At 30.4% G+C, this 230,686-nt stretch carries 195 protein-coding genes, 3 tRNA genes and 49 pseudogenes (1 of these 247 running past the window's edge); 134 read left to right on the forward strand and 113 right to left on the reverse strand.

Going from position 1 to position 230,686, the window contains the following annotated elements:
• Positions 1 to 82: 82 nt before the first annotated feature.
• The 3 pseudogenes from DK405_RS15305 to DK405_RS01220 all read right to left on the reverse strand — a co-directional run.
• Positions 83 to 154 (reverse strand): annotated as a pseudogene (locus DK405_RS15305) (hypothetical protein); the annotation flags it as partial.
• A gap of 100 nt (positions 155 to 254) precedes the next feature.
• A pseudogene (locus DK405_RS01215) lies at positions 255 to 350 on the reverse strand (IS5/IS1182 family transposase); the annotation flags it as partial.
• Positions 351 to 1,194: 844 nt separating this feature from the next.
• A pseudogene (locus DK405_RS01220) lies at positions 1,195 to 1,344 on the reverse strand (IS630 transposase-related protein); the annotation flags it as partial.
• A 338-nt stretch (positions 1,345 to 1,682) separates the two neighbouring features.
• On the opposite strand from DK405_RS01220, the gene ygfZ reads away from it, so the two are divergent.
• Entirely contained in the window at positions 1,683 to 2,549 is an 867-nt protein-coding gene (ygfZ, locus tag DK405_RS01225) for a CAF17-like 4Fe-4S cluster assembly/insertion protein YgfZ (protein ID WP_045912983.1), read from the forward strand.
• A gap of 177 nt (positions 2,550 to 2,726) precedes the next feature.
• Here the strand turns inward: ygfZ and DK405_RS15590 are convergent, their stop codons facing one another.
• Entirely contained in the window at positions 2,727 to 2,993 is a 267-nt protein-coding gene (locus DK405_RS15590; protein ID WP_109510559.1) for a transposase, read from the reverse strand.
• Positions 2,994 to 3,250: 257 nt separating this feature from the next.
• Here DK405_RS15590 and DK405_RS01235 point away from each other — a divergent pair, with 257 nt between their 5' ends.
• From DK405_RS01235 to DK405_RS01245, 3 genes are all read left to right on the forward strand, one after another.
• The gene (locus DK405_RS01235; RefSeq protein ID WP_064613047.1) at positions 3,251 to 5,101 is read left to right on the forward strand and encodes a hypothetical protein; all 1,851 of its coding nucleotides are present in this window, start codon (positions 3,251 to 3,253) and stop codon (positions 5,099 to 5,101) included.
• A 236-nt stretch (positions 5,102 to 5,337) separates the two neighbouring features.
• Positions 5,338 to 5,709, forward strand: a complete 372-nt coding sequence (locus DK405_RS01240) for an HIT domain-containing protein (protein ID WP_045912675.1) — start codon at positions 5,338 to 5,340, stop codon at positions 5,707 to 5,709.
• A 59-nt stretch (positions 5,710 to 5,768) separates the two neighbouring features.
• Complete coding sequence (locus DK405_RS01245; protein WP_045912676.1) at positions 5,769 to 6,806, forward strand: aspartate-semialdehyde dehydrogenase; 1,038 nt, start codon at positions 5,769 to 5,771, stop codon at positions 6,804 to 6,806.
• A gap of 139 nt (positions 6,807 to 6,945) precedes the next feature.
• Here DK405_RS01245 and cyoE read toward each other — a convergent pair whose 3' ends face one another.
• From cyoE to terL, 3 genes are all read right to left on the reverse strand, one after another.
• A complete protein-coding gene (gene cyoE / locus DK405_RS01250; protein WP_045912677.1) occupies positions 6,946 to 7,884 on the reverse strand; it encodes a heme o synthase in 939 nt (312 codons plus the stop codon).
• Positions 7,885 to 7,894: 10 nt separating this feature from the next.
• On the reverse strand, positions 7,895 to 9,481 hold the full coding sequence (gene ctaD / locus DK405_RS01255; protein WP_045912678.1) for a cytochrome c oxidase subunit I: 1,587 nt from the start codon (positions 9,479 to 9,481) through the stop codon (positions 7,895 to 7,897).
• A gap of 192 nt (positions 9,482 to 9,673) precedes the next feature.
• Complete coding sequence (gene terL / locus DK405_RS01260; RefSeq protein ID WP_045912679.1) at positions 9,674 to 11,095, reverse strand: phage terminase large subunit; 1,422 nt, start codon at positions 11,093 to 11,095, stop codon at positions 9,674 to 9,676.
• Positions 11,096 to 11,426: 331 nt separating this feature from the next.
• Between terL and DK405_RS01265 the strand changes: the two genes are divergently transcribed.
• The 8 genes and pseudogenes from DK405_RS01265 to DK405_RS01305 form a co-directional block, all read left to right on the forward strand.
• Positions 11,427 to 12,050: a 50S ribosomal protein L25/general stress protein Ctc gene (locus tag DK405_RS01265; RefSeq protein WP_012461724.1), complete on the forward strand. Its 624-nt coding sequence runs from the start codon at positions 11,427 to 11,429 to the stop codon at positions 12,048 to 12,050.
• Entirely contained in the window at positions 12,050 to 12,610 is a 561-nt protein-coding gene (pth, locus tag DK405_RS01270) for an aminoacyl-tRNA hydrolase (protein WP_045912680.1), read from the forward strand. The genes DK405_RS01265 and pth overlap by 1 nt, the downstream gene beginning before the upstream one ends.
• 9 nt (positions 12,611 to 12,619) lie before the next feature.
• The gene (gene ychF, locus DK405_RS01275; protein WP_045912681.1) at positions 12,620 to 13,720 is read left to right on the forward strand and encodes a redox-regulated ATPase YchF; all 1,101 of its coding nucleotides are present in this window, start codon (positions 12,620 to 12,622) and stop codon (positions 13,718 to 13,720) included.
• 990 nt (positions 13,721 to 14,710) lie between these two features.
• Positions 14,711 to 15,505: an exodeoxyribonuclease III gene (xth, locus tag DK405_RS01280; RefSeq protein WP_045912682.1), complete on the forward strand. Its 795-nt coding sequence runs from the start codon at positions 14,711 to 14,713 to the stop codon at positions 15,503 to 15,505.
• A gap of 990 nt (positions 15,506 to 16,495) precedes the next feature.
• A protein-coding gene (locus tag DK405_RS01290; protein WP_109510560.1) for an IS5 family transposase occupies positions 16,496 to 17,319 on the forward strand; the annotation gives its coding sequence in 2 pieces (ribosomal slippage) (positions 16,496 to 16,883 and positions 16,883 to 17,319; 825 coding nt in all).
• 641 nt (positions 17,320 to 17,960) lie between these two features.
• Positions 17,961 to 18,047, forward strand: a pseudogene (locus tag DK405_RS01295) (IS5/IS1182 family transposase); the annotation flags it as partial.
• Between the two features lie 23 nt (positions 18,048 to 18,070).
• Positions 18,071 to 18,280, forward strand: a pseudogene (locus DK405_RS01300) (IS110 family transposase); the annotation flags it as partial.
• Between the two features lie 36 nt (positions 18,281 to 18,316).
• Positions 18,317 to 18,506, forward strand: a pseudogene (locus DK405_RS01305) (hypothetical protein); the annotation flags it as partial.
• Positions 18,507 to 18,582: 76 nt separating this feature from the next.
• Here DK405_RS01305 and DK405_RS01310 read toward each other — a convergent pair.
• Positions 18,583 to 18,906, reverse strand: a pseudogene (locus DK405_RS01310) (transposase family protein); the annotation flags it as partial.
• 110 nt (positions 18,907 to 19,016) lie between these two features.
• Between DK405_RS01310 and DK405_RS16015 the strand changes: the two are divergent.
• Positions 19,017 to 19,193 carry a MobA/MobL family protein gene (locus DK405_RS16015; RefSeq protein ID WP_231967906.1) on the forward strand — a complete coding sequence of 59 codons (177 nt, stop codon included), beginning with the start codon at positions 19,017 to 19,019 and terminating at the stop codon, positions 19,191 to 19,193.
• A complete protein-coding gene (locus DK405_RS01315; protein ID WP_064613040.1) occupies positions 19,180 to 19,998 on the forward strand; it encodes a hypothetical protein in 819 nt (272 codons plus the stop codon). Before DK405_RS16015 ends, DK405_RS01315 begins: the two co-directional genes overlap by 14 nt.
• A gap of 41 nt (positions 19,999 to 20,039) precedes the next feature.
• On the opposite strand, the pseudogene DK405_RS01320 reads toward DK405_RS01315, so the two are convergent.
• The 3 genes and pseudogenes from DK405_RS01320 to DK405_RS01330 form a co-directional block, all read right to left on the reverse strand.
• Positions 20,040 to 20,135: pseudogene (locus DK405_RS01320) on the reverse strand (IS5/IS1182 family transposase); the annotation flags it as partial.
• 315 nt (positions 20,136 to 20,450) lie between these two features.
• On the reverse strand, positions 20,451 to 21,521 hold the full coding sequence (locus DK405_RS13570; RefSeq protein WP_231967550.1) for a hypothetical protein: 1,071 nt from the start codon (positions 21,519 to 21,521) through the stop codon (positions 20,451 to 20,453).
• Between the two features lie 905 nt (positions 21,522 to 22,426).
• A complete protein-coding gene (locus DK405_RS01330; RefSeq protein ID WP_045912329.1) occupies positions 22,427 to 22,975 on the reverse strand; it encodes a c-type cytochrome in 549 nt (182 codons plus the stop codon).
• A 255-nt stretch (positions 22,976 to 23,230) separates the two neighbouring features.
• Between DK405_RS01330 and DK405_RS01335 the strand changes: the two genes are divergently transcribed.
• Entirely contained in the window at positions 23,231 to 24,190 is a 960-nt protein-coding gene (locus tag DK405_RS01335) for an SPFH domain-containing protein (protein ID WP_109510561.1), read from the forward strand.
• Between the two features lie 284 nt (positions 24,191 to 24,474).
• On the opposite strand, the pseudogene DK405_RS16020 reads toward DK405_RS01335, so the two are convergent.
• Positions 24,475 to 24,619: pseudogene (locus DK405_RS16020) on the reverse strand (IS982 family transposase); the annotation flags it as partial.
• 682 nt (positions 24,620 to 25,301) lie between these two features.
• Here DK405_RS16020 and DK405_RS13575 point away from each other — a divergent pair.
• Positions 25,302 to 25,430, forward strand: a pseudogene (locus tag DK405_RS13575) (DnaB-like helicase C-terminal domain-containing protein); the annotation flags it as partial.
• Between the two features lie 358 nt (positions 25,431 to 25,788).
• On the opposite strand, the gene DK405_RS01350 reads toward DK405_RS13575, so the two are convergent.
• A complete protein-coding gene (locus DK405_RS01350; RefSeq protein ID WP_045912332.1) occupies positions 25,789 to 26,805 on the reverse strand; it encodes a P-loop NTPase in 1,017 nt (338 codons plus the stop codon).
• Between the two features lie 181 nt (positions 26,806 to 26,986).
• Between DK405_RS01350 and hflK the strand changes: the two genes are divergently transcribed.
• The 4 genes from hflK to pal all read left to right on the forward strand — a co-directional run bounded on the left by hflK (position 26,987) and on the right by pal (position 31,176).
• Positions 26,987 to 28,042: an FtsH protease activity modulator HflK gene (gene hflK, locus DK405_RS01355; RefSeq protein ID WP_045912333.1), complete on the forward strand. Its 1,056-nt coding sequence runs from the start codon at positions 26,987 to 26,989 to the stop codon at positions 28,040 to 28,042.
• 23 nt (positions 28,043 to 28,065) lie between these two features.
• The gene (gene hflC / locus DK405_RS01360) at positions 28,066 to 28,932 is read left to right on the forward strand and encodes a protease modulator HflC (RefSeq protein WP_012461824.1); all 867 of its coding nucleotides are present in this window, start codon (positions 28,066 to 28,068) and stop codon (positions 28,930 to 28,932) included.
• A 17-nt stretch (positions 28,933 to 28,949) separates the two neighbouring features.
• Positions 28,950 to 30,350 (forward strand): DegP-like serine protease TSA47, encoded by a 1,401-nt coding sequence (locus DK405_RS01365; RefSeq protein WP_045912334.1) that lies wholly within the window; start codon positions 28,950 to 28,952, stop codon positions 30,348 to 30,350.
• Between the two features lie 211 nt (positions 30,351 to 30,561).
• A complete protein-coding gene (gene pal / locus DK405_RS01370; RefSeq protein WP_052691657.1) occupies positions 30,562 to 31,176 on the forward strand; it encodes a peptidoglycan-associated lipoprotein Pal in 615 nt (204 codons plus the stop codon).
• A 266-nt stretch (positions 31,177 to 31,442) separates the two neighbouring features.
• Here pal and DK405_RS01375 read toward each other — a convergent pair whose 3' ends face one another.
• Entirely contained in the window at positions 31,443 to 34,226 is a 2,784-nt protein-coding gene (locus tag DK405_RS01375; protein WP_045912335.1) for a glycoside hydrolase/phage tail family protein, read from the reverse strand.
• A gap of 198 nt (positions 34,227 to 34,424) precedes the next feature.
• On the opposite strand from DK405_RS01375, the gene DK405_RS01380 reads away from it, so the two are divergent.
• The 3 genes from DK405_RS01380 to DK405_RS12970 all read left to right on the forward strand — a co-directional run bounded on the left by DK405_RS01380 (position 34,425) and on the right by DK405_RS12970 (position 37,325).
• Positions 34,425 to 35,441, forward strand: a complete 1,017-nt coding sequence (locus DK405_RS01380) for an NAD(P)/FAD-dependent oxidoreductase (protein WP_045912336.1) — start codon at positions 34,425 to 34,427, stop codon at positions 35,439 to 35,441.
• Positions 35,438 to 36,343 carry a bifunctional 5,10-methylenetetrahydrofolate dehydrogenase/5,10-methenyltetrahydrofolate cyclohydrolase gene (locus DK405_RS01385; protein ID WP_045912337.1) on the forward strand — a complete coding sequence of 302 codons (906 nt, stop codon included), beginning with the start codon at positions 35,438 to 35,440 and terminating at the stop codon, positions 36,341 to 36,343. Before DK405_RS01380 ends, DK405_RS01385 begins: the two co-directional genes overlap by 4 nt.
• A gap of 838 nt (positions 36,344 to 37,181) precedes the next feature.
• Entirely contained in the window at positions 37,182 to 37,325 is a 144-nt protein-coding gene (locus DK405_RS12970; protein WP_174197561.1) for a hypothetical protein, read from the forward strand.
• 337 nt (positions 37,326 to 37,662) lie between these two features.
• On the opposite strand, the gene topA is transcribed toward DK405_RS12970, so the two are convergent.
• The 3 genes from topA to rimM form a co-directional block, all read right to left on the reverse strand.
• Positions 37,663 to 40,029 carry a type I DNA topoisomerase gene (topA, locus tag DK405_RS01395; protein WP_045912339.1) on the reverse strand — a complete coding sequence of 789 codons (2,367 nt, stop codon included), beginning with the start codon at positions 40,027 to 40,029 and terminating at the stop codon, positions 37,663 to 37,665.
• 92 nt (positions 40,030 to 40,121) lie between these two features.
• Positions 40,122 to 41,078 (reverse strand): malate dehydrogenase, encoded by a 957-nt coding sequence (gene mdh, locus DK405_RS01400; RefSeq protein WP_045912340.1) that lies wholly within the window; start codon positions 41,076 to 41,078, stop codon positions 40,122 to 40,124.
• A 219-nt stretch (positions 41,079 to 41,297) separates the two neighbouring features.
• Positions 41,298 to 41,792 carry a ribosome maturation factor RimM gene (gene rimM, locus DK405_RS01405; protein ID WP_045912341.1) on the reverse strand — a complete coding sequence of 165 codons (495 nt, stop codon included), beginning with the start codon at positions 41,790 to 41,792 and terminating at the stop codon, positions 41,298 to 41,300.
• Positions 41,793 to 42,071: 279 nt separating this feature from the next.
• On the opposite strand from rimM, the gene DK405_RS01410 reads away from it, so the two are divergent.
• Positions 42,072 to 44,492 carry an AsmA family protein gene (locus DK405_RS01410; protein ID WP_231967558.1) on the forward strand — a complete coding sequence of 807 codons (2,421 nt, stop codon included), beginning with the start codon at positions 42,072 to 42,074 and terminating at the stop codon, positions 44,490 to 44,492.
• 297 nt (positions 44,493 to 44,789) lie between these two features.
• On the opposite strand, the gene fmt is transcribed toward DK405_RS01410, so the two are convergent.
• Positions 44,790 to 45,713, reverse strand: a complete 924-nt coding sequence (gene fmt / locus DK405_RS01415) for a methionyl-tRNA formyltransferase (protein WP_045912343.1) — start codon at positions 45,711 to 45,713, stop codon at positions 44,790 to 44,792.
• The gene (def, locus tag DK405_RS01420; RefSeq protein WP_045912344.1) at positions 45,710 to 46,255 is read right to left on the reverse strand and encodes a peptide deformylase; all 546 of its coding nucleotides are present in this window, start codon (positions 46,253 to 46,255) and stop codon (positions 45,710 to 45,712) included. Before def ends, fmt begins: the two co-directional genes overlap by 4 nt.
• Positions 46,256 to 46,502: 247 nt before the next feature.
• On the opposite strand from def, the gene DK405_RS13580 reads away from it, so the two are divergent.
• Positions 46,503 to 48,926, forward strand: coding sequence for a toprim domain-containing protein (locus DK405_RS13580; protein WP_231967559.1), 2,424 nt, complete (start codon positions 46,503 to 46,505; stop codon positions 48,924 to 48,926).
• 51 nt (positions 48,927 to 48,977) lie between these two features.
• Positions 48,978 to 49,997, forward strand: coding sequence for an Rpn family recombination-promoting nuclease/putative transposase (locus DK405_RS01435; RefSeq protein WP_109510562.1), 1,020 nt, complete (start codon positions 48,978 to 48,980; stop codon positions 49,995 to 49,997).
• A gap of 9 nt (positions 49,998 to 50,006) precedes the next feature.
• Here the strand turns inward: DK405_RS01435 and DK405_RS01440 are convergent.
• Positions 50,007 to 50,762: pseudogene (locus DK405_RS01440) on the reverse strand (type IV secretion system DNA-binding domain-containing protein).
• Positions 50,763 to 51,218: 456 nt separating this feature from the next.
• Here DK405_RS01440 and DK405_RS01445 point away from each other — a divergent pair.
• From DK405_RS01445 to DK405_RS01455, 3 genes and pseudogenes are all read left to right on the forward strand, one after another.
• Entirely contained in the window at positions 51,219 to 52,244 is a 1,026-nt protein-coding gene (locus DK405_RS01445) for a hypothetical protein (protein WP_045912261.1), read from the forward strand.
• A 114-nt stretch (positions 52,245 to 52,358) separates the two neighbouring features.
• Positions 52,359 to 52,679 (forward strand): annotated as a pseudogene (locus tag DK405_RS01450) (transposase); the annotation flags it as partial.
• A gap of 160 nt (positions 52,680 to 52,839) precedes the next feature.
• Entirely contained in the window at positions 52,840 to 53,352 is a 513-nt protein-coding gene (locus tag DK405_RS01455; RefSeq protein WP_231967560.1) for a hypothetical protein, read from the forward strand.
• Between the two features lie 36 nt (positions 53,353 to 53,388).
• Here DK405_RS01455 and DK405_RS01460 read toward each other — a convergent pair whose 3' ends face one another.
• On the reverse strand, positions 53,389 to 54,942 hold the full coding sequence (locus DK405_RS01460) for a SurA N-terminal domain-containing protein (protein WP_045912263.1): 1,554 nt from the start codon (positions 54,940 to 54,942) through the stop codon (positions 53,389 to 53,391).
• An 80-nt stretch (positions 54,943 to 55,022) separates the two neighbouring features.
• On the opposite strand from DK405_RS01460, the gene tpiA reads away from it, so the two are divergent.
• The 3 genes from tpiA (at position 55,023) to DK405_RS01480 (ending at position 56,609) form a co-directional block, all read left to right on the forward strand.
• On the forward strand, positions 55,023 to 55,772 hold the full coding sequence (tpiA, locus tag DK405_RS01465) for a triose-phosphate isomerase (protein WP_045912258.1): 750 nt from the start codon (positions 55,023 to 55,025) through the stop codon (positions 55,770 to 55,772).
• Between the two features lie 8 nt (positions 55,773 to 55,780).
• Positions 55,781 to 56,071 (forward strand): preprotein translocase subunit SecG, encoded by a 291-nt coding sequence (secG, locus tag DK405_RS01470; protein ID WP_231967563.1) that lies wholly within the window; start codon positions 55,781 to 55,783, stop codon positions 56,069 to 56,071.
• Between the two features lie 461 nt (positions 56,072 to 56,532).
• Positions 56,533 to 56,609, forward strand: a tRNA-Arg gene (locus tag DK405_RS01480).
• Between the two features lie 181 nt (positions 56,610 to 56,790).
• Here DK405_RS01480 and DK405_RS01485 read toward each other — a convergent pair.
• Positions 56,791 to 58,371, reverse strand: a complete 1,581-nt coding sequence (locus DK405_RS01485) for a lysine--tRNA ligase (protein ID WP_045912256.1) — start codon at positions 58,369 to 58,371, stop codon at positions 56,791 to 56,793.
• Between the two features lie 138 nt (positions 58,372 to 58,509).
• On the opposite strand from DK405_RS01485, the gene DK405_RS01490 reads away from it, so the two are divergent.
• The 7 genes from DK405_RS01490 (at position 58,510) to DK405_RS01520 (ending at position 64,809) form a co-directional block, all read left to right on the forward strand.
• A complete protein-coding gene (locus DK405_RS01490; protein WP_012461847.1) occupies positions 58,510 to 59,058 on the forward strand; it encodes a disulfide bond formation protein B in 549 nt (182 codons plus the stop codon).
• Complete coding sequence (locus tag DK405_RS01495) at positions 59,021 to 59,566, forward strand: demethoxyubiquinone hydroxylase family protein (protein ID WP_045912255.1); 546 nt, start codon at positions 59,021 to 59,023, stop codon at positions 59,564 to 59,566. Before DK405_RS01490 ends, DK405_RS01495 begins: the two co-directional genes overlap by 38 nt.
• 76 nt (positions 59,567 to 59,642) lie before the next feature.
• Positions 59,643 to 60,335: a phosphatidylserine decarboxylase gene (locus DK405_RS01500; RefSeq protein ID WP_045912254.1), complete on the forward strand. Its 693-nt coding sequence runs from the start codon at positions 59,643 to 59,645 to the stop codon at positions 60,333 to 60,335.
• Between the two features lie 51 nt (positions 60,336 to 60,386).
• A complete protein-coding gene (locus DK405_RS01505; protein ID WP_045912253.1) occupies positions 60,387 to 61,160 on the forward strand; it encodes a CDP-alcohol phosphatidyltransferase family protein in 774 nt (257 codons plus the stop codon).
• A 49-nt stretch (positions 61,161 to 61,209) separates the two neighbouring features.
• The gene (locus tag DK405_RS01510) at positions 61,210 to 61,695 is read left to right on the forward strand and encodes a Na+/H+ antiporter subunit E (RefSeq protein ID WP_012461851.1); all 486 of its coding nucleotides are present in this window, start codon (positions 61,210 to 61,212) and stop codon (positions 61,693 to 61,695) included.
• Entirely contained in the window at positions 61,692 to 61,946 is a 255-nt protein-coding gene (locus DK405_RS15595; protein ID WP_045912252.1) for a monovalent cation/H+ antiporter complex subunit F, read from the forward strand. The genes DK405_RS01510 and DK405_RS15595 overlap by 4 nt, the downstream gene beginning before the upstream one ends.
• Positions 61,947 to 62,118: 172 nt before the next feature.
• Complete coding sequence (locus DK405_RS01520; RefSeq protein ID WP_231967564.1) at positions 62,119 to 64,809, forward strand: PD-(D/E)XK nuclease family protein; 2,691 nt, start codon at positions 62,119 to 62,121, stop codon at positions 64,807 to 64,809.
• A 191-nt stretch (positions 64,810 to 65,000) separates the two neighbouring features.
• On the opposite strand, the gene DK405_RS01525 is transcribed toward DK405_RS01520, so the two are convergent.
• Positions 65,001 to 66,296 (reverse strand): proton-conducting transporter transmembrane domain-containing protein, encoded by a 1,296-nt coding sequence (locus DK405_RS01525; RefSeq protein ID WP_231967566.1) that lies wholly within the window; start codon positions 66,294 to 66,296, stop codon positions 65,001 to 65,003.
• 229 nt (positions 66,297 to 66,525) lie between these two features.
• Here DK405_RS01525 and DK405_RS14905 point away from each other — a divergent pair, with 229 nt between their 5' ends.
• Positions 66,526 to 66,648 (forward strand): hypothetical protein, encoded by a 123-nt coding sequence (locus DK405_RS14905; protein WP_258231053.1) that lies wholly within the window; start codon positions 66,526 to 66,528, stop codon positions 66,646 to 66,648.
• Between the two features lie 97 nt (positions 66,649 to 66,745).
• Here DK405_RS14905 and sucD read toward each other — a convergent pair whose 3' ends face one another.
• From sucD to DK405_RS01560, 7 genes are all read right to left on the reverse strand, one after another.
• Positions 66,746 to 67,624, reverse strand: a complete 879-nt coding sequence (gene sucD, locus DK405_RS01530; protein WP_045912249.1) for a succinate--CoA ligase subunit alpha — start codon at positions 67,622 to 67,624, stop codon at positions 66,746 to 66,748.
• A gap of 14 nt (positions 67,625 to 67,638) precedes the next feature.
• Complete coding sequence (sucC, locus tag DK405_RS01535) at positions 67,639 to 68,799, reverse strand: ADP-forming succinate--CoA ligase subunit beta (RefSeq protein WP_012461855.1); 1,161 nt, start codon at positions 68,797 to 68,799, stop codon at positions 67,639 to 67,641.
• A gap of 56 nt (positions 68,800 to 68,855) precedes the next feature.
• Complete coding sequence (locus DK405_RS01540; protein WP_045912248.1) at positions 68,856 to 70,118, reverse strand: FAD-dependent monooxygenase; 1,263 nt, start codon at positions 70,116 to 70,118, stop codon at positions 68,856 to 68,858.
• 180 nt (positions 70,119 to 70,298) lie between these two features.
• Positions 70,299 to 70,373: transfer RNA gene (locus tag DK405_RS01545), tRNA-Gln, on the reverse strand.
• 79 nt (positions 70,374 to 70,452) lie between these two features.
• Positions 70,453 to 71,040, reverse strand: a complete 588-nt coding sequence (locus DK405_RS01550; protein WP_045912247.1) for a cell cycle transcriptional regulator TrcR — start codon at positions 71,038 to 71,040, stop codon at positions 70,453 to 70,455.
• 127 nt (positions 71,041 to 71,167) lie between these two features.
• Positions 71,168 to 74,371: an isoleucine--tRNA ligase gene (gene ileS, locus DK405_RS01555; RefSeq protein ID WP_045912246.1), complete on the reverse strand. Its 3,204-nt coding sequence runs from the start codon at positions 74,369 to 74,371 to the stop codon at positions 71,168 to 71,170.
• Between the two features lie 36 nt (positions 74,372 to 74,407).
• Complete coding sequence (locus DK405_RS01560; protein ID WP_045912245.1) at positions 74,408 to 75,013, reverse strand: COQ9 family protein; 606 nt, start codon at positions 75,011 to 75,013, stop codon at positions 74,408 to 74,410.
• 170 nt (positions 75,014 to 75,183) lie between these two features.
• Between DK405_RS01560 and rpsU the strand changes: the two genes are divergently transcribed.
• A complete protein-coding gene (gene rpsU, locus DK405_RS01565) occupies positions 75,184 to 75,390 on the forward strand; it encodes a 30S ribosomal protein S21 (RefSeq protein WP_012461860.1) in 207 nt (68 codons plus the stop codon).
• Positions 75,391 to 75,418: 28 nt separating this feature from the next.
• Here the strand turns inward: rpsU and DK405_RS01570 are convergent, their stop codons facing one another.
• Positions 75,419 to 75,928 (reverse strand): DNA polymerase III subunit chi, encoded by a 510-nt coding sequence (locus DK405_RS01570; protein ID WP_052691639.1) that lies wholly within the window; start codon positions 75,926 to 75,928, stop codon positions 75,419 to 75,421.
• 173 nt (positions 75,929 to 76,101) lie between these two features.
• Between DK405_RS01570 and DK405_RS01575 the strand changes: the two genes are divergently transcribed.
• From DK405_RS01575 to DK405_RS01585, 3 genes are all read left to right on the forward strand, one after another.
• Positions 76,102 to 77,382, forward strand: a complete 1,281-nt coding sequence (locus tag DK405_RS01575; protein WP_045912244.1) for an MFS transporter — start codon at positions 76,102 to 76,104, stop codon at positions 77,380 to 77,382.
• Between the two features lie 200 nt (positions 77,383 to 77,582).
• On the forward strand, positions 77,583 to 78,305 hold the full coding sequence (locus tag DK405_RS01580; RefSeq protein WP_045912243.1) for a DUF5394 family protein: 723 nt from the start codon (positions 77,583 to 77,585) through the stop codon (positions 78,303 to 78,305).
• 91 nt (positions 78,306 to 78,396) lie between these two features.
• A complete protein-coding gene (locus tag DK405_RS01585; RefSeq protein ID WP_045912242.1) occupies positions 78,397 to 79,644 on the forward strand; it encodes an ankyrin repeat domain-containing protein in 1,248 nt (415 codons plus the stop codon).
• 131 nt (positions 79,645 to 79,775) lie between these two features.
• Here DK405_RS01585 and DK405_RS01590 read toward each other — a convergent pair whose 3' ends face one another.
• The 5 genes from DK405_RS01590 to DK405_RS12685 form a co-directional block, all read right to left on the reverse strand.
• A complete protein-coding gene (locus tag DK405_RS01590; RefSeq protein ID WP_045912241.1) occupies positions 79,776 to 81,986 on the reverse strand; it encodes a polyribonucleotide nucleotidyltransferase in 2,211 nt (736 codons plus the stop codon).
• A gap of 333 nt (positions 81,987 to 82,319) precedes the next feature.
• Complete coding sequence (gene rpsO / locus DK405_RS01595; protein WP_012461867.1) at positions 82,320 to 82,589, reverse strand: 30S ribosomal protein S15; 270 nt, start codon at positions 82,587 to 82,589, stop codon at positions 82,320 to 82,322.
• Between the two features lie 23 nt (positions 82,590 to 82,612).
• On the reverse strand, positions 82,613 to 83,521 hold the full coding sequence (gene truB, locus DK405_RS01600) for a tRNA pseudouridine(55) synthase TruB (protein WP_045912240.1): 909 nt from the start codon (positions 83,519 to 83,521) through the stop codon (positions 82,613 to 82,615).
• Positions 83,522 to 84,401: 880 nt separating this feature from the next.
• A complete protein-coding gene (locus tag DK405_RS01610; RefSeq protein ID WP_012461870.1) occupies positions 84,402 to 84,842 on the reverse strand; it encodes a helix-turn-helix domain-containing protein in 441 nt (146 codons plus the stop codon).
• A gap of 300 nt (positions 84,843 to 85,142) precedes the next feature.
• Complete coding sequence (locus DK405_RS12685; protein WP_162562998.1) at positions 85,143 to 85,283, reverse strand: hypothetical protein; 141 nt, start codon at positions 85,281 to 85,283, stop codon at positions 85,143 to 85,145.
• 53 nt (positions 85,284 to 85,336) lie between these two features.
• On the opposite strand from DK405_RS12685, the pseudogene DK405_RS01615 reads away from it, so the two are divergent.
• Positions 85,337 to 85,432, forward strand: a pseudogene (locus tag DK405_RS01615) (IS5/IS1182 family transposase); the annotation flags it as partial.
• A 102-nt stretch (positions 85,433 to 85,534) separates the two neighbouring features.
• On the opposite strand, the gene DK405_RS01620 reads toward DK405_RS01615, so the two are convergent.
• Together DK405_RS01620 and DK405_RS15310 are read right to left on the reverse strand one after the other, a co-directional pair.
• Complete coding sequence (locus DK405_RS01620) at positions 85,535 to 85,777, reverse strand: hypothetical protein (RefSeq protein ID WP_223844946.1); 243 nt, start codon at positions 85,775 to 85,777, stop codon at positions 85,535 to 85,537.
• Between the two features lie 76 nt (positions 85,778 to 85,853).
• Positions 85,854 to 86,623 (reverse strand): annotated as a pseudogene (locus tag DK405_RS15310) (type IV secretion system DNA-binding domain-containing protein); the annotation flags it as partial.
• On the opposite strand from DK405_RS15310, the gene DK405_RS01640 reads away from it, so the two are divergent.
• The 3 genes and pseudogenes from DK405_RS01640 to DK405_RS01650 all read left to right on the forward strand — a co-directional run.
• Positions 86,613 to 87,424 (forward strand): IS5 family transposase gene (locus DK405_RS01640; RefSeq protein WP_109510563.1). Its coding sequence is split into 2 segments (ribosomal slippage): positions 86,613 to 86,988 and positions 86,988 to 87,424, totalling 813 coding nucleotides; the frame shifts between segments, so codons are not numbered across the junction. The pseudogene DK405_RS15310 and the gene DK405_RS01640 overlap by 11 nt on opposite strands.
• Positions 87,425 to 87,511: 87 nt before the next feature.
• Positions 87,512 to 87,739: a tetratricopeptide repeat protein gene (locus tag DK405_RS01645; protein WP_109510564.1), complete on the forward strand. Its 228-nt coding sequence runs from the start codon at positions 87,512 to 87,514 to the stop codon at positions 87,737 to 87,739.
• A gap of 339 nt (positions 87,740 to 88,078) precedes the next feature.
• A pseudogene (locus DK405_RS01650) lies at positions 88,079 to 88,307 on the forward strand (conjugal transfer protein TraD); the annotation flags it as partial.
• 91 nt (positions 88,308 to 88,398) lie between these two features.
• On the opposite strand, the gene DK405_RS01655 reads toward DK405_RS01650, so the two are convergent.
• From DK405_RS01655 to DK405_RS01665, 3 genes and pseudogenes are all read right to left on the reverse strand, one after another.
• A complete protein-coding gene (locus tag DK405_RS01655) occupies positions 88,399 to 89,301 on the reverse strand; it encodes an Rpn family recombination-promoting nuclease/putative transposase (protein WP_064613025.1) in 903 nt (300 codons plus the stop codon).
• Positions 89,302 to 89,419: 118 nt separating this feature from the next.
• Complete coding sequence (locus tag DK405_RS01660; RefSeq protein ID WP_064613023.1) at positions 89,420 to 89,998, reverse strand: HD domain-containing protein; 579 nt, start codon at positions 89,996 to 89,998, stop codon at positions 89,420 to 89,422.
• Between the two features lie 233 nt (positions 89,999 to 90,231).
• Positions 90,232 to 90,557: pseudogene (locus DK405_RS01665) on the reverse strand (DnaB-like helicase C-terminal domain-containing protein); the annotation flags it as partial.
• Positions 90,558 to 90,654: 97 nt separating this feature from the next.
• Here DK405_RS01665 and DK405_RS16025 point away from each other — a divergent pair.
• Together DK405_RS16025 and DK405_RS16030 are read left to right on the forward strand one after the other, a co-directional pair.
• Positions 90,655 to 90,759: a hypothetical protein gene (locus DK405_RS16025; RefSeq protein WP_280638111.1), complete on the forward strand. Its 105-nt coding sequence runs from the start codon at positions 90,655 to 90,657 to the stop codon at positions 90,757 to 90,759.
• A gap of 530 nt (positions 90,760 to 91,289) precedes the next feature.
• A pseudogene (locus DK405_RS16030) lies at positions 91,290 to 91,872 on the forward strand (conjugal transfer protein TraA); the annotation flags it as partial.
• A 106-nt stretch (positions 91,873 to 91,978) separates the two neighbouring features.
• On the opposite strand, the gene DK405_RS13595 reads toward DK405_RS16030, so the two are convergent.
• On the reverse strand, positions 91,979 to 92,170 hold the full coding sequence (locus tag DK405_RS13595) for a hypothetical protein (RefSeq protein WP_064613018.1): 192 nt from the start codon (positions 92,168 to 92,170) through the stop codon (positions 91,979 to 91,981).
• A gap of 10 nt (positions 92,171 to 92,180) precedes the next feature.
• Positions 92,181 to 92,414 (reverse strand): DUF4102 domain-containing protein, encoded by a 234-nt coding sequence (locus DK405_RS13600; RefSeq protein WP_064613016.1) that lies wholly within the window; start codon positions 92,412 to 92,414, stop codon positions 92,181 to 92,183.
• A gap of 679 nt (positions 92,415 to 93,093) precedes the next feature.
• Between DK405_RS13600 and DK405_RS01680 the strand changes: the two genes are divergently transcribed.
• The 3 genes from DK405_RS01680 to DK405_RS14910 all read left to right on the forward strand — a co-directional run bounded on the left by DK405_RS01680 (position 93,094) and on the right by DK405_RS14910 (position 96,884).
• Positions 93,094 to 94,326: an MFS transporter gene (locus DK405_RS01680; protein ID WP_231967580.1), complete on the forward strand. Its 1,233-nt coding sequence runs from the start codon at positions 93,094 to 93,096 to the stop codon at positions 94,324 to 94,326.
• Positions 94,327 to 94,458: 132 nt separating this feature from the next.
• The gene (locus tag DK405_RS01685) at positions 94,459 to 95,745 is read left to right on the forward strand and encodes a sodium:solute symporter family protein (RefSeq protein ID WP_231967581.1); all 1,287 of its coding nucleotides are present in this window, start codon (positions 94,459 to 94,461) and stop codon (positions 95,743 to 95,745) included.
• Between the two features lie 1,013 nt (positions 95,746 to 96,758).
• A complete protein-coding gene (locus tag DK405_RS14910) occupies positions 96,759 to 96,884 on the forward strand; it encodes a hypothetical protein (RefSeq protein ID WP_269459203.1) in 126 nt (41 codons plus the stop codon).
• A 228-nt stretch (positions 96,885 to 97,112) separates the two neighbouring features.
• On the opposite strand, the gene DK405_RS01700 is transcribed toward DK405_RS14910, so the two are convergent.
• The 4 genes and pseudogenes from DK405_RS01700 to DK405_RS12690 all read right to left on the reverse strand — a co-directional run bounded on the left by DK405_RS01700 (position 97,113) and on the right by DK405_RS12690 (position 99,037).
• Entirely contained in the window at positions 97,113 to 97,694 is a 582-nt protein-coding gene (locus tag DK405_RS01700; protein ID WP_064613014.1) for a hypothetical protein, read from the reverse strand.
• A gap of 38 nt (positions 97,695 to 97,732) precedes the next feature.
• Positions 97,733 to 98,063: pseudogene (locus tag DK405_RS01705) on the reverse strand (hypothetical protein).
• A gap of 132 nt (positions 98,064 to 98,195) precedes the next feature.
• A pseudogene (locus DK405_RS13605) lies at positions 98,196 to 98,748 on the reverse strand (TraE/TraK family type IV conjugative transfer system protein); the annotation flags it as partial.
• A 118-nt stretch (positions 98,749 to 98,866) separates the two neighbouring features.
• On the reverse strand, positions 98,867 to 99,037 hold the full coding sequence (locus DK405_RS12690) for a hypothetical protein (protein ID WP_162562999.1): 171 nt from the start codon (positions 99,035 to 99,037) through the stop codon (positions 98,867 to 98,869).
• Positions 99,038 to 99,941: 904 nt separating this feature from the next.
• Here DK405_RS12690 and DK405_RS01720 point away from each other — a divergent pair.
• The 10 genes and pseudogenes from DK405_RS01720 (at position 99,942) to DK405_RS13620 (ending at position 104,964) form a co-directional block, all read left to right on the forward strand.
• A complete protein-coding gene (locus DK405_RS01720) occupies positions 99,942 to 100,241 on the forward strand; it encodes a hypothetical protein (RefSeq protein ID WP_011944522.1) in 300 nt (99 codons plus the stop codon).
• Positions 100,242 to 100,790: 549 nt separating this feature from the next.
• Positions 100,791 to 101,125: pseudogene (locus tag DK405_RS15605) on the forward strand (IS982 family transposase); the annotation flags it as partial.
• A gap of 439 nt (positions 101,126 to 101,564) precedes the next feature.
• On the forward strand, positions 101,565 to 102,458 hold the full coding sequence (locus DK405_RS01730; protein ID WP_064613012.1) for a tyrosine-type recombinase/integrase: 894 nt from the start codon (positions 101,565 to 101,567) through the stop codon (positions 102,456 to 102,458).
• Positions 102,459 to 102,484: 26 nt separating this feature from the next.
• Positions 102,485 to 102,658, forward strand: a complete 174-nt coding sequence (locus DK405_RS13610) for a hypothetical protein (RefSeq protein WP_231967582.1) — start codon at positions 102,485 to 102,487, stop codon at positions 102,656 to 102,658.
• Positions 102,655 to 102,849 (forward strand): site-specific integrase, encoded by a 195-nt coding sequence (locus DK405_RS01740; RefSeq protein WP_064613009.1) that lies wholly within the window; start codon positions 102,655 to 102,657, stop codon positions 102,847 to 102,849. The genes DK405_RS13610 and DK405_RS01740 overlap by 4 nt, the downstream gene beginning before the upstream one ends.
• Before the next feature lie 91 nt (positions 102,850 to 102,940).
• Complete coding sequence (locus tag DK405_RS01745) at positions 102,941 to 103,276, forward strand: hypothetical protein (RefSeq protein ID WP_041621693.1); 336 nt, start codon at positions 102,941 to 102,943, stop codon at positions 103,274 to 103,276.
• Positions 103,276 to 103,828 (forward strand): annotated as a pseudogene (locus DK405_RS01750) (TraE/TraK family type IV conjugative transfer system protein). Before DK405_RS01745 ends, DK405_RS01750 begins: the two are co-directional and overlap by 1 nt.
• The gene (locus tag DK405_RS01755) at positions 103,825 to 104,151 is read left to right on the forward strand and encodes a hypothetical protein (protein WP_231967584.1); all 327 of its coding nucleotides are present in this window, start codon (positions 103,825 to 103,827) and stop codon (positions 104,149 to 104,151) included. The pseudogene DK405_RS01750 and the gene DK405_RS01755 overlap by 4 nt, the downstream one beginning before the upstream one ends.
• 73 nt (positions 104,152 to 104,224) lie before the next feature.
• On the forward strand, positions 104,225 to 104,497 hold the full coding sequence (locus tag DK405_RS01760; protein ID WP_231967585.1) for a TraB/TrbI/VirB10 family type IV secretion system protein: 273 nt from the start codon (positions 104,225 to 104,227) through the stop codon (positions 104,495 to 104,497).
• Between the two features lie 128 nt (positions 104,498 to 104,625).
• The gene (locus DK405_RS13620; RefSeq protein WP_045912619.1) at positions 104,626 to 104,964 is read left to right on the forward strand and encodes a hypothetical protein; all 339 of its coding nucleotides are present in this window, start codon (positions 104,626 to 104,628) and stop codon (positions 104,962 to 104,964) included.
• 564 nt (positions 104,965 to 105,528) lie between these two features.
• Here DK405_RS13620 and DK405_RS01775 read toward each other — a convergent pair.
• Positions 105,529 to 105,645 (reverse strand): annotated as a pseudogene (locus DK405_RS01775) (transposase); the annotation flags it as partial.
• A 295-nt stretch (positions 105,646 to 105,940) separates the two neighbouring features.
• On the reverse strand, positions 105,941 to 107,086 hold the full coding sequence (locus tag DK405_RS01780) for a zinc-binding dehydrogenase (protein WP_045912620.1): 1,146 nt from the start codon (positions 107,084 to 107,086) through the stop codon (positions 105,941 to 105,943).
• A gap of 299 nt (positions 107,087 to 107,385) precedes the next feature.
• Here DK405_RS01780 and ccmE point away from each other — a divergent pair, with 299 nt between their 5' ends.
• From ccmE to recJ, 4 genes are all read left to right on the forward strand, one after another.
• Positions 107,386 to 107,781, forward strand: a complete 396-nt coding sequence (gene ccmE / locus DK405_RS01785; RefSeq protein ID WP_045912621.1) for a cytochrome c maturation protein CcmE — start codon at positions 107,386 to 107,388, stop codon at positions 107,779 to 107,781.
• 138 nt (positions 107,782 to 107,919) lie between these two features.
• On the forward strand, positions 107,920 to 108,726 hold the full coding sequence (locus DK405_RS01790; RefSeq protein ID WP_231967586.1) for a DUF1189 family protein: 807 nt from the start codon (positions 107,920 to 107,922) through the stop codon (positions 108,724 to 108,726).
• Positions 108,723 to 109,196: a Holliday junction resolvase RuvX gene (gene ruvX / locus DK405_RS01795; RefSeq protein WP_012461923.1), complete on the forward strand. Its 474-nt coding sequence runs from the start codon at positions 108,723 to 108,725 to the stop codon at positions 109,194 to 109,196. Before DK405_RS01790 ends, ruvX begins: the two co-directional genes overlap by 4 nt.
• 13 nt (positions 109,197 to 109,209) lie before the next feature.
• Complete coding sequence (recJ, locus tag DK405_RS01800; RefSeq protein WP_045912623.1) at positions 109,210 to 110,970, forward strand: single-stranded-DNA-specific exonuclease RecJ; 1,761 nt, start codon at positions 109,210 to 109,212, stop codon at positions 110,968 to 110,970.
• 326 nt (positions 110,971 to 111,296) lie between these two features.
• On the opposite strand, the gene DK405_RS01805 is transcribed toward recJ, so the two are convergent.
• From DK405_RS01805 to DK405_RS01815, 3 genes are all read right to left on the reverse strand, one after another.
• A complete protein-coding gene (locus tag DK405_RS01805) occupies positions 111,297 to 112,052 on the reverse strand; it encodes an ABC transporter ATP-binding protein (RefSeq protein WP_012461925.1) in 756 nt (251 codons plus the stop codon).
• Between the two features lie 28 nt (positions 112,053 to 112,080).
• Entirely contained in the window at positions 112,081 to 112,869 is a 789-nt protein-coding gene (locus tag DK405_RS01810; protein ID WP_162563022.1) for an MlaE family ABC transporter permease, read from the reverse strand.
• Positions 112,870 to 112,984: 115 nt separating this feature from the next.
• Entirely contained in the window at positions 112,985 to 113,776 is a 792-nt protein-coding gene (locus DK405_RS01815) for an RsmE family RNA methyltransferase (protein WP_045912625.1), read from the reverse strand.
• 125 nt (positions 113,777 to 113,901) lie between these two features.
• Between DK405_RS01815 and rpsD the strand changes: the two genes are divergently transcribed.
• The 9 genes and pseudogenes from rpsD to DK405_RS01855 all read left to right on the forward strand — a co-directional run bounded on the left by rpsD (position 113,902) and on the right by DK405_RS01855 (position 118,479).
• Positions 113,902 to 114,525 (forward strand): 30S ribosomal protein S4, encoded by a 624-nt coding sequence (gene rpsD, locus DK405_RS01820; protein ID WP_045912626.1) that lies wholly within the window; start codon positions 113,902 to 113,904, stop codon positions 114,523 to 114,525.
• 63 nt (positions 114,526 to 114,588) lie between these two features.
• Positions 114,589 to 114,834, forward strand: a pseudogene (locus tag DK405_RS01825) (hypothetical protein); the annotation flags it as partial.
• A 78-nt stretch (positions 114,835 to 114,912) separates the two neighbouring features.
• Positions 114,913 to 115,071: pseudogene (locus tag DK405_RS01830) on the forward strand (TraB/VirB10 family protein); the annotation flags it as partial.
• A 161-nt stretch (positions 115,072 to 115,232) separates the two neighbouring features.
• Positions 115,233 to 115,430 (forward strand): TraU family protein, encoded by a 198-nt coding sequence (locus DK405_RS15610; RefSeq protein WP_052691708.1) that lies wholly within the window; start codon positions 115,233 to 115,235, stop codon positions 115,428 to 115,430.
• 36 nt (positions 115,431 to 115,466) lie between these two features.
• Positions 115,467 to 115,718, forward strand: a pseudogene (locus tag DK405_RS15615) (TraU family protein); the annotation flags it as partial.
• A gap of 57 nt (positions 115,719 to 115,775) precedes the next feature.
• Positions 115,776 to 116,093: pseudogene (locus DK405_RS13270) on the forward strand (conjugal transfer protein TraN); the annotation flags it as partial.
• Between the two features lie 27 nt (positions 116,094 to 116,120).
• Positions 116,121 to 116,444, forward strand: a pseudogene (locus DK405_RS01845) (conjugal transfer protein TraH); the annotation flags it as partial.
• Positions 116,440 to 116,957, forward strand: a pseudogene (locus DK405_RS01850) (conjugal transfer protein TraG N-terminal domain-containing protein); the annotation flags it as partial. The pseudogenes DK405_RS01845 and DK405_RS01850, both read left to right, overlap by 5 nt.
• Before the next feature lie 43 nt (positions 116,958 to 117,000).
• Positions 117,001 to 118,479, forward strand: a complete 1,479-nt coding sequence (locus DK405_RS01855; RefSeq protein WP_231967908.1) for a type IV secretion system DNA-binding domain-containing protein — start codon at positions 117,001 to 117,003, stop codon at positions 118,477 to 118,479.
• A gap of 9 nt (positions 118,480 to 118,488) precedes the next feature.
• On the opposite strand, the gene DK405_RS01860 is transcribed toward DK405_RS01855, so the two are convergent.
• From DK405_RS01860 to DK405_RS01875, 5 genes are all read right to left on the reverse strand, one after another.
• Positions 118,489 to 119,532 carry an Rpn family recombination-promoting nuclease/putative transposase gene (locus tag DK405_RS01860; protein WP_064613005.1) on the reverse strand — a complete coding sequence of 348 codons (1,044 nt, stop codon included), beginning with the start codon at positions 119,530 to 119,532 and terminating at the stop codon, positions 118,489 to 118,491.
• 51 nt (positions 119,533 to 119,583) lie between these two features.
• On the reverse strand, positions 119,584 to 120,135 hold the full coding sequence (locus DK405_RS15620; protein WP_410522027.1) for a hypothetical protein: 552 nt from the start codon (positions 120,133 to 120,135) through the stop codon (positions 119,584 to 119,586).
• A 13-nt stretch (positions 120,136 to 120,148) separates the two neighbouring features.
• On the reverse strand, positions 120,149 to 122,248 hold the full coding sequence (locus tag DK405_RS15625; protein WP_410522028.1) for a toprim domain-containing protein: 2,100 nt from the start codon (positions 122,246 to 122,248) through the stop codon (positions 120,149 to 120,151).
• 265 nt (positions 122,249 to 122,513) lie between these two features.
• Positions 122,514 to 123,323 (reverse strand): conjugal transfer protein TraA, encoded by an 810-nt coding sequence (locus DK405_RS13625; RefSeq protein ID WP_231967588.1) that lies wholly within the window; start codon positions 123,321 to 123,323, stop codon positions 122,514 to 122,516.
• Between the two features lie 14 nt (positions 123,324 to 123,337).
• Positions 123,338 to 125,350, reverse strand: coding sequence for an AAA family ATPase (locus DK405_RS01875; protein WP_231967589.1), 2,013 nt, complete (start codon positions 125,348 to 125,350; stop codon positions 123,338 to 123,340).
• Positions 125,351 to 125,628: 278 nt separating this feature from the next.
• On the opposite strand from DK405_RS01875, the gene DK405_RS01880 reads away from it, so the two are divergent.
• A complete protein-coding gene (locus DK405_RS01880) occupies positions 125,629 to 126,084 on the forward strand; it encodes a conjugal transfer protein TraD (RefSeq protein WP_045913029.1) in 456 nt (151 codons plus the stop codon).
• Between the two features lie 58 nt (positions 126,085 to 126,142).
• Here the strand turns inward: DK405_RS01880 and DK405_RS13630 are convergent, their stop codons facing one another.
• The 4 genes from DK405_RS13630 to DK405_RS13640 form a co-directional block, all read right to left on the reverse strand.
• Positions 126,143 to 126,943 carry a hypothetical protein gene (locus DK405_RS13630; protein WP_045913030.1) on the reverse strand — a complete coding sequence of 267 codons (801 nt, stop codon included), beginning with the start codon at positions 126,941 to 126,943 and terminating at the stop codon, positions 126,143 to 126,145.
• A 75-nt stretch (positions 126,944 to 127,018) separates the two neighbouring features.
• Positions 127,019 to 127,594, reverse strand: a complete 576-nt coding sequence (locus tag DK405_RS01890; protein WP_045913031.1) for an HD domain-containing protein — start codon at positions 127,592 to 127,594, stop codon at positions 127,019 to 127,021.
• A 100-nt stretch (positions 127,595 to 127,694) separates the two neighbouring features.
• Positions 127,695 to 128,552 carry a sensor histidine kinase gene (locus DK405_RS13635; protein ID WP_064612946.1) on the reverse strand — a complete coding sequence of 286 codons (858 nt, stop codon included), beginning with the start codon at positions 128,550 to 128,552 and terminating at the stop codon, positions 127,695 to 127,697.
• Complete coding sequence (locus tag DK405_RS13640) at positions 128,527 to 129,303, reverse strand: ATP-binding protein (RefSeq protein ID WP_109510568.1); 777 nt, start codon at positions 129,301 to 129,303, stop codon at positions 128,527 to 128,529. Before DK405_RS13640 ends, DK405_RS13635 begins: the two co-directional genes overlap by 26 nt.
• Positions 129,304 to 129,669: 366 nt before the next feature.
• Between DK405_RS13640 and DK405_RS01905 the strand changes: the two are divergent.
• Positions 129,670 to 130,480 (forward strand): annotated as a pseudogene (locus DK405_RS01905) (DNA adenine methylase).
• Between the two features lie 3 nt (positions 130,481 to 130,483).
• Here DK405_RS01905 and DK405_RS01910 read toward each other — a convergent pair.
• The 3 genes and pseudogenes from DK405_RS01910 to DK405_RS01920 all read right to left on the reverse strand — a co-directional run bounded on the left by DK405_RS01910 (position 130,484) and on the right by DK405_RS01920 (position 132,336).
• Entirely contained in the window at positions 130,484 to 131,035 is a 552-nt protein-coding gene (locus DK405_RS01910; RefSeq protein ID WP_064613139.1) for a hypothetical protein, read from the reverse strand.
• Between the two features lie 46 nt (positions 131,036 to 131,081).
• Positions 131,082 to 131,726 carry an ankyrin repeat domain-containing protein gene (locus DK405_RS01915; protein WP_064613135.1) on the reverse strand — a complete coding sequence of 215 codons (645 nt, stop codon included), beginning with the start codon at positions 131,724 to 131,726 and terminating at the stop codon, positions 131,082 to 131,084.
• A 34-nt stretch (positions 131,727 to 131,760) separates the two neighbouring features.
• A pseudogene (locus DK405_RS01920) lies at positions 131,761 to 132,336 on the reverse strand (HD domain-containing protein).
• 1,042 nt (positions 132,337 to 133,378) lie between these two features.
• Between DK405_RS01920 and DK405_RS01935 the strand changes: the two are divergent.
• From DK405_RS01935 to DK405_RS15325, 6 genes and pseudogenes are all read left to right on the forward strand, one after another.
• Complete coding sequence (locus DK405_RS01935; protein WP_045912776.1) at positions 133,379 to 135,196, forward strand: ribonucleoside-diphosphate reductase subunit alpha; 1,818 nt, start codon at positions 133,379 to 133,381, stop codon at positions 135,194 to 135,196.
• Positions 135,197 to 135,218: 22 nt separating this feature from the next.
• Positions 135,219 to 136,220, forward strand: coding sequence for a ribonucleotide-diphosphate reductase subunit beta (locus DK405_RS01940; protein ID WP_045912777.1), 1,002 nt, complete (start codon positions 135,219 to 135,221; stop codon positions 136,218 to 136,220).
• Positions 136,221 to 136,710: 490 nt separating this feature from the next.
• The gene (locus DK405_RS01950) at positions 136,711 to 137,286 is read left to right on the forward strand and encodes a hypothetical protein (protein WP_081420661.1); all 576 of its coding nucleotides are present in this window, start codon (positions 136,711 to 136,713) and stop codon (positions 137,284 to 137,286) included.
• A gap of 351 nt (positions 137,287 to 137,637) precedes the next feature.
• Complete coding sequence (locus tag DK405_RS01955) at positions 137,638 to 137,886, forward strand: Arm DNA-binding domain-containing protein (protein WP_045912992.1); 249 nt, start codon at positions 137,638 to 137,640, stop codon at positions 137,884 to 137,886.
• A gap of 131 nt (positions 137,887 to 138,017) precedes the next feature.
• Positions 138,018 to 139,187: pseudogene (locus DK405_RS13275) on the forward strand (ABC transporter transmembrane domain-containing protein); the annotation flags it as partial.
• Positions 139,188 to 139,556, forward strand: a pseudogene (locus DK405_RS15325) (DnaB-like helicase C-terminal domain-containing protein); the annotation flags it as partial.
• 16 nt (positions 139,557 to 139,572) lie between these two features.
• Here the strand turns inward: DK405_RS15325 and DK405_RS01970 are convergent.
• Positions 139,573 to 140,700: an ankyrin repeat domain-containing protein gene (locus DK405_RS01970; RefSeq protein ID WP_331828133.1), complete on the reverse strand. Its 1,128-nt coding sequence runs from the start codon at positions 140,698 to 140,700 to the stop codon at positions 139,573 to 139,575.
• Positions 140,701 to 140,944: 244 nt separating this feature from the next.
• Here DK405_RS01970 and DK405_RS15630 point away from each other — a divergent pair.
• The 7 genes and pseudogenes from DK405_RS15630 to DK405_RS02005 form a co-directional block, all read left to right on the forward strand.
• A pseudogene (locus tag DK405_RS15630) lies at positions 140,945 to 141,049 on the forward strand (IS5/IS1182 family transposase); the annotation flags it as partial.
• Between the two features lie 88 nt (positions 141,050 to 141,137).
• A pseudogene (locus tag DK405_RS01975) lies at positions 141,138 to 141,893 on the forward strand (TraU family protein); the annotation flags it as partial.
• A gap of 49 nt (positions 141,894 to 141,942) precedes the next feature.
• Positions 141,943 to 142,366 (forward strand): annotated as a pseudogene (trbC, locus tag DK405_RS01980) (type-F conjugative transfer system pilin assembly protein TrbC).
• A gap of 163 nt (positions 142,367 to 142,529) precedes the next feature.
• Entirely contained in the window at positions 142,530 to 143,096 is a 567-nt protein-coding gene (locus DK405_RS01990) for a sensor histidine kinase (protein ID WP_231967590.1), read from the forward strand.
• Positions 143,097 to 143,112: 16 nt separating this feature from the next.
• Entirely contained in the window at positions 143,113 to 143,475 is a 363-nt protein-coding gene (locus DK405_RS01995) for a hypothetical protein (RefSeq protein ID WP_064613126.1), read from the forward strand.
• Between the two features lie 106 nt (positions 143,476 to 143,581).
• Positions 143,582 to 143,794 carry a hypothetical protein gene (locus tag DK405_RS02000; RefSeq protein WP_231967591.1) on the forward strand — a complete coding sequence of 71 codons (213 nt, stop codon included), beginning with the start codon at positions 143,582 to 143,584 and terminating at the stop codon, positions 143,792 to 143,794.
• 393 nt (positions 143,795 to 144,187) lie between these two features.
• Complete coding sequence (locus DK405_RS02005; protein ID WP_109510569.1) at positions 144,188 to 145,150, forward strand: Rpn family recombination-promoting nuclease/putative transposase; 963 nt, start codon at positions 144,188 to 144,190, stop codon at positions 145,148 to 145,150.
• A 67-nt stretch (positions 145,151 to 145,217) separates the two neighbouring features.
• On the opposite strand, the pseudogene DK405_RS15635 reads toward DK405_RS02005, so the two are convergent.
• The 7 genes and pseudogenes from DK405_RS15635 to DK405_RS02035 all read right to left on the reverse strand — a co-directional run.
• A pseudogene (locus DK405_RS15635) lies at positions 145,218 to 145,364 on the reverse strand (conjugal transfer protein TraD); the annotation flags it as partial.
• Positions 145,322 to 145,743, reverse strand: a pseudogene (locus tag DK405_RS02015) (PD-(D/E)XK nuclease family transposase); the annotation flags it as partial. The pseudogenes DK405_RS15635 and DK405_RS02015, both read right to left, overlap by 43 nt.
• A 28-nt stretch (positions 145,744 to 145,771) precedes the next feature.
• Entirely contained in the window at positions 145,772 to 146,383 is a 612-nt protein-coding gene (locus DK405_RS13650; RefSeq protein WP_045912652.1) for a hypothetical protein, read from the reverse strand.
• A 38-nt stretch (positions 146,384 to 146,421) separates the two neighbouring features.
• Complete coding sequence (locus DK405_RS13655; protein ID WP_045912651.1) at positions 146,422 to 146,742, reverse strand: hypothetical protein; 321 nt, start codon at positions 146,740 to 146,742, stop codon at positions 146,422 to 146,424.
• Between the two features lie 868 nt (positions 146,743 to 147,610).
• A complete protein-coding gene (locus DK405_RS02025; RefSeq protein ID WP_080946468.1) occupies positions 147,611 to 147,784 on the reverse strand; it encodes a transposase in 174 nt (57 codons plus the stop codon).
• 155 nt (positions 147,785 to 147,939) lie between these two features.
• Positions 147,940 to 148,238 (reverse strand): annotated as a pseudogene (locus DK405_RS15640) (transposase); the annotation flags it as partial.
• Between the two features lie 259 nt (positions 148,239 to 148,497).
• Positions 148,498 to 149,595 carry an N-acetylmuramoyl-L-alanine amidase gene (locus tag DK405_RS02035; RefSeq protein ID WP_052691711.1) on the reverse strand — a complete coding sequence of 366 codons (1,098 nt, stop codon included), beginning with the start codon at positions 149,593 to 149,595 and terminating at the stop codon, positions 148,498 to 148,500.
• Between the two features lie 674 nt (positions 149,596 to 150,269).
• Here DK405_RS02035 and DK405_RS02040 point away from each other — a divergent pair.
• Positions 150,270 to 152,027, forward strand: coding sequence for a hypothetical protein (locus DK405_RS02040; protein WP_045912650.1), 1,758 nt, complete (start codon positions 150,270 to 150,272; stop codon positions 152,025 to 152,027).
• 507 nt (positions 152,028 to 152,534) lie between these two features.
• Here the strand turns inward: DK405_RS02040 and DK405_RS15330 are convergent.
• Complete coding sequence (locus tag DK405_RS15330; protein WP_045912649.1) at positions 152,535 to 152,753, reverse strand: hypothetical protein; 219 nt, start codon at positions 152,751 to 152,753, stop codon at positions 152,535 to 152,537.
• 6 nt (positions 152,754 to 152,759) lie between these two features.
• On the opposite strand from DK405_RS15330, the pseudogene DK405_RS02050 reads away from it, so the two are divergent.
• Positions 152,760 to 153,508: pseudogene (locus DK405_RS02050) on the forward strand (IS5 family transposase).
• On the opposite strand, the gene DK405_RS02055 reads toward DK405_RS02050, so the two are convergent.
• Positions 153,468 to 153,689 carry a hypothetical protein gene (locus DK405_RS02055; RefSeq protein WP_045912647.1) on the reverse strand — a complete coding sequence of 74 codons (222 nt, stop codon included), beginning with the start codon at positions 153,687 to 153,689 and terminating at the stop codon, positions 153,468 to 153,470. The pseudogene DK405_RS02050 and the gene DK405_RS02055 overlap by 41 nt on opposite strands.
• Positions 153,686 to 154,240 (reverse strand): annotated as a pseudogene (locus DK405_RS02060) (TraE/TraK family type IV conjugative transfer system protein). Before DK405_RS02060 ends, DK405_RS02055 begins: the two are co-directional and overlap by 4 nt.
• A gap of 511 nt (positions 154,241 to 154,751) precedes the next feature.
• Here DK405_RS02060 and DK405_RS13665 point away from each other — a divergent pair.
• Together DK405_RS13665 and DK405_RS02075 are read left to right on the forward strand one after the other, a co-directional pair.
• Positions 154,752 to 154,898, forward strand: a complete 147-nt coding sequence (locus DK405_RS13665; protein ID WP_231967592.1) for a hypothetical protein — start codon at positions 154,752 to 154,754, stop codon at positions 154,896 to 154,898.
• Positions 154,899 to 155,338: 440 nt separating this feature from the next.
• Positions 155,339 to 156,232 carry an esterase/lipase family protein gene (locus DK405_RS02075; protein ID WP_045912645.1) on the forward strand — a complete coding sequence of 298 codons (894 nt, stop codon included), beginning with the start codon at positions 155,339 to 155,341 and terminating at the stop codon, positions 156,230 to 156,232.
• A 572-nt stretch (positions 156,233 to 156,804) separates the two neighbouring features.
• On the opposite strand, the gene DK405_RS13670 is transcribed toward DK405_RS02075, so the two are convergent.
• The 5 genes and pseudogenes from DK405_RS13670 to DK405_RS02105 all read right to left on the reverse strand — a co-directional run bounded on the left by DK405_RS13670 (position 156,805) and on the right by DK405_RS02105 (position 160,839).
• Positions 156,805 to 157,059, reverse strand: coding sequence for a hypothetical protein (locus DK405_RS13670; RefSeq protein ID WP_052691710.1), 255 nt, complete (start codon positions 157,057 to 157,059; stop codon positions 156,805 to 156,807).
• A 75-nt stretch (positions 157,060 to 157,134) separates the two neighbouring features.
• Positions 157,135 to 157,185, reverse strand: a pseudogene (locus DK405_RS15335) (hypothetical protein); the annotation flags it as partial.
• A gap of 1,219 nt (positions 157,186 to 158,404) precedes the next feature.
• A complete protein-coding gene (locus tag DK405_RS13675; protein WP_052691738.1) occupies positions 158,405 to 158,602 on the reverse strand; it encodes a hypothetical protein in 198 nt (65 codons plus the stop codon).
• A gap of 378 nt (positions 158,603 to 158,980) precedes the next feature.
• Complete coding sequence (locus DK405_RS02100; RefSeq protein WP_080946496.1) at positions 158,981 to 159,904, reverse strand: ankyrin repeat domain-containing protein; 924 nt, start codon at positions 159,902 to 159,904, stop codon at positions 158,981 to 158,983.
• 548 nt (positions 159,905 to 160,452) lie between these two features.
• On the reverse strand, positions 160,453 to 160,839 hold the full coding sequence (locus DK405_RS02105) for a DUF7146 domain-containing protein (protein ID WP_045912923.1): 387 nt from the start codon (positions 160,837 to 160,839) through the stop codon (positions 160,453 to 160,455).
• Positions 160,840 to 160,962: 123 nt separating this feature from the next.
• Here DK405_RS02105 and DK405_RS02110 point away from each other — a divergent pair, with 123 nt between their 5' ends.
• On the forward strand, positions 160,963 to 161,631 hold the full coding sequence (locus DK405_RS02110; RefSeq protein WP_045912924.1) for a hypothetical protein: 669 nt from the start codon (positions 160,963 to 160,965) through the stop codon (positions 161,629 to 161,631).
• A gap of 215 nt (positions 161,632 to 161,846) precedes the next feature.
• On the opposite strand, the pseudogene DK405_RS02115 reads toward DK405_RS02110, so the two are convergent.
• The 5 genes and pseudogenes from DK405_RS02115 to DK405_RS13690 all read right to left on the reverse strand — a co-directional run.
• Positions 161,847 to 162,011, reverse strand: a pseudogene (locus DK405_RS02115) (conjugal transfer protein TraA); the annotation flags it as partial.
• Positions 161,984 to 162,298, reverse strand: coding sequence for an AAA family ATPase (locus DK405_RS14920; RefSeq protein WP_064613187.1), 315 nt, complete (start codon positions 162,296 to 162,298; stop codon positions 161,984 to 161,986). The gene DK405_RS14920 and the pseudogene DK405_RS02115, both read right to left, overlap by 28 nt.
• Entirely contained in the window at positions 162,270 to 162,512 is a 243-nt protein-coding gene (locus tag DK405_RS14925) for an AAA family ATPase (RefSeq protein WP_064613185.1), read from the reverse strand. Before DK405_RS14925 ends, DK405_RS14920 begins: the two co-directional genes overlap by 29 nt.
• A gap of 21 nt (positions 162,513 to 162,533) precedes the next feature.
• Positions 162,534 to 162,962, reverse strand: coding sequence for a hypothetical protein (locus DK405_RS13685; protein ID WP_064613183.1), 429 nt, complete (start codon positions 162,960 to 162,962; stop codon positions 162,534 to 162,536).
• 52 nt (positions 162,963 to 163,014) lie between these two features.
• Complete coding sequence (locus DK405_RS13690; protein WP_231967594.1) at positions 163,015 to 163,338, reverse strand: MobA/MobL family protein; 324 nt, start codon at positions 163,336 to 163,338, stop codon at positions 163,015 to 163,017.
• A gap of 680 nt (positions 163,339 to 164,018) precedes the next feature.
• Between DK405_RS13690 and ltrA (DK405_RS02130) the strand changes: the two genes are divergently transcribed.
• Positions 164,019 to 165,242, forward strand: coding sequence for a group II intron reverse transcriptase/maturase (ltrA, locus tag DK405_RS02130; protein WP_197709766.1), 1,224 nt, complete (start codon positions 164,019 to 164,021; stop codon positions 165,240 to 165,242).
• Between the two features lie 114 nt (positions 165,243 to 165,356).
• The gene (locus tag DK405_RS13285) at positions 165,357 to 165,806 is read left to right on the forward strand and encodes an HNH endonuclease (RefSeq protein ID WP_052691743.1); all 450 of its coding nucleotides are present in this window, start codon (positions 165,357 to 165,359) and stop codon (positions 165,804 to 165,806) included.
• A gap of 310 nt (positions 165,807 to 166,116) precedes the next feature.
• Here the strand turns inward: DK405_RS13285 and DK405_RS02135 are convergent, their stop codons facing one another.
• Positions 166,117 to 167,943, reverse strand: a complete 1,827-nt coding sequence (locus DK405_RS02135; protein WP_045912962.1) for a hypothetical protein — start codon at positions 167,941 to 167,943, stop codon at positions 166,117 to 166,119.
• Between the two features lie 449 nt (positions 167,944 to 168,392).
• Between DK405_RS02135 and DK405_RS13695 the strand changes: the two genes are divergently transcribed.
• The 9 genes and pseudogenes from DK405_RS13695 (at position 168,393) to glyA (ending at position 175,987) form a co-directional block, all read left to right on the forward strand.
• Entirely contained in the window at positions 168,393 to 168,533 is a 141-nt protein-coding gene (locus DK405_RS13695) for a tetratricopeptide repeat protein (protein WP_231967595.1), read from the forward strand.
• Positions 168,534 to 168,548: 15 nt separating this feature from the next.
• Positions 168,549 to 168,878: pseudogene (locus DK405_RS13705) on the forward strand (tetratricopeptide repeat protein); the annotation flags it as partial.
• Between the two features lie 7 nt (positions 168,879 to 168,885).
• Positions 168,886 to 169,513, forward strand: a pseudogene (locus DK405_RS02145) (transposase family protein).
• A gap of 430 nt (positions 169,514 to 169,943) precedes the next feature.
• A tRNA-Asn gene (locus tag DK405_RS02150) sits at positions 169,944 to 170,018 on the forward strand.
• A 98-nt stretch (positions 170,019 to 170,116) separates the two neighbouring features.
• On the forward strand, positions 170,117 to 170,341 hold the full coding sequence (gene infA, locus DK405_RS02155; protein WP_012461876.1) for a translation initiation factor IF-1: 225 nt from the start codon (positions 170,117 to 170,119) through the stop codon (positions 170,339 to 170,341).
• Positions 170,342 to 170,375: 34 nt separating this feature from the next.
• Complete coding sequence (locus tag DK405_RS02160) at positions 170,376 to 170,981, forward strand: Maf family protein (RefSeq protein WP_045912596.1); 606 nt, start codon at positions 170,376 to 170,378, stop codon at positions 170,979 to 170,981.
• 126 nt (positions 170,982 to 171,107) lie between these two features.
• Positions 171,108 to 171,857 carry a YebC/PmpR family DNA-binding transcriptional regulator gene (locus DK405_RS02165; RefSeq protein WP_045912595.1) on the forward strand — a complete coding sequence of 250 codons (750 nt, stop codon included), beginning with the start codon at positions 171,108 to 171,110 and terminating at the stop codon, positions 171,855 to 171,857.
• A 98-nt stretch (positions 171,858 to 171,955) separates the two neighbouring features.
• On the forward strand, positions 171,956 to 174,673 hold the full coding sequence (gene gyrA / locus DK405_RS02170; protein WP_080946460.1) for a DNA topoisomerase (ATP-hydrolyzing) subunit A: 2,718 nt from the start codon (positions 171,956 to 171,958) through the stop codon (positions 174,671 to 174,673).
• A 33-nt stretch (positions 174,674 to 174,706) separates the two neighbouring features.
• The gene (gene glyA, locus DK405_RS02175) at positions 174,707 to 175,987 is read left to right on the forward strand and encodes a serine hydroxymethyltransferase (protein ID WP_045912594.1); all 1,281 of its coding nucleotides are present in this window, start codon (positions 174,707 to 174,709) and stop codon (positions 175,985 to 175,987) included.
• Between the two features lie 752 nt (positions 175,988 to 176,739).
• Here glyA and DK405_RS02180 read toward each other — a convergent pair.
• The 3 genes from DK405_RS02180 to rpmH form a co-directional block, all read right to left on the reverse strand.
• Entirely contained in the window at positions 176,740 to 179,232 is a 2,493-nt protein-coding gene (locus DK405_RS02180; protein WP_045912593.1) for a hypothetical protein, read from the reverse strand.
• Between the two features lie 238 nt (positions 179,233 to 179,470).
• Entirely contained in the window at positions 179,471 to 180,010 is a 540-nt protein-coding gene (locus DK405_RS02185) for a ribonuclease P protein component (RefSeq protein WP_052691706.1), read from the reverse strand.
• Positions 180,011 to 180,145, reverse strand: coding sequence for a 50S ribosomal protein L34 (gene rpmH / locus DK405_RS02190; RefSeq protein ID WP_011944364.1), 135 nt, complete (start codon positions 180,143 to 180,145; stop codon positions 180,011 to 180,013).
• A 437-nt stretch (positions 180,146 to 180,582) separates the two neighbouring features.
• Between rpmH and DK405_RS15645 the strand changes: the two genes are divergently transcribed.
• Both DK405_RS15645 and DK405_RS02200 read left to right on the forward strand, forming a co-directional pair.
• On the forward strand, positions 180,583 to 180,741 hold the full coding sequence (locus DK405_RS15645) for a group II intron maturase-specific domain-containing protein (RefSeq protein WP_080946281.1): 159 nt from the start codon (positions 180,583 to 180,585) through the stop codon (positions 180,739 to 180,741).
• Between the two features lie 192 nt (positions 180,742 to 180,933).
• Positions 180,934 to 181,719, forward strand: a complete 786-nt coding sequence (locus DK405_RS02200; RefSeq protein WP_174197609.1) for a cytochrome c1 — start codon at positions 180,934 to 180,936, stop codon at positions 181,717 to 181,719.
• Between the two features lie 496 nt (positions 181,720 to 182,215).
• Here the strand turns inward: DK405_RS02200 and rph are convergent, their stop codons facing one another.
• Positions 182,216 to 182,971 carry a ribonuclease PH gene (gene rph, locus DK405_RS02205; protein WP_012461884.1) on the reverse strand — a complete coding sequence of 252 codons (756 nt, stop codon included), beginning with the start codon at positions 182,969 to 182,971 and terminating at the stop codon, positions 182,216 to 182,218.
• 128 nt (positions 182,972 to 183,099) lie between these two features.
• Between rph and DK405_RS02210 the strand changes: the two genes are divergently transcribed.
• Positions 183,100 to 183,696 carry a nucleotide exchange factor GrpE gene (locus DK405_RS02210; protein ID WP_045912591.1) on the forward strand — a complete coding sequence of 199 codons (597 nt, stop codon included), beginning with the start codon at positions 183,100 to 183,102 and terminating at the stop codon, positions 183,694 to 183,696.
• A 411-nt stretch (positions 183,697 to 184,107) separates the two neighbouring features.
• Here the strand turns inward: DK405_RS02210 and DK405_RS02215 are convergent.
• A pseudogene (locus tag DK405_RS02215) lies at positions 184,108 to 184,379 on the reverse strand (transposase); the annotation flags it as partial.
• Positions 184,380 to 184,822: 443 nt separating this feature from the next.
• Here DK405_RS02215 and DK405_RS02220 point away from each other — a divergent pair.
• The 18 genes and pseudogenes from DK405_RS02220 to DK405_RS02300 all read left to right on the forward strand — a co-directional run bounded on the left by DK405_RS02220 (position 184,823) and on the right by DK405_RS02300 (position 204,004).
• The gene (locus DK405_RS02220) at positions 184,823 to 186,142 is read left to right on the forward strand and encodes a tyrosine-type recombinase/integrase (protein WP_052694720.1); all 1,320 of its coding nucleotides are present in this window, start codon (positions 184,823 to 184,825) and stop codon (positions 186,140 to 186,142) included.
• A gap of 55 nt (positions 186,143 to 186,197) precedes the next feature.
• Positions 186,198 to 186,533: a hypothetical protein gene (locus DK405_RS02225; protein ID WP_045918854.1), complete on the forward strand. Its 336-nt coding sequence runs from the start codon at positions 186,198 to 186,200 to the stop codon at positions 186,531 to 186,533.
• On the forward strand, positions 186,533 to 187,084 hold the full coding sequence (locus DK405_RS02230; protein WP_045912835.1) for a TraE/TraK family type IV conjugative transfer system protein: 552 nt from the start codon (positions 186,533 to 186,535) through the stop codon (positions 187,082 to 187,084). The genes DK405_RS02225 and DK405_RS02230 overlap by 1 nt, the downstream gene beginning before the upstream one ends.
• Positions 187,081 to 187,569, forward strand: coding sequence for a hypothetical protein (locus DK405_RS02235; protein WP_064612632.1), 489 nt, complete (start codon positions 187,081 to 187,083; stop codon positions 187,567 to 187,569). Before DK405_RS02230 ends, DK405_RS02235 begins: the two co-directional genes overlap by 4 nt.
• A 406-nt stretch (positions 187,570 to 187,975) precedes the next feature.
• Entirely contained in the window at positions 187,976 to 188,311 is a 336-nt protein-coding gene (locus tag DK405_RS02240) for a hypothetical protein (protein ID WP_081420566.1), read from the forward strand.
• A 38-nt stretch (positions 188,312 to 188,349) separates the two neighbouring features.
• Complete coding sequence (locus DK405_RS02245; RefSeq protein ID WP_081420565.1) at positions 188,350 to 189,678, forward strand: TraB/VirB10 family protein; 1,329 nt, start codon at positions 188,350 to 188,352, stop codon at positions 189,676 to 189,678.
• On the forward strand, positions 189,678 to 189,998 hold the full coding sequence (locus DK405_RS02250) for a hypothetical protein (RefSeq protein WP_045912833.1): 321 nt from the start codon (positions 189,678 to 189,680) through the stop codon (positions 189,996 to 189,998). The genes DK405_RS02245 and DK405_RS02250 overlap by 1 nt, the downstream gene beginning before the upstream one ends.
• Positions 189,910 to 192,471: a TraC family protein gene (locus DK405_RS02255; RefSeq protein WP_410522049.1), complete on the forward strand. Its 2,562-nt coding sequence runs from the start codon at positions 189,910 to 189,912 to the stop codon at positions 192,469 to 192,471. Before DK405_RS02250 ends, DK405_RS02255 begins: the two co-directional genes overlap by 89 nt.
• Entirely contained in the window at positions 192,468 to 193,127 is a 660-nt protein-coding gene (traW, locus tag DK405_RS02260) for a type-F conjugative transfer system protein TraW (protein ID WP_064612629.1), read from the forward strand. Before DK405_RS02255 ends, traW begins: the two co-directional genes overlap by 4 nt.
• Before the next feature lie 90 nt (positions 193,128 to 193,217).
• Complete coding sequence (locus DK405_RS12980; RefSeq protein WP_174190469.1) at positions 193,218 to 193,391, forward strand: hypothetical protein; 174 nt, start codon at positions 193,218 to 193,220, stop codon at positions 193,389 to 193,391.
• A complete protein-coding gene (gene traU, locus DK405_RS02265; RefSeq protein WP_174197563.1) occupies positions 193,392 to 194,369 on the forward strand; it encodes a conjugal transfer pilus assembly protein TraU in 978 nt (325 codons plus the stop codon).
• 22 nt (positions 194,370 to 194,391) lie between these two features.
• A complete protein-coding gene (gene trbC, locus DK405_RS02270) occupies positions 194,392 to 194,775 on the forward strand; it encodes a type-F conjugative transfer system pilin assembly protein TrbC (RefSeq protein ID WP_064612627.1) in 384 nt (127 codons plus the stop codon).
• Entirely contained in the window at positions 194,772 to 196,466 is a 1,695-nt protein-coding gene (gene traN, locus DK405_RS02275) for a conjugal transfer protein TraN (protein ID WP_064612624.1), read from the forward strand. The genes trbC (DK405_RS02270) and traN overlap by 4 nt, the downstream gene beginning before the upstream one ends.
• Entirely contained in the window at positions 196,463 to 197,161 is a 699-nt protein-coding gene (locus DK405_RS02280) for a conjugal transfer protein TraF (RefSeq protein WP_064612622.1), read from the forward strand. Before traN ends, DK405_RS02280 begins: the two co-directional genes overlap by 4 nt.
• On the forward strand, positions 197,158 to 198,459 hold the full coding sequence (locus DK405_RS02285) for a conjugal transfer protein TraH (protein WP_064612619.1): 1,302 nt from the start codon (positions 197,158 to 197,160) through the stop codon (positions 198,457 to 198,459). The genes DK405_RS02280 and DK405_RS02285 overlap by 4 nt, the downstream gene beginning before the upstream one ends.
• A pseudogene (locus tag DK405_RS02290) lies at positions 198,459 to 201,092 on the forward strand (conjugal transfer protein TraG N-terminal domain-containing protein). Before DK405_RS02285 ends, DK405_RS02290 begins: the two are co-directional and overlap by 1 nt.
• Before the next feature lie 12 nt (positions 201,093 to 201,104).
• Positions 201,105 to 202,244: a tetratricopeptide repeat protein gene (locus tag DK405_RS02295; protein WP_064612615.1), complete on the forward strand. Its 1,140-nt coding sequence runs from the start codon at positions 201,105 to 201,107 to the stop codon at positions 202,242 to 202,244.
• Between the two features lie 5 nt (positions 202,245 to 202,249).
• Positions 202,250 to 204,004, forward strand: a complete 1,755-nt coding sequence (locus DK405_RS02300; protein ID WP_064612613.1) for a type IV secretion system DNA-binding domain-containing protein — start codon at positions 202,250 to 202,252, stop codon at positions 204,002 to 204,004.
• A 9-nt stretch (positions 204,005 to 204,013) separates the two neighbouring features.
• Here DK405_RS02300 and DK405_RS02305 read toward each other — a convergent pair whose 3' ends face one another.
• From DK405_RS02305 to DK405_RS02320, 4 genes are all read right to left on the reverse strand, one after another.
• Complete coding sequence (locus tag DK405_RS02305) at positions 204,014 to 204,949, reverse strand: Rpn family recombination-promoting nuclease/putative transposase (RefSeq protein WP_064612611.1); 936 nt, start codon at positions 204,947 to 204,949, stop codon at positions 204,014 to 204,016.
• 51 nt (positions 204,950 to 205,000) lie between these two features.
• On the reverse strand, positions 205,001 to 205,552 hold the full coding sequence (locus tag DK405_RS15650; RefSeq protein ID WP_064612769.1) for a hypothetical protein: 552 nt from the start codon (positions 205,550 to 205,552) through the stop codon (positions 205,001 to 205,003).
• 13 nt (positions 205,553 to 205,565) lie between these two features.
• The gene (locus DK405_RS15655) at positions 205,566 to 207,674 is read right to left on the reverse strand and encodes a toprim domain-containing protein (protein WP_410522029.1); all 2,109 of its coding nucleotides are present in this window, start codon (positions 207,672 to 207,674) and stop codon (positions 205,566 to 205,568) included.
• 263 nt (positions 207,675 to 207,937) lie between these two features.
• Positions 207,938 to 210,805: an AAA family ATPase gene (locus DK405_RS02320; RefSeq protein ID WP_458692823.1), complete on the reverse strand. Its 2,868-nt coding sequence runs from the start codon at positions 210,803 to 210,805 to the stop codon at positions 207,938 to 207,940.
• A gap of 321 nt (positions 210,806 to 211,126) precedes the next feature.
• Between DK405_RS02320 and DK405_RS14930 the strand changes: the two genes are divergently transcribed.
• The 3 genes from DK405_RS14930 to DK405_RS02330 all read left to right on the forward strand — a co-directional run bounded on the left by DK405_RS14930 (position 211,127) and on the right by DK405_RS02330 (position 213,867).
• Positions 211,127 to 211,252 carry a hypothetical protein gene (locus DK405_RS14930; RefSeq protein WP_269459331.1) on the forward strand — a complete coding sequence of 42 codons (126 nt, stop codon included), beginning with the start codon at positions 211,127 to 211,129 and terminating at the stop codon, positions 211,250 to 211,252.
• 234 nt (positions 211,253 to 211,486) lie between these two features.
• Complete coding sequence (gene ltrA / locus DK405_RS02325) at positions 211,487 to 213,202, forward strand: group II intron reverse transcriptase/maturase (protein WP_109510571.1); 1,716 nt, start codon at positions 211,487 to 211,489, stop codon at positions 213,200 to 213,202.
• 209 nt (positions 213,203 to 213,411) lie between these two features.
• On the forward strand, positions 213,412 to 213,867 hold the full coding sequence (locus DK405_RS02330) for a conjugal transfer protein TraD (RefSeq protein ID WP_109455952.1): 456 nt from the start codon (positions 213,412 to 213,414) through the stop codon (positions 213,865 to 213,867).
• A gap of 67 nt (positions 213,868 to 213,934) precedes the next feature.
• Here the strand turns inward: DK405_RS02330 and DK405_RS02335 are convergent, their stop codons facing one another.
• The 7 genes from DK405_RS02335 to DK405_RS02370 all read right to left on the reverse strand — a co-directional run bounded on the left by DK405_RS02335 (position 213,935) and on the right by DK405_RS02370 (position 218,973).
• Positions 213,935 to 215,005: an Rpn family recombination-promoting nuclease/putative transposase gene (locus tag DK405_RS02335; protein ID WP_064613412.1), complete on the reverse strand. Its 1,071-nt coding sequence runs from the start codon at positions 215,003 to 215,005 to the stop codon at positions 213,935 to 213,937.
• A 121-nt stretch (positions 215,006 to 215,126) separates the two neighbouring features.
• On the reverse strand, positions 215,127 to 215,714 hold the full coding sequence (locus tag DK405_RS02340) for an HD domain-containing protein (RefSeq protein ID WP_109510572.1): 588 nt from the start codon (positions 215,712 to 215,714) through the stop codon (positions 215,127 to 215,129).
• A gap of 41 nt (positions 215,715 to 215,755) precedes the next feature.
• Positions 215,756 to 216,250: an ATP-binding protein gene (locus DK405_RS02345; RefSeq protein WP_109510573.1), complete on the reverse strand. Its 495-nt coding sequence runs from the start codon at positions 216,248 to 216,250 to the stop codon at positions 215,756 to 215,758.
• A gap of 18 nt (positions 216,251 to 216,268) precedes the next feature.
• Positions 216,269 to 217,204, reverse strand: a complete 936-nt coding sequence (locus DK405_RS13715; protein ID WP_231967598.1) for a sensor histidine kinase — start codon at positions 217,202 to 217,204, stop codon at positions 216,269 to 216,271.
• Between the two features lie 16 nt (positions 217,205 to 217,220).
• A complete protein-coding gene (locus DK405_RS02360) occupies positions 217,221 to 217,799 on the reverse strand; it encodes a sensor histidine kinase (RefSeq protein ID WP_231967599.1) in 579 nt (192 codons plus the stop codon).
• A 129-nt stretch (positions 217,800 to 217,928) separates the two neighbouring features.
• Entirely contained in the window at positions 217,929 to 218,630 is a 702-nt protein-coding gene (locus DK405_RS02365; protein WP_109455820.1) for a sensor histidine kinase, read from the reverse strand.
• A 64-nt stretch (positions 218,631 to 218,694) separates the two neighbouring features.
• Positions 218,695 to 218,973 (reverse strand): hypothetical protein, encoded by a 279-nt coding sequence (locus tag DK405_RS02370; RefSeq protein WP_045915136.1) that lies wholly within the window; start codon positions 218,971 to 218,973, stop codon positions 218,695 to 218,697.
• Between the two features lie 366 nt (positions 218,974 to 219,339).
• Here DK405_RS02370 and DK405_RS02375 point away from each other — a divergent pair, with 366 nt between their 5' ends.
• Positions 219,340 to 220,149, forward strand: a complete 810-nt coding sequence (locus DK405_RS02375; protein ID WP_064612959.1) for a DNA adenine methylase — start codon at positions 219,340 to 219,342, stop codon at positions 220,147 to 220,149.
• A gap of 3 nt (positions 220,150 to 220,152) precedes the next feature.
• On the opposite strand, the gene DK405_RS02380 is transcribed toward DK405_RS02375, so the two are convergent.
• From DK405_RS02380 to DK405_RS02410, 7 genes and pseudogenes are all read right to left on the reverse strand, one after another.
• Complete coding sequence (locus DK405_RS02380; protein WP_064612958.1) at positions 220,153 to 220,701, reverse strand: hypothetical protein; 549 nt, start codon at positions 220,699 to 220,701, stop codon at positions 220,153 to 220,155.
• A 47-nt stretch (positions 220,702 to 220,748) separates the two neighbouring features.
• Positions 220,749 to 221,393 carry an ankyrin repeat domain-containing protein gene (locus DK405_RS02385; protein ID WP_064612589.1) on the reverse strand — a complete coding sequence of 215 codons (645 nt, stop codon included), beginning with the start codon at positions 221,391 to 221,393 and terminating at the stop codon, positions 220,749 to 220,751.
• A 34-nt stretch (positions 221,394 to 221,427) separates the two neighbouring features.
• On the reverse strand, positions 221,428 to 222,003 hold the full coding sequence (locus DK405_RS02390; RefSeq protein ID WP_064612587.1) for an HD domain-containing protein: 576 nt from the start codon (positions 222,001 to 222,003) through the stop codon (positions 221,428 to 221,430).
• 233 nt (positions 222,004 to 222,236) lie between these two features.
• Positions 222,237 to 223,685, reverse strand: a complete 1,449-nt coding sequence (locus tag DK405_RS02395; protein WP_109510574.1) for a replicative DNA helicase — start codon at positions 223,683 to 223,685, stop codon at positions 222,237 to 222,239.
• An 8-nt stretch (positions 223,686 to 223,693) separates the two neighbouring features.
• Positions 223,694 to 225,409 (reverse strand): DnaA N-terminal domain-containing protein, encoded by a 1,716-nt coding sequence (locus DK405_RS02400; RefSeq protein ID WP_109510575.1) that lies wholly within the window; start codon positions 225,407 to 225,409, stop codon positions 223,694 to 223,696.
• 161 nt (positions 225,410 to 225,570) lie between these two features.
• Positions 225,571 to 225,891 (reverse strand): annotated as a pseudogene (locus DK405_RS02405) (IS630 transposase-related protein); the annotation flags it as partial.
• 54 nt (positions 225,892 to 225,945) lie between these two features.
• Positions 225,946 to 226,062: pseudogene (locus tag DK405_RS02410) on the reverse strand (transposase); the annotation flags it as partial.
• A 40-nt stretch (positions 226,063 to 226,102) separates the two neighbouring features.
• Here DK405_RS02410 and DK405_RS02415 point away from each other — a divergent pair.
• Positions 226,103 to 226,345 (forward strand): annotated as a pseudogene (locus DK405_RS02415) (IS5/IS1182 family transposase); the annotation flags it as partial.
• 274 nt (positions 226,346 to 226,619) lie between these two features.
• Here DK405_RS02415 and DK405_RS02420 read toward each other — a convergent pair.
• The 4 genes from DK405_RS02420 to uppS are packed head-to-tail and all read right to left on the reverse strand — an operon-like array spanning position 226,620 to position 228,914.
• On the reverse strand, positions 226,620 to 227,252 hold the full coding sequence (locus DK405_RS02420; RefSeq protein WP_045912516.1) for a ribonuclease D: 633 nt from the start codon (positions 227,250 to 227,252) through the stop codon (positions 226,620 to 226,622).
• Positions 227,253 to 227,258: 6 nt separating this feature from the next.
• On the reverse strand, positions 227,259 to 227,558 hold the full coding sequence (locus DK405_RS02425; protein ID WP_011944369.1) for an FtsB family cell division protein: 300 nt from the start codon (positions 227,556 to 227,558) through the stop codon (positions 227,259 to 227,261).
• Positions 227,559 to 227,565: 7 nt separating this feature from the next.
• Positions 227,566 to 228,165: a phosphatidate cytidylyltransferase gene (locus DK405_RS02430; RefSeq protein ID WP_231967600.1), complete on the reverse strand. Its 600-nt coding sequence runs from the start codon at positions 228,163 to 228,165 to the stop codon at positions 227,566 to 227,568.
• Positions 228,166 to 228,218: 53 nt separating this feature from the next.
• Complete coding sequence (gene uppS / locus DK405_RS02435) at positions 228,219 to 228,914, reverse strand: polyprenyl diphosphate synthase (protein WP_045912518.1); 696 nt, start codon at positions 228,912 to 228,914, stop codon at positions 228,219 to 228,221.
• 175 nt (positions 228,915 to 229,089) lie between these two features.
• Here uppS and DK405_RS02440 point away from each other — a divergent pair, with 175 nt between their 5' ends.
• A protein-coding gene (locus DK405_RS02440) for an ABC-F family ATP-binding cassette domain-containing protein (RefSeq protein ID WP_045912519.1) crosses the window boundary here: on the forward strand, positions 229,090 to 230,686 show its 5' portion. The gene runs 209 nt beyond the window's last position; only the first 1,597 of its 1,806 coding nucleotides appear in the window; it begins with the start codon at positions 229,090 to 229,092; its stop codon lies beyond the right edge, outside the window.

The following is a 230,686-nucleotide window of genomic DNA, read 5'->3' on the forward strand; positions in this document are numbered from 1 at the left end:
ACTATATTTTTAATATATCACATAATTATAACGCAACATTCTCTCTTGCATACATTTTCTTCACTAGCTTTCATATTTTTCCTTATCCTAATCTGGCGTTTCTAATCCACATCTTCATATTAGCCCAAAACTTTTCTATCAGATTTAAATCTGGAGAATAAGGTAGCTAAAAAATAACTTTATAACCAACAGATTCTATTAATTTTTATCGCTTCTTTCTATCTCAAACCTCATTAAACCTCTTTCGAAACTGGTTAAGGTAGTTCAAAATTATAAATGCCAGAGATCAAATTAAATCTAAGGCCAGATCTTTTACGTCTATTTCGATATTTATCAGCAATAATTTTGAACTACCTTAACCAGTTTCGAAAGAGATCTATTGTAAATGACTATATATAAATATTTGGCTATGAGAAAGTGCGACATGAGGTTACTCAAACAAAAACTAGAGAGATGTATCAAGGTAGCATTTAGACCTAAGTTACCGCTATTGAGATACAAGATTAGCAACAATCTTGTACTAAGAGAAATAAAATCCTACTAAAGTACTGATCTAGATAGGAAATAGTGGCAAGATAAAGTTAAAATTGGTTAAACGAAAGTAAATTTTTATGTAGACAATATTGTAAAGGTAAAAGCAGATACTCCAGATAAAAGCTATTATATGGATAAAGCTGAAAAGCCTAGCTATAAGAATAGATTTATCGCTTTCTTAAAAAAAAGCAAGTTTCCTGGTATATAGAAGGTCATATCTCTGATGAATGAAATATGGCAAGCCTATTATTTATGATATAGCTAAGCTATTACAACTGTTTTATAATAGCTTAGCTATATATGTCCATCTTTTTTCTATCATAGTTTTTAAATGCTAACTTTTATGAAAACTTGCATTGTCTATCACAACTACAGAATTATTAGGTAATTTCAAAATTAAATCATGCTCTACCCAACAGTTAAAAATAGCAGTATTAACATTGCATTCAAAAACGGTTAGCAGAAAATTATCTACTAATACTCCTATAACGTTAGTTCTCTTTGATGGATGCCAATCATAAACTCAATAACATCTCATGTCTTTTGCTACATATCCGTGAGTTCTAGGTGTACTATGAACAAACGCACTCTCATCCGTAAAGACAATAATTTTTCCTTTTCTTTGTACCTTTTTATCTTATCATAAAATTTTAACCTCTCTTATTTTTTTGCCTTAGGATGTTTTATAGCTTTTTTTATACCTGACTTACTTACTCCTAGTCGTTTAGCTCTTTCATGTTTATATACATCACTATATTGTGACACATCTTCTGTTAGTTTATCAATAGAGATTTTTATTGGGTTTCTGTTTCTGTTTCTGTTTTTTTACACGATATCTCTTTCAAACTGTAGACATTGCCCTGATAGCTTCATACATAGGATCACTCCATTGTATGTACAACTAGACCTCTGTTCGTAGAACAATAGGTTTGTCCTATTCTCATAGTCAAACAATCATATATATAACTTCACATCACATGTTAAATATAGTATTTCATGGCTAACATATTTCTTAATATTAACCTTTGGCTTTAAAAGTAATTATTTTGATGTTTTTTTGCCAGTTCTGACTATAATAGTTAATGTATTTTTTAGTATAAAAAAATTTATTGATTCTTAATATTTGAAATATCAAATCACTTAAACTTATGCATAGTTATCATTTATTAAATAACAGAGCAATTTTAGAATTATCTGGTTGCGATGCATCTAATTTTTTATTAAGAATTACCACAAATGTTATACCTGCAGCAAATGGGGAAGCTAAGTATTCTATGATTTTAAGTCCTCAAGGTAGATTTCTATTTGATTTTTTCCTTATCAATAATCATAATACTTTTTTTATTGATTGTTTAGCGAGTATTAAAAATGCTCTTCTATCAAAATTGCATATGTTCAAGCTTAGATCAAAAGTGCAAATCAATGATGTAAGTGACTTCTATGATGTAATATATAGCCAATTTTATATAAATGATAGTAACTTACATCATCTTAATCTTAATACTGCAAAATTAGTAACTCAATATCGAGATCCTAGATTTAATCAAATGGGATTTAGATTGTTAACTGAAAAACTACATTCTTGTAACTTAGTTAATTCAAATACTGATGTATATTTAGTTGATAAATATAAGTTTGCAATACCTGATGGAGAAATTGATATACCATCTAACAAAGCCATTCCTCCTGAGTATGGTGCTGATAGATTAAATGCTATAAGTTATTCTAAAGGATGTTATATAGGACAAGAATTGATATCTAGAATTAAATCTCAAGGAGTAGTACGAAAAAAAATATATCATGCTACTAGCGATGAAAATTTACTTAATGTTGCACCTCAAACTCCAGTTATGCATAATAGCAATATTATAGGTTACTGGTGCTCTAGTTACTATACACAAGGTATAGCATTAATTAGAGAAAGTAGCGATCAAAATAATATTTTTACTAAACAAGAAATTACAGTAGATAGCGCTAAAATAAAACTTAGCATTCCTCAATGGCAAATAACATAAAATTAATTTTATATAGGGTGATACAAGTTATTTATGGCCTAAGTTCGATATAAGATATATCTGAAGAATAAGAATTTCCATAATAGTTTAACAACAGTTTGATATAAGCAATAGAAAAAAAGATATTTGCAAAAAAGACAATGTGAGCGCAAAAATCTCAAGAATAATAAAATAGAACTAAATATGATGCCTAAGATGTAAGTTATATATAGCTCTATTCGAAAATGTAATTACACATTGTAAAGTGTAAAAAACAGCATCAAAAAAGTTGTTAAATAAGTAAGATACTTTGTGTATGTCATCTTTAACTTTAAACTGATAATACTCAATTAGATCCAAATCTAGAGAATAAGTTGAAAGATATAATAATTTACACCATACTGATTCTATCATAGACTTAGCGACAACTGTTTTATGAAAACTTATATTACCTAATATTACTATTTGTCTAAATGAGCAATAACTTTATCATTATAAAGACCAGCTATCATACTTACTCTTCGCATGTGCTAATAAGTTTCATTATAAATGACTATAATATACTACATACATACTTTCATCTTATTTTATTTTTTCTTTACTGTATTTTATTTCTAATGCAACTATCTTTTTAATTTATGGTACATTGCAGTACAACTAATGGTTGCGCCTAAGGAGACTTGAGTTTAATATATGTTACTGTTGATTTAAAGGAGGAAAATATGTGTATTAAAGATAAGGCAGAAGAAATATATAAAAACTTTATAGACTATTGTTATGAAATAAATAAAGTGCAACACTATGAATCTGTTGACCGTTCAGGTAATAAAGATCATGCAGATATACCTGGAAGCGCTTTTTGGAGTACACTATGCGGATATAAATGTCTTATTGATTGCTTTCAAGTTGTATATAATAAAGATTGTGCAGAACTTAAGGAATTTAGTACTCATCTTGATGAAATGTTTAAACAGCAATTTTTAATATATTATTCTGGATCAGAACTTAAGCGCAAATGCAGAATTAAGTTAGCAGAAAAAATAATAAATGATTTAGAAGCTAAGGGAGTAGTATATGTAGCTTGCGATGGGTTTTACGGTGTTCAACATGCAGCAATTTTAAAATGCATTAAGAATAATGCAGGCAATTATTGTGGAATTATTTATAATGCTGGATTTGGAGCTAATACTGATAATATAGAGATTGCAGATTTAGATAAGCTATTGAAAATGAATGGTGTTACTAATTATAACAGACAATTATATTCTGGAATCAAGTATACTATAGATGATTCGTATCGGTCTAAAAAGTTAATAGAATCTATGATATTGCATCAGATGGGTACAGGTGAGCCATATCAGTCTGAAAAGCCAATAAAATCTATGATATTCAATCAGATGGCCATTGTAGATATGGATACTATGAGTAATGATGTTAATCTATCAGTGGACCCTGTAAATGCGAAAAAGGTAGTATCTTCACAACAGAACTATGGTAATTGTACTACTAGATCTATTCGAGAGGCATTAAGGGATAATATTTCTGATGAAACATTTAGAGAGTTATATGATTTTATTACTATTGTTCCATACTCAAGTAAGCTAGAAATGTTAGAAAAAGTTGTAGGTAAATTGCAAAATGTAGATAATTCTGCTTTAAAAAAATATGACGCATCGCTTTCTGCGAAAGAAAATTTTCTTAGCATGTTTCAACGCAATGTAAACCATATTTTAGGGGTTGACAAGAGCGCAGCTGTTCAAAATTTACAGAATATTGAATTTTTTTGCGTAGAAAATGTTAGGCTTTTATGCGATGAAGAAGGTCTGAGCTTTTTAGCAGAATCACATGCTAGAAATTGTATTGAGGCTGGTTTAATAAAATTAAACTCAGAGGGATCTGAAGCAATAGTAGATTTTGAAGCTGCTATTGGTAGTAAGGGGAATGAGGAAGTAAAACTTTATCTAAGTGATGGGCAATATAGCGACGGATACAATACTGTTACTAAAAGAGCGTTACTTGGAGATGTATTTTTAGATGGATGTAAAGATACATTCTTCGAATCCAAACTTAGAGATATATCTAGGAAGGTACTGCCATTAAGTTGGCAATGTATGAATTGGGAAGATATAAGCATGGAGGATAAAATATATATAGTATCTGAAGTCTTGTTTGGAACAATCAATAATTGTGATGCATATTTAACTAAACCGTTACTTTTGCCTGTTAAAGAAAAACTACTTCAATGTGTTAAACAATATCATAAATCTGATTTCGTAGAAAATTCTTCACTACCATCAAATCTACGGGATAGAATTGTTGAATCTTGGCGTGAATCTTGCTTACAAGATCCTAACATTGACTCGTTTATTAAAGCTCACATTGCTGCTAGTGGGATGAGTTCTAGCATATCAGATAATAATAAGTATTACTGGTGGCTAGATAATAAATCTAAAGTGCAGGATTGGAAAAAGAGCGAAAAGCTAAAACTTGATACTAAGACAATATCTAAAGGGCATGTGGCAAAAATAAAGCGTGAGTTAGAATCAAATACGCAGATGATAAAAGGCAGGTAATAAGTAAGATAGTTTAAGTTCTTAGGTTATGTTTGAAACATTTATTGCTAGTAAAATTAAAGTATAAATAAACTACATTCTTGCTTATTCTTTATTATATTTAACTAAGGATTTTATTAGATATTACAGTATTGAAAATAATAGCTATAGCATGTATTCTTGATTTGCTTGTATCTAATAAGTTATTTTGCTAAAATTTAAAGTACTGCTAATTAAATACAATAAGAATATAGTTTATGAGTATAGTAAATCAATTTTTTTCATATGATAGAAATAATGTTTTTGCTAAAATTCTTCGTAATGAACTAAGTGCTAATATAGTATATAAAGATAATAAGATTTTAGCTTTTCATGATATTAATCCAATTGCTTCAACACATATACTGGTTATTCCTAATGGAGAATATATAGATTATTGCGATTTTCTTTCTAAAGCATCGTCTGATGATATTTGCCATTATTTTTCTACTATTAACTCTATGGTTAAACAATTTAAACTTGATCAAAGTGGATTTAAGTTAGTAACTCATAGTGGTAAGGGAGGTGGGCAAGAAATTCCGCATTTTCATACTCATATCATTTCAAATCAGAAAATTGAGTCAAATTAATATATTTTAAGCGTATTATTAAAAATACGCTCTTATATGTTTGGTATATAATAAATGTGATGAATAATAAAATTAACATAGCGGTTATAGGTGCTACAGGTAATGTAGGCAGGTTATTAATTGATATTTTATATGAAAGGCAACTGCCAATAAGGCATCTTTATTGTATATCTAATAATTTAATTGGGCATAACATAAGTTTTGGACAACAAAATATTGTTACTCAGTCTATAAAAAATTTTGATTTTAGAGGTATTAATATAGTATTTTCTTGCGTTAATGCTCAAGTTGCAAAGTCTATTATTCCACAGATAGTATCAGCAGGTGCGAAAGTAATTGATAAGTCATCTTATTTTAGACTGAAGAGTGATATTCCTTTAGTTATACCAGAAATAAATATTGATACTATTACAACTAATTCACGTATTATATCTAGCCCAAATTGTTGTGTAGTCCCATTAATATTAGTTCTAAAGCCATTAGATGATGTTGCTAAAATTAAAAAATTAGTTATTGCAACATATCAATCTACTTCAGGGGCAGGGAAAGCTGCAATGGAAGAATTAGATATGCAAACTAGAAATCGGTATTTAGAACAATCGAAAACATTAACTCCGCAAATTTTTCCTAAGCAGATTGCTTTTAATATCATACCTCAGATAGGAATGATCATGGAGAATGGTAGGTGTGATGAAGAAGATAAAATAATTCGTGAAATACAAAAAATTATTGGTCGTCAAATTGCTATATCAATTACCTGTGTAAGAGTGCCAACATTTGTTAGCCACGCTTTTGCAGTTAATGTTGAATTTGAATATAATTTAAGCGTGAAAGATGCAGAATCATTGCTTGTAAAGCTTAATGGTATTAAATTAATCAGTAATGTTAAGAATAGTATGAGTAATACAAGCTCAGATATTGTTACTCCAGTTGATGTTACTGGAAAAAACGATGTTTTTGTTAGCAGAGTAAGAAAAGAGAAAAATATAAAGAATAGTTTGAGTTTATGGATAAGTACGGATAATTTGCGAAAAGGATCAGCACTTAATGCAGTACAAATTGCTGAAAATATTCTTTTGCAACAAAAATTAATATAATTATAAAAGTTAAGATAGTTATAGGTAAATTTTGCTGTTTAAAGTTGTAGCAAAACAACTATAAGAGATTTATACTTCAAAATACATGAATGTTATAGATCGAATCTTGGCTAATATATGATGTAAGCTCAGTGATTAGTTAAGAAATATTAAAACGCTTTATACAATGTTCTATAATTAGATATAGAAAGATATTAAATAAGTAAATTATTGAATATTTAAACATTTTTCGAGCTAGTATGTTGTTTCTATCATTAAATAACATACTAGCATAACATAAAAATATAATTCCAGAGATAGTAGAGCATATTAAATATAGCAAGCCGGCTATATCAGTAAAATAGGGTAGGGAAGCAGAAATAACAGTTAAAAAGGTATACGCTAATATACTGTATTTGGTATAATTAATGCCTTTAACTAATGGTAAGATTGGTACATTAGCTAGTTTATAATCATTGGTATAATATAATGATAATGTCCAGAAGTGTGCCGGTGTCCACAAAAATATTATTAAAAATAGCATTAAACATGTAGTATCTATACTATTAGTAACAGCGCTATAACCTATTACTGGAGGCAATGCTCCTGCAGCTCCACCAATAACAATGTTTTGTGCAGTCCTTCTTTTTAACCACATAGTATACACTATAATGTAAAAGCTAATAGAAATTAATAATAAAATGCTAGATATGTAATTTACGCATATGGCCATTACTAATACAGAAAAAAATGCTAAAATGATACCAAATGTAAGTGCGGTACTGGGGGGAATTTTGCCTGTAACAGTAGGGCGGTTACGTGTTCGTTTCATGATACTATCGATATCAGCATCATACCACATGTTGATAGCACCTGCTGCTCCTGCTCCTGTGCTAATGCACAAAATTGCAATTGATGATAATAAAGGATGAATTTTATTAGGTGCAATAAATAAGCCAGTGATTGCAGTGAAAATAGCTAAAAGCATTACACTAGGTTTCATTAACAGTAAAAAATCTTTTGGAGTAGAAGTTAATACTAGAAACTTATTTTGAAAATTTTTAACAGGAGTACTTTGTGTACTATGTGAGTTTGGCATATTACTCTTCTTAGTGATCTACATTCTCAATTTTTGGTGGGTCTTGAAAGCAATGATAAGGTGGAGGGGATTCTAAGCTCCATTCTAGAGTTGTAGCTCCTTGTCCCCATGGATTAGCTGGGCATTTTTTACCATAGAATATTGTGTAGATTGCTATGTAGATAAAAAAGAATGCAGCGATTATTGAAATTGTAGAACCTATGGATGATACCATATTCCAGCCAGCAAAAGCATCAGGATAATCTGGAATTCTTCTTGGCATACCAGCTAGTCCTAAAAAATGTTGAGGAAAAAAAGTAAGATTAACTCCGATAAAAGTTATCCAAAAGTGAATTTTTCCGAGTATTTCTGGATATTGTCTACCTGATATTTTTCCGATCCAGTAATAAAATCCAGCGAATGCCGAAAACAATGCTCCCAAGGACATTGTGTAATGAAAGTGAGCTACTACATAATATGTATCATGTAATACTCTGTCAATTGATGAGTTAGCTAATACTACTCCAGTTACTCCTCCAATAGTAAATAATATAATAAATCCTATACTAAATAGCATTGGAGTCTTAAATTCAATTGAGCCTCCCCACATAGTTGCTAGCCAGCTGAAGATTTTAATTCCAGTTGGCAAAGCTATAATCATTGATCCTGCAGTAAAAAATATTAAGGCTTGCGGCGATAATCCAACCGTAAACATGTGGTGAGCCCATACTAATGTGCCGATTACTCCAATGGCAATCATTGCCCCTACCATACCTAAATAGCCAAATATTGGCTTTTTAGAAAAAGTTGATATAACGTGGCTAATAACTCCAAACCCTGGTAAAATAACTATATATACTTCAGGGTGACCAAAAAACCAAAATAAGTGCTGAAATAAGACTGGATCTCCACCACCTGATGGAACAAAAAATGAGGTACTGAAGTTACGATCCATTAATAGCATTGTAATAGCTCCTCCTAGAACTGGAATTACTATAATTAATAGAAATGCAGTAATTAGTATTGACCATACAAACAATGGAATTTGTAATAATCCCATGCCTGGTGCTCTCATATTAAAAATTGTTACTATAAGGTTCATTGATCCAAGAATAGAAGATAGCCCAACTAAATGTAAGCTAAAAATTACCATGTCAACAGCAGCTCCTGGATGGCTTAAACTACTACTTAAAGGAGGGTATAGAGTCCAGCCAGTACCAGCTCCCTCATCAACAAAAACTGATGCAATAAGCAAAATAAAAGCTGGTACTAATAGCCAAAAGCTAATATTATTTAATCTTGGAAAAGCAACATCTGGAGCTCCAATCATTAATGGTACGAACCAATTTCCAAAGCCACCAAATAGAGCTGGCATAATCATAAAGAATACCATTATTATAGCATGAGCCGTAATTAATACATTAAAAAGTTGAAAATTGCCTCCTAAAAAATTGCTGCCAGGTACTGCTAATTGCAATCTAAAAATAAATGAGAACAATCCTCCAATTAGTCCTGCTAAAATTGCAAATATTAAATACATACTGCCTATATCTTTATGGTTAGTTGATAATAACCATCTGCGCCATCCACGAGGAGTATCACTATGTTTGCTGCTCATAGTATTTGATTTAATTATTTTAAATTAGTTACTTAAGTTAATAATAAGCATATTATCTAAAATGTTATAGGATAACTATATCAAAAAAATATTTAATGTACACTCAAAATTGTTAATCGCCCTGAAAGCAAGTACTATAGTTAAAGTAAAAGTGTATAAAAAATAGGTATAGTCATAAAAAATGGCAAAATTTTAACATATTGTTCTAATACATACTTTAGTTTTAGTATTATTTTGTCTAATAAAATTAATGAATTGGCTAATTGAATCAACTATATCATCGTGGTTTCCGTATGGAAAGCTAGTAATCTCACTAAGTAATAAAGTTAGCCATGATGCATTTCTTGGTATTAATATAATACCAGATTCAAAATATGGTATTGTAACTGTAAATCTGGTTACCTTATCCAATTTAGGCTTTTGTGCTAAGATATTAGTAATGCCTTGCGATTTTAAGTCTTGTATTAGAGATTGACCGCTAGCCTTATCTTCAATAAGAATATATCTGTGATGCTTTTTAGTAATATTATCTGTTACTATAATTTTTAGTTTTGGATAACTTAAACGTTCTCTAAAAAGATTTAATAAGTAGTAATATTGTCCACTTATTCCCCATGTTGTACAAACTGTATAATCATTAGTATCATTGATTTTAATAGCTGTATCCCAGCTTTGTACGGTAAAATCAATGTGTGTGGGATATTGATCATAGTATTGAATCATATTTGGTTCGAGTAGCCCTGCATTTTTTTGTATAGGTGATTGAAGATATTGTGCTGCAAAGTTGTATGTTCCTAATTCATTTTGAATTATTTGTAAATTTTTAAACTTATCTCTGTTTTTATGTAACATATCTCCTTGCTTGATAGTTATACAGCTATGAAATAAGTCATAGCTATATTCTTTATCAGCTATAGCTGGTATTTTAAGTATTTCCCATACATTAGCTGTATTTTTTAATAAATATCCACTTAAATCTTCAGTATGTAATCTTTGCATTACTAATACTATTTTGCCATTGTTTTTGTCGTTTAATCTAGTTAAGAAAGTTTGTTCAAACCACTCTACAGCTTTATTTCTCATTTTAGTTGAATTAATATAAGTTGGGTTATGTGGGTCATCAATAATTAAAACTTCTCCTCCTTCTCCAGTTATACTGCCTCCGACTGATGTTGCTAAACGAAATCCATGCTTTGTAGTCATGAATTTTGATTGCAAGTTTTGTTTTTTGTTTAGGAGAGTATTTGGATATAATTCTTGATACCATTTAGATGTCATAACTGCTCTAGTATCAAGTGAGTGTTTTGTGCTTAGAGTCTGAGCATAGCATGCTACTATAATTCTTTTTGTTGGATCTTGGCCTAGAATCCAAGCTGGCCATGCTACACTTACACATATTGATTTTAAAGATCTAGGTGGTATATTGATAATTAATCTTTTAATTTTGCCATGGGTTACACGTTCTAAGTAACTTGCAATTAGGTCAATGTGCCAGTTTGGTTGAAAAGTTGTTCCTGGATTAATGGTATTAAAAGTTTTATTAATAAAACTTGATAAGTCTACTCTTAATAATGAGCTCAATAGTCTTGAATCGGTATATTCTGGATTAGGCATTGTTCTCTTTTTTGTTCAATAGTTACATTAATGATTATGAATTAAAATATAAGTTGTGAAATTTTTGTTGTAATTTTATATCTTTTAATAATGTAGATGATAGCAATTTGAAGCTGAAGACTAAGTGATGCAGCAAAATTTTATGGAATTAAATTAGTAAAATTAATTATTTTAAAAATTAGAGAATTATGTATTCTCTGAATTGTTCAATAATGTAAGTAATATTTTTACGTAAAATGAAAGAAATGCTGTAATAATCCAGAATTATCACTTGAATTTATTAAGTCTTAACTATATCATGATAATTTAAAAATTCTGGAGAAATATTATAATGAATGAAATGCTTACACTAGTAGGGCAGTTGCGCTCAGATTTTGGCACTTCTTCAGCACGAGCCTTACGGCGCCAAGGTAAGGTTCCAGGAGTAATATATAAAAAAGGAATTACTCCAATTCATGTTTGTACTTTAGAAAAAGAGGTTGCAAAATTATATCGTAAGCCTTTTTTTAGTTCAACTGTAATACAGTTACAGGTTGATGATCAAAGATTTAAAGTATTGCCTAAGGCAGTGCAGTTGCATCCTGTAACTGAGTTCATAAATCATATTGATTTTATATTAGTTGAACAGAATGGCGGTATACAAAAAGTTAAAGTTCCAATTTCTTTTGAAGGAAAGGACAAGTCGTTGGGAATTAAGCGTGGTGGTTATTTGAACATTGTGAAGCGATATGTTGATTTATTATGCCCAGTAGATAAAATTCCTCAGTGTATTAAATGTGATATTGCTAATGTTCCAGTTGGGGCTTCTATTAAAGTATCGCGACTAGAATTGCCTGAAGGTTGTAATTTAGTAAAGAGGACTACAGACTATGTCATTGCATCTGTTATTGGTAAATCTAGTAAGCAGGATAAAGAGGAAGAAGGAACAGCAGAAGATGGTGCTGATAGTAAGTAGTGTTGGTAGTAGGGCTTGGTAATCCTGGTAAAGAATATGCAAACTCAAGGCATAACGTTGGCTATATTGTTCTAGAACAAATTGCACTTTATAATAATTTAAGCTTTAGTAAAAGCACTAAATATAAATCTGATATTGCTAAAATATTGCTTTTAGGCAAAAAAATTATTTTTATAAAACCATTAACCTATATGAATCTTTCTGGTACAGCAGTTTGCTTAATAAAGGATTTTTATAAGTTGCAGAATTACGATATAATCGTTATTCATGACGATATTGACCTGCCTTTAGGTATTGTAAAGTTAAAGGTAGGTGGTGGTAGTGGAGGGCATAACGGGCTAAAATCTATTAGTAGTGCAATTGGTGACAGTTATTTAAGAATTAAGATAGGTATTGGTAGACCTCTCTCTGAGCATTTATCAGTTGCAAGTTATGTTTTGTCTGATTTTTTAGTTGCAGAATTAACAGTGTTATATTCTATAGCAAGAAAAATTGCTGAAAATTTTGAGCTAGCAGTTCAAAAACAATTCAGTGAATTTATGTTTAAGATAAAAAATTGATTGATAAAAATGGAACTTAGATATGGAATAGTTGGATTGCCAAATGTAGGGAAATCAACCTTATTTAATGCTTTAACTGCTACTCAATCTGCTAATGTTGGAAATTATCCATTTTGTACAATTGAGCCTAATATTGGTATTGTAGCTGTTCCAGATCACAGGCTGCAAAAATTAGCTGATATTGCTGGTTCGCAAAGCATTATTCCAACCTATGTTAAATTTGTTGATATTGCAGGCTTAGTAAAAGGTGCTAGCTCTGGAGAAGGGCTAGGTAATAAATTTTTATCTCACATTAGGGAGGTAGATGCAATTATTCATGTTTTAAGATGCTTTGATATTTCAGATATTACTCATGTATATGGTAGTATTGATCCAGTTCGTGATGCTGAGATAATAGAGCTGGAGCTTATTTTAGCAGATCTTGAGTCTATAGAGAAAAGATTGCCTGCTTTGGAAAAAAAATCTAGAGGTGGTGATCAAAAAGCTAAAGAAGAAATAGAACTGTTATATCATGCACAACAAATTTTGCGTAATGATCAGCCAGTCAGAAAGCTGCAATTATATCGCGAAAAAAGCCAAAAATTTGATCGGTTGCAGTTGCTTACTACTAAGCCAGTAATATATGTTTGTAATGTGCTAGAACATGAAGCAATATCTGGTAATGCTTTGTGTAAAGCTGTGCAAGAAAGCGATATATTAGGTCAATCAGATATGATTATTATTTCATCAAGTATTGAATCTGAAATTGCTAGTTTAAGCACTTTAGAAGAAAAAAAAGATTATCTGAATATTTGGGGACTCCAAGAAACTGGGTTGAATAAAATCATAAAATCTTGCTATAGGTTATTTGATTTAAATAGTTATTTTACCGTTGGACTTAAAGAAGCTCGAGCTTGGACTATTGTTAAAGGCACATTAGCTCCTCAAGCTGCAGGAATAATTCATACTGATTTTGAAAGAGGATTCATTAAGGCGGAGGTTATATCTTATGAAGATTATATAAAATATAATGGTGAATCTAAAGCTAAAGAGCACGGGCGTTTGCGAATTGAAGGCAAAGACTATGAGGTGCAAGATGGTGATGTTATTCACTTTAGGTTTAATGTTTAATCATTAATCTCTTTGCTTATAGTAAATTTTAGGCTGAATTAAGCCTTTTATATTTTACCTTTATTATATAATCTGGCGTTATTAATCTTAAGCCGTAATTTATTTTTTATGCAATTTGTTACTACAGCTTTCTTTTCAGAAAGCTCTTCGTAACATTTAGTTAACTCTTCTTTATTGCATAAATGCATCAGATTGTTATATATAGTCATTTACAATGAAGTTTGCGTATAAAATATTCTGTTGGTAAATCTTATGATGCTATTATCGCTTTTTTCTATGCTAAAACCTCATTGTAAATGACTATATAGCTAAGCTACTATAAAACAGTTATGTTATATACTTTTCGAAAATGGTGTATACATCACAGTGATTCTTCATTCTGCTTAATTTAGCTTGAACCAATTTTTTCTCAATAGAATTTAAATCAGGAGAATAAGTAGGTAAATACTCTAAGTATAGCTAAACTGCTATAAAACAGTTATAATAGTTTAGCTATTACTATGACTTAGATAGGTTTTCGAAAAGTATATAACATAACTGTTTTATAGTAGCTTATAGTTATATATGCCTATCTTTTTCTATAAAGATAATAACTTTTCCTTTGTCTTTGTACCTTTTTATCTTATTCGGAAATTCTAATCTCTCTTCTTTTTTTGCCTTCAGATGTTTTAAAGCTTTTTTTATATGTAATATTTAGTTTATGTATTTAACATTTGCTTTTTAGCAAATATGCTTTTATAATATCCATTCTTAATAACTGATTATTCTTTGTATACCTCTTCTGTATTATACTTTTCATACTTTCACTTATCCTATTCTAGCATTTTAATATATTTTTCTTGTTCCATATAATCTACCCTTGCATTGATAAAAAGTATAAATTGCAAACGAGATAATAACCCTTTATGCAGAAATACATTATTTGTTTTACAGATGATACTAACTTACATCTTGTAAAAAGTTTTGGTTACAAATATACTAAATATTATTATGAGCTGTAAACTAAAAATTTTAACTTGGAATATTAATTCTATTAGGGCAAGAGCATATCAACTAAACCAACTTATTTCTGATACACAGCCAGATATTATTTTATTACAGGAAATCAAATGTGAAAGCCATAACTTTCCTTTTCAAGAAATTAATGAGTCACATAAATATAATTTCAGTATTAATGGCCAGAAGTCATACAATGGTGTTGCAATACTATCAAAATTCCCTCTAGAAGATATAAAATTTAGTTTTTTGGGCAACCCTTGCCCAGATCAAGCAAGATTCATTGAAGCAAATTGTTTAACTGAAGTAGGATATGTTAAAGTTATTTCAATTTATGTTCCAAATGGAGGAGAAGTCAATAGTGATAAATTTCAAATTAAGCTACTTTTCATTGATAAATTTATTAAGTACTTACATAGTAGTAAAAATTTAGGTGAATCAATAATATTGGGTGGAGATTTTAATGTTGCCCCATACGATAATGATGTTTATTCTGCTATAGAGTTACAAAATACAACTTGTTTTACCTTGCCTGAAAAGCAATATATACGTAAGTTAATAAATCATAATTTTATAGATATTTATCGATTATTTCACCAGCGACAAAAAAAATTTACGTGGTGGGATTATCGAGCTGGAGCATTTGAGCGTAACTTAGGAATGCGTATAGATTATATACTTTGTACGATCTCTATTGCTCTAAAAGCTACAGATTGCTATATTGATTATCATACTAGAAACAATCATAGAGCTTCAGATCATGCTCCTGTCATTGCTAGTTTTGAGTGATTTCAAATTCTTGTTAGTTCTATGAAAGTTGATATTGAATCAATTATATTATTACTGCAGTTAAAAATAATAGATCTAAATTAAGCATGCTCAATACTTAAGAAGTGATAAAAATAAGGACAAGATGCTTAAGGTTTAGAACTATCAGCTAAACTTTGAGCAAATTGTTTAATAATTTCAGATTAGGACAAGAAAAAAGATGAAACGCATAAGTGGCTCCGAAAATGCGAAGACTCAAAGTCTGAGTTAGCGACCGTATACCGAAAGCAGAATGTTCACTGAAAACTAACTGATACACAATTGAACACTGTAGCTGAGTAGTAGTGTCAGCATGATAATAAGGACATTAAGTAACTGTAGAAATCCTACTCATTCCAGAAAGAAAGATTTTAGAACAATGTAGATTCTATAGCTAGTAAACTATGAAATGAGTTAAAAATAAGATGATGACGGAGTGGCGGCATGTATTAGCAATGAAGCAGAGTAACGCCTGTGGAACAAAGGTACCATACTGATAACATTATTTTAACAACAAGTAAGGTAATGACGAATGATAAAATAGAATTACAAGACCTGAAAAGGAAAATATATATCAAAGCTAAAGCTGAAAAGTAATGGCGATTTTTTGGAGATTATATGTGCATGTATGTAAGATAGAAACACTTAGGGAAGCCTTGTATGATGAAAATAAGTGAAATTGTAATAAAATAAAAATTATAGCAATAGCAAAAAGAAAGCTAGTGTACAGTAGTGAGACCAAGGCTAATAGCCTGTGTGCAGATAAGTAACTAGCTTTTTTGAATAACTAAAAAAATCGGACGGTATTCTTAGGCTAAAAAACCTGTATTTACAATGTTGGTTTTGAGATATTAACATAAAATTTGGTGATATAGATTAGAAGAAGCTTCTAAAGCAATTGCAATAATAGACTTCTTTCGAAACTAGAGAATGATGTAGAATGGTGTTATAAAAATCTAATTTGAAGTAATAATGAAATTAGATCAGATTAAAGAGTTAAAGGATGAAAAATTTCGTCGATTAACAGGAGTAAGGAAGAGGACATTTTCAAAGATGGTGGATATTTTGAGGAAAGCTGATGGTCTTAAGAAATCAAAAGGTGGACGTAAAAATAAGCTCAATTTGGAGGAACAGTTGCTGATGGTGTTAGAATACCTTAGAGAATACCGTACTTATTTCCATATAGGTCAGAACTATGGAATTAGTGAAAGTTCAGCATATAAAGCTGTAAAATGGGTAGAAGACACCCTAGTTAAACACCAAAACTTTGCTCTTCCAGGTCGTAAAGCTATAATGAAGAGTGATATGAATTATGAAGTAGTCTTGATTGATGCTACTGAGACTCCTATAGAAAGACCTAAAAAAAACAAAAATTCTATTATTCAGGAAAGAAGAAAAGGCATACACTAAAAACTCAAATAGTGGTAGATAAGAAAACGCGCCAAGTAATATGTACAGATTTTTCTAACGGTAAAAAACATGACTTTAGATTATTTAAGAAATCCAAAATTCTTATCCATCCTAAGGTAAAAGTGATTACTGATACAGGATATCAAGGCATACAAAAAATTCACAATAATTCTGAATTACCAAAGAAAAAAAGCAAGAAAAATCCTTTAACTAAAAATGATAAAAAGAATAATCATAGGTTAGCAGGAGCAAGAGTTGTGAATGAAAACGTTATTGGTATGCTAAAACGCTTCAAAATTATTGCTGACAAATATCGAAATAGACGTAAAAGATTCTCTCTTAGATTTAATTTGATCTCTGGCATTTATAATTTTGAACTACTTTAACCAGTTTCGAAATAGGTCTAATGAAAAAGTAATTAGTATGACATATTCTATAGGTTTTCTGAAAAAATGTGCTGAACATATAAGGAAAGAGCGAAAATTAGTTTTGAATCAGTATCAAAACGTTTTGTGATAGGAAAGAATACAGTGTTTGTATTGCATTAAAACATATTGCGTTAAAAAACAGAAACAGAGCTTTAACAAAAATCTTTATTGATAAACTAAAAGAAGACGTGAGACAAGATAGTAACGCATATCAATATGAAAGAGCTGAACGACTATGAGTAAGTAAGTTAGGTATACAAAAAGCTTAAAGAGATTAAATATTACATATAAGAAAAACTTTAAAACATCTAAAGTCAAAAAAGAAGAGAGATTAAAATTTCAGAATAAGATAAAACGATACAAAGACAAAGAAAAAATTATTTTCTTGATGGATAAGAGAGGTTTTGTTCATAGTACAATTAGAACTCACAGATATGTAGCAAAAGGCATGAGATGTTACTGATGTTATGATTCATCAGTCAAAGAGAACTAATGTTAAGCAGCACTAGTAGATAAATTTCTGCTAACTGTATCAATTTTTGACTGCAATGTTAATCCGCTATTTTAAACTAGACCTCTTTCGAAACTGGTTAAGGTAGTTCAAAATTATTGCTGATAAATATCGAAATAGACGTAAAAGATTCGGTCTTAGATTTAATTTGATCTCTGGCATTTATAATTTTGATACGTTAACCAGTTTCGAAAGAGGTCTAATATTCAAATGCATATTGAATTCCTTAAAAAACAAATTAGAAAAATTGAACAACTAATCAACGGTCATATTAAAAATAACAAAGATCTTCTCAATAAAACTGCCTTGCTTACATCAATACCATGTGTATAAGCAAAAACGCAAGCTATAGTTCTTGCTTGTTTAGCAAAAATTGAGAAATTTAGTTTTGCTAAACAAGTTGTAGCTGTTTTGAAATCACTTTTACAACCGTGTTATGCTGTTATGTTAGCATTCGTTGTATTATCTTCACCATCGATATGTACAGCGCAATGTAAACTTCAATGCTTCTAAAGTTAGTATTGATACTTCGCCATTTTATCTAAAATCTTCAGCTGGTATTGCTACTAACTACGATACATTAGAAGCTAGCATTGGTTATAGATTAGATTGGCACAGAATGGATGTAAGATTATGATTTATGTGTCATCGCAACAGAGGTAACTTTGTTCAAGGCAGTTATTATTATAATAGACCTCTTGCGAAACTGGTTAAGGTAGATCAAAATTATAAATGCCAGAGATCAAATTAAATCTAAGACCAAATCTTTTACGTCTATTTCGATATTTGTCAGCAATAATCTTGAACCGTTTTAGCATACCAATAACGTTTCTTTCTCCTGCTAACCTACGATTATTCTTTTTATCATTTTTAGTTAAAGGATTTTTCTTGCTTTTTTTCTTTGGTAATTCAGAATTATTGTGAATTTTTTGTATACCTTGATATCCTGAATCAGTAATCGCTTTAACCTTAGGATGGATAAGAATTTTGGATTCCTTAAATAATCTAAAGTCATGTTTTTTACCGTTAGAAAAAGGCGATACAGTTTGCAAGAATTGAATTTTTAAGTAGAAGTTAATGAGGTGATAGTTGTTGTAAGGCATAGTATAATGCAAGAACTATTGTTAAAAATGAGCAGACAAATATAAGGTATAACTTCTCTCGTAAGAAAGATAACGTATATCATACAGTGCTGATACCGGCTTATGTAAATCAAAAATTCAAGAATATTCAAACATTAATGAACGAGGTGGAACGAACCGAAAAAAGAAGAAATAGTAAGTTGTTGAAAGATATTAGTAATAGCATTGCCAGACGATAAGGAGTTGAATTTAGAAGAATTAGGTGGTAAAGCTGTTGACTTAGAGCCTAAATTTAGAACAGTAAAAGGTCAGTCGTATATTATTCAAGAAGTTGAAATGATTCATGAAAAAGTAAAAGAAATAATTAATGCATTTTTCGCTAAATTAGGCTTATCAAATAGAGTTGATGAGATAAGTACAGTGCTGCAAAAGCTGCAAAAGCATATTGGACCTACTAGAATTAGGAGTTTAATTAATGAAGTAGCAAATGAAAATGAGTTACGTAAAGAGGCTAATTTAAAAATTATTAAGGATGTAAAAGAACGGACAAAGACAACTGTTTTGAGTAAAATCGAAAACTGGTTTAAGTCTATAATCACCGATATCAATTATAGATCTCATGTGAATGAAGAATATTATCACTTTACCGCAAAACCAGAGCAAGAAGCTAAAGTAGAAAAAGTCCAACAAGAGAATAGCATAAAGCAATGTACCACCAAAGATATTTCTACTCCATTGTTTATGCAAATCAAAGAACAAAGACAGTACAATTATGATGTAACCCTTTTGTCTGCAGAAGAAAAAGCGATATCAAGTTTCCAGGAGATCGGTATTGATAGCAGAATGGTATATAGCTCAAATGTAAATAATTTGAAGTACTATCAAGCATTTCAAGGAGAAAAGATTCTTATAGCTGCAAATATAGCTGTTAAGGAGCTTGTGATACCTGAAATCATGAAATTAGTTAATAATCAGAACATAAAAATAGAGCCTGAACAAATTGTAAAAGCAGATATAGCCCCAAAAATTGGAGTTAGACGGTAGTGCTGAAGATTTGAAATTGAATAGACCTCTTTCGAAACTGGTTAAGGTAGTTTAAAATTATAAATGCCAGAGATCAAATTAAATCTAAGGCCGAATTCTTTACGTCTATTTCGATATTTATCAGCAATAATTTTGAACTACCTTAACCAGTTTCGAAAGAGGTCTAATGTAAGCTATTCCTGCACAGAGCGAATTACAAAATGAGCTATACATAACAGCTCACAGTGATGTTTGTAATTCGCATTATATCTATCTGCTAAGAGAATATCTGAAGTTATGTAACTCTTGCAGAATTTGTATCCTACATAAAAGCTATCTCAATAATCACTTAGCAATAAAATTATAATTCAAACGGTAAAAAAAAATATCAAATATTTATACTGCTACATATTTTAGCGCTAGTTACATAATAAGGAATAAAAAAAAAGTTAGTGAAGAAAAAATATACTAGTTTAACTGTAAATTGAATCTAGAGTAATTCCAAGTAAATCGTTATTTACTTCATTATAAATAGGATTTTTTTGTAACTCAAAATGTTCCTCATTTTTTTCTTGATTAGGATAATTGTGGCTGTTACTATCTCCTTCTTGATCATGCACAATATCATCATATGTATTATCGCTATCATTATCATTACTCTCAACAAAGGTAGAAAGAGCAGTAGTAGAGTTAGTACTTGCTTTACTGTTAATACTATCTATCTGATTATCAGAAAGTTTGTTTTTCTTTTGAATGCTGGCATATATAGGAGGAATCAATGATATCTTAGTCTGATAAGAAACAGTAGAAACTAATGGTTCAGCATAAATCTGATTATTCAATAAATCAAGATTTGGCAACTCATCATATTCATGATTTAGCTTAGTAGTTAGATCACGATTGAGAGCTTCTAAAGCATTGTTTTTATGCTTGAGATAGCATGCTATAACTGTAGGAATAGCTACAGTAGCTACTGCTCCTATAGTTATAGCATGTGGCACATAATTTGCAGATAATGGTAACCAGTAGTTATTTTCGTTGTACTGACTACTATTGTATTGATTACTACTAGTAATCATACTGGTGTTATAAATTACACTAGTATTTTCTTCAATTGTTGAGTTATATATGCCATAATAAGCTTCTATTAAATCCTCCTTAATACAATTTACTACTTTACAGCCTATACTACTATTAGATAAAAATAAGTTATTTACTACTTTAAAAAACTCTATATTTGTACCATCATCTATGTTGTTAGGGAATGTCATTTTTAGAGTTTTAACGCAGTGCTCAGTAATACTAAATAACACTTCAGTATGATTATTAGATAAACTTAGCTTTAAGTTTTGATCACACCCCTTAAGCTCATACAAATTTTTACTATAAGTATTATATCCATATGGACGAAGAAATGTAAAATTACAAATCTCATATGCCTTAATTCCTAGTAGCTTTGCTACTCCTGATAATTCTTTAGGTATAGCAACTATACAATATTTACTACTCTCAGCAATACTGTTTATAATACTTATAATATTCATAAATAATCACCTTGTTATTATAAGCATAAGCTTATAAAATGATTTACTGTAATTGTCAATGTATATAATAAATTCAAGAATAAACCTTCTAAGAAACGAGAGAAAATTATCCAGCATTTACAGCTTTTGCAAAAAATGCGAAAGGAGAAATTACCATAGTACAGGCTGTATATCTAAATTTGAAAACAGGATATAAGGCAGATATTTTAACTAACTGAAGATCTTTAGTAAAATCAGTAGATCGTTCATAACGATCGCAAAACAAAATGCGAACAACACTAATGTAACAATTATATCAGAAGGTGCTGAAACAGCATCAAGCCTTGTATATTACCTCTTTCTAACTTTTTCTTATCCTAAATTAGCGTTTTTAGGAAGATTTATGAAAACATCAGATTTTCAAGTAAAGACAGAAACAAAACTAAAGGTAATAGCATGGTTATCATTACAAAAATCATGTGAATTGTTTATCTCTTTAGCCAATTTCATTAATTTTTGCACTGTATGCTTCTAAATTAGAGCGTATAAAGCTAGCTCTTACTACTACACTATACTTCTTATATCGAACTCGTATTGTATTTAATTGATTCTGATTTTTGTGCAATTTAAAGCTTCTGAAATCAGTTTCAAGGGAAGTTATAATGTTTAACACTATACATATACCTTAACAATCTGCAATACTTTCGCTCCCTATATTTTGATATGTTTCTTATATCAAGCTCATGTTATTTAAACTATTTTTATGATTGATGCTATTCCTGCTAAAGTATTCTATTAAGCAATAAGTCTAGTACTTTTTATAATTGTTATCTTTATTTTTATTATGTTAGACTATGGTTAAATACTTACTCCTTATATTCTCCGCTATATTCATTATATCTAACTTTGAACTATACAAGCATTTCTTATTTATTAGTATTTTCTTTTAAAAATTTTATTACATCTGCTATATCTTTAGCATTAGGTAATCCAATAAATGACATTCTAGTACCTGGAATGTATTTAGTTGGTTTATGTAAATATAAAAACAAAGATTTCTCATCCCAGCTACCGCCTTGAGAAGTCATTGCAGCAGAGTAATTATAATTTGGATAAGTAGCTTTAATTCTATTTACGACATCATATAAATTAGGTCCAACTCTGTTAACTCCATCCTTGTTACTAGTATGACAAGAAGAGCATTTTTGTTTGAAAAGCTTACTACCAGATTCTAAGCTAGCATTTTTTATTAATTCAGCAATTTTTTGTTCATCAAGCTCGAATATAGCATCTTTTGCTAATGGACTAAAGTTACCCTGTTGAGCTTGATCGTTAATTGCATCAACATGATAACCACGCTTAGCAGGAAGTAGAAGTGGCTTATATAAAGTATCAGTTAATATAGTTACTGACATTATTATTACACCTGTTAATAAAACAGATGCAGCTACTTTGTTTAGTTCAAAGCCGTCCATACTTAAATTTGTTACTTTTGATTAAAATTAATCATTACTATGTAAAAATTACTTTGGTAGATTACTACGATAAATTATCTTTAAAACTAAGTTGATTTGTACTAAATAAACTTAGTATATATTACAAATATTGTACAATAACTTTTTAAGCTTATGCAATAACTATATGATTATGATATAGAATTGTATATCCTTGACCATATATTATATATTAAAGTATAATAGTGAATTAATTAATTTTGGAAAATAAAAATTATGATATTAAGTATAAATATAATAAATATATTCGTGTTAGTTGTACTAGGTATTATACTATTTAATGTATTTAAAATCGTACCTCAGCAACAAGCTTGGATAATCGAAAGATTAGGTAAGCTACATAAAGTTTTGCCTGCAGGGTTAAATTTTATAATCCCAATGGTAGATAGAGTAGCATACAAGCATACCTTAAAGGAGCAAGCAATTGATGTAACTGCACAAACAGCTATTTCTAACGATAATGTTAGCTTATCTATTGATGGCGTACTATATGTTAAAATTATAGATCCTATAGCAGCTTCTTATGGAGTTAGTGACCCATATTATGCGATTACTCAATTAGCTCAAACAACTATGCGATCAGAGATAGGAAAGATTCCACTAGATAAAACTTTTGAGGAACGGGAAAATTTAAATATAGCTATTGTAACATCTATTAATCATGCAGCTGCAAACTGGGGAATTCAGTGTATGAGATATGAAATTAAGGATATTTACCCTCCGCAATCTGTATTACGAGCTATGGAGCTTCAGGTAGCAGCAGAAAGACAAAAACGTGCTCAAATACTTGAATCAGAGGGAAAGAGGCAGTCACAAATCAACATAGCAGAAGCAGGAAAAGCGGAAGTCGTTTTAAATTCTGAAGCTGCAAAAATCGATCAAGTTAATAGAGCTGTAGGTGAAGCTGAAGCTATATTGCTAGTTGCGAAAGCTACGGCTGAAGGAATAGAGCAACTAGCACAAGCAATAAACAATACAGGAGGAAGTGACGCTGTCTCGCTACGTATTGCGGAACAGTATATTGATGCTTTATCTAAAATAGCTAAAGAAACTAATACAGTAATTATACCATCAAACATTAATGACAGTAGTTCAGTAGTTACTCAGGCTTTATCAATTTTTGATGCAATAAAACTTTCGAAGTCTAAAAAATCTATAAACTCAGAGAATACATAGCATAAGTTACATATGCAAAAAGTTTATTGATAGAACAGAAGTAAGCTATGGTAATGCTGCAACTAATCTAGTAATATTATTAGACTAAGAGATGTTATAGTTATTAAATGGTATATAGCATAAATCAAAAAAATAGTTACATCAGAATAGAAAGAAGATATAGTAAAGAAACTCTAAGTTTGACATAAAAAATAGCAAAAATAAATATTACAGGTCTTTTAACTCTTTATGTATATAGTGTAAACATATATTCTTCTACACTTTATATTCTTTATAATGTCAGATTAGGATAACGCAGAGGAAGAAAAAGAAGATGGAATAAGATTGGAATTGAGTTTGAAGATATAATAACTTGGAAGAGAGGCAAATTATATGAACCAAGAAATTAATAGGAGAGCGATGTCTAGTATGTTCTAAATTTAGATGTTTAATACTTAAATACAGACTCAATTAAGTTAGTTACCACTATTGCGGTATGAGATTGGTAACTGTTGTGTACTAAACGTGATAAAAAGCCTAACTAAAGTACTAATCTGGATGGAAAATATGGGCAAAGTAAAGTTAAAATTGGTTAAACTACAGTGAATCTTTGTATGAAAAATATCGTAAATGTAGAAGTAGATACTCCAGATAAATTTTGTTATAGGGATAAAGCTGAAAAGCTTAGCTGTAAGAAGGAATACACAGTCTTCTTTAAAAATACCAGCTCTTCGGTATAAAGAAGATAGCCAACTTAACGTATCTCTGATGAATAAAAGTAAGCCTATTATTAGGCAACTGATAGTAGGTAAGAGAGGTCTTAGAAAGCTAATGATACTGAGTCGAAAGACTACTGGAATTAATAACTTATAGTATAAGCATTTATAGTCATCTACAATGAGGTTTGAGCATAGAAAGAAGCGATAAAATAGTTAATAGAATCTGTGGTTGTAAAGTTATTTTTCTGCTACCTTATTTTCTAGATTTAAATCTGGTAGAAAAGTTTTGGGATAATATGAAGATGTGGAGTGTAGAAGATGTGGAGTGTATTAGAAATCAAATTACTAAATTTGCTAAATCTTATGAATCTATTATCGCTTCTTTCTATGCTTGAAACTCATTGTAAATAACTATATATAACATTAACGCATTTTGCTACCTGTATTTTTACGAGCCATTACATGGTAAAATATATAAGTTAATTGATCTCATTATTAGTAAAGGAATTAGTGCTACTGTAGTTTCACTTAAAACGCTAATTTAGGATAAGAGAAAATATGAAAGATAGTAAGTAAAAGGCATACAAGAGATAATGTATAATTATATATTATCTGTCGTTTTAATTAATAAACGTTTATTTATTGCTCATATTTCTACAAATATTCATACTTAATAACCTGAACATTCACCATTATAACACTTGTATATTACATATTTCTAATTGTTTCTTATCCTAAAATTGCATTTACAGACATGTGAGCAATAAATAAACTGTTATTAATTGAAACTATATTTAAAGATATTACATAATATCTTTTGTAGACCTTTTGTATTATATCTTTCATACTTTTTCTTGTCCTAAACTGACGTTTAAAAATATGCTAGGCAATGAACTTGCATTATATATATTGCAGCCATTCTACTTTAATTAAGTGATTGATACTTTGTCCTTGATCACATTTGGTGGAGATTTCTGAATTAATTGGTATTTGAGTTAAAAGTGGAATTTGAAATTCATGGGCTATCTTTTGAGCTCCATTTTTTCCAAATGGGAAAATAACATCGTTTGTGCTACTAACTAAATAGCTCATATTTTCTACAATACCTATTATATTAATTCCTAGCTTTCTGTATAAAATTAATGATTTTTTTACTTCAGATGTCGAAATTAGTTGAGGAGTAGTAACTGCTATAATACCAAATATTTCATAGTTTGTGGTTAATGTAATATGAATATCACCTGTGCCAGGAGGCATATCTACAACTAAGTAATCAATGTTATTCCACTGTGCCATTAATAATTGATGTAATGCTTTAGAAGTCATAGCTCCACGCCAAGCTAATGGAGAGTCATTATTTGTTAATAAACTTAATGATAAAATATCTATACCATTCTTATTAATTGGTAATATTTTATTTTGAATGAATTTAGCATTTTGATTAATAGCAAACATTGTTGGAATAGATGGTCCGTAAAAGTCTGCATCTAATAATCCTACTCTAAATCCTTTATCCCTAAGATCTTGCGCAAGCGCTGCACTAATAGTTGATTTTCCTACGCCACCTTTACCTGAAATGACAGGAATAATATGTTTTACTCCTGTTATTTTTATTTTATTTTTGTTTATATTATTATTACTGTTGTTGCTTTTACAGTTGAAAAGTTCTTGATCTTTATTACTAATAACTATATGAACATTTGTAATATTATGTATTTCTTGTTGTAGTATTATTGTGGCTTTTTTTTGTAATAGTAAAGCTTCGGAATATTGATCTCTATTAATAAACATTACAAAGCTTATTTGTTGATTATTTACTTTAGGATTAGAAATTACATCTATAAGTTTAGTACCATCAGAAAAGGTTAAAGTTGTTAATTTACTGGTTATTTCATTGATAACACAATTAATATTCATATCAGTATTGAATTTCGAGTAAATAAATATATATTTTGCTTATTGTATACTGTTATAACGATTATTTTCATTTACGTAAGATTGAAATATTCTTTTAACTTGCTGTATTAAGTAATATATAAATTTGCAACAGTAACAAGTGTTAAGTAAAACGTTTATTAGAATATTTAAATAGGTTTTTATGAAATCACCCTGGGACAATATGGATGATGCAAAAAATATATTTTTAAAAAAAAGTAAAAATAATTTTTTTCTACCTGTAAATTTTAGTTTTAGCATTAAAACTATGCTAATTTTAATATTTACCATAGTTGTAATTTGGTTATTATCAGGTGTTTATAAGGTTAATGAAGGGGAGGAAGCTATAGTTATTAGATTTGGTGAATATGTTCGCAAAGCCTATCCTGGATTAAATTATCATCTTCCTCATCCTTTAGAAAAGGTAATAATCGAAAGAGTAAAGATGTCAAGACAAACAGAAGTTGGATATAGTTCAGTGCAATCTAGAAGAGAGGCTAATACTAGTAGTGGTAACTATATGGTTTATTCTTATCGACTCAATAATAGAACTATAAATAATCAACACTTAGGAGAAAGCAGCACTATGTTGACAGGAGATGAGAATATTGTAGAGTTGAATTGTAATGTTAGGTGGCATATTAAGGATTTGTATTCATTTGTTTTTAATGTTGCTTTTCCAGAGGAGACTGTTAAAATAGTGGCAGAAAGTGCTATTAGAGAGGTAATTAGTGAAACGCCAATTGCTTCAATTTTATCAAATCAAAAACAGGAAATAGCAGATAAAATTGAAAAATTAATTCAGCAAATTTTGAATCAATATTCAATTGGTATCGAAATAGAAAAGGTTCAATTATTAAAGGCTGAGCCGCCATCAGAAGTTATTGATGCTTATCGTGATGTACAAACTTCAAGAGCTGATAAAGAGCGAGAAATAAATCAAGCTCAAGCTTATAGAAACGATAAGATACCTGAAGCTAGAGGAAAAGCAGCTAAGTTGATTGAAGAAGCCAAAGGATATAAGCAAGCAACTGTTTCTAAAGCGTTAGGAGAAGCTCAGAAATTTAATGCAATATTAGTAGAGTATAAGTTAAACAAGGAAATTACTAAAGAACGGTTATATCTTAATACTATTGAAACAATATTACAAGGTAGTAAAAAAATTATTATAAGCGATGAGAGTAAATTATTGCCTCATATGGGTATATCGCTTAAATAAATATAAGTAGTAAGGTTTAAATCATGACGATAAAAAAAGTGTACTTAACAATTGTTATAGCTGTTGTAGCAGTACTAGCGATATTTAATTCTGTGTTTCAGGTTATGCAGAATCAGTATGCAGTAGTTTTTCAATTTGGAGAAGCAGTAAAGGTTATTTCAGAGCCAGGGTTAAGGTTTAAGGTACCATTTGTTCAAAATGTATTATATTTTGATAAAAGGTTAGTTTCTGTTGAAGTATCAGCTAAAGAATTAACAGCCGCAGATGGTAAGAGAGTAATTGTTAATGCATTTGCTAAATTTAAGATTATTGACCCTATTACTTTTTTTAAAACAGTGTATAATCATAATGGAGTAAAAATTAGATTAAATAAAACTATTGAGTCAGCAATGCGCAAAGTTATTGGAAGAGCTACTTTTATTACTTTGTTGTCTAAGCAAAGATCAGAAATTATGTCTGATATTTATGATTTAGTAAATAAAGAGGGTAAATCATTTGGAGTAGATGTAATTGACGTAAGGATTTCAAGAACTGATCTGCCAAAGGAGAATAGTGCTGCAATTTATCAAAGAATGCAGACAGAGAGAGAAAAAGAAGCTAAGCAGATTAGAGCTGAAGGAAAGGAGGAGGCTGTGAGAATAATATCAAGAGCTGATAAAGAATGCGATATTATTTTAGCAGAAGCATATAAACAGGCCAAGATATTGGAAGGGGAAGGGGATGCTGAGGCTTCTCATATATACAATAGTGTATATAGTCAAGATCCAGAGTTTTATCGGTTTTACCAATCATTATTAACTTATTCTAAAGTGCTAAGAAAGGATGATACTTCTTTTGTATTATCTCCTAATAGTGAATTGTTTAAGTTTTTGAATTTAAGTAACAATTAATATTAAAGGTTAAGTTTATGAAAAAGGCATTTTATTTACATTTAATAGTATTTGCATTACAAGGTATAAGTAATGTTCATTCTAAATCGCTACTAAATCAAAAAGCATTATTACCTCAACAAAAATCTGATATGCATATTAATGTAAATAGTTTATCTGATATAGTTGAGCCATTAATATCTACAGTAGTAAGTATTTATGCTGTAGATACTAACATTGGTATTAGTTTTAATAATAAGGTATCTAAGTATCAGCAAGAAGTGTTCTTAGGTTCTGGGGTTATCATTGATAGTTCTGGGTATATTGTTACTAATGAGAATGTTATAGCAGGAGCTGAAAATATAAAAGTAAAGTTGCATGATGGTTCAGAACTCATAGCAGAATTAGTTGGTAGTGACAATAAAATTAATATAGCTTTATTAAAAATTAATTCTCCAGCAGCATTATCTTATGCGACTTTTGGCGACTCAAATCAGTCTAGAGTAGGAGATCAGGTTATTGCAATAGGAAGTCCTTTTGGTTTAAGAGGAACAGTAACAAATGGCATTATTTCTTCTAAAGGACGAGATATGGGTAACGGCATAGTAACTGATTTTATTCAAACTAATGCTGCTATTCATATGGGTAGCTTTGGTGGACCGATGTTTAATCTTGAAGGAAAAATTATTGGAATTAATTCCATTCACGTATCTTACTCAGGCATAAGTTTTGCTATTCCATCTAATACTGTACTTGAAGCAGTTGAATGCTTAAAAAAAGGAGAAAAAATTCGTCGTGGTATGTTAAATGTTATGCTTAATGAATTAACTCCAGAATTAAATGAGAATTTAGGACTTAAACAAGATCAAAATGGAGTTCTAATAACTGAAGTTATAAAAGAAGGATCTGCAGCACAATGTGGAATTGCTCCTGGAGATGTAATTACTAAATTTCATGATAAAGCGATCAAAACAGGGAGAGATTTACAGGTAGCTGTATCTTCAACTATGCTTAATTCTGAAAGAGAAGTTGAGCTTTTACGTAATGGTAAGTCGATGACTCTAAAATGTAAAATTATTGCCAACAAAGGTGAGGATAGTGAGCAACAAAGTAATGATCAAAGCCTTGTGGTTAATGGTGTAAAATTTGTTGATCTTACACCTGATTTAGTGAAGAAATATAATATTACTTCAGCTAATAATAATGGGTTATTTGTCCTTGAAGTTTCGCCTAACTCTTCTTGGGGGAGATATGGTTTAAAAATGGGGCTAAGACCTAGAGATATAATTTTATCAGTTAAACGTGATGATAATAAAAAAGATATTTCTGTTAAAACTCTAAGAGAAATAGTGACAAATATAAAGCATAATGAAATTTTCTTTACAGTGCAAAGAGGAGATAGAATGCTTTACATTGCTTTACCTAACATTAATAAGTAAATCTAGTTTAAAGGCGATTTAAAAAAAATTGCCTTTAAATATCAATTGTTAATTTAAAAGTTAAATATTAAGTTTAGAAGTAATTAGCTTAGTATTTAGCAACATTAATTACGTATAATGAAGATTTTTTATTAATTTTTTTGGTTAGATGTGTAAAATAGTTGCAATACTGCAATTACTACATTTTAAATATTTTGATGGATAAGCAAGTATGATTAAAAAGTCAATTATTAGTATATGTGTATTAGTGCTACTTTCTGGTTACAAGTGGAAATGTTTATGGCAAAGATCTAAACAGAGTAACTTTATTTCTAAAGTTGTAGGAACTAAAGATTTTAAAGAAGATAACGATGATATAGTTGGAATTATCTCAAGTATTAATGCTGAAAGTAGCGATCAAGTAACAAGTAATAATGCGAATGCGCAACAAGCAGAATATGTTGATGTAAAGCATGAACAGTTTTTACAAGCTATACATGGAAAACATAAAGTATATTTTGCAACTGAAAAATTTGATCTCTCTGAGGAAAGCAAGAGAGTTTTAAGAGCTCAAAGTACTTGGTTAAAAAGTAATCCAGATGTCAAAATAATTATTGAAGGGCATTGTGATGAACGTGGAACCAGAGAATATAATCTTGCTCTTGGCAAAAAGAGAGCTGATACCGTTAAACAATTCTTAGTGACATTAGGTGTAAGCAGAGATAAAATAGAAACTACTTCTTATGGAAAAGACAAGCCTGAAGTTGAAGTTACTAAAGATAATAAAGAGGAAGCATATAGACTTAATCGTAGGTCTGTCACAATTATTAAAAGTAATATAGCATAGAAGTAATTAAGAAGAATATCTTCTCACAGAAGAAGATTTCTTCTTGAATAGATATTCTTATATGTGTTATACATATAGTTAAATATCTTGACATATGTGATATAATAAGATGTTAAGATTATAAGTTTTAAAAAAATTACAGCTTTCTCGTATTATCTATATTTTATTAATTCCAGAAGTTATAGTATTTACTATAACTTCTATTTTTTAGTATTTAATTGCTTGAATGTAGCATATGCAAAGCCTATGCTATGTTTTTAAAATAATTATTTTGATGTTTTTGCAGCAGTACTGACTATATTACTGGTTACTGCTGCAATTATTATTATTAATTGAGAATATTTAATATTCGTGATTCTAATAATAAATTTCATATCTTCAATGATTAGAGTGATGATATCAGATACTTCAAGATATGCATAGCTAATAGGAAGTATAAAGCTAAATAATATATTTTCAGCATTAGCATTTTTAAGTATAGTTTGGCAGATATTTTGTACATTCTGTAGAGAAGTTACTATTGGTAAGTTTAGATTATATTGTTGACTATAATTTTCTTGTTCTAAAGTGTAATTGAAGCTTGCAAGGCAATAACTATTATTGGAATCGATAAATTTAAGGTTAATATTATTTAAGATTTGATTTTTAGCTATAATTGTATGATTTACTGAAGCTTGATTTGATTCTATAATACATTGTCTAGATGACAGCTGTAAATTAGTTTTGTGATTACGTTTCATAAAACTAATTTTATTTATTGCGCTAGTTTTTATATCAAAAAAATAACAACACCGTAGCATATTTATCACATCAATCGCTTTATGATTTTTTGTGATAAGTAATCCAGCTACTTCATCATCAATTGAAGTAACATCAACTTTACTAGAGTCAATCCCGCTCTTAGTACATAACTCTAGTATCATTGCTGCTAGGTTTATACTGGTAAGTTTTCCATTAATCCAATGACCAGTTGGCCATAGTTCTCTATCTTTCCAATATGGATTTGTTGGCCAAGTTGGGTAAGGTCTAGCATCCCAAGCCCATAAAAATATGTTTTCTACCATATTAGAATATTGTTGCCAATATTCTAAACTAGCTTTAATTGCTTTACTTTGAATTAAGAAGTCTACTGCTCCAGTAGAGTATTTAGGGTATTGCTGATCTTTTGAATCTGGAGCAAAAAAAATGTTAGGTTGATTTGTTGCTTTATCTACGGAAGGAACTCCAAATTCTGTGAACCAGATTGGTTTCATTTTAGGAATCCACATCGTTTGTTTTCCATCAGAATTAGTGTGGTATTTACTCCACCAATGTTTTATGTTTTTCCATGCTAAATCTATGTTATTAAATTGTTTAAGCTGATTATTGTCAAAGTAATAATCGTATCCTTCTCCTGATTCCCATCCGTGTTTAATTTCCTCAATAGTAATGTTAGAGTCTTGAGTATGAGTTAGAGGGAAATAGGCATCAATGCCAACAAAATCTATTGTATCACATGCCCACAAAGGGTCTAGATGATAATAATAACCAGCATTGGTATCAATATGGTGATATTCGCTCCAATCTGCTGCATAACTGACTAATACTTGCTTGCCTAATATTGATTTAACTGCTTTGGCTAGCTCAATTAGTTCTGATACAGCTGGAAATTTTTCTACTGTGTTGTTGCTAAATCTATTATACATAGAGGTTAGTTTTTTTAATTCAGAACCAATGATAAAAGCATCTACTTTTCCTGCAACTAGCTTGGCATAATGTAAAATAAAATAGTTATATGATCCTTTTTTAGGATTAATTGCTGTATATTCTTTACCACCTCGAAAGAAAGTAGCAATGATATTATCTAAATTCAAAGCAGAGGCACTATATTGTGGAACATGAATATTACCTCGCCATGGTTTACCATTGGTGTCCATCATAATAATAGGGTAGAGCATTATCTTTAGCTTTTTATTTTTAAGTAACGCTAAATATCGCAGTAAGCTTTGGTCATCAATTGAACCACCATAGCTTAAGTTTCCTGTAAGATCTCTGCTTACTAGTTGAGCATTGTTACGTCTATAATCTGCGATTTGCCAGTTTGGGCCATAATTATGATATTCCACTTTTGGTATAATTTTGCATTTGTTAGCATCTAAATTTGTTCCGAACCAGCAAACTACTGGTGCTGTCCATTTAATGTTATTACAAGTATTTAGTAATTGATTAAGGCTGACAACACTGTTTGCTAAGTTAAAGTTATTATGACAATTAACTGCTACTGAAGGGGATTTGCTATTAGAATTATACTTGTATTGTATTTGAGGATCCAAGGTAAACTCTCCACTACCAGGTATTATTACAATTGATTGAATCATATCTGCAGTATTATAGCTATTTGCATTTTGTAACGTAGTATGACAATCTAAGGTAATATCAGGATTTCTTGTAACTTCAAACGAAAAGATTGGTATTTTATTGTTGAAATCATTAAGGTTAATATTCTTAAATACTATATATGCTAATCCTCGAAAAGCAGGAGTACAATTACTATTGTTTTGTGCAGCTGTAATTAATGGATCAGGTTCTTGAGTTTCTGTGCCATAATACAGAGTGTATTCATAGTCTAAATCGTTAATTACTTGGTTGTTATGCCAAATTTTGCCAATTTTAGTAATTGGTCCTTCACATAATGCAAAACCTATCGAAACATAATTTATGTTATGCTCATAATTGTGAGTTGAACTTTGCTTAGTAATACTAGTAGCTTCTTTTTTGATGTTAAAATTTCCTATCCAGATAATGGTACCGTGAAGCTTTACAGTGCCAAAAATTAATGGAATATAGTCTCCGTATGCTTCTGGTATTGTTTTTAGTGAATGGATTTGTTTGCCAGTGTGATAATATTCAAAAACCTTTTTGTTATGTTCTTCATGGTTTTGATGTACTTTTTCGGATTCTAAATAATTGCCAATGGTTCTTCCAGTAAAACGCCCAATAGTTGATAACATACCTCCACCTAAAGATTTACCAATATATCCTCCAAGACTACCTAATGATTTTATTAACATTTATTTCTTTTCTATTTAATTGAACATGATTACATATTGAAGATATATTAAAAACATGCTAGGCTAACGGTCGAATAAGTTTGTATTAATAGGTAATAAAATTCTATAATGTAAAAATACTAAGAGAATTATTATTACAAAGTTTATTGCTTTACCTTAAAATATTTTTTAAACATATAATTTTAAATCAAATACAGAATGTTATCTAAGAATGTACACACTACTGATGTAGTTATTGTAGGTGCTGGTCCAGTTGGTTTATTTGCTGTTTTTCAAGCTGGAATGTTAGAAATGAAATGCCATGTTGTTGATGCATTAGATTGTATTGGAGGGCAGTGTGTTACTCTTTATCCAGATAAGCCAATTTATGATATTCCAGCTTATCCTGTTATTACAGCTGCTGAGTTAATAGAGCAATTAAAACAACAGTCAGCTCCATTTGATACTGTTTATCATTTAGGTCAGCAAGTTATAGGATGTAAAATTGATAATGATATGATTACCATTACTACGTCCGCTGAGCAAGTTATTTGCGCTAAGTCTTTGATTATTGCTGCTGGTTGTGGAGCATTTAAATATAAGAGATTAGCGCTTGATAATATTGAAGCATTTGAGAATAAAACTGTATTTTACTCTGTAAAGGACAAGAATAAATTTATTAATAAGAAGGTAGTTATAGCTGGAGGAGGGGATTCTGCAATTGATTGGACATTGCTTTTATCTGATGTAGCTGAAGTAATATATTTAGTTCATCGTAGAGAAAATTTCAGATGTGCTCCACATAGCCTTAATCAAATAAAGCAATTAGCTGAATGTGGTAAAGTTCAAATGATTGTACCATATCAATTAGCTAAGCTAACTGGGGAAAATGGATTACTTAAGGAAGTTTTAGTTACTAATTTTGATGGAGGCGCACAAACATTACCAGCTGACTATTTATTGGCTTTTTTTGGATTAGCAGCTGACTTAGGACCAATTCATAAGTGGGGATTAAAAACTGATTTACGAAGAATTGAGGTAAACTCAATAACATATGAGACTACTGTACCAGGTATTTATGCTATTGGAGATGTAGCATCATATCCTGGTAAATTGAAGCTGATATTGACTGGCTTTGCTGAAGCTGCAACTGCAATGAGTCATTGTTATCAAAGAGTTTTTGGAAAAAAATTGCATTTTCAATACTCTACTGTAAAGGGAGTATTACGTTCATGACAGTAATTATGGATGGTAAAAAGCTTGCTGAGTTGAGGTTAGTAGAAACAAAAAATGACTTACTAGCTCTTAAAGATAAATATCAAATAACAGTTAAGTTGGTAATAATTTTAGTTGGTAACAATGATGCAAGCTTGATTTATGTTAATAATAAGGTAGCTAAAGCTAAGGCTATTGGTATGGATTCAGAAATAATTAGGTTATTCGAATTCATAGAGGAAAAAAAGTTATTATCTGTTATTGATGACTTAAATTGTGATAGTACAGTACATGGTATTATTGTTCAATTGCCTCTTCCACCTCATATCGACGCTTTAAAAATATTTGCAAGAATTGATTCTAGAAAAGATGTTGATGGGCTTAACCCGATAAATATAGGGTATCTTAATATTGGAGCTAACCATGGATTAATTCCTTGTACGGCTTTAGGATGCATAGATTTATTACAGTATTATGTCACAGATTTGAAGGGTAAACATGTAGTTGTAATAGGAAAATCCAATATTGTTGGTAAACCTCTGTCAGCATTACTGTTACGTCATTCTTGTACTGTTACTATCTGTCATTCTGCTACTGTTGATCTAGCCTTGCATACTAGAACAGCTGATATTGTAATTTCTGCTGTTGGAAAAGCGAATTTTTTAACAGATAAGCATTTTTCAGGTAATTTAGCTTTTATTGATGTTGGAATAAGTCATATTTATGATTTGCAAACTCATAAACGAAAATTAGTTGGAGATGGAGATTTTTTAAAAATCAAAGATTTAGTAAAGTTTATTACTCCAGTTCCAGGTGGAGTAGGGCCAATGACAGTAGCATATCTATTAAAAAATACATTAACTGCTGCTAAACTTATTTATGCGAGCATTATAGATAATGATAATGAAAAACGCCTGTGTTAGAATAGCTATTATTTTACTATAACATGCTACATTAGTAATTATTTTTACTAAATTTAAGGTCGAATTAATATGATCAAAATCTATTAGATTTAACAAACAACTAATGCAGTACAGCCATAATTGCAGTATAGCAAGTTTATTATTAATTACGTATTTGTTATTAGCAATATAGTAGCTGATAGTCATAAAAATTAATGCAATGCTTATTGTTGATGCATAATAAACAATAGAATTTATGCATTTTACTAATAAGCCTATTATATGAACAGTAATAAATAATATAATCGATGATAGCAGACCATGATATATTATCTTTTGAGAAGATGGAGTGATTTGTTGCCAATATCTGTTCGGAAAAATTTGAAAATCTTTTTCTGTGTTTGTATTGGGAGTTAAGTTTATATTTTCTAAGCTAAAATTTGTCTTATTGAAATTATGGTAGTAGTTACTTTTATAAAATTTAATAGTTAATAATTGATGCAATGCTGTTAGTGCAAAAAAAATTGGGGCTATACTAACAAAATATTGAGTGTAGTTAATATAGAATTCCCGAAAGTATGGAGATTCCATATCATGTATTAAGTGTCCCAATAATCCAGAAATTGCTACTACTGTATTTAATAGTATTAAAACTGTGTATATAAAAACTATTTTGCCATTGAACTTAATATGTAATAGTGATTGTGCTAAATATATCCATGCTACCATTAATGTTTGTGTAAAAAACACATTCATAATATTACTACCACTCCAAAATATAGCTTCGTAAAAAAATAGTAAGTCAATTGGATATTTGATAATTATTGTTTGTAAGCTGTAATAAGAACAAGTAAAGCTAATGAAAACAATAAAAATAATTAATGTTAAAGTTATACTTGTTAAGTTATATATGTTAATCGTAACAAGATGTAAAAGAATTATTGCTACTCCAAAACAAGATAGCCCTAATATAAAAATTAGGTTATTTATTATGGGAATATAGTTATTTAAGATTACCTGGGTACTATATATCTGTGGAAATATAATGCAAATAATTCCTATGAGTGCTAAGTATTGTAATATCTTAATTAGGTGATAACGTTTTGGTACAGAATTGCTAATATTGATTGCTAGTATACAACTAGTAAGTAAGGATAACATTATTGGTAAGTGACTACATTCGACAGATGCACAGTTGAATATATCTTTATTAATAAACAGAGAAGATAAAAATGGCATTTCTACACAAAATAATATTGTAGAATATATGATTTTAGCTATGATAATGACAATGCCTAATTGCTTTATATATGCTGAGTTATTGACTAATTTTATTCTCATTAAGATTTTGATTTAGCAACTTTATCAGAGTTAGTAGATGCATCTTTTTTTGTTTTACGTAATTGAGGTGAAGTGCTTGTAATTATTTTTATGCAGTCATTAATTGATAAATTAAGATAATCATAATTTTTTGGTATTGAAATAAACTTTCCATCGTGTTTCAAATATGGGCCATATCTGCCAACAGCTACAGTGATTTCTTTGTTAGTATTGGGATTTAATCCAATTACTTTAGGTAATGCAAGCAATTTTACTGCTGTTTCTAATGTTATATCCTGTGGACTACTGCTAATTACAGATATTGGCACTCTTTTTGGCTTATCATTTTTATTAGTACTATCTTCTCCTGCTTGAATATACCAACCAAAAGGCCCTTCTTTAAGGTATATTGTTTTTTGCATATCATCTGAGTAACCAATTGCTTTATTATTTTTACCTTTAGGTAGATTATCATTATTTTCAAAAGCGGCTGCAATATTGCGAGTAAAATTACAGCTAGGATAATTATCGCAGGCTAAAAATGCTCCATATTTGCTTAGTTTTAATGATAACTTACCTACTTTGCAGAGAGTACACAATTTATGATTAGTTTCATCATTTTGTGCTGGAAATAGAAAGTTAGATAATAAGGTTTCTATCTGAGGTATTATATCTGTAATTTTATATTGCTCTATTTCTTGTACGTTATTATTAAATCCAGTCCAAAAGTTTTTGAGTATTTCTTGCCATCCAATCATTCCTTTAGCAATGCTATCAAGTTGGTCCTCAAGTTTGGCTGTAAAGTCATATTCAACATACTTTTTAAAAAATGCAGTTAAGAATGCTGTAACTAACCTTCCTTTATTTTGTGGTATGAAACGTTTTTGGTCTAGAATAACATAATCTCTTTCTTGTAATACAGATATAATTGTGGCGTACGTTGATGGTCTACCAATGCCAAGATCTTCAAGGGTTTTGACTAGTGTAGCCTCAGAATAACGAGGAGGAGGTTCAGTAAAATGTTGTTTTGGCAAAATATTTTTTACTTGCATCACTTCATTTTGGCTTAGATTAGGTAGTAGTTTTTTATTTTCTTCTTCGTCATTAATTTCTTTGTAAACTTTATAGAAACCATCAAAAGCTATGGTTGAACCAGTAGCTTTAGCTACATGTAGTTGATTAAAACTAGCAAAATTAATTGATTCTAAGTTTAGAATTACATTTTCCATTTGGCAAGCTACTGTACGTTGCCAAATTAATTCATATAATTTTAGATAATCTTTTTCAATTTTGTTTAATAGCAACTCTGGTGTTAAGTTAATGTTAATAGGTCTAATAGCTTCATGAGCTTCTTGTGCATTTTTAACTTTTGATTTAAATGCTCTAATTTGTTTAGGTAAATAATTATTACCAAAGCTTGAACTAATAAAGTTTCTAGTTTCATCAATGAAATCTTTAGACAGCATTACACTATCAGTTCTCATATAGGTAATCAGAGCAGTAGATTCATTATTTAGATCAATTCCTTCATAAAGCTTTTGAGCAATAGTCATAGTTTTTTTAGCTGTAAATCCTAATTTACCAGCGGCTTCTTGTTGTAAGGAAGAAGTAATAAATGGTGGAGGAGGGGATTTTTTTCTTTGTTTTCTGGTAATGTCAATAACTTTGAATTGTTGATTTTCAATATTCTTAACGATGTCTTGAGCTTGGGATTGATTAGTGATGGAGAACTTTTCTAATTTATTGCCATCAAATTCTATTAGTTTCGCTGTTACTATTTCATCTTTGTTGCTAATCATATCAATGTGAATATTCCAATATTCTTGAGATATAAATTTTGATATTTCTTCTTCGCGTTCACAAATTAGCCTGAGTCCTACAGATTGTACTCGTCCAGCTGACTTACAGCCTGGTAATTTACGCCATAGCAAAGGGGAAAGGCTAAATCCTACTAGATAGTCTAATGATCGTCTAGCTTGTTGAGCATTTACTAAGTTTAAATTAATATCGCGTGGCTGTTGTAGTGCATCACTCACAGCTTTTTTAGTAATTTCATTAAATATTATTCTTTTAAAATTAGCAAAAATCTTTTTTTCTTTTAGTACTTCTACGATATGCCAAGAAATTGATTCTCCTTCTCGATCAGGGTCAGTTGCTAAATAAATACATTCTGATTTTTTAGCAAGATCACAAATGGTTTTAATATGTCGAGTGGATTTTGGATTAATTTCGTATTTAATTAAAAAATCTTGCTCTGGCAGTACTGATCCTGCTTTTGCAAGTAGATCTCTTACGTGCCCATAAGATGCTACTACTTGAAAGTCTGAACCTAAATATTTATTTATGGTTTTAGCCTTTGCTGGAGATTCTACAATTAATAATTTCATTTTTAATTCAAAGATTTGTATTTATGAACTTTAAAGTATAAAAGTGTTTAAAGGTTATATTTATTTTAATAATTTTTCTACAGCACAATTGATTATAATTCTTGAACAGTAGTAATTAATTCTCTAACTGCATTAACTGATTGTGTAAAAGCATGTTGTTCGATCTCAGTTAATTCAAGTTTGATAATTTTTTCAACTCCATTTTTCCCTATTACTACTGGCATGCCAATATATAAACCTTCTGATTTTATACTATAATAATTTTCAACATAAACTGAACATGCTAAAATTTGTTTCTGATCCTTTAAATAGCTTTCAACCATTGTCATTGTAGCTGCTGCTGGAGCATAATATGCTGAACTTTTTTGTAGGAGACTAACTATTTCTTTTCCTCCATCTCTAGTTCTTTGTACTATTTGATCAATTCTTTCTTTGGTGCTCCATCCCATTTTTACTAGTTCCATGATTGGTATACCTGCTATTGTTGAGTATTTTACTAACGGTATCATAGTATCACCATGGCCACCTAATACCATAGCATTAACGTTATTAATTGATACGCCAAACTCTTGGCTTAAGAAGTACTTAAATCTAATTGAGTCAAGTACTCCAGCCATTCCTATTACCTTTTGATGATCAAAGCTTAAGTTTTTCTGCATAACCCAGACCATAGCATCTAGTGGGTTGGTAACGACAATAACCAAAGCATTTGAAGAGTAGTATTTAATTTGAGCTGCTATATCTATCATTATTTGAGCATTAGTATTAACTAGATCATTTCTGGACATTCCAGGTTTTCTAGCTATGCCGGCAGTTACTATAACAACATTTGAATCTTGAATTTCTTGATAATTATTAGTGCCAGTTATGTTAATACAAGATTTACCAATACCCATGCTTTGTGATATATCTAAAGCTTTACCTTGAGCAACTGCTTTCGTTTTATCTACTATTACTACATCACCTAACTCCTTAACAGCGATTAAATGAGCTAATGTTGCTCCAACATTGCCTGCTCCTATTATGGAAATTTTTGCTTTATAGCTCATATTAACCTCTTAGTTATTTAATTTAGCAGATATTATAGTATTGCATTTAATGCGATGTCAAAATATTTTAGTCATGTTAATACTGCTTAAGACGCGTTTTAACTTTTTAACTTTTTCTAATTTACAATAAACAATCGAAGTAGCCAAATATGATTGTATTGTGAATAATTTTAGTTTGAAATTTTACTGAGCGTAGTATAGTTTAGATCTAAACATATTCTATATGAATTCAGGTGGTACTATAACAACAAAGTCTTCTGTTATTTGAGGAAATATTTCATTAGTAAATGGATACATAATCTTTTTTCCGTCATTATATACTACTTCAATAATATCGCCTGCATTATAATTACAGATATTATTAATTTTACCAATTATTTCTCCTTCTAGGTTCTTGACTTTTATTCCATTAAGATTTGCAACATAATATTCTGAGTCTGGTAATTGTGGTAGTTCATGCTTATAAATATATAGTTTTGTACGTGCTAACTGCTCAGCTGCTGTACGGGTTACAATTTGATCAATATTACATATAATTTTTTTAGATAGTATTTTGGCTGAGTGAATTTTTATAATATTTTTACGATAATCTTTTAATTCATAGTTTAAAATATTACTAGCAGGATCAGTAAAAGATTTAATGGCTACCTGTCCTCTAATTCCATAAGGAGATGATATGATTCCAATAGGAATCAATTTACTTTCACTTGACATATGAAAATGTATTAATATGTGTAATTTTATAGTATACTCACAATAAAATTATGAATATTATGAAAACCTATGATTTTCTTAATAAGAACTGAAAAAATATGCTATAAAAACTTAATTATTAAGCATATTACAAGAATTATACAGAAATAATTATTTAAAGTAAATCGTATGAGGAAAAAAAATTATTTTTTTACCATTGCCTTACTGCTACTTATAGGCTCAATACTATCAATATATTTATTTAACTATAATAGACTTTCGAAACAGGTAGAACAATTTGTGCTATCAAATAAAAAATTGTCGTTTAATACTAATCTAGAGTTTAAAAATTTTCCAGTACCTCAAGTTTGTGTTGATAATTTATCTGTAGATAATAAGCATTTTCTTATAAAGAAAGTAAAGATATATTTTTCGCCATTATCATTACTTATTTTTCGACCTGTAATTTCACATTTGGTAATTGAAGATGCTAATATCATGATTGATAGGCCAAGATTTGATTATATGGTAAACCTAATTGATAGTATTTATGAATTTTTGCCTGGAAGCTATGATATACAAATGAAAAATGTTAACTGTGTTAATAGTAATAGCAATATAATACGTACAGTTAACGAGTTATCAGCTAATTTAGTGAGTGACCATTATCAGATTCAAGGTGTTTTTGATGGTATTCATAAAGTAAAAGGTGTACTTCCTTGTGAAAATCAACAAGAAATTAATCTAGACTTTTCTTCTGTAAATTATGTTTTTACATTTAAAGGGGTGTTAAATAAGCATCAATTACCAGTAGGTAATTGTAAATTGTTAGTTAAAGATCTATCCAGTTTTATTAATAGTTATTATTACGATATTGATTCTATATTAACTAAATTTAATACTAATGAGCATGTTGAAATAATTTTTGATACAGAGATTACAGACCAGATGATGTCAATTAAAAATCTAAAAATTAATTCAGATTCCATAGAAGCCGTAGGAACTCTCACTTTTTTTAATGATACACATACTGCTGATGTAATCAGTATAGCATTTAATAAGTTAATAATGAATCAATTATTTTCTGGTAACGGTAGTAGTAATATTGCTGGCTTTCAAAGCAAAAAAACAATGAGTATTCCTACTACTGATAGTAATATCGCAATTACTGCTAAGGAAGTTATTATATATGATGAGAAGTTTACAAATATATCTTTTGTTAGCGAAGTTAGAAACCAAATTATGAATATTAGTAATTTTTCTGGTGTGATTAATTCTGGCGGCAACTTTCAAATGGTTGGAACAGTAAAACAAAATCAATATAGGTCATTATTTGAAGGGCAGGTAAAATTAGAACATAGAAATATTAATGACTTGCTATCGCTATTGAATTTAAAAAATATAGCAGTAAATGAAGTACAACCTATGCTATTTGAAAGCAACGTTAGGTCTACGATTATCGATCATCAGTTATACGATATAAATATGCAGATAGGAAAGGCTAGAGTTCAAGGTAGTATGTATAATAAGTCAATAGGTAACAATTTATCAAGGATTTATACTAGATTAACATTATTTGATTTTAACTTTAATAAATCAAATTACCCTCTAATTTCTTCACTATTAGAGTATTATCAAAGCTTAGGTACTGGCATTGAAGAACATAATTATTTGATGAAATTTGTTCCTTTAAATACTATTAATTATAATGCATGTTTTTTTTTAAATTTTAAGTCAGTTACTTTTAAAGGGAGGGAAACACCTAACAAGCTTGCTGTACTAGTGTATTTATCTCCGGGGCAAATAAACGTTGATAATTTCTATTATGGAGATGAAAAAAATCATCTTATAGGCAAAGTTAGCTTATATACTAAGGATATAAAGCCTAGAATTGATATTGCAATTGATAAAGGAGAGTTATATCTCAATACTGATAACAGTCAGCTATTTGATAATATGAAAAAGATAATTAACAAGCTAAAATACAATAAGGTTGTTGTTAATTTAAATACTAATTTACAAAAATTTTCATATAATGATAAACTGATACAGGATTTCATATCAAAATTTTCAGTTCAAGACTCAATTGTTCAGGTAAAGGATATTAATTGCAGTATTGATAATGGAGAGTTTCAAGCTAAAGGTAGTATATTAATGTCTCCGTTAGCCATGACATTAGTATATGCTTATAACTCGTTTTATATACCTACTTTTTCTTTTATTTTACAAGATAAAGAATCTTTCTTGCCAAAAGGGTTTGCCAGTATGCAAGGCACAATTACTACTAATGGAGAAAATTTAGCTGATATAATGAATAATTTCAATGTTACAGCTAAATTTGTTGCCAAAGATGTTGAAATAACTGATATCTCACTTGATTATCTAATTGATAGGGTTACACAAAATAATTATGTGTATGATAACTTAAAGAAAGATATTAATATAGCTGCAAATCATGGTAAGACGATCTTTCAAACAGTAGAGGGGGATTTTAAGCTTCATAAGAATGCTTGGCAGTTTAGTAACTATAAACTTAATACAAAACAGTTAAACGGGGAAGGGACAGGGCTAATTAGGTTAGATCAAAGTAAATTAGAATTTAATTCTTACTTAAATATTAATAGTACTAAGAATAGAAATAATTTATCAAATCAAAAATTATATTTGAAGGTTAATGGTAGTTATGATAAACCTATTAAAACCATTCAATTTTATCACTAACTTAAGAATTCTGTATGCTTAAGTAAATAAATAGCTAATGAAATTCTGATAAGACAGTTTGTGGTAATATAGAAGATGGGCTTGCAATCTAAGAGAACTTTACGTTAGGTTTTAGCATCATATGCTAAAGCTTCTTCAAGTTCAATTTCAATTTACATTGGAATATGTTTCGCACTTTAACTTTGGAAAGTTTTTGTGCTTATTAGCAATAGCTATTGATACAAGAGTGTTAACTAATTTTAATGCGACGCCGTTTGGCTGTATCAACAAAACACTGCATATCTAACCATCATTAATTTATGGTAAAACAGTATCTGGTAAGATATGGTAACCACATAAAAACTGACTAGAGCTTAGTTCTTTCCTTCCAGGGAGCTGCAATGATAATAGTTCTAAGAAATGTTTTTGACATGCTACCAATAATTTACCATTATTAACTACCTGCACAGTTCCTGGTTGTAAATTATGACTATTATTTACAATTTTGGATTTTAAAACTTTAATGTTGCAATTATTATAAGTAAAAAAAGTGCCTGGCCATGGGTTCATACCTCTAATTTTACAATCTATGGTATAAGCACTTTCATGCCAATTAATTTTGCTTTCTGATTTAGAAAGCTTATGTGCATAAGAAGCTCCATATTGCGATTGCGGAATACGTGGCAATGTATGAATATAGTTTATTGCTTTTACTACCAACTTAGCTCCAACTTTGGCGCATTGATCATGTAGTTCACTAAAACAAATATTTTTAGCTAAATGGAATTTTTGAGACAGTATTATATCTCCAGTATCTACTCCTTGATCCATCTGAATAATACAAACAGCAGTTTCTTTTTCGCCATTAATAATAGTGCGTTGTATTGGTGCTGCACCACGATATTTTGGCAGCATTGACGGATGAATATTAATACATCCATATTTTTTCATTTTTAGAATGGCTTGAGGAATAATCAAGCCATAAGCTGCAACTACAATTACATCCGCATCTAAAGTTGCTATCAAGTTTTGTACATCATTGGTTTTTAAACTATCTGGTGTATAAACAGGAATAGATAAAGCGCTAGCTAGCTTATGTATGGGAGATCTTTGAATATTTAAATAGCGATCACGCTTTTTAGGCTTGCTGGTAAAGACAGCTATTACATTATGCCTCGATAAAACAAGTTCCTTTAATGCTGGTATAGCGAATTCTGGACTTCCCATAAAAATTATTTTCATTTATCATAAGCCGCATCTTTAATTTTGGATAGTGTGTTTAAGGCAGCCTCTTTTTTTAGATTAGATAAATAGTCAACTAATAAAATACCATCTAAATGATCTACCTCATGCTGAATAGCCCTAGCTAACCATCCTTCAGCATTAAGTGTTTTCAAATTGTTATAATAATCAAGATAAGTTACTTGAATTTCATGATAACGAGATACTTCAATAGCCTGTTTTGGTAATGATAAACATCCTTCTTTTGCTGTTACTGTTTGATTGGATATGGCTTTAACAATAGGATTAACCATAAACAATGGATACTTATATTCGCTGTTGGTTATATTGTCTTCTTTAATATCAACTTTACTTAGATCAAGAACTATAATTCTTTTTGATACTGCTACTTGTGGTGCAGCTAACCCCACTCCATGATTGTGATACATAGTTTCTAGCATATCATCCATAAGTTGTCTAATACTGTCATTAACAGTATCAACTGGAGATGCAACTTTCTTTAAAATAGGATCAGGAGCAGTTATAAGAGATAATATTGACATAATTAAATCCAAAAAACTATTTTTTCATTGATTATAAAATAAAAAGTAATAAAAACAATATTTTTCAGGTTGATCAATAATTTACATAAATTGTAACTCATATGTAATAACATGATCTATAGGTAAAATTGGTCTTCTAAGGCAGATAGTATAAGTATGAAGATTTATATAGGTTTGGCATAATGATTTTTGTCAACCTTTTGTCAACCTTGATTGGAAGAATAGTAAATTTGAGCTGCAGGATCGTTTGATAATTGCTGACCATAAAGAAGCTGAAAATATTAATCAAAACATCAGAAACTACATGAAGGAAAATGGTGCTCTGAAAGGTCCAGAATACAGCATTTTAATTTCAGGAGCCGAATCAAAAAAATATGCTAACTACATGGCTGGAGACCGAATTGTATTTCAAACAAACGATAAGGATTTACAAATACAAAACAGTGAATTTGCAACTCTAGTATCAATTGATGAAAATAAGTTTGTAGCTAAGACAGATACAGGAAACGAGGTAAGCTTTGATTTGAATAAAATAAGCTTTAAACATGGATATGCTACAACAGTTTGTAACCCACAAACAGCTGTCAAAAAAGATGTATATGTTCTTCATAATAATGGTGTAGGAATAGAAAGTTCTAACATAAGCATGATAGGGAATGCAGAGCAAGTACGGCTGTACTACAATGTGCAAGCTACAAAAAATGTTGCTAACCTAATAGAGCAGCTTAGCACAGCTAAGACAGACTCTATCAATTCAAAAGAGGAGAATAATGATGTTCAAGCAAATGAAGTAAGGCAATATCAATCTGCTCAAAACTATAGAAAAAACGATTATTATTCAAATAGCGAGGAAGACCTACAAAAATTGAAGGATGCAATAGCTTATAGAGCTGACACTATAGCTCGTGATATTCTTGGAGATCCAAATAAGCGCCTATCTACATACGGAAAATTACGTTGGGGAGACACTGGCAAAATACAAGTAACCACCGAGGGCAAGTACGCTGGAAAATGGTATGACTTTAGTACAGGACAAAAGGGTGATTTATTATCCCTGGCTCAAAGAGAAAGAGGATACAGCTTTTTTGAGGCAAAGGAATATTTGAAAAGTATGGTTGGAATGTCTAATATTAGTCAACGGTATCAGAGACCGCCTAAGACTGACGATTCTCAACAATACACTCAACAATCTGAAAGTGTTAAAATCGCAAAAGTTCAAAACTTGTATGAACGATCAAGCAGAATACATGGTTATGAGATAGATACGAGCCCAAGCGCAGAAGTTGAAATAGTAAAAAAGTATCTTGAAAATCGTGGTATTACTTTTGACAAAAGCACCGCAAGTTCAGACTTAAAAGCCAGTATACTGCTTGATACTCAAACGAGAGAAAATTATCCAGCATTTACAGCATTTGCAAGAAATTCAAAAGGGGAAATTACCGGAGTACAGGCCGTATATCTAAATTTGGCAGGAGATAAGGCGAATATTTCAATTAACAGAAGATCTTTCGGCAAAATCAGCGGATCGTTCATAACAATCGCAAAGCGAAATGCGAATGACCCTAATATAACAATTATAGCAGAAGGCGCTGAAACAGCATTGAGCTTGCAGCAATCAGGCATTAAAGGTAATATCATTGCTAGTGCAGGAATTTCGAATTTGAGAAATTATTCACCATTTCCTGGTGAAAAAATCATCATTGCAGCAGATAATGATAGCAAAAATCCTATAACTTATAATACTGTAATTAAAGCTGCAAAAACGTTAGAAATGAAGGGAGCGATAACTTGTATAGTCAAACCACCAGAAAATGGTGATTTTAATAATCTGTTGCAAAGTTGTGGAGACCAGTCAATTAGAGACATTATAGAACCTGAAATTACTAAACTGACTAAGGCAGTTGAAACAACCAAACTTACTCAAACAGAAAATAATAGTATAGCAAAACAAAATGATATTACGAATGTTAAAGAATTGTATAATAAATCTTCATCTCTATACTACTTTAAACAAGAAGAGGAAGCTAAGGTGGAAACGATAGTAGTAAACAAATTTTTAGAAAACCATACAGGAATTTATAGTGCAAAAATCTTTAACAATTCTAATTTAAGGGCAAATATGGTTTTTGATGAAGAGACTCAAAAATCCTGGCCTGCACTCACTATTTTTGTTAAAAATGACAAAGATGAAATTACTGGAGCTAAGATATTAGCTCTGAATTCAAAAACATGTAATAAAGCTGATGTAGCTGAAAAATCTGTTGGTACAATTAGTGGGTCATTTGCTGAAATTGCTCAACAGAATTCAAAATACTCACCTGTAACAATCATTACAAAGGATATTGAAACAGCGTTAACCATTCAACAAGCTGGAGTCGAAGGCAAAATCTTATGTGCAATTGAAGCCGAAAATTTGCAAAACTATAATCCTAGCCCAAAAGAAAAGATCATTCTAGCAGTTAAAAATGACGTAAATACTGAAAAAGCTGAAAAAGTTCTAGAGGATAAGGAAGCAGTAGTCTGTACAGTCAAAAATGACTTCAATAATGTATTAAAAACTCAAGGATTATATGCTGTTAGAAATATTATCAGCCCTGAAATAAGAAAACTTAATGAAAAAATTGAATCAATACAAACTAATATACAACAAAGATTATGTCCGAAACACTAGGCAGAGTATGACACAGCATTTTTTATTTAAAAAACTATAGAGTGAAAAAATATGACAAAAAAATTAAAGCATGATTCATTGGCAAAGACAATCATGAGCGATCCAGTAGCTGCACAAGAATTTCTAGAGTATTATTTACCAAGCGATTTCAAGAGTTTAATAGATTTATCACAAATAAAAGTAGAGCAAGAGAGTTATATAGAAGAATCGTTAAAGAAAAAATACAGCGATATCGTCTATAGAGTTGCAACCAAAAAGCATGGCAATGCTTTTATTTATATATTAATTGAAGCTCAATCAACCGTCGATTATTGGACAGCTCTGCGGTTATGGAGATACACATTGTTATTGTGCGAAAGGCATAAGAAAGAAAAAACTAAATTACCATTAGTGTATAATTTAGTGATCTACAACGGCAAAGAGGTCTACAACGCACCTAGGAATTTGTGGGATTTATTTACCGATTCAATGATAGCTAAGCAATTAATGACTTCTGACTATCAATTAGTCGATTTGCAAAGTATGTCGAATGATGAAATTGTTAGAAAAAAGCATATCGGAATGCTCGAATATATGCTAAAGCACATTCATCAACGAGATATGTTAAAGCTTTGGGAAGAGTTTCTAATAAAGTTCAAACATGTTTTAATACTTGATAAAGAAAAAGGCTATATTTACCTAAGATCATTTTTATGGTATACTGATACTAAATTACTAGAGAGTCAGCAACCAGAATTAGAGCAGGTTCTGGCTAAGTATTTATCTGAAGAAGAAAAAAGTAATATTATGAGAACTATTGCTGCAAAATATATTGATGAAGGTATAGAGATTGGTGAAACTAAAGGCATAGCTAAAGGCATAGCTAAAGGCATAGCTGAAGGTATAGAGATTGGTGAGATTAAAGGCATAGCTAAAGGCAGAGCTGAAGGCAGAGCTGAAGGCAGAGCTGAAGCCGCGCGAGGGCTTGCAAGGAACTTATTAAAAGCTGGCCTTTCAGTTGAATTTATTTCTGAAAATACCGGATTGTCAAAAGAAGAAGTGATTAATTTAAAAAATAACATAGAGTATTAATTTTTCGAATTAATACTCTACTAACTTAAGTTTTTTGAGCAATTTATATTCACAAACAAAAGCTGTATTTAAGTTTTGTAGCTGCATAGTTAGTTTTGTGATAGGAAAGTTACCAGCAAGCTTTACATAACAAGTTAGGTCTGGTAGGTTCATAATTTCAGATGGCATAACTAAAATCTTTTTACGCTCAACATTATTCATATTTACTCCATCTCGCATAGTATTTGAGCCATATGACAAGTTCTCTTGAGTTTCAATAATTTCTTGCTCACCTAGTGTTAATGCTGACTTATAAGCTGTAACCTAATCGCTAACTCGAAAAATAAATTTACTATTAAACAAATCAAGCATAGAAGCACATTCAGCAGCCCCATATATTGCTTCTAATTGATGAATGTTTTGCAACCCAGCAACAAAGCAGCCTCCATACTTTCTACTTTCAGCTAAAGCAACTGGTAAAGACGAAACTTTTTGTAGAGCTGGCAGTTCATCAAGTATAAACCACATGTTTTTGTTATCATGATTAGGATTTCTACACATCAAAGCTTTGATAGCTATGCTGATCCAGGCTGAAATAAGTGGGCATAAAGTAGCTCTTTGATTTGGGGTAGCTGTGATAAATAGCCAGCCAGTTTCATTTGAATTACTAAACCATTCTTTTATGCTAAAACTACCTCCAGGCTTTAAATATTGTAGCGAAGTAATATTCTTTCCAAGAGTAGACTGAATTCCTGCAGAAGTTTCAAGTGCGCTTTCGCTTATAATACCTGATACGGCAGTGTTTCTTGTTTATTTAATTTTTTTTTTTTATAACTCAACATTCTCTCTTTGTATACCTCTTATTCTCTACATTTCATATTTCCACTTATCCTAATCTGGCGTTCATAATAAGAGATAATAACAGAAATCTACTAACTTTCTTGCGGAATAATGTTTCAACTCATATCTGTTTTATTACAAGACGTCTTTCGCTATTTAAAGCATACCAGACACTGTCATCTTATTAATTTCTTAGTACTCATATAATTTCTTCTCTTTTTAAAATGACGGTGATTGCTTGAAAAAATGTTTAATTAAACTTAATAAATATTGCAATAATACATAAGTTTTTTAATTTATTTTGCATATTCATTAACATTAATTTGCTGATTATAATAATACATTTTATTATTTTAGCAGAAGGTTGAAGGTATATTAAATAAATTAAGGGAAAATTATTATATGAAAAATTTTACACATCTTATACAACAACTTTCTCATACACAGGAAGATTGTATACTTGTTAAATCTAAGGAACAATTACCAACAAATATAGCCTACAATAGCGATAGTCATAGTCTTGGGTTGCCACAATATAATATTTGCAACCAAATTTTTATTAAATTACAAGGCTACCTGTACCAGCTTAGTCAATGCATTTGGAGCCCACCTTCTAATGAATCAAATAGTACTGTATATTCTATGGATTGTAGCGAAGCGTTTGGATTTTCTGTCAATAATGATACTAAGATAGATATAGATGATGAAAAGTATGCTCTTAGATTAATAAGTCCTGAAGCAAATGAATGGATTAAAAAAAACGCTTGTGAAACAATAAAAAACTGCACTTCAAATGCTTTAGACGCTATTTCTAGTGAAATTATAGCGTACAATAAAGAAGCAGCTAATGAAAAATATGAGCCCAGTATATCGCATAATGCGCAGTATGCAATCATAGGCGCAAGCGTGGTATCTGCAGGATTAGCAATATGGGGTGCTAAGTATTGCATCACAAAATACCAAGAGTATAGGCGTAATAAGCAAAAAATAGATCTTATCTCACATGTCAGCAAAGATTATGATGATAATGCTGAAAAAGAACCTTGTATTTCTTCTACGTCAGAACGTAACATTGTTAATATCAGTAAAACTGATAGTTTTACTGAAGCTAAAGCTTTCAATTTAAATGCAGAACCTGGATCAGCTCATGCAATAGAATTAATAATTCACAAAAGTAGCCAAACTAATGATTTTAGCACTGATGTAAACCTTGCATTACAAGAACTAAGATGGTCAGAAGATAATGATAATTATAACGAGATTACTACTTATACTTCATCGTTTGATAATGTTATAAAGAAAGCAAAACATATTACGACTCATGCTGATATACATCATTCTGAGGCAGTAAAGAGCTTTGAGCTATCAACCAATGTTGTAGGAGAGATAAAAGAGAATATATATGAATCACTAGATAATATTAGTTAGGTTACATGCAAATTTTTAACTGATTTTAACCCGCTAGAAAAAAGTTAGCGCAAGTTAAGGCTTTATTAAAAGATATAAAATCTGTAGGAAAGTTATTGTTGTCTTTACGCAGATGAGAGCGGTTTTGTTAGTAGTACACCTAGAACTCACGGATATGCAGCAAAAAGCATGAGATGTTATGGCATTTTAGCATCCATCAAAAAAACTAATGTTATAGGAGCATTAGTAGATAAATTGCTGCTAACCATATCAATTTTTGACTGCAATGTTAATACTGCTATTTTTAACTGTTGGATAGAACAGGATTTAATTCCTAAATTACATAATAATTCTGTAGTTGTGATGGACAATGCAACTTTTCATAAAAGTTTGCATTTAAAAACTATGATAGAAAAGGATATACATATATGGTTTAACTATAGGAATAATATTTGATTGATTTTATTAGGTAGTTGCGTTACTATTCAATGATTAGTTGAATTTCAATAAACTAATTGCTTTAATCACTGAATGAAAAAAGGTATGTATGTTTAAACGATTAAGAAATGCATTACAGCTTAAGCCAGCAACGTTTCGACCAGCTAGTAGTCCGGCTGTGGCTGAAGCTCATGAAAGTACCGAGGCAAGAGAGAATCAGAAAGTTCAGCAGCAAAATGAGAATAGCTTTGGAGTAGCTGCTAGTAGTGGACCCAAGCCTGAAAAACACGTTTCGTTTAGCGATAATGTTAAAGTGAAGGTAAGAACACCTAGTCCTATTAGTTCTACTAGTCCTTCATGTAATCCAGAAAGCAGCTTTATTTTTCCAGAAACACCTACTGAACAATCGCCTTCAATTCCTTCATCGAGCATATTAGCTAGATATTATGCTTCTTCTGAAAGTACGGCTACTTCACCAGAAACTCAGCATAATCCTAAATCTGGTATATTCAAGGGCAAAACTTTGGAGCAACGGATGAAAATGCTATGTGAGGCTAATCTTGTGTCTCAAGGTATTTTACCTAAACCTGATAGTACAGACGATCAAGCAGAAAATTCAGATCAATGCAGCGGCGAAGAGCTTTCAGTTGATGTGGCTGGTGCATGCGGCGGTTATGATCATGATGGGTGATACTAATTAAATTAATGTAGCCTATAAAAGGAGAAATTATTTAACTTCTCCTTTATATAAATTATATAGGTATGTAACTAACTCATGATATACTAAATTTTTAAAGCTACCTTTAATATCTTCTGTTAATGACAAAAATTTTGTTGTTAAGTCACGATCTGTTGTAATTGCTGATATGAGTGCTACATAAGCATGTTGGTTTGATGTAGAGATGAAAACATTTGAAACTTGGTGTTTTTTTAAAGTTAGCAATTGCTCAACAAATTCTTTAGGAAGTTCTATAGTATTGTTATTTAATCTGGTTACTATTACATTTGGCTTTACAGTTAGTTTATATTTCTTAGCATCAGCAATAAAATTATCAGCATTAGTCGTTTGCTGAAACTTATTCAAAAGTTCGATGTTGCGTTCTCTGATAGTATTTTTTTTCCATTCTTCTTGTACTTGATTAAGTACATTATCAAATTTTTCAACAGCACTAGGAATGATTTTTTGAATACTGACTATAATCAGCATCTTTGATGAAACATCAAGCGGATATGATGTTTCATGCTCTTCTAATGCAAAAATAGCATCAGCAACATTACTCAAAATTTTATTATTAGCTAATTTTTGCTTAGTTACATTATTTAATGTTAGTAGCTTTACATTTAGCATTTTAGCTATTTCTGACGAATTACTGCCTGACGCTACTTCATCTTCCAATAGTGTTATAGTATCATTAAATAATTTATCAACCTGATGATTAACATATTTTTCTCTAACCTCAGCAATATTTTTGGTAAAGCTATTTTTTTCTGAAAATTGATCACTATGAGTGCGATAGAATTCTTCTAGTGATTTGTTGTCGACAATAACTTTGTTTTTAAAATAATTGTTGTCAAGTACTATATAGCTAATATGACGCTGCTCTGGTTTTTCAAACTTAGATTGGTTATTATTGTAAAATTCTTGTAATTGTTCGCTTGATGGAGAATCAAGAGTTGGTTGTAGCTGTTCATTTTGCAAATCAATACTTACTAGCTGAATATTTCGTGTTTCAGCAGATAAATTAATAATATTTTTGGTTAGTATACTTGGAACATAGTTATTATTAATAAACTGACGTAATAATATTTCTGATAATTGCTGTTTTGCAGCTTGATCAAAATATTGTGGTTCACTGATATGTAAATTTTTGAGTATGTTTCTAAAAATATTGATGTCAAAATTCTGGTTATTATTAAAAGCTTTTGAATTTTGAATAAATTTAAAAACTGCTGCTGTACTTAAAGTTAAATTATATTCATGCGCTAATTGTTCTAATACGTGAGTACTTATTAAATTGTTTAATACTAGTTCTCTTATGTTATTTTGTGTAAGAAGATTTTGATCAGAATTTTGTGGTATTTGATGCATTGCTAGTTTTAGTGCTTGCATAAACTCGCTTTTAGTAATATTTTTAGCCTTAGAAAAAGTTACAATGTCAGATCTATTATCATTTGAATGAAACATTGTACCTATGCTCCAGAAAACAGAGGCTAATATTAAAATTAATATTAAGATTTTAAACGCAATGCTATGTGAGGCTGTTCTTAATTTATTTAACACTGTAACTTGTATAATATTATGTATATACCAATACAATATTTAAGTATTATAAATCTGCAAGTAATTTTTTATCTTAAAGTATGGAATCAATTGTAGTTTCTAATTGGAAAATGCACTTTAGTTTTTCTGAAGCTTGCAATTACCTAAATTTAATAACTAGCTTAAATAGCAATTTAAATATTGCTAGGATGATATTTGCTGTACCAAATTTATATTTATCTGGGCTTAAATTAAAATTTAATGACACATATCATTTTTCAGCTCAAGATGTAAGCATGATTACAGAAAGTAGTGGCCCATATACTGGTGAAATAAGTGCTAGTATGTTGAAAAACTTAAATGTGAACTATGCTATAGTAGGGCACTCAGAACGAAGGCTATTATTTTATGAGGATGCCAATACAATAGCATTAAAAGTAAGAAATTGTATCAATAATGCAATAATCCCAATTGTATGTATAGGAGAACCAATTGAAGCGCGAAAAAATAAAACATATCTTCAATATATAGCTCAACAGTTAAGTAGTATATCTTTTAGTTTTACTAAGAACATTATTATTGCTTATGAGCCAGTATGGTCAATTGGCAGTGGTATGATTCCTACCATTGATGATATTTATGAGGTAGTAACTATGATTAGAGAAATACAAAATAGGCATATACCTCATAATATTGAAAATAGTGTTAAAATAGTATATGGTGGTTCTGTTTCAGCTAATAATATTAACCAAATTCTAACAGCTGGCGTTGATGGAGTATTAATTGGTAAGGCATCTTTAAAATTAGAAAATTTAACTACAATAATAAAAACAGTTCAAGGTTTAGATTAAATAAAATGATGAATATACTACTTTTTATACATATTGTAATATCAGTATTATTAGTTACAGCAATATTACTTCACAAAACTGGAGCAGATAGTTTAAGTGGACTATCTGGTAGAAATGAAGGAATAGGGATTGTAACATCAAAAGCTGCTACCAGTTTTTTAACGCGAATAATTGTAATATTAGCTACATGTTTTTTTATTAATGCCATTATACTTGCTAATTTGTCATCTAAAAAAAATACAAGCATTACTGATAAATTGCAATTACAAGACAGTAATACTGTATCACTTGCTAAATAAAATTATGCTTAAGTGAAATATTAGATCCTCTGCAAAACTAAGAAGGAAGATGTAAAGGTTTTGCAAGAAGAACTGCTACAATTTTTTGCTTAATAGAGAACTTTTTCTTTTTTATTAGAAGGCTGAAAAATTTTTAGGACCAGAGTTCAATATTATGAATTATGTCATGTGGAGATATAGAAATATAATTCAAGCTTAAGAAAATGAATGAAATGAACACTAATTTCACTAAAATTTGAAAAAGTAGTTATGCTTTGTTCTTTTGTTCTTATGTCTTAACTTTTTGATTTGTATAAACAGTATCCCTACTTTATTTTATGTAAATTCTTATATCAAACTTTGCTATTAAAACCATACATTGTAGTACATTCTTGACAGTAACATATTTTACTAATATACTCTACCACTACTGAGTTGTAAGTTTTGAAGATTCTTAAGAAAGTAATTTAATGTTGTGTTATGCACCTATAGCTTAACTGAATAGAGCACATGACTACGGATCATGAGGTTAGGGGTTTGAGTCCTCTTAGGTGCGCCATTTTTCTATGCGATATACTAATTATTTATGGCACTTTGGACAAAAATATTATATTTTATGTCTCAATTGCTAAAAAATAAGAATTTTATAAAAATTATAATTCTTTTCATGAATTTTTTGCACAGCTCTTGATTGTAAGAACTGTGCTTCATTCCTTAAATCTTATTGTATACTATATTATTTAGTTATTTGTTAATTTCTCTTTAATAAGAGCTTTAGTATTATCAATACCAAATAGTTTTATGAAAGAACCTAGCCTTGGCCCATCTAATTGCCCAAGTAAAATTTGATACAGTTCTTGAAAATAAGACCTTAGATTACCATCATATCCATTATTTATGCCAATTTTATAGATTGCAGATTGAATCGTTTCCGCATCTGCTTCATATAAATCAGTTAATGTGAGATCAATTTGCTCTAAGATTGTACGTTGCTGTATTGATGGTATCAGATATTTTTTTTGTACCTTCACGTAATCATTATAATACCTAATAGCGAACTCTATTAACTGATCAAGATATGGACAGCTGATTGCAGATGCATCTGGTGCGTATTTGTTAATAAATCCCCATAATACGGATTTATTTTCTGGATTGCATACTGAAGCTAGATTAAGTAATAGACTGAAATTTAAATTATAGGTATCAATATTTGGAACCTTGCCTAAGTGAATATGATATACTGGATTAGCTAACCTAGCTACTTGATCATCTGTTTGATGGTATTTTTTTATAAACGCTAAGTAATCATCAACATTTTTGGGAATAACATTAAAATGCAACCTTTTTGCTTTAGTAGGTGATTGGTAAATAAATAACAACATGCTTTCCATAGGAGCATAAGTTAACCATTGTTCAACAGTGATACTATTTCCTTTAGACTTAGATATTTTATCTCCTGTGTCATCAAGAAAAAATTCATAGAAAAATTGTATAGGAGGAATTCCATCAAGCGCTTGACATATTTTTGAATATATATGTTGATTTATCATATGGTCTTTGCCATATATTTCATAATCTACTTCTAATGCTGCCCACCTCATTGCAAAATCTGGTTTCCATTGTAGCTTACACCTGCCTTTAGTAACTTCTGTTTCAAAAATTTTGCCTGTATTATGATTCTGAAAAGTTATTGTACCTGCATCTTTATTAACTTTAATTGCTGGAATTTGTAATATTTTACCTGTTTCTGGACAAACTGGTAAAAATGGACAATAAGTTGCTTGTCGCTCCTCACGTAATGTTGGCAACATAATTTCCATGATTTTTTCATAGTTTGCTAAAACTTTTAATAACATTTTATCAAACATTCCAGAATTATAGCATTTTGTAGCACTGTAAAATTCATATGTAAAATTAAACGTATTTAAAAATTGTATTAGCTTGCCGTTCATGTAGTCACCATAACTTTTTGCCTCATTAAACGGATCTGGAATTGATGTTAAAGGCTTATCAAGATGCTTCTTAAGCATATCTTGATTAGGGAGATTAGTTGGTACTTTCCTTAAACCATCCATATCATCGGAAAAGCATATCAGCTTAGTAGGTATATTGGATAGTTGCTTAAATGCTTCAATTACCATTACTGTTCTTGCAACTTCGCTAAAGGTGCCAATATGAGGTAATCCAGAAGGTCCATAACCTGTCTCAAATAAAACATATCCCTTAGATGGAACCTTATAGTTTAGTTTATTCAGGATTTTTTGTGCTTCAATAAATGGCCATGCTTTTGATTGCATTGCATGATTCAAAAATTCTAACATTTAGTCTTATTTCAATAATTAATTATTAGAGCTAAAAAAACATTATATAGTAGTTTTTACTTAAAAAATACTGTAAACCTTATTATAATAACTGTAAATTTGAAAAAAATTACTTACATAAACTATGATTGAATTGAAATGATTGATACAATATTAAAAGGATTAATACTGAATAGTTATCGAAGGTTCTTTATTGTATTAGCTATTGTTCCTGTTGTGAGTTTGTCTTTTGCTTACTATGTAGAATATATACTTGAAGTAGCTCCTTGTACTTTATGCACTTACCAAAGGTGGCCATATTATATGTTGTTTTTTTTAAGTATATTAGGTATATCCTTCTCAAGGTTGAGTAATATTCTACATAAGGTTATAATATTGAATTTTGTAATATCTGCTCTTATATCAGGTTATCACTATGGAATAGAAAAAGAGATCTTTAGTGAACCTAAAACTTGTAAAGTTAATACAATAATGTCAGAAAATTTGTCAGTTAAAGAAAGAATTAAATTACTTGAAACTATACCTGTAGTTAAAAGTTGTAAAGCTGTTCCATTTAAAATAATGAACATGTCTATGGCAGTAATGAACTTTCTATGGAGTATATTATTACTGTTATTTTGTTGCATAGTTAATTTATATTATTGTAAATATGCCAAGGCCAATATTTGTTCAAGATCGTCATGCTAAAATAACAGAAATGATTCGAGTAAACTACGCTGGTGAGTATGGAGCATGCAGAATTTATAAAGGACAAATAAATTTTATAAATAATAAAACATGTAAAGCGCAAATTATATCTATGCTAGAACATGAAGAGGAGCATTGTGCTTTTTTTGCCAAGCAAATACAAAATCGTAAAATTCGTCCAACATGCTTTATGCCATTATGGCATGTATTTGGGTATATATCAGGTGCTATTACAGCTATTACTGGTCCTAAATTTGCAATGCTTTATACTGAAGCAGTTGAGAATGCTATTGATCAACATTACCAAGATCAGATTAGGCAACTAGAATTAATATTTGCAGAACGTGAAAAAAAATTAACAATCGCGATTAAAAGATTTCATCAAGAAGAAATCGAACATAAGATAATTGCAAAAACTTACTATAATGAGTTGAGTAAAATTGGTATAGTTTTTAAGAATTTAGTAGAATCTATTTGTAACGTTGCTATATGCTTAAGTAAAAAATAACTCTAGTTTAGATAAATAAAATAAAAAAATTTAACTTAGTTAGTTGAAAGTGCATTTATAAAAGGAGTATGTAATTATGCCTATACAAGATTTTTCAAAAATAATACATAAGGAAGGATATATATTTATAGTAATATCAGCAGCTGTAACTTTCTTACTAGCTTCATTTAGTGCCGCGCTTGGCTGGATGGGAGCTCTTGCAACAATTTTTTGCGTTTATTTCTTTCGTAATCCTAATCGTGTAGTTCCTAAAGATTCAGGATTGGTAATTAGTCCTGCAGATGGTAGAATACAATCTATTCTTCATGCTATGCCACCACCTGAATTAGGTTTACTAGAAGAGGAAATGTTAAAAATTAGTATATTTTTAGGCGTACTTGATGTTCATGTGAATAGAATACCAGCTGATGGAAAAATTGTATCATTAAATTATAACCCTGGTAAATTTATAAATGCTTCTTTTGATAAAGCAAGTATTCATAATGAACGTCAATCGGTAGTAATGGAGACTACTGATAAGCAAACAATAGTTTTTGTACAAATAGCTGGATTCATTGCTAGAAGAATAGTTTGTGATTTAGAAGAAGGAAATGAGGTTAGTGCTGGTGATCGTTTTGGTATAATCAGATTTGGGAGTAGGGTGGATATTTATTTACCTAAAAAAACTGTGCCATTAGTAGCTGTAGGCCAAAGCTGTATAGGAGGAGAAACAATACTTGCTGATTTTAAATCAAAAAGAATTGCACCTTCAAAGTATGACACTAAATAATACATTACGCAGATAAAAAATTTAAATATCGAATAATGTATTAGAAATTCTATGGGAAAATATCAGCTTTTTAAAAAGCCTAAATTAAGCTATCCAATGCCTTTTATTAAGTTGTTTCCTAGTATAATTACATTATTAGGGTTATCTATAGGTGTAAGTTCTATAAGATATGCGCTTGATAGTAAATGGGAGATAGCTGTAGTTTGTATATTAATTGCTGTAGTAGTTGATGGCATTGATGGTAGAATAGCTAGACTACTTAATGCTACTTCTACTTTTGGAGCAGAGTTAGACTCACTTTGTGATTTTGTTAATTTTGGATTATCAGCAGCATTAGTTACATATTTATGGCTAGCTCCTACTCAACAGCAAAAATTAGTGTCTTGGATATCTGTATTAGTATTTGTCATTTGTATAGCTATTAGATTAGCAAGATTTAATATTGGTATACTAAATAATGAACCTAGTAATAAGAAAAAATATTTTTTTGTTGGAGTGCCTGCTCCTGTAGGTGCGTTGTTATGTTTAATGCCTGTTATGCTAGATTTTGATATTCTTCCAATCTGGAACTTGCAAATTAAAAATTATAAACTTTGTATTAATATTTACTTACTAATTGTTGGTTTTTTGATGGCAAGCAGGATTCCTACATTTTCAATAAAGAATATTGTTATTAGACCTCAATATATTTGGATTTGTTTATTATTATTTGCTACCATAGGAGTTACTCTATTGATTTATCCATGGTATATTATTCCTGCATTTGCTTTAAGTTATATTATTAGTATTCCAGTAAGTATAGTTATAGCTAGAAGAATTAATTAATATTGAATATAATTGTATTATATTCAATATTTTTTTTAGTATAAAATATATGTTGTATGCTAAATTACAGCATTTAGTTGCTTTACTTACTGCTTGGATTGGGCTGATGGGGCTAGGAGATGTATATCATCATCCATACTTAAGTTTGATATCTATTTTCATAACTTATTTTGTATCTTTGTATTTCAAATTATTTTCTATTACGCCAGTTCCTATTATAAAATCTATGGTGTATTGTATATGGTTATTAGTTGAAGTAGTAAAATCTACTATAGTTGTTACTAGGCTTATTTGGCAAGATAATTTACAGCTTAATTCTTGTATGTTATGGCTAGAATTTAGTGAACTTTCTGAGGCAGAAAAAGTAATATATGCAAATAGCATTACTCTTACCCCTGGTACAGCAGTAGTAGACACAACTCAGGATAAAATATTAGTTCATGTTTTAAATGTAGAAAATGCTATACTAGATAACACTGAGTTATATGCTGATTTTCTTAAGCTAAAAAATAGAATATTAAAGATTAGGCAATGATACTTATAGTAGGACTATTTATTTTAACAGGATGTATATTTGTTTTAATAGTTAATTTTTTATTAGCTAAGTCTAATCTAGAAAGAATATTATATATTAACAGCTTAACTAATTTAGTATCTCTATTTATTGTATTTATTGGTATAAGTCATTACACTAGGTATTTTATTGATATATCAATAATCTACCTACTATTAAGCTTTATTGCAACGAATGCATATATGAAGTTTTATTTAAAAATTAATTATTGAAAACAATCTGTTACTTAATATTTAGCACATGAGTATATACTATGTTAAGCCAAATGATGATTTCCTATTTTTACTAGCTAATTTTTTATTAAAAAATTACACATCATCACTTGATAAGGTTAAGGTTATATTACCTTATAGTCAACAATGTCAGGAACTCAAAAAAATAATAATGCTTACAGCTCGAAAAGAAGCTATGTTATTACCAGATGTGTTAACATTAAAACAACTTATTACTTCTTTTATTGCTGCTAGTAACTACTCGTTATCTATTTGTTGCCAGTTAAGTTCTCATGAACAAGAAGCAGCACTTTCTAAAATTATTCAACAACATAATCAACAACCGATTCGTTTATGTGATGCTCTTAAGTTAAGTGGAAAATTATTACAGCTTTTTCAACAATTAGAAAGTCAACAAATCAATCTAACTCAATTAAAAGATTTTGTTGATCAAATGGATAGTTCAGAATACTGGCAAAATACATATAAATTCTTAAGCTTTGCATATATTGAGTGGAGTAAATTATATAGTAACAGCAGTTGTGATAGTAAAAGCGATATTTTTTTACAACTACAAGATTTATTAAAATCTAACCTCAGTTCAAATGTAGTTATCTTAGCAGGGTTATTACCAACTAGTAAGCTAGAGCTAGTAATTTTTAAAGGAGTACTTTCTTGTAAGCTTGGCCATGTAATTTTACCACCAATTTATTTAGAAGAATTATGCTATAGTGTAAAAAATTCTAGTGATACTTTATATGATTTTCAGTATTTTGTTAAATCATGCAATATTTCACTAGATGATATAACATATCTAGCTAAAGAAATAGCATTATCAACAAAAAATAAACCTATACAATTATCAGAGTTTTTAGGTTTACCAAAATTAAACTTAGTATCTGATGCTGATGCTACTAAGTTTAACAGTAATATTCCTATTGATATTGAATATGTTAAGGTTAACAGTCAATATGATGAGGCAAAGTTGGTTGCAGCTATGATTCATAACTATTTAATCAAAGCTAATACTCAACATAATAAAATTTTAGTTGTTACTACTACTCCAAGCTTTACTACTTTGCTAACTATGCACTTAAGCAAGTATCAGATAAACTATGCTAATCTTACAAATGTTGATATTAAGCAATTATTAGAAATAAATTTTATACTAGTATTAGCAGATTTAGTATCTAGCAATTTTAGCATTAGTAAATTTATTAATTTAATTAAAACTTCATTACTTACTAGTAGTAGCAGTAATAAATTTGAAAACCTAATTTTAAAAAATAAATTTCAACAATCAGAACTTAAACAGATTTTACTTGATTTAACCATTAGTAAAGATGATAGCGAATTGCAAAAATGGGCTACTTTTATTCTTAGCGCTTTAGATGATTTATGGATATATTATAATAGCAACACTATTTTGTGTGATCAACTGATTATAGGTTTATTGCAAGCAGCTGAAAATTTGACAGAAGGAAAAATTTGGCAATTTCAATTTAGTAAAAGAATATCTGATGTTCTAAAAGAAGTTATTCATATTGCTAAGCAGTTTGGGAATATTGATATTAGAGATTTTAGCAATGTTCTTACAGAATTGGTTACTATGATTAAATTTAATTATGAACATGATTATAATGCTAATGTTGTTATTACAGGCGCAGATAGCGCTATATTATTAAGTGCAGATTATATTATTATACCAGAATTTAATAATGATCATTGGCCTGGTAACTCAATTCAAAATCCATGGCTTAACCAAGCTATATACAGTAAGTTAGGATTAATTGAACGTAATGCTCATTATGATAGAAAACAATATATATTATATACTATATTACAGAAAGCTCATGTTAGTTTGATCAATTCTCAATTTACTGCATCAGGTAAGACTACAGATTCTCAATTTATCTTAAAATTACAACTTCTTGCTTTTAAAAATCCTTTAATTCGCATTAGAGTAAATGACTTAAAGCTTCAACATAATCAAAATTATACTTCTGTGGATAATAAATCTACAACATTCCAAATATCGCCTGGCATTTTACTGTCTAGTGCTGATATAGTCAAAACGATATCTGCAACAGATATTGAAATGCTAATTAGAAATCCTTATGGATTTTACGCTAAAAATATATTAAGACTAAAACCAGTAATACTAAATGATGATCAATTAACACAAGCAAAATTTGGCGACTTTATTCATAAGGTAATTCATAGGTATACTATTTGCTACAAAGATATGGAGGAAAGTAAATTAATAAACTATTTTATTGATATAGGTAAACAATTAATAGATTGTTACAACTGTAGTTCATTTGCTAAAATGATATGGCTAACTAAGCTGCATCAATTAGCTGAGGAATTTGTGAGATTTGATATGGAGAGGAGAAATGAAGGATTTAAGATTTTTTCAGAACAGTCAGGACAAATTTCACTAAATATTAATAATAATGCGCTAAATATTATAGCTATAGCAGATAGAATAGAATATTCACAAAATGGTGAATGCTACATTATCGATTTTAAAACTGGTACAGTTCCTAATAAAAAAGAAGTACAGCAGGGAATAGCAACTCAATTAATTATTGAAAGTATTATACTATATCGAGGTGGGTTTAAAAACTTACCTGCAATGATGCCTAATAAAATAATTTATATTAAAATTACTTCTACTAAGCCATTACTTGAGTTTACAGAAATAACAGTAGATCAAGAAATGTTAGATAAACATGAGTTAGGCTTAGTAGAGTTACTGCAATATTACATTAAAGACGGAGGAGTATTTTTTCCTTCTCCTGTTGATAAGTTAGCTCCAAAATATAATAATTATAAGCATTTAGCACGTTATTTAATTTAAATGTAATTACAAATATTAAACTTATAGCAACATAAGAAGTTAATATATAGCATAAATCAAAAAGATAGCTGTTGTGTATTTTCAAATTTTTCAGAGCAGGATTCATATCATTCTCTGGAAAGAAATATTATTTGTTTTACTGCTGATACTAACTTACATCTTGTAAAAAGTTTTTGTTATAGACTTCATTGTTATATAATATCAATAATAATAATGGTTAATAAGATTAAGATGGTTGCTACTATACTTAAGCTGTTACTTAGCTCTAAGTTATTACTTAATCTTAGAATTTTAGGAAATTGTAATTTTGATTGCCAAGAAAAGAATTTATTGCTGCATAAATCAATAAAATTATAAGCTTTATTATATAGGATATTTTCTGGCAGTAGTACTTTTCCTGAAATTTTTGTAGGACAGCTAACATAGCTAGCAATGAGTCCAGCAGTAATTATTGTTAGTTGTTGCAATAGGTAGGTAAAATCTGCGATATAGAAATATAGTATTAAATTAATAGTAATGAAGCATATAATTGCAATGTATTCTGCTATATTAATATATTTTGTACCATCTATTCCATATACTTGAGAAAATTTTATTATTCTGACATTTTTGCAGATCGACGTCAAAGGAATACATAATAGCTGTGTTGCCATAATAATATTGAGGAAATAAATAATATTATTATTTTTTAATGCTAATACATTAGTATAGTAAAAGGTTGTAAAAGGGGTAGCAAAAAATAATGCTAAACTATAACCAATAGCAATTAGTAGAACTGGATCTATAGTAACCATCTTATTACTAAAATCAGTAAAGGAAGTTAAGGTATATTTATCTTTTAACCAACCACATATTAACATAATAACGCATTGGCACGGAATATAGCTTATGCATAAAAGCATTAGGACTGCTTCTTGATTATAATTACTTAATGCATTGTAATCAGTGTTATGTTCATATATTCCAAGCATTACAAGTATAATGCCAGTTTTTGCAATAGAGGAGTATGAGAAAGATCTTTTAATTTCATTTTCTAGAATAGAATAAATAATACCAAATGCAGTTATAAATATACCAATTATTATTAATATTTTTAATCCTAGGAATAGTTTGAATATCCATATTAAATTTATTGTAGTAGTTAGCATTGATAAATAAACACTTGCTGTTGTTTTACTTATAGAATAGCTATCTACTAACCAATATGAAAATATCGGGCAAGCAATATTTATCAGTAACCCTAGTAATATAACTATTGCAGCTAAAGTTAGGTAGCTATTATATTCAAAATCTTCTATCAACTTAGCCAAATTAGTAATTGGTAACCCATATGAACTAATTATAATGCTGCTACCTGCTAATATTAACATAATACTTAATGAATGTACTATTAAGTACTGGTAAGATGTTTCAATTTGAGATTCATTGCTTTTATTATATATCATTAAAACTGCTGCTAAAGATGCAAATTCTAAGCTATAAACCATAGTTGAAAAATCTACTGACAGCATTGAAATAATACTAATTCCAGTATATAACATAGCTATAATTACGCTAAAGTTGCTACAATGTTGGTTTTTCCAAGCTGATAAATTAATACAGCTAGAACATAACAAAATACATAAACATGCTATTTTATTATAGTAGTTATATTGAAAGGAAAACTGCCATATTTCATAAAAATTATAGTACACACTTTCTGGTTGCGCACTACATATGATAGCTGCTATAACTGGTAAAAAGACAGCTAACATATTGAAGATTTTAAAGTATCTAAAGATATATAATATTGCAGACGATAATATTAAAAAAATACCTGGATGTAACAATATTTCTTGAAAGCTAGCTTTTTCCATTATTCCGCTCATTATAGGAGTAGTTTTGTCTCAAAAAACTACTAAAAAATATTTTAGTTATTAAATTTAAAATTCAATATTTAGAGATTATGTAATAAATTATACATTGTTTGCCCGATTTTTGCAGGAGATTCTGCAATACAAACTCCAGCGCTTTTTAATGCTTCTAATTTACTGCTGGCAGCTCCTTTTTCTCCATCTATTATTGCTCCAGCATGTCCCATTCTTTTGCCAGGAGGAGCAGTTACTCCAGCTATAAATCCTACTATTGGTTTCTTAATTCTAGATGATTTTAAGAAATCTGCTGCTTCTTCTTCTGCGCTGCCACCTATCTCTCCAATAATAATTATTGCTTTGGTATCATCATCTGCTAGAAATAATTCTAAACAATCAACAAAACTAGTACCATTAATTGGATCTCCACCAATACCAATACATGTTGATTGACCTAATCCAACTTCTGTAGTTTGAGCTACTGCTTCATAAGTTAAAGTTCCAGAACGAGAGATAATTCCTATTGAACCTGCTTTATGAATATGTCCTGGCATAATTCCAATTTTACATTGCTCTGGAGTAATAATCCCTGGACAATTTGGTCCTATTAACCTAGTTTTACTTCCTTTCAATACTTGCTTAATTTTTAACATATCAAGCACTGGAATACCTTCTGTAATACAAACTAACAATTCTATACCAGCATCAATAGCTTCAAATATAGAGTCAGCAGCAAAAGCTGGAGGAACATATATTACACTAGCAGTAGCTCCGGTTTTTTGAACAGCCTCATCAACAGAATTGTATACTGGTAAATTCAAGATAGTTTGGCCTCCTTTACCTGGAGTAACTCCTCCAACCATTTTAGTTCCATATTTTAATGCTTGCTCAGTATGAAAAGTTCCTTGAGCGCCTGTTATACCTTGACATATAACTTTAGTATTTCTATCAACCAATACTGACATACATTTTTCCTTATTTAACTAACTGCTTCAACTATTTTTCTAGCAGCATCATCTAAATCATTAGCTGCTACTATTTGTAATTTTGAATTACTTAATATTTCTTTACCAAGTTCAAAGTTAGTACCAGCTAATCTAACAACCAAAGGTATAGATAAATTTATTTCCTTAGCTGCTGCTAATACTCCTTCAGCAATAATATCACATCGCATAATTCCTCCAAAAATGTTAATTAATATTCCTTTAACATTTTGATCAGATGATATAATTTTTAAGGCCTCTGCTACTCTTTCCTTATCAGCACTTCCTCCAACATCGAGAAAATTAGCTGGTTCTGCACCATAAAGCTTAATAATATCCATAGTGGCCATTGCTAGACCAGCCCCATTAACCATACATCCAATATTGCCATTCATTCTAACATAACTTAAATCAGCTTTTGTAGCTCTTAATTCTAGCTGGTCTTCCTCATCTTCATCACGCATTTCTTGAATTAATGGCTGCCTAAACAAAGCACTATCATCAAAGTTTATTTTAGCATCAAGTGCTATTAGTTTATCGTCCAAAGTAATAATTAGAGGATTAATTTCAACTTGAGTAGCATCAGTATTAATTAGCATGCTATAAACTGCACTCATTATTTTAGCCATTTGTTTTGCTAAATCTCCTGTAAGGCCAAGCTGAAAAATAATTTTACGACTATGAAATGGTTGTATACCAGTTAAAATATTTATCTTAACTTTGATGATTTTATCTGGATTAGTATGAGCTACTTCTTCAATATTGATTCCTCCTTCAGAAGATGCCATAAAAGTAATACAATGATTTGACCGATCTATCACTGCTCCTAAGTATAGCTCTAGCTTAATCTTAGCAGCAGATTCAATATATATTCTTTGCACTTTTTGTCCTTTAGGACCAGTTTGTGGAGTTACTAAATTCATTCCCCACATATTCTTTGCTAAGTTTTTTGCTTCATTTTTATCATTTGATATTTTAATGCCGCCACCTATTTTTCTACCGCCTGCATGTATTTGAGCTTTTATAACAAATGTATCAGTAGCTAGTGAGTCAATTGCGTAATCAATATCTTCATACTTTAGTATTGCAATTCCAGGCTGAATTGGAACATTGTATTTACTAAGAATTTCCTTTGCCTGATATTCATGTATATTCATTACTTAATCCTATAAATCATTTTAGTGTTAAATATAATTTATTACTTGAATGTAACTTAAAAAATATAATTTGCAATATTTATTATTTTAGAACTAATGGAATAGCTACCCATGCCATATTCCATAATCATTCTTTTTAATATAGCAGATTTATCTAGTAACCCTAAGCTGATTTTACGTGCTGTAGCAAGCAAAGGTAAATTATTAGAAAATAGTCTATTGAGATTATCAGTAAGTAAATACATTGTGTAATTATCCAAGGATCTATCTCTTTGATAAAGTTTAAATTCATTACTTGTCATCTCTAGTCCTAATGATTTTCTTGAGTGTACTATATCAGTCAAGCTATCAATATCTTTTATGCTTTGATTTAACCCTTGTCCAGCTAAAGGATGAATCATATGAGCAGTATCTCCGACTAATACAACGTTATTATGATAATATTGTTTTGCGATTTTAGCTTTTAATGGATATAATACCGGATTCGTAATAATTTCAATTTTTCCAAGAGACCATCCAAATTTATCTTGAACATAATTGGTTAGAGATTTTTTATCCATTTGAGCATATAATGTTGCTAGATTGCTCTTTTCTACCCATACTATTGAAGATACCTGCTGATCAGCTAAAGGTAAAGTAGCAAACGGACCATTAGGCAAAAAATGCTCAACAGCAGTTCCAAGGTGTTGTTTTTGGTGTCTTACGTTAAAAACTATTGCAGATTGATGATACTCTTTATTAATAAAATATTCGAAATATTGTTTTCTAGCAATTGAATTGCAGCCATCGCAAACAATTAAGAGCTCGCAATTGATTTTACTACTAGTATTAATATCAATTGTAGTGATGTTCGAATTATCTTTTGAGTTAAATATCTTATTGGTTAAGTAAATTGTAGTGCTATGTTGATGTGAATCAATCGATACATAAGAGGTATTATCAATTACATTAATCAAAGGATTATTTTGAACAAGTTCTATTAATTTGACATATAAGTTACTGTTTTCAATCATATACCCAATACTATCAAAGTCTGATTTACTGGCATTTAGATGTACCATCATTGTTGATTTGTTATCAACGACATAGACTTCATTAATATTAGAGGTATATGGCTCAATATCTTTCCAAATATTAAAGTTCTTAAAAATTGATTTTGAGCGTTGAGTTAAAGCTGTTGTTCTAGTATCTAAATAGTTTGTATTTGAAAGATTTTTTTTTTCAATGATTGTAGATTTAATATTGTAACTTGCTAGACCTAGTGCAGTTATCATGCCATTGAAACCACAGCCTAATATAATTATTTCCTCTTTCTTCATTAAGTTGCCTATTTGCCAAATATGAACACAGTAATTAATTAAGATATACTTTGTAAACTAAATTTAAAAGCTGTAATTATACGATCCAGAGAAATAGTTAGAATAAGTAGTATTTATTATAGTTTATCAACTTTAAGCTAATTTTAGGCAAATATAAAGATAATATTACATAAACTAAAATGGCTGGGACGGGTGGGATCGAACCACCGCATGACGATACCAAAAACCGTTGCCTTACCGCTTGGCTACGTCCCAATTTATTGCAAGGTAAAGTACCACAAATTAATATTAAATACTATAATTTTTGTTAATTGAATAACAAATTTATTATTAATTATGCTTCTTCAGTAACTACTGCAGTATCTAACTTTGATTTATTATCTGATGAAGAAAGGTTTTTTACAATAGTATCCAGTTCCACTTGATTACATAGGCCTAATAATACAGGATCACGTGCATGGATATCTTTCATATTCCAATGCGTCTTTTCTCGAATTGCTTTAATAGTGGTTTTAGTAGTACCAACTAGCTTAATAATTTGATAATCTTGAATATCTGGATAAGTCCTTAATAACCAGTATATTGCATCAGGTTTATCATGTCTTCTGGCAATCGGAGTATATCTAGTTACTCTTTTTACTTTTTTGTTACCTAATAAGCAATCAGTATCATCCTTATGAAGCTGTAGTATAGCACTTGAATTGTTGCTACATCTATCAATTTCTTTCTGAGTTAGTTGATTAGTTAAAATTGGATTTATTGGTTTTATTCCTTGTGCTACTTCACCATTTGCAATGTTTTTGATTTCCAACTCATGCATACCACAAAATTCTGCAATTTGCTTAAATGTTAGAGCTGTGTTATCGATTAACCAAATTGCAGTAGCAATTGGCATTATCGGTTTTTTTTTGTTTTGATCCATAATTTATATAACTTATAAACCGTTTACATTCTTGAGCTATTATAAACATATTTACTAATGCTCAAACTTTTTCTAATTTATAAAAAAAATACATTTTTTCCTAATAAATGTCAATAAAACCATTAATTCAATGTCTTACAGCTTTAGCCATTTTAATAATTACAGTATCATTACCTATTTTATCAGAATAAAAATAATCATATACATCAATAGTGCATATACTAGATAATGTTTGCTGAGTTATAATTGATTTACATTTATCTATAGCATTATTAATTTCAGTTCCAGTACTACTAATTTCTAAATAAATATTATCTGAAATATGAAACTGTGCATCTTTTCTCGCTTTTTGAATTAACCTAATTAAATCACGAGCAATGCCTTCAAGATATAACTCATTAGTGATACTAAGATCTAGCATAATTATTCCATCATTACCTATCGCTTTAGCTCCATTGCTTGTTTTAGGTTCAGCTATTAGTGAATACTCTTCTGGTAAAAGATCTATGTTTCCCAATTTAACTGTTCCATCATCTAGCTTTTGCCAATTGTTAGCTTTATTAGCTTGTATTACTGATTTAATCTGCTCAGGTATTCTTTTTCCTAAAAGAGGAAAATTTAGTACTAGCTTAAAATTAATGTAATCATTTGTATTTTCGTAATATAAAATGTTTTTTACATTAACTTCCTCTTTGATTAAATAATCAAATTTCTGAAACTGACTAGCCTTAGAATGAATAATAGACAAATACTGTAAAGGTTGGCGTATTCTAATATTTTCTGTATTTCTAATATAAAGAGCAGCACTGCATATTGTAATAATTTGATCCATTACAGTTACTAAATGATCATCAATTTCAATATCATTAACATTTGGAAATTCTACCAAATGAACACTTATGCTTCCATCTCTTTTATTGCCATGTAGACCTAGATATATTTCTTCACAAAGCATCGGTAGAAAAGGGGAGGCGGCTCTGACTATATAGTTTAAGCAGGTATACAAAACATTATATGCTAATTTTTTGTCACCATCTTTTTCATTTTTCCAAAACCTTTGTCTGCTACGACGAATATACCAATTATTCATTACATCAATAAAACTACTAAATACAGAACAGGCAGTAACACTGTTAAACGTCGCCAATGCTTGATCTATTTTTTGTACAGCAATCTTTAGTTTTGATAAAATAAACTTATCTAGCACATTTTCTGAATAAGTAATACATTCTCCTTGTATATTATCTGCATTAGCATATATAGAGAAGAAATGATAAGCATTCCATAATGGCTTCAAGTGTAATCGTAAACTATCAAATACCATTTGTTCATCCTTATCAATTAGTAACTCTTGACCTCGAGTTACTCCAGATGATAGCATCACAAATCTTAATGCATCAGCTCCATATTTATTAAATAATTCTAAAGGATCAACATAATTGTTAAGACGTTTAGATAATTTTTGTCTATTTTCATCCAAAATAACACCATGGCATATGCAATTTAAAAACGGAACACGATCAAACAATGCTGTTGATAGAACTAAAAGAGTATAAAACCATCCACGAGTTTGAGCTGCATATTCTACAATAAAGTCAGAAGGGAAGTGTGTTTCAAACCATTCTTTGTTTTCAAATGGATAATGTACCTGAGCATAAGGCATTGAACCACTTTCAAACCAACAGTCAAAAACATCATCAACTCGTTTCATAATTGATTGTCCAGTCGGATCATCTGGATTTACTCTAGTAAGCTGATCTATGAATGGACGATGTAGGTTATCAATTTTAACTCCAAAATCTTTTTCTAATTCAGCAATTGATCCATAAACATCAATTCTAGGATAATTATTATCACTAGAAATCCAGATTGGAATAGGTGTGCCCCAGAATCTATTACGACTTATTGACCAATCACGAGCATTCTCTATCCATTTACCAAACAGCCCATCTTTAACGTTTTCAGGAATCCAATTGATTTGTTGATTTAATTGCACCATTCTTTCTTTAAATGCGCTAACTTTTACATACCAAGATGATACGGCTTTATATATTAATGCTGTATCAGTACGCCAGCAATGAGGGTAGTTATGTATATGTTGTTCAGTTTTAATCCAATTACCTTGTGCTTTAAGGTAATTAATAATCTTATCATTAGCATCAAATACTTGCATACCAAAGAAATCAGTCACTTCTTTTGTAAATTTGCCTGCATTATCTACTGGGCACACTAACTCTATGTTGTGTTGCTGACATAACAACTGGTCATCTTCTCCAAAACCAGGTGCCATATGTACTATTCCAGTACCTGCTTCTTCTGTAATAAAATCTCCGCATAAAATTTTAAATGCATTTTGCTTATTAGAAAAATAGTCAAATAATGGTTGGTAATGAATACCTTCAAGTTCTTCACCTTTAAATGATACATAGATATCTTGCTTTTCTGAAGTTAAATTAAGAGATTTAATATAATTTTTTAAAGCGAATTTTCCTAATATATAGCATATATTTTTATTCTGTGATGGTATTGCTATATAATCAATGTCTTTTTTTACTGCAAGTGCAAGATTTGATGGCAACGTCCATGGAGTTGTAGTCCAGGCTAACACTCTATATTCTTGAAATCCTGGAGGAGCAGATTTTGGTTTTTCACGCAAAATAAAACCAACTGTTACTGCTTTGTCCTCTCGTTCACGATATGAATTATCTAGCTTAGTCTCAAAGTTTGACAAAGCTGTTTCACAAGCCCAGGAGTATGGGACAACACGCATAGATTGGTAAATTAGACCCTTATTATATAGTTGTTTAAAAGCCCATAATACTGATTCCATAAAACTCAAATCCATTGTTTTATAGGAATTATCAAAATCTACCCATCTTGCTTGACGCTCTACATATTCCTTCCAATAACTTGCGTATTTCATTACTGAAGAGCTGCAATATTCATTGAACTTATCAATACCTAAATTAGTAATTGCTATACGACCAGAAATACCAAGTTCCTTTTCTGCGGCCATTTCTGCTGGCAATCCATGGCAATCCCAACCAAATTTTCTCTCAACTCTTTTCCCTTTAATTGTTTGATATCTAGCATATGTATCTTTGATAAACCCAGTTAGCAAGTGCCCATAATGAGGCAATCCATTAGCAAACGGTGGGCCATCATAAAAAATAAATTCATTACTTTTTTCTCCAGATTTAGCAGCATGCCAATCAACAGATTTAATAAAAATATTATATTTTTTCCAATAATGTAAAATGTCTTTTTCTATAGATGGTAAAGAGAGAGATGCATCTACTTCTGGATAATATCTGCTGTGCTGCGTAGCCATTTCTGAATCCTGTAATATAAAATATATTTCTTAATCTTAAAGAAAAAATCTTACTATTGGTATATCATCTAATTTTATAGACTTGATTTTCTGCTTTAATTTAGCTGCATTGAGAATTTTTTCAATAACTTTAGTAATAAAGTAATCTGTTTTATGATAGTCATTTGAACTATCTGTAATGTAATATGCAATACTTGGTAAGTACGCTGTCATTAATAAAGCACGTTTAGTGTAATAGTTGAAATCCATTGATTTATCATTAGCATAGTGCCATATTTTATTGCAAGTAGCCCAACTATTTGTTATAGCAGTAGAATAATTATTTGGCATAGCATAAAAAAAACATAGTTTTGATGCAACTTCTTGTGGCACCAATTTAATACGATATTGTAAAGCTGTAATAATTTTTTGATGAGTTCGAACTGGGTCTTTAATTGACTTTAGTTGATTCATCATTAGGTTGTCAAAAAACTTTTCCAAGTTAGATGATACCTCTTTTAGTCCATTTGGGAACAATATTTCCCAATAATGGCTAACTAAACCAGCGTTTTCAGATGCTAAAGATAATGCTTCTATATTTAAGCCTAGTTCTGGAATTAGATTTACCAATTGTTCTAAAATTAGCCTTTTTTTCTTATCCATATCAATGATTAATGTTTACAATTATTGACTTTAACAGATTTTGATTATATACTTTGACCCCAAATAATACAATTAAATATTAAGTAAAATTACTAATTAGAGCTTATATTTACTAATAATCAAGAATAAGCATATTTTATATATTTTAAGGATTAAGGAGTAATGAAATTGTGATTCATGTGCCAGTTAATGCGAATAATAGTGAGTTGGCTATTAGAAGTCTAAAAAAGAAAATGCAGAGGGAGCTTGTTTTTCGTTCAATGAAAATGTCTCGCTTTTATGAGCCTCCTTCAGTAAAGAGAGTAAGAAAAAAGCAAGAATCAGAGCGTAGGCACAGAAAGGAGAGGGCGATGAGGCGCCGAATGATGGAAGAATAGTAAATCATAATTAATTCAAGAATTTATCTTAAATTAATTCATCAGTTAATAGTTGCCATTGAGCTTGCTTATTCTTATTTTGTTGTTTTTGCTTAAAGTAACTTGGCAAATATCCATCTTGTTTAAGCCTATGATAATAATTATTCATGTAATCTATCAATTTGTTGTCATTTTCCTTAAATATTATTAGTGTTCTTTCAAATTGTTGAAAATAACTTATATTGTTATCATAGTTAGCATTACAGCAGTTGTAGCTTAAGATTACTAGTACTAATATTTTAGCTTGATTGGGATTTTCATAATTAGTTGTGATATATATTGGTTGACTACTAGGTTCAGGATCGATACTACAACCATGAGGAATAAACGATGTAGAACTAAAAGACCATAAAGTATTATTTATAGCTTCTTCAGTTTTTTTTTCATCTACTAATGTAATTGTGTTCAAAGAAGTCGAATAACATTTTTCCAATAACTTACAAAGAGTTTGATTAAATAGTTCAGTTAATGTACAGTAAAAATTTATGCTCTTAATCATTTAATTATTTTTTTAGGTTAGTAGAAAATCAATTAATAAATAGTTCAGTTAATGTACAGTAAAAATTTCTCTTAATCATTTAATTATTTTTTTAGGTTAGTAGAAAATCAATTAATAAGTATAGATGATATGCAAAAATATAAAATACTTTATGCAAATACTTTATAATATTGATGTTTCAATCTTATAAAACTTTTTTATTAATCTTGCTTGGTAATGCCCTAGATCATTATAACACAGCTTTATACATATTTCTAGCTCCATACTTAGCGAGTAATTTTCTTGACTTTGAGAGTGAAGTTATTACTCTGATTGTAGTACATAGTTTGTTCTCCTCATGTACCATTATTGCTAAGCCAGTAGGAGTATGGTTTTTTGGCTGGTTAGTTAATATCATTGATTCAAGGAAAGTGTTGTTAATTACTCTAGGTGGAGTAGCTTTTACAACTTTTTCTGTTGCTATTATTCCAAGTTATGAATCTATTGGTATAGCAGCTACAATTTTGTTAATTCTAGCTAAAGTTGCGCAAGGGTTTTTTGCGGCTGGAGAAGTAGGTATATCATCTATACTTATATTTAATACAGTTAAAAGTAAAGAGTTTATTAAAGCTAATAGCTATTACCAGTGCTCAACGATGATAGGTATTATATTGGCTTCTGCTATTGCTACTATAATAAGTAGCAGCACAGCATCATTTGCGAACTGGCGATATGCTTTTGCTTTAGGAATGCTAACTGGAATTATTGGATTATGTCTTAGGTTAGTAATATTTTCAAATAGCAATAGTGTCAATTATACTGCATATCACAAAAATGTTATGACGCATTCTTCAAAATCTAATCAGACCATATCATCTAAATTTTTCTTATTACTAAAAGTTTCGTGCTTGCATGGATTAAGTTATATTACTTACGCTGTTCCATTTGTTATATTAGATAATATTATACCTTTAATTAGTAATATTTCTCGTACAGAAATACTTGCATATAGTAATGTACTTATGTATTTTGATGCTGCTATGATAGTAGCTATAGGACATATAATACGGAGTAATAATTATAAAATATGGATGTTATTAGCCGTAATACTATTTGCTGTAACGATAATACCATGCTTTATTTATCTTCCAAAGTTAACATTACAAGTCATTATTTTAATCAAATGCTGGATAATATTTTGTGGAGTAGTTTTTACATCATTATTAAATGTGTGGTTGGTTCAAAAAGTTGATGGTAACAAATATTTATTTATAGGAATTGGGTATGTTATTGGCTGTGAATTCTGGGGCCGCAGTAGCATCGCAATATGCTTAGCGTTATGGCAATATTTTAATGATCTTATAGCTCCAGCAATTTACATAACAGCAGTATGCATTTGTGCAGTTTTATTTCTTTTAATAGATATCTATCGTCAGAAGACATCTTGTTGTAAACTTGTAAACCTTGAAAATTAAACCTGCATTTAAATTAAAACTGCATTTTATTAGCTATTTTCCATAATATTAATTATATAACTTTTGGTAAATTGCTGTTTTTTTACTACACCTTTTTCTACCTACTTTAATTTAAACCAAATTGTTAGCTTAAAACATGCATATCATAATCATAATATGATATATTATAAGCTCTTAAATCCTTATTCTGAATTTATGCTATGATTGACGATGACGATAACGATGATAAATTAAAAAATAACACTGATGATACTACCGATAAGAATGAGGATGAAGAAGATACTAATAATTTGACCAAAGAATCTATTTTTACTGCTAGTCAAGATACTTCCTCTGATAATTTGGTTAATGAGTTTTACCAAAAATTAAAAAATAATGCAGAATTTGAAGCTGAATTAGAAGCATTAATTAGTAACTTTGAAATTAATCAAGATGTATCAAAGCTGCAAACAAACATTATACTGTTAATTAAAAAATTACTGCTTAGTAATTCTTCAGGCTCTACATCTATAGAATTAACTCAAGAGCTTGAACAGCAAATTACTAAGCAAATTGCTAAAATAAGTAAAGAGTTAATATATAAGCACACAAGAACTTTAGCAGAAGAAAATCAAGAATTAGAGCAAAATAAAGATAACTTAGAATATATTTCTGAACCGTCTAGAGCAGAACTAAAGAAAAATCTAAAAAGATTTGCAATATATGAAGTCTATAAACTGCTTAATCCAAGACGTATTGCAGGAGAAACACGTTTGAGTAATTTTATCCATAATTTAATAATTGGAGGTGCAAAATATGCACTCAAGTATGGTGGAGGCAATAAAAACGATGTTAGTTATTATAATAATAAATTACAAGCAATGAAATTTCATAAAAAATCTGCTGAAAGAGGAGATAAAGATAGAGGAGGAAGAAATAGATAATAAAATAAAATATTGACTTTCCACTTAAAGTTGCGTTATTGTTATTTTAATGTAGAGTAATAAAAACTTATAAAGGAAAGTCTAGTTTACCATGAATCCAGAGGATATTGCATTAGTTCAAGAGGTGGCTGAATTAATACAGAATAGGCAACATTTACAAGCAAGAATATTAGTTAAAACTCGCGGTGGTTTTTCAGACAATGATGCTGCTACTAGTGAATTATACTCAAGAGTTCCAGAAGAGTTAGCATTGGAGTTTGTGTCTTTTTGTGAAAATATGGAAAACTGTAAAAAATCTAGTAGGTATGCAGCATTATTTTTAAATAGCGACTTTCCTATTAATGAAGGTGACTATTGTAGGCGCATAGCAATGGATTTTTATTCGCAAGGTAAACTTAGTAAACAAACAGCAAACTCAGTTTTTGGAGGCATGGTTGTTCATCCTGTAATTGAAACAGTATTAATAATGAACCCACACAATGCATCAACTAGTCTACTAGATACTTTGCTTGATTATACTATTAACACTAATCTAAGATATCAATATAAAGATGACGAATCTAAATTTGAAGCTAAAAAAATGGATCTCTGTAATGACTATCTAAGGATGGTTGGAATTAGTGCAGATAATACAAATGATTATGAATCCAAACAAAGAATTAACTGCATTTTAGAAAACAGTGGTGATCCTAGTAAACTTATAAACTTCGATCCTAATACAGTACACATACTGATGTTTCGTTTGCTAGATCGAAATTGCAAAGAAAGCGCTAAACTATTACTCGATAGTGGATTAGATGTTAGCGCTTTACAAGAAAAATATTCAAGGACAGGATGGCTAACTATTCTAGATGCAGCTATTGATCGTGGTAACTATGATTGTGCTAAGATATTAGTACAACGTGGCGTTGATATAGTAGATGATCACAGTAATAATATGTCTTCTGAAATGAAAGCCTTGTGTAATACGCATCAATTTTTAAAAAATACTGGTTATTTCAAAGAGCATAAATCTATACCAGATCAAATGTTAGATGACTCGCTAAAAATAAGTAGTTTTATTACACAAGATAAGAGTCTTCGCGATAATTGCTGGCCTGCATTAAAAAGCAGTGTTAATAGTGAAACACTTCTCTCTCAAATGGCTTATGAGTTTAGATGCGACAAATCTTTACTTCCATATTTTATAGAGTTAACGCAATTGGAGTTGTCAGAGTTGCAGCTGCAATCAGCTGCAAGTATAGATGCAGATAATAAAGAATGTAGTAGTACTACACATAGAGATAAGTATACTTCTAGAAAAAGCAGCCCATCTACTACAGATCTAGGCTTAAAATAATAATAAGAATCAAGGATCTATTGACTAAAAAGATCAAGGAGTATAAGGAGTATAAAGTATGTCACAACATTTCTTGAAAAAACTGACTAAACTTTTAATATTACTCCCCTTCCCTAACGTGTTGTTTATTATTAATCAAAGTATTTCCTATTAGAAATTACTGCTGCTTCCTTGGGAGCAATTTTAATCTTTTTCTTTACACTGCCTGTTGTTGTAGTAATATCATTATACTGCTCATTTTTATTCTTGCAATGTTCTTTATCTGTTCTCAAAGTTAATTTAACACGATTCTTATGATCAATTCCAATAATTTTGACTTTTACCTTGTCGCCTAATTTTACGTGTGCATTAATATCTTTTATATGCGTATCATTAATTTCGCTAATATGCACGAACCCATCTCGACCAGTCACATATTTTATAAATGCTCCAGATTCAATAACCTTAACTACTTCACCATCAAAGATATCCCCTATTTGTGGAACGAACACAATATTTTCAATATTTTGTACTGCTTTTTTTACATTTTCCCCTACATTTCCCCAAACCTTAACTTCTCCGTTTTCACTAATATCAATTTCAACATCAAAAGTTTTGCAAAGCTCTTTAATAACTTTACCGCCTAATCCAATAACATCACGAATTTTTTCTTTTTGAATTTCTAATGTTTGAACCATTGGTGCGTATGCACTTAGTTCTGATTTAGGGCAACTAATAGTATTATTCATAACATTTAATATATGATTTATACCAATTTTAGCTTGTCGAAAGGTGCTCTCGATCATAGATAAATTAATTCCTTGAACTTTAATATCTAATTGCAAAGCTGTAATACCGTTTTTAGTACTTGCTACTTTAAAATCCATATCTCCTAAATGATCTTCACAACCAGATATATCAGATAAAATCTCAAACTTATTGCCCTCACCTAAAACTAATCCCATAGCAATACCTGCAACATGTGTTTTTATTGGAACTCCAGCTTCCATTAAGCTAAGCGAAGCGCTACATACTGTTGCCATTGAAGAAGATCCATCAGATTGAGTAATTTCTGATACGATTCTAATAGTATATGGAAATACATCTTTGCTAGGAATAACAAGTTGAATAGCTTTTTTAGCTAACCAGCCATGGCCTATTTCTCTTCTACTAGCAGCTCTTAGTGGCGAAATTTCGCCAACTGAATAAGGTAAAAAGATATAATCTAGTAAAAAATTCTGCCTTTCACACTTATTTAACTGCTCAACTATTTGTTCATCAGTACTACTACCTAATGTAATTGTTGCTAAGCTTTGAGTATCACCACGAGTAAATAGCGCAGATCCATGCACTGTATTAAATAAACCAGCTTCACAAATAATAGGCCTAATTTCATCTACAGCTCTATTGCCAATTCTGGTTTTGTCTTGTAATACTAAATCTCTAAATATTTTGGATTTCGCATCATCCAAAGCTTTTTCTATATTTAAAATAGCATCATCATCATTAGCTTCACTTGAAAAATAATCAACAACTTTTTGCTGTATTAATTGCAGCTGTTGATTACGTTCATTCTTAGTTTGTAGTAAAAGTGCTGATTTAATATCAGAGCTAAAATGCTTAAGTATTTCATCATTATACCTTAGATGTGGCCTAGCTGTAACTTCAAAAATATCCTTTCTAATGCTTGATTTTATTTCCTCAATAGCGTTAATTACAGGTTTTAGTGATTTATATCCAAACTCTATAGCAGCTAACATTTTTTCTTCATCAATTTCACAAGCTTGAGCCTCTATCATAGTAACTGAATCAAAAGTAGCTGCAACCACTAAATCAAGCTCATTGACTCCTGTATTGTCGTGAATTACAGGATTTAATATAAATTCATCATTAACTATTCCAACTCTAGCAGCTCCAATAGGTTTTATGATTGGAATTCCAGAAATTGCTAATGCTGCAGAACTGCCAATAATTGCTAAAATATCAGGGCTATATCTTGGATCATATGACATCACTGTGCAAATAATCTGAGTATCATTACGAAAGTTAGAATCAAAAAGTGGACGAATAGAACGGTCTATTAATCTTGATACTAATACTTCATATTCAGAAAATTTGCCTTCTTTTTTTATAAAGCCTCCTGGAATTTTACCAGCAGCATAGGCCATTTCTCTGTAATAAACACTTAACGGGAAAAAATCCATATCCTTCTTTGTGTTTTTATCAAAAACTACTGTACATAACACTGATGTATTGCCCATTGATGCCAAAACTGCTCCGTCAGCATTACGCGCTATCTTACCAGTACTTAGAGATAGCATATTACCATGCCAATCAACTTTTTTTAGTATCTCATTAAACATAATTTGTTATCCTTAAAAACCCCTAAAAACTTTTATAAATATTCTAAAATACTTCTCTATTCTAAACTTTATATAGAACTTTATTAATTAATTTTTGTCTCCTATCTAAAACATTATAGAAGCAATGCCTGTTAACCGTTTTATCATTTTGATAGGTTAATCATTACCAAAAAAGGAAGTTGCTTATTTATAAATAATATGCAATATGCAACTTAGTTATTGATTGCTTTATTACTCAAAATTATAGGCTTAGAAAATACAAAAACCTTATATAAACTCTTACTTTCACTTGCTGCTATAAGTTATATAATAAATCAAATAAATTCAACCTTCTTACTTACGAAGCCCTAACCTATTAATAAGTTGAGTATATCTATTCAAATCTTTTTTCTTCAAATAACTTAGTAACTTTCTACGGCTACTAACCAACATTAATAAGCCACGCTTAGAATGAAAATCTTTAAAATTAATTTTACAGTGCTGTGTTAAGTTAATAATCCTTTCAGTTAAAATTGCACACTGAACTTCAACTGAACCAGTGTTTTTTTCTAAATCTGCATATTCGCTAATTAGTGCCTTTTTGCGTTCAACTGTAATTGACATATTAATAAAATCCTTACATCTTCTTATAAAGTTATAAAATTAAATACTTTTGATGATCTAAAATAACCATCCTCAACCTTTCCTATTGCAATTAGCTGATTATTATATTGTAACCATACCAATGAGCAATTATGTAATCTAGGCAACTGTACTAGCTGTCCGAAATAAATTTTCCTTGCCACTACATCATCTATACTTAGTGATGGAATGTTACTTAATACACATTTAGTATCCATAATACCATCCTTAAGGTATGCTATAGTTTTAGCTTCGCTAAAACTATTCAATGCATTTAGATAAAGACTGCCATGCTTATAATTAAAACATCCTACTCGAGTACGGGCTAATTTTACCACAAAACTTAAGCTTTGCAAGCATAAAGCTATATCTTGACTTAAAGTTCTGATATAAGTACCTTTTGAACATTCAGTTGAATATGTTGCTGTAAGGTTTATCGAATCATAAGACTCCAATTTTAGGCTAAAAATTTTTACTTTCCTAGGAGAAAGAATTACTTTATGCCCACTTCTAGCAAGATTATATGCTCTAATACCATTGATTTTTAATGCAGAATAGCTTGGTGGAACCTGAACAATTTCACCAATAAATTTCTTTGTTACTGATAAACATTCATCATAAGTAGGTATATTGCTAGTTACTTGCACTACCTTACCTGATACATCTCCACTATCAGTTTTAGTGCCAAACTTCATGGTAAAATGATATTCTTTTGTTGCTTCCATTAAATATTGAACTAACTTAGTAGCTTCTCCAATTGCTATTGGCAGCACTCCTTCGGCTTCAACATCAAGTGTACCAGCATGCCCTACTTTAGATAAATTGAGCCAGTGTTTAATTTTTGCTACAGCTTGTGCTGAACTTATACCAGCTGGCTTATATAAGTTAATCCATCCATTAATTTTGCTTTTCATTTAAAGTTATTTAATGATTATAAATTATATAATTATCTATGAATATTAGCAACTAAAATAGCATTTCTATTGAAGAAAAAATAAAATTAATTTGAAAGTAAGATTTTAACAAGTTTCTTGCAACATCTTTTTGTGTATCTTCTAGTTTTATATTTTTTCAACGCATCCTTAATACATTGCTTCTATTGGCTCCAGTATATAAGCTTATATACAAAACACCATAAGGAAGTAAATACTCTAAAATATATGTCTATTTTTTCTATTATAGTTTTTTTTATTAAATGCAGTCTTTTATGAAAACTTGCATTATTCATCACAACTACAGAATTATTAGGCAATTTCGGAATTAAATCATGTTCTATCCAACAGTTTAAAATAGCAATATTAATAATATTGCTATCAAAAATTGATACAGTTAGCAGTGATTTATCTGCTAATGCTCTTATTATAATATTAGTTCTTTTTGATGGATGCTAATCATAAACTCAGTAACTATGCATAACTCTATAGGTAGGAGGTGTTATGTGAAAAAGCTTATCAATATATACAAAAGGTAAGTATGATAGCTGGCCTTTGTAACGGTAAAGTTATTGCTCCTTTTTTATTTGTTGGCAATTGCAATAAAAGTATTTTTGAGTCTTTTTTGCGCAAGCTCTATATTGATCAAAGCGTTAACTCCTAAACAATAAGTTTTTATAAAATTATTATTTCGGATATGCACTTGAATCATTGGCATTAAAATATGAAATTATGTTAAGTTCTTCTTTGATAAATTATAGGATGTTTCATACAATATCTTATGCTTTAATAATTCCATTGATATTCTTTTAAATCTCATGTATAGATTTATAATAGAGGTACGTCATAAAACCTAATCAAATTATTCCATAGCTTTAATACTCTTTACTAAGTCAATAATTTTTTTTCTAACATGTGAATTCTTAACTTCATTAAAGGCTTTAATAAGATTTAATACTTCTTTTTCCGTTACAGTATCATCTGATAGAAAATTCTCTTGATCTTCAGCAAATACAGATATTGTATTAACATTATTCTTGCAATCAGTATAACTACTTGCATTTTCAAAGAAATAGCCTATTGGAACCTTTAATAGATTTGCCAAACTGTATAACTTACCGCTAGATATACGATTTGTTGATTTTTCGTATTTCTGAATCTGTTGTATACTTACATCTACTGCTTCAGCTAGCTTTTTTTGGCTAAGCCCAAGTATTACACGACGCATTTTAAGACGCTTACTGACGTATAAATCAATTGAATCAACTTTAGTATTAGAGTTAGGGTTAGGACTAGTAGCCATAATTACTTCACTTTATAGTTCACCTTCGCCATTAATTTATAGATTAGATTCAATAAAAATCAAGCAATAATTTTATTTATAAAGTTATTTATTTACTTAAAAATTATCTCTTATGCACAGTGTAATAAGCCTTGTATTTTAAAATTAGACACAAATCAAGTATTAGATACTGTGTCGATAGTTAAATGAAAGAATTTTATAAATAAGATAGAGGAATGAAAAGAATAGGCGATAAGAATTGGAATTAAGTTTAGAGACAGAATCACTCGCAAAAGAAGAAGCAATTATATAACCAATAAATTAAAGTTCTTCAACAATATCTAAAGGCAATGGAGAATTATCTAAGAAATCATCTTTAAGAGTTTGCTCAATAGATTGAAGTAATGCTTCCTTAATAACTAAAAGTATTTCTTTATTTAAATAAAAGTCAGAATCTTTCATAGTACTAGCAAATAGTTTCTGTACTAGACCTCTTTCGAAACTGGTTAAAGTAGTTCGAAATTATTGCTGACAAATATCGAAATAGACGTAAAAGATTAGGTCTTAGATTTAATTTGATCTCTTGCATTTATAATTTTGAACTACTTTAACCAGTTTCGAAAGAGGTCTACTATATATTTTTCTGCAGGTGTTGTATCTAACAGCGACTCGTTTATAAATAATCAATAAGCAAGCATTTTTTAGTAATAGAATTATATCCCATAGTATAGAAAACTGTATTCTTCAATAGAATATGATACTCTAAGCCAATATAATAAGTCTTTATCTACCATTGCTTGAGATTTTTTAGAATTTGGTTTTATAACTCCTGCATTGATCAAATATCTAGCTTTAGATTCTGCTAAAAATTCTCGTTCTTCATTGCATAATGCTAATGCGATATTAGTATTTAGATTGTCAACTCTAATTAATTTTAAGTTATCAATTAAAGTCATATGTTCAATTCCCAAAATATTATTTACCTTATGTTGAAATACCATACGAAAATTTTTTTTGACTTCATCTGCAGTCAGTGTTTCTAAAAGATTTTACAAATTGTCTATTATCAGAGTAAATGATTGCATGAATTAGTTTTATGATATCTTTATCATCCTGATATAGCTTCAATGCTTCAGACAAGACTAATTCAGCATTTTTAGCAAAAAAGTCATCAAGTTTAGGAGTATAATTACTAAAACTACTCGCTATATCATGAAAATCAGCTGCTTCAAAACAATCATTCCAAGGCAACCACTGCTCACTATTTTTTCCAAAGAATTAAGCAGTTTATCACATTTAGAATCAAAAAATCTATCAGTAAAAGCTCCAGTGGTGTCTACAATTATTGCTCGATCTTTGTGTAATCGAATTTGTGGTAGCAGTTCATTAAGCATATTAGTTTTACCGGTACCTGTTGTTCCAGTAATAAGAATGTGTAATCTTTCACTATTCTTTACTAATGGCAAGCCTCAAAAACAGATTCTCGAGGCCTTTTTGGCCCTTTTTAGCATTTTGGCTAGGCCATTTTTTTTGTATCCTACAAAATCAGCACCTCTAATTTTAGCCTTAATAATCGTTTTTTTACCTTGAGCCGTAAAGAAAACAATTGAGATTATCACACCAATAGCAAAAACAATTAAGCTTTCTAATAGAAAGTCTTGAGCATTGAGGTGTATCCATTTTTTAAACCTTAAACTATAAAACTTAATGCCTATTTGATCGATATCATAAAAATGTTCACCAATCGCTAGCTTAAGCTGCACATATCTTTCAATTGCAAAATAATACAAGCTGCTTAAAGAGTTAAAGGATGAAAAATTTCGTCGATTAACAGGAGTAAGGAAGAGGACATTTTCAAAGATGGTGGATATTTTGAGGAAAGCTGATGGTCTTAAGAAATCAAAAGGTGGACGTAAAAATAAGCTCAATTTGGAGGAACAGTTGCTGATGGTGTTAGAATACCTTAGAGAATACCGTACTTATTTCCATATAGGTCAGAACTATGGAATTAGTGAAAGTTCAGCATATAAAGCTGTAAAATGGGTAGAAGACACCCTAGTTAAACACCAAAACTTTGCTCTTCCAGGTCGTAAAGCTATAATGAAGAGTGATATGAATTATGAAGTAGTCTTGATTGATGCTACTGAGACTCCTATAGAAAGACATAAAAAAAACAAAAATTCTATTATTCAGGAAAGAAGAACTGGCATACACTAAAAACTCAAATAGTGGTAGACAAGAAAACCAACCAAGTAATATGTACAGATTTTTCTAACTATAAAAAACATGACTTTAGATTATTTAAGAAATCCAAAATTCTTATCCATCCTAAGGTAAAAGTGATTACTGATACAGGATATCAAGGCATACAAAAAATTCACAATAATTCTGAATTACCAAAGAAAAAAAGCAAGAAAAATCCTTTAACTAAAAATGATAAAAAGAATAATCATGGGTTAGCAGGAGCAAGAGTTGTGAATGAAAACGTTATTGGTATGCTAAAACGCTTCAAAATTATTGCTGACAAATATCGAAATAGACGTAAAAGATTCTCTCTTAGATTTAATTTGATCTCTGGCATTTATAATTTTGAACTACCTTAACCAGTTTCGAAAGAGGTCTATTAATAAAGGAAACGCTTTGAATGAATTAGGTCGATATCAAGAAGCAATAGAGAATTTAATAAAGGAATTTCTTTATACCAATTAGGGCAATATCAAGAAGCAATAGAGAATTTTGATATAGCTATTAAGCATAAACCAGATCTGGCAGAAGCTTATATGAATAAAGGAGATACTTTGAAGCAATTAGGACAACGTGAAAAGGCAATAAAGAATTTTGAGTTAGCTATTAAGTATAATCCAGGTTTAATAGCACCTTATATTAGAGATATTTTAAAAAAGCTAGAAATGCAATAGAAAAAGTTATAACCTGGCTATCAAATATGATTCTGATAATGTGTACGCATACCAGTTAGCAAATGAACTTACAAAAAAATTAAAAAAAGCAATCTCCGCATCATAACTGATTAATTTTTAGAATCAAGGTACAGAGAATCAGATGTTCATAAGTTAAGAATGTTTTATTATTCTAGATTATAGACTATAGTCATTTACAATGAGGTTTGAGCATAAAAAAAGCGACAATAGTATCATAAGATTTACTAACAGGATATTTTATACGCAAACTTCATTGTAAATGACTATATATCAAAAATCTTAGAGTTCAAAAAATAATGCTACTTTTTTTTGAACCAGCTATCTTTACATCCAAATGTTCAGAATCATTGGACTACAATCGGTAAAGATATTTTTGATAAAGAACAGCAAAATAAAGCTGCTGTGATTTTAAAATTTGCTTCTGAACCAGACGAAAACACTAAGCGCCATATTCGCCTTCATGGCTTAAAATGGAATAGCTTTCGTCAAGAATGGTGCGGCCATGTTAAGGACATTGAGGCCAAAGAATAGGCTTCTCAATGTTTAGTATAGTATAGAACTTGTAGTGTGATATAAAGCATCTAATAGAAGTAGCATACAACACATCAAAAGTAAGATTTCGTGTTGTATATTTCTTATTATTTTACACTATTTTTTAAATTTAATACTTCTTGTATTGATAAATCCGTATATTCAGCAATTGTCTCAACTGATAATTCAGATTTCAATAATTTTATTGCCAAATCTTTTTTTGCTTCAGCTTTACCTTCAGCTTTACCTTCAGCTTTACCTTCAGCTTTAGCGTGTTCGAGTTTATAATCTTCGACTGCTTTATTATCCCATATACGCTTTAACTCTTGTTCATAGGTTATTAGTTCGTCTTCACTCCAATTAAACTGATCTAATGCCTCATACGCTCTTTTTATTATTAAATCTTCACCTATTATTTTATGATATCCATCTAATGTTGTTTCTTTTGCATGTTTAAAAAAATAGCACCACTTCTCTGTTATATCATTTAACTCTTCCACTCTATCTTTTTTAAATTTTGGTAATTCTATAAAGGTAAATGAAAAATCCTTTAGATCATGCTCATATGTCTTTTTATCCAATATTACATGCCTTGATATATAGTCTTCTTTGTTTGGAAACAATTTATAATCTGCTATAGCTATAAATATAACTTCCTTTAGGTCTGAGTATTTTCCTTCCTTTCCTCTATTTGGTTGCCTGCCATATGCTTTTGCTGCATAATACTGTGCTCTTTTTTCAAATCCTTGTGTAGGATCTACTTGCATTTCTATTATATATTGCGCACCGTTTTTATCTTTACACAAAACATCTACTATTGATTCTTTTTTTGACGCTATGTCTGCATCTAATATCGTTCCTAAAAACTCTACTTCTGTTATTTCTCTATTCCCTTCAAACAACAATATATCGTTCAGAAAATGTATTAGTATGTCCTTGTTTTTTTCTGATCCAAATATCTTTTTAAATGCTACATCATTCTTTGGATCTAGAAATCTTGATAAATGCATATATTTTTCATATTTTCTATTCTTTTTAAATTATACAACAAAATAACTTACATGAACATTCTCTTATTGAATTTTAATTTCTGCAATTCACTACATTAACCACCTATTAAACTTTAGCTTATTTGGTAGTATAAAGCTCACAGTATTTATTTAGCTCTATAGCAATTTCTGGTAATTTAAGATATTCAGCAAGAGGTATAAATTCTTGCTGCGTTTCTAGTATGATTTCTTGTCTTCTTTTGGCTGGCTTTATGAATATAGTTTTAATATTATCCAATCTGTCAAATAGTTTGATTAGTAATAGCTCTACTTTATCTTGATTCACTAATGTTTGAATCATTTTCATGGAACTGGTTTTCTTACCACCTCTGTTTCTTGTAAGAGCTAGAACTTGCTCGGCAATGTTATCATTAAATTCGATTGCTATCTTTTCTTTAGTTAGTGTTGTGTCTTCGATGGTATCATGTAGTATTGCTGTAATAATCGTATCCGTTTTAAAGCTGTAGTCTGCAACCATGCGCGCTACTTCTAATGGATGCATATAATAATGTTCTCCTGTATCTCGCTTTTGATTGCTATGATATTTTTTTGCATAAAATATAGCTTTTTCAACTCTGTCAAGATCAATTTTGGTGTTAAATCTTACGTTGGTTCTAAACAGCTTATTTATTAAGCTCTCGCTATAAAAGTCTATCATTTTTCATCTCTAAATAATCTTTAATAAATTATACTATAAATTAAACTTTTTGTATACTTCAATCCCAGATAAAAACTGAAAAAGAAGCAAATTAAATTATAAAAATTTTGATTCAGTTATCACGATGCTAAAACTAACCTTAAGTTGTATATCTCTGGTGTTAATGAGTAAAATTTTGCTGTAATTTTTTTTTGGCTAAGCATTTTTTCATCTTATGCATAATCTAGCGTTTATTAACCTTGCTGAAAGTTTTTAACAATATTGCCAAATTTAGAATACCTATTATCATAGTGTAAGTTTACTGTACCAACTGGCCCATTACGGTGTTTAGCAACAATTATTTCAGCAGTGTTAAAGCATCTATCTTGCTTTTTTGACATTCTATGTGTTCTAGAGTACCTAGATCTGGTTCTGATCTAGATAGGTAATATTCGTCCCGATATATGAGCATTACAATATCGGCTTCCTGTTCAATTGAGCCTGATTCTCGTAGATCTGAGAGAATAGGCTTTTTATCTAACCTTTGTTCTACAACTCTAGATAATTGAGATTCAGCAACTTCCATATTACCCTTAAGTTTACTTACACTGAACTAATTCATTAGAAACAATAATTATCAACTGATACTCGCTGGCGAGGAAAAGCAGTTAGCTTCAATAGAAAGAGGCGTAATGTTTGAGATGCTGAGTAATATTTTTGGTTCACATGTTTTAACAGATGTTCGAAGAAAAGTGAAAACTGGAGCAGAGAAGCAACAATGAAGTTTGCTGAGAGTAATATTTTAAGCGGTATAACCTTACTAAGGCAAAATAACTGCGTTAAGTTTGATAATACGTTGCAGGACTCAATGAGTAAGTTAGTATACAACTGGAGTCTAAGCAAATTTAACCCACATGAAAAATTGGTAATTACAGTACGTAATAAAGATGTCGACATTCTTAATTCAAGTATTAGATCTTTGTTAAAAGCAAATGGTACGCTACAAGGCACAGAATATAGGCGTTCAATAGCTGGAAGGAAAGAGTCCTATATGGCAGGAGATAGAATCGTATTTCAAACAAGCGATAAGGATTTACAAATACAAAATAGTGAATTTGCAACTTTAACTTCTGTTAATAAAAATGAATTTGTAGCTAAGACATACACAGGAAAAGAGGTGAGTTTTGATCCAACTAAAATACAATTTAAACATGGGTATGCAAGTACTGTTTATAAGGCTCAGGAAGCTTCTATAAAAGATGTATACGTTTTACATAATGGAGTAAGTAATATAAGCAGCTTATACGTAGCTATGACAAGGCATATAGAGAACTTGCAGCTATATTGCAATAAGAAAGCTACTGCAAGCATTAACAGCTTAATAAATCAGCTCAGCAGACCAAATGATAAAGAAGAATATTATCATTTTACCGCTAAACCAGAGCAAGAAGCTAAAGTAGAAAAAGTCCAGCAAGAGAATAGCATAAAGCAATATCCCTCCAAAGATATTTCTACTCCATTATTTATGCAAATCAAAGAACAAAGATAGTATGATTATGATGTAACCATTTTGTCTGCAGAAGGAAAAGCGATATCAAGTTTTCATTAGGCTGGCATTGATAGCAGAATGGTATATAGTTCAAATGTAAATAATTTGAAGTACTATCAACCATTTCAAGGAGAAAAGATCCTTATAGCTGCAAATAATGATAAACAGAATAAAGAATATGTAAGCACTATAAAGGAGGCTGCAACAGCATTAAAAAGCAAAGGAGCAATCACTAGCATCGTAATTCCTTATTCCTTCAGAAGGTGAAGATTTTAACGAAATGCTAAAAAATAAAGGAGCAATAGCTGTTAAGGGGCTTATGATACCTGAAATCATGAAAGCTGTTACATAGTATTTCTTTGCTGTTATTTCATCAAAAAGCTTCTGAATATCTTCTTCTGTAATCTCAGATATCTTTTTATGGTATAAAGGTGCTGTATAACTCTTTACTATTACATAGCTTTTCTTCTAACTTTTTCATGATAAATACTACTATATTCAGCATATTTTTCATGCATCTGTCCGAATGTTAGTTTATTCTGTAATTCAAGTTTCTTCTCTCTTTTTTCTTTTCTTTCTCTATTTATCTTGCGTCTTTCCTCCATTGGATGTATTCCGTTAGCAATATCCTTTTTCAACTTCATTACCTTCTTCCTAGCCTTCTTTTACAGTCAGATCTGGTGAAGTCCCTATTTTTATCTTATAATATATGCCACCAATGTTTATTACTAAATAAAATCTTCTAAATCCAGTATATGATATTATCAAAAGTAGGTTCCTTTCTTTTGTATCTCTAAACTGGATTATATTTTCTTCTTTGGTTGGTACTTTTATTTTATTTAATGCTGATTGTGTAAAGTTAAATAATATTACTGATATATTTATCATCCTTCATTAATTTAAAATTGAAGTAATTAAATAATAACTTATTAATTTTTAAAATTAGCTTAAACTTATAGTGTGTAGTATGATTTTTATTTAATAGCAAATACTTTTGTAAAAATAAAAAATATTTTTAAGCGACATTACCAACTGAAGGCTGCTCTAAGCTTATCAACTACAAATTCAAGTTGCTTGATTAAAAATTAGCATTCCAATTAGCTAAATATTATACACATATTTGTGTTACATTCGTGCAATTACCATCAAGATATTATTATCATATTGACAAGTAATATTAACACAGCTACAGTTAAATTCATATATCAACTCAGACGAGAATAAACTAAATAGCAGATTTTATAAGGCGTATAAAGCTCACAATAACTCTTACTCTAGCTTATTTCTTCTAGTTAGTTAATTTTTCTTAAACCATTAATGTATTGTCCTGATAGCTTCATACATAGGGTTACTTCCTCCATTGCATGTACCATTAGACTTCTTGTTGGTAGAACAACATAGTTAATCTATTTTCATAGTCAAACAATCACATGCATAACTTCATATCGCACAACGTAGAATAATATATTATATTAATAGCAGCACTGTGTTTAAGTATGCTGTCTAAAGATTTTAGACATTATCATTTGAGGAACAAATGGGAGTGATAACGAGAACAAATCTGCAATTGCAAATTTGGTTACTAGGGTTTATTAGCGGCTTTACTCTACTAATTAATAGCAATACACTAAACTTTTGGCTAGCGTCAGAAGGTATCAGCAAATCAAATATTGGACTATTTTCGATCATATTTTTACCCTACTCTATAAATTTTCTCTGGGCGCCTTTACTAGACTCAAAAAAGATAATTTGCCTTTCACATGTTTTAGGACATAGAATAAGTTGGTTAGTTATCATTCAGTTGTTGCTTGCTATAAGCATATTTATTATGAGTCATTTATCTCCAGCAACTGAACTATATATGATCAGTATAGTAGCGTTTATAATCTCAGTTTTAAGTTCAACACAAAATGTAGTATTAGGTGCAATTCGATCTTCAATAGTGCAAAGTAATAAACAAGGACTATTTTCCGGAGTATATATCTTTGGTTATAGAGTTGCTATGATAATTTCTGGATCAGGAGCAATGTACTATTCAACAGTTATCAGCTGGAAAAGCATCTATCAGATTTTTTCTTTAATAATTATATTATTTTCTATAATACTAATAGTCTTTGCTAAAGAATTCAACCATACAGATTCAAACAATCTTCAAATCGAAAATACACAATTGCAAATAAATAAATCTCCTATGTCATTAGCTTTTTTTTTTACTGAGCTAACTAAGCACATAGGTTCATTTAGAACAGTACTAGTATTATTAGTATTTTTAATTGTTTGTAGAATACCGGATAACTTTATTTGGACTATGCTAAACTCTTTTTTTTTAGAGATAGGTTTTACGACTAAGGAAATAGCTTTTGCTGGAAAATTTTTAGGAACAATTAGTGCTATTTGTGGTGGACTAATAGCTAGTCGTATTATGCATAAAATAACAATATTAGATGGTCTAATTTATTTTGGATTTTTACATGCTATATCTCATTCTTGTTTCATTATTTTAGATGTTTTTGGCAAAAATTTAAGTATATTGGTAATAGTTAATATATTTGAAAGCTTAACTGGAGGCATGGTAATGTCTAGTTATATTGCTTTAATTAGTTCATTATGCAAAGGTTATTATAGATCAACTCAATATTCTTTTCTAAGTTCTATGATGGGAATATCAAGAATTTTTCCAGTCATAGCTGGGTACATAATTGAAGCTATAGGTTGGCGATGGTTCTTTGTTATCGTAACAATTAATGCTATATTAGCTGTCATACTAGCTAAATTGCTAGCAAAAATTTTAAAAACTTGATTATAAAATAGTTATATGATTACTAAATCTATAGTCATAACTTATTTATTGATAACAATTGGAGTAAGCATTTATTACAGAGCAAAATTCCATTCTTTAGAAGATTTTGGTGCTGCAAAAATTAGCAAAACAATGAATAATAAATTGCTACTTGTTGCTGCCATTTTAACTATTTCAGTTGGAGGAGGAACTATATTTGGCATCGCCGAAAAAACTTTTAGTGACAGTTGCGCATGGGGATATGGTCTAATATTTGCAGTAGTAGCTGATATCTTAATAGCATTGCTAGTTATCCCTCAATTCAGCCATCATCATGGATTTATTAGCATTGGCGATATTACATATAAGCATTATGGTAACTATGGGCGAATTATTACTGGCATTGGAGCAGTTTTATGCGCAATAGGATATCTTGCTGCACAAATTAGTGTTAGCGGAAAGATTTTTGAGTTTATATTTGGAATTAAATGCTCAGAAAGTTTGATATTAAGCTATCTAATAATTATCATTTATACTGCTGTTGAAGGAAGTAAAGCTGTCACTACTACTTACCTGTTAAGGTTTGTAGCTATGGTATTAGCAATTTTTGTAGTTCCTGCTGTAGGAAGTTATAAACTAGGCATTGACAATATAGTAAATCAAATCTTACCAATAAAATATTCTTTATACAATTCAGAATTAGTATGGAGTACTATTAAAATAGCTTTATGTTTTTCTATTATGGGGTTTCAGCCAAGTCTGATTCAAAAAGTATTAGCAAATGGTAGTACAACAGAAATTAAGCATGCAATTATTATCAAATCTTGCTTATATATATTTTTTATAATCTGCATTGCAGTTAATGGCTTGATAACATTTTATGTTGTACCGCCACAGTCAGCTGCTATGCCTTTGCTAATTATGCTTGACAGCTTTTTTTCACCAACAGTCCAAGGAATTTTACTAGTAGGATTATTATCTATCACTATTGCTACAGCTCAAACTAATCTTAGCGTTATATCAATTAGTATGGTTAATGACATAATCAATCCATTAATTCAGCTTAATAAGCCAACTGTATCGTTTTTGCTAACACAAGTTATTACTATAATTAGTGGCAGCATTTCTATATGCGTAGCACTAAATTTTTATAGTGTAATTGATCTTGTAATATTTATGAGTGGTTTCTGGACTGCTCCTTTATTAGTACCAATTATTTTAGGATTATTTGATATAAAAATTAGTACTAAAGCTTTCATATGCAGCAGCTTATTAGGATTATCGCTGTTCATTATATGGGAATATTATAGCTTATCATCAATTTTTGGCGTGTCTGGTGGCTTAATTGGTACTATTGCTAACTTTTTATGCTTTATCTTAGTTAAATTAACCAAAGTTCGATATAAGAAATGGATCTTAGATATAGCTAAACCACTATAAAACAGTTATGTTATATACTTTTCAAAAATAGTATCTAAGTTAAAGTGACATTTCATTCTGCTTGATTTAGCTTGAAAGCATTTTTTTTAGTAGGATTTAAATCAGGAGAATAATGTGCTAAATGCTCTAATATAGCTAAACATAAAACAATTATAATAATAAGATGTTAATCAGTATTAAAACGTTTTAGAATAAGAAAGAATACAGTATTTGTATGGAGTAAAAACATATTGTGTAAAAACATATTGTGTAAAAACATATTGTGTAAAAACATATTGTGTAAAAACATATTGTGTAAAAACATATTGTGTAAAAACATATTGTGTAAAAACATATTGTGTAAAAAAACAGAAACAGAGATCCAACAAAAATCTCTATTGATAAACTAAAAGAAGATGCGACACAATATAGTGATGCATGCCAATATGAAAGAGCTGAACGGCTATGGGTAAGTAAGTTGGGGTATACAAAAAGCATTAAAGAGATTAAATATTACATACAAAAAAAGCTTTAAAACATCTAAATGCAAAAAAAGAATCAAGATTAGAAATTAATGATAAGATAAAAAGATATAAAGATAAAGAAAAAGTCATTGTCTTTACAGATGAGAGCGGTTAGAGAACTAATGTTATAGGAGCATTAGTAGACAAATCTCTACTAACCGTATCAATTTTTGACTGCAATGTTAATACTGCTATTTTTAACTGTTGGATAGAATAGGATTTAATTCAGAAATTACCTAATAATTCTGTAGTTATGATAGATAATGCAAACTTTTATAAACTTCCTCATTTAAAAACTATGATAAAATTAGCTATATAATTTACATATAACATTATCTATAGGTAAAATTGGTCTTCTGAAGCAGATAGTATCAGTATGAAGATTTATATAGGTTTGGCATAAAAATTTTTTTCTACCTATTTTCTACCTTTTGCATAAAAATTTGATGGTAATTTGTAAAAAAATTATTTTCTAAAACACATCTATAGCTGTATTTTTGGAGATGAAAAATGCGACCTGTAGTATTCGACTTCTTAACTAATAGTTGTAATATTATTAAAAAAACAGTAGCAATAATGCAACAATATTTTATAACTTTATTGAAAATATCATTCCACCAGAGTGGAGAAAGTTAACTGGAGATAATGGAAAAGCATTAAGCAAGACATCTAAACAGCTTTTATCATTTATAGTATTTAAACTATATATCTATTACAACAAAGATATAGATGAATTACAGGAAAGTTATCATCTTTATGAGGATAAGCTAAATGTTGATCAAAGAAGAGTTAGGCAATGCTTAGTAGAATTAAGAGATGCAGGTTTTATTGAAGTTGAAAATAGAACAATAATTAAAGACAATGTTAAGTTACGTAATGTCCATTGCATAAAAATTCTGAAAAATTTTCAGCTGATTGTACAGGAGCTTGCTCTGTTTTGTTATCATGTGGTGAATTTAAAATATGATGATTAAGATCAGAACTAAATTCATCACTATCATTATTATATAGACTCTGCTTAGGCTGATTCTCCAATATCTCAAGTTTTTGGTTAAAATTATTAATTTGGGCTGTAATTTCTAAATATCTGCTGTCTATTACACTTTCAAATCTATCTTTTAATGTTTTGACTTCATTAAGTATTTCTTCTGTCCATTTTGCTCTCAAATCTACAGCTTGTTCTATTCCAGAAATCGCTTCTCTTGACTCACGATTTTCAATAAAAATTATAGATTCTTTCGTTTTACCACTTTCAGATAAAAAATATGAAACAACCATTATTGTGATGCTTATAAAAGTTAAGGCAATTACTGGCTTTCTACGAATGATATTTGTTAATTCTGATAACTTGCTATTAGACCTAACACAAGATTCAGCCTTTAGTTTATCATTTAGCTCTAAATCTTCTTCTTTTGTATTATTATTGTCTGAATTGTCCTGTTCCACTATTCCTACGCTTTTTGAATGTTAATGTTTCTACCTTATCAATTAATTTTCATACCACTGGCAATTCACTAGGTAAAAGCCTAAAATAACACCAATTGCTACCATTACTCCTGCAAGCTTTACATTCCCTCTTGCTACAGCCCAAATCGATGATAAAATAGTTGCGCTTGATATACCTATTGTTTTTAGTTTTCCACTAAAAAGTCCGTCTATTTTATTAAGCTGTCCTTCAAGAGTATCAGCTAATGCTGCCTCAAAAGAAAAAACACAAGCAGTAATTATAATTAACAGCCCTACAACTACATTATTCCACTGTATTCCAAATGTAGGTTTTAGCATATTTAGTCGAGATTTTTGATATATGAACATTGTTATTGCTTATTAGTAAATTTTGCATTATTCTCCTAATGCTAGTTATTCCATATCAATGAAATTTTACTTTGAAGTAGTTTTAATGAGCTTGATTCGCAGCTTGCAAGTCTTTGAAGTAAAAACTAGCATTTTAAGCCAGTTTTTTTTCTTATTAACACCACTCAATAACAAAAGGTAATTAGGAGTTCGCTTGCAAGTCAGAAAGTAAGTCTTATCGATAGCTATATGTTTACTATCGCTAAACCAATAACGAAGCGTTCTACTAATTAATACTCCATTCATTTATCACTTCAGCCTTCTTTAGAAAAAAAGACTGAAGACACATTTGAGCCTTTAACAAATTGCAAATGATTCTGAAAAAATTTATTTAAAGTTCAGTATTACTGAATACCACTTTCATGTCTGCTATTTGCCTTTCTGCCTCATTTGGAGAAGTAGTAAATAAGACTTTCATCACAAAAATTGCCCATTCCTTTAAATAGGTTTCATGGTAATTTTTTGATGAAACCGTCATTTTACTATCAGGCTCTATTGCTGGAATTAACAACCACTTTTCTTCTTTGGCAATTGCAGCCATTATCGCAATTATATTAGCTGCAGCTAGCAATATAGTTACTGAAAGTAAGCATTTATTATATTTAACCAGCTCTTGTATAGCATTTTGCTTAAAGAGATGATTTATTATTTGCTAACTTTTTTACTCAGCAGTCTTGAATATCCTAATGGTGCTGGCAAAAAAATTCTCCGATACCTTCTTAAATTTCTTGTAGATAAATATGGATGTAGCCCTATCTTTATTTTTAGCCCCTATTTTCTAATTTTTTTTCAACAAACCATGTTTTTCTTACTGTCCATGATATTCTTAGTTTAAGTGAAAGTTCGTCTAAATCATTGATGATTAATGTTCCTTCATTCGGAATTTTTATTTTTCTTAGTAAGCTATTTGTTAACTTTAATGATATTGAAGGCATAATTACCACATAATATTAATGTTTATTATTATTTATTATTAAAGTATTATATTTAATTAAATAGCGGGTCTATATTATATAGCAAATTTTTTGTATTAATTTGTTCATGATACATATAACTTGAAAATCACCTAATTAATCTTAGGTTGCATACTTTGCTAGATCATTAGTTGAACCTTTAGATTGAAAATTGCTTCACAATTTCTTAGTTTTTTTCTACCTATTTTCTATCTTTCGCTTTAATTTTTTTGTTATTGAGCATTACTTGCTTAAAGTTGAAAATGACATACTTAAGAGCTTACTTATTTAAGGATTGTTTTGATATTGTCTGTTACACTTCGTAAAGTGTAACCATCTATATTATGCTGTATATAATCTAATGTGTTAAAAATAACGCAATTATCTTAGTAAAAGTTATTAATACAATAAATATTTATTGTATTAATAACTTTTAATTTTAACTAATTTTATTTTTCAATTAAGTAAGAATACTTTATTATTCATAATTTTTTGATTTATTAACTTTTTTAGCTATGGATAGGATTGCTTTTATTATTGTTTTAGAGATATTAAATAATATCTCTAAAACAATAATAACTAAGTTTGAATATTTCAGTTTACTAAAAAATAATTATTATTTTACAATCCTAAAGTTGCACTAAATAATGGTGATATAATATAGCATTAACATAATTTGCTCGATTAGACCTCACTTATAACTAAGTATTAAGATTATTAACCATTCCACAATACAAATTAGAGATACAACTTTTTTGCTAAATACTTATATTATATTAACTATTTTTTTGACACATTTGTTAATTTTTTTCTGGTATTAGTGCCTATAGTATTGCGTGTTATATAGTAACATAAATTCTAAATTAGAGGTTTTAATAAATCACTTATGAATTATGTAATAAAATTCCAAGCTCCCTTTGAACGTTTAAAGACTTTTTCTGACAATCCTGATATCTTGCTTAGACGAGCAATAATTCTACAAGCTATCATTGATGCTTCTAATATTTCAGCAGCATCTGAGGCTAAAAAGTATGAGCATGAAGCTAGAATATGGATATTCAGCAATTCAAATTATTTTCAGAGAATATGTTATGAGGCAAGATTAGAACCTGATTTTGTTATTAAAATTGCTAAAGAAGTCATTAAGCTTAACAAAAAAAAACTCAATTTGAAGATAAAAATTTGAGAATATAAAAACTTGCAGCAGATGTAAGAACTCATCTTATGCACTAGTTGTAACCTTACTTACTATACTATTACCAATAATTATGCATGTATCCTTAAATCTAAAAAAGGCTTTTATTACCTAGAATTTGATACAAGAAATATCGCATAGGTAGTAAGAGTGAGGATTATAACCATAGTTTAACACTAAAAATAAGGCATATTAAAACTACTAGAGCTATAAAAAGAAACAAGAAGAGAACTGTGTTATGGTCCATCTAGTGTTGTAGTAGGTGTTAGAGTCAATCTATACTTTACTAGTCAGAACAAGCCTTGTGCCAAATTAATGCAATGAGCTCGAGATATATAATCGTTTGCATGATATAGCTAAACCAGTATAAAACAGTTATGTTAGATACTTTTTAAAAAGCATGTCTAAGTCACAGTGATATTTCATTCTGCTTAATTTATCTTGAAATGCAAAATTAGGATAAATGTAGAGAATAAGAGGTATACAAAGAGAGAATGTTGAGTTAAAAAGAAAATTTAAATAAAAATAAAATAACCCAACATGAAAAAATGTATTGTAACAGTATACTATTTAATAGATAATTTTTGCAAGATATATCAAGAGTGGGAAAAAAGAGATTAATACCAAGTAGGGATCAAAGGAACAGAGATTAAAAGTTATCCTTAGCTGAGTTATTAACAATAGTGATATATTTTTATTTATCTCCATGCAAGGATTTTAAAAATTATTATCTATATTACTTGAGTCATAAGTACAAATAATACTTTTGTTTAGCAAGTTATAGTAGAATAATACAACTGTAGCCCAGAATGTTACTACCTCTAGCTGTATTAATGCATTATCTGAAAGGAGAAGAGACTGGTATATATTACATACCTTTCATGTTTAAGATGATTTAACTAACAAGAAGAAATAAGTTAGATTAAGAGCTATTATGAGCTTTATACGCTTTATAAAATCTGCCATGTAGTTTATTCTCGTTTGAATTGATACATGAATTTAACTGTAGATGTATTAATATTCTTTGTCAATATGACAATAATATCTTGATGTTAATTGCGAAAATATAACGAAATTTATGTCTAATATTTGGCTAGTTGAAGTGCTAATTTTTAATCCAACAACTTGAATTTATAGTTGATAAGCTCAGAGTAACCTTCAGTTGATAACGTCGCTTAAAAATATTTTTTATTTTTACAAAAGTATTTGCTATTAAATAAAAATCATACTTAGACTATAAGTTTAAGCTAATTTTAAAAATTAATAAGTTATTATTTAATTACTTCAATTTTAAATTAATTAAGGGTGATAAATATGCCAGTAAAAGTATTTAAATTTACACAATCAGCATTAAATGAAATAAAAGTACCAACCAAAGAAGAAAAAATAATCAAGTGTAGAGATATAATACAAAGGAACTTACTTTGGATAATATCATATACTGGATTTAGAAGATTTTATTTAGGAATAAACATTGGTGGCATATATTATAAAATAAAAATAGGAGATTCACCAGATCTAACGGTAGCAAAAGCTAGAAAAAAGATACAGCAGTTAAAAAGGGATATTGCTAACGGAATAAATCCAATGGATGAAAGACGGAAGATAAATAAAGAAAGAAGAGAAAAAAGAGAGAAGAGGCTTAAATTAAAGAATGAACTAACATTCGGACAGGTGCATGTAAAATATATTATTGAATATAGTAGTCTTTATCATAAAAGTTGGAAGATAATGGCTCAAAGAGTAAAGAGGTATCTAGAATCTTTATACAATAAAAAGATATCAGAGATTACCAAAGAAGATATTCAGAAAATTTTTGATGAAATAACAGCAATGAAACACTATGTAACAGCAAACAGTATTCTAAAACTGTTAAGCCCTATATTTAATAAGGCTATAGAGTGGGGATTATTAGAAAAGAATCCTGTATGTGGAATAAAAAGGCACAAAGAGGAATCAAGATCTAGATATGTAACAAATGAAGAAATGGGAAGAGTCATGAAAGTGCTGGCAGAGAAAGAAAATAGTCAATTAAAAGAAGAGCAAAAACAATCAAAGATATCAGAAAAACTGTTTTTATTTACAGCTTTATTCACAGCAGCTCGTAGTGGCAATATATTAGCAATGAGATGGGACGAGATAAGCCTTAGCGAAAAATATGGTGTATACCAAAAACTAAGAGTAAAAATAGTAAAACTCTATATGTAGGGGTAGCAGATAAATTAATAGAAGTATTGCAAACCAGAAAACTATGCTCAAAAAGTGAATGGGTATTTCCAAGTTCAGCAGACAATAGTAAACACATATCAAGTTCAACAATGCAGCGAGCATGGGCTAAGATTCGAAAAAAAGCCGGAATACAGAATGAACAATACATGATCTTAGAAGAACGTTTGCAACTTGGATGAAAAATAATGGTGAAACACTAGATACAATATCTCAAATATTAGGACATAGTAATACTAACATAACTAAAATTTATATTATACATAGTTTAGCTAAGGCAAAAATCGCTACAAATAAAGTTGTTGAAAATATGCTGAGTATATTCGGTCCCAATGTTTGTTTAAACGAGATACTATCTGGAATAGTGCCATAATTAAGTTGTGGAGAAGAAAAATTGACAACAACTTAGCTAAGTAGTTACTCTACATTAGATTTTGTAAATTTTTGAAAATCACAGTAGTAGAATGAGAAATCTCATGCTACAATTGCGGCTAAAGGTGATTATGCAAAATCAAAAATTATGTTGGGCATTATCGAGGCCGTTGAAGTATATGGGTTTGAGCATTGACGAATGGGGAGTAGTGCTAGCTGGAGTAGCTCCAGGAATTGTACTACTAAACAGCAGGCATGCTAAATTAGGCCTAGCATTTATGGTTGGAGGAATTGCTCTATGTTATTGCTTTAAAAAATTTAAGAAGGTATCGGAGAATTTTTTGCTAAAAAGTTTTTTAGTAGCTAAAGGTTTATTGCCAGCTCCATTAGGATATTCAAGATTGCTGGGCAAAAAAGTTGGCAAATAATGAATCATCTCTTTAAGCAAAATGCTATACAAGAGCTGGTTAAATATAATAAATGCTTACTTTCAGTAACTATATTGCTAGCTGCAGCTAATATAATTGCGATAATGGCTGCAATTACCAAAGAAGAAAAGTGGTTGTTAATTCCAGCAATGGAGCCTGATCGTAAAATGACGATTTCATCAAAAAATTACCATGAAACCTATTTAAAGGAATGGGCAATTTATGTGATGAAATTCTTATTTGCTACTTCTCCAAATGAGGTAGAAAGACAAATAGCAGACATGAAAGTGGTATTCAGTAATACTGAATCTTTAAATAAATTTTTTCATGATCATTTGCAATTTGTTAAAGGCTCAAATGTATCTTCAGTCTTTTTTTCAAAGAAGGTTGAAGTGATAAATGAATGGAGTATTAATTAGTGGAACGCTTCGTTATTGGTTTAGCGATAGTAAAGATATAGCTGTCGATAAGACTTACCTTTTGACTTACAAGCGAACTCCTAATTACCTTTTGTTATTGACTGGTGTTAAAGAGAATGGAATAAAAAAATGAATATTAGAGTTTTGAGATTTATGATAGGGCTTATTGCTTTAGTCAAGTTTAGTGATGTATATGCGGTAGAATATACATTACAAGATGATGAGCTGCTTAAGCTTGAGATTTCTGATAGTGGGCCAACAAGAATTAATCTTAAAGATGAAAAAATTAATGATATTCTTATGTATCCTCAAAATGCAGCTGAAGTTGTAGTTCATGAGTCTGGATATTTGTTTATTGCTCCACGAGAAGAAGGAAACAAAGTTTATTTAACTGTAATAGGAGAACACCAAACAATACCAATTTGTTCAGTAATGACGTTAATACAAAAGAATTAACAGCGAAACCTTCTAAAAAACAAAGTAGAAATACTAAGAAAAAAATAAAACTAGCTTAAAGTGCTAATTAAGAATGGCTGCATTAAATGGAGTATTTAGCAGTATGGCTAAGTTTCTGCAAGCTAAAGCTATTAAACCTGATATGTCAACAGCACCAACGTTAAATATAATGACTCCAGGTCAGGTGCAATCAGAGTTAAGTATTGGAGATGTGCTTCAGTCTAGAGCTTACGCTGGAGCTAGCAATGCTTTTGATAAGCTAGCTGATTTTGCTATAAAACGAGCTGATTCCATAAGTCCAGTCATTGTTGTTGCCTCAGGTAGAGTCATAGATGTTGTATTTTAAAAAGGTTTTGACTTACGTGAGCACAAGAATAAGCCACATGATTCAACTTATTCACCATCAACTGGCAATGAAAAAGTTAATTTGCATAATAAATTCGATCAATCACAAAAGTTAGAGGAGCATTTATAATGAAGTTTTTATTATTGCTATTGGGCTGCATGAGCCTAACCAGTGTCTTTTACAGAAGTACTTTGGATTGTAAAATTCCTAAAGAGCTAAAATGTAAGTCTTTATACGAAATAAAGAATATGGTTGCTCAAGGCGCTTTTGATATTGATAATCTTGAGAAAGTTAAAACATCAAAAACTCAAAAAAAGACTTGTATTATATGTTATATAAGACGTGTTGATAAAAACTCTAAGTTGCCAATTCTTTTAAATAAGTTTCATGGTAATTTTTTGATGAAACCGTCATTTTACGATCAGGCTCTATTGCTGGAATTAACAACCACTTTTCTTCTTTTGTAATTGCAGCCATTATATTATATTAGCTACTCTCATATTTATCTCTATATATCACTCTACCTTCACTTGGAATCTTAATTTTTCTTAACACTATTATTGTAAATCTTAATAAATATTGCTACCATACTCAATTCCCATATGTTTTCGACAAAATAATCAACTTATAATAACTTAGCATATTAATTTTAATATTCAGTTAAATATTGACATATATTATGACTTTTTTTATAGTAAATAATTTTGTAATATTTTAGTTTGAGTTAAATAACACTATATCCAATCTAAAGTTGAATACAGTTTATCAATTCTAAATTTTAGTTATTAAGTTGAAAATCAATTCCTGGCTTTAAATTTTTTGATGTGATATTGCTTGTGTTTTTTTAGTCTATTAGCAATTTAGCAATATTGAAATAATTCTTATACAGTTACAGTTAACTATCGAATATTAACTAAATAAGTTAACACACACGCTAATAGCAGATTTTACAAAGTTTATAAGTCAAGAAAAATTAACTTTTTCTGCTTCTTTTTATAAGTTATTCTTTTTTACTAAAAAAATAATAACTGATCTAAATACAGATGTTTTTTTAATACATTAAATACAGACTCAATTAAGGAAAATTTATTCAATAAATACTTATCTTCTATGTCTAATAAATATGTTTTCATATCTTTACAAAGATTGTACGATGTAATGATACAATTAACTCAGTATAAAACAGTTATGTTATATCCTTTTTGAAAATGGCATCTAAGTCACAGTAATATTTCATTCTTCTTGATTTATCTTAAAACCATTTTTCTCAATAGGATTTAAATTAGGATAATAAGTCGGTAAGTATCTAATATAGCTACCATACTATAAAATAATTATAATAGTTTAGCTATAAGAAGATGTGATTATATAATGATTACCAAAAAAGTATTAGCGAACAAAATATGCAATTAATAAAATAATTTTAACGATTAATAATTGATTTTATAACAGTACAATTTTAGTACCTAAATTTCTATGATTTTCTATATCATGCATTGCTTGTACTATGTTATCAAATTGGTAAATTTGATTTGCTTTCTTAGGTAATACTCCCTTTTCTATTAGAGCAAATACTTCTAGAGCACTAAGCAAAAGCTCTATATTATCTTGTTTATAATACTGTAATTGTGGCATTGTAAAAAATAAAGATTTTTGAGTTAGTAATTGCGGATCAATTGTATTAACGCTACCAGTAATTTGACCAAAAAGAACCATTAGTCCAAATGGCATTAAACAGTCAATAGATTCTAAAACAGTTTGTCGCCCTAAACAATCATAAACTACATTAACTCCTTTATTATTAGTAATTTCTTTTACTTGCTTTACCCAATCGGGGTTATTATAATTTAATATATACTCACATTCAAGATTTTGAAGAATCGATTTCTTTTCTTGGTCGTCATTGCCTACAGTAGCTATTGCTGTAGCCTTATATTCTTTCGCAAGTCTAAGCATTGTTTGACCAACAGCGCTACTAGCAGCATGAATTAGTATAGTCATATTTGGCTGTACATAAAAAGTTCTTCTCATCAAATAATGAGCAGTCATTCCTTTGACTAAATTTGCTGCTGCTGCTTCATCAGATATAGAATCTTGAATTTTAAAAACATAGTTAGAATTTATTGTTCTATATTGGCTATATGCTCCATCTGTAACTGTGCAATAGCCAACTCGTTGCCCTACTTGAAAATCTTTAACTAATTTCCCTATTTTATGCACTATACCTACTGCTTCTATGCCAGGTGTGATTTTAACAATATTACTAAATGTATTATTTGATGCAATATTATTATCACTGCTTACTTGAGTAGCCTGAGTAGCTTGATTAGAAGGATTATGTAAAAAAGACTTAATTGCTTGCTTGATGTTGCTGTACACTCCAAGCGATTTCTCATTATTTGTTATAACTGGGTTAGATATAGAAACTAAAGTTTTTTTATAATGTTCATAATCTTGAAAATTAATTCCAATAGCAGTGTGTTTAATTAGTATTTCATCATCTTTTGGAGTAGGAATATCTGCCTCAACTAATTCAAAACTTGGATTACTATTACCATAAGTTATACGGTATAATTTTTGTTTATGCATAATATTAAAATTTAATTTATTAATTTGCTTTTTGTAATTAAATATTTTTAATTTTAGAGAATAGTGTGCTTAAAATTGTTGCTTTCTATAATTACCATTTGATATGCAAACATTTTACGTGTTCATATAGAAATATCAAATATATGTTGTTAGCTTGTTCAATAATATATATATTATTAGCATTGTGTATCAATTTATTATACATTTATGATTCATATAGTAGCTTCTTATGGTATTAGTTTAACAATATTAGTTGTTTTATTTGTAGCTTCATTTAGTCGATATTTGGAAACTATTAAATGTATTTCAAAATAAATTCTAGGTTTAGAATTGTTTTTCTGCTCATTTTAAGTATTAGTTGCGGTGTATTTTTAATTTTACGTGCATTTTCTCAGAACATAATTTTTTTCTATACTCCTACAGTAATACTTTCACAGAGCAAGGAAGGAGTAGTTGTTCGAGTAGGTGGTAAGGTTAAACATGGATCAATTAATAAAATTTCTCCTAATGAAAATAAATTTATAATCACAGATAACACAAGTGAGTTGCAAGTTTATTTTAAGGGAATATTACCTCCTTTATTTAAAGAAGGGCAAGAAGTAGTTGCTAAAGGATATATGAATCAAAAACTATTTATAGCTGATGATTTGTTAGCAAAACATGATGAGAGATATATGCCCCCTGAAAGCGAGTAAATATTAATCTGATTAATATTTACTTTTTAAATGATAGATTTTGGCATTAAGCTGTATTTAATAAACTATTGTCTTATGATAACTAACTTTATTAGTAATATAATAAATCCAATAAAACTCATTATATATAACCTTTATATGGCAGTTTGGAGTCTGGATTTTTATAATGATATTAGAAAAAGATATATTGGTTATGGATTTCGTTACATTACAGCAATAGTATGTTTAGGAGCAATAGCTTGGTTATTTGCTAAATTAAGCATGTTTAAGGATGTTAATGATTATTTAACCAGAAATAAATTAGAGTCACAAACAGGTTTAATAATTGATAATATACTTAGCAAGTGGCCAGAAATATATTATGATAATCAACAAATTTCATTACTTGAGCCTACGCCATATTTGATTACAGACGATAATCATACAATATTGATTGCTATTGATCCTGAGTCAAAGATAACAGGAGCTGAAATATCTAATATCTTGATTGTTATGGCTAAAGATAATATTCAAATAGTAGATCATGCAACTGGTCGTACTACTAAGATTTTTTATAATTCAATCTTAGGCAATAAAAAATTGCTAATAGATAGCTCATATATTAAAAACTTATTAACTGAAGTTTTCCAAAAAAAATATAATATAATCTTATTGTGTATTTTAATGCTGTACCCGTTAGTTGTACTAGGGTTTTTAATATTTATAGCATTTGACAACATTATAATCATAGTAACTATTGGCACTTTAATTAATTTTTTCACAAAATGTTGTTCTATTAAAGATATCTGTAGGCTTGGAGCATTTTCTTCAGCTCCAGCAATATTAATTGCTATTATGATAATTGCTTTTAATCCAAAATATTTATGGATTAGTGATTATGTACAAATATGGTGTAATTTTATTGCAATCTCAAGTCTAGTAAAATCAGAGAAAACAACTGTATGATTATTAATAGCATAATTGAGTTTCTTCAAGCTGCTGATATTAAAAAGCAAATTTTGGGTATAGATTTTGGTGAAAAAAAAGTTGGAGTTGCTATTTCTAATATTGAGCATACTGTTGCAATGCCATTACAAACTATATTTGCTACTAATCAGGACCGTATTAATAAAATACAAGAAATTGCTGTAGCTTATAACATTGGAGCTATAGTGATTGGTCTGCCATTTAAGCTTGATGGCACTGAAACTAGCCAAACTCATAGAGTGAAGGACTTTGCTAATAAGTTAGCTAATAAATTATTACTACCAATATTTTTATGTGATGAAAGGTTAACATCGAAGGCTGCAAATAATTTGCTTAAAATGGGAAATATCAAAAGAAAAGTCCGTAATGCCATAGATGATAGAGTTGCTGCAAGTATTATACTTGAAGGCACATTAAAACGAATGCAGAATTCTAAAAGTTATTTTTAAGAAAACATAAACTATGAATACCGTGAATGAACAATCTGTACTTGGCAATTATTGGAATAAAACTGAGTTTGATGAGTATATCATAGAAACTATCAGGCAAAAACATGGAGTAAGTGATTTTTTAGCAAAATTATTATATGCACAAAATATTGATTTAGAGCAAATATCATACTTTTTAACTCCAACTATTAATGAAGCTTTACCTGATCCTTTTCATTTACTTGATATGGATAAGGCAGTTAATAGAGTTATTCACGCAATTAACCAGCAGGAGCATATATGCATCTTTGGAGATTATGATGTTGATGGAGCTACTTCTTCAGCTTTATTGAAAAACTATTTTTGCGAATTAGGCATAGAACCAATTATATATATACCTGAAAGACTTACTGAAGGTTATGGACCATCAGTATCAGCTATTAAAAGGCTTAAGTCTGCTGGTATTAGTTTAATTATTACAGTAGATTGTGGTACTAGTGCGTACGAAGCTTTAGCTGAAGCTAAAGCACAACATATAGATGTTATCGTTATTGATCATCATTTAAGTGTTGAGCAGTTGCCTGATGCTGTTGCAATAATAAATCCTAATCGGTTAGATGAAACAAGCAAATATAACTATCTTGCAGCAGTTGGAGTATCATTTCTATTTTTAGTAGCTCTTAGATCTGAGTTGCGTAAGCTAAATTATTTCGCTGATAAACCTGAACCAAGTTTAGTTAAATATTTAGACTTAGTAGCACTTGGTACAGTTTGTGATGTTATGGCATTAATTGGTTTAAATAGAGCGTTCGTAACTAAAGGATTAGAGATAATGGCTCAACATCAAAATGTTGGCATAAAAGCATTAGGTTATCTGAGTGAAGCAGAATTTTCTCCTGACTGTTACTATTTAGGCTTTGTTTTAGGACCTAGAATAAATGCAGGTGGCCGTATTGGAAAATCAGACCTAGGTAGTAAATTATTATCTACAAAATGTCAGATAGAGGCATACAATATTGCCTCTGAATTAGAAAATTATAATTCTGAACGAAAATTAATAGAAAAAGTTATGCTTGAAGAAGCAGTAACTATAGCTCGTGAACAAGCCGATAATAATGTAATTGTTGTTGCTAATCATAAATGGCATCCTGGAGTAATTGGTATTATTGCTAGCAGATTAAAAGATTTATTTCATAAGCCAATAGTTGTTATAAGTTTAGACGATACTTTAGGACGTGCATCATGCAGATCGATTAAGGGAATAGATATTGGCAGCAAAATTGCTGAAGCAAAGCTGAAAGGATTATTAATTACTGGCGGCGGACATGCTATGGCTGCTGGATTTACCATTAAACGCGATCTTATTGGTGATTTAAAAAATTTTTTAAATCAAGAATTAGCACTTGATATGAAAAATTTAACTGGTCATAACATTAGAAATTATGCTATAGATCTTTCAATTGCAAGTTTGAACATTAACACTGTTCATGAAATTCAAAAACTTGCTCCATTTGGTAATGGCAATCCAGAGCCAATATTTAAGCTAACTAATATTAAATTAAAATATGCAAGCCAATTGTCTAACAAACATGTTCATTGTGTTTTGTCTGAGTGGGGTATTAATGCAGCTAAAACAACTAAAGCAATTGCTTTTAACCCTAGAACTCAGCTATTTGATGCTTTGTTAAGCACTTATACTAAACCAATTGATCTAATAGGTAATATCAAGGCTAATCGTTGGCGTGGTAGAGAAGAAATACAATTTGTAATAATGGACTTGCTTATCAATAGATAATTTACTCTATATATTAAGGAAGTATTCTACTTTTTTGAATTTAATAGTACAAGAAGAGGTATATCTCTATTATTAGTTAAACCGTATAAATATTCTATTATATAGGCTAAATATGTAATATTTATAAAAACCACGACCATTGGTGAACAGTTGATAAAATAACGCTTTTTTGATATGTAAGCTTTATCATCTTATCAGATAGGCCTTTAGCAATAACTAAAGCTATAGATAGATCACTTTTATTAGCTCTTTTATAATTTTAGCATTGTAAAGTATAACCTATATAACAATTATTGTTATTAATTGTTATTTTTAACATTGTTAATTTAGCTATCATATTTGATGGGGCCTGTGGTACTACCATGAATAAATTGTTGTACGAATTCATTATTGCAATTTTTAAGATCTTGTGTTTTCCCATGCCAAATTATTTGCCCTTGATAAAGCATTGCGGCATTATTAGCAATCTTATAAGCGCTATTTATGTCATGAGTAATAATAATAGTTGTTGATTCTAGAGTTTGTTGTATTTTAATAATTAGATTATTAATTATATTAACCATAATTGGATCTAGCCCTGTAGTAGGCTCATCTAAAAAAATTATTTTAGGGTTAGTGCAAATTGTTCTTGCAAAAGAAACGCGTTTTTGCATACCTCCTGACAGTTGAAAAGGATATAGATTTATTATATCTTCTGATAATTCAACTAATTTCAACTTTTCTATTGCTAATTGCCTTTTTTCTGACTTGGACAATTTATACAATCTTTGAGCATAAAATGTAATGTTATCTTCTACTGATAATGAATCAAATAATGCGCTGCCTTGAAATAAAAACCCACAACTTGGCATTAACTTAAATTTTTCACTCAGAGATAATTTAGTTATATCTTGACCATCAATAATAATTTCTCCAGCATCTGGCTTAATTAAGCCAATTATTGTTTTTATTAATACAGATTTTCCTGAGCCTGATCTTCCTAAAATAGCTATAGATTGCTTGGATTTAAGTTCAAGATTTATTTTATTTAGTACTATCTTCGATTTGAACGCCTTGCAAAGATTTTTAATTATTATACTCATGCAGCTTTTTTTACAGTATGGGGTTATATTATATGTATTGAGAAAGTAATAATTCTGTCATTATATAGTTACTTAATAGTATTAATATAGATGAATGAACTACTCCATAAGTAGTAGCAATTCCTACTCCTTTTGCTCCTTTATCAGAATAGTATCCATGAAAGCAGCTTGTTATTCCAATAATCATACCAAATACAATTGCTTTAATTAATCCAGAGATTACATCGTTTGACGTTAAGTGATGAATTGTGCTTTGAATATACTCGTAGCTATTGAAGTTAAGTCTATATACTGAAACTAGATATCCACCAAATATTCCAATAATATCACTAGTTAGTACAAGAAATGGTAACGACAATGTTGTCGCCACTAATCTTGGAGTAACTAAATATTTTATTGGATCAGTAGCTAGTGTAAATAATGCATCTATTTGTTCTGTTACTCTCATAGTGCCTATTTCTGCTACTATAGAAGCACCAATTCTTCCTGCTACGATAAGTCCTACTATTACAGGTCCTAATTCTCTGGTAATTGATGTTACTATTATCATGGGGATAGCATGTATAGCTGAAGAACGCACTACTCCCTCATATGTTTGTAGTGCTAATACTGCTCCAGAACAGAGTGATGTTGCTGCAACTATTGGCAGAGAATAGAAGCCAATGTTAATTATTGCCTGTATTGTAATATTGAAATAATAATGAAGAGTAAAAATTCCTTTTATTGATGCAAAGAGAAAATTTTGAAATAGAATTATATTATAAAATATTTTAATAGTTCTTTGCCCAATTACCTTTAAAGCTAAAATTATATTCATCATTTTATGTTTAAGATGTAATAAGTTTATTGTAAATGATATAAGTGAAGTTTGAAAAAAGCAACATCCATCATAATCTGATTTCTTTTGTATATATAGTTTTTGAAATACCGAATCAATTGAAAACTTTATTAATATTAATATCCTCGTAATTGCCTTTATGTACGTACATAGTTTTTAGTAATTGCAACTGTGATAACAGATATATTGCCGCAGTTTCAGATCTTAAAATATTTCTTCCAATGCTTATCGATTTTATTAATCCTTCTGCTTTGCTTAATATGCTTTGATCATGTTCAGAAAAACCGCCTTCTGGCCCAATTAGAATTGAAGCTTTAGAAAGTATTGATGCTGGAATATGATGTATTTGTTGTATTTTTTCCTGTTCATTAGCACATAATATGCACCCTGAGTTACTTTGGCTTAAAAAATCCGATAACGTTACTGGAGATGATAGAATAGGTATGGTTAATCGTTCTGATTGTCTACAAGATTCTATGATGATTTTATTATATTTTTCTGTGTTAAATTTTAGATGTTGAGAATATTCGCTTATGATTGGTACTATGTTTGTTATTCCTGCTTGAGTTACCATATCAATTACTCTTGCCATTCTTTCTGGTTTAATAATACACTGAGCAAGAACTAAAGGTGAGTTATTTTCATCAACTTCTTTCTCAACTACTTTAGTTTGATTTATAATTTGCAATAACACTTGTTTGTTGTTAGTATGATGAATAATAGCTAAATATTCTCCATTCAATTCATTAAATACTCTAATTTGATCATTGTTTTTACATCTTAGTACATTGATTATGTAGTTAGTTTGCTCTCTTGATAGTTTGATAGTATCAGCTTTACTCAATGGTATACTGCTATATATTCTATGTAATTTTTTAAGTTTCATATTCTAAATTTTGAGTATATTAAGTGTTGATTATAAATTAATCAATCGATATTTGACATTTTTATTTTTTTAAATTATTATCTGCAAGACAATTAAAATTTTATACTATAGGGGTAGTGTAATTAATGACTAAGGTTATTAAATCTAAATATAAAGTTAGCAGGCGGTTAGGTACTAGTGTTTGGGGGCATGAGAAGGATGCAATTAATAATAAAAATTATAAACCTGGCCAACAAGGTAATTCTTCAAGTGTCAGTAAGCCATCAGATTATAGTAAGCATCTTGTAGCAAAGCAAAGATTGAAGTCTCATTATGGCCGTATACCAGAGAAGCAATTTAGAAATACTTTCCAGATTGCAAGAAAAAAGAGTGGAAACACAGCTGAGAATTTAGTTGGATTGCTTGAAAGAAGGCTTGATGCTGTAGTTTACAGGTTGAACATTGCTCCAACAATTTTTGCTGCAAGGCAGTTAGTAAGTCATAAGCATATTAAAGTTAATGGCAAAAAAATCAATATTGCAAGTTATAGGGTTAAAGCTGGCGATTCTATTGAGTTAAGCGAGCAAGCTAAGCAAATTCCTATAGTGATAGGAGCAATTTCAAAGAAGGCGAGAAGAATACCTGAATACTTGGCTTTTGATGATGAAAAATTCATTGGTAATTTTGTTCGTATGCCATCTTCTATTAGTGAAGTACCATATCCTTTTGACCCGCAAATAAATTTGGTTGTTGAATATTATTCTGCTTAGCAGATTAATATGTATAAATCTAAAAAAAAATAAAAATAAAGATGAAAAAATCAATGATATTTTATCAATGATATTTTTATGTACCCTCAAAATGCAGCTGAAGTCGTAGTTCATGAGTCTGGATTTTTGTTTATTGCTTCACGAGAAGAAGGAAACAAGGTTTATTTAACGGTAATAGGAGAACACAAAACAATTCAAGATTTAATGTTAACTTTTACTTCAAAAACTCCAAACCATGTAATGCTTGTTAATGCTGCTACAGAAGAAGCTGAAAAGGATAATTTAAAAGGAAAAATAAAATTAGCTTAAAATGCTAGTTTTTACTTTAAAGCTTGTCAAGCTCAGCATCAAGCATATTAAAACTGCTTCAAAGTAAAATTTCATTATGGAGATATTATTGAAAAGCAGGTGGAAGGCTGGTTGATATGCGAAGACGGACATTCTGGAATTAAAGGAATCGTGGTAGATAAATCGTCTAACATAGCAAGCATGGCTGCATTAAATGGAGTATTTAGCAATATTGCTAAGTTTCTGCAAGCTAAGGCTATTAAACCTGATATGCTACAGGCAAGCTAAAGCAGTTCAAGGCGTAGATGTTGTTAACACTTCACCAAAAAAAACAAAAATGAGCGATATTGCAATTTACAATTGATTTATGCAATAATATAGGTTAAATTATTATATTTCTGTACTTTACAAACACTTCAATGCCATATACCAACGCTTCTGGTAGACTTATATGTCTTTGTCTAAAACAAGGAATTCCAATACCTGTACCTGGTATTCCGGTAGGATTTTGGGAACCAGTACGCCTTGTAGACGTTACAAAGTCACCAATGTGTATGGTAAGTCTTGGAGGTTTGTCATTGGAAGCGCTACTCAAAAAGGCAGGGCTGATTGCATGAAGTGATTATGCTTTTTGGTGTGCCGAATGTCAAGAAATGCTTTACCCTTTTACTGGAACTGCTGTAGCACATAATGGTGGAGTTGGAACGTCTGTATTAATGGTAAGTAAGTTTATGGCTAGAATGCATAGGCAACTGATGTTATGGGGATATTATGGTTATAAATGCCTATGTGGTAAGTATCCTATGCCTGTCATGAAGAAAAGCCAGTATCGACTACAAATGACTTATCCGATTCCAGAAACCAAATCCTGCAAAAGCATAGGTCAAACAGAAGCTACATTGCAAGCTGGCAGAGAATTTCCAGTTAATGGTGAAGATTTTGGTTACTTGATTTGGCGAAAAGATGAAGATTTAACCTATCATAGCCGTAATCAGCTCAGCACAGAAAGTGTAACAGTGTTATTTCAAGCTGAAAACAGTAAAAACAATGCCTTAACTCAACATAATATCAACGATCAAAATTATATGATAGCTAATTCAATGAGAATTGAATCTGATCCTTTAAGTGCCCTTGATAGCAGTAATTTTATAACTCAGACAAGTAAAACTAATACTGAAATTATTCAAAGTTGTACTGAAGGCAGTAATTTTAACATTGAACTTATTCGAGAGTTAAATGTTGAGTGCAGATTAGAGGATCTATGGCTTCCATGGCAAAAATGACAAATGGAATTTGCAAGAGAAGAAATAGATGAGAATCATAGTAGCTTCTCTGTTATTTCTGGAGAAGAATTAGTTCAATTAATGAAGAATATTAGTTCTCAGGCAAAAGTTTATGCATTTTCATTAGGATTAAAAACTTTTGCTCCTCAAATTGAGAACGCCCTCAAAGATTTGCGTAATCTAGCAATGGAGATGAATCAATTTTCTAAAGGAGATTGTGAATTAACAAAAGCGTTATTTGCTACAGCTTTACCAAGGAACTCAGCTATGAGAGAAGCTGTTTGCCGTGATATACAGTCACAAAGCGGGTTTGATTATTTTGCTGCTGGTAAAAGATGTCGTACAGAATATACCTAATAATTTCGGTATTTATTATCGCAAGCCTAGTAATTTAGTCATTAGTTTCAAAACCTGCATACAAGCTACTACATTGATTAAAGCAGCAATTCATAAAGAATTAAATGAAGGCCTTTTAACGAAGTTTGCAGCAGCGATTGGAGTTCAATCTGATCAGTCAAACATGTTAAGTCAAAGACTAAAAGTCATGATTAAAGACACACTAAAATATCTACAAAGAGAACAACAAGATATTCATGAATGGATAAAGCAAGCTATGCTTCTAATGCTAATCGTAAGTCATATGATGACTGGCGTGAGAAGTTTTCATTATCACGAATTTATCCTAATCTGGTGAGTATGCATGCAATTAGAGGGCTATTTCAACAATCATTTTCGTATCTAGTCGTTGGAGAAATGCCTGCTCACATGATGCCTATTTTACAATCTGTTGTTTTTGCATTAGTAGTTTCAATGATCTTTATTGTATTTCCAATGGGCTTACTACCTGGTGGTTACAATATATCAAATAGGCATTAAGTTTTATAGTTTAAGGTTTAAAAAATGGATGCACCTCAATGCTCAAGACTTTTTGCATGAGTTTTATACAGGCAAACATGGATTTAAAATACAGCAATTATGGGAATTCTTAATCAATTCAGCATTGTTAGAAGGATTAATTGTTTTTACTATTGGTGTGATAATCTCAATTGTTTTCTTTACAGCTCAAGGCAAAAAAACGATTATTAAGGCCAAAATTAGAGGTGCTGATTTTGTAGGATACAAATGCTTAGCCAAAATGCTAAAAAGAGCTAAAAAGGCCTCTAAAATCCGTTTTGGAGGCTTACCATTAGTAAAGAATAGTGAAAGATTACACATTCTGATTACTGGAACAACAGGTACCGGTAAAACTAATATGCTTAACGAACTGCTACCACAAATTCGATTACATAAGGATCGAGCAATAATTGTAGACACAACTGGAACTTTTATTGATAGATTTTTTGACTCTAAATGTGATAAACTGCTTAATCCTTTTGAAAAAAATAGTGAACAATGGTTGCCTTGGAATGATTGTTTTGAAGCAGCTGATTTTCATGATATAGCGAGTAGTTTTAGTAATTATACTCCTAAACTTGATGACTTTTTTGCTAAAAATGCTGAATTAGTCTTGTCTGAAGCATTGAAGCTATATAAGGATGATAAAGATATCATAAAACTAATTCATACAATCATTTACTCTGATAATAGACAATTTGCAAAAGCTTTTAGAAACACAGCTGTATCAGGTATTATAAGCGAAAGCGCGCTCGAAACTTCTGCAGGAATTCAATCTACTCTTGGAAAGAATATTACTTCGCTACAATATTTAAAGCCTGGAGGTAGTTTTAGCATCAAGGAATGGTTTAGTAATTCAAATGAAACTGGCTGGCTATTTATCACAGCTAACCCAAATCAAAGAGCTACTTTATGCCCACTTATTTCAGCATGGATAAGCATAGCTATCAAAGCTTTGATGTGTAGAAATCCTAATCATGATAACAAAAACATGTGGTTTATACTTGATGAACTGCCAGCTCTACAAAAAGTTTCGTCTTTACCAGTTGCTTTGGCTGAAAGTAGAAAGTATGGAGGCTGCTTTGTTGCTGGATTGCAGAACATTCATCAATTAGAAGCAATATATGGGGCTGCTGAATGTGCTTCTATGCTGGATTTGTTTAATAGTAAATTTATTTTTCGAGTTAGCGATCAGGTTACAGCTTATAAGTCAGCATTAACACTAGGTGAACAAGAAATTATTGAAACTCAAGAGAACTTGTCATATGGATCAAATACTATGCGAGATGGAGTAAATATGAATAATGTTGAGCGTAAAAAGATTTTAGTTATTCCATCTGAAATTATGAACCTACCAGACCTTACATGTTATGTAAAGCTTGCCGGTAACTTTCCCATCACAAAACTAACTATGCAGCTACAAAACTTAAATACAGCTTTTGTTTGTGAATATAAATTGCTCAAAAAACTTAAGTTAGTAGAGTATTAATTCGAAAAATTAATACTCTATGTTATTTTTTAAATTAACCACTTCTTCTTTTGACAATCCGGTATTTTCAGAAATAAATTCAACTGAAAAGCCAGCTTTTAATAAGTTCCTTGCAAGCCCTTGCGTGGCTTCAGCTCTGCCTTCAGCTCTGCCTTCAGCTCTGCCTTTAGTCTCACCAATCTCTATACCTTCAGCTCTGCCTTTAGCTATGCCTTTAATCTCACCAATCTCTATACCTTCAGCTCTGCCTTTAGCTATGCCTTTAGTTTCACCAATCTCTATACCTTCATCAATATATTTTGCAGCAATAGTTCTCATAATATTACCTTTTTCTTCTTCAGATAAATACTTAGCCAGAACCTGCTCTAATTCTGGTTGCTGACTCTCTAGTAATTTAGTATCAGTATACCATAAAAATGATCTTAGGTAAATATAGCCTTTTTCTTTATCAAGTATTAAAACATGTTTGAACTTTATTAGAAACTCTTCCCAAAGCTTTAACATATCTCGTTGATGAATGTGCTTTAGCATATATTCGAGCATTCCGATATGCTTTTTCCTAACAATTTCATCATTCGACATACTTTGTAAATCGACTAATTGATAGTCAGAGGTCATTAATTGCTTAGCTATCATTGAATCGGTAAATAAATCCCACAAATTCCTAGGTGCGTTGTAGACTTCTTTGCCGTTGTAGATCACTAAATTATACACTAATGGTAATTTAGTTTTTTCTTTCTTATGCCTTTCGCACAATAACAATGTGTATCTCCATAACCGCAGAGCTGTCCAATAATCGACGGTTGATTGAGCTTCAATTAATATATAAATAAAAGCATTGCCATGTTTTTTGGTTGCAACTTTATAGACGATATCACTGTATTTTTTCTTTAACGATTCTTCTATATAACTCTCTTGCTCTACTTTTATTTGTGATAAATCTATTAAACTCTTGAAATCGCTTGGTAAATAATACTCTAGAAATTCTTGTGCAGCAACTGGATCGCTCATGATTGTCTTTGCCAATGAATCATGCTTTAATTGTTTTGTCATATTTTTTCACTCTATAGTTTTTTAAATAAAAAATGCTGTGTCATACTCTGCCTAGTGTTTCGGACATAATCCTGGTTGTATATTAGTTTGTATTGATTCAATTTTTTCATTAAGTTTTCTTATTTCAGGGCTGATAATATTTCTAACAGCATATAATCCTTGAGTTTTTAATACATTATTGAAGTCATTTTTGACTGTGCAGACTACTGCTCCCTTATCCTCCAGAACTTTTTCAGCTTTTTCAGTATTTACGTCATTTTTAACTGCTAGAATGATCTTTTCTTTTGGGCTAGGATTATAGTTTTGCAAATTTTCGGCTTCAATTGCACATAAGATTTTTCCTTCAACTCCAGCTTGTTGAATGGTTAACGCTGTTTCAATATCCTTTGTAATGATTGTTACAGGTGAGTATTTTGAATTCTGTTGAGCAATTTCAGCAAATGACCCACTAATTGTACCAACAGATTTTTCAGCTACATCAGCTTTATTACATGTTTTTGAATTCAGAGCTAATATCTTAGCTCCAGTAATTTCATCTTTGTCATTTTTAACAAAAATAGTGAGTGCAGGCCAGGATTTTTGAGTCTCTTCATCAAAAACCATATTTGCCCTTAAATTATGAATTATTAAAGATTTTTGAACTATAAATTCCTGTATGGTTTTCTGAATATTTATTAACTACTATTGCTTCCACCTTAGCTTCCTCTTCTTGTTTAAAGTAGTATAGAGATGACGATTTATTATACAATTCTTTAACATTCGTAATATCATTTTGTTTTGCTATACTATTATTTTCTGTTTGAGTAAGTTTGGTTGTTTCAACTGCCTTAGTCAGTTTAGTAATTTCAGGTTCTATAATGTCTCTAATTGACTGCTCTCCACAACTTTGCAACAGATTATTAAAATCACCATTTTCTGGTGGTTTGACTATACAAGTTATCGCTCCCTTCATTTCTAACGTTTTTGCAGCTTTAATTACAGTATTATTAGTTATAGGATTTTTGCTATCATTATCTGCTGCAATGATGATTTTTTCACCAGGAAATGGTGAATAATTTCTCAAATTCGAAATTCCTGCACTAGCAATGATATTACCTTTAATGCCTGATTGCTGCAAGCTCAATGCTGTTTCAGCGCCTTCTGCTATAATTGTTATATTAGGGTCATTCGCATTTCGCTTTGCGATTGTTATGAACGATCCTCTGATTTTACCGAAAGATCTTCTGTTAATTGAAATATTCGCCTTATCTCCTGCCGAATTTAGATATACGGCCTGTACTCCGGTAATTTCTCCTTTTGAATTTCTTGCAAATGCTGTAAATGCTGGATAATTTTCTCTCGTTTGAGTATCAAACAGTATACTTGCTTTTAAGTCTGAACTTGCAGTGCTTTTGTCAAAAGTAATACCACGATTTTCAAGATACTTTTTTACTACTTCTGCATGTGGGTTCTTATCTATATCATAACCATGTATCTTACTTGATAGTTCATACAAGTTTTGAACTTTTGCGATTTTAACACTTTCAGATTGTTGAGTGTATTGTTGAGAATCGTCAGTCTTAGGCGGTCTCTGATACCGTTGACTAATATTAGACATTCCAACCATACTTTTCAAATATTCCTTTGCCTCAAAAAAGCTGTATCCTCTTTCTCTTTGAGCCAGGGATAATAAATCACCCTTTTGTCCTGTACTAAAGTCATACCATTTTCCAGCGTACTTGTCCTCGGTGGTTACTTGTATTTTGCCAGTGTCTCCCCAACGTAATCGTCCGTGTCTAGATAGGCGCTGATTTGGATCTCCAAGAATATCACGAGCTATAGTGTCAGCTCTATAAGCTATTGCATCCCTCAATTTTTGTAGGTCTTCCTCGCTATTTGAATAATAATCGTTTTTTCTATAGTTTTGAGCAGATTGATATTGCCTTACTTCATTTGCTTGAACATCATTATTCTCCTCTTTTGAATTGATAGAGTCTGTCTTAGCTGTGCTAAGCTGCTCTATTAGGTTAGCAACATTTTTTGTAGCTTGCACATTGTAGTACAGCCGTACTTGCTCTGCATTCCCTATCATGCTTATGTTAGAACTTTCTATTCCTACACCATTATTATGAAGAACATATACATCTTTTTTGACAGCTGTTTGTGGGTTACAAACTGTTGTAGCATATCCATGTTTAAAGCTTATTTTATTCAAATCAAAGCTTACCTCGTTTCCTGTATCTGTCTTAGCTACAAACTTATTTTCATCAATTGATACTAGAGTTGCAAATTCACTGTTTTGTATTTGTAAATCCTTATCGTTTGTTTGAAATACAATTCGGTCTCCAGCCATGTAGTTAGCATATTTTTTTGATTCAGCTCCTGAAATTAAAATGCTGTATTCTGTACCTTTCAGAGCACCATTTTCCTTCATGTAGTTTCTGATGTGTTGATTAATATTTTCAGCTTCTTTATGGCCAGCAATTATCAAACGATCCTGCAGCTCAAATTTACTATTCTTCCAATCATTGATTAATTGGTTTATTGATTCTTTTAGAGTATTATCAGCTCTCAAGCTATTATTATCACTAAGTAGCACTATACCATCAGCAATATCACCATTTATCAACTTTACAGCCACATTGTGGTTGCAGCTGTTAGCTTTAGAATTTTCTATATCTGTTTTTGAATTATGAATATTATTGAAATTATTTGAATCATTGATTTTGTCAGTCATATAAAACCTCACCTTCGCGTCACTAAATTGTTTTGCGGTATAAATATTTGCTATTTTTACCGTTTGAATTATAATTTTATTGCTAAGTGATTATTGGAATAGTTTTTTGTTATACTAATCTTTCCAAAGTTCCATCTTTTTCAGTATTTTCTTAGTGGATAGGCATAATGCGAATTGCAAACATCACTGTGAGCTGTTATGTATAGCTCATTTTGTAATTCGCCATGTGAATGAATAGCTTACATTCAATTTTCGATCGTAAGAACTATCTCCTAAGTCCAATTTTTTGAGCTATGTCAGTTTTCACCACTTGTTCAGACTCTGTTTTTACGTTCTGAGTATTAATTAACTTCATGATTTCAGGTATCATAAGCCCCTTAACAGCTATTGCTCCTTTATTTTTTAGCATTTCGTTAAAATCTTCACCTTCTGAATGAATTACGATGCTAGTAATTGCTCCTTTGCTTGTCAGTACTTTTACAGCCTCGTTTATAGTGCTTACATATTCTTTATTTTGTTTATCATTATTTGCAGCTATAAGAATCTTTTCTCCTTGAAATGGCTGATAATACTTTAAATTATTTACATTTGAGCTATATACCATTCTGCTATCAATGCCAGCTTCCTGAAAACTTGATATCGTTTTTCCTTCTGCTGACAGAATGGTTACATCATAATCATATTGTCTTTGTTCTTTGATCTGCATAAATAATGGAGTAGAAATATCTTTGAGCTGGACTTTTTCTACTTTAGCTTCTTGCTCTGGTTTAGCGGTAAAATGATAATATTCTTCATTCACATGAGATCTATCATTGATATCATTGATTATAGACTTAAACCAGTTTTCAACTTTACTAAAAACTTTACTAAAAACAGTTGTCTTTGTCCGTTCTTTCTCAAAATCATGAGCAGTTTTCAGAGTTATGCTAGCTGATTTCTCATTTGGTCTGCTGAGCTGATTTATTAAGCTGTTAACGCTTTTAGTTGCTTCATTATTGCAATATAACTTTAAGCTCTTAATATGCCTTGTCATAGCTACGTATGAGCTGCTTATATTACTTACTCCGTTATGCAAAACGTATACATCTTTTATAGACGCTCCCTGGACCTTATAAACAGTACTTGCATAGCCATGTTTAAATTGTATTTTACCGAATCAAAACTCACTTCTTTTCCTGTGTCTGTCTTAGCTATAAATTTATTTTTACTAACCGAAGTTAAAGTTGCAAATTCACTATTTTGTATTTGTAAATCCTTATAGCTTTTTTGAAATACGATTCTATCTCCTGCCATATATGACTTTTTCCTTCCATCAATAGAACGCTCATATTCTGTGCCTTTTAGCGTACCATTTGCTTTTAACAAAGACCTAATACTTGAATTAAGAATGTCGACATCTTTATTACGTACTGTAATTACCAATTTTTCATGTGGTTTAAATTTGCTTAGACTCCAGTTGTATATTAATTTACTCATTGAGTCCTGCAACGTATTATCAAACCTAACGCTGTTATTTTGCCTCAGTAAGGTTATACCGCTTAAAATATTACTCTCAGCAAACTCCATTGCTGCTTCTCTGCTCCAGTTTTCACTTTGTCTGCGAATATCTATTAAAACATGTGAACCGAAATTATTACTCAGCATCTCAAACATTCCGCCTCTTTCTATTGAAGCTAGCTGTTTTTCATCTCCAGCGAGTATCAGTTGACAATAATTGTTTCTAACTACTCTAAACAGCTCTGCATAAGCTTTAGTACCTACCATTCCAGCTTCATCTACTACTATTAAGCTGTCTTGCATAAAAATTTTTTTTCGATTATATAAAAATCCTTTTACTGTATAGACCTCTGTATAACCTTTGCTCCTCAGCTCTGATACTGCCTTATGAGTAGGAGCAAGGCCAATAACTTTTTGTCCACGATTTGTTGCGAGCTCATGCGCTTTTATTAAAACATAAGATTTTCCTGTACCAGCTCTTCCTCTTAAGACTCTAACTCCACTAGTGCTAAGCAAAATATGCCTTAGAGCTTGTTTCTGTTCTTCACTAACATTTGCTAGACCTTCGATATCACTTTTAAGATTGTAAATATCGTTGTAATAAACCTGATTATTGATTTTATTAGCTATTCTGATTATTCTCGTCTCCTCATTTCGAACCTCAATTGTCGTAAAATATTTGCTACTTTCACCATCATCATGATATAACTCTAGTATTCTATTTGAACTAAGCACTTGCTGAACTAACAGTTCCCTTTCTGCTTTCGCTGAATATAGTATATCTTGAACAGCTTTTTCAACATCCTGCTTAGTAAAAATAGATTTGTAATGTGTTATAGAATCTGTTATTACGTCAGCATCATTAATAATCTTCAAATGAGCCTCTTTACGTAACTCATTTTCATTTACTACTTCATTAATTAAATTCCTAATTCTACGAGGTCCAATATGCTTTCCAGGTACTTCGCTTGTCTCGTCAACTCTATATGGTAAGCCTAATTCAGCGAAATATGCATTAGTTTCTTCTTTTGCTATTTCATGAATCATCTTGTGATCTTTAATAATACGCCACTGACCTTTTACTGTTATAAATTCAGCCTCTAAGTCAACAGCTTTATCACCCAATTCTTCACCATTCTCTTTAAATCTTCTTGTAGTAACCAATATATGTGCATGCCAGTTTTTATCTCCTGTTTGAGGCTTATGAATGTCTATCTGTACTCCAAGACCATTTTGCACCCATTCCATTGCATCAACTATTCGATGAGTTAGTTCTATTCTATGCTCTAAATTTAGCTCCTTCGCGTCTGGCAATGCTATTACTATATCCTTCAACAACTTACTATTTTCTCTTGTTTCTGTTCGTTCTACCTCATTCATTAATGTTTGAATATTCTTGAAGTCTTGATTTACATAATCCGGTATCAGCACTGTATGATATACGTTATCTTTCTTATGAGAGAAGTTATACCTTATACCTGTCTGCTTATTTTTAACAATAGTTCTTGCATTATACGCTGCCTTACGACAACTATCACCTCCTGTACTTCTACTTAAAAATTCAACCCTTGTAAACTGTATAGCCATCTCAATACCAATTCTCACCTGAGTTTTAAGTTAGCATGGTTTTTTTGATTTTGCTAGCATAAACTTCTTTTTTTTTTAACATTCAATCGGTTAATGAGTACTCATTTTTTAGCAGTAAACTTTCAAGTTTACATATTGCGTAGTAAGCTTATTTTTCAATGAAGCTTCTAACCTGAATTCACGTTTTTTTGACTATAATTATTTGATGTTGGTTTGGTAGGCACGGTTTTTTTCTTTACTGGGATTTTATTTTGATATATTCTTGCCTGATTTTTTTATCTTTCTGAATTACTAACATGGCAAATCTTATGCAGCAAAAAATTACTCTTCAGCAAAAAAAGGCTAAGCTAATCATGGATGAGGTTAACCTTAAAATTAAAGAACGTAAAATGCGTACTCGACGTCTTATCGAAATGGGTGGATTAGTTGCTAAAGCTAAGCTTGATCACTTATCAGCAAATACGTTATTTGGTGCAATTGTTTCACTAAAAGAAACTTTAACACAACATCCAAATGTTCAGGATCATTGGACTACAATAGGTAAAGATATTTTTGATAAAGAACAGCAAAATAAAGCTGCTGTGATTTTAAAATTTTCCTCTGAACCAGACGAAAACACTAAGCGCCACATTCGCCTTCATGGCTTAAAATGGAATAGCTTTCGTCAAGAATGGTGCGGTCATGTTAAGGACATTGAGGCCTTAAAGAATGGCCTTCTCAATGTTCAATATAATTTAGAACTTATATCTTAAATAAGAAAAAAGTATCTATTAATAATAAAGATTATGATAAGAGGTATAGAGAATATTGTTATACAGCCTCAGCCCTTATTGCATCTTGACCTGATATTGGTCCCAATTTCATAGATTCATATGCTGCTTCTACATGATTAAGCTCATCTGTATGATTATTAAGTGCATATGGTTCTTCATAATGATGGTTACCATTATTATCTTGGAAATCTGTTGGCATGTTTTCTGCATTGAAATTTTTAACACCAGTATTAGCATTTGTACCTACGTCTACACCTGTTATAGCAATAGAACCGGTTTTACTTTTTTTATAATACAAACAATATAGTGCTATAGAACCTGCTATAGAAGTTACTCCTAATATCAACGCTAATAGCTTATAATAAGCTGAATTATTTTCATCTGCGGAGCTAGCAGTATTATCCATGTTAGATGCAAAGTTATAAAGTGCTGTTAAGTTGCACTCAGTTATTTTACAATAATCCATATCGTACGCAAAATGTTCGCCAGCATCAGTATAATAATCTCTTATAATACTTGTATCCGTTGATGTAGCATTACTGAATGTTAATATCTCTTGAGGTGTGCATTCACGAAAATCAGAGTTAGGTTCTCCTATAAAATGACGTAGTATATCATGAGGCCCTTTAACACCAGTAGTCACATCGTCCGTATTACATGTAAATGACATTCTCATATCAGTAGCATTAGAAGATGGCTGCCTCATTGTAGTTACTATACAATCTAACGATATGTTTCCTGTAATATGTGATATACACCACGCAGCATATTCAAGAGTTTTATTTGCTATTGAAATAGCTCCAGTTCCTATTATGTTACTAACAGAAAAATTAAACATATTTATAATCACCTTTAGTTAATTTTTAGTAACTAATTATGTTGTTATTTTAATAATTGTCAATTATTAACTAAATTAACTAGCATACAGCTTACAGTATTTATTTAGCTCTATAGCAATTTCTTGTAATTTAAGATATTCAGCAAGAGGTATAAATTCTTGCTGCGTTTCTAGTATGATTTCTTGTCTTTTTTCATAAGGTTTTATTGATACAGTCTGAATATTATGGAATCGGTCGAAAAGCTTAATTAATAATAGTTCTGTTTTATTTTGTCTATAAAATGTTTGAATCATTTCTCTAGAACTAATTTTTTTATTATCCTTAATCCTGGTGAGATCTGAAACCTGTTCTGCAATATTATGACCAAATTCTTGACCTATTTTTTCTTTAGTTAGTGTTGTGTCTTCGATGGTATCATGTAGTATTGCTGTAATAATCGTATCTGTTTCAAAGCTGTAGTCTGATACCATATAAGCTACTTCTAATGGATGTGTGTAGTATAGTTCTCCTGTATCTCTCTTTTGCTGACCATGATATTTTTGGGCATAAAATATTGCTTTTTCAACTTTATCAAGATCAATTTCAGTATTAAATCTTACGTTGGTTTCAAACAGCTTATTTAGTAAGCTCTCGCTATAAAAGTTTATCATTTTTCATCTCTAAATAATCTTTAATAAATTATACAATAAATTAAACTTTTTATATACTTCAATCTTAGATAAAAACTGCGAAAGAAGCGAATTAATTTGATTAAAAAAGTTGTACTGGAATATTGCAAGTAATGGTTGTAAACTTGTCTTTTTCGCTTTCTATTTCCATTTCTCCATTAAGTTGATTAATAAGGTAATTTACAAACCATAATCCTGATTCAAGCATTAGTGGATAGTCTCGTACCAACTCAAAATCAGCTAATTTAGCTTTTATATTCCCTAATTTTTCTTTTGAAATACCGCTTCCTGTATCGTGTATTCTAAATTGTAGTATGTTATCGCTTTTTATATAATTTTTTACAGTAAACAAATGAACTGTAATTATAACCTGGCAGCTGCGATTAAATCTAATGACGCTTCCTATTAATTGACTTAATATAGCTTGTAAGTGATCACTATTTCCAATCACAATATCCTTCATTTTGTACTGAAAATTGTAATTGATTTTTATATCTTTCTCTTTTGCAATGTCTTCTAGTCTCCTGACGGCATCCTTTACTAGCTTTTGTATGCTAAATTTTTTTAAACATAAATTTTCATGCTCAATTTCGCTTCTAAGCGTGTAAACTACATCATTACAGTACTCTTGGAGATTTGCTGATCGATTTAATATTGTTTTCAGCTTATCTTTATTTTCCGAATCATTTAACATGATCTCGCTTGCAAGCCTTACAATTTCACTCGTTGCAATATTAAATCTATATTTAATCTCCTGTATTAAATATGTACAATATTCTTTCAATGATTCAGCTACCTCGACCTGATACTTCGCTTTTCTTAACTTTGTTATTATCTCCATATATTCATCGATATTCTCACTCTCTCCATTCACTAACGTAATTGGTATTGGAGGAATTTGTACCATCCATTTGTTAATTGTTTTCTTCTTTTCTTTCATAGCATTCTCCTAAAGAATAATTCAAACTAGTTATTGGCACTTCAAATGAAAAAGTTATGTAATTATTTTCCTCTTTTGCTCTTAGTCTTCCTTTTAGCTGATCTGTAAGATGTTTTATAAATGCTAATCCTTCTCCTAGTTCTTGATACATTACCAAATTCGTATTCTCTAGTTCAGCATTTATTCTTTCTAATTTTTCTTTAGAAGTGCTTAGTCCTATGTTTTGTACTGTAAATTGTAATATTTCTGAATACTGATTGAGGTTAATAGTAATCTTGCTATTTTTGCTGCTATTTATAATAGCACTACCAATTAACTGACTTATTACTGCTTTTATTCGAAAACTATCTCCAATCAGAACCGTCTTTATGTCATTTTGAACATTTAGCTTTATATTCTCATTTTCAAAATGTTCCCTCATTCTGATAACGGTATTATTTATTAGCAATTCTATGTTAAATGTTTCAATTCTTACATTCGTTGATGCTATGTATTGTCTAAATAAAAAAATCATTCCATTTAGAGAAGCTATTATATTTACTTTTTTTCTGTCGTAGTTATTTACTATTAGCCTAAAATATTGTATCCACTCTATGCAATTTATGCTTACTTGTTCAGATTCCTCTAGCTGAAAGTATAGTTTTTGCAATTCAGCGTCTATCTGTTTTATTGTTGTGCTATTAATTCCCTCTGTAGATAATTTTTCGGTTAATTTATTGATTTTATTTTGACCTTCGTCTTGAATAGGCATAGAATTCCCCTACTGTTTTTGTTTAAAAAATGGTTTCTGAAGATTAATTCCAAAAGTTCAACCCTTTGTTTTATTTAATCTTCAGATCATTATCATCAAAGTTTTGAAACCTAGATAATATAAGGTATAGAGTAGCATTATATTTTTTACCAGTCTATTAAAATCTTTTAATTTACAGGCTAAATTTTTGCATAATAATCTAATGTTGATGCGAAATTATCACATTCCTTGCTTATGGTTATAATAAATCTTATTCAAAAAGGATGCATAAAGAGCCTTGTAAGCGTTATTATTACTAGCACTACAAGCTGTTTTCTGGTATAATCTCAATAGAGATTCAACTAACATAAATTAATTAAACTTCATGTGTCAGTAGCTGTTGCTAATAAGTCTAAGCCTTTCCTTCATTGGATTGGTAGTAAACGAAGAATTGTTAATAAATTAATAGAACATCTTCCTCAAGGTCCACACTATAATTACTATGAACCATTTCTTGGTGGAGGTGCTTTATTTTTTCAAGTTAGGCATCTTTTTAAACAATGTTTTTTGTCTGACATCAATCTTGATTTAATTACTAGCTATAATGCTGTTAAAAATAATCCTAATGAGGTCAATAGATTACTGAGTTTATATCACAAACATCATTCGAAGGATTATTATTATAAAGTTAAAAACAAATATAGTAATAATCCGAATGAAATTACCGCAAAATTTATATATCTTAATAAATACTCTTTTAGGGGAATTTATAGAGTCTACAAAAATGGACAATCTGCTCAAACATTTTCTGGTGAATGCTACATTAAACTCCACATTGCATCTAGAATAAACCAATGCAGCAGCCTTCTACATGGTGTATCAATTTGCGCTATGGATTTTTCGTTTATAGAGCCTAAAAAAGGTGACTTCGTTTATCTTGATCCACCTTACCACCAATCAGGAGAACGGTTCTACACTAGAGTTCCATTTGATGAAAAAGAGCAAATTAGACTACGAGATTTTGTTTATGAACTACACAATAAAGGTGTTAAAATTATGCTTTCAAATAATAACACTGCCTTCATTAAAGACTTATACAAAGACTTCTTCATTACTCATATTTGGAGTTACATACTCAATCAATGAACAACGCAATCCTGTTAATGAGCTAATCATTACTAACTATAAAACTTGCTAGTTATTAAATGTGAACCCGCAATCCAAATCGTATATGAATAGGAAGTGGTCTATAGTTAGCTATTGTGCTACATTCAATGTCTAAATATGTATCTCTTGATAAATTTATTGTTGTACCAACTCCGTCTAAATATGTATCTCTTGATAAGTTTATTGTTGTACCAACTCCCAAGTCTATACCAGTACCGCTATCACTATTGAAAGCTGATACTAGGCCACCTGTAACAACAATTGATGCTTTGTTACCTTCAATTATATTGTAATAATAATTTCCTTGAATAAAGTTATCTCTACAGTTGTGATGACACATAAATCCTAATCTTACATCCATTCTGTGCCGATCTAATCTATAACCAATTCCAGCTTCTAATGTATCGTAGCTAGTAGCAATACCAGTTGAAAATTTTATATAGAATTGTTGTGAAGTATCAATACTATCTTTGAAAGCATTGAAGTTTACATTATTATTTGCTGTACATATCGATGGTGAAGATAATACAACGAATGCTAATATAACAGCATAACACAGTTGTAAAATTGATTTCAAAACATTCATATTAACTTCTCTTTTTAATATTAACATATTGGTTGTCTGTTAAAACCTAATACCATGGGACCGATTGTTCCGTTAGAAAATTGAATATATCTGCATTACCGCTTTTAGCAGCATAATCTATAGGAGTCATGCCATTATCATCTTTTGCATCAATATCAGCACCATAATCAATCAAAAGCTGTATAACATCTACGATATCATTACGAACAGCAATATGTAGTAGTGTTTCTCCTTCATCATATTTTTTATTAATACCAGTAGAATTATGTTTTAGCATAATTGCTAAAGGTTCTACACATTTGCATTTAGCAGCATCAGATAAAGGTGTATTACCTTGATTATTCTCGATATTTACATCAGCATTATATTTTAGCAGTAATGCTATATGATCATTGCAATAGGTAGGATATTTTTCGAAAAATTCATAATATACTTGAATTGTGTCAACAACGAGATGTAAAGCAGTGTGCCCATCATTATTTTTTGCGTTTACATTAGCTCCATTGTTCAACAAAATCTTAGCAATAGGTAGATTCTTATATTTCAAAGCAACAGATAAAGCTGTAGTACCGTCGTTATATTTTGAATTGACAAGTGTACTATCCTTATTAATAAGCTGCTGTACTTTTTTAATATCACCATCTTGAATAGCGCTATGTAAGGTATACTTAGTCTTAGATTTTAATATCATATATTTAATCCTTTCATTCTCAATTATTTACTCATTAGCTAGCATGAAGTTTACAATATTCGCTTAAGCGTTCTCCAATCTCTGGTAGTTTAAGGTATTCAGCAAGAGCTATAAATTCTTGCTGAGTTTCAAATATTATTTCTTGCCTTTTGTGAGGAGGTTTGATGAATATAGTTGTAATATTATGGAATCTATCAAAAAGTTTGATCAGTAATAGTTCTGTTTTATTTTGGCTGCGTAATATTTGTATCATTTCCATAGCACTGATTTTCTTATTATCCCTAACTCTGGTAAGGTCTGAAACCTGTTCTGCAATATTAGCACCAAATTCGTACCTTATTCTTTCTTTAGTTAGTGTTGTGTCTTCGATGGTATCATGTAGTATTGCAGTAATAATTGTATCTGTTTCAAAGCTGTGGTCTGATACCATGCGCGCTACTTTCAATGGATGTGTGTAGTATAGTTCTCAAGTATCTCTCTTTTGCTGGCCATGATATTTTTTAGCGTAAAGTATTGCTTTTTCAACTCTATCAAGATCAATTTTGGCGTTAAATATTATGTTGGTTCTGAACAGCTTATTTATTAAGCTCTCACTATAAAAATCTATCATTCTCCATCTCTAAATAGTTATTAATAAATTATACCATAATTCAAACTTTTTGTATACTCCAATCCCAGATAAAAACTGGAAAAGAAGCAAATTAAATTATAAAATTTTTGATTCAGTTATCACGATGCTAAAACTAATCTTAAGTTACATATCTCTGGTGTTAATGAGTAAAATTTTGCTGTAATTTTTTTTTGGACCAGCATTTTTTCATTTATGCATAATCTAGTGTTTATTAACCTTGATGAGAGTTTTTAACAATATTGCCAAATTTAGAATACCTACTATTATAGTGCAACTTCATATGTCCATGAAAAAAGTTTCAGGTTGACCTGAAATTTCTTTCATGTTGGGACGAAATTTTTTTTCTGGTAAGGCTATATTTTCTTCTTTTCCTTTTTCACTATAGTGCTGAAAATTTTTTAGAAGTTTTATGCAAGGTACATTACGTAACTTAACATTGTCTTTAATTATTGTCCTATTTTCAACTTCAATAAAACCTGCATCCTGCCTTAGAAGACAGATTTTTGCCTATAGATCATGTTATTACATATCATTTATGGTGTTTTAAAGCATAATTCTCCTTTTAATCCTAATGTTTTAATCAATCAGAAATAATAATTTTATAAAAACTTACATCTTTTTTATAAAATTATTATTTCTTTTCTTGATTTTTAACACTATATCTAGTGTCTCTTATACAACAAAAAATATCGTTTATAAGAAGCGCTTTATAGTTTTAATTTACTAGGTTAGTAGCTAGTAACGCAATCTTTGATTTAAAAATTGCATTAAATCTTAAGCTTTTTAGATTGAATAGATTAAATAATAACTTATTATGTTAATAAAATGGTTTAATGATGTTAAGCAAAAATAAAATAGAGCTATCCAGCAGTAAAAACAAACCTAGCAACCAGTACTTTCATGCAAAGAACAAGGTGAAAAGCTATTGTTGCTAAACAATTAAAAGTTACATTTGATAGAAGCAATAATACATATAATATGTATATTTTTATAAATTTATAAAATTTTAAGTTATTTTGATATGACAAGCTCACCAAAATTTAATATAAAAATCAATAATGAACGGAATAAGTTACTATCTACTTCTAGTCAGGCTACTCTAGCAGATAGATATCTACTTAAAGGTGAAACATTCCAAGATTTATGCGTAAGGATAGCAAGTTATTACGCTGATAATAAATCCCACGCTCAAAGATTGTACGACTATATGAGCCAACATTGGTTTTTACCAGCCACTCCTATATTAAGCAATGGAGGTACTAATAGGGGATTGGCAATATCTTGTTTTGTAAATGAAGTAGAAGATAGCCTTCATGGAATAGTTAATACATGGATTGAAAATGTTTGGTTAGCATCACGTGGTGGTGGTATTGGAAGCTACTGGGGTAATGTTCGATCTATTAATGAAAAAATTGGCGAAAACGGATATAGTTCTGGAATTATCCCATTTATCAAAGTTCAAGATACTATGACTCTTGCTATTTCACAAGGATCTTTAAGACGCGGCAGTGCTGCAGTTTATCTGCCAGTTTCTCATCCAGAAATAGAAGAGTTTATTGATATCAGAAGACACACAGGTGGAGATTCTAATCGTAAGTCATTAAATATTCACCACGGGATAGTAATCTCTGATCAATTTATGCATGCTGTTGAAAAAAATGAGTCATGGAATTTAATTAGCCCTTATGATAATAGAATCATTAATACAGTTAAAGCTAGAGATTTATGGGTTAAACTTTTAACAACTAGAATTGAAACTGGAGAGCCTTATATTCTATTCATTGATACAGTCAATAAATCTTTACCTGAGCATCATCAAAAATTAGGATTAAAGGTAAAAACATCTAATTTATGTAGTGAAATAACTCTACCGACTGGCCGTGATTATACAAATAACATTAGGACAGCAGTATGCTGCCTATCATCATTAAACCTAGAATATTTTGAACTATGGCAAAGTAATGAACATTTTATACCAGACATTATAAGATTTTTAGACAATGTACTTGAGGATTTTATTAATAAGGCTCCAAATACAATGTCTAATGCTAAATATTCTGCTATGCATGAACGTAGTATAGGGCTTGGAGTAATGGGATTTCATTCACTGTTACAAGCTAATAATATACCCATCGCTTCTGTAATGGCTAAAGTCTGGAATAAAAAAATATTTGAGCATATAAAATTACAGACAGATAACATGTCTGTAGTTCTAGCTAAGGAGCGTGGAGCATGTATTGATGCTCAAAAATGCAATATACAGGAAAGATTTAGCTATAAAACAGCAATAGCTCCTACAGCTTCAATCTCAATAATAGCTAATAATGCTTCACCAGGCATTGAACCGTATGCTGCTAACAGTTTTACTCAGAAAACTTTAACTGGATCATTTTCCATTAAAAATAAGAATTTGGAAAAATTACTTGAGTCTAAAGGACTAAATAATGATCAAGTTTGGTCTTCAATCGCAACTCATGAAGGCTCAGTGCAACATTTAACTTTTTTATCTGATCATGAAAAAGAAGTATATAAAACTGCTTATGAAATTGATCAGCGTTGGTTGATAGAATTAGCAGCTGAGCGTGCGAAATTTATTTCACAATCTCAATCACTCAATATATTTCTACCAGGTAATTGCAGTAAACAATTATTACATGATATACATTTTGACGCCTGGAAAAAAAACATAAAAAGTTTATATTATTGTAGATCTACTTCTATTCAACGAGCAGAAAAGGTTTCACATGTAGTTACAATTGACAAATTAGCAAAATTAACAGATAAAGAACAACAGCTAGCAACAAGTAATAACGACGATGAATGCTTAGCATGCCAGTAATTATAATTTAGGAAAGAGAACAATGTCACTACTTAATGCACGACCAATTTACAAGCCATTTTCATACCCTTGGGCATATAAAGCATGGCACACTCAGCAAAAAATTCACTGGCTACCAGAAGAAGTTCCATTAGCTGATGATATCAAAGATTGGAAATATAACTTAACTCCAGGAGAAAAGCATCTACTGACACAAATCTTTCGATTTTTTACTCAAGCAGACATAGAGGTGAACAATTGTTATATGAAGCACTATGCTAGAGTTTTTCAACCAACTGAAGTACAAATGATGCTATCTGCTTTTTCAAATATGGAAACTATTCATATAGCTGCATATTCACATCTGTTAGATACTATTGGCATGCCTGAAACGGAATATCAGGCATTTATGAAATATAAAGCAATGAAGGATAAATATGATTACATGCAACGGTTTAATGTTGACAATAAAGAAGAAATTGCTACGACTTTAGCAGTTTTTGGAGCTTTCACAGAGGGGGTTCAACTATTTGCTTCATTTGCTATTTTACTAAATTTTCCAAGATATAACAAAATGAAAGGAATGGGCCAAATTATTACATGGTCAGTTAGAGATGAAACATTACACACTAATTCTATTATTACGTTATTTAAAACCTTCATTCAAGAATATCCTGAAGTTTGGACAGAACAGTTAAAAAGTAGAATTTATGAGGCATGCTGTACCATTATTCATTTTGAAGATGCGTTTATTGATTTAGCTTTTGAAGTTGGTGGAGTTGAGGGGTTAGAGGCTAGAGATGTCAAAAAATATATTCGTTATATAGCTGACAGACGGTTATTACAACTTGGGTTAAAAGAAAATTATCTAATTGAACAAAACCCTTTAACATGGCTTGATCAAATCCTAAATGGAGTAGAACATACCAATTTCTTTGAAAATAGAGTTACTGAATATACCAGAAGCGCTACTACTGGATCATGGGATGAAGTATTTGCTAAGATAGATAATAATAATAATAATAATAATCAGCCTACAGTATAAGTACTATTATAGTTAACATTCAATGTTATTAGCACATTAATTGAACAAAACCCTTTAACATGGCTTGATCAAATCCTAAATGGAGTAGAACATACCAATTTCTTTGAAAATAGAGTTACTGAATATACCAGAAGCGCTACTACTGGATCATGGGATGAAGTATTTGCTAAGATAGATAATAATAATAATAATAATAATCAGCCTACAGTATAAGTACTATTATAGTTAACATTCAATGTTATTAGCACATTATTTGTTTTTATATAGCTGTACACTATATTCAGTCTTTGGAAACGTAATATGTAATAACATGATCTATAGGCAAAATTGGACTTCTAAGGCAGATAGTATAAGTATGAAGATTTATATAGGTTTGGTATAAAAATTTTTTTCAACCTATTTTCAACCTTTTGAACAAAAATTTGATGGTAATTTGTAAAAAAATTATTTTCTAAAATACCTACTATAGCTGTATTTTTGGAGATGAAAAATGCGCCCTGTAGTATTCGATTTTTTAACCAATGGTTGTAATTTTGTTAAAAAAAATAGTAACAATAATGACACAATATTTTATAACTTTATTGGAAATATCATTCCACCAGAATGGAGAAAGCTAACTGGAGATAATGGAAAAGCATTAAGCAAAACATCTAAACAGCTTTTATCATTTATAGTATTTAGACTACATATCTATTACAACAAAGATATAGATGAATTACAGGAAAGTTATCAGCTTTATGAAGATAAGCTTAATGTTGGTCAAAGAAGAGTTAGGCAATGCTTAGTAGAATTAAGAGATGCAGGTTTTATTGAAATTGAAAATAGGACAATCATTAAATACAATCTTAAGTTACGTAATGTCCCTTGCATAAAAATTCTGAAAAATTTTCAGCACTATAGTGAAAAAGGAAAAGAAGAAAATATAGCCTTACCAGAAAAAAAATTTCGTCCCAACCTGAAAGAAATTTCAGGTCAACCTGAAACTTTTTTCATGGACATATATAGATATATAAAAAAATCTAAAATATCTAAAAGTTCTATGGCTAACACTTTTTACAAAAAGTGAGTTAATAGATAACAGCAAAAAACAATGTTTTATTATCTGTCTATTAATGTTTAATCTATCGTTAATTTAACAGTAGTTGAATTTATATTTTTTGTCAATGCAAGTATACATATTTTAAAAAAATCAGAACATATACAGCACAAATACACCCTAAATGAGTATTAATTCGCGATTTTTTAACTAAGACTTAAAATTGCAATGCTGCTATAATCTATAGTTGAAGCAAAGATTTTAAAAATCATTTAATTTTTTTATTGAATTATTACGAAAAAACTTGCTTTTTCAAAAAAAGCATACAATAGATTGTTTTTCTAATCTTAAATATTAATAGTTGAATAAAGGTGATTTATTATGGTAGTGATATTATATTTTACACAAATAGCTATAAGTAAAATAAAGCCCCCAAAAGAAAAAAGAGATGTATACAGAGATAGTAAAGACAAAGGTTTATTTCTAGAAGTATTGTATGGCGGAACTAAAACACTTTATTTAGGGATAACAATTAAAGGAGTATATAGAAAAATTAAGTTAGGAAATTTTCCAAATATATCTGTTAATTATGCTAGAAAAAACGCTGATTTTAAAGGGACAAATTGCTAAAGGAATAGATCCTTTAATAATTCTATAATCTTGATAGATGATGTTTAGTAAAACTATGTTTAAATAATTATTATCATGGAACTCTTAAAATTTATCCTTAAAACAGTACTTACAAAGTATTGCTTCTGGGAATGATGTCTTGCATGCTTGTAATTGCGTTTGATAGCAATTTTAGACCATATGTCATTAAACTCTTAATTGATGGCGCTCATAATTTTAGTATAAAAACATATATAATTTGGGCAACTGTTTATTTATCATCACAAATGATATCTGTTATTTCTGCAGCAGCATTTGATTGGCTTGGTACACTTTATCATACAAGTTATCGCGAAAGAATTGCTCATAGATATTTAGAGCAATTAAGCAAATATGAATACAATTTTTTCCAAGAAACATTAGCTGGAACACTGACTGCAAAGGTAACAGATGCATTTAATTCAATACCAATGGTTGTTTTTATAACCATGAACATGTTTTTACAATTTGTTTTTTTAATTATAATTGCTTCAATAATTTTCATAAAAACAAGTTATCTTTTGGGTATCATAATGTTAGTTTGGATTGCAGCTTTTATGACTTTAACTCGTAGGCATATTAAAAATTCTACTGATTATAACAAAGAGTATGCTCAGTGTAGGCCTAAAATTTTTGGTTTTTTAACTGATTACTTTACTAATATTTTAAATGTTTGGTTTTTCTCAGAAGTAAAAAATGAGAAAAATAGACTTAGAGTCATTACTCAGGATTTCATTGAAAAAAGTCTTAAGTTTGGCATATTTTTACGTCAATATTATTTTTCTTATGGAACATTAGTTACCTGTTATGTTGCATTAATTTTTGTAATTTTAGGATATTTGTCTCTACAAAATGAAATTACTCCAGGGGATTTTGCTGTAATTTTCATGATAAACTATAAAATTGCTGAAAAATTATCAGAAATTTCTTATAAATTAATTGAATTCACTCAGCAGCTTGCAATTGCTACAAATGCAATAACTTTACTTAATAAACAACCTAAAAATGATAGTAAAACGAACTTTATTTATAAAGAAGGAACAATTGTTTTTAGTGGGATAGATTTTGCGTACATTGGTACAAAGGAAAAAATTCTTGAGAACTTTAATTTAACAATTGCAGCAAAACAAAAAGTTGGTTTAGTTGGGGTGTCAGGTTCAGGTAAAAGTACAATTATTAACCTAATCACTAGATTGGAAGAACCAAATTCTTCATCAGTTTTAATTGATAATCAAAATATTGCTAATGTTTCAATGGAATCACTCAGAAAACATATTAGCATTGTTTCTCAATCTGCAATTAGATCTCGAGCTTGTAGACTTAAACGTACTCATAATTTAGCAATATTATTTATTGATTATTTATAGCTAATAAAAATTGATTCCATAGGAAGTCAGTATAATCGAGTACAGGAGATTTCTGAAATTACTCAGAGCTTAAAAGCTCTTGCAAAAGAACTTAATAATATTCCAGTAATTGCATTATCTCAATTGTCTAGAGCTGTAGAACAAAGGTCAGATAAAAATCCTATTCTCTCAGATCTACGAGAATCAAGCTCAATTGAACAAAATGCAGATATTGTAATGCTTATATATAGAGAAGAGTATTATTTATCTAGATCAGAACTGCATCCAGATTCTATTGTTGCAGAGGGCTGTAACACTTGCGCTACTCTCCCTCATATATAGCATATGCTCCTCCAACTCCAACTTCAGCTTCAACTTCAGCACCAGCTTTACCAGCTTCTGCTACATCAGTGTGTTGAAGTTTTGTTAAATCATTATTACTTAAATTCTCTAATATCATAACTCTTACTTCTGGTGACAAGTGAAGCCAAGATTTCTGAATTTCTTGAGAATCATTCTGATTGGATTCAAATATCTCATCTATTGATTCAGCTGCTCCTTGTAGCAGCTTGGCTCTTGCTTTCCCTTCTTCAATAGATTTTTCAATAAAGGAATAGTATATTGGAAATTTACATTGATGCTCTGCAATATAAGGATTATTAGCACATCTTGCTAGTATATTTATATTTCTTTTCTGAATAAATACTTCAAAAAAAGATAAATTACTTACAATCTTGAAGCTTTTCATTTCCTGTATTTCTTGTAAGCATTTCTGTTTTATCTCAGTAAGTGCTAGAGATTCATCTATACAGGCTTTATTTTTTATAAAACCTTCTGAACTAATATGTATATTATAAGATTCTAGCTTAACAGTATAAGCAACCAAGGATTTTATTATTGCTTCATTTTGATGATGAGCTGATACCGATGCAGTAAGAGGAGTATCACCAAAGTAATCGAGTGAATTTATATCAGCTCCACAAGCTAACAAATAATCTACATTCTTTTCATGGCCTTGTTCAGAAGCAATATGTAAAGCAGTAGTGTTTAAACCACCACTTAGATTTATATCAGCTCCATAAGCTAATAGAGTATCTGTTATTTTAGTATCGCGTACTGAGGCATAATGTAAAGCAGCAAGACGGTGATAGTTTTTATAATGTACATCAGCTCCATGAGATAACAAAAGCTTTACAAGCTCTACGTGTTCTGCTATCACAGAACAAATTAAAGGAGTATTTCCAGAACAATTTATTGAATTTATATTAGCGCCATGAGATAACAGAAGCTTTACAATCCCTATGTATCCGTTTGCAACAGCATAATATAAAAGAGTATTAAGGTAAGTATCTGTTACATTAACGTCGATATTTTTTTCTTCTAAAAGCAGACGTTCTACCTTTTCTAGGTCGCCATCCTTAACAGCTCTATATAAAGCAATATGAGGTATTGTTAACTTCTCCTAAATTAAATGTTATACAGTAAATGAGCAAAAATAGACCCATTATTCATAGATTGTTACTTTAAAATATATATTACATCTTAGAATATTATTATTCATTAAATGGACAATAATTGCAACTTAAAATTGATTTATGTGATAATATAGGTTAAATTACTATATCTCTGTACTTTGCAAACAGTTCAATGCATGATACTAATGCTTCCAGTAGAATAATAGACCTCTTTCGAAAGCTGATAAATATCAAAATAGACGTAAAAGATTAGGTCTTAGATTTAATTTGATCTCTGGCATTTATAATTTTGAACTACGTCAACCAGTTTTGAAAGAGGTTTAATATAGCAAAACCACTATAAAACAGTTATACTAGATGCTTTCTGAATCAAAAAAAGTATCTAGTATAACTGTTTTATAGTAGCTTAGCTGTATGTCTTTGTCCTAAGGCATGGATTCCAATACCTGTACCTGGTATTCCTGTTGGATTTTGGTAGCCAGTACGACTTGTAGACGTTACAAAATCACCAATGTGTATGGTAAGTCTTGGGGGTTTGTCATTTGGAAGCGCTACTCAAAAAGGCATGAAAGATGAGGCTGAAGGAAGTGCTTTTTATCACATTCATTGGTATGTCTATCCCGTGATTTATTGGTTAGAGATTTTGCTTGATTTTATTTGTCTGGAAATGGCTGCAGTAGATATAGCATATTTAACAGAGTTTGATTCATTATGGAGTGATGACGCTAAATCTGCGATTTTAAATTCGGAAACACCGTTGTTTCAAAATGTAGCTGCTTATCAAGCATGTATAGCTGATTGCATGAGTTGTAGCGCTGGTTTATTAGCAAGTGATTATGCTTTTTGGTGTGCCGAATGTCAAGGAATGCTTTACCCTTTTACTGGAACAGCTGCAGCGCATAATGGTGGAGTTGGAACATCTGTATTAATGGTAAGTAAATTTATGGCTAGAATGCATAGGCAACTGATGTTATGGGGATATTATGGTTATAAAGGCCTATGTGGTAAGTATCCTATGCCTATCATGAAGAAAAGCCAGTATCGACTACAAATGATTTATCCGATTCCAGAAACCAAATCCTGCAAGAGCATAGGTCAAACAGAAGCTACATGGCAAGCTGGCAGAGAATTTCCAGTTAATGGTGAAGATTTTGGTTACTTGATTTGACGAAAAAGAGATTGTTGTTTGCTTTGATTTATAAAGCTTGGAGAGGAATATGGTTATACGAGTAATGATGTTGATGGTTTTATTATTTGTTAATAATGCTAATGCTTTTTTTTTGGATCAGCAAAAAACTTTTATTTTTGTCTCATTTTCAATGAGTGATGAGGCTTTAAAAAGCTATTTTGCTGAATCTCAAAAGGCTGGAGCTCAATTAGTTATGCGTGGGTTAATTAATAACTCATTTACACAAACAAAGAATAAAACTATGGAGCTTGGTATTAGCTTCGATATAGATCCTAGCTTGTTTAAACAATATAAAATTGATGTTGTACCAGTGATAGTAATAGATGATGAAAAAAAGAGGATTAACCAAGAAATTAACTGACCATATTCCTTTAGCAATAGCATTAGAAATTATGAAGAAGAAAAAGAGAAACAAACAAATCTGTGTAGTCGGCTTGAAGCAGGCAAATTAGCAAGAATAAATTGTATAGATTCGATTCAATATATTAGGCATATAGTAAATGCTTGTACCGTTAGCAGGTTGAATATAGAGGCAAAGGTACGAGACAAGGGGTTAGATTCAGATTCTGAAATAACAAAGGCACTAACAGATACATCATAATGTTAGTTGATAATTTGATAGATCATCTGAATGATATAATTTTTTTGTTTAGAAAAACCATAGAATCAACGAATGTAGAACTAGCAAAATTTAGCCTACGAAAAATGCTAAATGGTACTATTGCAGCAATCAGAGTAATTGATCAAGATGAAAAGATAGAGCTAAGGGAAAAAGGAAATGACATATACGATATTATTACTGGAGATAGGTTTCGAATAAGAGCTGTACTAAGCCAGTTAGCTGAAAGTGCTATTATGCATAGTACAAATAGCAAAGTTAGAGTTAGCATTGATTTTTTGCCTCCTAAAAATGAACAATCGAATTCAAAAGATAGAATATTGCAATTTGTAGTGCATAGCGTAGGAGATGGCATTTCAAAAAACAAATTACAAGAGATGAACTCTGAATTAAAAAAACCACACTTAATTAAGCATCAAGCATTAGATTCAGGGTTAGAATTTATCAAACATCTTACATATGAAATGAAAGGAAGCATTAAGATAGACAGTAAAGAAGGGCATTATACAAAGTTTTTAGTCAGCATTCCGATACAAACTAGTAATTTAAATTCGCAACATTAGTCAAATGGAGAATATTATGAAAAATAAAAAAAAGAATATCAATACAACAAAAGACATTTCTCAAGATGTCTGGACAATCCATATACCACCTATTCCAGCCAAGTTAGTATCTACAGCTAAGGAAAGAAATATTTATCTTTGTACCGAAAATATGAATGAAGATAAATATATTGGAATGAAAATAAAGCTACAACAAGCGGAAGATTATCTAGAGGAAGCTGAGTCAATGAAGCAATATTGTATAGATTTGATTCAAAAAATTAAATATACGTTTGATCTTACTACTGCTAAAATCCAAGATCTAGCAGATGATCTACTATGCTGGCAAAATGATTTCAAAGAAAAGGAATATAAAACTACTAGCGTAGAGAATACTTAATTATGCTGCTAACCTACAAGACTACTGTAACAGGATAGTTTACTCACTTAGAGGCCAAATTGAGCTTCAAAATGTACATTCAAAAAAATTTAGCATACAAAAACTATTGAAGGATACAATTAGTTCGCTGAAAGAAATGGCTGAAGATAGAGAAATATCGCTCAGTTACAATGTTCAGGACAATATAAATGATATTGTTATTGGAGATAGTTGTCTATTGCAAACTATACTTAGTCAATTAATAAGTGTGGCTATTAGAGTTAATAAAAGCTGTCAGGTTGATGTTATAGTTAGGTTATTTAATAGGTGGTTAATGTAGTGAATTGCATAAATTAAAATGTAATAACATTGTCTATAGGTAAAGCTGCAAAGACATATCAAATATAAAGAAAAAAGGTTAATTTTCGCTAATTTCTGCACTTTATAGAATCTGCTATTAACTTCTGTTAGCTTTTGTTAATATTTATAATTAATCTTCAACTTTAGCTATAAATATATTTTCAATATTTGTCAATATTACAAAAAAATTAAAGCAAAAGGTTGAAAATAGGTTGAAAAAAATTTTTATGCCAAACCTATATAAATCTTCATACTGATACTATCTGCCTTAGAAGACTAATTTTACTATAGAACATCTTATAATTAATAAGATAATGTTCATGTAAGTTATTTTGTTGTATAATTTAAAAAGAATAGAAAATATGAAAAATATATGCATTTATCAAGATTTCTAGATCCAAAGAATGATGTAGCATTTAAAAAGATATTTGGATCAGAAAAAAACAAGGACATACTAATACATTTTCTGAACGATATATTGTTGTTTGAAGGAAATAGAAAAATAATAGAAGTAGAGTTTTTAGGAACGATATTAGATGCAGACATAGCGTCCAAGAAAGAATCAATAGTAGATGTTTTGTGTAAAGATAAAAACGGTGCGCAATATATAATAGAAATGCAAGTAGATCCTACACAAGGATTTGAAAAAAGAGCACAGTATTATGCAGCAAAGGCATATGGCAGGCAACCAAATAGAGGAAAGGAAGGAAAATACTCAGACCTAAAGGAAGTTATATTTATAGCTATAGCAGATTATAAATTGTTTCCAAACAAAGAAGACTATATATCAAGGCATGTAATATTGGATAAAAAGACATATGAGCATGATCTAAAGGACTTTTCATTTACCTTTATAGAATTACCAAAATTTAAAAAAAATAGAGTGGAAGAGTTAAATGATATAACAGAGAAGTGGTGCTATTTTTTTAAACATGCAAAAGAAACAACATTAGATGGATATAATAAAATAATAGGTGAAGATTTAATAATAAAAAGAGCGTATGAGGCATTAGATCAGTTTAATTGGAGTGAAGACGAACTAATAACCTATGAACAAGAGTTAAAGCGTATATGGGATAATAAAGCAGTAGAAGATTATAAACTCGAACGCGCTAAAGCTGAAGGCATAAAGCTCGGTGAGGCTAAAGGTAAAGCTGAAGGTAAAGCTGAAGGTAAAGCTGAAGGTAAAGCTGAAGGCATAAAGCTCGGTGAAGCTAAAGCAAAAAAAGATTTGGCAATAAAATTATTGAAATCTGAATTATCAGTTGAGACAATTGCTGAATATACGGATTTATCAATACAAGAAGTATTAAATTTAAAAAATAGTGTAAAATAATAAGAAATATACAACATAAAATCTTACTTTTGATGTGTTGTATGCTACTTCTATTAGATGCTTTATATCACACTACAAGTTCTATACTATACTGAACACTGAGAAGGCCATTCTTTAAGGCCTCAATGTCCTTAACATGGCCGCACCATTCTTGACGAAAACTATTCCATTTTAAGCCATGAAGGCGAATGTGGCGCTTAGTGTCTTCATTCGGTTATTTTTTAAATTTAATACTTCTTGTATTGATAAATCCGTATATTCAGCAATTGTCTCAACTTTAGCGCGTTCGAGTTTATAATCTTCTACTGCTTTATTATCACACATACGCTTTAACTCTTGTTCATAGGTTATTAGTTCATCTTCGCTCCAATTAAACTGATCTAATGCCTCTCATACGCTCTTTTTATTATTAAATCTTCACCTATTATTTTATTATATCCATCTAATGTTGTTTCTTTTGCATGTTTAAAAAAATAGCACCACTTCTCTGTTATATCATTTAACTCTTCCACTCTATTTTTTTTAAATTTTGGTAATTCTATAAAGGTAAATGAAAAGTCCTTTAGATCATGCTCATATGTCTTTTTATCCAATTCATCAAAATAAGCATACAAATACCAATCAGAAAGCTCTGACTTCAATAATTACTAACTTATTAGGTAGGTTTTTAAAGTACTTTTTATAACCATTTGGATTGATTTGCTTGCACAATAATGGAATAAGGCTATCATGTACAGATGTAAAATTTTCAACGTATGATTTATATTTTTGTAAATCAATTCCAAATTTTATTAATACCTTTGCAACTAATACATGAATATCATGGTAAACCATATATCCATAATGTCCAATAGATTGACCGCTTTGCAACCTATCAAATTCAGTACAAATCATATCAAATTGCATATATTCCTTATAGAATTTTTTTTGAAAGAGCATCTCTGCTAAATTATTAGCACACTTTGAGTTTTCATCTATTAGATTCAAATGTTTTTCTAGTAAAAATTTTACATTTATTACTTCAGTACTAGTTAAGTTACCGCTAGACATTCTGATAGTACCTGCTATAAGGCTTTCTACTATCTCATTTTGATTAAGTTGAAAGTTTTTAATAAACCATTCTGCGGACTGTACTAAATTTCTCTGTATAATTTTTGTTAGTATAGTAGTGTAATCATAGCCTTCATTATTACAATGTACTGGAAATTTAGCTTTAGTGCTGTTAAGTAGCAAATTAGTATATTCATCTGAATAAAGTTTAGCATTTTCATTCAGAGAAAGATATTTTTTTGATATACGTAATGCAGTATTATCGTACTCCTCAGTAGATTAGTACGTTCAGTAGCATAAATCCACATTGTAGCAGGCATACCATGCTTATCTTTAGCACTGATATCAGCTCCAAGAATCAATAAGTCTTCTACGATGTCCTCTCTTAGATACTTAAATGCTCTTATGAGCAGTGTATCATTGTTTGCTTGAGATCTGGTATCAACTAATTCAGAATGCAAGGCTGTTAATTCTAGAAGAGCTGCCTTATTACCTGCTTGCACATATCCAAAAGCTTCTCTTCGTATTTTATCTGATATCATATATTTAATAACACTTAATCTATGTTTAAAGTTTTATATTAAACGTATAACTGTAAAAAATGCTAAAATCAATAGACCTCTTTCGAAACTGGTTGACGTAGTTCAAAATTATAAATGCTAGAGATCAAATTAAATCTAAGACCTAATCTTTATCTTTTACGTCTTATTTTGATATTTATCAGCAATAATTTTGAACTACGTCAACCAGTTTCGAAAGAGGTCTAATTAAGAAAGTTGTAAAATATGATAAGGTAAAAGGAAAAGTGAACAAATAGCTAACTTAATAAATTCAAGTTGGCTATAATAATCAGAGTTCGATATAAAAAGTATGCTAAACTATATGAATAGAAAGTATTGCAACCTAGATTTTGCAATATTCCATATATCGAGCTCAGGTTAACTATAATTAAATTTAAATGTATTAACTTATTGTATAATTAGTAATGAAACCGTATGCTTGCATGATAGAAACAAGAAGTGCCCTGCTAAGAGCAATGGTGCTGCACTCAATATCTAAATACATTCTGTCTTTAACTAAGTTTGTAGTTAAGCCAACTCCTAACGCAACCCAAGTATCTCTAGAGCATATTAGAGATGATATTAAACCTCTAGTAATAAAAATCTATGCTTTCCATCAAGTATATTATAATAGTATAGTAATGTCCTTGTATAGAGTTTGCCCAAGCAACATAATCACGTAGTAATCCTAGCATTAGTTCCATTCTATGTGGCGCACTGATGTAACCTAATCCTATCCCGATACATAATCTCCAATACCTGTAACACCTGTTGAAAATTTTAGATAAAATGGAAAAGTATTAAACTCAATACTGGATTTAGAATTTTCAGAGTTTATATAATTATATAGTCATTTGCAATGAGGTTTGAGATAGAAAAAAGAGATAATAGATTCATAAGATTTAGCAAATTGAGTAATTTGATTTCTAATCCACATCTTCATATTAGCCCAAAACTTTTCTATCAGATTTAAATCTGGAGAATAAGGTAGCCAAAAAATAACTTTATAACCAACAGATTCTATTAATTTTTATTGCTTCTTTCTATCTCAAACCTCATTGTAAATGATTATATACCTATCTGCTAAATATATCGATGGTAAAAAAATAATACAATAGATGCTAGCATTACAAGAGAATGACACGGTTGTAAAAGTAATTTCAAAACATCATATTAACTTCTCTTTTCAATTATAAGATGTAGCTTACAGTCTAAGGACATGCCATAACTGCTCTTGCCAATTTTAGAAAATCTGTTAAAAACTCTATTGCTGGAAATGCGTTTGTTAGGACAAATTGCTAACTTTGTAGAATCAATGTAATATACCTGTTTCTTCTCCTTTCAGAGAAGGCATTAATACAGCTAGTGTAGCAACACATTGTAGGCCACAGTTGTATTATTCTACTATAACTTGGTAAACAAAAGTATCTTTTATACTTATAACTCAAGTAATATAGATAATAATTTTTAAAATCCTTCTTGTCTTTAGTTTTATTGAAGCTGTATTTAGCGTATTAAAAAACATCTACATTTAGAGCATGCTAGTACCGCTTTTCTATGGATTTCTTGGTTCATACAACTACTTCTCTTGTAAGTGATTCTATCTCCAAACTTAATTTCAATCTTATCTCATCTTCATTAGCGTATTCTGGTATCGTAATACTTATTTTACTTATGTTTTATATTATTTCTTATATTCAAACTCGTGTTTATTTAAGAATTTTATTAAGCATAATATTATTGATTTATCTGACTTTGATATTTCGCAGTCAACGCCCAAATCCAATATTTATCAGTAGATGTAATTTGAGTATTATCACAAAGTTCAGGATGTTGATTAGCTGAAAAATGGGCCTTAAAAGCTAATATTAGTGGAGCACAAAGTGCAACAGTTTGCTTTGGATTATCTGTTTTATTTAAATCAACGTTGTCTGGAATGTGATATCCATATTCTTGTAGCAATTTTAAAAAAGTAATATCATCTATTTTATCTGGATCAGAGATCTTAGGATTATATTTTTCTTTAATATATTGAGAGTTTAGTTCTGCATCAGTTAACCATGCTCCAACATTATACTCATGATATAATTGTCCCCATGGGAATAAAGGCCCAGGATCACTCTTTCGATTATATGCGATATCTGAGTGACCTAAAACATGAATAGGCTTTATGTTATATCGCCTTATTATTCCAGAACTAACTATACCTGAAGTTTCTATTTGATGTTTATCATAGCAAAACCACTCCTTTTTTGCATTTACTGTATTAAATCCTCTGTTAACATGCTCAATTCCTATTGACATGCTATTCAAGTTTGTATCGTTTTGCCAGGCACTAACTCCTGCATGATAAGCAATTTTGTTTTCTGGAACAAAAGATATTAAAATTCCTGCTGGTATTTTTCCTTCCTCTTCTTCAGTAATTACTATATGAGAGCTAACTTGACCTAATAAAGGTTTGTTAACAGTAAACTCTTGCGCGGTACTTGCAAAATTGCCTACTGTGTAATGCATAATTAGGTACTTTATAGGAGTATCTTGCTTTCGTTGAGTATAATGGTTGCGGTTATCTTCATTTTCAGGAAATTCATCTATTGCATACCCTGTAATTCCATAATCAGAAAATTGAGAAACATAAATACCAGTATTTTTATCTGAATGAAACGCATGTTTAAAAATATTTACTTGTTCTATAGGAGTATGCTGTATTTTATGATGCTGGCTTGATATTGTAGTCTGTAATTGACTTTTCTGATGAACATTGGACTTATTAACTACTAACGCATTATCAACAATAACATGTTGTAATAGTTGCAATAGTGGCAAATAAAGCATGTTTTATTTAATAATTGTTGAACAGGTATAATAAGCTGAGTATAGCATTGTTAACTATAAGCTTGCAATCAGTATAGCACTTGTTTAAAGTTGAAAGTTTATATTATTGCAATAATGTTATACCGTTATAAAAATAATTAAAGTTACGATGTAAGAAGTTAAAAACATAATATGAAGGCATATGCATGGTATTAACAAGAGATTATATCTTGAGTGCATATTGCCTTATATGCACTATAGTTCTAGCTATTGTCGTATAGACGTTAATGCTTGCATCTACTACTCGTTCACTTGCTATTTCTTCTTTCAAACATATCACAGTTATAGTAATTTAGGTTGAATTAGATATCTATAGCTTAAATTATTAAGGTTACGTAAAGTAGCTAACTTATTTAACGACTTTTTTAATGCTATCTTTTTATTTCACAAAGTGTAACCACCTTAACAATTTAAGCTATATGATTTCCTATAGTTACTTCTTCTAAACTATATATGCTTTTATTAGGCATATTTCTAGTAGAAATCACATATATCTCAACCTACAAATTACTATAATATTAAACTTGTGTTATCTCATTCTACTAATTTACTAGAATTGACTATTTTTCGTATGTATTATACAAATAAATATCAACTAAAAATTTATTGTACTTAAATTAACAAAGGAGCTATGTATGAGATGTAGCTTTGACCAATACATTGGTAACCGCCATGAAATAAAAAAAAACTTAGAAAAAAATCCAGCACTTAGGCCTTTTTTTAGTGAAATTTTAAAAAAAAATTGTTATCCAGAAAGCGATTTTGACAATCTATTTCGTCAGATAAATTTAGATACCTTAGGTAGCTTAATACAACAAGTTAGAATAAAATCTTATAGTATTTCTAACATATTACGTTACTTCACTTTAGATATTTTACAGGAAATATTACAAGTATTACTTTTAAATTTTAAGACACTAAAAAGATTAAATAAAGACTTAGGAATCGAATTTTCTAATATCTCAAGTATGTTATCTAAGACAAAAAGAGATGCATTATATGTCCTACAAGAAACATTAAAAGTATTAGAATTAGAGTCAAATCTAGCTATATTAAACAGCTTGAACAGCTTAGGAATTACATTCTCTAGTATCTCAAGCATGTTAACTCAGACAAGTCATAATACACCCCATGCTTTACAAGAAACATTAAAAGTGTTAGGGGCAGAGTCAAATCTAGCTACATTAAAAAAATTAAAAGACTTAGATATAAAATTTCCTAATATATCAAGTATGCTATCTGGAGCAAAAAGTGCTATACCATATGCTTTACAAGAAACATTAAAAGTATTAGAGTTGGAGTCAAATTTAGCTATATTAAATAGCTTAAAAGGCTTGGGAATAATATTTTCTAGTATTTCTAATATACTATGTAGAACTGGAAGAAACGCTCCACATGCTTTGCAAGAAACATTAAAGGTATTAGGATTAGAGTCAAATTTAACAATATTAAAAAAATTAAAAGACTTAGATATAACATTTTCTAATATATCAGGTATATTGTCTAGTTCAGGATGTCAAGGACCATATGATTTACAAAAGATATTAAAAGTATTAGGACTAGAGTCAAATTTAACAACATTAAAAAAATTAAAAGACTTAGATATAATATTTTCTAATATTTCAAGTATGTTATACAGGGTAGGAAGTAACGCTCCACATACTTTGCAAAAAACATTAAAAGTATTGGGTGGAGAGTCAAATTTAGCTACATTAAAAAAGTTAAAAGACTTAGGAATAAAATTATCTAATATCTTCTATACATTATCTTGTGCAGGTACTAGTGCACCTGATGCTTTGGAAAAAAACTTAAAAGTATTAGAGGTATCTATATTAGAAAAATTAACAACCTGGAAAATATACGATTCCTATATATCTTATATATTCAATCATGAATTGCCAAGGGCTGGAGTTAGGATGCCAGATGCTTTTGAAAAATTTGTAAACAGAAAGATAAACTTATATTGTAATAGTCAAAAAATATATGTTAATAATAACCATGATAATGGAATGAATGAAACATTACATATATTAACAAATACTTTATGCAATCAAGCTCAACTAATAGATAAATCTCAAAAAAATAATTCTGAAGAGTTGCTAAGCCAAACTACTAACAAAAAAGTTATGCAAGTAGAGACAACCGTAACATTATTGGATCATAATTATAGTTGCAATACCACTGATCCTATATTAATGCATAGCCCATTATATCATCAGAATGTAATGTTAGTGGATGCTACAACAGATATTCAAGAAACGGATGATGACCTGAATATATTAGAAGATCGCGATGTAAATTATATATTACAACGTCATGATGACATAAATCAGCTGTTAGAAAAACTACCAGGAAATAATATTGAAGATCTACTAAGTCAAACTCATAATTAATGTAAAGCTATAGTAACAAATTTTGAAAGAGATTTTGCTGATGCCTCAAACATAACTCTACCAGATTTATGATACTTTTAGAATAAGACCAATACTATAAACCCAAGATTAACATAAGAAAAAATATGAAGTGTAGTGAATAAAAGGTGTATAAAGAAAAAATGTTGAGTTATAAAGAAAAATTTAAATAAAAAGTAAAATAACTCAACATGAAAAAATGTACTACAACAGATACTATTTAATAGACAATTATAGCCTAGAATTGCTACATTAGCTGTATTAATACATTATCTAAAAGGAGATGAGAGTGGTATAATATCTATTCTTCATTGATTTGTTTCTCTGTGAAACAGTTTTAGGTCGCTCAAATGGTGTAACTTGTAATTCTTGAATCTCGTATCCATATACATTTTGTACATTTGTAATATCTTTGATTTATCACATTCTGTTAGTGTAATATTCTTAAGTAATTTAACAAAAAAACTAGTTCGAACTGCTGGTCCAAAACTACAAGTAGTTTAATTCATTTGCTAAGCCTTTTGCCATATAGTTTAGCACTGCCATCTTATTTGCAAAATGACGGTTTGGATATTTATTTGATAATTTCAGCAGTAATTGATTTATGAAGTATATGTTGAAGCTTTTACTAGCTATTGAATGCAGTATAATTGCATCTTCTTGTGTTAGTGGATAATATAACTCTGCTAATCTTTTTCTTTTGAGCAAGCATTCATTAGACTTCTAGAGGATGAAAAATTTCGTCGATTAACAGGAGTAAGGAAGGGAACATTCTCAAAGATGGCGGATATTTTGAGGAAAGCTGATGGTCTTAGAATAACACCTTAGAGAATACCGTACTTATTTCCATATATGCAAGAACTATGAGATTAGTGAAAGTTCAGCATATGAAGCTGTAAAATGGGTAGAAGACACCCTAGTTAAACACCCAAACTTTGCTCTTTCAGGTCGTAAAGCTCTAATGAAGAGTGATATGAATTATGAAGTAGTCTTGATTGATGATACTGAGAGTTCTATAGAAAGACCTAAAAAAACAAAAATTCTATTATTCAGGAAAGAAGAAAAGGCATACACTAAAAACTCAAATAGTGGTAGACAAGCAAACCAACCAAGTAATATGTACAGATTTTTCTAACTGTCAAAAGCATGATTTTAGATTATTTAAGGAATCCAAAATCCTTATCCATCCTAAGGTTAAAGCGATTACTGATACAGGATATCAAGGTATACAAAAAATTCACAATAATTCTGAATTATCAAAGAAAAAAAGCAAGAAAAATCCTTTAACTAAAAATGATAAAAAGAATAATCGTAGGTTGGCAGGAGAAAGAGTTGTCAATGAAAACGTTATTGGTATGCTAAAACGCTTCAAAATTATTGCTGACAAATATCGAAATAGACGTAAACGATTCGGTCTTAGATTTAATTTAATCTCTGGCATTTATAATTTTGAACTACCTTAACCAGTTTCGAAAGATGTCTATTAATTTTTTCATCTTTAAGATTAATTCTTGTTGGCCAACTATCAGAAATCTCAAGCTTTAGCAAATTATCAGCTTCTAACTCATATTCTACTGCATATATATTATTAACGTCGACTAAAGCAATAAGCCCTATCATAAATCTCAAAACTCTAATACTCATTTTTTTATCTCATTCTCTTTAACATCAGTCAATAACAAAAGGTAATTAGGACTTCGCCTGTAAGTCAAAAGGTAAGTCTTATTGACAGCTATATGTTTACTATCGCTAAACTAATAACGAAGCGTTCCACTAATTAATATTCCATCCTTTATCACTTCAACCTTCTTTGGAAAAAAGACTGAAGATACATTTGAGCCTTTAACAAATTGCAAATGATCATGAAAAAATTTATTTAAAGATTCAGTATCACTAGATACTACTTTCATGTCTGCTATTTGTATTTCTACATCATTTGGAGAAGTAGTAAACAAGCCTTTCATCACAAAAATTGCCCATTCCTTTAAATAGGGTTCATGGTAATTTTTTGATGAAACCGTCATTTTGCGATCAGGTTCTATTGCTGGAATTAATAACCACTTTTCTTCTTTGGTAATTGTAGCCATTATCGCAATTATATTAGCTGCAGCTAGCAATGTAGTTACTGAAAGTAAGCATTTATTATATTTAACCAGCTCTTGTATAGCATTTTGCTTAAAGAAAAGAAGAGACAAAAGAGAGAAGAAGCTTGAATTACAGAATGAACTAACATTCAAACAACTGCATGAAAAATATATTAATGAATAAGTAGTATTCAACATCAAAAAAGTTGGAAGGAAAGCGCTGTAAAAAAGTAAAGAAGTATACAGAGTCTTTATATTCACAGTGGCTCATAGTAATAATAATATTAGGAATGAGATGGAAAGAAATAAGCTTTAGTAAAAAAATATGTGGTATACTAAAAAAACTAAGAGTAAAAATAGCAAACAGCTATATGTATGGTTAGCTGATAAATTAATAGAAATACTGAAAAACAGAAAACTATGCTCAAATAGTGAATGGATATTGCCAAAAGTCCAAAAAACAATAGTAAACACATATCATATTCAACAATACACCAAGCATGGGATAAAATTAGGAAAAAAGCTGGAATACCGAATGTAACAATACATGATCTTAGAAGAACGTTTGCCACTTGAATGGTAAATAATTGGCAGAAAAACTAAATATAATAGCTAAAATGTTATGGCAACTAGTGTTACAACAACTGAAATTTATGCTATAACTAGTTCAGCTAAGGCAAAAGTAGCTATAAATAAAGTTATAGAAAATATGCTAATGATATGTGGTTCCAATGTTTGTGTAAACGAGATACTATCTAAAATCTTATAATCATTTATATCAAAAAGATAGTTATATTTTAAATAGGATACTGTCATCAGCAAATAGATGAAAATTAAGTATGAAGAGTGAGTATTATAATATGGATATCGAATAAATGTAAAAAAATGATAACAAGAATCAAATATTGCTAGTGCATATTATATAGCCAAAAGAATTATACAATTATGAATTTAGTAGAACATATAGATAAGCTAAGTGATAATAGAGGAAGTTTGATACCAGTATAGTAGTAATGTTAAGGGAGTAAAAAGGTATAGGATAATAATATGTGTATATGTTACCTTATAGTAGAATAAATTTTGGTTATATAGACTATAGATACCATATTGATTTTGTTTGATTAATAATTAAAAATAGCTCTACCAACTGAAAATTTTCATTAATTTGCAATTTTCTAAAAAATAACCTAAAAGTTATAGAAAATAATAATGATTATTCGAATTATCTTACTTTTAGTAAGCATTTTAATAATTAAAGTACAAGCTTTTCCAGTTTATAATACAAGTAATATTAGCGCTTTTAAAGAGCTGATAACTTCTGGAGAAAATACTATTCAACTCTTGCTGACAACAATTACTGCAACATCTAATACAAAATTTCACAAGCTTAAAGAAATATATAGTAAACAGAATTTAAATAGATCATTTGTTAATAAGTTGAATAAAAACTATCTTGAAGACCAAGGAACACAGTTACTAGTGTTACTACATGGCCTAAGTAAAACTAGTAAATCTTTAAGAGGAATGGAGAAATTTGCTTACAAACAAGGATTCAAAGTATTAAACATTGATTATCCATCTACTAAGTTTCCAATAGAGCATCTAGTAGATATAATCCATGATAAAATTACTCTCAGCCTTCAACAGCAAAAATATACAAGCATTTCATTTGTTGGAGTTTCTATGGGAGGTCTAGTCATAAGAGCTTATTTACACAAGTATAAAATACCTAATTTAGGAAAAGTAGTATTAATAGGCACACCTAATAAAGGAAGTGAAGTAGCAGATTATCTAAAAAATAATAAACTTTATAAAAAATTTACCGGTCCTGCTGGTCAACAATTAATTACTAATCAAAATGAATTTAATAATATTTTTGGCGATATATATTACGAGTGCGGAGTAATATCAGGTAATCTACCACTGGATCTTTGTTGTATATTTATGAAAGGGAAGCCAAGCGATGGTAAAGTAACTATAGAAAGTACTAAAATTGAAGGCATGCAAGACCATATAGTACTAAAAATTCCTCATTGGTATTTAGAAAAGAGTAAAAAAGTGTGGCTTCATACTTTATATTTTCTTAAATATTCAAAATTTTGAAAATCAATTAGGATTTTTGCGCAAACTTAACTTTATATTGAATATCAAGTAGGATTTGCTTTAAGGAGTTGCTATCATTACCTAACATAGCTGCACGATTTATCACAAAAGCGATCCTGTGACAACCACAATTATATCCAAGAATTTAAAATACAATGCATTAAACTAGTGATGACTAAATATAGGCAAACTACTATAAAACACCAATTTAGGATAAGGAAAAGTATAAAAGGTATAATCTTAAAAAAAATCCTGCAAAGAAAAATATTTTGTGTTATAACTTTTAATACATTACATTAAATACAATCTTAATTCAGAACTATGTATCTAACATATTTTTCTTATAAAATCTATATTGTCACATTCCATTTCCAACACATTACTTTTTCTAGCTTAAGTATATAATGCTAGTAATGCAAAATCTCTTATCAATGTAGTTGCTTCTTCACATAATACTTGTAAAAATTCAGTCATTTCATCGTAACTTAGACGTTTTTCTCTTGCGTGCATTTTATGTTTATCTATTCCTAGTGTAGGATTTCTGTCTATTAATTCCCATTTTATTGCCTTATTTAAATATACTGCTTAAGTTTTACTAGAAATTGATTTGCTGTCCCATATTTCTTCTCTTTAGTTATATCATTGAATATTTGGTCAATATCATTCCTTTGAATCTTGCTTATCTTTTTTGAATATAACTGTTTCCCATAATTATGTATTCTTGCAGCATTGCTCTGCCAGTTTATAGTATATATTTTGCCATACTCTTCAATATACTTGTTATGCAGCTCTTCTAATGTAATCTCTTTAGCTTTTCTTTTTCTCATCTCATTTTCTTCTATATATTGTTGACATCTTACTTCCCTTGGATCTATTCCTTTCGCTATTAATGTCTTTAATTCTCTTGCTTTTTTTCTAGCTTCTCTAATAGATAAATCTGGATATACACCTATTTTAAATTTTAGCCCATCTTTTTTAAATTTTTATTCTAAAGACCATGTTTTTCTTCTCTACCTCTACAGACTAAAAGTAAGAACTTTAGTTTAAGTCCTATTGTATTTGGATCGTGTATGATGAATAATTTTTTCCCTTAGAAATTTTAATTTTATTTAATAACCGCTTTGTTAACTTTAATAATATTGAAGGCATAATCATTACATAATATTAATATTTATTATTAAAATATTACATTTAATTAAACAACTAGTCTATTTATTTGATAGCAAATTTCTTGTACTAATTTGTTCATTATACATATACCTGATTACCTTAAGTTGCATGATTTGCTAGATCATCAGTTTAACCTCTAGATTGAAAATTATCTCACAATTTCCTATGTTTGTTTTCTACCTATTTTCTACCTTTGGCTTTATTTTTTTATCAGTAGACAATGTCTTCGCAATGAACATTACGTAACTTAAAATTGTCTTTAATTATTGTCCTATTTTCAACTTCAATAAAACCTGCTTCTCTTAGTTCTACTAAGCATTGCGCAACTCTGAGTTGGTAAATATCTCGCTTATCCTCAAAAAGCTGATAACTTTCCTGTATAATTCATCTATATCTTTGTTGTAATAGATATGTAGTCTAAATACTATGAATGATAAAAGCTGTTTAGATGTTTTGCTTAATGCTTTTCCATTATCTCCAGTTAGCTTTCTCCATTCTGTGGGAATGACATTTCCAATAAAGTTATAAAATATTGTGTCATTATTATGTAAGCAGGCCTAACCAATTGCTCAATTAAATCCACATCAGAACTGGATTTGCAGAATTACCGCATTCTGCTTCCGAAAAATAAGATAAGCTTTATGCATTATTTATTATTTAGAACATTGAGATAATTTTTCCATTTTTAGGAAAATTAACCCTTTTAGGTATTTCGGTTAGTCTTTGCAAATTTATCTTACGTTTTCCTCCCATTCTATTAAACCAGTTATATATTGCTAGTGTACTTTGGTTGATAAATGAACTTACTTGTCTTTCATTATCGGATATACCATGATAGTTGATCCATTGCCTAATAACTCTAATAACTTGTGATAATATCTGTGTTTTGTCTTTCTGATTTAGCTGACCAAGCAAATATTTTCTCAGTCCTTTCAGTTTTTCGGTAAAATAATCTCTCCTTGTGGTATATTGTCCTAATGTTGAGCCAAATCTTGATTTGGCTCAATAGCAAGTAAATACAAGAAAATTATAGCTTATAATCTTCTTGCCTTGTTTGGCTAAATTTGCAGCATGGTCTCTACCAGATTTTATCATTTGTGATTTAGCTTTATTGATATTTAGCCCATACTTATTTAACCTTTTAGGCAAAACGCCATAAAACCTTTTTGCATCTTTTTCATTTTCAAGGACAAATACCATATCGTCGCAATACTTAGCCATTCCTGTTTGTTCAACTAAGTTTTTTTGCTGACTTTAGAAAACCAGCTATCTATAACATAATGCAGAGAGACATTAGCCAAGATTAGTGAAACAATTGAGCCTTGACGACAACCTTCTTTGTTAATACTATAGTGCCATTTTCTATGATAGGGTTTCAATCAATTACTGCTCTAATATTTCTATCAAATACGCCTCTGTAATATCCATTTTAATAATTTTCTATTCTTTGTAGGACTTTTGTATTATACCTTTCATGCTTCCACTTATCCTAATCTGGTGTTAATAAAATAACTATTAGTTAAATTACAAATAAAGCATTATATTGCTAGATTATAAACAAAGTTTAGAATCATACTTTTAAATAATATTGCAGCCAGTGTAGCTTTTTACATTGCTATACACTTTTCCAGATAAACCAAATTCTGTTTCATTGTGGTCCATGAGACCATAATCTTCAGCGTAGCTAGTATTATTAACGTTCTGATATTCTGCTGCCAAATCAGACTGTGAAGTTAAGGTGCTAAAATAAGCCTTGTATAGAATATCGATAATTTTGCTACTGGTAGCATCATCCATAGGATACTTACCTTGTTCATCTGTAATACTAGGATCAGCCCCATAACTAAGCAGAAGCTTTATGATATCTGAATCGTTACTATAGTGAGCAGCAGCATGTAAAAGAGTCTTACCTTTGTTATTTTGATTATTAATACCACTATCATCGTGTTTTAACATAACTTCTATAATTTCTTTATAGCAATAACGTACAGCTTGATATAAAGGGGTATTATGTTTGTTATTTTTAGCATTTACATTAGCGCCAAGCTTAAGCAGAAGTTCTATATAATTACTATACTCAAACTTATAATCCTTTTTTGATAGACCAACGATGTAGATCACATCTTCAGAACACTTATACTTTTTGACAACATTGTGTAAAATAGTGTTACCTTTCTTATCTTGCTTATTCATGTCAGCGCCATGCTTAACCAGAAGCTTAATCACATCAAAATTATTAAGCCAGCAATCTATGGCATGACTGAATGGAGTATAACCTTTATTATCTTTTGCATTGATATCAGCATTACGCTCTATCAAAAGTTTAGTAATATCAGCAACTTTCTTAGCCCTTGTTGCGGACGTATTAATATATGCAAAAACTCTATGCAAAGGAGTTTGGCCATCATTATTTTTTGCATGTACATCAGCAAAATTATCCAATAAAAGCCTAACAATATCTAGATCACTATATTTAAAGCAATATGCAAAGGTGTTTCGCAATGTCTATTTTGTAAATTGATAGCAGTATTATCATTAGTTATAATATGCTGTACTATGTGCATTTTCGCGTTTATAATAGCATGTTTAATATCATTGTATAAACGGCGCTTGGATTTAGGCATTATCATACCTCATAAATTACCTTTAAAAAATTTATAATATCTTTCATAGTTTAGCCTAGCAGGCAAATGCAAAATATAAATAGTTATTCATGAATTTCACATTTCTAAACCTTTGCTATTTTATAATATTTGCTAAATATAACTAAAAAGCAATAAAATTCTAAATTCAGTTATCACGATGTTAAAATACTGGCCTTAAGTTGCATATCTCTGGTATTAATGAGTAAAATTTTACTGTAATTTTTTTTTGACCAGCATTTTTTCTTTTATCATACTAACTGTTTCTGATTCTAAATTTGCATTCACAGACATGCGAGCAATAAATAAATGGCTATTAATTAAAACTATATTTAATATATCATAATTATAATTGTACATTATCTCTTGTAGACCTTTTTTATTATGCTTTTCATGCTTTCACTTATCCTAATCTAGCGTTATGAACGATTTGCTGGTTTTACCTGAGGATCTTCTGCTAGTTGAAATATTTGCCTTATCTCCTGCCAAATTTAGATATACAGCCTGTACTCCGGTAATTTTTCCTTTTGAATTTCTTGTAAATGCTGTAAATGCTGGATAATTTTTTCTCGTTTCACTATCAAACATTATACTTGCTTTTAAGTCTGAACTTGCAGTGCTTTTGTCAAAAGTAATACCACGATTTTCAAGATACTTTTTTACTATTTCAACTTCTGAGCTTGGGCTTGTACCTATCTCATAACCATGTATCTGGCTTGATCGTTCATACAAGTTTTGAACATTTGCAATTTTAACACTTTCAGGTTCTAACTTTTTCTTATCCTGAATTAACATTTTTATCGCCTTATTTTTTAATTTACTCAGAAAATAAGTATTGCTAAATATTTATTTTCTGTTATATTTACTTAAGAGTAATTACAATTATCTTAAATATAATTAATAATATGGTATCAAAATATGAGCGGTAATAAAAATTTACTGGCTGTAGATGCAGCTAAATTTACATTAAAAAATTCTGGTAAATATTTTTACTTTAAATCAAATGAATTAGATGAAGACAATCACATGTTTATAATTGGAAACAGTGGCAACTCTATACATACAAAGCTTGACTTAGAAACATATGACATGTTTAAAGCGATGCTAAATAATGATAGTTGTATGGATTTAGAGACATTTGAGATATTCTCTATAAGAAAAAATATTACAGCTAATAATGAGGATATTTCTACTGACAATCTAGTTAATACATTGACATTTTTTAGTAAAATTCTTCCAGATATTTCAAATATATCCTTACATAAGGAAGTAATAACTAATGTAATTAAGTATATAATAGAGTTAAGAGGAGGACATAGTGATGTTGTCCTTGATACAATGATTCATGAAATATGTGAGAAGAAAAATCTAGATAAAAATATTTTTTCTCTTGAGTTTGAAGATCATCATTTTGACGAAGACGATGCTGATGGTGGAGTTTTAGTTGAAAAAAATAAACAAACAGTGACCAATATTGACTCTCAAAATCTTAAAACTGCTACCTATGATGAAAGTAATGCTGGTTTTGATAGTATATCTGTTATGATTGGAGAAAACGAATGTTTAGTAACCAAAAGCTCGATGTAAGGAAAAGCGCAAAACTGTAAAAATGATAAGCATTACAACCATAGTGTAATACATAAAGGTAAAGATAAGAATAAAGAAAGCATATTAAAAACTACTAGAGCTGTAAAAACTACAGTTTGGATAATGGAAAGTATAAAATGTATAATCTAAAAAGTCTATAAAGTACAATATTTAGTTATAACTTTTTATACATTACATTAAATATTGTAAAAACTCTATCTCCTAATTACAATTTTTGGAGCTATATCAGCTTTTATAATTTGTTCAGACTCTGTTTTTACGTTCTGAGTATTAATTAACTTCATGATTTCAGGTATCATAAGCCCCTTAACAGCTATTGCTCCTTTATTTTTTAGCATTTCGTTAAAATCTTCACCTTCTTTTGTCTCAGTAATGTTATACCGCTTAAAATATTACTCTCAGCAAACTTCATTGCTGCTTCTCTGCCCCAGTTTTCACTTTGTCTTCGAATATTTACTAAAACATGTGAACCAAAAATATTACTCAGCATCTCAAACATTCCGCCTCTTTCTATTGAAGCTAACTGCTTTTCATCTCCAGCAAGTATCAGTTGACAATGATTGTTTCTAACTACTCTAAACAGCTCTGCATAAGCTTTAGTACCTACCATTCCAGCTTCATCTACTACTATTAAGCTGTCTTGCATAAAAATTTTTTTTTCGATTATACAAAAATCCTTTTACTGTATAGACATCAGTATAACCTTTGCTCTTCAGCTCTGATACTGCCTTATGAGTGGTGGCAAGACCAATAACTTTTTGTCCACGATTTGTTGCGAGCTTATGCGCTTTTATTAAAACATAAGATTTTCCTGTACCAGCTCTTCCTCTTAAGACTCTAACTCCACTAGTGCTAAGCAAAATATGCCTTAGAGCTTGTTTCTATTCTTCACTAACATTTGCTAGACCTTCGATATCACTTTTAAGATTGTAAATGTTGTTGTAATAAACCTGATTATTGATTTTATTAGCTATTCTGATTATTCTCGTCTCCTCATTTCGAACCTCAATTGTCGTAAAATATTTGCTACTTTCACCATCATCATGATATAACTCTAGTATTCTATTTGAACTAAGCACTTTCTGAACTAACTGTTCTCTTGCTGTTGGATCTGGTATATTTTTTACTGCTTTTTCAACATCCTGCTTAGTAAAAATAGATTTGTAATGTGTTATAGAATCCGTTATTACGTCAGCATCATTAATAATCTTCAAATGAGCATCTTTACGTAACTCATTTTCATTTAATACTTCAGTAATTAAATTCCTAATTTCAATATATTTAATATTCCAAATATGCTTTCCCGGCACTTCGCTTATCTTGTCAACTCTATATGGTAAGCCTAATTTAGCGAAATATGCATTAATTATTTCTTTTACTCTTTTCGTCTGGCAATGCTATTACTATATCCTTCAACAACTGGCTGTTTGGGGATTTTGCTGTTCGTTCTACCTCATTCATTAATGTTTGAATATTCTTGAAGTCTTGATTTACATAATCCGGTATCAGCACTGTATGATATACGTTATCTTTCTTACGAGAGAAGTTATACTTTATACCTGTCTGCTTATTTTTAACAATAGTTCTTGCATTATACGCTGCCTTACGACAACTATCACCTCCTTTACTTCTAGTTAAAAATTCAATCCTTGTAAACTGTATAGCCATCTCAATACCAATTCTCACCTGAGTTTTAAGTTAGCATGGTTTTTTTGATTTTGCTAGCACAAACTTCTTTTTTTTAACATTCAATCGGTTAATGAGTACTCATTTTTTAGCAGTAAACTTTCAAGTTTACGTATTGCGTAGTGCGACATGAGGTCGCTCAAACAGAGACTACAGATGTAGCAAGGTTGCATTTAAACCTTAGTTACCGCTATTGCAGTGCGAGATTGGCAACGGTCTTGTACTAAGCGCGATAGAAAGCCTAACTAAAGTACTAATCTGGATGGGAAATAGGGGTAAGGTAAAGTTAAAATTGGTTAAACGAAAGTGAATCTTCGTATGGAAATATCGTAAATGTGAAAGCAGATACTCAAGATAAAATCTGTTATAGGGATAAAGCTGAAAAGCTTAGCTGTAAGAAGGAATACGCAGCCTTTTTTTTTAAAAATGCCAGCTCCTCGGTATAAAGAAGATAGCCAACTTAACGTATCTCTGATGAGTGAAACATGGTAAGCCTATTATTAGGCAACTGATAGTAGGTAAGAGAGGTCTTAGAAAGCAAATGACACTAAGTCGAAAGACTACAGGAATCAATAACTGAGTGTATAGGCATTTATATGCTAATCAGAAATGATGCTAACTTAAGACTGGTGATTTACCCTAAATAGGTAAACAAGATTATGAATTAATTGGAAAAGTGAATGCAAAACGCAAATGTAACAATTGAGACTAAGGATAATTTCAAGAAAATCTATTGGCATTCAATAGATTGGAAAGAAATTATACAAAAGGTTAATAATCTTCGTAGACGTATTTATAGTGCATTCGCAAATGGTAATACGAAGTTAGTAGGTAACTTACAAAGATTGATGTTAAGATCAAGAGCAAATAGGTTACTTGCTATAAGACGTGTTACTCAAATCAACAAAGGACGAAAAAGTCCCGGAATTGATAAAATAGTTGTTAATACAGATAAAGAAAGGAGTCTGTTGATGGAAAAGTTAGCAGATAACAATCTATCATCCGTAAAACCGATTAAGCGTGTGTACATACCAAAAAGTAATGGCAAATCTAGACCTTTAGGCTTGCCAACTATTTTGGATAGGTGTAGACAGGCTGTTGTAAAATCAGCACTTGAACCATATTTGAAAGCTAAGTTTGAAGGTTGCAGCTATGGCTTTAGACCTGGACGTAGCGTTCACGATGCAATACAGAGAATATCTAGTATTGTTCGTCCTGGCACTACTAGGAATTGGATATTAGATGCTGACATCAAAGGTGCATTTGATAATATTGATCATAATTTTCTTTTGAAAATTATAGGAAATTTCCCTGCTCGTAATTGGATTCAAGCATGGCTTAAATCTGGTGTAATGCAGGATTATCAAATTATCAAAACAACAGCTGGTACTCCACAATGTGGATTAATTTCTCCATTACTTTTAAACATAACTCTTCATGGAATGAGTGATATACTTAATATCATCTATAATGAATATGATCACCTACATTCTAAATCTGAATATGCTTTAGTGAGATACGCTGATGATTTTGTAATTTGTGCTAAGTCAGAAAGCTCATGTATCAGAGCCAAAAGTATTATTAATGATTGGTTAAGTATTAGAGGCTTAGAATTGTCGAAAGAAAAAACCAGGATACTTCATATTAACGAAGGTTTTGATTTCCTTGGATTTAATATTCGACAATATAACACCAATAGTACAAGAAGAGGTGTAGCTCTACTAGTTAAACCGTCTAAAGACTCTATAAAATCGTTTAAAAAACGAATATCAATAGAATGGAAAAAAGGTTTCTCATGGAATATTGATAGAATAATTGATAATCTAAATTCTAAAATATTTGGATGGTGCAGTTATTTTAACAAAGTTGTGTCCAAGAAAATTTTTTCCAATTTAGACTGCTGAATGTGGATTTAGCAAGCAAGATTCGTATGTAGAAAACATCCTAAAAAATCTTGGAAATGGCTTAAGAAAAAGTATTGGGGCCGCATTAAAGGCAGAAATGATAATTGGGTCTTTATGAATAAAGATCTATATCTATGGAAATTACAATGGACAACGATTAAACGACATATTCTTGTTAAAGGTAAATCTTCTCCTGATAATTCAAAACTTAGAGAATATTGGCATAAACGTCAGGCTGATAGCCCTAAGTATTTGTTTAAATCTAGGCAGATTCTTTGGCGTAGACAAAAGGGTAAATGTCTTGTTTGTTTTGATTTAATAGATAATGGTGAAAGTGTTCATGTACATCATATAACACCTATAAGATGTGGTGGCACTGACCATATTAACAATTTGTGCTTATTGCATGAAAACTGCCATCGACAAGTACACAGTAATCGCGGACAACTTATTGCAGCTGTTTTTGTAAATTGCTTGAGCCGTATGCGGAGTAATTCGCTTGTACGGTTCTTTGGGAGGAAAAGCGCTTTCGCGCTTACCTACCCGCTTAAGCTTATTCTTTGAGGTCTATTATTTCTCGTATACCTTACATTATACCTTTCATCTTTTTTTATCCTAAACTTACGTTTCTACAAATATTCTTTCATAATACTATACTTAATAATCTGAACATTCACCATTATAACACTTGTATATTACATATTTCTAATTGTTTCTTATCCTAAATTAGCATTTACAGACATGTGAGCAATAAATAAACTGTTATTAATTGAAACTATATTTAAAGATATTACATAATACCTCTTGTAGACCTTTTGTATTATACCTTTCATACTTCTTCTTATCATAAACTGACGTTGTAAGACTATACATCTCATCTACTTATGTGATCTTTTTTATTTCTTCCGCTTATCATTAATTGATTTTCCTTACTATTTAAATCTAACACATGCTTAGCCTCCTTTACATGGCCCTTTTTTATCACATTTGTTTCTAAATTTACTTTTTCTTCTTTTATAGAATGTCCAAATACATTTATCAGTGCAGCATCTCCACCAATTATTTGTGCTTTAATAATCGAAGCAATTTTTGAGTCTTGTAGACAAGCATTACGCCAAGAATTAAGAACTTGATTTAAATCTTCACTTAACATTAAAGCATCTGAGGTAAATTTACTGTTGTATTCTGCAATACATTGCAATAACCTTTCCTTAACAGGCAAAAGTAATGGTTGAGTTAAATATAAATCATTATCTTGAGTTACTGGAGTAAACAGCTTTCTAACTATATACTTGATATTTTCTATATTCATACATTGATTTGCAATATCAGATGACAAAATTGCAGTTGTTATCTCATTAATCAAACATTTTTTAGTAATAGAATTATATCCTTGATTATATAAATTGCCAAAATTTAAGTAGAGGTCAGTACTATATAATACTGTTGCTTGTGATTTATCTACATTTTCTTGTATAATATCAGCATCAATAAACTTCATAGCAATAACATCAGCTAGAAATTGATAGCCATCGTCTAGTAACATTAATGGGTGAGTTGCATCTAGAAGTTTTATAAGCTGTAAATTTTTAATAGATGCGTCTAAGTTAATGCTCAAAATATTATTAACTTTATATTGCAACTCACTAAAAAATCTTTCCTTTGGAGTAAGTGATTTTTGGCATTTTTCTAAAACTGCCATTCCAATTGCTAATGGTTTATCTATTAGTTTTTCCAACATTTTCAGCTTACTTGAATATGGAACTAATGTAATAAAGCAGTATAAATCTCTAAATACTGCTTCATGAATATTATCTCGTAGTGCTTCTCTAATACATCTGGTAGTACAATTACCATATAATTGCTGTGTTACTAATTTTGTACTAGCAGCACTTGGGTTATTAAATGAGCTTTGGTGTGCACGATCATACAACTCAGCAGTTATTAATTCTTCTATTTCTTCTGTAGAGGAGATATCTTCTGGCATATAATACTTAATTCCGCTGTAATATCCATTCAGTGTCTTGTCTTTATAATCAGTAATTTTTGCAACTTTTAACAATTCCTCTTTATCTTGAAGAGCCATATTAGCCTTTCTAACTCCGTAACCAGCATTATAAATTATTTTATAATATCCATTATCATCTTTAGAATACTTTACAATAGTAGCATGTTTGCCATCAACAATGGTGCCATCTTCTCTACTGAATACTGCTCGCTCAACATGAGCTATGTAAGCTGCTTTTTTATTTTCTATATCATCCATTCTTTTACTTAATAGATTCTTGTAATACTTACGATCGAATCCATCAGCTAAATCAATATACAGTCTGTGCTTAAACATCTCATTAATATGATAGCTCATTTCTTCAAGTTCCAAGCAGGCGTTATCAGACAGAATTAAATAACAATCAATAAGCAGTTGATAACCCTTCAAAGCTTGCTCAAAAGAAGCAATACCAGGTATATCTACACTATGTTCTTCTTTGTCTATATCTGTATAGTCAACAGATTCATAATGCTGTACTTGCTTTATTTCATAGCTATATGACTTAAATTTTTCATATACTTTTTTAACTAGTATTCTATAATTTTCATCTTTCGTACGCATGTTATTTGTCCATAGTTTTTGTGTGCCAAAATTAAAGAAATCTGAGTTTAATATAACTAGTAGGCTAGAGCATATATTTTGTATACTCATTTAACCTATAAACGCCAATTTAGGATAAGGGAAAATATGAAAGTTAGTGAATAAAAGGCATACAAGAGATAATGTATAATTATATATTATCTGTAGTTTCAATTAATAACCGTTTATTTATTGCTCATATTTCTACAAATATTCTTTCATAATACTATACTTAATAATCTGAACATTCACCATTATAACACTTGTATATTACATATTTTTAATTGTTTCTTATCCTAAATTTGTATTTACAGACATGTGAGCAATAAATAAACTGTTATTAATTGAAACTATATTTAAAGATATTACATAATATCTCTTGTAGACCTTTTGTATTATACTTTTCATACTTTTTTTTATCCTAATCTGACGTTATTACTTCAAATCAGATCTTTATAACACCATTTTATATCATTGTCTAGTTTCGAAAGAAGTCTAGTATTTAATTTTAGGGTAAAGATATGCTAACAGACAAATATTTTAATAAAGGGAATTCATTTTTTAAGTTAAGAAAATATCAAGAAGCAATAAAGAAGTTTAATTTAGCTATTAAGTGTAATCCATATTCAGCAGAAGCTTATATTAATAAAGGAATTGCTTGAGACGAATTAGGGCAACATCAAGAGGCAATTGAAAATTATGATATAGCTATTAAGTGTAATCCAGATTTAGTAGAAGCTTATATTAATAAAGGAATTTCTTTGAAGCAATTAGGACAATATCAAGATGCAATAAAGAATTATGATATAGCTATCAAGTATAAACCAGATTCGGCGGAAGCTTATATTAATAAAGGAGTAGCTTTGAACGAATTAGGTCAATATCAAGAAGCAATAGAGAATTTTGATATAGCTATTAAGTATAAACCAGATTTGGCAGAAGCTTACATTAGACTTCTTTCGAAACTAGAGAATGATGTAGAATGGTGTTATAAAAATCTAATTTGAAGTAATAATGAAATTAGATCAGATTAAAGAGTTAAAGGATGAAAAATTTCGTCGATTAACAGGAGTAAGGAAGAGGACATTTTCAAAGATGGTGGATATTTTGAGGAAAGCTGATGGTCTTAAGAAATCAAAATGAAGAGTGATATGAATTATGAAGTAGTCTTGATTGATGCTACTGAGAGTCCTATAGAAAGACCTAAAAAAAACAAAAATTCTATTATTCATGAAAGAAGAAAAGGCATACACTAAAAACTCAAATAGTGGTAGATAAGAAAACGCGCCAAGTAATATGTACAGATTTTTCTAACGGTAAAAAACATGACTTTAGATTATTTAAGAAATCCAAAATTCTTATCCATCCTAAGGTAAAAGTGATTACTGATACAGGATATCAAGGCATACAAAAAATTCACAATAATTCTGAATTACCAAAGAAAAAAAGCAAGAAAAATCCTTTAACTAAAAATGATAAAAAGAATAATCATAGGTTAGCAGGAGCAAGAGTTGTGAATGAAAACGTTATTGGTATGCTAAAACGCTTCAAAATTATTGCTGACAAATATCGAAATAGACGTAAAAGATTCTCTCTTAGATTTAATTTGATCTCTGGCATTTATAATTTTGAACTACTTTAACCAGTTTCGAAAGAGGTCTAATAATCTTCATAGACATATTTATATGGTAAATTGCTTGAGTAATATGCCGACTTAATTCTCTCGTATGGTTCTTTGGTAGGAAAAGCGTTTTCAGTCCTTACCTACTAGCTTATAGTAGTTTTACTTACTTTTTTATTTTTTCTATTTTTTAATATTAAACTACAGTTGTAATACTTACTCTTTTTGCAGTTTGGAACGTTCATTATATCAAACTCATGTTAATATCTAATATTAAAATTTGGATTACAATAAGAGCTACAGATATAGTAAAGAATGATGTATCATTTAATTATGTATTTTTGGCTTCTTAGCATATATAACTCTAAATTATTTTTAGCATTTTATAGAATGTTTAATAAAAATACTAGACTTAGATAAAAATATTTGCTATAAGTGTACATAATGCAATTCCTCGGTAGCTCAGTGGTAGAGCAAACGGCTGTTAACCGTTTGGTCGCTGGTTCGAGTCCAGCCCGGGGAGCCATGCGTTACTCATGTTACTTAAAATAAGTAAATACACAAGGTTAATTAGTTAACGTGAAGATTAATTACGGTTTATTATAAATGCATAATAATTGAATTATGGCAAAAACAGAGCCTATTATAGTTACTGGCGAAGTTATTAAAGTTTTGCCTAAGGAAGCTAAATTTAAAGTTAAGTTGTCTGACAGTGAGCACGTTATTACTGCATACATCAGTGGTAAGATAAGAATGCATCACATCAAGATTATAAGAGGTGATAAGGTAGATGTTGAAATGACACCTTATGATTTAAATATGGGAAGGATTACACATCGTCACAAATAATTTTAATAGTCAATAAATATACTTGGTATATTCTATGGATTTAATGCCTATTATACTAGCGTCTCAATCTGAGTCTAGGCTGAGACTGCTTAAAAGAATTAACATCGTACCATCTCAAATTATTCCAGCTAATATTGATGAGTCGAGCTTGCCTGCAGAATTACCAAAAAATTTAGCTTTAAGATTGGCTATACAAAAGGCAGATAAAATAGCACCAAACATAGAAGATGGATATGTTATTGCTGCTGATACAGTAGTAGCAGTAGGAAGACGTATATTACCCAAAACTATTACAGATGTTGATGTTGAATATTGTTTAAAGATGTTATCTGGCAGAAGGCATAGAGTTTTTACTGGAGTAAAAATCACAAAAGTTAAACATAATAATATTATTGCTTTTAATACACGAACAGTTGAATCTGTTGTAAAAGTAAAAAGATTAACAATGCAAGAAATAGCAGCATATGTTGCAACTAAACAAGGATTAAATAAAGCTGGAGGACATTCTATAGAAGGAATGTGGGAGTGTTTTATTCAATTTATGCGTGGCTCTTACTCTAATATAATGGGGCTACCTCTATTTGAAACGAGAAATATGCTTTTCTCTTTAGGATTCGATTGCATTAGAAGTAATCAATAAGAATAATTTTCTTTTAAAATTTTGGATTTTAATGTACGATACATAATAAATTGTTATAGTTACAAGCATATTCTCAAGTTGGTTAAATAATATATTTTTAATGAGTTTACTATTGTATTAATAATAATGGCAGGTCACTCAAAGTTTAAAAATATTCAGCATCGTAAGGGTGCACAGGATAAAAAGAAAGCTAAGCTATTTGCCAGCTTAGTAAGAGAAATATCTCTTAGTGCTAAATCTGGAGCAGATATTCAATATAATCCTAGATTAAGAGCTGCTATTTCAGCAGCTAAATTTAATAACTTGCCTAAAGATAGAATTGAAAAAGCTATTGCACAGGCTAACAACAAAGACAATTATGAAAATTATTTTGAAATAACCTACGAAGGCATTATATTCGATGGCATTGCAATTATAGTTGAAGCTTTAACAGATAATACTAACCGCACTGCAGCAAATGTTAGGGCTATTTTTAGTAAATACGGCGGTAATTTAGTCGGAACTGGTAATGCTAGCTTTTTATTTGATCGTTTGGGAATCATAAAGTTTGAATCAAAAGTTAGTACTAGCGAAAAGTTGTTTGATGCTGCTATTGAAATTGGAGCAGAAGATATTGAATTAGATGAAGAATATCATGTTGTATACACTCCAATTAAACTTTTTACTAATATCATAGAAGAACTAGCGCAGCTATTTGGTTATCCAGTTGAATCATATATAGGCTGGAGACCTCGTAATACAGTTTTAATATCAGATACAGAGAAGGCTCAAAAACTAATTAAGTTAGTTAATGCTTTAGATGACGATGATGATGTGCAGCGTTTTTTTGGCAACTATGAATTTTCTGAGCAAATCTACAACAATTTGCTTACCTAAAATGTTTTATTATGAAATAGAGTATGCTTTATAACAATAATAATTTATAGTAGTTTAAGTTACTATCAATATTTTTTTAATAAACAAATGGAATTGCTTTGTCTGAACAAGAGTATAAAGAATCAAATATAAATATTATTAGTATAAAAGAAGAAATGCAGCGCTCATATCTGGACTATGCTATGAGCGTAATAGTAAGTCGTGCATTACCTGATGTTAGAGATGGATTAAAACCTGTACATAGGCGCGTACTTTATGCAATGTATGAATCTGGCTATCACTATAATAAACAATATCGTAAATCTGCAAGAGTTGTTGGGGATGTAATAGGTAAATATCATCCTCATGGCGAATTAGCTGTTTACGATTCATTAGTTAGAATGGCACAGGATTTTTCTCTAAGATTACCATTGGTAGATGGGCAAGGTAATTTTGGTTCTATGGATGGAGATGCCGCTGCCGCAATGCGTTATACTGAAGTCCGTTTAAAAAAAGTTGCGCATAGCTTGTTAGAGGATATTAATAAAGATACTGTTGATTTTCAGGCTAATTATGATGGCTTAGAGCAAGAACCAAAAGTTTTGCCAGCTGGATTCCCTAATTTATTAGTAAACGGAACTGGAGGAATTGCAGTAGGAATGGCAACTAATATTCCACCTCATAATTTATGCGAGGTAGTTGATGCTTGCTGCGCTTATATCGATAATAATGATATAACAATTATCGAACTAATGGAATTAGTGAAGGGGCCAGATTTTCCTACTGGGGGGCAAATTATTGGTACATTTGGAATTAAGTCAGCATATAACACAGGCAGAGGCAAAATTATTGTTCGTGGTAAAACAGATATTGAAAGTGATAGTTTAAAACATGCTATTATTATTACAGAAATACCTTTTATGGTTAATAAGGCTAGTTTAGTTGAAAAAATAGCTGAACTTGTCAATGATAAAAAAATTGAAGGCATTAGTACTATTAGAGATGAATCCAATAAATCTGGTATAAGGGTAGTAATTGAGCTTAAAAAACATGCTAATACTGATCTTATTCTAAATCAATTATATTCCTATACTAGTCTGCAAACTACATTTAATGTTATGATGCTAGCCTTAGATCAAGGCATACCAAAAACAATGACATTAAAAGATATTATTGTTGCTTTTACTAATTTCCGTGAAGAAGTTATTACTAAGAGAACTATATTTTTGCTCAATAAAGCTCGAGATAAAGCTCATATTTTAGTAGGCATAATTATTGCTGTTAGTAATATTGATGAAGTAATCAAAATTATAAGATCATCTGCTAACTCTGAGGAAGCAAAAAGTAGATTAATGGCCCGAATGTGGAATATTAGTGATGTATATGATCTTGTGAAGTTAGTTGATGATAGAGCTATTTTAAAAGAAGATGGACAATGTTTTTTAACTGAGCAGCAAACAAAATCGATATTAGAATTAAGGTTACAACGCTTAACAAATACTGAGAGAGGTAAAGTTGAAGACGAGTTAAATAACTTAGTAAAGGAAATTAAAGCATATCTTGAAATTTTGGGATCAAGGGATAAATTACTTGAAACAATGAAGTTTGAGCTAAATCAAATTAAGGAACAATTTTCTACAGCTCGCCTTACTACAATTGAAAACCAAGAATTTGAGCAAGATATTGAGGATTTAATTCCTGAGGAAGAAGTAGTAGTTACTGTTACATTGGCAGGCTATATTAAAAGGGTTCCTTTATCAACTTATCGTGCTCAAAAAAGAGGCGGAAAAGGAAGAGTTGGTTCATCAGTACAGAATGAAGATGTGATTACTCATCTGTTTATAGAAAATACTCATACTTCTATTTTGTTTTTTTCAAATATTGGGCAAGTATATAATTTAAAAGTGTATAAATTGCCATTAGGTACTCCGCAGTCTAAAGGTAGGCCAATTATTAATCTGATTTCTATTAAAGAAAATGAAACTATCACTAATATTATGCCAATGCCTGCAGAAAGTGAGAATGATTCAGATAAGAAATACATTATTTTTGCAACTAAGCATGGCAATATAAGAAGGAATGATTTATCTGATTTTAAACATATAGCTTCTAATGGCAAAATTGCTATTCGCCTTGATGAAGGCGATAGCCTTATTTCTGTAAAATCTTGCGATGAGGAAAATCATGTGTTGTTAGCAACACAGAATGGTAAAGCTATAAGGTTTCCGGTAAAAGATCTAAGAGTTTTCAAAAGCCGTACTTCCGATGGAGTTAAAGCTATTAAATTAGCTGGAAATGATGCAGTTATATCAATGACTATTTTAAAAGGAATTAATTGTAGTCTTGAAGTTCGAGAAAACTACTTAAATTTACCAGTAAATAATCGTTTGTTAATCGCTAAAAATAAATCACTACAACCAAACATCGATCTTTCTAAGTATAACTTAACTGAAGATGAAATGTTAACCATGGCTAGTAATGAAGAATTCATCTTGACTGTATCAGAAAATGGTTATGGTAAGTTTAGTTCAGCTTATGAATATCGAGTTACTAAGAGAGGTGGAAAAGGAATAGCAAACATGAATGTATCATCTAAAACTGGAAGGGTTGTTAGTGTATTACCAGCTTCTCAAGATAATGAGTTGATGCTAATCACAAGCAGTGGAAAACTAATAAGATGTCAATTAAATAGTGTCAGAATTACTGGTCGTAGCACTAGTGGAGTTATACTATTTAAAACTTCTAAAGATGAAAAAGTAGTATCAATTGATACTATTAAAGATACTGATTATAGTGATGATTGTAGCGATGATGAAAGTAATTACAATAACAGCTAAAACTTGTTTATAAGATAAAATTGGAGGTTGTAAATGTGTAAAGAAATATATGATTTAATTGCTAAAGAATTATATAGACAGCAATCAACAATAGAATTAATAGCATCAGAGAATTTTACTAGTAAAGCAGTCATGCTAGCCCAAGGTTCTATTCTTACAAATAAATATGCAGAAGGATATATCAATAAAAGATATTACGGCGGCTGTGAATTTATTGATGAGGTAGAAGGTCTTGCTATTGATAGAGTAAAAAAACTTTTTAAGTGCAACTATGCAAATGTACAACCACATTCTGGCTCTCAAGCTAATCAAGCAGTATTTTTAGCCTTGTTAAAGCCTGGCGATACAATTTTAGCTATGGATTTAAATAGCGGTGGTCATTTAACCCATGGCGCTAAACCTAATCTTTCTGGTAAATTTTTTAATGCAGTTCATTACTGTGTTAACAAAGATAGTTATTTAATTGACTATAATGACGTTGAAATGCTAGCTCAGCAGCATAAACCAAAACTTATAATTGTCGGTTATTCAGCTTATTCAAGAAAGATAAACTTTGCAATATTTAAAGAAATAGCAGATAAAGTAGGAGCCTATCTTTTAGCAGATATTGCGCATATTGCTGGCTTAGTTGCTACAGAGTATCATTCTAGTCCTATACCATACGCTCATGTTGTAACTAGCACTACTCATAAGACTTTAAGAGGTCCAAGAGGTGGCTTGATTTTAACTAATGATGAATCAATAAGTAAAAAAATTAATTCTGCTGTATTTCCAGGTATGCAGGGCGGTCCATTAATGCATGTCATTGCTGCTAAAGCAATTGCTTTTTCTGAAGCATTAATGCCTCAATATAAAGAATATATTAATCAAGTAATGTTAAATGCAAAGGTACTAGCTAAGTTACTACAAGACAGAGGTTATAATATTTTAACAGGTGGAACAGATAATCATATGCTGCTAGTAGATTTAAGAGGAAAGAATATCACAGGACAAGAAGCTGAATATTTACTAGATGCAGCTGGCATTACTTGTAATAAACAAGTTGTGCCTTTTGATACTACTTCGCCAACTATTACATCTGGTATTAGATTAGGAACTCCAGCCTGCACTACTAGAGGCTTTAAAGAAAATGAGTTTATTACTGTAGGAGAATATATTGCCGATATTTTAGACAATATTGCAATAATTAAGTCCGCAAAAAAAAATGAAGATATCACTATTACTGAAATTGAAAATAGCTTGAATAGTGTTATTACTAGAACAAAACATCATGTGCAAGAATTATGTAATTGTTTTCCAATTTATACTAACTAGATAGTGCTAACAAACAACTAACTTAAATAACAACAAGATCAATAAACACAAAGAAAGAAAAAGTAAGCTTAGTCTGGTAACAAAGAAGTGTTGCTATATCTCAATTATTCCATAAGGTATGGTTGAGCAAAGCACAGTAGTTTAGTTACTCCAGTTTATATCCACAAGCCACATTAAACGCAACATACGGATTTTTCCAGTATTACGCTTTCCTGATAACTTCATATCATTGTTTAAGCCTATCCTAAGTTATTGCTTTCAAAGATCTATAATATCGAATTTGGCAATCATTATATAGCTAAACTACTATAAAACAGTTATAATAGTTTAGCTATCACTATAGCCTAGATAAGTTTTTCAAAAAGTATATAATATAATTGTTTTATAGTAGCTTAGCTATATAACTTTCTTCTACTTCACATTTTACATCTGAAACAATTCAATTACTTTTTCGGCTTTAGCTTTGATGTATATTTTCCTTCTCAGGTCTTGTAATTCTATAGACGTTTTTATCATTCATCATTTCCCTTGTTGTTGAAATAATGTTATTAGTATGGTGCATTTTACTCCATAGGCATTACTCTGCTTCATTGTGGATGACTATATAATAATAAAAATAAAAATGATAGATCTAGATCTACTGAAGTTAATTTAATAGAAGATGATAAAAATAAAAATGAAGCTTAACAGCAAAATTTAAAGGTAAATATACTTAATCTGATGAAAAACTAAGCAATATAAAAATCGGAAGATTAAAACTTATTGTTTTGATTGTATCGAGCAGATACTACATTATTTAATATAGGATTAATTCCGTATAAAACAGGAAAACATCTTCCTGCAATATTATAGTAACGTTTGTTAGTATCAATAACACCGTAAAGAGTAAAGCTTAATGAGCTACCTGTAGCTTTTCCATCTTGTATTTTGATTATTCCATTATCGTAATTAAATTTAGCATACGCATTAGAGAAATATACGGTATCTTGTAATGTTACCAAATTAATTAACCCATGAAAAGAAAAAAGAGAAACTAGTTTAGTTAAAAATGATGTTCGTTTAGTAGTAACATTCTTCATTATTAAATTGCCAATAATTTTCTCATGTTTGTCATAAGGAATATCAATTTTTAATATTAATTCACCTTTAATAAGATCTTTGCTAATATTTAATTCTTGAATTAAACTACTAGCGTTTGGTGTTCTAACTTCTAGTTTAGTACTGCTGTCTGTAGTTGTTAACTCAGCAGTTAAATGTTGTTCACCTATCTTAGCTAACAATTGCCCAGTCAATACACTATTTATTTTTTGATTTAGGGCTAAATAAAGGTCTGTTAGTATTATATTATCTTTAAGCATTACTTTACTTACATCAAGTATAATGCTGCCACTGCTGAATAACTTTAATGTGCTATCTTGATTAATTAAATCCTGTAAGTTAATATTAGATAAATCTAAAATATTTCCCTTAATGTTTGCTATAATCTGATCATCTGTTAAATTAATTTTAACTATAAAATCATTATTTGCATATTTAAAAACTGGGAAATTGAATTTTGCATTTTTCTGATCATAGTTTACAGTACCTTGAATATTTAAATTATTACTGCCACTTAATTGACCAGATAATTGATATAGGTTCGAATTGATAAATTTAGTTAACATGCGTAATTTAGCCTTTTCACCTGCATTTTTCGTAACTAAGCTATGATAGATGTTAAAGCCTAGATTAGTTAAATCATTGTCAATTGAAATTGCAGAATAGTTTAACTTTGATTCAAGCTTAAGGTTGATAATTGCATTTCCATCTATAATTTGCAAAAAATCAGAGTTTAAATCGCTTTGGTTATTCACCAGTATAGCAAGATTTAAAGTATCGCAAAAATCACGTTCTGTATCTACTAATGCTTTGTAATTTAAATTGCTATTCATATTATTAATTTTACCACTAGCAGTTATCATTACTGTATAACCATCATACCCAACTTCCATTAATTCATAGAATAGCTTAAACTTTTTCTTCAATGTAAGATCGAAGTTATTGATCTGAGTTTTAACGCTATATTTATTTTTGGTATCTGTTGCTATAGGTATCACAATATTAAATTTTGTATCTGCTGTCCCATAAGCTTCGGCTAAATTTATCTCTGTAGATCTTAGTTTATCAAGAAATTTTATAGGAATAAAGCCAATAATTAAATCTTGAACAGGGCCGTTTGCTTTTCCAGTAATGCCTATTTCTGTATTTAAAAATGTACTCCAATCTACTTCAATCTGAGCTTCAGTAATATCAGTTGATAATAGTTTTGCTGTTAAGTCTGTAAAATATAACTTATTACCTAAAATTTGAACATTTGATTTAATATTTGTAATTCTAGGAATAGCATCATATTTAATTGAAGCATTACTTATAGTCATTTGACCATACAAATTATGGTCTTGAATTGTTCCATTATTAAAAAATTCCTCTTCTAAGTCAAAATTTATATTTGCATTGGTAATTTCTCCCTGCTCAATTATACTAGTTATGTTTGCCAATATATAGTTATTAGGTAATAAAAAGTTAAACTTTTTACTTATCAGTAATGGTAATGATTTGCTATCTATAGTTCCTTTACATTGAGTAAGAACCCCATCTAAAAATTTAGCTGCAACATTAACATCTAAAATTAATGACTTGCTTCTTCCGTATAATTTACAAGAACTTGTGACTAATGAATTATGCGAATCTACTTCAAAGTTACAGATATTGTTTTTTACCAAATTAGTAAATCTAGAGTCAGTAAGATTTAATATGTTACTTTCTATATTATTAATTTTTATAGTGCCTACATATTTTTTATCGTTGGTCTGTATAGTGTGAATATAATCAGCATCAAATGAAGCATTGATTAATGGAGTGGGACTAAGAGCATAATATAACTTAGCATTATACAATACAGCTCGAAATTTTTTTAGCCTATTTGGAACAAAAAGGTCTATGAAATTAAAGTAGATTTTTACAGAATCAATATTGATATTATAGTCTTTATAAATATCATAATTAATATTATGTAATTCAATAGCACTATTTTTAATACCTATATCTTTACTTAAAGAATTGATACTAACTTTATACCCAGAAAGACGAGCAGCATAAACTATTATATACTTAAAGCCATAATCAAATATTGTAGTTTTGATTGCTAAAATAGATAATACAATAATAATTCCAAATATCCATAAAGCTTTAAATAGTTTTTTCATTTAATTAACTTTAATAATACATATGTTCGCAAAAGAGTATTTCAGTTACTACTTATAGCTGATTATATGATTTGTAACAATTAAAACATGTTATTGCCTCAAAATTTAATAATACAAAGCTAAAAAAATATAAGTTATGCTGCCATACAGTTTAACTGTATATTACAATACCTTTCTACTAATAAATTAGAATGTGACTACCTAATTTATTAGTAGAATAAACTTTGAATCAAGTATTTTATATTAAATACCTTAACAATTTTTGAAGTTCATTACTAAGTTCTAAATAACTAACATTAATAAGATGTTTATGAGGAATAATTAGATATGCCCTAGATAATAATGAATTCTTCTTGATAATATTAGATTGTTTGTGGAAGTCACGATTATTAGTTGATTCAATATAATTATTGTTATTATGATCAGTTGATAATGAACAAAGAACAGTATTGGCATTATCCTCCACAGATAAGTATTGACTAATTATTTGCCTCATACAAGCCTTTATTCTACGCTTAATTGTATTTCTTATGACAGCAGTTCGGCCACACTTTTTACTAACTTTAAGCCCTAAATAAATTTTTCTTGCAAAAATATGAGACATCTCTTGTGTTATTTTAGCTTTTTCATAAGTTTCTAGAGCTTTTAAATTATCTTGTAGTGAGTGTGATATTAAAATTAAGCTTTTACTTACTAACTTTTTTCCATACTTATTGATCGCTGTAAAAGCAGCCTGACTTTTTAGTGAATCAATAATAAGCTTTTTACGAAGCTTCATTTATGCAGATAATACCCTTCTACCTTTCATACGGCGCCTCATTAACACTCTCCTACCTCCTACACTAGACATACGCTCCATAAACCCATGCCTTCTTTTTCTAACTAATTTACTGGGTTGATAAGTACGTTTCATAATTTTAACCCTAAGATGATTTTTAACACTTTTTTCTAAGATTAGCACAAAATATTAGTGTATGCAATGGTATAAATTGAGTAACATATATATTTATTCTAAATTTAAAGATCTAAAATTGACACGAATTGCATTGCTTTCTTATATTTTTAAACCTAACAAAATTTCTGTTTCTCTTTTTTAAGTTTGAATTATTTTTTACTTTTGCTTTCTCATCAATGATTCTCTAATTATATCGAACTATGGTTAAATGAAGTAGATAAAATTCTGGAAAGAGTAAAGTTTATAGGTAATATATCTGATTGAAGGCTATAGAAAATGGCAGTGTTGTAATATAAAGCTAAGATAAAAATTATTGAAAATAAAGGCTGAACTAGCAGAATAAAAATAAAATTGGAATTCAGAAGACTTACTACTAGAATGAGGCACAAACTTTTCTGCTAAAAAGACTAAAAGAAATATTCCGCAAGTTTATACCGCAACCAATTGATAGAGTAATACATCTTATCAACACAATATTACATAGCTGGACAAACTATTTTAGGATTAGTAACTCTAGCTGTCATTTTAGGTTTAGATACTACTTTTGTAAATAGTTTAACATACTTCTTATATAAGAACTGTACTTTACATTAGGTAAATTTAATCAAATTTTTAATTTCATCTATTGTATCATTAAAACTACTTGTAATATTATACGGAATAGTATAATAAGCTATATTTGTTAAGCAATAAGAAAAAAAATATTAACAACTATCTAAAATATATACTTAAAGGTAATGCAGCAAATATTTAAAAAGATTTCTATATGTTTAATAATATTAGTTATGGAACTTATTGTTGTATTGTCAATACAAGCTGAAGCTCTTTCTCCAAAAAAATTAGATTGGCCTTTTAATGGAATTTTAGGCCAATTAGATATTCAAGCAGCTCAGCGAGGATTTAAAGTATATAAAGAAGTTTGTTCCGCTTGCCATAGCTTAAAATATGTTTCATATAGAAATCTAGCAGATATTGGCTTTTCTGCCGATGAAATTAAAGCTATCGCTAGGGAGTATAATTTTCAGGATGGGCCTAATGACCAAGGGGAAATGTTTGAGCGGTCTGGATTACCATCAGATCAATTTTACAGTCCATTTTCTAATGATAAGGCTGCTAGAGCAGCGAATAACGGTAGTTATCCAGTTGATCTTTCATTAATAATAAAAGCTAGAGAAAAAGGTGCAGACTATGTTTATTCACTTCTTACTGGATATACTGCACCTCCAGAAGAGTTTAAGTTAGAACATGGACTATACTATAACCCTTATTTTAGCATTCAGAAAATAGCTATGCCACCACCTTTAACCGATCACCAAGTTAGTTATAGCGATGGTACTAACAGCAGTGTTGAACAAATGGCTAAAGATATAGTAGTTTTTTTGCAGTGGGCTGCAGAACCTGAAATGACACATAGAAAGTCTATGGGGTTAAAGGTAATTATATTCCTCATTATTTTTTCAACTATATTTTATATTGCTAAAGAAAGAGTTTGGTCAAATATCAAAGATAAACATAAGAATACCAATTTATGATAATATTCCTTTCAAACCTATAAGTGGTACAATGCTCACTTGAGTTTTATTCTTATCTGATGATACTTTCAACTTGAAAGAAAATATAGAACTAGCACATTCATGCATAAACTTTTTTATTATATTCATTGCTCTCTAACTTCTAAAGGTCTTATCTATTAATTAAAGATGCAATTAACAAAGAATTAAATGAAAGACTACTAAATTTACAACAAACTTATACTCTATTTATTTAAGCTTTGTATTGCTTGGATTTGTAGATAGCTTCATGCATCTAACATCTAATTCTTCTATGCTTTTATTGACTTGTAGAAAATTGTACATATCTAATTCAACCTAATTTAGTATACATATAGCTCTATGCAATCTTTCAAATTCTTGCATCATCAATACTAATAATTAAACAACTTTACTGCAGCAAAGAAGTTTGCACAGAAACTACAGATACTAATTGCTCTAAATATAGAAGAATTTATTCATATTCTCTTTCTGCTCTTTAACACTCCTTATTATATCGAACTTTGGTTAACTTAAGCAATGATTGATTTTGAATATCAAATATATGATTGATAGCTTTTTGAGCAAGCTTTAGCATTTGTATTACTTGTTCATCTACAAAAGCCTTTTTTTCTGCTGCAACTTGTATTTCTACAATCTCTATAATTGTTCCTGCACGCCGAAAAACAAAATTAGCATCTACTTCTGCACAGCTATCTTCTTGATAATCTAGATCAACAATAACTCTACCATTAGATATACCACAAGATATAGCTGCTACTTGATATAAGATAGGATACACTGCAAGATTTTTTTCTTGCATTAACTTATTAACAGCCAAACACATTGCAACATAACCACCAGTTATCGATGCAGCACGTGTGCCACCATCTGCATTAATAACATCACAATCTATTAAAATTTGCCTTTCCCCTAAAAGCTTTAAATCTACAGCTGCTCTCATAGCACGTGAGATTAACCTTTGAATTTCTTGAGTACGGCCAGATTTTCCTTGAATACCTTCTCGTTTAACACGCTGCAATGAAGAACCTGGTAACATACTATATTCTGCTGTTACCCAACCACCTTGCTTTTTATTCTTAAGAAATAAAGGCAAAGACTCTTCAACAGTAGCACTACATATTACATGTGTATTACCTATTTTAATCAAACATGACCCTTTACTATTAAGCATTGTCCCAAGTTCTATGCTAATAGGGCGCATTTCACTATCTTTTCTACTACATAACCGCATACTAGATTTCTATCCATTTATTACTTGAAAACATGGAATTAAGAAATATATTATAGATGAAGCTTTTTAGCAAATAGAAAAAAATCAGTTATATTATTTAAATTTAATAGTTATTAGGAACAAAAACTATGCAGGACAATTACACAAAGCAACATAATAAAGATGCATCAGGTTATGTTGTTAATCAAGATAATGCAGATTCTCAGCAAGTTGATAATAAATCATCTAATCAAGAAGTACAAAATGATGATATAATTAATAACAAAGATAATGAAATAGCTCAGCTTAATGATGATTTGTTAAGAGCAATTGCAGAAAATGACAATACTATAAAAAGATACGAGCGCCAACTGCAAGAAGTAAAAGAATATGCTATATTTAACTTTGCTAAAGATATGCTTTCAGTTTTAGACGATTTAAGTCTTGCTTTAAGTAATATGGAACAGCAACTTGATAATAGCAATAACCAAGAAAATAATAAAATTAAAAATGCTATTACAGGTATAGAAATGACTCAAAAGAAATTTGGATCCATTTTAAGTCAATATGGTATTCAAAAGTTTGAACCTAAAACAGGAGAACCTTTTGATTCTAATATTCACCATGTCCTTTCATTAGTTAAAGATACCAAATGTGCTAAAGGTACTGTAGTAAGCGTTATGCAAGTTGGATATAAGTTAAAAGATCGCTTACTAAGACCTGCTATAGTATCTGTAGCAGAATAAAAGTAACACAGAAAGTAAAAAACTAGTTATATTACTCTAGCTTTAGCGCTGTTATATTAGAAAACTATATTCTTAATTAATTGTATATTTAGTGCATAAGTTTATTTTTTAGTATGTTATAAAATTTGTATAAGTAGAACATAAGAAACTAAAAAAGAAATAGAAAAATTACTTAATAGATATACCAATGAATAGAAGAGTAGAGTTGAATAAGAACCTAGTAAAGAAGTAACAACAGACAAAGGATTTGATGATAAAGTTATCTTACTAAGCCGTTTAAGTAGTGCTGAAGAGTGCTTTTCCTGCCAAAAACACAGTCAAGTGATAGCGTAGTGGTTTTGTATAGCTAACGTAGGAAATAGGTACAATCAGATAAACTTCATTACGTGTTCTAAAGCCATACTAATATCTTTCAAATATTACTGGTGCTATAATTTGATTATTACAAAGTCCAGCTATCATACTGAACCTGGATTTATGTTGATAAGCTTTATATTGCCATAACATCTAGTACCTTTTATACTCTATCCATATTCTCTACAAGCATTATCCTCTATTCCTGACTCATCAATAAATACTAGATTTTCTTTAGAAATTTGCTTTACCTTCTCGATAAATTCATTTCTTAACACAATATCCCTTTTGGGGTGAAAATGAGTTTTTTTATAAGTGTATCCTAGTAGGTACATTTAATGTTTAAGATGATTTAACTAACAAGAAGAAATAAGTTAGATTAAGAGCTATTATGAGCTTTATACGCCTTATAAAATCTGCTATGTAGTTTATTCTCGTTTGAGTTGATACATGAATTTAACTGTAGCTGTATTAATATTATTTGTCAATATGACAATAATATCTTGATGTTAATTGCGGAAATATAACGTAAATTTATGTCTAATATTTGGCTAGTTGAAGTGCTAATTTTTAATCAAACAACTTGAATTTATAGTTGATAAGCTTAGAGTAACCTTCAGTTGATAATGTCTCTTAAAAATATTTTTTATTTTTACAAAAGTATTTGCTATTAAATAAAAATCATACTTAGACTATAAGTTTAAGCTAATTTTAAAAATTAATAAGTTATTATTTAATTACTTCAATTTTAAATTAATGAAGGGTGATAAATATGCCAGTAAAAGTATTTAAATTTACACAATCAGCATTAAATGAAATAAAAGTACCAACCAAAGAAGAAAAAATAATCAAGTGTAGAGATATAATAGAAAGGAACTTACTTTGGATAATATCATATACTGGATTTAGAAGATTTTATTTAGGAATAAACATTGGTGGCATATATTATAAAATAAAAATAGGAGATTCACCAGATCTAACGGTAGCAAAAGCTAGAAAAAAGATACAGCAGTTAAAAAGGGATATTGCTAACGGAATAAATCCAATGGATGAAAGACGGAAGATAAATAAAGAAAGAAGAGAAAAAAGAGAGAAGAGGCTTAAATTAAAGAATGAACTAACATTCGGACAGGTGCATGTAAAATATACTGAATATAGTAGTCTTTATCATAAAAGTTGGAAGATAATGGCTCAAAGAGTAAAGAGGTATTCAGAATCTTTATACAATAAAAAGATATCAGAGATTACCAAAGAAGATATTCAGAAAATTTTTGATGAAATAACAGCAAGGAAACACTATGTAACAGCAAACAGTATTCTAAAACTGTTAAGCCCTATATTTAATAAGGCTATAGAGTGGGGATTAATAGATAAAAATCCTGTTCATGGAATAAAAAGGCACAAGCAAGAATCAAGATCTAGATATGTAACAAATGAAGAAATGGAAAGAGTCATGAAAGTGCTTGCAGAGAAAGAAAATAGTCAATTAACAGAAGAAAAAAAACAATTAAAGATATCAGAAAAACTGTTTTTATTTACAGCTTTATTTACAGCAGCTCGTAGTGGCAATATATTAGCAATGAGATGGGACGAGATAAGCCTTAGCGAAAAAATATGGTGTATACCAAAAACTAAGAGTAAAAATGGTAAAACTCTATATATAGGGTTAGCTGATAAATTAATAGAAGTATTGCAAAACAGAAAACTATGCTCAAAAAGTGAATGGGTATTCCCAAGTCCGAAAGACAATAGTAAACACATATCAAGTTCAACAATACATCAAGCATGGGCTAAGATTCGAAAAAAAGCCGGAATACAGAATGTAACAATACATGATCTTAGAAGAACGTTCGCAACTTGGATGAAAAATAATGGTGAAACACTAGATACAATATCTCAAATATTAGGACATAGTAATACTAACATAACTAAAATTTATATTGTACATAGTTTAGCTAAGGCAAAAATCGCTACAAATAAAGTTGTTGAAAATATGCTGAGTATATTCGGTCCCAATGTTTGTTTAAACGAGATACTATCTGGAATCTTACCATCATTAAGTTGTGGAGAAGAAAAATTGACAACAACTTAGCTAAGTAGTTACTCTACATTAGATTTTGTAAATTTTTGAAAATCACAGTAGTAGAATGAGAAATCTCATGCTACAATTGGGGCTAAAGGTGATTATGCAAAATCAAAAATTATGTTGGGCATTATCGAGGCCATTGAAGTATATGGGTTTGAGCATTGATGAATGGGGAGTAGTGCTAGCTGGAGTAGCTCCAGGAATTGTACTACTAAACAGCAGGCATGCTAAATTAGGCCTAGCATTTATGGTTGGAGGAATTGCTCTATGTTATTGCTTTAAGAAATTTAAGAAGGTATCGGAGAATTTTTTGCTAAAAAGTTTTTTAGTAGCTAAAGGTTTATTGCCAGCTCCATTAGGATATTCAAGATTGCTGGGCAAAAAAGTTGGCAAATAATGAATCATCTCTTTAAGCAAAATGCTATACAAGAGCTGGTTAAATATAATAAATGCTTACTTTCAGTAACTATATTGCTAGCTGCAGCTAATATAATTGCGATAATGGCTGCAATTACCAAAGAAGAAAAGTGGTTATTAATTCCAGCAATGGAGCCTGATCGTAAAATGATGGTTTCATCAAAAAATTACCATGAAACCTATTTAAAGGAATGGGCAATTTATGTGACGAAACTCTTATTTACTACTTCTCCAAATGAGGTAGAAAGACAAATAGCAGACATGAAAGTGGCATCTAGTAATACTGAATCTTTAAATAAATTTTTTCATGATCATTTGCAATTTGTTAAAGGCTCAAATGTATCTTCAGTCTTTTTTCCAAAAAAGATTGAAGTGATAAAGGATGGAGTATTAATTAGTGGAACGCTTCGTTATTGGTTTAGCGATAGTAAAGATATAGCTGTCGATAAGACTTACCTTTTGACTTACAAGCAAACTCCTAATTACCTTTTATTGTTGACTGGTGTTAAAGAGAATGGAATAAAAAAATGAATATTAGAATTTTGAGATTTATCATAGGGTTTATTGCTTTGGTAAACGTTAATAATATATATGCAGTAGAATATGAGTTAGAAGCTGACAATTTACTAAAGCTTGAGATTTCTGATAGTGGGCCAACAAGAATTAATCTTAAAGATGAAAAAATTAATGATATTTTTATGTACCCTCAAAATGCAGCTGAAGTTGTAGTTCATGAGTCTGGATTTTTGTTTATTGTTCCACGAGAAGAAGGAAACAAGGTTTATTTAACAGTAATAGGAGAATACAAAACAATTCAGGATTTAATGTTAACTTTTACTCCAAAAACTCCAAGCCCTATAATGCTTGTTAATGCTGCTACAAAAATAGAGGAAAAGGATAATTCAAAACAAAACAATAACAATTTGTTCAGTAATGACCTTAATACAAAAGAATTAACAGCGAAACCTTCTAAAAAACAAAGTAGAAATACTAAGAAAAAAATAAAACTGGCTTAAAGTGCTAGTTTTTACTTCAAAGACTTAAAGTTCTACAAAGATTATTAATTAAAACCGCTTCAAAGTAAAATTTCATTGAACATGGAATAACTAGCATTAGGAGAATAATGCAAAATTTACTAATAAGCAATAACAATGTTCATATGCAATTTGTTAAAGGCTCAAATGTGTCTTCACCAATTTGTTCAGTAATGATGTTAATACAAAAGAATTAACAGCAAAACCTTCTAAAAAACAAAGTAGAAATACTAAGGAAAAATAAAACTGGCTTAAAATGCTAGTTTTTACTTCAAAGCCTTAAAGTTCTGGTAGGGTATCTGAAACTCTCTTCAAAGTAAAATTTCATTCAACGTGGAATTCACTAGCACTAGGAGAATAATGCAAAATTTACTAATAAGCAATAAAAATGTTCATATATCAAAAATCTCGACTAAATATGCTAAACCCTACATTTGGAATACAGTGGAATAATGTAGTTGTAGGGCTGTTAATTATTATAATTACTGCTTGTGTTTTTTCTTTTGAGCCAGCATTAGCTGATACTCTTGAAGGGCAGCTTAATAAAATAGACGGACTTTTTAGTGGAAAACTAAAAACAATAGGTATATCAAGCGCAACTATTTTATCATCGATTTGGGCTGTAGCAAGAGGGAATATAAAGCTTGCAGGAGTAATGGTAGCAATTGGTGTTATTTTAGGCTTTTACCTAGATTGGATTGCCAGTGGTATGAAAATTAATTGATAAGGTAGAAACATTAACATTCAAAAAGCGGAGGAATAGTGGAACAGGACAATTCAGACAATAATAATACAAAAGAAGAAGATTTAGAGCTAAATGATAAACTAAAGGCTGAATCTTGTGTTAGGTCTAATAGCAAGTTATCAGAATTAACAAATATCATTCGTAGAAAGCCAGTAATTGCCTTAACTTTTATAAGCATCACAATAATGGTTGTTTCATATTTTTTATCTGAAAGCGGTAAAACGAAAGAATCTATAATTTTTATTGAAAATCGTGAGTCAAGAGAAGCGATTTCTGGAATAGAACAAGCTGTAGATTTAAGAGCAAAATGGACAGAAGAAATACTTAATGAAGTCAAAACATTAAAAGATAGATTTGACAGTGTAATAGACAGCAGATATTTAGAAATTACAGCCCAAATTAATAATTTTAACCAAAAACTTGAGATATTGGAGAATCAGCCTAAGCAGAGTCTATATAATAATGATAGTGATGAATTTAGTTCTGATCTTAATCATCATATTTTAAATTCACCACATGATAACAAAACAGAGCAAGCTCCTGTAGTAGTAAAGCCTTATGTAAATCTTAGGAGAGCTAGATTTGAGCCAAAAAAAAATGCTGAGAACTATGTTACTAGCGGTAGTTCTGCTAGAGCTGTGCTACTTACTGGAGTCGTTGTAGGTACTGGAACAAACAGCTCTTCATCACCAGAACCAATTGTTCTGCAGTTGCTTGATACAGCAATTCTTTATAATAAATATAAAACTGATCAAATCAAAAATGCAATTTTAATTGGATCCTGTAACGGAGAGATGTCCTCAGAGAGAGCTAAATGTCGCATCGAAACTCTTTCAGTAGTCAATAACCAAGGAGATATTATCGAAAAAAAGGTGGAAGGCTGGTTGATAGGCGAAGACGGACGTTCTGGAATTAAAGGAATCGTGGTGGATAAATCGTCTAACATAGCAAGCATGGCTGCATTAAATGGAGTATTTAGCAGTATAGCTAAGTTTCTGCAATCTAAGGCTATTAAACCTGATATGCTACCAACTTTAAACTTAGTAACTGGAGGCCAACAACAAGAGTTTCAGATTGGAGATGCGCTTCAGTCTGGAGCTTACGCTGGAGCTAGCAATGCTTTTGATAAGCTAGCTGATTTTGCTATAAAACGAGCTGATTCTATGAGCCCGGTCGTTCTTATTGCGTCAGGTAGAGTCATCGATGTTGTATTTAAAAAAGGGTTTGACTTACTTGAGCACAAGAAGAAGCCACATAATTTAACTTATTCACCATCAACTAACAATGAAAAAGTTAATTTGCATAATAAATTCGATCAATCACAAAAGTTAGAGGAGTATTTATAATGAAGTTTTTATTATTGCTATTGTGCTGTATGAGCCTAACCAGTTTCTTTTACAGAAGTACTTTTGATTGTAAAATTCCTAAAGGGCTAAAATGTAAGTCTTTATACGAAATAAAGAATATGGTTGCTCAAGGCGCTTTTGATATTGATAATCTTGAAACATCAAAAATTAAATCAAAAAGACGTTGTATTCTATGCTACAGGCAAGCTAAAGCAGTTCAAGGTGTAGATGTTGTTAACAAGTCGCCGAAAAAACCAAAAAAATATCTTATTAATTTATTTAAATCAAAACAGAGTCAAGGTGAACGCAAGCATACATAAGGATTTTGATCGAGAAAGATTTTCTAAACATTTTGTCTATGAATCATATGATGATGAGACTCAGCTATTCTTTAATCGTGGTTCAATAGGTTTTGTATTGCTTGCATGGCCATTGGTTGGAGCTAGTGTTTCAGCTCAAAATGAAATTGCTGAATTTCTGAAAAGCGATGAAAATTTACCTGCTGAAAGTAGCCTTCAAGTATTGATGATTGGTAGTAATAATATAGAGAATTTTTTAAGCAACTGGCAGTCATATCGTAAAGGAGAGATATTTATTGAGTTAGCTAATAAAAGAACAGAGTTTTTGCGTGACCAAGCTCAAAAAGTAGGTTCTATAAAGGATGTAGTATTGTTGATTTCAGTAACTATACCTAATTTAAATGCAAATATAGATGATATGATTCGCAGAAGAGATGCTTTAAAAGATACGTTTAGGTCAATTGGATTAAGCACTGAAAATGTGAATGCGCAGCAATTATTAAAGTTTTTGAGAGTAATATTTGGCTGGCCTGAAGAAGAACATTCAAATATTAACCAGTATGAAATATTGTCTGAACAAATTCTAAGTGGAGATTTTTCGTTATTTGAGAATGATGATTGTGTAAATGTAAATGATGATCAAATATTTATCAGCCTAGAAGCTCGCAAAAGACCTGCAGAATGGAAATTATCTGCTATGGATCTGTTTTTAGGTAATGAAATGCGTCGTGATGAATATATAAAATCAAATTTCCTGATTCATTTTGGTCTGCAAATTTTGCCAAATCAAGCAATGGAAAGGACTGCGGCCATAACAAAAAGAGAGGCACTAGAAAGAAATATTAATGCAGGAATGGGCAAATTTTTTCCTGACATACAGCAAGAAGCTGCTGATTTAGCAGGTGTAGTGGCTGCTCTACAGAGCGGTGATAGAGTTGTTAATATTCACTTCAACGTTATTATGTTTGATAAAACAAAGAAAGCTAAGCAATCTGCATCGGCCTTTTGTTCGATGTTAAGACGAAGTGGATGGTATTTTGTACCATGTAAATATGATCATGTAGCCGTGTTACTAGCTGCGCTACCAATGCAGTTAGTTGAGCAAGGCCCAAAAGGTATATTGGGTCAAAATAAAACATCAGGAGTTGGAATAGCTCTTTCTAGCTTAGGTAGAGGCATAAAAACTGTTTCTGTAGAGAGCAAAGTATTATTGCCAATAATCGGTGAATGGAAAGGTGATTTAAGTTCTCCAGGCATGTTGCTCGCTGGAAGACGAGGTCAAATAATGTATTGGTCACCTTTTGGTGGAGCTTTATTACCTGCATTAAATAAGCATGGAGTAGCTCCAAATGAGAACTTTAACCTTTGTATAGCTGGAGTTCCAGGGTCTGGAAAATCTGTTTTTATGCAAGAATTAATGCTATCGGTTCTAGGAGTTGGTGGTAAGGTTTTTGTTCTTGATTATGGAAGATCATTTAAGCGTACATGCTTGATTCTAGGTGGTAGATACATAGAATTTGACATGAAAAATCCTGTATCAATTAATCCATTTTCAGAGGTGCCAGAGGATGACAGCGCAAAGTCTATAGAAGCTAGATCGGATTTTTTATCTAACTTTCCATCCATTTTAGCTACTATGGCTGCTCCACAGTATGGAACAAGCGATTTACAACAACCAATGCTACAGAGGGCTTTGATATCAGTCTGGCAAAAAAAGGGAGCTAAAGCTGAAATCACGGATATTGCAGACTGGTTATCAAATAGAGAAGAATCATATGCTAAAGAGCTTGGAAATATGCTCTTTCCTTTTACTAAAGATGGTCAACATGGAAGATTTTTTAGTGGTAAGGCGCAATTATCTCTAAACTCTGATATTGTGGTAATTGAAACTGATCATCTACGCTCTGTACCAGAGCTGTTAGCTGTGATTGTACAGATTATGATTGTTCATATTAATCAAACAATGGTTAAGGGAGATAGAAGTAGACCATTTTTAATTATGATCGATGAAGCCTGGAAGCTATTAGCTGGAAAGCGTTCAGGAGAGTTTATTGAAGAAGCAGGTCGAATAGCTCGAAAATATAATGGATCGATTGCTTTAGCAACTCAGCAGCTCACTGATTACTTTCGTCAAGAGGGTTCAGCATCTGAAAAAGCATTTGAGAACTCATCGCATAAGATAATTTTGAAGCAAAATTCTGAATCATTTAAGGCAATGCGAGCTAACCCTAAGCTTGCAGGCTTTGTTGATGAGGATTGGAAACTAAATTTACTGCAATCTGTACATTCAAATCCTCCGTATTATAGTGAAATAGCTATTTACAGCCCTAATGTTTCAGGTGTTGTAGGCAGATTAATGATTGATCCATTTACTCTACTGTTAACTTCGACGAATGCTAGAGATTATCAAGCTATAGAAGATCATATGGCTAAAGGGATGAATGTCAGTGAGGCAATTAATTATGTGATAAGAGAGCGGAAAATAATTCCATGAAGCAAGGAGTAGTAATTTGTATAGGCACATTCTTTGCTTTATTTGCTGTTGCTTATCAAGTAAGCGATATAAGGGCCAATTTATTAAATGCTGATATAGGTGTTGAGATTAAGGATTATGGGACTAGAGGGCATGTTTTTCCAATCATTGAAGAATCATTACTGGAGGTGATTATGGCTAAACTTAATGCTGCATCAAAAAGTGGTTTGTTGAACCAAATGCAGCTGGAATTTCAGGAAAAAGTTAGACAAAAAATTATGAGACCAGTACCAGTAAAAAATTTAAGTAAAGCTACTGAAAATAAAACGCGAATATATGATTCTACCTATGTTCAAAAGGATGACATTAAGACAAAAAATGGTATAATAATAGTAAAGGGAGGAACTAAAATAAATCCTTTAGAGATGATACATTGGGGTGAACCACTAATATTAATTGATGGAGATGATGAAGATCAGGTTGCTTGGGCAAAATCAAGACCAGGAAAGATAGTGTTAGTTAATGGAAATCCTATTGAACTAAGCAATCTATTAGGCCGGCACGTATTCTTCGATCAATTGGGTTTTTTGAGTATGAAGTTTAAAATACAAGCTGTGCCAGCCATAATAGAGCAAGAAAACACTGTGCTTAAAATTAGCGAAGTAAGCACCTATTAAAAGCATATAACGCACGTTGGAAGTTACATAATATGCTGTAAGCAGTATAACTCAATATACTACTAAATTCAACTTAAAAGAAGGTTTTATATGAAAAGTTGGAAATTGCAGCAATTAGAACAAGATCTAGTTAAAATAGTTAATAATACGCTACGAGGTGAAATACAAGAGATAGTAAATCCAGGTGGTGAAACTTTATATTTAATTCCAGGAAATAGATATCCAAAACTTCTTCGTAAAATTTCATCAATGCAAGCAAAGTGAGTGAAGGAACTGGTAATTTTGTTAGCGATAGTAATGTCTATAACAGCTAATAACTGTTATGCAGCTGCTGGGTGTGTTGGAAGATTTGTAAATCCTATAACAGATGTATGTTGGAAGTGCTTGTTTCCAATTACTATAGCTGGATTTAAGGTAGTAAGCAGTTCAATGCCTGATACTAATGCTTCTGGTAGACTTATATGTCTTTGTCCTAAGCCAGGGATTCCAGTGCCTATACCTGGTATTCCGGTAGGATTTTGGGAGCCAGTACGCCTTGTAGACGTTACAAAGTCACCAATGTGTATGGTAAGTCTTGGAGGTTTGTCATTTGGAACTGCTACTCAAAAAGGCATGAAAGATGAAGCTGAAGGAAGTGCTTTTTACCACATTCATTGGTATGTCTATCCCGTGATTTACTGGCTGGAAATTTTGCTTGATTTTATTTGTCTGGAAATGGCTGCAGTCGATATAGCATATTTAACAGAGTTTGATCCATTATGGAGTGATGATGCTAAATCTGCGATTTTAAATCCAGAAACGTTGTTGTTTCAAAATGTAGCTGCTTATCAAGCATGTATAGCTGATTGCATGAGTTGTAGCGCTGGTTTATTAGCAAGTGATTATGCTTTTTGGTGTGCTGGATGTCAAGGAATGCTTTACCCTTTTACTGGAACAGCTGCAGCGCATAATGGTGGAGTTGGAACATCTGTATTAATGGTAAGTAAATTTATGGCTAAGATGCATAGGCAACTGATGTTATGGGGATATTATGGTTATAAAGGCCTATGTGGTAAGTATCCTATGCCTATCATCAAGAAAAGCCAATATCGACTACAAATGACTTATCCAATTCCAGAAACTAAATCCTGTAAGAGCATAGGTCAAACAGAAGCTATATGGCAAGCTGGTAGAGAATTTCCAGTTAATGGTGAAGATTTCGGTTACTTGATTTGGCGAAAAAGAGATTGTTGTTTGCTTTGATTTATAAAGCTTGGAGAGGAATATGGTTATACGAGTAATGATGTTGATGGTTTTATTATTTGTTAATAATGCTAATGCTTTTTTTTTGGACAAGCAAAAAACTTTTATTTTTGTCTCATTTTCAATGAGTGATGAGGCTTTAAAAAGCTATTTTGCTGAGTCTGAAAAGGCTGGAGCTCAATTAGTTATGCGTGGGTTAATTAATAACTCATTTACACAAACAAAGAATAAAACTATGGAGCTTGGTATTAGCTTCGATATAGATCCTAGCTTGTTTGAACAATATAAAATTGATGTTGTACCAGTGATAGTAATAGATGATGAAAAAAGAGGATTAACCAAGAAATTAACTGGCCATATTCCTTTAGCAACAGCATTAGAAATTATGAATGAGAATACTCCATGAAGCAACTTATAGTACTAGTTTTGATAATATTGAACATCAATTGTTGTTTAGCTTCAATGCAAAGCAGTTATAATGAAGCTAGCAACTATAATGTAAATCTTGGAAATTCTTCAAATACACAAGAATTATTTCATCAAGGTAGTAATGTCAATTATCCTAATAATGATGAGGATTTAACCTATCATGGCCGTAATCAGCTTAGTACAGAAAGTGGGGCAATGTTATTTCAAGCTGAAAACAGTAAAAACAATGCCTTAACTCAACATAATATCAACGATCAAAATTATATGATAGCTAATTCAATGAGAATTGAATCTGATCCTTTAAGTGCCCTTGATAGCAGTAACTTCGTAACTCAGACAAGTACAACTAATACTGAAATCATTCAAAGTTGTACTGAAGGCAGTAAGTTCAATATTGAACTTATTCGAGAATTAAACGTTGAGTGCAAATTAGAGAATGTATGGCTTCCATGGCAAAGCCGGCAAATGGAATTTGCAACAGAAGAAATAAAGGAGAATCATAGTAATTGGATTAATAGTCGTAGCGATGTCTATGATGATGAATTAGATGCGCAAGTATACTGCCTAGCAGATGATCCCGAAGCAATTGTAAAACAAATGAAATGGGCTATTGCTAATAGGCTTGGTGCATCTATACACCATGTTGGTAGAAATTTGTTATTAGAAGTAAATGAAAAAATATGTATACTTCACTATGACTACAGAGATAAGACTCAAGAACTAAGGAAAGTAGCAGAATATTGGAAAGTTTTAAACCCTGAACTTGAGCAATTAACAGAAAGTAACGAATGCTATGAGGTCAATAGAATCAACTATGATGGTGGTGATAGAGTATTTTTTGACAAGTTTAAAGTCAATCGTCCATATTGGAAACAAAAGATTGTTTTTTCTTGTACTAGCGATCCAAAAGATGGTTGCAAACACCTTAAAATTCAAAATTGCGAATTAAAAAACAGCACTTGCCAAAAATCAGTAGCAAATATTTGTTTACTATGGCAGCACGATTATAGCTGTTCAACTGAGAAGCAAACAATGCTACACTCATCATTGCGTAATAACTCAATCTTTTGTTTAGGAGGCAATTGCAATACTCCAACTATTATACCAAACAGGGATATAGCTAAAGTAGCTCATATAGCGATGCTAAATCAGATGAGCAAAGATATTAAAACAAATCCCGTTTCTGTATTTTCAGGTAAACATCGCAAATGCAAAAAGGACGTATTTAGTTTTTTGAATTGCTGTTCTTCAATGACTGGCTGGGGGCGTGATATAGGCTTATCGCAATGTAAATCTAAGGAACAAGAATTAGCTCTATATAGAAAAAAAGGTTACTGCTATTACATTGGAACCTACTGTTCTTCAAGAATTCCAATATTAGGTATTTGCTTAGCTAGAAAGTCTACTTATTGCTGCTTTCAGTCGAAACTTGCTAGAATTTTTCAGGAAGAAGCAAGAAAACAGCTAAAAATAGACTTTGGAACACCTGAATGTCCAAATTGTAGAGGCCTTACTGTTAAGGAATTACAAAAAGTTGATTTCACTAAAATCAATATGGATGAACTATTTGGTGATATACTCACTAAGGCTCAAAACAGCATGAACAAAGACATTATTGCAGGCATCAAAGATAAAGTTCATCGTATGCAACAAAGTCAGTCTAAATGAACAGATTACTAATGGTTATGATATTAATTAGTCAATTATCTACAGTTGATGCTTCGCCTACAGGATTTCTATGGTACAATGATAAACATGGTCATGAGCCTGATGACTCTACTTCTAAGTTGATTAGTTCGACTCATGATCATAGAATCGAGGAATTAAAGGAGCAATTTAATCGAGCTCAGCGTATAGCGCTTGATAATCCAACGCTCGAAAATGTAATTACAGCACAAAGATTGCAGAAGCAAATCATGGAGAAGGCTCATAAGTTTGCTACTATGTGGCAACTAGCTACTCTACTTGATTATCAACTGATTAATGCTCATGAGCCATCTAATAGCTTACATAGAAAGCTGTATCAAGAAAAATCAGAGCAGAAAAACGACTTAAAACTCAAAAACATTGCTAAAAACTGGGGATTAATTTTGCAAGTTAAACAAGATTGCTTGCTATGTAAAGCCTTTATTCCTATTGTTCAGAGCTTTGCTAATAAATATGCATTTCAGTTGCTAGCTGTCAGTAAGAATAATGAGTTACTAAATAAATTAAATCCTAAGCATGTTGTGCCTGTATTATATCTAGTAGCTAGCGATGGTAAAAAAATATATGCAGTAGCTAGAAGCATAATCTCTGAAGATAAAATTATCGACAATATTCTAGCAATCGATAGATATTATCATAAATTGGAGACCGCATGAGCATTAGAATCAGAGTTTATGTCATTACAATGCTATTATTGCTACAAGCTCCAGTATCACTGGCTTGGAATATCGAAAACGTATTTCAAGGAATGAGTGTTAATGTTACTAGATCTGGATCATATCAAGATCAAGCGGCTGGATATTATGCAGCTGGTGGATTGTCTGCTCGAACAAGCCAAACATCATTTCAGCCATTTGCTATAACTCCCCCATCTTTAAACATGAGCTGTAGCGGTATTGATGCCTATCTTGGTAGCTTCTCTGTTATTTCTGGAGAAGAATTAGTTCAACTAATGAAGAATATTGGTTCTCAAGCTAAAGTTTATGCATTTTCATTAGGATTAAAAACATTTGCTCCACAGATCGAAAATGCTCTTAAGGACTTACGTAATCTAGCAATGGAGATGAATCAATTTGCCAAAGGAGATTGTGAATTAACAAAAGCATTATTTGCTACAGCTTTACCAAGAAACTGGGCTATGAGAGAAGCTGTTTGCCGTGATATACAGTCACAAAGTGGATTTGATTATTTTGCAGCTGGTAAAAAATGTCGTAATGATTTAGCCCAAAAACAATCTCTGCGACAAGCACAAAACAAGGATCCAGAGCTAATGCTGGATGATTATAACATCTTCACTAAAGCAGCAGCAAAGGTTGGAATACCATCAGATATGCGTGATTCAATCATGTCTATGACTGGCACTATCGTGGTTACAAACAATAATGTACACTTTTATGACTCATTAGCTCAGGATGAAAAAAGTTGGATTAGTCATTTAAAAGGCGGAGAATCAGCCTCGATTTACAGTTGTGATAATGTCAGTTGCTTGCATCCAAGCTTGCAACGAAATATCACAATATTGCCAGAGAAATCTTATGCAGGTAAAGCTAAACAACAATTGAAGAATCTAAAAATTAACTTTGAGAATAATTCTGAATTCACTGACTCTGAAATAGCCTTTTTATCTTCGATTGGAGATATATTTCCAATTTATGATTATATCATATTAGAATCTATTTCTGGAGTCACAATTTTAGATAGCTCATCAGAATTAATAGCTAGCTATACATTAGTTCAGCATTTGAAGGAAGTAATCACCGAAATACGTAGAGCCGTTACTTCACTAGGTGCTAAGCAAGTTTCGAATGAACATTTAGAAAGATATTTGAAGGAATTGAATCGAGTTCAACTGTTTGCAAATGAGAAATGGACTAGCCTACAAACAGATGCAAATCGAATAGATAAAAGGGCTAGATTAATAGAGCAGCATTTAATAGCGAAGGAGAAAAGTTAATGGATTACGTAATATACACATTTGGTGGTGGAGATCTGTTATGGCATGTGTTTAACGGCATAGGCAGAGTCTTTGCTTCAAATAGCGAATACTTCACTCCAGTAGGCCACTTAGCCTTGACTATTGGCGGCATATGGGCTGCTACTAGGGCTATTTTTAGAGGAAATATCGGCATCTTTGCTATGGAGTGGTTCTTTCCATCGATATTTATTTTTACGCTGTTATTTGCCCCCAAAGCTACTGTTTGGCTGAAGGATGAGGTATCAATGAGTGCACCAGTAAAAGTTGATAATATTCCGATAGGTATTGCAATGTTTGCTTCTCTTTCCTCGCAAACGAGTTACTTTGTGTCCAAAATGTTGGAAAATCATCTTTTACCGGCTTATGAAGGACTATCAAGCAGAAAAACTGGTATTATGTTTGGAGCTAAGGCTGTAGCTAAGATTCGAGATGTGCAAATACATGATCCAGTAACTTTAACTAATACGAAGGAATTTCTTAGACAATGCTTTATGAAGCCTTACATCATAGGTAATATCTTAGGAAAAAAAGCAGCTGCTCAACAAACTAATGACATTATAGGATTTATCGAGCAGAATATACCTAATAATTTCGGTATTTATTATCGCGAACCTAGTAATTTAGGTATTAGTTTCAAGACATGTAGGCAAGCTACTCCATTAATTAAAGCAGCAATTCATAAAGAATTAAATGAAGGGCTTTTAACAAACTTTGCAGCTGCGATTGGAGTTCAATCTGATCAATCACACATGTTAAGTCAAAGACTAAAAGTTATGACTGGAGATACACTAAAATATCTACAAAGAGAGCAACAAGACATTCATGAATGGATGAAGCAAGCTATGCTTCTCAATGCTAATCGTGAGTCATATGATGACTGGCGTGAGAAGTTTTCATTATCACGAATTTATCCTAATCTGGTGAGTATGCATGCAATTAGAGGGCTCTTTCAAAAATCATTTTCGTATCTAGTCGCTGGGGAAATGGCTGCTCACATGATGCCTATTTTACAATCTGTTTTTTTTGCATTAGTAGTTTCAATGATCTTTATTGTATTTCCAATGGGCTTACTGCCTGGTGGTTACAACATACTCAAAACATGGATTTTATTAATAATATGGGTCAGCAGCTGGCCAGTATTTTTTACAATAATCCATTGTCTAGGAATGATCAGCTTATCCAGTAAATCTGGAGCTTTCGGTAGTGATTATGGTCTGAATATGCTATCGCAAGGAAGCTTTGCAGAGATGATTTTATATAGCTATGCGACGTTTCAAATGCTTGCATCATCAATACCAATGCTTTCTTGGTCAGTGATAAAAGCTTGCGCTCATGCTACAGCTAACTTAGCCAGCCAGTTCTCTCCTATACAAGTTGCTAGCAGCTTAGGAAGCAACATAGTCGACAATAACTTGAGTATGGATAATTACAGCATAGGCAATAGAACTATTTCTCAACAAAACCTAGCTCCTTTATTATATATGGCTGATAATATTATCGATTATGGTAGCTACAGAGTTATTAGAACAGCCGATGGTCGAGAAATTATACATGAAAACGTAGATTCATTGGGAAATAACTTCCGCTCTTCTGCACTGATACAAACTGGATATCAAAACCAGTTTTTGAGTTCTCAGAGCATGCTTAATTCACTGACACAAAAAGAGGCCAATCTTATTTCAACAGGAAACTCCATGGCCATAGACATAGGCAGAAGGTTAACTCATGATGAAGCTCTGTATATAGGTCTAACTGAGAGTGAATACCAAGCTCTGCAGGAGGTTGGTTCTAATAGTGAATCCTTTAGTCAGCATACAAGTAGTAGCCACAGTAAAAGTAGTGGTACAAGTGCTAGTGCTGGAGGTGGGGTGTAGGGAGTTAATAGTAAAGTTTTTGGTGATCAAAGACATAATAATGAACAAGGCAACTCAGTGAATCAGCAACAGTCATATAATGAAGCAGTATCCAAAATTCAAAGTGCAGTTAAAGAAGGAAGATTCAGTACTACAAATAGTGATGTGCGGTCATTAAGTGAGAATCTAAATGCTAATCTTTCTGAGCAACAATCTATTGGACAAGAAATAGCTAAAACTAAACAAGAAATGGAGCAACTTAGTTATAGCATGAATTATGTATCTCAAAACTCTATCACTATTGATCGTAACATCAATGAACTTGTATTAAATGAAATTATTGCTCAAAATCCTGAAATAAGAAGCAAGGAGCAAGCTGCAAGATGGGCTAAAGATCACTCAGCTGAAGCAGAAAAAATTGCTTTTAAGGTTGCTCAAATCAACAATGAAGTACCTAAAGATTTAAATGATTATATTAATGATGATAATTTTTTGAATGAACAAGATCTACAAGAAATTTTTAATAAAAAATCTGAAGAGTTAAAAGGTCAAAACGTCAATTATAGCAATGATAAGGCTTATAATAAGAATATAGAACAAACTTTTAGTAATAATAAAAAAATAAAGAATCTTGATCGAATTTCTGATAGTATTAAGGATAAGACTAAAGAAATACAGGATGAATTTAATAATACTTCTAATTCAGCAGTTATTTTAACTGGCAAACAAGCAGTAAAAAATTTAAAGGATAATAAATGATTAGTAATTAATATGAAAAACGTGTGTAAAAAATTAGCCATTATTTTATCATTAATATTATTAAATACAGTAGCTGTTGCAGCAGAGCAAAGCATACAACAAGATTTAATTCAAGATAGAGCTATACTAGCTAAGGAATATTTTAATATTGGAAGCTCTTTTTTAAAATTAAAAAAATATCATGAAGCAATAGAAAATTTTGATATTGCTATTAAGTATGATCCAAGTTATGCGTCAGCATATAATAGCAAAGGAATAGCTTTAGATGATTTGGGAAAGCCACTAGAAGCTATAGAAATTTTCGATTTAGCTATTAAATACAAATCAAATTATGCTGAAGCATATCATAATAAAGCAATGTCTTATAAAAAACTTGGAAAAACTGAAGAAGCTATAATACTGTATGATACAGCAATTAAGTATAAGTCTAATTTTGCAGAAGCTTATAATAATAAAGGAGCTTCTTTAGCTAGATTAGGACAGTATAAAAAAGCAATAGAAAATTTTGATATTGCTATTAAGTACAGATCAGATAATCCAGAAGCTTATTATAACAAAGGCATAGCTTTAATGAATTTAGGGTACATTCAAGAAGCTATTGAAAACTATGATATAGCTATTAGATACAGACCAAATTATTCAGAAGCATATCATAATAAAGGTTTAACTTTAGCAATTTGGGGACAATTTCAGAATGCAATAGAACATTTTGATTTAGCTATTAAATACGATCCTAATGATTTAAAAGCTTATAATAATAAAGGATATGTATTAAATCTATTAAAGAGACATGCAGAAGCAATGGAAAGTTGTAACCTAGCTATTAAAATTGATCCAAATTGTGCAGATTCCTATTATATCAAAGGAATGGTTTTTGAGAAATTAGGTAAACATCAAGAAGCAATTAAAAATTATGATATAGCTATTAAATATGATCCTAATTTTGCTAAAAATTATCTTGAAAAAGGAATATCATTAGTAAACTTAGAGCAGTACTCAAGCGCTAAAGAGAATTTTTTATTAGCTATTAAATATAATCCTAATATCATTTCAGAACATGAAACAATGTTAAAAAGGTTAACAGAATTGAAGAATTTTACTGGAGTAAAAGAGTATGAGCAAAAACTACAGATTTTGAAAAAATACTCTTGAGATAGATGAATTTTCAGAATCAAGGAAATTTCACCAGGGGATCGCAGTTATTTGCTCATAAGTTAAGAATGTTTGGGCAAGGTAGTACCAACGTTTTTATAATTGGATTAGGATTATCGATATTCTGGATTATATGTCGATTGTATCAAAAAGTTTGTCTGAGCAGTTTGTATTATTTTGTAATTGAAAGATATGTGCAGCTTAAGCTAGCAATTGGTGAGCATTTTTATGATATCGATCAAATAGGCATTAAGTTTTATAGTTTAAGGTTTAAAAAATGGATGCACCTCAATGCTCAAGACTTTTTGCATGAGTTTTATACAGGCAAACATGGATTTAAAATACAGCAATTATGGGAATTCTTAATCAATTCAGCATTGTTAGAAGGATTAATTGTTTTTACTATTGGTGTGATAATCTCAATTGTTTTCTTTACAGCTCAAGGTAAAAAAACGATTATTAAGGCCAAAATTAGAGGTGCTGATTTTGTAGGATACAAATGCTTAGCCAAAATGCTAAAAAGAGCTAAAAAGGCCTCTAAAATCCGTTTTGGAGGCTTACCATTAGTAAAGAATAGTGAAAGGCTGCACATTCTTATTACTGGAACAACAGGTACTGGTAAAACTAATATGCTTAACGAACTGCTACCACAAATTCGATTACACAAAGATCGAGCAATAATTGTAGATACAACTGGAGCTTTTACTGATAGATTTTTTGACCCTAAATGTGATAAGCTGCTTAATCCTTTTGAAAAAAATAGTGAGCAATGGTTGCCTTGGAATGATTGTTTTGAAGCAGCTGATTTTCATGATATAGCTAGTAGTTTTAGTAATTATACTCCTAAACTTGATGACTTTTTTGCTAAAAATGCTGAATTAGTCTTGTCTGAAGCATTGAAGCTATATAAGGATGATAAAGATATCATAAAACTAATTCATACAATCATTTACTCTGATAATAGACAATTTGCAAAAGCTTTTAGAAACACTGCTGTATCAGGTATTATAAGTGAAAGCGCGCTCGAAACTTCTGCAGGAATTCAGTCTACGCTTGGAAAGAATATTACTTCGCTACAATATTTAAAGCCTGGAGGTAGTTTTAGCATAAAAGAATGGTTTAGTAATTCAAATGAAACTAGCTGGCTATTTATCACAGCTAACCCAAATCAAAGAGCTACTTTATGCCCACTTATTTCAGCTTGGATAAGCATAGCTATCAAGGCTTTGATGTGTAGAAATCCTAATCATGATAACAAAAACATGTGGTTTATACTTGATGAACTGCCAGCTCTACAAAAAGTTTCGTCTTTACCAGTTGCTTTGGCTGAAAGTAGAAAGTATGGAGGCTGCTTTGTTGCTGGATTGCAGAATATTCATCAATTAGAAGCAATATATGGGGCTGCTGAATGTGATTCTATGCTGGATTTGTTTAATAGTAAATTTATTTTTCGAGTTAGCGATCAGGTTACAGCCTATAAATCAGCATTAACACTAGGTGAGCAAGAGATAATTGAAACTCAAGAGAACTTGTCATATGGATCAAATACTATGCGAGATGGGGTAAATATGAATAATGTTGAGCGTAAAAAGATTTTAGTTATGCCATCTGAAATTATGAACCTACCAGACCTTACATGTTATGTAAAGCTTGCCGGTAACTTTCCTATCACAAAACTAACTATGCAGCTACAAAACTTAAATACAGCTTTTGTTTGGGGATATAAATTGCTCAAAAAACTTAAGTTAGTAGAGTATTAATTCGAAAAATTAATACTCTATGTTATTTTTTAAATTAATCACTTCTTCTTTTGACAATCCGGTATTTTCAGAAATAAATTCAACTGAAAAGCCAGCTTTTAATAAGTTTCTTGCAAGCCATTGTTTAGCCTTTACTTCACCAATCTCTATGCCTTCAGCTCTGCCTTCAGCTCTGCCTTCATCAATATATTTTGCAGCAATAGTTCTCATAATATTACCTTTTTCTTCTTCAGATAAATACTTAGCCAGAACCTGCTCTAATTCTGGTTGCTGACTCTCTAGTAATTTAGTATCAGTATACCATAAAAATGATCTTAGGTAAACATAACCTTTTTCTTTATCAAGTATTAAAACATGTTTGAACTTTATTAGAAAGTCTTCCCAAAGCTTTAACATATCTCGTTGATGAATGTGCTTTAGCATATATTCGAGCATTCCGATATGCTTTTTTCTAACAATTTCATCATTCGACATACTTTGCAAATCGACTAATTGATAGTCAGAAGTCATTAATTGCTTAGCTATCATTGAATCGGTAAATAAATCCCACAAATTCCTAGGTGCGTTGTAGACTTCTTTGCCGTTGTAGATCACTAAATTATACACTAATGGTAATTTAGCTTTTTCTTTCTTATGCCTTTCGCACAATAACAATGTGTATCTCCATAACCGCAGAGCTGTCCAATAATCAACGGTTGATTGAGCTTCAATTAATATATAAATAAAAGCATTGCCATGTTTTTTGGTGGCAATTCTATAGACGATATCACTGTATTTTTTCTTTAACGATTCTTCTATATAACTCTCTTGCTCTACTTTTATTTGTGATAAATCTATTAAACTCTTGAAATTCATTGGTAAATAATACTCTAGAAATTCTTGTGCAGCCACTGGATCACTCATGATTGTCTTTGCCAATGAATCATGCTTTAATTTTTTTGCCATATTTTTTTACTCTATAGTTTTTTAAATAAAAAATGCTGTGTCATACTCTGCCTAGTGTTTCGGACATAATCCTGGTTGTATATTAGTTTGTATTGATTCAATTTTTTCATTAAGTTTTCTTATTTCAGGGCTGATAATATTTCTAACAGCATATAATCCTTGAGTTTTTAATACATTATTGAAGTCATTTTTGACTGTACAGACTACTGCTTCCTTATCCTCCAGAACTTTTTCAGCTTTTTCAGTATTTACGTCATTTTTAACTGCTAGAATGATCTTTTCTTTTGGGCCAGGATTATAGTTTTGCAAATTTTCGGCTTCAATTGCACATAAGATTTTTCCTTCGACTCCAGCTTGCCTAATGGTTAACGCTGTTTCAATATCCTTTGTAATGATTGTTACAGGTGAGTATTTTGAATTCTGTTGAGCAATTTCAGCAAATGACCCACTAATTGTACCAACAGATTTTTCAGCTACATCAGCTTTATTACATGTTTTTGAATTCAGAGCTAATATCTTAGCTCCAGTAATTTCATCTTTGTCATTTTTAACAAAAATAGTGAGTGCAGGCCAGGATTTTTGAGTCTCTTCATCAAAAACCATATTTGCCCTTAAATTATGAATTATTAAAGATTTTTGAACTATAAATTCCTGTATGGTTTTCTGAATATTTATTCACAACTATCGTTTCCACCTTAGCTTCCTCTTCTTGTTTAAAGTAGTATAGAGATGACGATTTATTATACAATTCTTTAACATTCGTAATATCATTTTGTTTTGCTATACTATTATTTTCTGTTTGAGTAAGTTTGGTTGTTTCAACTGCCTTAGTCAGTTTAGTAATTTCAGGTTCTATAATGTCTCTAATTGACTGGTCTCCACAACTTTGCAGCAGATTATTAAAATCACCATTTTCTGGTGGTTTAACTATACAAGTTATTGCTTCCTTCATTTCTAATATTTTTGCAGCTTTAATTACAGTATTATTAGTTAGAGAATTTTTGCTATCATTATCTGCTGCAATGATGATTTTTTCACCAGGAAATGGTGAATAATTTGTCAAATTCGAAATTTCTGCACTAGCAATGATATTACCTTTAATTCCTGCTTGCTGCAAGCTCAATGCTGTTTCAGCGCCTTCTGCTATAATTGTTATATTAGGGTCATTCGCATTTCGCTTTGCGATTGTTATGAACGATCCGCTGATTTTACCGAAAGATCTTCTGTTAATTGAAATATTCGCCTTATCTCCTGCCGAATTTAGATATACGGCCTGTACTCCTGTAATTTCTCCTTTTGAATTTCTTGCAAATGCTGTCAATGCTGGATAATTTTCTCTCGTTTGAGTATCAAACAGTATACTTGCTTTTAAGTCTGAACTTGCGGTGCTTTTGTCAAAAGTAATACCACGATTTTCAAGATACTTTTTTACTATTTCAACTTCTGCGCTTGGGCTCGTATCTATCTCATAACCATGTATTCTGCTTGATCGTTCATAAAAGTTTTGAACTTTTGCGATTTTAACACTTTCAGATTCTTGAGTGTATTGTTGAGAATCGTTGTTAGTCGTAGCATATCTGGGATACTGTTGTCTAACGTTAGACATTCCAACCATACTTTTCAAATATTCCTTTGCCTCAAAAAAGCCGTATCCTCTTTCTCTTCGAGCCAGGGATAATAAATCACCCTTTTGTCCTGTACTAAAGTCATACCATTGTCCAGCGTACTTGCCCTCGGTGGTTACTTGTATTTTGCCAGTGTCTCCCCAACGTAATTTTCCGTATGTAGATAGGCGCTTATTTGGATCTCCAAGAATATCACGAGCTATAGTGTCAGCTCTATAAGCTATTGCATCCTTCAATTTTTGTAGGTCTTCCTCGCTATTTGAATAATAATCGTTTTTTCTATAGTTTTGAGCAGATTGATATTGCCTTACTTCATTTGCTTGAACATCATTATTCTCCTCTTTTGAATTGATAGAGTCTGTCTTAGCTGTGCTAAGCTGCTCTATTAGGTTAGCAACATTTTTTGTAGCTTGCACATTGTAGTACAGCCGTACTTGCTCTGCATTCCCTATCATGCTTATGTTAGAACTTTCTATTCCTACACCATTATTATGAAGAACATATACATCTTTTTTGACAGCTGTTTGTGGGTTACAAACTGTTGTAGCATATCCATGTTTAAAGCTTATTTTATTCAAATCAAAGCTTACCTCGTTTCCTGTATCTGTCTTAGCTACAAACTTATTTTCATCAATTGATACTAGAGTTGCAAATTCACTGTTTTGTATTTGTAAATCCTTATCGTTTGTTTGAAATACAATTCGGTCTCCAGCCATGTAGTTAGCATATTTTTTTGATTCGGCTCCTGAAATTAAAATGCTGTATTCTGGACCTTTCAGAGCACCATTTTCCTTCATGTAGTTTCTGATGTTTTGATTAATATTTTCAGCTTCTTTATGGTCAGCAATTATCAAACGATCCTGCAGCTCAAATTTACTATTCTTCCAATCATTGATTAATTGGTTTATTGATTCTTTTAGAGTATTATCAGCCCTCAAGCTATTATTATCACTAAGTAGCACTATACCATCAGCAATATCACCATTTATCAACTTTACAGCCACATTGTGGTTCCAGCTGTTAGCTTTAGAATTTTCTATATCTGTTTTTAAATTATGAATGTTATTGAAATTATTTGAATCATTGATTTTGTCAGTCATATAAAACCTCACCTTCGCATCACTAAATTGTTTTGCGGTATAAATATTTGATATTTTTACCGTTTGAATTATAATTTTATTGCTAAGTGATTATTGAGATAGTTTTCTAACAGATGCAGATCTTCAAAATTCCAGCGCTTCCAATATTCTCTTAGCAAGGCATAATGCGAATTACAAAAATCGCTTTCGGTTATCATTTTTTATCTCATTTTGTAATTCGCCCTGTGAATGAATAGCTTACATTCAATTTCAAATCTTCAGCACTACCGTCTAAGTCCAATTTTTTGAGCTATGTCAGTTTTCACCACTTGTTCAGACTCTGTTTTTACGTTCTGAGTATTAATTAACTTCATGATTTCAGGTATCATAAGCTCCTTAACAGCTATGGCTCCTTTATTTTTTAGCATTTCGTTAAAATCTTCACCTTCTGAATGAATTACGATGCTAGTAATTGCTCCTTTGCTTGTCAGTACTTTTCCAGCCTCGTTTATAGTGCTTACATATTCTTTATTTTGTTTATCATTATTTGCAGCTATAAGAATCTTTTCTCCTTGAAATGGCTGATAATACTTTAAATTATTTACATTTGAGCTATATACCATTCTGCTATCAATGCCAGCTTCCTGAAAACTTGATATCGTTTTTCCTTCTGCTGACAGAATGGTTACATCATAATCATATTGTCTTTGTTCTTTGATTTGCATAAACAATGGAGTAGAAATATCTTTGGTGGTGCATTGCTTTATGCTATTCTCTTGCTGGACTTTTTCTACTTTAGCTTCTTGCTCTGGTTTAGCGGTAAAATGATAATATTCTTCATTCACATGAGATCTATCATTGATATCATTGATTATAGACTTAAACCAGTTTTCAACTTTACTAAAAACTTTACTAAAAACAGTTGTCTTTGTCCGTTCTTTCTCCAAATCATGAGCAGTTTTTAGAGTTATGCTAGCTGATTTATCATTTGGTCTGCTGAGCTGATTTATTAAACTGTTAATGCTTACAGTAGCTTTCTTATTGCAATATAGCTGCAACTTCTCTATATGCCTTGTCATAGCTACGTATGAGCTGCTTATATTACTTATTCCATTATGCAAAACGTATACATCTTTTATAGAAGCTCCCTGAGCCTTATAAACAGTACTTGCATAGCCATGTTTAAATTGTATTTTACTAGGATCAAAACTCACCTCTTTTCCTGCATCTGTCTTAGCTACAAATTCATTTTTATTAACAGAAGTTAAAGTTGCAAATTCACTGTTTTGTATTTGTAAATCCTTATCGCTTTTTTGAAATACGATTCTATCTCCTGCCATATAGGACTCTTTCCTTCCAGCTATTGAACGCCTATATTCTGTGCCTTGTAGCGTACCATTTGCTTTTAACAAAGATCTAATACTTGAATTAAGAATGTCGACATCTTTATTACGTACTGTAATTACCAATTTTTCATGTAGCTTAAACTTGCTTAGACTCCAATCATAAATCAACTTACTAATTGAATCCTGTAATGTATTATCAAACTTAACACATTTATTTTGTCTCAGTAAGGTTATACCGCTTAAAATATTACTCTCAGCAAACTTTGTTGCTGCTTCTCTGCTCCAGTTTTCACTTTGTCTGCGAATATCTATTAAAACATGTGAACCGAAATTATTACTCAGCATCTCAAACATTCCGCCTCTTTCTATTGAAGCTAGCTGTTTTTCATCTCCAGCGAGTATCAGTTGACAATAATTGTTTCTAACTACTCTAAACAGCTCTGCATAAGCTTTAGTACCTACCATTCCAGCTTCATCTACTACTATTAAGCTGCCTTTCATAAAAATTTTTTTTCGATTATACAAAAATCCCTTTACTGTATAGACCTCAGTATAACCTTTGCTCTTCAGCTCTGATACTGCCTTATGAGTAGGAGCAAGCCCAATAACTTTTTGTCCACGATTTGTTGCAAGCTTATACGCTTTCGCTAAAACATAAGATTTTCCTGTACCAGCTCTTCCTCTTAAGACTCTAACTCCACTAGTGCTAAGCAAAATATGCCTTAGAGCTTGTTTCTGTTCTTCACTAACATTTGCTAGACCTTCGATATCACTTTTAAGATTGTAAATATCGTTGTAATAAACCTGATTATTGATTTTATTAGCTATTCTGATTATTCTCGTCTCCTCATTTCGAACCTCAATTGTCGTAAAATATTTGCTACTTTCACCATCATCATGGTATAACTCTAGTATTCTATTTGAACTAAGCACTTGCTGAACTAACTGTTCTCTTGCTGTTGGATCTGGTATATCTTTTACTGCTTTTTCAACATCCTGCTTAGTAAAAATAGATTTGTAATGTGTTATAGAATCCGTTATTACATCAGCATCATTAATAATCTTCAAATGAGCCTCTTTACGTAACTCATTTTCATTTAATACTTCATTAATTAAATTCCTAATTTCAATATATTTAATATTCCCAATATGCTTTCCCGGCACTTCGCTTATCTCGTCAACTCTATATGGTAAGCCTAATTTAGCGAAATATGCATTAATTATTTCTTTTACTCTTTCATGAATCATCTCGGGATCTTTAATAACAACCTTTTTGCCATTAACTGTTATGATTTTTGGGTTTAAATCTACTGCTATATCTCCTAAACCAGTTCCATCTTCTCTAAATCTTCTCATAGTAAGCAATATATGTACATGCCAGTTTTTATCTCCTGTTTGAGGCTTATGAATGTCTATCTGTACTCCAATACCTTTTTGCACCCATTCCATTTCATCAACTATTTGATGAGTTAGTTCTATTCTATGCTCTAAATTTAGCTCCTTCTCGTCTGGCAATGCTATTACTATATCCTTCAACAACTGGCTGTTGTCTTTTTTGGCTGTTCGTTCTACCTCATTCATTAATGTTTGAATATTCTTGAATTCTTGTTTTACATAATCCGGTATCAGCACTGTATGATATACGTTATCTTTCTTACGAGAGAAGTTATACTTTATACCTGTATTCTCGTTTTTAACAATAGTTCTTGCATTATACGCTGCCTTACGACAACTATCACCTCCTTTACTTCTACTTAAAAATTCAATCCTTGTAAACTGTATCGCCATCTCAATACCAATTCTCACCTGAGTTTTAAGTTAGCATGGTTTTTTTGATTTTGCTAGCACAAACTTCTTTTTTTTTAACATTCAATCGGTTAATGAGTACTCATTTTTTAACAGTAAACTTTCAAGTTTACGTATTGCGTAGTGCGACATGAGGTCGCTCAAACAGAGACTACAGAAATGTAGCAAGGTTGCATTTAAACCTTAGTTACCGCTATTGCGGTGCGAGATTGGTAACGGTCTTGTACTAAGCGCGATAGAAAGCCTAACTAAAGTACTAATCTGGATGGGAAATAGGGGCAAGGTAAAGTTAAAATTGGTTAAACGAAAGTGAATCTTCGTATGGAAAATATCGTCAATGCAGAAGCAGATACTCCAGATAAATTCTGTTATAAGGATAAAGCTGAAAAGCTTAGCTGTAAGAAGGAATACGCAGCCTTCTTTAAAAATGCCAGCTCCTCGGTATAAAGAAGATAACCAACTTAACGTCTCTCTGATGAGTGAAACATGGTAAGCCTATTATTAGGCAACTGATAGTAGGTAAGAGAGGTCTTAGAAAGCAAATGACACTAAGTCGAAAGACTACAGAAATTAATAACTGAGTGTATAGGCATTTATATGCTAATCAGAAATGATGCTAACTTAAGACTGGTGATTTACCCTAAATAGGTAAACAAGATTATGAATTAATTGGAAAAGTGAATGCTAAACGCAAATGTAACAATTGAGACTAAAGATAATTTCAAGAAAATCTATTGGCATTCAATAGACTGGAAAGAAATTATACAAAAGGTTAATAATCTTCGTAGACGTATTTATAGGGCATCTGCAAATGGTAATATGAAGTTAGTACGTAACTTACAAAGATTGATGTTAAAATCAAGAGCAAATAGGTTACTTGCTATAAGACGTGTTACTCAAATCAACAAAGGACGAAAAAGTCCTGGAATTGATAAAATAGTTGTTAAGACAGATAAAGAAAGGAGTCTGTTGATGGAAAAGTTAGCAGATAATAATCTATCATCTGTAAAACCGATTAAGCGTGTATACATACCAAAAAGTAATGGCGAATCTAGACCTTTAGGCTTGCCAACTATTTTGGATAGGTGTAGACAGGCTGTTGTAAAATCAGCACTTGAACCATATTGGGAAGCTAAGTTTGAAGGTTGCAGCTATGGCTTTAGACCTGGACGTAGCGCTCACGATGCAATACAGAGAATATCTGGTATTATTCGACATGGAACCAATAGAAATTGGATATTAGATGCTGATATTAAAGGAGCATTTGATAATATTGATCATAATTTTCTTTTGAAAATTATAGGAAATTTCCCTGCTCGTAATTGGATTCAAGCATGGCTTAAATCTGGTGTAATGCAGGATTATCAAATTATCAAAACAACAGCTGGTACTCCACAAGGTGGATTAATTTCTCCATTACTTTTAAACATAACTCTTCATGGAATGAGTGATATACTTAATATTATCTATAATAAGTATGATCACCTATATTCTAAATCCGAATATGCTTTAGTGAGATACGCTGATGATTTTGTCGTTTGCGCTAAGTCAGAAAGCTCATGTATCAGAGCCAAAAGTATTATTAATGATTGGTTAAGTATTAGAGGCTTAGAATTGTCAAAGGAAAAAACCAGGATACTTCATATTAATGAAGGTTTTGATTTCCTTGGATTTAATATTCGACAATATAAAACCAATAGTACAAGAAGAGGTGTAGCTCTACTAGTTAAACCGTCTAAAGACTCTATAAAGTCGTTTAAAAAACGAATGTCAATAGAATGGAAAAAAAGTTTCTCATGGAATATTGATAGAATAATTGATAATCTAAATTCTAAAATATTTGGATGGTGCAGTTATTTCAACAAAGTTGTGTCCAAGAAAATTTTTTCCAATTTAGACTGTTGGATGTGGATTCGACAAGCAAGATTTGCATGTAGAAAACATCCTAAAAAATCCTGGGAATGGCTTAAGAAAAAGTATTGGGGTCGCATTAAAGGCAGAAATGATAATTGGGTCTTTATGAATAAAGATCTATATCTATGGAAATTACAATGGACAACGATTAAACGACATATTCTTGTTAAAGGTAAATCTTCTCCTGATAATTCAAAACTTAGAGAATATTGGCATAAACGTCAGGCTGATAGCCCTAAGTATTTGTTTAAATCTAGGCAGATTCTTTGGCGTAGACAAAAGGGTAAATGTCTTGTTTGTTTTGATTTAATAGATAATGGTGAAAGTGTTCATGTACATCATATAACACCTATAAGATGTGGTGGCACTGACCATATTAACAATTTGTGCTTATTGCATGAAAACTGCCATCGACAAGTACACAGTAATCGCGGACAACTTATTGCAGCTGTTTGTAAATTGCTTGAGCCGTATGCGGAGTAATTCGCTTGTACGGTTCTTTGGGAGGAAAAGCGCTTCTGCGCTTACCTACCCGCTTAAGCTTATTCTTTAATGAAGCTTCTAACCTTGAATTCACGTTTTTTTGACTATAATTATTTGATGTTGGTTTGGTAGGCGCGGTTTTTTTTCTTTACTGGAATTGTATTTTGATATATTCTTGCCTGATTTTTTTATCTTTCTGAATTACTAACATGGCAAATCTTATGCAGCAAAAAATTACTCTTCAGCAAAAAAAGGCTAGGCTAATCATGGATGAGGTTAACCTTAAAATTAAAGAACGTAAAATGCGTACTCGACGTCTTATCGAAATGGGTGGATTAGTTGCTAAAGCTAAGCTTGATCACTTACCAACAAATACTTTATTTGGTGCAATTGTTTCACTAAAAGAAACTTTAACACAACATCCAAATGTTCAGGATCATTGGACTACAATAGGTAAAGATATTTTTGATAAAGAACAGCAAAATAAAGCTGCTGTGATTTTAAAATTTGCATCTGAACCAGACGAAAACACTAAGCGCCACATTCGCCTTCATGGCTTAAAATGGAATAGTTTTCGTCAAGAATGGTGCGGTCATGTTAAGGACATTGAGGCCTTAAAGAATGGCCTTCTCAATGTTCAGTATAGTATAGAACTTGTAGTGTGATATAAAGCATCTAATAGAAGTAGCATACAACACATCAAAAGTAAGATTTTGTGTTGTATATTCATTATTATTTTACACTATTTTTTAAATTTAATACTTCTTGTATTGATAAATCCGTATATTCAGCAATTGTCTCAACTGATAATTCAGATTTCAATAATTTTATTGCCAAATCTTTTTTTGCTTCAGCTTTGCCTTTAGCTTCACCGAGCTTTATGCCTTCAGCTTTACCTTTAGCTTCACCGAGCTTTATGCCTTCAGCTTTACCTTCAGCTTTACCTTCAGCTTTACCTTCAGCTTTACCTTTAGCTTCACCGAGCTTTATGCCTTCAGCTTTACCTTTAGCTTCACCGAGCTTTATGCCTTCAGCTTTACCTTCAGCTTTACCTTCAGCTTTAGCGCGTTCGAGTTTATAATCTTCTACTGCTTTATTATCCCATATACGCTTTAACTCTTGTTCATAGGTTATTAGTTCGTCTTCGCTCCAGTTAAACTGATCTAATGCCTCATACGCTCTTTTTATTATTAAATCTTCACCTATTATTTTATTATATCCATCTAATGTTGTTTCTTTTGCATGTTTAAAAAAATAGCACCACTTCTCTGTTATATCATTTAACTCTTCCACTCTATCTTTTTTAAATTTTGGTAATTCTATAAAGGTAAATGAAAAGTCCTTTAGATCATGCTCATATGTCTTTTTATCCAGTATTACATGCCTTGATATATAGTCTTCTTTGTTTGGAAACAATTTATAATCTGCTATAGCTATAAATATAACTTCCTTTAGGTCTGAGTATTTTCCTTCCTTTCCTCTATTTGGTTGCCTACCATATGCTTTTGCGGCATAATACTGAGCTCTTTTTTCAAATCCTTGTGTAGGATCTACTTGCATTTCTATTATATATTGCGCACCGTTTTTATCTTTACACAAAACATCTACTATTGATTCTTTTTTGGACGCTATGTCTGCATCTAATATCGTTCCTAAAAACTCTACTTCTGTTATTTCTCTATTCCCTTCAAACAACAATATATCGTTCAGAAAATGTATTAGTATGTCCTTGTTTTTTTCTGATCCAAATATCTTTTTAAATGCTACATCATTCTTTGGATCTAGAAATCTTGATAAATGCATATATTTTTCATATTTTCTATTCTTTTTAAATTATACAATAAAATAACTTACATGAACATTATCTTATTGAATTTTAATTTCTGCAATTCACTACATTAACCACCTATTAAACTTTAGTTTATTAGGTAGCATAAAGCTCACAGTATTTATTTAGCTCTATAGCAATATCTGGTAATTTAAGGTATTCAGCAAGAGGTATAAATTCTTGCTGCGTTTCTAGTATGATTTCTTGTCTTCTTTTGACTGGCTTTATGAATATAGTTTTAATATTATCCAATCGGTCCAATAGTTTGATTAGTAATAGCTCTACTTTATCTTGATTCACTAATGTTTTAATCATTTTCATGGAACTGGTTTTCTTACCACCTCTGTTTCTTGTAAGAGCTAGAACTTGCTCGGCAATGTTATCATTAAATTCCATTGCTATCTTTTCTTTAGTTAGTGTTGTGTCTTCGATGGTATCATGTAGTATTGCTGTAATAATCGTATCCGTTTTAAAGCTGTAGTCTGCAACCATGCGCGCTACTTCTAATGGATGCATATAATAAGGTTCTCCTGTATCTCGCTTTTGATTGCTATGATATTTTTTTGCATAAAATATAGCTTTTTCAACTTTATCAAGATTAATGCGTTTATCAAAACTATGATTAATCAAGTCCAGCTTATCAAGTAGTTTATTGATATGTTCACAATTTAAAAATGCCAACATTATTTCCTCCATCTCCATTAATAATTCTAATTTTCAGTTTCTCAGCGAACTTCGATAGGTATACTACACGTGAAAGCTGTATACTTGTCTTGCTGACTTTCTAGTTTAATTTTTCCAGTCATTTCATGTATAAACGGTTTAACGAGTAGTAATTCAGATTCTAGTACTGCATAGCTTTTGATATGTAAGTTTCTGAGCTCATTATTTATCTTTTTCACTTTCTCAGCTGAAATTCCAATTCCGTTATTACGAACAATTAATTGTAATATTCTATAATTTGTCTTTTTATTTGTAGAAGGCAGCAAATCAACTTCAACACTAATTTCGCTGCATTTACTATTAGTAGCATTGCAAATTAATAGTGTTAGTACTTTCTGTATTTGAGTACTATTTACAATGATTAAATCTTTTATATCATTTTTAAAGTTGCAGCTAAGATTTATTCCTTTATTTTCTGTGAATGGCTTAAGCGCTATAATAGTACTATTTACTTTTGCTTGAATACCAAAATCTTCAGATTTTATAGTATGACTCATAAAATGCTTCCATATGTTTTAATTAAAAAGTTGTACTGGTATATCGCAAGTAATAGCTGTGAACTTATTTGCCTCGCTCTTTATCTCTAATTTTCCACTTAGTTTGTTAACAATGTAATTTGTAAATCCTAGACTCGAGTCTAATATTTCTGGATCTCTAATTGAATGCAAATCAGTAAATTTTGCATTTATTTCTTGTAGTTTTTCTTGTGAAATACCTTTTCCGTTATCACGTACTATGAATCTTAATATTCTGTCTTTTTCATTTACCTTTCGATACGGCGAAGTAAATAACCTAACTATAACATCAACCTGACAGCTTTTATTAACTCTAATAGCTCCACTTATTAATTGACTAAGTATAGTTTGCAATAGACAACTATCTCCAATAACAATGTCATTTATGTTGTCCTGAACATTGTAACTGAGCGATATTTCTCTATCTTCAGCAATTTCTTTCAGCGAACTAATTGTATCCTTCAATAGTTTTTGTATGCTAAATTTTTTTAAATGTACGTTTTGAAGCTCAATTTGGTCTCTAAGTGAGTAAACCATACTGTTACAGCAGTCTTGTAGGTTAGCAACACAATTAAGTATTCTTGTTAAGCTAGTAGTTTTATATTCATCTTCTTTGAAATCATTTTGCCCACATAGTAGATCATCTGCTAGATGTCTGATTTTAGCAGTAGCAAGATCAAACATATATTTAATTTTTTGAATCAAATCTATACAATATTGCTTCATTGATTCAGCTTCCTCTAGATAATCTTCCGCTTGTTGTAGCTTTATTTTCATTCCAATATATTTATCTTCATTCATATTTTCGGTACGAAGATAAATATTTCTTTCCTTAGCTGTAGATACTAATTTGGCTGAAATAGGTGGTAGATGAATTGTCCAGACATCTTGAGAAATGTCTTTTGTTTTATTGATATTCTTTTTTTTATTTTTCATAATATTCTCCATTTGACTAATGTTGTGAATTTAAATTACTAATTTGTATTGGAATGCTAACTAAAAACTTTGTATAATGCCCTTCTTTACTGTCTATCTTAATGCTTCCTTTCATTTCATATGTAAGATGTTTGATAAATTCTAACCCTGAATCTAATGCTTGATGCTTAATTAAGTGTGGATTTTTTAATTCAGAGTTCATCTCTTGTAATTTGTTTTTTGAAATGCCAGCTCCTATGCTATGCACTACAAATTGCAATATTCTATCTTTTGAATTCGATTGTTCATTTTTAGGAGGCAAAAAATCAATGCTAACTCTAACTTTGCTATTTGTACTATGCATAATAGCACTACCAACTAACTGAGTGAGTACAGCTCTTATTCGAAACCTATCTCCAGTAATAATATCGTATATGTCATTTCCTATTTTTTCCCTTAGCTCTATATTTTCATCTTCAGCAATTAATCTGATTGCTGCAATAGTACCATTTAGCATTTTTCGTAGGCTAAATTTTGCTAGTTCTACATTCGTTGATTTTATGGTTTTTCTAAATACACAAATTTTATCATTTAGATCATTATTGTTATTTTCCACATTATTCTCCTATGGTGAAGTTTATTAACTTTGTTTTTTTAGAAATTTAAAATAGCAAGCTTAGCTAACAATTAGCTAAGCTGACTGGTATATCACATATGGCTTCCGTTTGCATAGTTGCATCCTAATTTAGGTATATAATTGAATTGGCACTTCAAACGAAGAAGATATGTAGTTACTTCCTTGATCTATTTTGAGATTTCCTTTCATTTGATGTGTAAGCTGTTTTATAAACACCAACCCTTGTCCTAGCTCTTGATGTTTTGTTAAATTCGAATTGCTTAGTTCAGAATTCATCTTTTGCAATTTTTCTTTCTGAATGCTAGGGCCTATGCTGTGTACTACAAATTGTAATATTTTATCTTTTGAATCTGTTTTTCCATCTTTAGAAGGTAACAAATGAACACAAATATTAATCGTTGTACCTTTAGTACCATATATAATGGCACTTCCAACTAACTGGCTTAGTACAGCTCTTATTCGTAAACTATCTCCAATAATACTGTCTTTTATATTAGCCTGAAAATTGCTTTTTAGATCTATTCTATCATCTTCAACAATTGCTTTTAGTCTAGCGACAGTATCCTTTACAAACGTTTGTAGGCTAAAATTTTCTAGTTCTACATTCTTTGATTCTATGTTTTTTCTAAATACACAAATTTTATCATTTAGATGATTTATTAGTTCATCAAGTGAGCCTAACGTATCTGTTATTTTTGCTATTGCATCTTGCTTATATCCTACTAGTTCTACTATATTCCGCTTTGTTTTATTGCAGTTATTTACTATATGCCTAATATATTGAATCAAATATATATTGTTATTTTCCATATTATTCTCCTATGGTTAAGTTTATTAACTTTGTTTTTTTAGAAATTTAAAATAGCAAGCTTAGCTAACTGTTAGCTAAGCTGATTGGTATATGACATATGGCTTCCCTTAATGTTGATTTTTTATTTTCTATTATTTCGGACTGAAGTGTTCTAACATCTTCTGACTCACTTTTGAGCTGTTTGAATACATCTATTATATTTAAGTTTAGTGTTTTAATTTGATGTGTAAGTTTTAAAAGCTCTTTATCACCAGCTGCTAGATGTCTTAGTAACAGTTTTGACTGTATATTTTTATTAAATATACTTTTATTTTTCTGTTGACCTTCGTTTCCAATAGACATAAAATTCCCCTACTGTTTTTATATAAAAAATGGTCGCTGAAGATTAAAGTTAAAAGTTAAACCCTTTATTGTATTTAATCTTCAGCTTAGTATCATCAAAGTTCTAAAACCTAGATAATATAAGGTATAGAGTAGCATTATATTTTTTACCAGTCTATTAAAATCTTTTAATTTACAGGCTAAATTTTTGCATAATAATCCAATGTTGATGCGAAATTATCACATTCCTTGCTTATGGTTATAATAAATCTTATTCAAAAAGGATGCATAAAAAGCCTTGTAAGCGTTATTATTACTAGCACTACGAGCTGTTTTCTGGTATAATCTCAATAGAGATTCAACTAACAGAAATTAATTAAACTTCATGTGTCAGTAGCTGTTGCTAATAAGTCTAAGCCTTTTCTTCATTGGATTGGTAGTAAACGAAGAATTGTTAATAAATTAATAGAACATCTTCCTCAAGGTCCACACTATAATTACTATGAACCATTCCTTGGTGGAGGTGCTTTATTTTTTCAAGTTAGGCATCTTTTTAAACAATGTTTTTTGTCTGACATCAATCTCGATTTAATTACTAGCTATAATGCTGTTAAAAATAATCCTAATGAGGTCAATAGATTACTGAGTTTATATCACAAACATCATTCGAAGGATTATTATTATAAAGTTAAAAACAAATATAGTAATAATCCGAATGAAATTACCGCAAAATTTATATATCTTAATAAATATTCTTTTAGGGGAATTTATAGAGTCTACAAAAATGGACAATCTGCTCAAACATTTTCTGGTGAATGCTACATTAAACTCCATATTGCATCTAGAATAAATCAATGCAGCCGCCTTCTACATGGTGTATCAATTTATGCTACAGATTTTTCATTTATAGAGCCTCAACAAAATGATTTTGTTTATTTTGATCCTCCTTATCATAAATCTGGAGAACGGTTCTATACTAGACTTCCATTTGATGAAAAAGATCAAATTAGATTACGGGATTTTGTCCAAGAATTAACAAATAAAGGTGTTAAGATTATGATCTCAAATAATAATACTGCCTTTATTAGAGACTTATACAAAGATTTTAATATCAATACCGTTACAGTCGTATACTCAATCAATGAACAACGCAATCCTGTTAATGAACTAATCATTACTAACTATAAAACTTGCTAGTTATTAAATGTGAACCCGCAATCCAAATCGTATATGAATAGGAAGTGGTCTATAGTTAGCAATTGTGCTGCATTCAATGTCTAAATATGTATCTCTTGATAAATTTATTGTTGTACCAACTCCGTCTAAATATGTATCTCTTGATAAGTTTATTGTTGTACCAACTCCCAAGTCTATACCAGTACCGCTATCACTATTGAAAGCTGATACTAGGCCACCTGTAACAAAAATTGATGCTTTGTTACCTTCAATTATATTGTAATAATAATTTCCTTGAATAAAGTTATCTCTACACTTGTGATGACACATAAATCCTAATCTTACATCCATTCTGTGCCGATCTAATCTATAACCAATTCCAGCTTCTAATGTGTCGTAGTTAGTAGCAATACCAGTTGAAAATTTTATATAGAATTGTGAAGTATCAATACTATCTTTGAAAGCATTGAAGTTTACATTATTATTCGCTGTACATATCGATGGTGAAGATAATACAACGAATGCTAATATAACAGCATAACACGGTTGTAAAAGTGATTTCAAAACATTCATATTAACTTCTCTTTATTAGCATTAACATATTAGCTATCTGTTGAAACCTAATACCATGGGACCCATTGTTCCGTTAGAAAGTTGAATATATCTGCATTACCGCTTTTAGCAGCATAATCTATAGTAGTCATGCCGTTATCATCTTTTGCATCAATATCTGCTCCATAATCAATCAAAAGCTCTATAATATCTATGATTTTATTACGAACAGCAATATGTAGTAGTGTTTCTCCTTCATCATATTTTTTATTAATACCAGTAGAATTATGTTTTAGCATAATTGCTAAAGGTTCTACACATTTGCATTCAACAGCATCAGATAAAGGTGTATTACCTTGATTATTCTCGATATTTACATCAGCATTATATTTTAGCAGTAATGCTATATGATCATTGCAATAGGTAGGATATTTTTCGAAAAATTCATAATATACTTGAATTGTATCAACAACAAGATGTAAAGCAGTATGCCCATCATTATCTTGTGCGTTTACATTAGCTCCATTGCTTAGTAAAATCTCGGCAATAGGTAGATTCTTATATTTCAAAGCCACAGATAAAGCAGTAGTACCGTTTTTATATTTTGAATTGACAAGTGTACTATCCTTATTAATAAGCTGCTTCACTTTTTTAATGTCGCCATCTTGAATAGCGCTATGTAAGGTATACTTAGTCTTAGATTTTAATATCATATATTTAATCCTTTCATTCTCAATTATTTACTCATTAGCTAGCATGAAGTTTACAATATTCGCTTAAGCGTTCTCCAATCTCTGGTAGTTTAAGGTATTCAGCAAGAGCTATAAATTCTTGCTGAGTTTCAAATATTATTTCTTGCCTTTTGTGAGGAGGTTTGATGAATATAGTTGTAATATTATGGAATCTATCAAAAAGCTTGATCAGTAATAGTTCTGTTTTATTTTGGTTACGTAATATTTGTATCATTTCCATAGCACTGATTTTCTTATTATCCCTAACTCTGGTAAGGTCTGAAACCTGTTCTGCAATATTAGCGCCAAATTCGTACCTTATTCTTTCTTTAGTTAGTGTTGTGTCTTCGATGGTATCATGTAGTATTGCAGTAATAATTGTATCTGTTTCAGAGCTGTAGTCTGATACCATGTAGGCTACTTCTAATGGATGTGTGTAGTATAGTTCTCCAGTATCTCTCTTTTGCTGACCATGATATTTTTTAGCATATTTTATTGCTCTTTCAACTTTATCAAGATCAATTTTGGTGTTAAATCTTATGTTGGTTCTGAACAGCTTATTTATTAAGCTCTCACTATAAAAATCTATCATTGGCCACCTCCAAATGGTTATTAATAAATTATACCATAATTTAAACTTTTTGTATACTCCAATCCCAGATAAAAACTGGAAAAGAAGCAAATTAAATTATAATTTTTTGGATTCAGTTATCACGATGCTAAAATTAACCTTAAGTTGCATATCTCTGGTGTTAATGAGTAAAATTTTGCTGTAATTTTTTTTTTGGACCAGCATTTTTTCATTTATGCATAATCTAGTGTTTATTAAGCTTGCTGATAGTTTTTAACAATATTGCCAAATTTAGAATACCTACTATTATAGTGCAACTTCACTGTACCAACTGGCCCATTACGGTGTTTAGCAACAATTATTTCAGCAGTGTTATAACATTTATTTTGTTTTGTAACCCATTCTGTGTATTCTGGAGTACCTGGATCTGGTTCTGATCTAGACAAGTAATATTCGTCACGATATATAAGCATTACAATATCGGCATCTTGTTCAATGGAGCCTGATTCTCTTAGATCTGAAAGAATAGGCTTTTTATCTGACCTTTGTTCTACAGCTCTAGACAATTGAGATAACGCAATGATTGAAATATTGAGCTCTTTAGCAAGAGCTTTTAAGCTCTGAGTAATTTCAGAAATCTCCTGCACTCTATTATACTGACTTCTTCTGTTATCAATTTTTATTAGCTGTAAATAATCAACAAATAATATTGCTAAATTATGTGTACGTTTAAGTCTACGAGCTCGAGATCTAATTGCAGATATTGAGATTGCCGGAGCATCATCTATAAAAAAATTCCACTTTTGTATTTCATCTTGTACAGTCTTCAACTTATCAACATCTTGTTCACCTATTTTACCGTTAAATAATGCAGAGCTATTAATTTCAGATTCTATAGAAAGAATTCGAGTAGAGATTTGCTGAGATGACATTTCTAAAGAAAAGAATCCAACTGATGGTGTTATATTAGAAACTTTGCTATTTTGTTGAGTAGATGATGATAAAAAATATTTACAAGCATTTATTGCTAAGTTAACTCCTAAAGCAGTTTTACCCATTGATGGCCTGCCAGCTAATATTATTAGGTCAGAATTTTTAAATCCTCCAAGCTTTGAATCAAGGTCAAGTAGTCCACTACTAATACCGTTAATAGAGTTTTTATTTTTAATAGCAGATGAAATTGATGTCCATGATTCTTCAATTGAAGTTTGTAATTTTGTAAATCCTTTACTTAAAGTTCCTCTTGCACCTAGATCATATAATTGAGATTCAGCAGTTTCGATCTGACTTATAGCTGTATCTGCTAAAGTAGAAGAATACGCATTTGTTACTATTTTTTCTCCAATTTCAATTAAATAACGCCGCAGCGCAAGGTCATATACTATTTTGCCGTACTCATTAACATTAACTATACTTAATGCTAAAGTTGTAAGTTTAGCTAGATAATCTACTCCACCTATTTCATCAAATGAGGGTTCATTGCCTAGCATATTTTTGAGCGAAATTACAGTAGCACTAATTCCTTTACTAATAATGAGATTAATTGACTTGTATATTTTGCCATGTAATGGTTCATAAAAATGTTCTGGCAGTAAAAATTCGTTAATGTTATATAGCGCACGATTGTTAATCAGAATTGCTCCAAGTATCATTTGCTCTGCCTGAATATTACTTGGAGCAATCTTTGCAAGATCTTTTTCCATATCACCCTTTAAATTTTATTAAAATTACTAAACTTAACTAACTCGAAAGAAAATCCTTGAGCTTTAAAAGCGGGCTCAAGATCTTTCAGATAGTTCTCTCTGATGTAACTGTCTTCAAATTCTGTTTTTGCTTTAATGAATATTTTTTTATTAACATTATCTTCATTTATAACTTCTAATTTGCTAAACCATGATTTATCGATAGCTTGACCGTAACTTTTAATCAAAGATTCTCGTACTTTGTACCAAACTGAGTTGGAGCCTAGCTCTTTACTAAGTTCTGAAAGGTGATCTTCATCACTTATTTGTTGCTGTAAAACTGTTGTTTTTTGATACTCAGTTATGCTATTGGTAACTTGTTTTGATTCGTCAAATGGTATAACTTGTAACTGCTCAATATCGTTGCCATACACAGCTCGTACTTCCTGTAGTATCTTGAATTTAATATGATCTGACAGTGTAATATTCTTAATCAACTTGATGTAATATTTGTTTTTAACCGCTGCTCCAAAATCACAAGATGTCAAAATTTGATAAGCCATATCTGCTTCAAAGACTCCAGCTATTTTACGCTTCAACTGAGCCTTCATACTACGATCTGTACTAGATTCAATGTTTGCTAGATACTGTTCTTTAAATCTTCCTACATCATTAAATCCAAAATTTCCGCTATTAGCCTGCTCAGTAGTTAGTAATTCATTTGCTAACGCTTTTGCCATATAGTTTAGCACTGCTGTCTTATTTGCAAAATGACGGTTTGGATATTTATTTGATAACTTCAACAGTAATTGATTTATGAAGTATATGTTGAAGCTTCTACTAGACATACGTTGTAGTATAACTGCATCTTCTGGTGTTAGTGGATAATAATCTGCTAGTCTTTTTCTTTTGGGATAGCATTCATTCTTTTCAACCTCTGAATCTTTAGTAATAGCTGGAGTTGCTAACTCACTATTTTGCTCATAATCCTTGTTTGATGGCTTTTTATTGCTAAAATCACTAAGCTCATAGAAATTCAAATTCTGTTGTTGCTGTTGATCTTTTTTTTCATTTCCTACTAACTCAATTTCTATAAAATCATCAGATTCCGTATATTTAAACTTCAAATTTTGCTGTTGATCTTCATTTTTATTTTGATCATTCTCTATTAACTTATCTTCAGTAGATCTAGATCTATTATTATTTTTTTTATTATTATTATATCTATATATGTAGCTGCAATTTTTTGCAGGTTCACCTGCAAATTCTTGCAAATTGATGTGAAAATTTTTTTGTTGCAGAAGGACAATTTTTTCTTCTTTTTTTTCTTTTTCAGTGAAACGCTGAAAATTTTTTAGAAGTTTTACACAAAGAACATTACGTAACTTGAGATTGCCTTTAATTATTGTTCTATTTTCAACTTTAATAAAACCTGCATTTCTTAATTCAACCAAGCATTGCCTAACTCTGCGGTAACGAAGGTTTAACTCCTTTTCAAAAAAGTAATAACTTTCCTGTAATTCATCTATATCTTTGTTGTAACAGATATGTAGTCTATATACTATAAATGATAAAAGCTGTTTAGATGTTTTGCTTAAAGCTTTAGCATTATCTCCAATCAGATCTTTCCATTCTGCTGGAACAAAATTTCCAATAAAACGATAAAAGACAGTTGCATTATTGCTACTGTTATTATTAGCAATTTTGCAATTATTGCTTGCAAAATTACGCAAATTTTGCGCCATTTCTAACCTCCAAAAATGTCAGATATAGCAGGTGGTTCAGGCAATTTTCGCTATCGAAAACCACGTTTTTATACCGCGTAAATATAGCGATTTAGTAGCTATACTCAAAATTTAACACTCTGAAAGGCTTATAACAGCACAGTAGTCTTAAACATTTAAATGTACCCTAGTAGTTTTCTATAATAATTTATTCTAGTTCTTTGTGATCTATTACCTAGTATAATACTTAATTCTTTAGCTGTTTTATCATGATGATTGATAATTAACTCCTCAAATTCTTTGAGATCTATTTTCGCATTATAACCTTTGGCTGGGCCATAAGGTTTTGCTTTAATATCTCCTGTTTCCCTTTTAAGATGTTTCCATCTATATATCGTATTACGACTTATATTGAATATTTTACATGCTTTAACAATTGATAGTCCCTCATCTACCGCTTTGAATATCTTCATTCTTAAATCATTACTGTATCTTCTTTCCATTATTTATCTATTATTTTTTATACTCTCTTCATAAGCATATTATGTACCTATTTCCTACGTTCGTGCTATATCTTTGAATTGAGGAGTAACTTTTCTTATTTCATGCTTAATCTTAAACCAATAATGTTCTATAGGATTTAAATCTGGACTATATGTAGGTAAGTAGAGAATGATGTAGAATAGTATTATAAAGATCTGATTTGAGGTAATAATCAAATTCGATCAGATTAAAGAGTTAAAGGGTGAAAAATTTCGTCGATTAACAGGAGTAATGAAGGGAACATTTTCAAAGATAGTGGATATTTTAAGGAAAGCTGATGGTCTTAAGAAATCAAAAGGTGGGCGTAAAAATAAGCTCAATTTGTAGGAACAGTTAATGAAGAGTGATATGAATTATGAAGTAGTCTTCATTGATGCTACTGATAGTCCTATAGAAAGACCTAAAAAAAACAAAAATTCTATTAGACCTCTTTCGAAACTGGTTAACGTAGTTCAAAATTATAAATACCAGAGATCAAATTAAATCTAAGACCGAATCTTTTATGTCTATTAAGCTTTCTGTTGTAATAATTCTAGAATAAAACTTGAGAGGGCTGAGATAAAATATAGGGAGCAGTTGATAGATCATAGAGTGAAGAAGTTGAATAAATGTCATGGATGGAAGGAGCTTTGGTATAATCAATTTTTTTATCAAATTCTAGGTTAATAAAAGCAATTTTATAAAACATCTAATGACTTAAAATATCTATATCTTGCCAACCAATAACATCAAGTTCAGCTCTAGCTGGTAAAAACTTAAATATCTTTTGCGCTATATCTAATCTATGTTCACGAATTAACATTTCCTCTAGAATATTTTTAATTCTATGCAGATATACTACATCCTTTGCTGCATATTCTTCTTGATCACTAGTTAAACTCTGTCCTCCCCAATCTGAACTTTGGCATTGCTTTGAAATCTGTATCCCTAGCAACTCTCGGCAAAGATCTTTTAATCCATGAGAATCTGTATATGTTCTAACTAATTTTGAAGCTACATTAGTACAAAAAATATTATTTAAAGTAACACCTAAATAGTACTGAATTGCTGCTAAATCAAACCTAGCAAAATGAAAAATTTTTGTTCTATTACTGTCCATAAGCAGTTTTTTTAGATTATGACAGTTATATTGCTGATCTTCAAACTTAACTAAAAAAACTTCTTTATCATCAATATTATCATCTTTGCTTTCTTGACAAAACTGTAGCAAACATAGCCTATCCCGTATAAGGTTTAACCCCATTGTTTCAGTATCGATAGCTAAATTTCCTGAAATCATCAAATTATCTGGTATATCATTAATAAATATGTGAATTTTCATAATATTTTAATTTGTAGCTAAATCTTTATTAACACTAAATATTTTTTCATTAGAATGAGCTAATCCTAGTTTTTTTCTTACTTGCTCATCAAGCATATCTAAATCCAAAGATTGTAACCTAAGTAAATTAACTCTTTGTTCAAGCTCTAACCTTTCTGCCTTAAGCTTATATAATTTTTTAAGCGATTGATCAACATTATTATTAAATTCAATATATGAAATCAATCCCCTATTACCATAAACAGCATGAAAAGCAAAATAAATCAGCAATCCTATCAATACCACACTAAATAATATTCTTGACATTACAATATCACATCATAACTAGCATAAAAAACAATGGAGCAGAAAAGATAATACTGTCAAATCTATCTAACATTCCACCATGACCAGGAATAATATTACCGCTATCTTTTAGATTAGCCTGTCTTTTAAAATATGAAACAAATAAATCACTTAACTGAGCAATAAAAGCAATTATTACACCAAAACTAAATGCATACCAGCATGAATTCATTTTATGCGTTAAAACTGCATCCAAAGCAGTAATATATATTATTAATGCAACAAATCCAGCAGCAGTCATACCACAAATCAAACCGCTCCATGTTTTGTTAGGGCTAATATAAGGTGTTAACTTAGGACCTTGAAAATATTTACCACCTAACATAGCAAAAACATCTGTACACCATATCATTAAAAAATAGCTAACTAAAGTCATGCCAGGCAAAAGTTTTGCATGCATAATAATAAGGCAGATAATTGATATTAGAATTATAACGAAACCTAATCCTACTACGAATGGTTTCTTATAACACATATTAAACCATTCCTGTATCATTCCTGCTGCTATAATAATCATTAAAATATAAAATAAAAATCTAATATATAATAGGCTTGATAAGAATAACATAGCAATTACTATACCTGATAAAAGCCTTAGTTGATTTTGTGTTGTACTCATATTTAATTCACTTTTCTTGATAGTCCAAAGGTACGCTTACGTCTTAAATAATCTTCCAAAGCTATATTAAAATCAGCTTCATCAAAATCAGGCCAATATTTATCAATAAAGTATAACTCACTATATGCTAAATGCCACAATAAGAAATTGCTAATTCTTTGCTCTCCACTGGTACGAATTAGTAAATCAATATCAGGCATAGTTGGAGAATATAGATACTTTCTAAATTCTTGTTCAGTTAACTCTTCAGCCTTAATGTTAGAACTTACAATCCTTTTATAAGCATCAATGATTTCAGAACGTCCACTATAACTAAAAGCTATGTATAAATTTAAGACAGAATTGTTAATAGTTAACTCTTCCACTTCTTTAATAACTTTTTGTAACTCAAAATTTAATTTTGTTGTATCGCCTATTACAGTAAATTTAACGCCATATTCGCAGTAATTTCTAGCATCTGATTCCAAATATGATTGCATTAATGCTTGTAAATAATTAATCTCTAACTGCGATCGGTTCCAATTTTCCATAGAAAATGCAAATAAAGTTAAATGTTGAATTTTATTCTTTATAGCAAAATCGACTACTTTTTTAGCTACTTCCACTCCTTTATTGTATCCATCAAACATTGTCAACTGATTAGCCATAGCCCACCTAAGGTTACCATCCATTATTATGGCTAGATGTTTAATTGACATTTTAAACTCCTAAACAACTTTTATTAATAGTCAACATTCATATACCAAACAATTAATAAGAATTTTAATTTTATTGCAAATATTCATATTATTTTTTTAATGATATTTATTGTATAATCTAGCTGCATTAATATTAACTGGTACTTTAAAGTAAACTAACAATCTAAATATTTCAATGAAACTATTACCAATATACTATATCAAGTATGGAGAACTATCTTTCGCCAACCAGAAGATTTTTGATAATTTAAATATTTATTTATACCCTGGTGACAAAATTTGTCTAATTGGTAAAAACGGATCTGGTAAATCAAGTTTAATGAAAATAATTAACTCAGATTATCAATTAAATAAAGGTGAAATATTTCAGCATTCTGCAACTAAAATTGCTTACCTGCAACAAAATGTTACATGCAACTTATCACTTAAAGTATATGAATTCATTACACAATCTATACCAAATAAGGAAAATTACTATCAGGCAGAAATTTTTATTGAAAAATTACAAATTGATGCTAGTAAAACTTTACGTAAACTTTCTGGAGGACAATTGCGCAGAGTCCAACTAGCTAAAGTTCTAGCTTCGCATGCTGAAATATTATTGCTAGATGAACCAACTAATCATCTTGATATACAAGCAATTGAATGGTTAGAAAGTTATGTAAAATCATATAAAGGAAGTATAATATGTATTAGCCATGATAGAGCATTTTTAACAGCAATAAGCAATAAAGTTTGGTGGTTAGACAGATGCATTTTGCACCAATCAAATAAAGGGTTTCAATTTTTTGAACAATGGCAAGCTCAAATTATTGATCAAGAAGAATCTAATTTAATAAAATTAAATAAAAAAATTAATACTGAGCAACTTTGGCTACATCAAGGAATTTCTGCTAGACGTAAGCGAAATCAGCGCAGATTATCAAATTTAAAAACATTACGAGAGCAATTGAGATTTAGTTCGCAAAGATTAGCTAAAGCATCGCAGAAGATTCAATTTGATCATAGTAATAATGAAAGTAATAAAGCTAAGTTTATTATTAGAGCTGAAAATGTATGTTTTAAATATAATGACCAATTTGTTATTAAAAACTTTAATATTAATATAATTAAAGGTAATAAAATTGGAATAATTGGTCCTAATGGTACTGGGAAATCTACTTTATTAAAACTATTCACTAAAAGTATTAAACCTAGCTCTGGTTCGATAGAACATGGCACTACTTTAGAAATAACTTATTTTGACCAGAATAAAAGCTCTTTAAATCCTAATCACACATTACAGCAAACACTTTGCCCTACTGGAGGAGATCAAATTTTTTTGTCTGATAGAACTATACATGCAGGAGCATATCTTAAAAGTTTTATGTTCGATCCAAAGCTATTATCAGCAAAAGTGAGCACACTATCTGGTGGGGAAGCTACTCGTTTATTATTAGCTAAGGCATTAATTAAACCTGGCAACCTATTGATACTTGATGAACCTACAAATGATTTAGATATTTACACTATAGAAATATTGCTAGATATATTGTCAGATTATTCTGGTACACTAATTGTTGTTAGCCACGATCGTGATTTCTTAAACAGATTAGTTACTAATACATTAGTATTTGAAGGAAATGGTAATATTATCAACGTGATTGGAGGCTATCAGGATTACCTAGAATATTACTCTAAGTTAAATCAGCATATCACTAATACCAAGCTAGCAAAAAATAACAAAACAGTTAAACATCTAACTCCTAAACTTTCTACAAAACTATCTTATA

The sequence above is a fragment of the Orientia tsutsugamushi genome (assembly GCF_900327275.1).
Taxonomy (GTDB): Bacteria; Pseudomonadota; Alphaproteobacteria; order Rickettsiales; family Rickettsiaceae; genus Orientia; species Orientia tsutsugamushi.

Bases quoted from the DNA above. Each gene is read 5' to 3' on its own strand.
- ygfZ (WP_045912983.1), top strand. From the start codon at position 1,683: ATGCATAGTTATCATTTATTAAATAACAGAGCAATTTTAGAATTATCT.
- DK405_RS01235 (WP_064613047.1), top strand. From the start codon at position 3,251: ATGTGTATTAAAGATAAGGCAGAAGAAATATATAAAAACTTTATAGAC.
- DK405_RS01240 (WP_045912675.1), top strand. From the start codon at position 5,338: ATGAGTATAGTAAATCAATTTTTTTCATATGATAGAAATAATGTTTTT.
- DK405_RS01245 (WP_045912676.1), top strand. From the start codon at position 5,769: ATGAATAATAAAATTAACATAGCGGTTATAGGTGCTACAGGTAATGTA.
- cyoE (WP_045912677.1), bottom strand. From the start codon at position 7,884: ATGCCAAACTCACATAGTACACAAAGTACTCCTGTTAAAAATTTTCAA.
- ctaD (WP_045912678.1), bottom strand. From the start codon at position 9,481: ATGAGCAGCAAACATAGTGATACTCCTCGTGGATGGCGCAGATGGTTA.
- terL (WP_045912679.1), bottom strand. From the start codon at position 11,095: ATGCCTAATCCAGAATATACCGATTCAAGACTATTGAGCTCATTATTA.
- DK405_RS01265 (WP_012461724.1), top strand. From the start codon at position 11,427: ATGAATGAAATGCTTACACTAGTAGGGCAGTTGCGCTCAGATTTTGGC.
- ychF (WP_045912681.1), top strand. From the start codon at position 12,620: ATGGAACTTAGATATGGAATAGTTGGATTGCCAAATGTAGGGAAATCA.
- xth (WP_045912682.1), top strand. From the start codon at position 14,711: ATGAGCTGTAAACTAAAAATTTTAACTTGGAATATTAATTCTATTAGG.
- DK405_RS13570 (WP_231967550.1), bottom strand. From the start codon at position 21,521: ATGAATATTATAAGTATTATAAACAGTATTGCTGAGAGTAGTAAATAT.
- DK405_RS01330 (WP_045912329.1), bottom strand. From the start codon at position 22,975: ATGGACGGCTTTGAACTAAACAAAGTAGCTGCATCTGTTTTATTAACA.
- DK405_RS01335 (WP_109510561.1), top strand. From the start codon at position 23,231: ATGATATTAAGTATAAATATAATAAATATATTCGTGTTAGTTGTACTA.
- DK405_RS01350 (WP_045912332.1), bottom strand. From the start codon at position 26,805: ATGAATATTAATTGTGTTATCAATGAAATAACCAGTAAATTAACAACT.
- hflK (WP_045912333.1), top strand. From the start codon at position 26,987: ATGAAATCACCCTGGGACAATATGGATGATGCAAAAAATATATTTTTA.
- hflC (WP_012461824.1), top strand. From the start codon at position 28,066: ATGACGATAAAAAAAGTGTACTTAACAATTGTTATAGCTGTTGTAGCA.
- DK405_RS01365 (WP_045912334.1), top strand. From the start codon at position 28,950: ATGAAAAAGGCATTTTATTTACATTTAATAGTATTTGCATTACAAGGT.
- pal (WP_052691657.1), top strand. From the start codon at position 30,562: ATGATTAAAAAGTCAATTATTAGTATATGTGTATTAGTGCTACTTTCT.
- DK405_RS01375 (WP_045912335.1), bottom strand. From the start codon at position 34,226: ATGTTAATAAAATCATTAGGTAGTCTTGGAGGATATATTGGTAAATCT.
- DK405_RS01380 (WP_045912336.1), top strand. From the start codon at position 34,425: ATGTTATCTAAGAATGTACACACTACTGATGTAGTTATTGTAGGTGCT.
- DK405_RS01385 (WP_045912337.1), top strand. From the start codon at position 35,438: ATGACAGTAATTATGGATGGTAAAAAGCTTGCTGAGTTGAGGTTAGTA.
- DK405_RS12970 (WP_174197561.1), top strand. From the start codon at position 37,182: ATGAAAACAATAAAAATAATTAATGTTAAAGTTATACTTGTTAAGTTA.
- topA (WP_045912339.1), bottom strand. From the start codon at position 40,029: ATGAAATTATTAATTGTAGAATCTCCAGCAAAGGCTAAAACCATAAAT.
- mdh (WP_045912340.1), bottom strand. From the start codon at position 41,078: ATGAGCTATAAAGCAAAAATTTCCATAATAGGAGCAGGCAATGTTGGA.
- rimM (WP_045912341.1), bottom strand. From the start codon at position 41,792: ATGTCAAGTGAAAGTAAATTGATTCCTATTGGAATCATATCATCTCCT.
- fmt (WP_045912343.1), bottom strand. From the start codon at position 45,713: ATGAAAATAATTTTTATGGGAAGTCCAGAATTCGCTATACCAGCATTA.
- def (WP_045912344.1), bottom strand. From the start codon at position 46,255: ATGTCAATATTATCTCTTATAACTGCTCCTGATCCTATTTTAAAGAAA.
- DK405_RS01435 (WP_109510562.1), top strand. From the start codon at position 48,978: ATGACAAAAAAATTAAAGCATGATTCATTGGCAAAGACAATCATGAGC.
- DK405_RS01445 (WP_045912261.1), top strand. From the start codon at position 51,219: ATGAAAAATTTTACACATCTTATACAACAACTTTCTCATACACAGGAA.
- tpiA (WP_045912258.1), top strand. From the start codon at position 55,023: ATGGAATCAATTGTAGTTTCTAATTGGAAAATGCACTTTAGTTTTTCT.
- secG (WP_231967563.1), top strand. From the start codon at position 55,781: ATGAATATACTACTTTTTATACATATTGTAATATCAGTATTATTAGTT.
- DK405_RS01485 (WP_045912256.1), bottom strand. From the start codon at position 58,371: ATGTTAGAATTTTTGAATCATGCAATGCAATCAAAAGCATGGCCATTT.
- DK405_RS01490 (WP_012461847.1), top strand. From the start codon at position 58,510: ATGATTGATACAATATTAAAAGGATTAATACTGAATAGTTATCGAAGG.
- DK405_RS01495 (WP_045912255.1), top strand. From the start codon at position 59,021: ATGCCAAGGCCAATATTTGTTCAAGATCGTCATGCTAAAATAACAGAA.
- DK405_RS01500 (WP_045912254.1), top strand. From the start codon at position 59,643: ATGCCTATACAAGATTTTTCAAAAATAATACATAAGGAAGGATATATA.
- DK405_RS01505 (WP_045912253.1), top strand. From the start codon at position 60,387: ATGGGAAAATATCAGCTTTTTAAAAAGCCTAAATTAAGCTATCCAATG.
- DK405_RS01510 (WP_012461851.1), top strand. From the start codon at position 61,210: ATGTTGTATGCTAAATTACAGCATTTAGTTGCTTTACTTACTGCTTGG.
- DK405_RS15595 (WP_045912252.1), top strand. From the start codon at position 61,692: ATGATACTTATAGTAGGACTATTTATTTTAACAGGATGTATATTTGTT.
- DK405_RS01520 (WP_231967564.1), top strand. From the start codon at position 62,119: ATGCTTACAGCTCGAAAAGAAGCTATGTTATTACCAGATGTGTTAACA.
- DK405_RS01525 (WP_231967566.1), bottom strand. From the start codon at position 66,296: ATGGTTTATAGCTTAGAATTTGCATCTTTAGCAGCAGTTTTAATGATA.
- DK405_RS14905 (WP_258231053.1), top strand. From the start codon at position 66,526: ATGATAGCTGCTATAACTGGTAAAAAGACAGCTAACATATTGAAGATT.
- sucD (WP_045912249.1), bottom strand. From the start codon at position 67,624: ATGTCAGTATTGGTTGATAGAAATACTAAAGTTATATGTCAAGGTATA.
- sucC (WP_012461855.1), bottom strand. From the start codon at position 68,799: ATGAATATACATGAATATCAGGCAAAGGAAATTCTTAGTAAATACAAT.
- DK405_RS01540 (WP_045912248.1), bottom strand. From the start codon at position 70,118: ATGAAGAAAGAGGAAATAATTATATTAGGCTGTGGTTTCAATGGCATG.
- DK405_RS01550 (WP_045912247.1), bottom strand. From the start codon at position 71,040: ATGGATCAAAACAAAAAAAAACCGATAATGCCAATTGCTACTGCAATT.
- ileS (WP_045912246.1), bottom strand. From the start codon at position 74,371: ATGGCTACGCAGCACAGCAGATATTATCCAGAAGTAGATGCATCTCTC.
- DK405_RS01560 (WP_045912245.1), bottom strand. From the start codon at position 75,013: ATGGATAAGAAAAAAAGGCTAATTTTAGAACAATTGGTAAATCTAATT.
- DK405_RS01570 (WP_052691639.1), bottom strand. From the start codon at position 75,928: ATGATTAAGAGCATAAATTTTTACTGTACATTAACTGAACTATTTAAT.
- DK405_RS01575 (WP_045912244.1), top strand. From the start codon at position 76,102: ATGTTTCAATCTTATAAAACTTTTTTATTAATCTTGCTTGGTAATGCC.
- DK405_RS01580 (WP_045912243.1), top strand. From the start codon at position 77,583: ATGATTGACGATGACGATAACGATGATAAATTAAAAAATAACACTGAT.
- DK405_RS01585 (WP_045912242.1), top strand. From the start codon at position 78,397: ATGAATCCAGAGGATATTGCATTAGTTCAAGAGGTGGCTGAATTAATA.
- DK405_RS01590 (WP_045912241.1), bottom strand. From the start codon at position 81,986: ATGTTTAATGAGATACTAAAAAAAGTTGATTGGCATGGTAATATGCTA.
- rpsO (WP_012461867.1), bottom strand. From the start codon at position 82,589: ATGTCAATTACAGTTGAACGCAAAAAGGCACTAATTAGCGAATATGCA.
- truB (WP_045912240.1), bottom strand. From the start codon at position 83,521: ATGAAAAGCAAAATTAATGGATGGATTAACTTATATAAGCCAGCTGGT.
- DK405_RS01610 (WP_012461870.1), bottom strand. From the start codon at position 84,842: ATGGCTACTAGTCCTAACCCTAACTCTAATACTAAAGTTGATTCAATT.
- DK405_RS12685 (WP_162562998.1), bottom strand. From the start codon at position 85,283: ATGAAAGATTCTGACTTTTATTTAAATAAAGAAATACTTTTAGTTATT.
- DK405_RS01620 (WP_223844946.1), bottom strand. From the start codon at position 85,777: ATGACTTTAATTGATAACTTAAAATTAATTAGAGTTGACAATCTAAAT.
- DK405_RS01655 (WP_064613025.1), bottom strand. From the start codon at position 89,301: ATGCATTTATCAAGATTTCTAGATCCAAAGAATGATGTAGCATTTAAA.
- DK405_RS01660 (WP_064613023.1), bottom strand. From the start codon at position 89,998: ATGATAGACTTTTATAGCGAGAGCTTAATAAATAAGCTGTTTAGAACC.
- DK405_RS13595 (WP_064613018.1), bottom strand. From the start codon at position 92,170: ATGAAGTTGAAAAAGGATATTGCTAACGGAATACATCCAATGGAGGAA.
- DK405_RS13600 (WP_064613016.1), bottom strand. From the start codon at position 92,414: ATGATAAATATATCAGTAATATTATTTAACTTTACACAATCAGCATTA.
- DK405_RS01685 (WP_231967581.1), top strand. From the start codon at position 94,459: ATGAATAATAAATTGCTACTTGTTGCTGCCATTTTAACTATTTCAGTT.
- DK405_RS14910 (WP_269459203.1), top strand. From the start codon at position 96,759: ATGCGACCTGTAGTATTCGACTTCTTAACTAATAGTTGTAATATTATT.
- DK405_RS12690 (WP_162562999.1), bottom strand. From the start codon at position 99,037: ATGCCTTCAATATCATTAAAGTTAACAAATAGCTTACTAAGAAAAATA.
- DK405_RS01720 (WP_011944522.1), top strand. From the start codon at position 99,942: ATGAATTATGTAATAAAATTCCAAGCTCCCTTTGAACGTTTAAAGACT.
- DK405_RS01730 (WP_064613012.1), top strand. From the start codon at position 101,565: ATGCCAGTAAAAGTATTTAAATTTACACAATCAGCATTAAATGAAATA.
- DK405_RS01740 (WP_064613009.1), top strand. From the start codon at position 102,655: ATGAAAAATAATGGTGAAACACTAGATACAATATCTCAAATATTAGGA.
- DK405_RS01745 (WP_041621693.1), top strand. From the start codon at position 102,941: ATGAGAAATCTCATGCTACAATTGCGGCTAAAGGTGATTATGCAAAAT.
- DK405_RS01755 (WP_231967584.1), top strand. From the start codon at position 103,825: ATGAATATTAGAGTTTTGAGATTTATGATAGGGCTTATTGCTTTAGTC.
- DK405_RS01760 (WP_231967585.1), top strand. From the start codon at position 104,225: ATGGCTGCATTAAATGGAGTATTTAGCAGTATGGCTAAGTTTCTGCAA.
- DK405_RS13620 (WP_045912619.1), top strand. From the start codon at position 104,626: ATGAAGTTTTTATTATTGCTATTGGGCTGCATGAGCCTAACCAGTGTC.
- DK405_RS01780 (WP_045912620.1), bottom strand. From the start codon at position 107,086: ATGCATAAACAAAAATTATACCGTATAACTTATGGTAATAGTAATCCA.
- ccmE (WP_045912621.1), top strand. From the start codon at position 107,386: ATGTATTTCAAAATAAATTCTAGGTTTAGAATTGTTTTTCTGCTCATT.
- DK405_RS01790 (WP_231967586.1), top strand. From the start codon at position 107,920: ATGGCAGTTTGGAGTCTGGATTTTTATAATGATATTAGAAAAAGATAT.
- ruvX (WP_012461923.1), top strand. From the start codon at position 108,723: ATGATTATTAATAGCATAATTGAGTTTCTTCAAGCTGCTGATATTAAA.
- recJ (WP_045912623.1), top strand. From the start codon at position 109,210: ATGAATACCGTGAATGAACAATCTGTACTTGGCAATTATTGGAATAAA.
- DK405_RS01805 (WP_012461925.1), bottom strand. From the start codon at position 112,052: ATGAGTATAATAATTAAAAATCTTTGCAAGGCGTTCAAATCGAAGATA.
- DK405_RS01810 (WP_162563022.1), bottom strand. From the start codon at position 112,869: ATGAATATAATTTTAGCTTTAAAGGTAATTGGGCAAAGAACTATTAAA.
- DK405_RS01815 (WP_045912625.1), bottom strand. From the start codon at position 113,776: ATGAAACTTAAAAAATTACATAGAATATATAGCAGTATACCATTGAGT.
- rpsD (WP_045912626.1), top strand. From the start codon at position 113,902: ATGACTAAGGTTATTAAATCTAAATATAAAGTTAGCAGGCGGTTAGGT.
- DK405_RS15610 (WP_052691708.1), top strand. From the start codon at position 115,233: ATGCCATATACCAACGCTTCTGGTAGACTTATATGTCTTTGTCTAAAA.
- DK405_RS01855 (WP_231967908.1), top strand. From the start codon at position 117,001: ATGCACCTCAATGCTCAAGACTTTTTGCATGAGTTTTATACAGGCAAA.
- DK405_RS01860 (WP_064613005.1), bottom strand. From the start codon at position 119,532: ATGACAAAACAATTAAAGCATGATTCATTGGCAAAGACAATCATGAGC.
- DK405_RS15620 (WP_410522027.1), bottom strand. From the start codon at position 120,135: ATGGTTTTTGATGAAGAGACTCAAAAATCCTGGCCTGCACTCACTATT.
- DK405_RS15625 (WP_410522028.1), bottom strand. From the start codon at position 122,248: ATGACTGACAAAATCAATGATTCAAATAATTTCAATAATATTCATAAT.
- DK405_RS01880 (WP_045913029.1), top strand. From the start codon at position 125,629: ATGGCAAATCTTATGCAGCAAAAAATTACTCTTCAGCAAAAAAAGGCT.
- DK405_RS13630 (WP_045913030.1), bottom strand. From the start codon at position 126,943: ATGTTTAATTTTTCTGTTAGTAACATAATAGGAACTGGAGCTATTTCA.
- DK405_RS01890 (WP_045913031.1), bottom strand. From the start codon at position 127,594: ATGATAAACTTTTATAGCGAGAGCTTACTAAATAAGCTGTTTGAAACC.
- DK405_RS13635 (WP_064612946.1), bottom strand. From the start codon at position 128,552: ATGAAAGAAAAGAAGAAAACAATTAACAAATGGATGGTACAAATTCCT.
- DK405_RS13640 (WP_109510568.1), bottom strand. From the start codon at position 129,303: ATGCCTATTCAAGACGAAGGTCAAAATAAAATCAATAAATTAACCGAA.
- DK405_RS01910 (WP_064613139.1), bottom strand. From the start codon at position 131,035: ATGAATGTTTTGAAATCAATTTTACAACTGTGTTATGCTGTTATATTA.
- DK405_RS01915 (WP_064613135.1), bottom strand. From the start codon at position 131,726: ATGATATTAAAATCTAAGACTAAGTATACCTTACATAGCGCTATTCAA.
- DK405_RS01935 (WP_045912776.1), top strand. From the start codon at position 133,379: ATGACAAGCTCACCAAAATTTAATATAAAAATCAATAATGAACGGAAT.
- DK405_RS01940 (WP_045912777.1), top strand. From the start codon at position 135,219: ATGTCACTACTTAATGCACGACCAATTTACAAGCCATTTTCATACCCT.
- DK405_RS01950 (WP_081420661.1), top strand. From the start codon at position 136,711: ATGCGCCCTGTAGTATTCGATTTTTTAACCAATGGTTGTAATTTTGTT.
- DK405_RS01955 (WP_045912992.1), top strand. From the start codon at position 137,638: ATGGTAGTGATATTATATTTTACACAAATAGCTATAAGTAAAATAAAG.
- DK405_RS01995 (WP_064613126.1), top strand. From the start codon at position 143,113: ATGAAAAATAAAAAAAAGAATATCAATACAACAAAAGACATTTCTCAA.
- DK405_RS02005 (WP_109510569.1), top strand. From the start codon at position 144,188: ATGCATTTATCAAGATTTCTAGATCCAAAGAATGATGTAGCATTTAAA.
- DK405_RS13655 (WP_045912651.1), bottom strand. From the start codon at position 146,742: ATGATATCAGATAAAATACGAAGAGAAGCTTTTGGATATGTGCAAGCA.
- DK405_RS02035 (WP_052691711.1), bottom strand. From the start codon at position 149,595: ATGCTTTATTTGCCACTATTGCAACTATTACAACATGTTATTGTTGAT.
- DK405_RS02040 (WP_045912650.1), top strand. From the start codon at position 150,270: ATGAGATGTAGCTTTGACCAATACATTGGTAACCGCCATGAAATAAAA.
- DK405_RS02055 (WP_045912647.1), bottom strand. From the start codon at position 153,689: ATGAGTATTAGAGTTTTGAGATTTATGATAGGGCTTATTGCTTTAGTC.
- DK405_RS13665 (WP_231967592.1), top strand. From the start codon at position 154,752: ATGGCAACTAGTGTTACAACAACTGAAATTTATGCTATAACTAGTTCA.
- DK405_RS02075 (WP_045912645.1), top strand. From the start codon at position 155,339: ATGATTATTCGAATTATCTTACTTTTAGTAAGCATTTTAATAATTAAA.
- DK405_RS13670 (WP_052691710.1), bottom strand. From the start codon at position 157,059: ATGAGAAAAAGAAAAGCTAAAGAGATTACATTAGAAGAGCTGCATAAC.
- DK405_RS13675 (WP_052691738.1), bottom strand. From the start codon at position 158,602: ATGGTATTTGTCCTTGAAAATGAAAAAGATGCAAAAAGGTTTTATGGC.
- DK405_RS02105 (WP_045912923.1), bottom strand. From the start codon at position 160,839: ATGTTAATTCAGGATAAGAAAAAGTTAGAACCTGAAAGTGTTAAAATT.
- DK405_RS02110 (WP_045912924.1), top strand. From the start codon at position 160,963: ATGAGCGGTAATAAAAATTTACTGGCTGTAGATGCAGCTAAATTTACA.
- DK405_RS14920 (WP_064613187.1), bottom strand. From the start codon at position 162,298: ATGCAAGACAGCTTAATAGTAGTAGATGAAGCTGGAATGGTAGGTACT.
- ltrA (WP_197709766.1), top strand. From the start codon at position 164,019: ATGCAAAACGCAAATGTAACAATTGAGACTAAGGATAATTTCAAGAAA.
- DK405_RS13285 (WP_052691743.1), top strand. From the start codon at position 165,357: ATGAATAAAGATCTATATCTATGGAAATTACAATGGACAACGATTAAA.
- DK405_RS02135 (WP_045912962.1), bottom strand. From the start codon at position 167,943: ATGAGTATACAAAATATATGCTCTAGCCTACTAGTTATATTAAACTCA.
- DK405_RS13695 (WP_231967595.1), top strand. From the start codon at position 168,393: ATGCTAACAGACAAATATTTTAATAAAGGGAATTCATTTTTTAAGTTA.
- infA (WP_012461876.1), top strand. From the start codon at position 170,117: ATGGCAAAAACAGAGCCTATTATAGTTACTGGCGAAGTTATTAAAGTT.
- DK405_RS02160 (WP_045912596.1), top strand. From the start codon at position 170,376: ATGGATTTAATGCCTATTATACTAGCGTCTCAATCTGAGTCTAGGCTG.
- DK405_RS02165 (WP_045912595.1), top strand. From the start codon at position 171,108: ATGGCAGGTCACTCAAAGTTTAAAAATATTCAGCATCGTAAGGGTGCA.
- glyA (WP_045912594.1), top strand. From the start codon at position 174,707: ATGTGTAAAGAAATATATGATTTAATTGCTAAAGAATTATATAGACAG.
- DK405_RS02180 (WP_045912593.1), bottom strand. From the start codon at position 179,232: ATGAAAAAACTATTTAAAGCTTTATGGATATTTGGAATTATTATTGTA.
- DK405_RS02185 (WP_052691706.1), bottom strand. From the start codon at position 180,010: ATGAAGCTTCGTAAAAAGCTTATTATTGATTCACTAAAAAGTCAGGCT.
- rpmH (WP_011944364.1), bottom strand. From the start codon at position 180,145: ATGAAACGTACTTATCAACCCAGTAAATTAGTTAGAAAAAGAAGGCAT.
- rph (WP_012461884.1), bottom strand. From the start codon at position 182,971: ATGCGGTTATGTAGTAGAAAAGATAGTGAAATGCGCCCTATTAGCATA.
- DK405_RS02210 (WP_045912591.1), top strand. From the start codon at position 183,100: ATGCAGGACAATTACACAAAGCAACATAATAAAGATGCATCAGGTTAT.
- DK405_RS02220 (WP_052694720.1), top strand. From the start codon at position 184,823: ATGCCAGTAAAAGTATTTAAATTTACACAATCAGCATTAAATGAAATA.
- DK405_RS02225 (WP_045918854.1), top strand. From the start codon at position 186,198: ATGAGAAATCTCATGCTACAATTGGGGCTAAAGGTGATTATGCAAAAT.
- DK405_RS02230 (WP_045912835.1), top strand. From the start codon at position 186,533: ATGAATCATCTCTTTAAGCAAAATGCTATACAAGAGCTGGTTAAATAT.
- DK405_RS02235 (WP_064612632.1), top strand. From the start codon at position 187,081: ATGAATATTAGAATTTTGAGATTTATCATAGGGTTTATTGCTTTGGTA.
- DK405_RS02240 (WP_081420566.1), top strand. From the start codon at position 187,976: ATGTTCATATATCAAAAATCTCGACTAAATATGCTAAACCCTACATTT.
- DK405_RS02250 (WP_045912833.1), top strand. From the start codon at position 189,678: ATGAAGTTTTTATTATTGCTATTGTGCTGTATGAGCCTAACCAGTTTC.
- traW (WP_064612629.1), top strand. From the start codon at position 192,468: ATGAAGCAAGGAGTAGTAATTTGTATAGGCACATTCTTTGCTTTATTT.
- DK405_RS12980 (WP_174190469.1), top strand. From the start codon at position 193,218: ATGAAAAGTTGGAAATTGCAGCAATTAGAACAAGATCTAGTTAAAATA.
- trbC (WP_064612627.1), top strand. From the start codon at position 194,392: ATGGTTATACGAGTAATGATGTTGATGGTTTTATTATTTGTTAATAAT.
- traN (WP_064612624.1), top strand. From the start codon at position 194,772: ATGAAGCAACTTATAGTACTAGTTTTGATAATATTGAACATCAATTGT.
- DK405_RS02280 (WP_064612622.1), top strand. From the start codon at position 196,463: ATGAACAGATTACTAATGGTTATGATATTAATTAGTCAATTATCTACA.
- DK405_RS02285 (WP_064612619.1), top strand. From the start codon at position 197,158: ATGAGCATTAGAATCAGAGTTTATGTCATTACAATGCTATTATTGCTA.
- DK405_RS02295 (WP_064612615.1), top strand. From the start codon at position 201,105: ATGAAAAACGTGTGTAAAAAATTAGCCATTATTTTATCATTAATATTA.
- DK405_RS02300 (WP_064612613.1), top strand. From the start codon at position 202,250: ATGAATTTTCAGAATCAAGGAAATTTCACCAGGGGATCGCAGTTATTT.
- DK405_RS02305 (WP_064612611.1), bottom strand. From the start codon at position 204,949: ATGGCAAAAAAATTAAAGCATGATTCATTGGCAAAGACAATCATGAGT.
- DK405_RS15650 (WP_064612769.1), bottom strand. From the start codon at position 205,552: ATGGTTTTTGATGAAGAGACTCAAAAATCCTGGCCTGCACTCACTATT.
- DK405_RS15655 (WP_410522029.1), bottom strand. From the start codon at position 207,674: ATGACTGACAAAATCAATGATTCAAATAATTTCAATAACATTCATAAT.
- DK405_RS14930 (WP_269459331.1), top strand. From the start codon at position 211,127: ATGGAAAATATCGTCAATGCAGAAGCAGATACTCCAGATAAATTCTGT.
- ltrA (WP_109510571.1), top strand. From the start codon at position 211,487: ATGCTAAACGCAAATGTAACAATTGAGACTAAAGATAATTTCAAGAAA.
- DK405_RS02330 (WP_109455952.1), top strand. From the start codon at position 213,412: ATGGCAAATCTTATGCAGCAAAAAATTACTCTTCAGCAAAAAAAGGCT.
- DK405_RS02335 (WP_064613412.1), bottom strand. From the start codon at position 215,005: ATGCATTTATCAAGATTTCTAGATCCAAAGAATGATGTAGCATTTAAA.
- DK405_RS02340 (WP_109510572.1), bottom strand. From the start codon at position 215,714: ATGTTGGCATTTTTAAATTGTGAACATATCAATAAACTACTTGATAAG.
- DK405_RS02345 (WP_109510573.1), bottom strand. From the start codon at position 216,250: ATGAGTCATACTATAAAATCTGAAGATTTTGGTATTCAAGCAAAAGTA.
- DK405_RS13715 (WP_231967598.1), bottom strand. From the start codon at position 217,204: ATGAAAAATAAAAAAAAGAATATCAATAAAACAAAAGACATTTCTCAA.
- DK405_RS02365 (WP_109455820.1), bottom strand. From the start codon at position 218,630: ATGGAAAATAACAATATATATTTGATTCAATATATTAGGCATATAGTA.
- DK405_RS02370 (WP_045915136.1), bottom strand. From the start codon at position 218,973: ATGTCTATTGGAAACGAAGGTCAACAGAAAAATAAAAGTATATTTAAT.
- DK405_RS02380 (WP_064612958.1), bottom strand. From the start codon at position 220,701: ATGAATGTTTTGAAATCACTTTTACAACCGTGTTATGCTGTTATATTA.
- DK405_RS02385 (WP_064612589.1), bottom strand. From the start codon at position 221,393: ATGATATTAAAATCTAAGACTAAGTATACCTTACATAGCGCTATTCAA.
- DK405_RS02390 (WP_064612587.1), bottom strand. From the start codon at position 222,003: ATGATAGATTTTTATAGTGAGAGCTTAATAAATAAGCTGTTCAGAACC.
- DK405_RS02395 (WP_109510574.1), bottom strand. From the start codon at position 223,685: ATGGAAAAAGATCTTGCAAAGATTGCTCCAAGTAATATTCAGGCAGAG.
- DK405_RS02400 (WP_109510575.1), bottom strand. From the start codon at position 225,409: ATGGCGCAAAATTTGCGTAATTTTGCAAGCAATAATTGCAAAATTGCT.
- DK405_RS02420 (WP_045912516.1), bottom strand. From the start codon at position 227,252: ATGAAAATTCACATATTTATTAATGATATACCAGATAATTTGATGATT.
- DK405_RS02425 (WP_011944369.1), bottom strand. From the start codon at position 227,558: ATGTCAAGAATATTATTTAGTGTGGTATTGATAGGATTGCTGATTTAT.
- DK405_RS02430 (WP_231967600.1), bottom strand. From the start codon at position 228,165: ATGTTATTCTTATCAAGCCTATTATATATTAGATTTTTATTTTATATT.
- uppS (WP_045912518.1), bottom strand. From the start codon at position 228,914: ATGTCAATTAAACATCTAGCCATAATAATGGATGGTAACCTTAGGTGG.